The 228502-nt window shown below is 67.1% G+C and carries 199 protein-coding genes, 1 tRNA gene and 1 pseudogene (2 of these 201 only partly in view); 117 read left to right on the forward strand and 84 right to left on the reverse strand.

The window, feature by feature from the left end; genetic code table 11:
- Both aceB and AC4EEO_RS02075 read right to left on the reverse strand, forming a co-directional pair.
- Positions 1–180, reverse strand: partial view of a malate synthase A gene (gene aceB, locus AC4EEO_RS02070; protein WP_285319803.1) — the 5' portion only. 1419 nt of this gene lie to the left of the window's left edge; 180 of the gene's 1599 nt are visible here — the first part of the coding sequence; its start codon is at positions 178–180; its stop codon lies beyond the left edge, outside the window.
- 34 nt (positions 181–214) lie between these two features.
- Positions 215–1666 carry an NAD-dependent malic enzyme gene (locus AC4EEO_RS02075; RefSeq protein ID WP_491339760.1) on the reverse strand — a complete coding sequence of 484 codons (1452 nt, stop codon included), beginning with the start codon at positions 1664–1666 and terminating at the stop codon, positions 215–217.
- A gap of 221 nt (positions 1667–1887) precedes the next feature.
- Here AC4EEO_RS02075 and AC4EEO_RS02080 point away from each other — a divergent pair, with 221 nt between their 5' ends.
- Positions 1888–2643: an IclR family transcriptional regulator gene (locus tag AC4EEO_RS02080; RefSeq protein ID WP_018761057.1), complete on the forward strand. Its 756-nt coding sequence runs from the start codon at positions 1888–1890 to the stop codon at positions 2641–2643.
- Positions 2644–2719: 76 nt separating this feature from the next.
- On the opposite strand, the gene AC4EEO_RS02085 is transcribed toward AC4EEO_RS02080, so the two are convergent.
- Together AC4EEO_RS02085 and pucL are read right to left on the reverse strand one after the other, a co-directional pair.
- On the reverse strand, positions 2720–4225 hold the full coding sequence (locus tag AC4EEO_RS02085) for a nucleobase:cation symporter-2 family protein (RefSeq protein ID WP_491339761.1): 1506 nt from the start codon (positions 4223–4225) through the stop codon (positions 2720–2722).
- 152 nt (positions 4226–4377) lie between these two features.
- Positions 4378–5286: a factor-independent urate hydroxylase gene (gene pucL / locus AC4EEO_RS02090; RefSeq protein ID WP_285319806.1), complete on the reverse strand. Its 909-nt coding sequence runs from the start codon at positions 5284–5286 to the stop codon at positions 4378–4380.
- Between the two features lie 348 nt (positions 5287–5634).
- On the opposite strand from pucL, the gene AC4EEO_RS02095 reads away from it, so the two are divergent.
- The gene (locus AC4EEO_RS02095) at positions 5635–5820 is read left to right on the forward strand and encodes a hypothetical protein (RefSeq protein WP_109044984.1); all 186 of its coding nucleotides are present in this window, start codon (positions 5635–5637) and stop codon (positions 5818–5820) included.
- Between the two features lie 440 nt (positions 5821–6260).
- Positions 6261–7061 carry a glycoside hydrolase family 16 protein gene (locus AC4EEO_RS02100; RefSeq protein WP_491339762.1) on the forward strand — a complete coding sequence of 267 codons (801 nt, stop codon included), beginning with the start codon at positions 6261–6263 and terminating at the stop codon, positions 7059–7061.
- 9 nt (positions 7062–7070) lie between these two features.
- On the opposite strand, the gene ligD is transcribed toward AC4EEO_RS02100, so the two are convergent.
- Both ligD and AC4EEO_RS02110 read right to left on the reverse strand, forming a co-directional pair.
- The gene (ligD, locus tag AC4EEO_RS02105) at positions 7071–8315 is read right to left on the reverse strand and encodes a non-homologous end-joining DNA ligase (RefSeq protein WP_491339763.1); all 1245 of its coding nucleotides are present in this window, start codon (positions 8313–8315) and stop codon (positions 7071–7073) included.
- Positions 8316–8354: 39 nt separating this feature from the next.
- Positions 8355–9731: an 8-oxoguanine deaminase gene (locus AC4EEO_RS02110; RefSeq protein WP_491339764.1), complete on the reverse strand. Its 1377-nt coding sequence runs from the start codon at positions 9729–9731 to the stop codon at positions 8355–8357.
- A 386-nt stretch (positions 9732–10117) separates the two neighbouring features.
- Here AC4EEO_RS02110 and AC4EEO_RS02115 point away from each other — a divergent pair, with 386 nt between their 5' ends.
- The 9 genes from AC4EEO_RS02115 to AC4EEO_RS02155 all read left to right on the forward strand — a co-directional run bounded on the left by AC4EEO_RS02115 (position 10118) and on the right by AC4EEO_RS02155 (position 22002).
- The gene (locus AC4EEO_RS02115; protein WP_018761064.1) at positions 10118–10612 is read left to right on the forward strand and encodes a nucleoside deaminase; all 495 of its coding nucleotides are present in this window, start codon (positions 10118–10120) and stop codon (positions 10610–10612) included.
- Positions 10613–10626: 14 nt separating this feature from the next.
- Positions 10627–12156 (forward strand): NCS2 family permease, encoded by a 1530-nt coding sequence (locus AC4EEO_RS02120; protein ID WP_109044979.1) that lies wholly within the window; start codon positions 10627–10629, stop codon positions 12154–12156.
- 100 nt (positions 12157–12256) lie between these two features.
- Positions 12257–13480 carry an XdhC family protein gene (locus AC4EEO_RS02125; RefSeq protein WP_491339765.1) on the forward strand — a complete coding sequence of 408 codons (1224 nt, stop codon included), beginning with the start codon at positions 12257–12259 and terminating at the stop codon, positions 13478–13480.
- Positions 13471–14400, forward strand: a complete 930-nt coding sequence (locus AC4EEO_RS02130) for an FAD binding domain-containing protein (protein WP_018761067.1) — start codon at positions 13471–13473, stop codon at positions 14398–14400. Before AC4EEO_RS02125 ends, AC4EEO_RS02130 begins: the two co-directional genes overlap by 10 nt.
- 2 nt (positions 14401–14402) lie before the next feature.
- Positions 14403–17228, forward strand: a complete 2826-nt coding sequence (locus tag AC4EEO_RS02135) for a molybdopterin-dependent oxidoreductase (protein WP_491339766.1) — start codon at positions 14403–14405, stop codon at positions 17226–17228.
- Between the two features lie 20 nt (positions 17229–17248).
- Entirely contained in the window at positions 17249–18613 is a 1365-nt protein-coding gene (locus AC4EEO_RS02140) for an LssY C-terminal domain-containing protein (RefSeq protein ID WP_491339767.1), read from the forward strand.
- Between the two features lie 51 nt (positions 18614–18664).
- Positions 18665–19645 carry an aldo/keto reductase gene (locus AC4EEO_RS02145; RefSeq protein ID WP_491339768.1) on the forward strand — a complete coding sequence of 327 codons (981 nt, stop codon included), beginning with the start codon at positions 18665–18667 and terminating at the stop codon, positions 19643–19645.
- 21 nt (positions 19646–19666) lie between these two features.
- Complete coding sequence (locus tag AC4EEO_RS02150; RefSeq protein WP_491330598.1) at positions 19667–20314, forward strand: uracil-DNA glycosylase; 648 nt, start codon at positions 19667–19669, stop codon at positions 20312–20314.
- A gap of 146 nt (positions 20315–20460) precedes the next feature.
- A complete protein-coding gene (locus AC4EEO_RS02155; protein ID WP_491339769.1) occupies positions 20461–22002 on the forward strand; it encodes an HNH endonuclease signature motif containing protein in 1542 nt (513 codons plus the stop codon).
- A gap of 12 nt (positions 22003–22014) precedes the next feature.
- On the opposite strand, the gene AC4EEO_RS02160 is transcribed toward AC4EEO_RS02155, so the two are convergent.
- Both AC4EEO_RS02160 and aceE read right to left on the reverse strand, forming a co-directional pair.
- Entirely contained in the window at positions 22015–22752 is a 738-nt protein-coding gene (locus AC4EEO_RS02160; protein ID WP_491330596.1) for a nucleotidyltransferase family protein, read from the reverse strand.
- Positions 22753–22828: 76 nt separating this feature from the next.
- Positions 22829–25585, reverse strand: a complete 2757-nt coding sequence (gene aceE / locus AC4EEO_RS02165; RefSeq protein ID WP_491339770.1) for a pyruvate dehydrogenase (acetyl-transferring), homodimeric type — start codon at positions 25583–25585, stop codon at positions 22829–22831.
- A gap of 310 nt (positions 25586–25895) precedes the next feature.
- Here aceE and AC4EEO_RS02170 point away from each other — a divergent pair, with 310 nt between their 5' ends.
- The 5 genes from AC4EEO_RS02170 (at position 25896) to AC4EEO_RS02190 (ending at position 31567) form a co-directional block, all read left to right on the forward strand.
- The gene (locus AC4EEO_RS02170) at positions 25896–27464 is read left to right on the forward strand and encodes an NCS1 family nucleobase:cation symporter-1 (RefSeq protein WP_491339771.1); all 1569 of its coding nucleotides are present in this window, start codon (positions 25896–25898) and stop codon (positions 27462–27464) included.
- Between the two features lie 68 nt (positions 27465–27532).
- Positions 27533–28276: an aspartate/glutamate racemase family protein gene (locus tag AC4EEO_RS02175; RefSeq protein ID WP_491339772.1), complete on the forward strand. Its 744-nt coding sequence runs from the start codon at positions 27533–27535 to the stop codon at positions 28274–28276.
- Positions 28277–28290: 14 nt separating this feature from the next.
- The gene (locus AC4EEO_RS02180) at positions 28291–29052 is read left to right on the forward strand and encodes an SDR family oxidoreductase (RefSeq protein WP_018761873.1); all 762 of its coding nucleotides are present in this window, start codon (positions 28291–28293) and stop codon (positions 29050–29052) included.
- A 296-nt stretch (positions 29053–29348) separates the two neighbouring features.
- Positions 29349–30470, forward strand: coding sequence for an IS110 family RNA-guided transposase (locus tag AC4EEO_RS02185; protein ID WP_491329093.1), 1122 nt, complete (start codon positions 29349–29351; stop codon positions 30468–30470).
- Positions 30471–30847: 377 nt separating this feature from the next.
- A complete protein-coding gene (locus AC4EEO_RS02190; protein WP_109045142.1) occupies positions 30848–31567 on the forward strand; it encodes a Pr6Pr family membrane protein in 720 nt (239 codons plus the stop codon).
- Here AC4EEO_RS02190 and AC4EEO_RS02195 read toward each other — a convergent pair.
- The 3 genes from AC4EEO_RS02195 to AC4EEO_RS02205 are packed head-to-tail and all read right to left on the reverse strand — an operon-like array spanning position 31544 to position 34633.
- On the reverse strand, positions 31544–31921 hold the full coding sequence (locus AC4EEO_RS02195; protein ID WP_018761871.1) for a sterol carrier family protein: 378 nt from the start codon (positions 31919–31921) through the stop codon (positions 31544–31546). The genes AC4EEO_RS02190 and AC4EEO_RS02195 overlap by 24 nt on opposite strands.
- Before the next feature lie 39 nt (positions 31922–31960).
- Positions 31961–32977, reverse strand: a complete 1017-nt coding sequence (locus tag AC4EEO_RS02200) for an asparaginase (RefSeq protein ID WP_133830636.1) — start codon at positions 32975–32977, stop codon at positions 31961–31963.
- Positions 32978–33037: 60 nt separating this feature from the next.
- A complete protein-coding gene (locus AC4EEO_RS02205; RefSeq protein ID WP_133830682.1) occupies positions 33038–34633 on the reverse strand; it encodes a molybdopterin-dependent oxidoreductase in 1596 nt (531 codons plus the stop codon).
- 99 nt (positions 34634–34732) lie between these two features.
- Between AC4EEO_RS02205 and purD the strand changes: the two genes are divergently transcribed.
- Complete coding sequence (purD, locus tag AC4EEO_RS02210) at positions 34733–36049, forward strand: phosphoribosylamine--glycine ligase (protein WP_133830681.1); 1317 nt, start codon at positions 34733–34735, stop codon at positions 36047–36049.
- A 1-nt stretch (position 36050) separates the two neighbouring features.
- Positions 36051–36989 (forward strand): phosphoribosylaminoimidazolesuccinocarboxamide synthase, encoded by a 939-nt coding sequence (locus tag AC4EEO_RS02215; protein ID WP_491330592.1) that lies wholly within the window; start codon positions 36051–36053, stop codon positions 36987–36989.
- A gap of 50 nt (positions 36990–37039) precedes the next feature.
- Here AC4EEO_RS02215 and AC4EEO_RS02220 read toward each other — a convergent pair whose 3' ends face one another.
- A complete protein-coding gene (locus tag AC4EEO_RS02220) occupies positions 37040–38305 on the reverse strand; it encodes a helix-turn-helix domain-containing protein (RefSeq protein WP_491339773.1) in 1266 nt (421 codons plus the stop codon).
- 131 nt (positions 38306–38436) lie between these two features.
- On the opposite strand from AC4EEO_RS02220, the gene AC4EEO_RS02225 reads away from it, so the two are divergent.
- Positions 38437–38655, forward strand: a complete 219-nt coding sequence (locus AC4EEO_RS02225; RefSeq protein WP_018761865.1) for a hypothetical protein — start codon at positions 38437–38439, stop codon at positions 38653–38655.
- Positions 38656–38816: 161 nt separating this feature from the next.
- Here the strand turns inward: AC4EEO_RS02225 and AC4EEO_RS02230 are convergent.
- The 5 genes from AC4EEO_RS02230 to AC4EEO_RS02250 all read right to left on the reverse strand — a co-directional run bounded on the left by AC4EEO_RS02230 (position 38817) and on the right by AC4EEO_RS02250 (position 46002).
- A tRNA-Pro gene (locus tag AC4EEO_RS02230) sits at positions 38817–38893 on the reverse strand.
- Positions 38894–38977: 84 nt separating this feature from the next.
- On the reverse strand, positions 38978–40804 hold the full coding sequence (locus AC4EEO_RS02235; protein WP_491339774.1) for an ABC transporter ATP-binding protein: 1827 nt from the start codon (positions 40802–40804) through the stop codon (positions 38978–38980).
- The gene (locus AC4EEO_RS02240; RefSeq protein ID WP_285246955.1) at positions 40801–42609 is read right to left on the reverse strand and encodes an ABC transporter ATP-binding protein; all 1809 of its coding nucleotides are present in this window, start codon (positions 42607–42609) and stop codon (positions 40801–40803) included. Before AC4EEO_RS02240 ends, AC4EEO_RS02235 begins: the two co-directional genes overlap by 4 nt.
- A 132-nt stretch (positions 42610–42741) precedes the next feature.
- On the reverse strand, positions 42742–43686 hold the full coding sequence (locus tag AC4EEO_RS02245; protein ID WP_109045147.1) for a metallophosphoesterase: 945 nt from the start codon (positions 43684–43686) through the stop codon (positions 42742–42744).
- Between the two features lie 6 nt (positions 43687–43692).
- Positions 43693–46002 (reverse strand): transglycosylase domain-containing protein, encoded by a 2310-nt coding sequence (locus tag AC4EEO_RS02250; protein WP_491339775.1) that lies wholly within the window; start codon positions 46000–46002, stop codon positions 43693–43695.
- Between the two features lie 37 nt (positions 46003–46039).
- On the opposite strand from AC4EEO_RS02250, the gene sp36 reads away from it, so the two are divergent.
- Genes sp36 through AC4EEO_RS02265 form a run of 3 tightly spaced genes read left to right on the forward strand, consistent with a single transcriptional unit; the run spans position 46040 to position 47657 of the window.
- On the forward strand, positions 46040–46195 hold the full coding sequence (gene sp36 / locus AC4EEO_RS02255; protein WP_009359196.1) for a Sp36 family protein: 156 nt from the start codon (positions 46040–46042) through the stop codon (positions 46193–46195).
- A 1-nt stretch (position 46196) separates the two neighbouring features.
- Complete coding sequence (locus tag AC4EEO_RS02260; RefSeq protein WP_491339776.1) at positions 46197–46730, forward strand: RidA family protein; 534 nt, start codon at positions 46197–46199, stop codon at positions 46728–46730.
- A gap of 15 nt (positions 46731–46745) precedes the next feature.
- Entirely contained in the window at positions 46746–47657 is a 912-nt protein-coding gene (locus AC4EEO_RS02265) for an NUDIX hydrolase (protein ID WP_491339777.1), read from the forward strand.
- Between the two features lie 96 nt (positions 47658–47753).
- Here the strand turns inward: AC4EEO_RS02265 and AC4EEO_RS02270 are convergent, their stop codons facing one another.
- Positions 47754–48431 (reverse strand): Crp/Fnr family transcriptional regulator, encoded by a 678-nt coding sequence (locus AC4EEO_RS02270; protein ID WP_013602309.1) that lies wholly within the window; start codon positions 48429–48431, stop codon positions 47754–47756.
- Between the two features lie 196 nt (positions 48432–48627).
- On the opposite strand from AC4EEO_RS02270, the gene AC4EEO_RS02275 reads away from it, so the two are divergent.
- Complete coding sequence (locus tag AC4EEO_RS02275; RefSeq protein ID WP_491339778.1) at positions 48628–49812, forward strand: MarP family serine protease; 1185 nt, start codon at positions 48628–48630, stop codon at positions 49810–49812.
- A 40-nt stretch (positions 49813–49852) separates the two neighbouring features.
- Here the strand turns inward: AC4EEO_RS02275 and aroQ are convergent, their stop codons facing one another.
- The 5 genes from aroQ to AC4EEO_RS02300 form a co-directional block, all read right to left on the reverse strand.
- Positions 49853–50317: a type II 3-dehydroquinate dehydratase gene (gene aroQ, locus AC4EEO_RS02280; RefSeq protein WP_018761856.1), complete on the reverse strand. Its 465-nt coding sequence runs from the start codon at positions 50315–50317 to the stop codon at positions 49853–49855.
- Positions 50318–50399: 82 nt separating this feature from the next.
- Positions 50400–52589, reverse strand: a complete 2190-nt coding sequence (locus tag AC4EEO_RS02285) for an alpha-galactosidase (protein WP_491339779.1) — start codon at positions 52587–52589, stop codon at positions 50400–50402.
- Positions 52590–52740: 151 nt separating this feature from the next.
- Complete coding sequence (locus tag AC4EEO_RS02290) at positions 52741–54081, reverse strand: ABC transporter substrate-binding protein (protein ID WP_133830627.1); 1341 nt, start codon at positions 54079–54081, stop codon at positions 52741–52743.
- Between the two features lie 84 nt (positions 54082–54165).
- Positions 54166–55089, reverse strand: coding sequence for a carbohydrate ABC transporter permease (locus AC4EEO_RS02295; protein ID WP_491339780.1), 924 nt, complete (start codon positions 55087–55089; stop codon positions 54166–54168).
- A 10-nt stretch (positions 55090–55099) separates the two neighbouring features.
- Positions 55100–56032 (reverse strand): carbohydrate ABC transporter permease, encoded by a 933-nt coding sequence (locus AC4EEO_RS02300; RefSeq protein ID WP_491340384.1) that lies wholly within the window; start codon positions 56030–56032, stop codon positions 55100–55102.
- Positions 56033–56214: 182 nt separating this feature from the next.
- Between AC4EEO_RS02300 and AC4EEO_RS02305 the strand changes: the two genes are divergently transcribed.
- Positions 56215–57417 (forward strand): Gfo/Idh/MocA family protein, encoded by a 1203-nt coding sequence (locus tag AC4EEO_RS02305; protein ID WP_491340385.1) that lies wholly within the window; start codon positions 56215–56217, stop codon positions 57415–57417.
- A gap of 5 nt (positions 57418–57422) precedes the next feature.
- Positions 57423–58451, forward strand: coding sequence for a LacI family DNA-binding transcriptional regulator (locus AC4EEO_RS02310; RefSeq protein WP_491339781.1), 1029 nt, complete (start codon positions 57423–57425; stop codon positions 58449–58451).
- Positions 58452–58454: 3 nt separating this feature from the next.
- On the opposite strand, the gene AC4EEO_RS02315 is transcribed toward AC4EEO_RS02310, so the two are convergent.
- From AC4EEO_RS02315 to acs, 5 genes are all read right to left on the reverse strand, one after another.
- Positions 58455–59246 (reverse strand): DeoR/GlpR family DNA-binding transcription regulator, encoded by a 792-nt coding sequence (locus AC4EEO_RS02315; RefSeq protein ID WP_018761849.1) that lies wholly within the window; start codon positions 59244–59246, stop codon positions 58455–58457.
- Positions 59247–59301: 55 nt separating this feature from the next.
- Complete coding sequence (locus AC4EEO_RS02320) at positions 59302–60216, reverse strand: carbohydrate ABC transporter permease (protein WP_109045156.1); 915 nt, start codon at positions 60214–60216, stop codon at positions 59302–59304.
- Complete coding sequence (locus tag AC4EEO_RS02325; protein ID WP_133830624.1) at positions 60213–61187, reverse strand: carbohydrate ABC transporter permease; 975 nt, start codon at positions 61185–61187, stop codon at positions 60213–60215. Before AC4EEO_RS02325 ends, AC4EEO_RS02320 begins: the two co-directional genes overlap by 4 nt.
- 89 nt (positions 61188–61276) lie before the next feature.
- Positions 61277–62587 carry an ABC transporter substrate-binding protein gene (locus AC4EEO_RS02330; protein ID WP_133830623.1) on the reverse strand — a complete coding sequence of 437 codons (1311 nt, stop codon included), beginning with the start codon at positions 62585–62587 and terminating at the stop codon, positions 61277–61279.
- A gap of 205 nt (positions 62588–62792) precedes the next feature.
- On the reverse strand, positions 62793–64814 hold the full coding sequence (acs, locus tag AC4EEO_RS02335; RefSeq protein WP_491339782.1) for an acetate--CoA ligase: 2022 nt from the start codon (positions 64812–64814) through the stop codon (positions 62793–62795).
- A gap of 394 nt (positions 64815–65208) precedes the next feature.
- On the opposite strand from acs, the gene AC4EEO_RS02340 reads away from it, so the two are divergent.
- The 3 genes from AC4EEO_RS02340 to AC4EEO_RS02350 all read left to right on the forward strand — a co-directional run bounded on the left by AC4EEO_RS02340 (position 65209) and on the right by AC4EEO_RS02350 (position 68137).
- Entirely contained in the window at positions 65209–66585 is a 1377-nt protein-coding gene (locus AC4EEO_RS02340; RefSeq protein WP_133830622.1) for a hypothetical protein, read from the forward strand.
- Between the two features lie 83 nt (positions 66586–66668).
- Entirely contained in the window at positions 66669–67463 is a 795-nt protein-coding gene (gene nth, locus AC4EEO_RS02345; protein WP_491330860.1) for an endonuclease III, read from the forward strand.
- On the forward strand, positions 67460–68137 hold the full coding sequence (locus tag AC4EEO_RS02350; RefSeq protein ID WP_109045161.1) for an NUDIX hydrolase: 678 nt from the start codon (positions 67460–67462) through the stop codon (positions 68135–68137). The genes nth and AC4EEO_RS02350 overlap by 4 nt, the downstream gene beginning before the upstream one ends.
- 3 nt (positions 68138–68140) lie before the next feature.
- Here the strand turns inward: AC4EEO_RS02350 and AC4EEO_RS02355 are convergent, their stop codons facing one another.
- Positions 68141–68362: a YegP family protein gene (locus AC4EEO_RS02355; protein ID WP_165838005.1), complete on the reverse strand. Its 222-nt coding sequence runs from the start codon at positions 68360–68362 to the stop codon at positions 68141–68143.
- A 120-nt stretch (positions 68363–68482) separates the two neighbouring features.
- The gene (locus AC4EEO_RS02360; protein ID WP_491339783.1) at positions 68483–70216 is read right to left on the reverse strand and encodes a bifunctional 3'-5' exonuclease/DNA polymerase; all 1734 of its coding nucleotides are present in this window, start codon (positions 70214–70216) and stop codon (positions 68483–68485) included.
- Between the two features lie 101 nt (positions 70217–70317).
- Here AC4EEO_RS02360 and ssd point away from each other — a divergent pair, with 101 nt between their 5' ends.
- From ssd to AC4EEO_RS02395, 7 genes are all read left to right on the forward strand, one after another.
- Complete coding sequence (gene ssd, locus AC4EEO_RS02365) at positions 70318–71517, forward strand: septum site-determining protein Ssd (RefSeq protein ID WP_491339784.1); 1200 nt, start codon at positions 70318–70320, stop codon at positions 71515–71517.
- On the forward strand, positions 71514–72818 hold the full coding sequence (locus AC4EEO_RS02370; RefSeq protein WP_491339785.1) for a TadA family conjugal transfer-associated ATPase: 1305 nt from the start codon (positions 71514–71516) through the stop codon (positions 72816–72818). Before ssd ends, AC4EEO_RS02370 begins: the two co-directional genes overlap by 4 nt.
- Positions 72815–73612 (forward strand): type II secretion system F family protein, encoded by a 798-nt coding sequence (locus AC4EEO_RS02375; protein WP_018761838.1) that lies wholly within the window; start codon positions 72815–72817, stop codon positions 73610–73612. The genes AC4EEO_RS02370 and AC4EEO_RS02375 overlap by 4 nt, the downstream gene beginning before the upstream one ends.
- The gene (locus AC4EEO_RS02380) at positions 73609–74217 is read left to right on the forward strand and encodes a type II secretion system F family protein (RefSeq protein ID WP_018761837.1); all 609 of its coding nucleotides are present in this window, start codon (positions 73609–73611) and stop codon (positions 74215–74217) included. Before AC4EEO_RS02375 ends, AC4EEO_RS02380 begins: the two co-directional genes overlap by 4 nt.
- A gap of 161 nt (positions 74218–74378) precedes the next feature.
- A complete protein-coding gene (locus AC4EEO_RS02385) occupies positions 74379–74759 on the forward strand; it encodes a DUF4244 domain-containing protein (RefSeq protein ID WP_491339786.1) in 381 nt (126 codons plus the stop codon).
- Between the two features lie 62 nt (positions 74760–74821).
- On the forward strand, positions 74822–75220 hold the full coding sequence (locus AC4EEO_RS02390; protein ID WP_491339787.1) for a TadE family type IV pilus minor pilin: 399 nt from the start codon (positions 74822–74824) through the stop codon (positions 75218–75220).
- Positions 75221–75294: 74 nt separating this feature from the next.
- Positions 75295–75678, forward strand: coding sequence for an Rv3654c family TadE-like protein (locus AC4EEO_RS02395; protein WP_109045376.1), 384 nt, complete (start codon positions 75295–75297; stop codon positions 75676–75678).
- A gap of 122 nt (positions 75679–75800) precedes the next feature.
- Here AC4EEO_RS02395 and AC4EEO_RS02400 read toward each other — a convergent pair whose 3' ends face one another.
- Together AC4EEO_RS02400 and AC4EEO_RS02405 are read right to left on the reverse strand one after the other, a co-directional pair.
- Entirely contained in the window at positions 75801–78176 is a 2376-nt protein-coding gene (locus AC4EEO_RS02400; protein ID WP_491339788.1) for a DEAD/DEAH box helicase, read from the reverse strand.
- A gap of 73 nt (positions 78177–78249) precedes the next feature.
- Entirely contained in the window at positions 78250–78942 is a 693-nt protein-coding gene (locus AC4EEO_RS02405) for a GNAT family N-acetyltransferase (protein WP_109045168.1), read from the reverse strand.
- A 126-nt stretch (positions 78943–79068) separates the two neighbouring features.
- Between AC4EEO_RS02405 and trhO the strand changes: the two genes are divergently transcribed.
- Entirely contained in the window at positions 79069–79965 is an 897-nt protein-coding gene (trhO, locus tag AC4EEO_RS02410) for an oxygen-dependent tRNA uridine(34) hydroxylase TrhO (protein ID WP_026264601.1), read from the forward strand.
- A gap of 9 nt (positions 79966–79974) precedes the next feature.
- On the opposite strand, the gene AC4EEO_RS02415 is transcribed toward trhO, so the two are convergent.
- Entirely contained in the window at positions 79975–80538 is a 564-nt protein-coding gene (locus tag AC4EEO_RS02415) for a DUF6023 family protein (RefSeq protein ID WP_026264600.1), read from the reverse strand.
- Positions 80539–80589: 51 nt separating this feature from the next.
- Positions 80590–81060: a DUF6023 family protein gene (locus tag AC4EEO_RS02420; protein ID WP_018761829.1), complete on the reverse strand. Its 471-nt coding sequence runs from the start codon at positions 81058–81060 to the stop codon at positions 80590–80592.
- Positions 81061–81103: 43 nt separating this feature from the next.
- Between AC4EEO_RS02420 and AC4EEO_RS02425 the strand changes: the two genes are divergently transcribed.
- From AC4EEO_RS02425 to proC, 5 genes are all read left to right on the forward strand, one after another.
- Positions 81104–82741, forward strand: coding sequence for a DUF7059 domain-containing protein (locus tag AC4EEO_RS02425; protein WP_491339789.1), 1638 nt, complete (start codon positions 81104–81106; stop codon positions 82739–82741).
- A gap of 123 nt (positions 82742–82864) precedes the next feature.
- A complete protein-coding gene (topA, locus tag AC4EEO_RS02430; RefSeq protein ID WP_018761827.1) occupies positions 82865–85591 on the forward strand; it encodes a type I DNA topoisomerase in 2727 nt (908 codons plus the stop codon).
- A 52-nt stretch (positions 85592–85643) separates the two neighbouring features.
- Positions 85644–86063 (forward strand): SseB family protein, encoded by a 420-nt coding sequence (locus tag AC4EEO_RS02435; RefSeq protein ID WP_018761826.1) that lies wholly within the window; start codon positions 85644–85646, stop codon positions 86061–86063.
- A 7-nt stretch (positions 86064–86070) separates the two neighbouring features.
- Positions 86071–87060, forward strand: coding sequence for a Ppx/GppA phosphatase family protein (locus AC4EEO_RS02440; RefSeq protein WP_109045173.1), 990 nt, complete (start codon positions 86071–86073; stop codon positions 87058–87060).
- Positions 87061–87305: 245 nt separating this feature from the next.
- A complete protein-coding gene (gene proC, locus AC4EEO_RS02445) occupies positions 87306–88139 on the forward strand; it encodes a pyrroline-5-carboxylate reductase (protein ID WP_491339790.1) in 834 nt (277 codons plus the stop codon).
- A gap of 54 nt (positions 88140–88193) precedes the next feature.
- On the opposite strand, the gene AC4EEO_RS02450 is transcribed toward proC, so the two are convergent.
- Together AC4EEO_RS02450 and AC4EEO_RS02455 are read right to left on the reverse strand one after the other, a co-directional pair.
- Positions 88194–88832: a potassium channel family protein gene (locus AC4EEO_RS02450; protein ID WP_018761823.1), complete on the reverse strand. Its 639-nt coding sequence runs from the start codon at positions 88830–88832 to the stop codon at positions 88194–88196.
- A 40-nt stretch (positions 88833–88872) separates the two neighbouring features.
- The gene (locus AC4EEO_RS02455; protein WP_491339791.1) at positions 88873–90306 is read right to left on the reverse strand and encodes a TrkH family potassium uptake protein; all 1434 of its coding nucleotides are present in this window, start codon (positions 90304–90306) and stop codon (positions 88873–88875) included.
- Positions 90307–90411: 105 nt separating this feature from the next.
- Between AC4EEO_RS02455 and AC4EEO_RS02460 the strand changes: the two genes are divergently transcribed.
- Both AC4EEO_RS02460 and AC4EEO_RS02465 read left to right on the forward strand, forming a co-directional pair.
- A complete protein-coding gene (locus AC4EEO_RS02460) occupies positions 90412–91623 on the forward strand; it encodes an acetoin utilization protein AcuC (protein WP_491339792.1) in 1212 nt (403 codons plus the stop codon).
- An 80-nt stretch (positions 91624–91703) separates the two neighbouring features.
- A complete protein-coding gene (locus AC4EEO_RS02465) occupies positions 91704–92327 on the forward strand; it encodes an ArsR/SmtB family transcription factor (protein WP_109045177.1) in 624 nt (207 codons plus the stop codon).
- A 66-nt stretch (positions 92328–92393) separates the two neighbouring features.
- Here AC4EEO_RS02465 and AC4EEO_RS02470 read toward each other — a convergent pair whose 3' ends face one another.
- On the reverse strand, positions 92394–93734 hold the full coding sequence (locus AC4EEO_RS02470; RefSeq protein WP_018761819.1) for an alpha-hydroxy acid oxidase: 1341 nt from the start codon (positions 93732–93734) through the stop codon (positions 92394–92396).
- A gap of 68 nt (positions 93735–93802) precedes the next feature.
- Between AC4EEO_RS02470 and AC4EEO_RS02475 the strand changes: the two genes are divergently transcribed.
- Positions 93803–94507: a FadR/GntR family transcriptional regulator gene (locus AC4EEO_RS02475; RefSeq protein WP_018761818.1), complete on the forward strand. Its 705-nt coding sequence runs from the start codon at positions 93803–93805 to the stop codon at positions 94505–94507.
- Here the strand turns inward: AC4EEO_RS02475 and AC4EEO_RS02480 are convergent.
- Positions 94504–95538, reverse strand: coding sequence for a LacI family DNA-binding transcriptional regulator (locus tag AC4EEO_RS02480; RefSeq protein WP_109045178.1), 1035 nt, complete (start codon positions 95536–95538; stop codon positions 94504–94506). The genes AC4EEO_RS02475 and AC4EEO_RS02480 overlap by 4 nt on opposite strands.
- Positions 95539–95892: 354 nt before the next feature.
- On the opposite strand from AC4EEO_RS02480, the gene AC4EEO_RS02485 reads away from it, so the two are divergent.
- The 5 genes from AC4EEO_RS02485 to AC4EEO_RS02505 are packed head-to-tail and all read left to right on the forward strand — an operon-like array spanning position 95893 to position 101786.
- Complete coding sequence (locus AC4EEO_RS02485; protein WP_018761816.1) at positions 95893–97320, forward strand: Gfo/Idh/MocA family protein; 1428 nt, start codon at positions 95893–95895, stop codon at positions 97318–97320.
- Between the two features lie 9 nt (positions 97321–97329).
- Positions 97330–98295, forward strand: coding sequence for an NAD-dependent epimerase/dehydratase family protein (locus AC4EEO_RS02490; RefSeq protein WP_018761815.1), 966 nt, complete (start codon positions 97330–97332; stop codon positions 98293–98295).
- Positions 98292–99197, forward strand: a complete 906-nt coding sequence (locus AC4EEO_RS02495) for a 5-dehydro-4-deoxyglucarate dehydratase (protein WP_018761814.1) — start codon at positions 98292–98294, stop codon at positions 99195–99197. The genes AC4EEO_RS02490 and AC4EEO_RS02495 overlap by 4 nt, the downstream gene beginning before the upstream one ends.
- Complete coding sequence (locus AC4EEO_RS02500) at positions 99197–100300, forward strand: mandelate racemase/muconate lactonizing enzyme family protein (RefSeq protein WP_491339793.1); 1104 nt, start codon at positions 99197–99199, stop codon at positions 100298–100300. The genes AC4EEO_RS02495 and AC4EEO_RS02500 overlap by 1 nt, the downstream gene beginning before the upstream one ends.
- A gap of 34 nt (positions 100301–100334) precedes the next feature.
- On the forward strand, positions 100335–101786 hold the full coding sequence (locus tag AC4EEO_RS02505; RefSeq protein ID WP_491339794.1) for an aldehyde dehydrogenase (NADP(+)): 1452 nt from the start codon (positions 100335–100337) through the stop codon (positions 101784–101786).
- 118 nt (positions 101787–101904) lie between these two features.
- On the opposite strand, the gene AC4EEO_RS02510 is transcribed toward AC4EEO_RS02505, so the two are convergent.
- From AC4EEO_RS02510 to AC4EEO_RS02520, 3 genes are all read right to left on the reverse strand, one after another.
- A complete protein-coding gene (locus AC4EEO_RS02510; RefSeq protein WP_491330570.1) occupies positions 101905–103020 on the reverse strand; it encodes a M24 family metallopeptidase in 1116 nt (371 codons plus the stop codon).
- Positions 103017–105062 carry a DUF6807 family protein gene (locus tag AC4EEO_RS02515; protein ID WP_491340386.1) on the reverse strand — a complete coding sequence of 682 codons (2046 nt, stop codon included), beginning with the start codon at positions 105060–105062 and terminating at the stop codon, positions 103017–103019. The genes AC4EEO_RS02510 and AC4EEO_RS02515 overlap by 4 nt, the downstream gene beginning before the upstream one ends.
- 1209 nt (positions 105063–106271) lie before the next feature.
- A complete protein-coding gene (locus AC4EEO_RS02520) occupies positions 106272–107540 on the reverse strand; it encodes an ABC transporter substrate-binding protein (RefSeq protein ID WP_018761808.1) in 1269 nt (422 codons plus the stop codon).
- A gap of 371 nt (positions 107541–107911) precedes the next feature.
- Between AC4EEO_RS02520 and AC4EEO_RS02525 the strand changes: the two genes are divergently transcribed.
- The 3 genes from AC4EEO_RS02525 (at position 107912) to AC4EEO_RS02535 (ending at position 111401) form a co-directional block, all read left to right on the forward strand.
- Complete coding sequence (locus AC4EEO_RS02525) at positions 107912–108856, forward strand: carbohydrate ABC transporter permease (protein ID WP_018761806.1); 945 nt, start codon at positions 107912–107914, stop codon at positions 108854–108856.
- On the forward strand, positions 108846–109790 hold the full coding sequence (locus AC4EEO_RS02530; RefSeq protein WP_491339795.1) for a carbohydrate ABC transporter permease: 945 nt from the start codon (positions 108846–108848) through the stop codon (positions 109788–109790). Before AC4EEO_RS02525 ends, AC4EEO_RS02530 begins: the two co-directional genes overlap by 11 nt.
- Positions 109791–110042: 252 nt before the next feature.
- Positions 110043–111401 (forward strand): ABC transporter substrate-binding protein, encoded by a 1359-nt coding sequence (locus AC4EEO_RS02535; protein WP_026264596.1) that lies wholly within the window; start codon positions 110043–110045, stop codon positions 111399–111401.
- Between the two features lie 202 nt (positions 111402–111603).
- Here the strand turns inward: AC4EEO_RS02535 and AC4EEO_RS02540 are convergent, their stop codons facing one another.
- Positions 111604–113631 carry a beta-galactosidase gene (locus AC4EEO_RS02540; protein ID WP_491339796.1) on the reverse strand — a complete coding sequence of 676 codons (2028 nt, stop codon included), beginning with the start codon at positions 113629–113631 and terminating at the stop codon, positions 111604–111606.
- 199 nt (positions 113632–113830) lie between these two features.
- Between AC4EEO_RS02540 and AC4EEO_RS02545 the strand changes: the two genes are divergently transcribed.
- The 5 genes from AC4EEO_RS02545 (at position 113831) to AC4EEO_RS02565 (ending at position 118986) form a co-directional block, all read left to right on the forward strand.
- On the forward strand, positions 113831–115120 hold the full coding sequence (locus AC4EEO_RS02545; protein ID WP_285319545.1) for an ABC transporter substrate-binding protein: 1290 nt from the start codon (positions 113831–113833) through the stop codon (positions 115118–115120).
- A 46-nt stretch (positions 115121–115166) separates the two neighbouring features.
- The gene (locus AC4EEO_RS02550) at positions 115167–116120 is read left to right on the forward strand and encodes a carbohydrate ABC transporter permease (protein WP_026264595.1); all 954 of its coding nucleotides are present in this window, start codon (positions 115167–115169) and stop codon (positions 116118–116120) included.
- Positions 116117–117034 carry a carbohydrate ABC transporter permease gene (locus AC4EEO_RS02555; protein WP_109045184.1) on the forward strand — a complete coding sequence of 306 codons (918 nt, stop codon included), beginning with the start codon at positions 116117–116119 and terminating at the stop codon, positions 117032–117034. Before AC4EEO_RS02550 ends, AC4EEO_RS02555 begins: the two co-directional genes overlap by 4 nt.
- 18 nt (positions 117035–117052) lie before the next feature.
- Complete coding sequence (locus tag AC4EEO_RS02560; protein ID WP_491339797.1) at positions 117053–117685, forward strand: Poxvirus protein I5; 633 nt, start codon at positions 117053–117055, stop codon at positions 117683–117685.
- Positions 117686–117810: 125 nt separating this feature from the next.
- Positions 117811–118986 (forward strand): MFS transporter, encoded by a 1176-nt coding sequence (locus tag AC4EEO_RS02565; RefSeq protein ID WP_491340387.1) that lies wholly within the window; start codon positions 117811–117813, stop codon positions 118984–118986.
- Here AC4EEO_RS02565 and AC4EEO_RS02570 read toward each other — a convergent pair.
- Both AC4EEO_RS02570 and AC4EEO_RS02575 read right to left on the reverse strand, forming a co-directional pair.
- Positions 118973–122221 carry a family 78 glycoside hydrolase catalytic domain gene (locus AC4EEO_RS02570; RefSeq protein ID WP_491339798.1) on the reverse strand — a complete coding sequence of 1083 codons (3249 nt, stop codon included), beginning with the start codon at positions 122219–122221 and terminating at the stop codon, positions 118973–118975. The two genes, AC4EEO_RS02565 and AC4EEO_RS02570, sit on opposite strands and share 14 nt — an antisense overlap.
- On the reverse strand, positions 122221–123426 hold the full coding sequence (locus AC4EEO_RS02575) for a Gfo/Idh/MocA family protein (RefSeq protein WP_018761795.1): 1206 nt from the start codon (positions 123424–123426) through the stop codon (positions 122221–122223). The genes AC4EEO_RS02570 and AC4EEO_RS02575 overlap by 1 nt, the downstream gene beginning before the upstream one ends.
- A 240-nt stretch (positions 123427–123666) precedes the next feature.
- Here AC4EEO_RS02575 and AC4EEO_RS02580 point away from each other — a divergent pair, with 240 nt between their 5' ends.
- The 7 genes from AC4EEO_RS02580 to AC4EEO_RS02610 all read left to right on the forward strand — a co-directional run bounded on the left by AC4EEO_RS02580 (position 123667) and on the right by AC4EEO_RS02610 (position 129669).
- On the forward strand, positions 123667–124341 hold the full coding sequence (locus AC4EEO_RS02580; RefSeq protein ID WP_109045188.1) for a YesL family protein: 675 nt from the start codon (positions 123667–123669) through the stop codon (positions 124339–124341).
- Between the two features lie 106 nt (positions 124342–124447).
- Positions 124448–125977: an extracellular solute-binding protein gene (locus AC4EEO_RS02585; protein ID WP_491330563.1), complete on the forward strand. Its 1530-nt coding sequence runs from the start codon at positions 124448–124450 to the stop codon at positions 125975–125977.
- On the forward strand, positions 125978–126949 hold the full coding sequence (locus tag AC4EEO_RS02590; protein WP_018761792.1) for an ABC transporter permease: 972 nt from the start codon (positions 125978–125980) through the stop codon (positions 126947–126949).
- A 2-nt stretch (positions 126950–126951) separates the two neighbouring features.
- Positions 126952–127824, forward strand: a complete 873-nt coding sequence (locus AC4EEO_RS02595) for a carbohydrate ABC transporter permease (RefSeq protein ID WP_018761791.1) — start codon at positions 126952–126954, stop codon at positions 127822–127824.
- A 23-nt stretch (positions 127825–127847) separates the two neighbouring features.
- Complete coding sequence (locus AC4EEO_RS02600; protein WP_018761790.1) at positions 127848–128558, forward strand: rhamnogalacturonan acetylesterase; 711 nt, start codon at positions 127848–127850, stop codon at positions 128556–128558.
- Between the two features lie 15 nt (positions 128559–128573).
- The gene (locus tag AC4EEO_RS02605; RefSeq protein ID WP_243835309.1) at positions 128574–129230 is read left to right on the forward strand and encodes a DUF1961 family protein; all 657 of its coding nucleotides are present in this window, start codon (positions 128574–128576) and stop codon (positions 129228–129230) included.
- 61 nt (positions 129231–129291) lie between these two features.
- Positions 129292–129669 carry a DUF7793 family protein gene (locus AC4EEO_RS02610; RefSeq protein WP_109045191.1) on the forward strand — a complete coding sequence of 126 codons (378 nt, stop codon included), beginning with the start codon at positions 129292–129294 and terminating at the stop codon, positions 129667–129669.
- Positions 129670–129681: 12 nt separating this feature from the next.
- Here the strand turns inward: AC4EEO_RS02610 and AC4EEO_RS02615 are convergent, their stop codons facing one another.
- On the reverse strand, positions 129682–130704 hold the full coding sequence (locus AC4EEO_RS02615) for a LacI family DNA-binding transcriptional regulator (RefSeq protein WP_491339799.1): 1023 nt from the start codon (positions 130702–130704) through the stop codon (positions 129682–129684).
- A gap of 152 nt (positions 130705–130856) precedes the next feature.
- Between AC4EEO_RS02615 and AC4EEO_RS02620 the strand changes: the two genes are divergently transcribed.
- From AC4EEO_RS02620 to AC4EEO_RS02670, 11 genes are all read left to right on the forward strand, one after another.
- Positions 130857–131201: an L-rhamnose mutarotase gene (locus AC4EEO_RS02620; protein WP_491339800.1), complete on the forward strand. Its 345-nt coding sequence runs from the start codon at positions 130857–130859 to the stop codon at positions 131199–131201.
- 91 nt (positions 131202–131292) lie between these two features.
- Positions 131293–132459 carry an L-rhamnose isomerase gene (gene rhaI, locus AC4EEO_RS02625; protein ID WP_018761785.1) on the forward strand — a complete coding sequence of 389 codons (1167 nt, stop codon included), beginning with the start codon at positions 131293–131295 and terminating at the stop codon, positions 132457–132459.
- 5 nt (positions 132460–132464) lie between these two features.
- Positions 132465–134513 (forward strand): bifunctional aldolase/short-chain dehydrogenase, encoded by a 2049-nt coding sequence (locus AC4EEO_RS02630; RefSeq protein WP_109045194.1) that lies wholly within the window; start codon positions 132465–132467, stop codon positions 134511–134513.
- Positions 134510–135997: a rhamnulokinase gene (locus tag AC4EEO_RS02635; protein WP_109045195.1), complete on the forward strand. Its 1488-nt coding sequence runs from the start codon at positions 134510–134512 to the stop codon at positions 135995–135997. The genes AC4EEO_RS02630 and AC4EEO_RS02635 overlap by 4 nt, the downstream gene beginning before the upstream one ends.
- A gap of 4 nt (positions 135998–136001) precedes the next feature.
- Positions 136002–136805 carry a (Fe-S)-binding protein gene (locus tag AC4EEO_RS02640; RefSeq protein ID WP_109045196.1) on the forward strand — a complete coding sequence of 268 codons (804 nt, stop codon included), beginning with the start codon at positions 136002–136004 and terminating at the stop codon, positions 136803–136805.
- Positions 136805–138277 (forward strand): LutB/LldF family L-lactate oxidation iron-sulfur protein, encoded by a 1473-nt coding sequence (locus AC4EEO_RS02645; RefSeq protein ID WP_109045197.1) that lies wholly within the window; start codon positions 136805–136807, stop codon positions 138275–138277. Before AC4EEO_RS02640 ends, AC4EEO_RS02645 begins: the two co-directional genes overlap by 1 nt.
- A complete protein-coding gene (locus AC4EEO_RS02650; RefSeq protein ID WP_018761780.1) occupies positions 138274–138903 on the forward strand; it encodes a LutC/YkgG family protein in 630 nt (209 codons plus the stop codon). Before AC4EEO_RS02645 ends, AC4EEO_RS02650 begins: the two co-directional genes overlap by 4 nt.
- A 54-nt stretch (positions 138904–138957) precedes the next feature.
- Positions 138958–139977: an acetylxylan esterase gene (locus AC4EEO_RS02655; RefSeq protein WP_109045198.1), complete on the forward strand. Its 1020-nt coding sequence runs from the start codon at positions 138958–138960 to the stop codon at positions 139975–139977.
- Between the two features lie 242 nt (positions 139978–140219).
- The gene (locus AC4EEO_RS02660; RefSeq protein WP_491339801.1) at positions 140220–141341 is read left to right on the forward strand and encodes a 3-deoxy-7-phosphoheptulonate synthase; all 1122 of its coding nucleotides are present in this window, start codon (positions 140220–140222) and stop codon (positions 141339–141341) included.
- Positions 141342–141484: 143 nt separating this feature from the next.
- Entirely contained in the window at positions 141485–141697 is a 213-nt protein-coding gene (locus AC4EEO_RS02665) for a helix-turn-helix domain-containing protein (protein WP_018761777.1), read from the forward strand.
- 151 nt (positions 141698–141848) lie between these two features.
- Entirely contained in the window at positions 141849–141947 is a 99-nt protein-coding gene (locus AC4EEO_RS02670) for a 30S ribosomal protein bS22 (protein WP_003792170.1), read from the forward strand.
- Between the two features lie 141 nt (positions 141948–142088).
- Here AC4EEO_RS02670 and AC4EEO_RS02675 read toward each other — a convergent pair whose 3' ends face one another.
- Positions 142089–142907, reverse strand: a complete 819-nt coding sequence (locus AC4EEO_RS02675) for an HAD family hydrolase (RefSeq protein WP_018761776.1) — start codon at positions 142905–142907, stop codon at positions 142089–142091.
- A 78-nt stretch (positions 142908–142985) separates the two neighbouring features.
- Here AC4EEO_RS02675 and AC4EEO_RS02680 point away from each other — a divergent pair, with 78 nt between their 5' ends.
- Both AC4EEO_RS02680 and AC4EEO_RS02685 read left to right on the forward strand, forming a co-directional pair.
- Positions 142986–143240, forward strand: a complete 255-nt coding sequence (locus AC4EEO_RS02680) for a glutaredoxin family protein (protein ID WP_109045200.1) — start codon at positions 142986–142988, stop codon at positions 143238–143240.
- A gap of 10 nt (positions 143241–143250) precedes the next feature.
- Positions 143251–143955, forward strand: coding sequence for a redox-sensing transcriptional repressor Rex (locus AC4EEO_RS02685; RefSeq protein WP_133830583.1), 705 nt, complete (start codon positions 143251–143253; stop codon positions 143953–143955).
- A gap of 75 nt (positions 143956–144030) precedes the next feature.
- On the opposite strand, the gene AC4EEO_RS02690 is transcribed toward AC4EEO_RS02685, so the two are convergent.
- Complete coding sequence (locus AC4EEO_RS02690; RefSeq protein WP_491339802.1) at positions 144031–144927, reverse strand: hypothetical protein; 897 nt, start codon at positions 144925–144927, stop codon at positions 144031–144033.
- Between the two features lie 202 nt (positions 144928–145129).
- Positions 145130–145678 carry a YceI family protein gene (locus tag AC4EEO_RS02695; RefSeq protein ID WP_109045203.1) on the reverse strand — a complete coding sequence of 183 codons (549 nt, stop codon included), beginning with the start codon at positions 145676–145678 and terminating at the stop codon, positions 145130–145132.
- A 202-nt stretch (positions 145679–145880) separates the two neighbouring features.
- Between AC4EEO_RS02695 and AC4EEO_RS02700 the strand changes: the two genes are divergently transcribed.
- From AC4EEO_RS02700 to AC4EEO_RS02745, 10 genes are all read left to right on the forward strand, one after another.
- Positions 145881–146561, forward strand: a complete 681-nt coding sequence (locus AC4EEO_RS02700; protein WP_026264588.1) for a histidine phosphatase family protein — start codon at positions 145881–145883, stop codon at positions 146559–146561.
- A gap of 35 nt (positions 146562–146596) precedes the next feature.
- The gene (locus tag AC4EEO_RS02705) at positions 146597–147175 is read left to right on the forward strand and encodes a TlpA family protein disulfide reductase (protein ID WP_109045380.1); all 579 of its coding nucleotides are present in this window, start codon (positions 146597–146599) and stop codon (positions 147173–147175) included.
- Between the two features lie 15 nt (positions 147176–147190).
- Positions 147191–147946 carry a cytochrome c biogenesis CcdA family protein gene (locus AC4EEO_RS02710; RefSeq protein WP_109045204.1) on the forward strand — a complete coding sequence of 252 codons (756 nt, stop codon included), beginning with the start codon at positions 147191–147193 and terminating at the stop codon, positions 147944–147946.
- Positions 147946–149718 (forward strand): cytochrome c biogenesis protein ResB, encoded by a 1773-nt coding sequence (gene resB / locus AC4EEO_RS02715; protein ID WP_491339803.1) that lies wholly within the window; start codon positions 147946–147948, stop codon positions 149716–149718. Before AC4EEO_RS02710 ends, resB begins: the two co-directional genes overlap by 1 nt.
- Entirely contained in the window at positions 149718–150806 is a 1089-nt protein-coding gene (gene ccsB / locus AC4EEO_RS02720) for a c-type cytochrome biogenesis protein CcsB (RefSeq protein ID WP_491339804.1), read from the forward strand. The genes resB and ccsB overlap by 1 nt, the downstream gene beginning before the upstream one ends.
- A 126-nt stretch (positions 150807–150932) precedes the next feature.
- Entirely contained in the window at positions 150933–152885 is a 1953-nt protein-coding gene (locus AC4EEO_RS02725) for an Hsp70 family protein (RefSeq protein ID WP_491339805.1), read from the forward strand.
- Between the two features lie 155 nt (positions 152886–153040).
- Positions 153041–155128 carry a LuxR C-terminal-related transcriptional regulator gene (locus tag AC4EEO_RS02730; protein WP_491339806.1) on the forward strand — a complete coding sequence of 696 codons (2088 nt, stop codon included), beginning with the start codon at positions 153041–153043 and terminating at the stop codon, positions 155126–155128.
- A gap of 167 nt (positions 155129–155295) precedes the next feature.
- Positions 155296–156228: an IniB N-terminal domain-containing protein gene (locus AC4EEO_RS02735; RefSeq protein ID WP_491339807.1), complete on the forward strand. Its 933-nt coding sequence runs from the start codon at positions 155296–155298 to the stop codon at positions 156226–156228.
- 122 nt (positions 156229–156350) lie between these two features.
- On the forward strand, positions 156351–158201 hold the full coding sequence (locus tag AC4EEO_RS02740) for a dynamin family protein (RefSeq protein ID WP_491340388.1): 1851 nt from the start codon (positions 156351–156353) through the stop codon (positions 158199–158201).
- A complete protein-coding gene (locus AC4EEO_RS02745) occupies positions 158198–159691 on the forward strand; it encodes a dynamin family protein (RefSeq protein ID WP_491339808.1) in 1494 nt (497 codons plus the stop codon). The genes AC4EEO_RS02740 and AC4EEO_RS02745 overlap by 4 nt, the downstream gene beginning before the upstream one ends.
- Here AC4EEO_RS02745 and AC4EEO_RS02750 read toward each other — a convergent pair.
- Both AC4EEO_RS02750 and AC4EEO_RS02755 read right to left on the reverse strand, forming a co-directional pair.
- Positions 159683–160192 carry a hypothetical protein gene (locus tag AC4EEO_RS02750; protein ID WP_109045212.1) on the reverse strand — a complete coding sequence of 170 codons (510 nt, stop codon included), beginning with the start codon at positions 160190–160192 and terminating at the stop codon, positions 159683–159685. The two genes, AC4EEO_RS02745 and AC4EEO_RS02750, sit on opposite strands and share 9 nt — an antisense overlap.
- A 65-nt stretch (positions 160193–160257) precedes the next feature.
- Positions 160258–160647 (reverse strand): PLD nuclease N-terminal domain-containing protein, encoded by a 390-nt coding sequence (locus tag AC4EEO_RS02755; protein ID WP_018761759.1) that lies wholly within the window; start codon positions 160645–160647, stop codon positions 160258–160260.
- A gap of 61 nt (positions 160648–160708) precedes the next feature.
- On the opposite strand from AC4EEO_RS02755, the gene AC4EEO_RS02760 reads away from it, so the two are divergent.
- On the forward strand, positions 160709–161017 hold the full coding sequence (locus AC4EEO_RS02760; RefSeq protein WP_018761758.1) for a DUF4229 domain-containing protein: 309 nt from the start codon (positions 160709–160711) through the stop codon (positions 161015–161017).
- Here the strand turns inward: AC4EEO_RS02760 and AC4EEO_RS02765 are convergent.
- The 4 genes from AC4EEO_RS02765 to AC4EEO_RS02780 all read right to left on the reverse strand — a co-directional run bounded on the left by AC4EEO_RS02765 (position 161014) and on the right by AC4EEO_RS02780 (position 164608).
- Positions 161014–161895, reverse strand: a complete 882-nt coding sequence (locus AC4EEO_RS02765) for a 1,4-dihydroxy-2-naphthoate polyprenyltransferase (protein WP_018761757.1) — start codon at positions 161893–161895, stop codon at positions 161014–161016. The genes AC4EEO_RS02760 and AC4EEO_RS02765 overlap by 4 nt on opposite strands.
- Positions 161896–161970: 75 nt before the next feature.
- Complete coding sequence (locus AC4EEO_RS02770; protein WP_109045213.1) at positions 161971–163164, reverse strand: AMP-binding protein; 1194 nt, start codon at positions 163162–163164, stop codon at positions 161971–161973.
- Between the two features lie 12 nt (positions 163165–163176).
- Entirely contained in the window at positions 163177–164145 is a 969-nt protein-coding gene (locus AC4EEO_RS02775) for a 1,4-dihydroxy-2-naphthoyl-CoA synthase (RefSeq protein ID WP_491339809.1), read from the reverse strand.
- Between the two features lie 22 nt (positions 164146–164167).
- Positions 164168–164608 carry a VOC family protein gene (locus tag AC4EEO_RS02780; protein WP_491339810.1) on the reverse strand — a complete coding sequence of 147 codons (441 nt, stop codon included), beginning with the start codon at positions 164606–164608 and terminating at the stop codon, positions 164168–164170.
- A gap of 162 nt (positions 164609–164770) precedes the next feature.
- On the opposite strand from AC4EEO_RS02780, the gene AC4EEO_RS02785 reads away from it, so the two are divergent.
- Genes AC4EEO_RS02785 through AC4EEO_RS02800 form a run of 4 tightly spaced genes read left to right on the forward strand, consistent with a single transcriptional unit; the run spans position 164771 to position 169694 of the window.
- Positions 164771–166048 carry an ABC transporter substrate-binding protein gene (locus AC4EEO_RS02785; protein ID WP_491339811.1) on the forward strand — a complete coding sequence of 426 codons (1278 nt, stop codon included), beginning with the start codon at positions 164771–164773 and terminating at the stop codon, positions 166046–166048.
- Between the two features lie 4 nt (positions 166049–166052).
- Positions 166053–166994, forward strand: coding sequence for a carbohydrate ABC transporter permease (locus AC4EEO_RS02790; protein WP_018761752.1), 942 nt, complete (start codon positions 166053–166055; stop codon positions 166992–166994).
- Positions 166995–166997: 3 nt separating this feature from the next.
- Positions 166998–167930, forward strand: coding sequence for a carbohydrate ABC transporter permease (locus AC4EEO_RS02795; protein ID WP_018761751.1), 933 nt, complete (start codon positions 166998–167000; stop codon positions 167928–167930).
- A 39-nt stretch (positions 167931–167969) separates the two neighbouring features.
- Positions 167970–169694, forward strand: a complete 1725-nt coding sequence (locus AC4EEO_RS02800; protein WP_491339812.1) for a hypothetical protein — start codon at positions 167970–167972, stop codon at positions 169692–169694.
- An 8-nt stretch (positions 169695–169702) separates the two neighbouring features.
- Here AC4EEO_RS02800 and AC4EEO_RS02805 read toward each other — a convergent pair whose 3' ends face one another.
- On the reverse strand, positions 169703–170464 hold the full coding sequence (locus AC4EEO_RS02805) for a CPBP family intramembrane glutamic endopeptidase (protein ID WP_491339813.1): 762 nt from the start codon (positions 170462–170464) through the stop codon (positions 169703–169705).
- A gap of 204 nt (positions 170465–170668) precedes the next feature.
- Between AC4EEO_RS02805 and AC4EEO_RS02810 the strand changes: the two genes are divergently transcribed.
- Entirely contained in the window at positions 170669–172129 is a 1461-nt protein-coding gene (locus AC4EEO_RS02810) for an amino acid permease (RefSeq protein ID WP_018761748.1), read from the forward strand.
- Between the two features lie 100 nt (positions 172130–172229).
- Here AC4EEO_RS02810 and AC4EEO_RS02815 read toward each other — a convergent pair whose 3' ends face one another.
- Complete coding sequence (locus AC4EEO_RS02815; protein WP_018761747.1) at positions 172230–172964, reverse strand: dienelactone hydrolase family protein; 735 nt, start codon at positions 172962–172964, stop codon at positions 172230–172232.
- Between the two features lie 97 nt (positions 172965–173061).
- Between AC4EEO_RS02815 and AC4EEO_RS02820 the strand changes: the two genes are divergently transcribed.
- Complete coding sequence (locus AC4EEO_RS02820) at positions 173062–174132, forward strand: DNA polymerase IV (protein ID WP_491339814.1); 1071 nt, start codon at positions 173062–173064, stop codon at positions 174130–174132.
- Between the two features lie 105 nt (positions 174133–174237).
- Here the strand turns inward: AC4EEO_RS02820 and AC4EEO_RS02825 are convergent, their stop codons facing one another.
- Complete coding sequence (locus tag AC4EEO_RS02825; protein ID WP_491330544.1) at positions 174238–174414, reverse strand: CsbD family protein; 177 nt, start codon at positions 174412–174414, stop codon at positions 174238–174240.
- Positions 174415–174516: 102 nt separating this feature from the next.
- On the opposite strand from AC4EEO_RS02825, the gene AC4EEO_RS02830 reads away from it, so the two are divergent.
- From AC4EEO_RS02830 to AC4EEO_RS02845, 4 genes are all read left to right on the forward strand, one after another.
- Positions 174517–175191 carry a pentapeptide repeat-containing protein gene (locus AC4EEO_RS02830; RefSeq protein WP_026264582.1) on the forward strand — a complete coding sequence of 225 codons (675 nt, stop codon included), beginning with the start codon at positions 174517–174519 and terminating at the stop codon, positions 175189–175191.
- A gap of 117 nt (positions 175192–175308) precedes the next feature.
- Entirely contained in the window at positions 175309–176535 is a 1227-nt protein-coding gene (locus AC4EEO_RS02835; protein ID WP_491339815.1) for a thiolase family protein, read from the forward strand.
- Complete coding sequence (locus AC4EEO_RS02840) at positions 176535–177338, forward strand: enoyl-CoA hydratase/isomerase family protein (protein ID WP_491339816.1); 804 nt, start codon at positions 176535–176537, stop codon at positions 177336–177338. The genes AC4EEO_RS02835 and AC4EEO_RS02840 overlap by 1 nt, the downstream gene beginning before the upstream one ends.
- A gap of 3 nt (positions 177339–177341) precedes the next feature.
- The gene (locus tag AC4EEO_RS02845; protein ID WP_109045220.1) at positions 177342–178214 is read left to right on the forward strand and encodes a 3-hydroxyacyl-CoA dehydrogenase family protein; all 873 of its coding nucleotides are present in this window, start codon (positions 177342–177344) and stop codon (positions 178212–178214) included.
- 12 nt (positions 178215–178226) lie between these two features.
- On the opposite strand, the gene AC4EEO_RS02850 is transcribed toward AC4EEO_RS02845, so the two are convergent.
- On the reverse strand, positions 178227–178460 hold the full coding sequence (locus tag AC4EEO_RS02850; protein ID WP_491339817.1) for a DUF6480 family protein: 234 nt from the start codon (positions 178458–178460) through the stop codon (positions 178227–178229).
- Positions 178461–178536: 76 nt separating this feature from the next.
- Between AC4EEO_RS02850 and AC4EEO_RS02855 the strand changes: the two genes are divergently transcribed.
- From AC4EEO_RS02855 to AC4EEO_RS02865, 3 genes are all read left to right on the forward strand, one after another.
- A complete protein-coding gene (locus AC4EEO_RS02855) occupies positions 178537–179157 on the forward strand; it encodes a GNAT family N-acetyltransferase (RefSeq protein ID WP_491339818.1) in 621 nt (206 codons plus the stop codon).
- 82 nt (positions 179158–179239) lie between these two features.
- Positions 179240–179950 (forward strand): tyrosine-protein phosphatase, encoded by a 711-nt coding sequence (locus tag AC4EEO_RS02860; protein ID WP_109045222.1) that lies wholly within the window; start codon positions 179240–179242, stop codon positions 179948–179950.
- A 95-nt stretch (positions 179951–180045) separates the two neighbouring features.
- On the forward strand, positions 180046–182202 hold the full coding sequence (locus AC4EEO_RS02865) for a S1 family peptidase (RefSeq protein WP_491339819.1): 2157 nt from the start codon (positions 180046–180048) through the stop codon (positions 182200–182202).
- Between the two features lie 40 nt (positions 182203–182242).
- On the opposite strand, the gene AC4EEO_RS02870 is transcribed toward AC4EEO_RS02865, so the two are convergent.
- Entirely contained in the window at positions 182243–182683 is a 441-nt protein-coding gene (locus AC4EEO_RS02870; RefSeq protein ID WP_491339820.1) for a PaaI family thioesterase, read from the reverse strand.
- A 140-nt stretch (positions 182684–182823) separates the two neighbouring features.
- Between AC4EEO_RS02870 and paaZ the strand changes: the two genes are divergently transcribed.
- The 3 genes from paaZ (at position 182824) to AC4EEO_RS02885 (ending at position 186971) form a co-directional block, all read left to right on the forward strand.
- Positions 182824–184935, forward strand: a complete 2112-nt coding sequence (gene paaZ / locus AC4EEO_RS02875) for a phenylacetic acid degradation bifunctional protein PaaZ (protein WP_491339821.1) — start codon at positions 182824–182826, stop codon at positions 184933–184935.
- A gap of 259 nt (positions 184936–185194) precedes the next feature.
- Positions 185195–186393, forward strand: a protein-coding gene (locus AC4EEO_RS02880) for an IS3 family transposase (RefSeq protein ID WP_491338802.1) whose coding sequence is annotated in 2 segments (ribosomal slippage) — positions 185195–185462 and positions 185462–186393 — 1200 coding nt in all. Because the reading frame shifts where the segments join, the coding sequence is not laid out codon by codon here.
- A gap of 182 nt (positions 186394–186575) precedes the next feature.
- Positions 186576–186971, forward strand: coding sequence for a VOC family protein (locus tag AC4EEO_RS02885; protein ID WP_018761734.1), 396 nt, complete (start codon positions 186576–186578; stop codon positions 186969–186971).
- 85 nt (positions 186972–187056) lie between these two features.
- Here the strand turns inward: AC4EEO_RS02885 and AC4EEO_RS02890 are convergent, their stop codons facing one another.
- From AC4EEO_RS02890 to AC4EEO_RS02910, 5 genes are all read right to left on the reverse strand, one after another.
- Positions 187057–187362, reverse strand: coding sequence for a hypothetical protein (locus AC4EEO_RS02890; protein WP_018761733.1), 306 nt, complete (start codon positions 187360–187362; stop codon positions 187057–187059).
- Positions 187363–187376: 14 nt separating this feature from the next.
- Complete coding sequence (locus AC4EEO_RS02895; protein ID WP_018761732.1) at positions 187377–188501, reverse strand: S1C family serine protease; 1125 nt, start codon at positions 188499–188501, stop codon at positions 187377–187379.
- A 103-nt stretch (positions 188502–188604) separates the two neighbouring features.
- Entirely contained in the window at positions 188605–189258 is a 654-nt protein-coding gene (locus tag AC4EEO_RS02900; protein WP_018761731.1) for a TetR/AcrR family transcriptional regulator, read from the reverse strand.
- Positions 189259–189319: 61 nt separating this feature from the next.
- Complete coding sequence (paaK, locus tag AC4EEO_RS02905) at positions 189320–190672, reverse strand: phenylacetate--CoA ligase PaaK (RefSeq protein WP_018761730.1); 1353 nt, start codon at positions 190670–190672, stop codon at positions 189320–189322.
- A 7-nt stretch (positions 190673–190679) separates the two neighbouring features.
- Positions 190680–191147, reverse strand: a complete 468-nt coding sequence (locus AC4EEO_RS02910) for a hotdog fold thioesterase (RefSeq protein WP_018761729.1) — start codon at positions 191145–191147, stop codon at positions 190680–190682.
- 156 nt (positions 191148–191303) lie between these two features.
- On the opposite strand from AC4EEO_RS02910, the gene pta reads away from it, so the two are divergent.
- The gene (pta, locus tag AC4EEO_RS02915; protein WP_491330537.1) at positions 191304–193424 is read left to right on the forward strand and encodes a phosphate acetyltransferase; all 2121 of its coding nucleotides are present in this window, start codon (positions 191304–191306) and stop codon (positions 193422–193424) included.
- 75 nt (positions 193425–193499) lie between these two features.
- On the opposite strand, the gene AC4EEO_RS02920 is transcribed toward pta, so the two are convergent.
- The gene (locus AC4EEO_RS02920) at positions 193500–194831 is read right to left on the reverse strand and encodes an MFS transporter (RefSeq protein ID WP_018761727.1); all 1332 of its coding nucleotides are present in this window, start codon (positions 194829–194831) and stop codon (positions 193500–193502) included.
- 240 nt (positions 194832–195071) lie between these two features.
- Between AC4EEO_RS02920 and AC4EEO_RS02925 the strand changes: the two genes are divergently transcribed.
- The 4 genes from AC4EEO_RS02925 (at position 195072) to AC4EEO_RS02940 (ending at position 200044) form a co-directional block, all read left to right on the forward strand.
- Positions 195072–195797 (forward strand): GntR family transcriptional regulator, encoded by a 726-nt coding sequence (locus AC4EEO_RS02925; protein WP_491339822.1) that lies wholly within the window; start codon positions 195072–195074, stop codon positions 195795–195797.
- A 166-nt stretch (positions 195798–195963) separates the two neighbouring features.
- A complete protein-coding gene (locus AC4EEO_RS02930) occupies positions 195964–197310 on the forward strand; it encodes an enolase C-terminal domain-like protein (RefSeq protein ID WP_491339823.1) in 1347 nt (448 codons plus the stop codon).
- A complete protein-coding gene (locus tag AC4EEO_RS02935) occupies positions 197307–198851 on the forward strand; it encodes an aldehyde dehydrogenase (NADP(+)) (RefSeq protein ID WP_491339824.1) in 1545 nt (514 codons plus the stop codon). Before AC4EEO_RS02930 ends, AC4EEO_RS02935 begins: the two co-directional genes overlap by 4 nt.
- Entirely contained in the window at positions 198848–200044 is a 1197-nt protein-coding gene (locus AC4EEO_RS02940; RefSeq protein WP_491339825.1) for a fumarylacetoacetate hydrolase family protein, read from the forward strand. Before AC4EEO_RS02935 ends, AC4EEO_RS02940 begins: the two co-directional genes overlap by 4 nt.
- Positions 200045–200113: 69 nt before the next feature.
- On the opposite strand, the gene AC4EEO_RS02945 is transcribed toward AC4EEO_RS02940, so the two are convergent.
- Positions 200114–200401, reverse strand: coding sequence for a hypothetical protein (locus AC4EEO_RS02945; protein ID WP_018761722.1), 288 nt, complete (start codon positions 200399–200401; stop codon positions 200114–200116).
- Positions 200402–200503: 102 nt separating this feature from the next.
- On the opposite strand from AC4EEO_RS02945, the gene AC4EEO_RS02950 reads away from it, so the two are divergent.
- The 3 genes from AC4EEO_RS02950 to AC4EEO_RS02960 are packed head-to-tail and all read left to right on the forward strand — an operon-like array spanning position 200504 to position 202655.
- The gene (locus AC4EEO_RS02950) at positions 200504–200860 is read left to right on the forward strand and encodes a VOC family protein (protein ID WP_133830556.1); all 357 of its coding nucleotides are present in this window, start codon (positions 200504–200506) and stop codon (positions 200858–200860) included.
- A 56-nt stretch (positions 200861–200916) separates the two neighbouring features.
- Entirely contained in the window at positions 200917–202077 is a 1161-nt protein-coding gene (locus AC4EEO_RS02955; RefSeq protein WP_491339826.1) for an acetate kinase, read from the forward strand.
- Positions 202078–202082: 5 nt separating this feature from the next.
- Positions 202083–202655, forward strand: coding sequence for a GNAT family N-acetyltransferase (locus AC4EEO_RS02960; RefSeq protein ID WP_491339827.1), 573 nt, complete (start codon positions 202083–202085; stop codon positions 202653–202655).
- Here the strand turns inward: AC4EEO_RS02960 and AC4EEO_RS02965 are convergent.
- The 3 genes from AC4EEO_RS02965 to AC4EEO_RS02975 form a co-directional block, all read right to left on the reverse strand.
- Positions 202639–203835: an NAD(P)/FAD-dependent oxidoreductase gene (locus AC4EEO_RS02965; RefSeq protein ID WP_491339828.1), complete on the reverse strand. Its 1197-nt coding sequence runs from the start codon at positions 203833–203835 to the stop codon at positions 202639–202641. The two genes, AC4EEO_RS02960 and AC4EEO_RS02965, sit on opposite strands and share 17 nt — an antisense overlap.
- Positions 203836–203839: 4 nt before the next feature.
- A complete protein-coding gene (locus AC4EEO_RS02970; RefSeq protein WP_491339829.1) occupies positions 203840–204046 on the reverse strand; it encodes a hypervirulence associated TUDOR domain-containing protein in 207 nt (68 codons plus the stop codon).
- Positions 204047–204153: 107 nt separating this feature from the next.
- Positions 204154–206373 carry a S9 family peptidase gene (locus AC4EEO_RS02975; protein ID WP_491339830.1) on the reverse strand — a complete coding sequence of 740 codons (2220 nt, stop codon included), beginning with the start codon at positions 206371–206373 and terminating at the stop codon, positions 204154–204156.
- A gap of 149 nt (positions 206374–206522) precedes the next feature.
- Here AC4EEO_RS02975 and AC4EEO_RS02980 point away from each other — a divergent pair, with 149 nt between their 5' ends.
- Both AC4EEO_RS02980 and AC4EEO_RS02985 read left to right on the forward strand, forming a co-directional pair.
- The gene (locus AC4EEO_RS02980; protein ID WP_491339831.1) at positions 206523–207089 is read left to right on the forward strand and encodes a hypothetical protein; all 567 of its coding nucleotides are present in this window, start codon (positions 206523–206525) and stop codon (positions 207087–207089) included.
- Positions 207090–207102: 13 nt separating this feature from the next.
- Positions 207103–208710: an FAD-dependent monooxygenase gene (locus tag AC4EEO_RS02985; RefSeq protein ID WP_491339832.1), complete on the forward strand. Its 1608-nt coding sequence runs from the start codon at positions 207103–207105 to the stop codon at positions 208708–208710.
- Between the two features lie 536 nt (positions 208711–209246).
- Here the strand turns inward: AC4EEO_RS02985 and AC4EEO_RS02990 are convergent.
- The 8 genes and pseudogenes from AC4EEO_RS02990 to AC4EEO_RS03025 form a co-directional block, all read right to left on the reverse strand.
- Positions 209247–210146 carry an NAD(P)H-hydrate dehydratase gene (locus tag AC4EEO_RS02990; RefSeq protein WP_491339833.1) on the reverse strand — a complete coding sequence of 300 codons (900 nt, stop codon included), beginning with the start codon at positions 210144–210146 and terminating at the stop codon, positions 209247–209249.
- The gene (locus tag AC4EEO_RS02995; protein ID WP_240617744.1) at positions 210130–210951 is read right to left on the reverse strand and encodes a histidine phosphatase family protein; all 822 of its coding nucleotides are present in this window, start codon (positions 210949–210951) and stop codon (positions 210130–210132) included. The genes AC4EEO_RS02990 and AC4EEO_RS02995 overlap by 17 nt, the downstream gene beginning before the upstream one ends.
- Before the next feature lie 150 nt (positions 210952–211101).
- Positions 211102–212795 (reverse strand): annotated as a pseudogene (locus AC4EEO_RS03000) (alkaline phosphatase D family protein).
- 112 nt (positions 212796–212907) lie between these two features.
- Positions 212908–214026, reverse strand: a complete 1119-nt coding sequence (locus AC4EEO_RS03005; protein ID WP_133830548.1) for an LCP family protein — start codon at positions 214024–214026, stop codon at positions 212908–212910.
- Between the two features lie 126 nt (positions 214027–214152).
- Complete coding sequence (locus AC4EEO_RS03010) at positions 214153–214803, reverse strand: arsenate reductase/protein-tyrosine-phosphatase family protein (protein ID WP_018761709.1); 651 nt, start codon at positions 214801–214803, stop codon at positions 214153–214155.
- Positions 214804–214947: 144 nt separating this feature from the next.
- A complete protein-coding gene (locus tag AC4EEO_RS03015; protein WP_491339834.1) occupies positions 214948–215571 on the reverse strand; it encodes a DUF305 domain-containing protein in 624 nt (207 codons plus the stop codon).
- Between the two features lie 54 nt (positions 215572–215625).
- Entirely contained in the window at positions 215626–216090 is a 465-nt protein-coding gene (locus AC4EEO_RS03020; protein ID WP_491339835.1) for a hypothetical protein, read from the reverse strand.
- Positions 216087–218204: a copper-translocating P-type ATPase gene (locus AC4EEO_RS03025; RefSeq protein ID WP_491339836.1), complete on the reverse strand. Its 2118-nt coding sequence runs from the start codon at positions 218202–218204 to the stop codon at positions 216087–216089. Before AC4EEO_RS03025 ends, AC4EEO_RS03020 begins: the two co-directional genes overlap by 4 nt.
- Before the next feature lie 222 nt (positions 218205–218426).
- Here AC4EEO_RS03025 and AC4EEO_RS03030 point away from each other — a divergent pair, with 222 nt between their 5' ends.
- Together AC4EEO_RS03030 and nhaA are read left to right on the forward strand one after the other, a co-directional pair.
- Positions 218427–219146, forward strand: a complete 720-nt coding sequence (locus AC4EEO_RS03030; RefSeq protein WP_018761705.1) for a PAS and ANTAR domain-containing protein — start codon at positions 218427–218429, stop codon at positions 219144–219146.
- 85 nt (positions 219147–219231) lie between these two features.
- The gene (gene nhaA, locus AC4EEO_RS03035) at positions 219232–220599 is read left to right on the forward strand and encodes a Na+/H+ antiporter NhaA (RefSeq protein ID WP_285319479.1); all 1368 of its coding nucleotides are present in this window, start codon (positions 219232–219234) and stop codon (positions 220597–220599) included.
- Between the two features lie 37 nt (positions 220600–220636).
- Here nhaA and AC4EEO_RS03040 read toward each other — a convergent pair whose 3' ends face one another.
- The 7 genes from AC4EEO_RS03040 to AC4EEO_RS03070 all read right to left on the reverse strand — a co-directional run.
- Entirely contained in the window at positions 220637–220882 is a 246-nt protein-coding gene (locus AC4EEO_RS03040) for a hypothetical protein (RefSeq protein ID WP_018761703.1), read from the reverse strand.
- 199 nt (positions 220883–221081) lie between these two features.
- The gene (locus AC4EEO_RS03045) at positions 221082–222239 is read right to left on the reverse strand and encodes an ABC transporter ATP-binding protein (protein ID WP_018761702.1); all 1158 of its coding nucleotides are present in this window, start codon (positions 222237–222239) and stop codon (positions 221082–221084) included.
- On the reverse strand, positions 222236–223825 hold the full coding sequence (locus AC4EEO_RS03050; RefSeq protein ID WP_491339837.1) for an ABC transporter permease: 1590 nt from the start codon (positions 223823–223825) through the stop codon (positions 222236–222238). Before AC4EEO_RS03050 ends, AC4EEO_RS03045 begins: the two co-directional genes overlap by 4 nt.
- A 4-nt stretch (positions 223826–223829) precedes the next feature.
- Positions 223830–224879, reverse strand: coding sequence for an iron ABC transporter substrate-binding protein (locus tag AC4EEO_RS03055; RefSeq protein ID WP_018761700.1), 1050 nt, complete (start codon positions 224877–224879; stop codon positions 223830–223832).
- Positions 224880–225083: 204 nt separating this feature from the next.
- Positions 225084–225806, reverse strand: coding sequence for a VIT1/CCC1 transporter family protein (locus tag AC4EEO_RS03060; RefSeq protein WP_018761699.1), 723 nt, complete (start codon positions 225804–225806; stop codon positions 225084–225086).
- A 76-nt stretch (positions 225807–225882) separates the two neighbouring features.
- Entirely contained in the window at positions 225883–227586 is a 1704-nt protein-coding gene (locus tag AC4EEO_RS03065; protein ID WP_491339838.1) for an alkaline phosphatase family protein, read from the reverse strand.
- On the reverse strand, positions 227587–228502 hold the 3' portion of the coding sequence (locus AC4EEO_RS03070) for an alkaline phosphatase family protein (protein ID WP_240617745.1). 263 nt of this gene lie beyond the right edge of the window; only the last 916 of its 1179 coding nucleotides appear in the window; the start codon falls outside the window, past its right edge; the stop codon is at positions 227587–227589.

The raw sequence follows: 228502 nt of genomic DNA on the forward strand, positions 1-228502 counted from the left end.
CAGGAAGTCCAGCTTGCCGGTCTCTGCCACCCGCTGCCGCTTGGCGGCACGGGCCGCCAGGAGCTCGTTGCGGGTGCCGGCGAACCGGTTGTGGAGCTCCTCCACGAAGGCCAGTGCCTTGGGGGTGAGGATCTCCTCAGCGCGGTTGATCGGCCGGGGATCTGTGACGGTGATGGCCATTTCTGGTCCTTTCCTTGTGCGGGAAGTCGGGGGGTCAGGCGGAGGCCAGTGCTGCCACCGGCTCCTTGGCGGAATCGGCGGGAACGGCAGCCGTTGCCACATGTGAGGCGTGGGCCGCGGCCGCGACGGCCGCCGCGACGTTGGCGGTCACGTGCGGGTCGAAGATGCTCGGGATGATGTAGCTGGCATTGAGCTCATTATCATTCACCCGGTTGGCGATTGCCTCCGCGGCGGCCACCAGCATTTCCGGGGTGATGTCGCTCGCTCCGACGTCCAGGAGCCCACGGAAGAGGCCCGGGAAGGCGAGGACGTTGTTGATTTGGTTGGGGAAGTCGCTGCGGCCGGTGGCCACGACGGCGGCGTGCCGGGAGGCGATGGCAGGGTCCACTTCGGGGGTGGGGTTGGCCATGGCGAAAACGATGGAGTCCTTTGCCATGGAGGCCACGTGCTCTTCGTCGAGGATGTTGGGGGCGGACACGCCGATGAAGACGTCCGCGCCTGCCAGGGCCTGGTGCAGGCTGCCGGAGAAACCCTCCTGGTTGGTGTTCTCAGCGATCCAGGTGCGGTGCGGATCGTTGTAGGTCTCGCCTTGGTGGATGGCGCCCGAGCGTCCTGCCGCCACGATGTGGCGGGCACCCTGGGCCTTGAGCAGCTGGATAATCGCTGAGCCTGCGGCGCCGACGCCGGAAACCACGATTTTCACGTCCTTGATCTTCTTGTCCACCACGCGCAGCGCGTTGACCAGTGCCGCGAGGGTCACGATGGCGGTGCCGTGCTGGTCGTCGTGGAACACCGGGATGTCCAGTTCCTCGCGCAGGCGGGCTTCGATTTCGAAGCAGCGCGGCGCGGCGATGTCCTCCAGGTTCACGCCGCCGAAGACGGGGGCCAGGAGCTTGACGGTGCGGATGATTTCCTCGGTGTCCTGGGTATCGAGGCAGACCGGCCACGCGTCCACGTTGGCGAACTGCTTGAAGAGGGCGGCCTTGCCTTCCATGACCGGGAGGGCGGCGGCGGGGCCGATGTTGCCCAGGCCCAGCACTGCGGAGCCATCGGTGACGACGGCGACGCTGTTGCGCTTGACGGTCAGGTTGCGGGCGGCGGCGGGGTCTTCGGCGATGGCCAGGCAGACGCGGGCCACGCCGGGGGTGTAGGCGCGCGACAGGTCGTCGCGGTTGCGCAGCGGGACCTTGGGGACCACTTCAAGCTTGCCGCCGAGGTGCATCAGGAAAGTGCGGTCCGAGACGTGCTGGACGGTGACCCCGTCGAGGGCGTTGAGGGCGTCCTTGACCCGCGCGGCGTGGGCGTCGTCGGTGGTGTTGCAGGTGACGTCGACGACGAGGGTTTCGTGGTGGGACTCGGTGACGTCCAGTGCGGTGATTGCGGCGCCGGCTGCTCCGACGGCTGCCGCGAGTTCGCTGGTGGCGCTGAAGCTCGACGGTGCTTCCACGCGCAGGGTGATCGAATTTCCGGGGCTGGGGTTCGCCATTGAATGTCCTCCTGTTAGGCCTTGTCCGGCTTCTGCTCTGATCCGAATATTTTCGTATTATGGATATTATTATCTACTTTATGGAAACACAACCCCTTCGTGATGTGACTGCCGAGGGACATCGCCGCGCGTCCTGCCGTGCTGTATGTTGGGTGGTCTAAGCAACTCTTTTCACGATGCGGATAAGAGTTGTCGGATTCCGAGCCATAGGAGACAACGGAATGGCAGAAAAAGCCTCCGGCGGAGTGCAGTCGGTGGAGCGCGTCTTCGAGCTGCTGGAGCTCATCACGGATGCCGGCGGCGACGTCACGCTCAGTGAGCTGTCCTCGTCGACCGATTTGCCGCTTCCCACCATCCACCGCCTGCTCCGCACGCTGGTATCGCTCGGCTACATCCGCCAGCTGCCCAACCGGCGCTATGCCCTGGGTCCCCGGCTGATCCGGTTGGGTGAAGGCGCCAACAAGCAGCTCGGCGCCCTGGCCCGCCCGCAGCTCAAAACCCTGGTGGACCGCCTGGGGGAGACCTCCAACATGGCCGTGCTTGATTCGGACATGGTGATCTACGTGGCCCAGGTCCCTTCGCTGCACTCCATGCGCATGTTCACGGAGGTGGGCCGGCGCGCCCACACCCACGCCACCGGCGTCGGCAAGGCCATCCTGGCCCAGCTTGACGACGACACTGTCCGCGGCATCGTGGCCCGCGCCGGAATGCCCACCCCCACCGCCAAGAGCATTGGCGACGTCGAAGAACTCCTGGCCGACCTCAAGCTCATCCGCGAACGGGGCTACTCCATCGACGAGGAGGAGCAGGAGCTCGGTGTCCGCTGCTTTGCGATGGCGGTGCCCAACGCCCCCACGCCCACCGCGATCTCGGTGTCCGGCCCGGTGTCCCGGGTGGACGAAAACTTCGCCGACAAGGCCGTTCCCGTCCTCCGCGAGGCCGCCGAGGCCATCTCCCGCGAGCTCAACCGCACCTGATACTGCGGAACTGCTGGCGACGACGGCCCGCACCTTCGCTGGAAGGTGCGGGCCGTCGTCGTTCGCTGTGTCTTTGCTAATGCTCAGATGCCTTTTCGGCTGAGTCGATCCGGACTTCCTTCCCGTCGCAGTCGATGAGCTTGCCGTTCTCGAACCTGTCGCCGTCAGCCAGGGAACGGAGGGCCTCCGCCTTGACCAGCCGCTCGGTGCCAGCGACGAAGACGGACTGGTTGTCCGAATTTCCAGCCCGGAAGTGGTTGAAGAGAAGGTTCAGCAGGATGGCCATGACGGCCGCGGAGCTGATGCCGGAGTGGAAGATGGTGCCCAACCAGGACGGGAACTGGTCGTAGAACGTGGGTGCGGCGATGGGGATCATCCCGAAGCCGATGGATGCGGCCACCACGATCAGGTTCATGTTGTTCTTGTAGTCCACTTTGGACAGGGTCCGGATGCCGCTGGCTGCAACCGTGCCGAAGAGCACCACGCCGGCACCGCCCAGGACGGGCGTCGGCACCGCGGCCACCACCCGGCCAAGGACGGGAAGCAGCCCGAGGACCACCAGGATTACGCCGCCGGCGCTGACCACGAACCTGCTCTTGACGCCGGTGATGGCCACCAGGCCCACGTTTTGGGCGAAGGCGCTCTGGGTGAAGGAGTTGAAGAGGGGCGAGACGGCGCTGGACAGCATATCCGCGCGCAGGCCGTTGCCGATCCTCTTGGAGTCCACCTTGGTGCCCACGATCTCGCCCACCGCGATGATGTCCGCGGACGTCTCCGTGAGGGTCACCAGGATGACGATCAGCATGGAGACGATGGCTGCGATCTCGAATGTGGGGGGTCCGAAGGCGAAGGGGGTGGGAAAGGCGACAATCTCGCCCTGGCCCACCTTGGAGAAGTCGGCCATGCCGAAAACCAGGGCGATGAGGGTGCCCAGGACCATGGCAAGGAGGATGGAGAGCCGGGAGATGGCCGCACTGCCCACCTTGCTCAGGAGCAGGACGATGCCCATGGTGCCGGCGGCGAGGCCGATGTTGGCCACGCTGCCGTAGTTCGGAGCCTTGTTGTTGCCGCCCATGGCCCAGTTGGCAGCCACCGGCATCAGCGTCAGGCCGATGGTGGTGATCACGGTTCCGGTCACCACCGGCGGGAAGAATCGGATGATCTTCGAGAACAGCGGGGTGATCAGCAGGCCGATCAGGGAGGCTGCGATGACGGATCCGAACACCGCCTGGATCCCGCCGCCGCCGTGCACGATGGCCACCATGGTGGAGACACCGGCGAAAGACACGCCCTGCACCAGCGGCAGCTGCGAGCCGAAGAACGGAATGCCGACGGTTTGCAGGATGGTGGCGAGGCCGCCGACGAACAGGCAGGCGGCGATGAGCAGGCCGATGTCCTGGGAGTTCATTCCCGCGGCGGCACCGATGATCAGGGGAGGGGCAATGATGCCGCCATACATGGTCAGGACGTGCTGGAAGCCGTAGGCAAACATGCTTCCAACGGGGAGCCGCTGGTCCTCGGGGCGGCCAGGCCGTGCGCCTTTTCCAGCGGCTGCGGCGGCAAGTTTCTTCTTGGTCTTCATGGCAGACTTTCTTGGTTCATGGCAGACGTCATCGTCTGGCTAACTGGTGTCTGGCTAACAGGTGTTGTGAAGATGTGGGAGTGGTGCCGGGTGTGGCGTCGACAGGCTCAACCACCGATGGCTGAGCCTGTCGAAACCATGGGCGTGGCCCTTTAGCAGAAGCCGGCGATGCCCGACCACGCCGCCGGTGCGGCAGCTGCGTCATCACGCTGGACGGTGGCCTCGATCAGGCCGTACGGCCGGTCGGCGGCGAAGAAAACCTCGTTGGGGTTGTCCAGGCCGAACGGGGAGAGATCCACCAGAAAGTGGTGCTTGTTGGGCATGGAGAACTTGATCTCGTCGATTTCGCTGTGCGCCTCCAGCACCTTTGCGCCCATGTCGAACAGGGTCTGCTGCAGTGCGTGGGAGTACTTCTCAGTGAAGCCTTCGAGCAGGAGGCCCTTGACGTCGTCGTAGCTCTTGTTGAAGTCCAGGCTGCTGAAGTCGGTGCCGGCCTTGAAGCGCCAGCGGGCTGAAACGTCCGTGGCGAGGATGCGGTCGGTGGTCTCCGGAAGCGTCGTGTAGCGGTCGCGGGGGTAGCCCACGAAGCCGGACTCCGTGGACTTGAGGACGGTCAGGTCCTTCAGTCCGGAGATCAGGTGGGTGGCGGCGCCGTCGCGGACCAGGACCGCGGTTCGCACTTCCCGGCCGTTGCGGACGAATGAGTGGTCGTGTTCGCTGCCGTGCGCCTGGATGCGGCTCCAGGCGTAGGATTCCGCTTCCCAGCGGCCGCCGGTGACCCAGTCGAAGCTGGAGGTGAAGTGCTCGCCGAGGCGCAGCAGGAACGCCTCGGGCGAACCGATGCCGTCCCGGGCGAAGGCGTAGATGGTGTTCTTCTGGGTGTCCGTGGCCACCACGTGGGCGTTGTCGCCTTCAAGGTGGGCCGCGGCGAAATCGCCCCGCAGCTGCGAGGTGACGTTCAGGTCTTCGATCTCGTGGCGGTTGGTGTCCCTGGTGATCTTGACGACGCGGACTTCGGCCTTGCCGTACTGGTTTTCGCCGAGAATGATCTTGCTGCTCATGGTCTTTTCCCAATCTCCGGTAAGTGGAACCAAGGTTCCATCACTGAAATTAAGCGCGCGTTTCAAGCGCGTTTCCGGTGGAGCCGACCCAACAAAAAAGAGCCGGCATCCATTGATGCCAGCTCATTACGACCCTGCCTGCTGCTCCCAGGTTACGTGACGTGCGCCACGAGTTGCCTACCAGCGTACCCCTGCCGGCCGGTGGTGTACATCACAACCCCAAAATTCAGTTTGTGACCGGATCGCCCGGGAAGGGCCAGGCGGCCGACTGTTGACGCCCCGCAGTGTTGCTTCTAAACTTTCACAAAGTAGAATTTGCTTTCCGCAATATGAAATTAGGAGGTTTCGATGTACCAGCAGGACACCCCTTCCGTGCCGGCCGCCCCGGCCGCGGGAACCGGCGCACAGGAGTTCTACCTCCCCATCGGCGGCGGGATTGACCCGGACTTGTTCGTTCCGGAAGAACGGCACCACGAACGCGGGCTGTTCTCGCGCTGGGTCCACGCGTTGCCGGTATTCGGCCGGCGGATGTGAGTACCGCCCCTGCCTACCTGCGGAACCACTCCGGCCAAACACAAGTAGTCGCTACTGGCGACCCCGGCAGCGAACTCCCATAGCCTGAGGCGGTAAGTCGTTGCCCGGAGTTGGGCTTGCGTGCCTGCCCGGGCCGGATTTCCGTTGAGCGCCGGGGAGGCGAGGATGCAGGAACGTGTGAAGCAGCCCGATTCCCGACGTGGGACGTGCGGGGCATGTCCATGAAGACCCGCCTCCTGCAATGCGTATGCTGCCTCCTGGTGGTTGGCGGCCTTTCGGCCAGTGCGGTCCTCGCCCCGGCGGAGTCCGGACTGCCCGCGGATCCCGCGGAGGCGGCTTCCGGGTCGTCCGGAGTCATTATCCCTGCACCCTCTGGAAGTCCAGGGCCTACCGGCCCTGCCGCACCGGCAGCGCCGCCGGAGGCCCCGGAAGTACCCGGATTGGATGCCTCAACCGGGGCTGCAGCGCCGGCCGACGCCGCCCCCTCGGAGGCCGTTCCTCCCGCTGCGCCACCCGCCGATGACACAGCCCAGGGCGACCCGCTGGAAGGCAAACCCGTCGTTTCCAGCCAGGGACTGGGCCCCGCCGGGGTTCCCGGCGCCTGGCACTTGGTGTTCGATGAGGAATTCAACACCCTGAACCCCGGTGTCTGGACCCCTTACTGGTTCAACGACTGTGATCCCAAGTCCAAGATGAACGGTGTCAAAACCTGCTCCAGCAACATTACGGTTGCCAACGGCGAGGCCGTCCTCCAGCTCTCCGACTCCGATTCCGGGGCGCTGCTGTCCACCAATCCCAAGGATGGGGTCTCCGGCCACGTGGGCTTCCAATACACCACGGGATACGTCGAAGCCCGCATCTATTTTCCGGGTACCTGCTCGGGCGGCATCTACAACTGGCCAGCCTGGTGGACCACCGGACAGTCCTATCCGAAAACCGGTGAGATTGACATAGCGGAGCCCTTGGCGGGCAACATGAGCACCGTCTATCACTCTGCGAGTGGCGGCGAATTGGGAAGTGCCATCGTGGGGTGCTGGGCCGGTGGGTACCATACCTACGGCGTGCATCGGATGGCGGGTGTCAACGACATCTATTTCGACGGCCGCAAGGTCTATTCATATTCGTCCCAGGACGGCAACGCGCCGCACTACTTGCTCCTGAACGTGGGACTCAACCCCAACCAGAGGACGTTCGGACCGGCAGGAGCCATCAAAGTCGACTGGGTGCGGGTCTGGCAGTAGCGGCAAGGCTCAGGAACCGGGGCGTCCCGGCCACTGCTTGCCTGCCCAGGGGTCGTAGTCCGCGATGAGGTCCTCCTGCGGCGGGCGTTTGTCCTCGGGGACATGCTGGAGGTTGACGCGGACCCGGTACCAGAGCGAGCTGGACCCGCGCATCCCGTCGACAAGGACGTCGGCCGGCTGGAGCGTGCCAACGGCTGCGGGATGCCGGGCCTTCCACTCGTCAAGGGCTGCCAGCGCCTCGGGCTTTGTCTTGGTCCGGGCAACTTCGATAAGCGGCATCAGCGACTGCCGGCGGCCGGTTCCATTGCCGCTGCGGGGCGCTTTCTCTGCCGGGCCGAGTTTTTCGGCCAAGGCAAGGAGCCCGCCGAGTGTGCCCACCGCGTCATCAATGCCGGCATGCGGGTCGCCGATGTCCGCAAAGCGCTGCGGCACCGTCTGCACTGTGAACTGCTCCGGCCGTGCGGTGCGGACTTCCTCCCACGTGAGCGGCGCAGACACCCGGGCGTCAGGCAGGGGCCTGACCGAGTAGGCGGAGGCCACGGTGCGGTCCTTGGCGTTCTGGTTGAAGTCCACAAACACGCTTTCACCGCGCTCCTCCTTCCACCACCGTGCCGTGGCGAGGCCGGGCGCGCGGTTTTCCACCTCCCGTGCAAGGGTTTCGGCGGCGAGCCGGACATCGCGGTACGACCACTGCGGGGTGATGCGCACCAGGATATGCAGCCCCCGCGACCCGCTCGTCTTCGGCCAGCCCACCAGCCCCGCGTCGGCCAGGACCTCCCGGGCCACGTAGGCGACGTCCACGATCTGCGACCAGTCCACGCCAGGCATCGGATCGAGGTCCACCCGGAGTTCGTCCGGGTGCTCCAGGTCTTCGGCCCTGACGGGATGCGGATTCAGGTCCAGGCAGCCAAGGTTGATGACCCAGGCCAGGCCCGCCGCATCCCGGATGACAGCTTCTTCCGCCGACGTTCCGGACGCGTAATGCAGTGTGGTGGTGTCGACGAAGGGTGGATGGTTCTCCGGCACGCGCTTTTGGAAGAAGGGCTCGGCGTTGATGCCCTTGGGAAACCGCTTGAGCACCATCGGCCTTCCACCCGCGCCGCGCAGCGCCCCGTCCGCCACGGCCAGGTAGTACCGCACCAGGTCCAGCTTGGTCAGCCCGGGTTCCGGGAACACCACCTTGTCCGGGCTCGAGATCCGGACCTCAACACCTTCGATATCCAGGACTTCGGCCGGCGTCTTTGACGGAGTCATGCCGCCACGGTAGCAGTGGCCCGGTTCCGTGTCAGCCGTTCACCGGACCCCGTTTACCAGGCGCTTGGCCGCCGCCGAGTGCTCAGCGATGAGCCCGGCGATGTCCAGGCCGGGGATTTGTCCATCCACGACGCGCCACTGGCCGCCCACCATCACCCGGTCGGCGCGGTCGGCGGCGCACAGCAACAAGGCGGCGACGGGGTCATGGCTGCCTGAGAAGCGCAGGTCTTCGAGCGTGAACAGGGCAAGGTCGGCCTGCATCCCTGGCGCCAGCTGGCCCAGCCCGGGCCGTCCCAGCACTGCGGCCGAACCACGGGTGGCCCAGCCGAGTGCCCGCTCCACGGGGACATCAGCGCCATAGCGGAGGCGCTGGAGGTACAGCGCCTGCCGCGCCTCCAGGATCATGTTGGAAGCATCGTTCGACGCCGAGCCGTCCACTCCCAGCCCCACCGGAACGCCCGCATCCTCAAGTTCCAGGACCCGGGCCGTGCCCGAGGCGAGCCGCATGTTGGAGGTGGCGCAGTGGGCGACGGCGGTCCCCGCCGAACCGAGGCGGCCGATTTCTTCGTCGCTGAAGTGGATGCCGTGCCCCAACCAGGTGCGGTCCGTCAGCCAGCCCACGCTCTCCAGGTAGTCCACGGTCCGCAGCCCAAACATCTCGCGACAGAAGTCTTCCTCGTCAAGGGTTTCGGCCAGGTGGGTGTGCAGCCGGACGTCCAGCCGTTCGGCGAGCGCGGCACTCTCGGCCATGATCTCCTTCGTGACGGAGAACGGCGAGCACGGCGCCAGGGCGATCTGGATGACGGCGTCCTCCCCGCGCTCGTGGTACGCGCCGATCAGCCGCTCGCTGTCCGCCAGCACTACCTCCGGTGCCTGGACCGTTGACTGCGGCGGCAGGCCGCCGTCGTCCGTTCCCAGCGTCATGGAGCCGCGGGTGAGTGTTGCCCGCATGCCCAGCCGGCGCACGGCCGCCACCTCGATGTCGATGGCGTTTTCCAGGCCGGCGGGGAAGAGGTAGTGGTGGTCGGCGGCGGTGGTGCAGCCGCTGAGCAGCAGCTCTGCGAGGGCGGCGGTGGCGGCGAGCTCCACATCCTTGGTCGTGAGCCGGGCCCAGACCGGATAGAGGTTCTGCAGCCAGGGGAACAGCGGGGCGTTGGCCACCGGACCCCAGGCGCGGGTGAGCGTTTGGTAGAAGTGGTGGTGGGTGTTGATCAGTCCCGGCAGCAGCACGTGGCTGCCGGCGTCGAACGTCTCGGCGCAGGGTTCGGACGGTATCTGTCCGGCCGCCAGGACCTCGGTGATGACGCCGCCGCTGATGACAACCCCGCCCGAGGCGTCAAGGTTGTTGGCGGTGAATGCGGCCTGCGGATTCCGGATCCAGAGCCGGGGTGCGGGTGCGGGAAGGGGCTGGTGCATGGGATGTTCCTGTCCTGAGCGCGGTGGCAATTTTTCCAGCTCAGTGAGGCCCTGTCTGCTGATCCAGGTGGCCGCGGCGGACCGCGGATCCGATGAGATTAGCCAGCCCGGGCGCGGGGCGTCAACACCGGCGGGATGTGACTGGAGGGGGTTAGCGGACCGAAACATGGATTTCACATAGCGAAAATAAATTTCCAGAAAACTATGGCGCGGGCCACAAAGCGGTGCTAATCTCGATTCTGCCAAAGGCGGGCACCCGAACCCGGGAAGCTATCTACCAGGCGCAACTTAACCTTCACAGCACATGCTGAAGCCTGGTAACCGTCGCACCTGGTTCTACTGGTCCTCGCACGGCAACAGGCTTCCCGGCAAAAGGAAGTCGCATCATGAGTACCACCGTCACGGCCGAGCAGTTCCTGGCCAGATCCATTCGGCTGGCAACAGCCAACGTCCTGAACAGCGGCGGCCCCTTCGGCGCCATGATCGTCACCGCGGACGGCAAAACGTTCGACGGCGTCAACCGCGTCACCGCGGACAACGATCCCACGGCCCACGCCGAAGTCACCGCCATCCGCACCGCCTGCCGCGAACTCGGCACCTTCGACCTCAGCGGTGCGGTACTCTACACCAGCTGCGAGCCATGCCCCATGTGCCTGGCCTCCGCCCTCTGGGCCCGTGTTGACCGCGTGGTCTACGCCGCCGACCGGCACGATGCCGCCTCCGTGGGCTTCGACGACGCCGTCTTTTACGAATACTTCGAAAACCAGGACAGGGACTCCCTGATGCCGGTATCCAAGCTGGAACTGGGCGATCCCCAGGCACCTGCACCGCTGGAACCGTTCAATACCTGGAACACGCTCGAATCCAGGATCGACTACTAGGCCGGGCGGCTGAGATGACCATCCTGGACCATTCCCACGAGGAGCATCCGGCTCCAACCACCAGCACCTCGCGGCGGTCGCCGCGTACCCCATCCGTACCCGGCCCGCCGGCGTCGGGATCCTACCTGGACCGCTTCTTCCAGATCACCCGCCGTGGCTCAACCGTTGCCCGGGAATTCCGGGGCGGCCTGGTCACCTTCTTCACCATGGCGTACATCGTCATCCTGAACCCCCTCATCCTCGGCGGGTTCAGCGCCGACAACGCCCCCACCGACGTTGCCGGGGGCTGGTTGTCCGCATCCCAGGTGGGTGCCGTCACCGGCCTCACCGCCGGCGTCATGACCATCCTGTTCGGCCTCATCGCCAACCTGCCGTTCGGGCTCGCCGCCGGACTGGGCATCAACTCCTTCCTGGCCGTCTCGGTGATCCACGAAGTCACCTGGCCCGAGGCCATGGGGCTGGTGGTCATCAACGGCATCCTGATCGTCCTGTTCGGCGTCACCGGCGCCCGGACCGCCATCTTCAGGGCCGTTCCCAAGGAACTCAAGGCCGCCATCACCGTGGGCATCGGCCTGTTCATCGCCTTCATCGGCTTCGTCGACTCCGGCTTCGTCCGTCCCACCACCGGCGGCCCGCCCGTCCAGCTGGGCGACGGCGGCTCCATCACCTCCGTGCCAACGCTGGTGTTCGTCGTCGGCCTCCTGGCCATGGGGATCCTCGTGGCGCGCAAGGTACAGGGCGGGCTGCTCATCGGCATCGTCGGCACCACCGTGCTGGCCGCCGTCGTGGAAGCCATCATGAAACTGGGTCCTGCCGGCACCACCAACCCCGGCGGCTGGCACCTGAACACCCCTGTCCTGTCCGGCCAGCTGGTCTCCGCACCCGACCTGGGCCTGGTGGGCCACTTTGACCTCTTTGGTTCGTTCAGCCGGATCGGCGGACTTGCGGCCACCATGCTGGTGTTCACGCTCGTGTTCACCAACTTCTTCGACGCCATGGGGACCATGACCGGCCTGGCCAAGAGCGCAGGCGTCGCACACAAGGACGGCACGTTCCCGCGGCTGAAATCCGCCTTCATCGTCGAAGGCTTCGGCGCCGTGGCCGGCGGGGCAACCTCAGGTTCCTCCAACACGGTGTACATCGACTCCGCGGCAGGGATCGGCGAAGGCGCCCGGACCGGCCTGGCATCAGTGGTCACCGGGCTGCTGTTCCTCGGCTCAATGTTCCTCACCCCGCTCACCAGCGTGGTCCCGCTGGAAGTCGCCGCCGCCGCCCTGGTGGTGGTGGGTGCCATGATGATGGCGCAGATCCGCGAGATCAAGTTCACCAAGTTCACCGTGGCGCTGCCTGCCTTCCTCACCATCGTGACCATGCCGCTGAGCTATTCGATCGCCAACGGCATTGGCGTCGGCTTCGTGAGCTGGGCGGTCATCGGGGCGGCATCAGGCAAGGCGAAAAAGATCCACCCGCTGATGTGGGTGGTGAGCGCCGGGTTCCTGGTGTACTTCGCCCGCGGGCCGATCAACCTCCTGCTGGGCGGCTGATCGTTGCCCCACCCGCACAGGGGGCCGGGCCAACCCTTGGCCCGGCCCCTGACAGGACAGACAATGGACACCACCGCCGCGCGGAAGAAGGAGTGCCGCCATGCTTGACCTGATCCCTTCGCTCGGCCCCTGGCTGCCCCGACTCGCGGACAAGCGGTTCGCAGTGGCCACCATCGTTGCCGCCTCGGGTTCGGTGCCCCGCCCTGTGGGGACCTCCATGCTCGTCACGGAGTCCGGTGAGGTGCTTGGCAGCCTCTCCGGCGGTTGCGTGGAAGGCGCCGTGGTGGCGCTCGCCCGGGAGGCAATGGACGACGGCGGCCCGCGCCACCAGGTCTTCGGCTTCAGTTCCGCCGATGCCTTCGCCGCCGGGCTCACCTGCGGGGGACAGCTGGAGATCCACATCCATTCGGTTCCTGCAGCCGTTACCGGTGAACCGGAGCAACCGCTCCGGGCCGCCGTCCGGCAACTCGCCGGCCTCCGCCACGACGAACCCGTGGCGCTGGTACGGCTGCTGGGAGCATCGGGCGGTGCCGCCGTCGTACTCCCGGACCCGGCCCGGCACCACGGACCGGCATCCCCCGAACTGGCCCCGCTGCTGCACGGAGAGTCAGCGCTTCGGGTGGAATCCATCCTGTGCAGCGGCGGCGCCGGTCTGGTCCCGCTGGTCCAGGCAGGGGACTGCCTGCCGGACCGCGACGGCCACAGCAGGCATCCCGGGGGGCCCGCCGTCCTGGTGGAGTCCCGGCTCGCCCCGCCACGCATGCTGGTGTTCGGTGCCAACGACTTCGGGGCGGCTCTGGTGCCGGCGGCCAAGCTGCTCGGCTACCACGTGACCCTGGTGGATGCCCGGCCCGCTTTTGCCGGCCAGCCACGGTTCGCCGCCGCAGACCAGGTGGTGACGGACTGGCCGCACCGTTACCTCGCGGCGGAAGCAGCCGCCGGCCGCCTGGACAGCCGCGCCGTGGCGGCCGTCTTGACCCATGACCCCAAGTTCGATCTTCCGCTGCTGGAGGCCGCGCTGGCCCTGGACCTCGCCTACGTGGGCGCCATGGGATCGCGCCGCAGCCACCTCCAGCGGGTCGAGGAACTCCTCAGCGCCGGGGTCCTGCCGGAACGGATTGCCCGGCTGCACTCACCCATCGGACTGGACCTCGGCGCCACTACCCCCGCCGAGGTGGCGGTCTCCGTCACCGCCGAGCTCATCGCCGCGCGCAGCCGCGACGCCACGTGCGCGCCGCTGCGCGACACCGCCGGCACCATCCACCACCGCGCGCCGGCACCGGCGCCCACAGACCTTACCCCGCAGGAGATCGCATGGACATGAACACCATCGAGGCGGTGGTCCGCACCACCGACCCCGCAGATTGGCGAGACGGCGACGCCTGGCTGGCCGGCGGAACGGTCCTCTTCTCCTACGGCAGTTACGCCTTTGGGCCTCAACCCCTCAAGCGGCTGCTGGACCTCGGCTCAGCCGGCTGGACTCCCATAACCGTCAGTGACGACGGCATCGACCTCGCCGCCACCTGCACCATTGCCGAGCTGTACACCCTGCCGGCCGGCGCCGGCGCGGACGGCCGCGTCTGGCCCGGGCTGGACCTGGTCCGAGCCTGCTGCGATTCCTTCGTGGCTTCGTTCAAGGTGTGGAACATGTCCACCGTGGGCGGCAACCTGTGCACGTCCCTGCCCGCCGGGCCCGTCATCTCGCTCTGCGCCGGACTGGACGGCGTTGCCACGGTCCTCGCACCAGGCGGCGGCAGCCGCACCGTTCCCGTGGCGGACTTCGTAACCGGTGACGCCACCAACTGCCTGGCACCGGGCGAGCTGCTTCGCAGCGTCCACCTCCCGGCGTCGGCCCTTTCTTCCCGGGTGGCGTTCCGCCGGCTGTCGCTGAGCAACCTGGGCCGGTCCGGGGTGCTCCTGATCGGACGGCTCGACGCCGCTACCTCCCTGGTCCTGACCGTCACCGCGGCCACCAAGCGGCCCGTTCAGCTCCGGTTCGACGGCCTGCCCGATGCCGACCGGCTGGCAGCTGCCTTGGACGACGCCATTCCCGCGGACCATTACCACGACGACATCCATGGCCTGCCCGCCTGGCGCCGGGACATGACCTACCGATTGGCCGAGGAAATCCGCGCCGAGCTCGCTGCGCCGGCGGGAACGCCCGGGCTGCCCGTGTCCGGTGACTTCTGGCCGCCCCGGAGCGATTCCGCTCCCGTTTCCACAGCACTTCCGAAAGGGGCCTGAGCATGGGCATCGAGATCAACGGCACCGCGTCCGGGGCGGCTCCGCGCCCCGGCCAATGCCTGCGGACGTTCCTGCGGGAGCAGGGCAACACCGGCGTCAAGAAGGGCTGCGACGGCGGCGACTGCGGCGCATGCACGGTACATGTGGACGGCACGCCCGTCCACAGCTGCATCTATCCCGCCGTCAGGGCCGAGGGGCGCTCGGTGACCACCATTGAGGGGCTGGCCGGTACCGCCGGCGGCCCCCTGCATCCGGTGCAGCAGCAGTTCATGGAGCGGCAGGGGTTTCAGTGCGGCTTCTGCACGGCCGGCATGGTGATGACGGCGGCCTCGTTCGACGACGCCCAAAAGGACAACCTGCCCCGGAACCTCAAAGGCAACCTCTGCCGGTGCACGGGCTACCGCGCCATCGCCGACGCCGTCTGCGGGCACCCCGGGCACCCTGATCCCGAGGGGCCGGGCTCCGGCATCGCAGGGGAGGGGCAACCGGATCCTGCGCCGGGCCGGCTGGGTGACGACGTCCCGGCTCCAGCCAGCCGCGCCGTAGTCACGGGCGCTGCCCGCTACACCCTGGACCTGCCCAAAGAGGAGCAGCAAGGGCTGCTGCACCTGAAGATCCTCCGTTCCCCGCACCCGCACGCCCGGGTGCTTTCCATCGCCAAGGACGCAGCGCTGAACGTGCCAGGCGTGGTGGCGGTCTTCACCTCCGAGGACGCCCCGGAGCAGCTGTTCTCCACCGCCCAGCACGAACTCTTCACTGACGACCCGGACGATACCAGGGTGCTCGATGACGTGGTGCGGTTCATCGGGCAGCGGGTGGCCGCCGTCGTGGCTGAATCGGTGGCCGCCGCGGAAGCCGGTGTCCGCGCACTCCAGGTGGAATATGAGGAACTTCCCGCCGTCTTCTCGCCGCAGGAAGCGCTGCTGCCTGGTGCCCCCCTGGTCCACGGAGACAAGGATGCCGTGAAAGCGCGCATCTCCCGCCCGGAGCGGAACGTGGTGGCTGAACTGCACTCGGAACTGGGCGACGTCGCCGGCGGCTTCGCGGGCGCCGACTTCATCCACGAACAGACCTATCAGACCCAGAGGGTCCAGCACGTCGCCCTGGAAACCCATGCGGCCATCGCCACCGTAGACGACGACGGGCGGCTGCAGGTCCGCACCTCCAGCCAGGTCCCGTTCCTGGTCCGCCGCACGCTGTGCCGGGTGTTCGGGCTCGAAGAGGACCGCGTGCACGTGGTGGCCGGACGCGTGGGTGGCGGATTCGGCGGCAAGCAGGAAGTCCTCACCGAGGACCTCGTGGCGCTCGCGGCCCTGAAACTGAAGCGGCCGGTCCAGCTGGAACTGACCCGCACGGAACAGTTCACCGCCACCACAACCCGGCACCCCTTCACCATCAAGCTGAAAGCCGGTGCCGCCAAGGACGGCCGGCTGACAGCCCTGCAACTGGACGTGGTGACCAACACCGGCGCCTATGGCAACCACGGCCCGGGCGTCATGTTCCATGGTTGCGGTGAATCGCTGGCGGTCTACAAGTGCGCCAACAAGAAGGTGGACGCCCAGTCGGTCTACACCAACACCGTCCCGGCCGGCGCGTTCCGCGGCTACGGCCTCAGCCAGATGATTTTTGCGATCGAGTCCGCGATGGATGAGCTGGCCGCCGGGATCGGGATGGATCCGCTCGAGTTCCGCCGCCGGAACATGGTCCGGGAAGGGGACCACATGCTGTCCACCCAGCCCCAGCCGGAGGAGGACGTCCTCTACGGAAGCTACGGTTTGGACCAGTGCCTGGACTTGGTCCGGGACGCCCTGGACCGGGGCAGCGAACGCTACCGGCAGGCTGGGCTTGAGGACCTCGGGCCGGACTGGATGGTGGGCGACGGCGCGGCGCTCTCCATGATCGATACCGTCCCGCCGCGTGGCCACTTTGCCCATGCCCGGCTCCGGCTCCTGCCGGACGGAACGTACCAGGCCGACGTCGGGACCGCCGAGTTCGGAAACGGGACCACCACGGTGCATGCCCAGCTTGCCGCCACGGCGTTGTCCACGGAGGCATCCAGGGTGGCGGTGCGGCAATCGGACACGGACCTGGTGGAGCACGACACGGGCGCGTTCGGTTCGGCCGGAACCGTGGTGGCCGGCAAGGCCACCCTTGAAGCTGCCGAAGAGCTGGCCGTCCGGATCCGGGCGTTCGCGGCCGGCATCCGCCAAACGCAGGCCTCCGCGTGCGTCCTCGACGGCGACGCCGTGGTGGTCGACGGAACCCGCGTGGCACTTGCTGAGCTGGCGCAGGCCGCCGAGGAAGCCGGCGTCGACCTCGCCGCCGAAGGACGCTGGGGCGGCACGCCGCGTTCGGTTGCCTTCAACGTGCACGGGTTCCGGGTGGCGGTGAACCGCGGCACCGGCGAGCTGAAAATCCTGCAGAGCGTCCAGGCGGCCGACGCCGGCGTGGTGGTCAACCCGCGACAGTGCCGTGGACAGATCGAAGGCGGGATCGCCCAGGCCATTGGTGCCACGCTCTACGAGGAAGTGGTGGTGAACGACGACGGCAAGGTCACCACCGACATCCTGCGTCAGTACCACATCCCGACCTTTGCGGACGTGCCGCGCAGCGAGGTGTACTTCGCGGACACCAATGACACGCTGGGCCCGCTCGGCGCCAAATCGATGAGCGAGAGTCCCTTCAACCCCGTGGCCCCGGCGCTCGCCAACGCCATCAGGAACGCCACCGGAGTCCGCTTCGCGCAGCTTCCCATCGCCCGGGACCGGATCTACCTGGGGCTGAAGGAAGCAGGCCTCGTTCCGGCTGAGGCGGGTGCGGTGCGGTAATCCAGGTGTAGCCTGTGGCCATGACGGGCGAGACAGCCATGGACGCGGGCCGGGACGGAGGCATGCCGGGCCCCGCGCCCGCCGCCACGGCCGCGGCGGACACCGTGGTCGACCGGCTGTTCTTTACGTTCAGCGGCCTCAGCTCGATCTGGTTTGCCGTGCTGCTCCTGCAGTCGAGCCTGGAATGGCCGCACATCTGGGTCCTGGTGGTCTTCTGGGCAGCGCTTGCCTACCTGGTGCTTCCCCGCCTGCACCGCATCCTCACCAGGATCTACCTGCCTGACTACTTCATTGGCCGTTCGCGCACCAGCGACGGATTGCTTGGGGACCCGGTCAACGTGGCCCTGCTTGGCCGGGAGGCCCAAATCCATGCAGCCATGCGGCAGGCCCGATGGACCCTCGCCGATCCGGTGACCTTCGCCTCAAGCCGCCGCATCATCACTTCCACGCTGACCAGGCGCAGCTACGACGAGGCGCCGGTGAGTCCACTGTTCCTTTTTGGCCGCCAGCAGGATTTCGCCTACCAGCAGGAGGTGGACGGCAACCCAGGCAAACGCCACCACATCCGCTTTTGGAAGGTACCCCCGGGCTGGCTGCTTCCCGGGGGCATCCCGGTGGACTGGCTCGCCGCCGGGACCTACGACAGGGCCGTGGGACTTTCCCTGTTCACGCTGCAGGTAACGCACAAAATCGCCCCAGGCATCGACGAGGAACGGGACTACCTGGTGGGGTCCATCCAAGCGGCTGCGCCGGAAGCGGCCGTGACGATCATCAAGGACTTCTCCACCGGCTACCACTCCAGGAACGGGGGAGGGGACAACATCATGACCGATGGCGACCTGCCCATTGTGGACCTCACCCGGATACCGGCGGCTGATCCTGGACCGGGCCGGGCGCAGGCTGCGAAGGAGCGGCGGCCACTGCCCACTCTCTTCGGGGCAGTCCTGGTCACATGCAGGGGATTCGCCGCCCTCTTCCTGGCTTTCCTGCTCCTGGCCGCCGCATCCGACGAGGCCCTGGCGCCTCCGCTCCTGGGCGGTTCCGCCGGCGACCTGGACGTGTCCGGGGCACTGCTTCCCGGGGCCATCGTCATGGGGGTCTTCGCCCTCGCTGAGTTCCTCCTTGCATGGTTCATCTCCCGGGGCGGAAACCGCGCCCGGGTAACTGCCATGACACTGGGGAGCCTTTCCATCATCACCCAATTCGCCACCACTGCCTCGGGCGGACCGCCCATCACGCTGGGCACCACGCTGGTCAGCTTGTCGCTGGACATCCTGCTGATCCTCGCACTCTCCAGCGAACGGTCCAGGACCTTCGCCCGGCGGCGGACGGGCGCCCTGGGGCACCCCGGGTCTTTGGGCGGCGTACCGGTGCCGGGCAGCTAAATTCCTTCGGAGGATTCACCCAGCTTTACGCCAAACCCATATAGTCAGGGGATGGAACAGCGGATTTTAGGTAAGACCGGACGGAACGTCTCCATCGTGGGGCTGGGCACCTGGCAGCTCGGCGCGGACTGGGGCACCGTGGACCCGGCACAGGCCCAGGCCATCCTCGCCGCCTCCGTGGAGGCAGGCGTCACCTTCTTTGACACGGCCGATGTCTATGGCGACGGAAAGAGCGAGCAGGCCATCGGGAAGTTCCTCGCGGACAACCCGGGGCACGGCGTCACCGTTGCCACCAAGATGGGCCGCCGGATGGAGCAGCGGCCGGAAAACTATTCACTGGCCAAATTCCGCCAGTGGGTGGACCGCTCACGGAAGAACCTGGGCACCGAAACCCTCGACCTGGTCCAGCTGCACTGCCCGCCAAGTGCCGTCTACAGCAACAACGAGGTGTATGACGCGCTGGACACGCTGGTCGCCGAAGGCGCCATCCGCAACTACGGTGTCAGCGTGGAACGAACGGACGAGGCCCTGGAAGCGATCCGCCACGAAGGAACCGCATCGGTACAGATCATCCTGAACGCCTTCCGGCTCAAGCCGCTGGATGAAGTCCTCCCCGCGGCCAAGGCTGCCGGCGTGGGCATCATCGCCCGGGTGCCGCTCGCTTCCGGGCTGCTGTCCGGAAAGTACTCGAAGGACACCACCTTCGCGGAGAACGACCACCGGAACTACAACCGCCACGGCGAAGCGTTCGACGTGGGAGAGACCTTCTCCGGCGTCGACTTTGAGCTGGGACTGAAGGCCGTGGCGGAGTTCGAGCAACTGGTGCCCGCCGGGGCCACCACGGCACAGGCCGCCATCGCCTGGATTGCGGCGCAGGACGGCGTCAGCTCCGTCATTCCCGGCGCGCGCAACGTGGAGCAGGCCCAGGGCAACGCCGCCGCTGCCGGTGTAAGTGTTGGCAAGGAGTTCGACGACGGGGTCCGCTGGATCTACGACCACTACTTCCGCGAGGCCATCCACCCCCGCTGGTAATACCTGTCCGCAGGTATCGGCGTGCGTTCCGGCAGCGGCATCAAGGAGTTCGTGGCGCGGCTGGCAGCCGCGGAAACCGGACCGGCCTGCACCAACTTCTTCTCCGACGCGGTGCAGGAGAATGCGCTGCGCCGCCGGAACCTGGAGATTTACCTGCAGGAAATGCGGGACCGGCAGCCCGGCGTGCTGTTGCTGGGGGAGGCGCCGGGTTTCAGGGGCATGCGCATTACCGGCGTGCCGTTTACCAACCGGACCATCCTGGAAGGGCCGCCTAACAGCTTTGGGCTCTTTGGCCCGGGCAAGGGGTACGTTGTGCCGCCCGAAGCTGCTGGGGTAGCTGCCGAGCCAACGGCAACGGTGCTGTGGCAGGTCCTGGAAGAAGTAGATTTCCTCCCACTGCTGTGGAGTGCCTTCCCCTGGCACCCGCACCAACCCGGAAAGCCGTGCTCCAACCGCACGCCCAAGCCGTCCGAAACCAAACTCGGCACGCCCTTCTGGCAGGAACTGGCCGGATTGTTTGGGATCAGCTCCATCGTTGCGGTGGGCAACGTGGCCCAGCACAGCCTGCAACGCAGCGGGGTGGCTGCGCCCAAGATCAGACATCCGGCCCACGGCGGCCGCTCGGGCTTCAAACAAGGGCTGGAGGAACTGCTCGCCGCTGGTGGTTGAGGGCACCGGTGGTTGAGCTTGCCGAAACCGGGAGCCGGTGGTTTGGTTTGTCGAAACTTAATCTGCCTTCTTTGGGTGACCGGTTGTCGTGGCCGGCCCCTAAATCTCGGACCTTAAATGTCGTACCCCCTTGTGATGATGGGTTTATGGGGAAAGCGGCGGTGGTGGGGGCGTTGGCGGATATTCGTGCTGCCCTTGCGGTGTTGGTTGCCGAGGTGGACGGAGCGGGAGCCGAGCCGTTTTCGGTTGCTGATCCGTTGGCTGGGTTGGCGGATGGTTGCCTTGATGTTCTGGTCGGTGTCCGTGAGGTGGAGGCCCGGGTCGCTGGTTTGAGGGCGCGGGCTGCGGTGGCGTTTGCGGATGCTGCGGGTGTTGTGGCGGGGCCGGGGGTGCCGGTGGTGGCGCAGGAGATGGCGGTCGCGGCGGAGGTTGGGTGTGTGCTGGCGCTTGGTCCGCGGGCGGCTGCGGCGTTCCTTGCCACCTCGCAGGCTGTGGTCAAGGGGTTGCCGTTGACCTTGTCGGCGTTGCAGGCGGGGGTGATCTCCTGGCAGCACGCCACGGTGATGGCCGATGAAACGGCCGGGCTTGATGCTGCGGGGGCGGCGGGGTTGGAGGCCCATTTCCTGGACCCTGATGCACCGGATCCGGTGCGGGGGTGTGCGGTGGGGGAGTTGCCGGCGCACCGGTTCCGGGCCAAGGCCAGGGTTTGGCGGGAACGCCGCCATGCCGGGAGCATCGAGAAACGTCACGCCAAGGGGGTGGTGGACCGGCGGGTGGAGTTCCGGCCGGACCGGGACGGGATGGCCTGGCTGGGTGCGTATCTGCCCGCGGACCAGGCAGCAGCGGGGTGGAACCGGCTGACCGCTGTTGCCCGGGGCGTGCAGGGACCCGGCGAGGCCAGGACCCTCACCCAGCTCCGGGCCGATGTGTTTGCCGCAGCGATCCTGAGCAACAGGCTCGCTCCCGGCGGCGCCACAGGAGGCGGTACCGGGGGCGGTGCTGAGGGCGTGGGCGGGGAGTTCGATGCCGGGACCGGGGGCGGCGGCGGGAACGGGTTTGCTGCCTTGAACCGGGTCGGGTCTGGGGCTGGTTTGTCATCTTGGGTCCGGGCGCAGGTGTTGGTGACGGTGCCGGTGTTTTCGTTGCTGGGGTTGACGGATGAGGCGGCGGTGCTGGATGGGTATGGGCCGATTCCGGCTTCGATGGCGCGCCGGTTGGTCGCTGAGGGGGCGGGCTCGTTTTACCGGGTGCTCGTGGATCCGCGGGACGGGGCACCGTTGGAGATTGGCCGGAAGAGTTACCGGGTGGGCAAGGCGATGCGGAACTGGCTCCGGCTCCGGGATGGTAAATGCCCGTTCCCGGGGTGCAGCAACTCCTCACTGGACACGGAGGCCGATCACATCCTGGCCTGGGCCAACGGCGGGACCACCGGAATCAGCAACCTGGGACAGCCCTGCCCGAAACACCACCGCCTCCGGCACACCACCGGCTGGAAACCCACCCCGGCCAGCAAAACCGAACCACCGGGCTGGACCTCACCGGCCGGCCGCCAGTACCACAGCGAACACCAGGACTGGGAACCCACAAAGTGGCCCCATGGATGCCTTGGGGGTGCCGCAGACATTGTCCGCCACCGCGGATCTCCTTGGGAGGATGCCTTGGAGGGGTTCCTGAGCGCCCATTCCTGAGTACCTGGGTGTTTACCGGAGAAGGCGGAGCTGGTTCGGGGTGTCGATATCCTCGCCGCTGGACTGGTCACTGCAATCCACTTCATCTACGAGTTCCGGATGGATACGGAGGAAGATGCGCGCGCCGGCGTCACCGGTCACCGTTGCGGCCACCGAGGCCCGCAGCGACCCGTCGATGAGCAGTGGATGCCCGCGGCGCAGTTCCAATGACTGCCCTCCGTTGCCGCCGTGGCCGGCACTGCCATCCGGGCTGTGGGTGTCCGGCGAGCCGCCGAGCGGGCTGCCGGCGTCCGGAAGGCCACCGAGCTGGCCGCCGTCGGACTCAGGACCGCGGTAGGCTGCAGCCGTGATCCGACCCGGACGGTGGGCGGCCAACAGCCGCCGTACGATCTCAGGGGTCAGCCCTGGCTGGTCCACGAGGGCAATGAGCAGGTGGTCTTCAGGATCCGCGGTGTTGTTACCCAGCAAGAACGAGCTGCCCATGCCGGACTGCCATTCCGGATTGACCACCACGCGGCAGCAAGCGAGGGCGGCGGCAGCCTGCACCTCGGATGCTCCTGCGCCAACGACAACTACCACCTCCCGGCAGCCGCCCTTCAGCAGCTTGCCGGCGAGCACCTCCACCAGGGGCCGCCCCCGGTATGGAAGCAGGGCCTTTGGGCCCAGCCCCAGGCGGGTGCCCGCCCCCGCGGCAAGCAACACCCCCGTCACCCCCACGCCCGGCCCTCCGGATTCCTCAATGTTCTCCATAGCTGCACCCTAGCCAACGCCAAAGCAGTCGGGGCAGCTTCCCCCGGAAACTGCCCCGACTGCCGCCGACGTGGACTTAGGCGTCCCCGCCAGCCCCGCCGGTAGTGCCGGCGTTGACGTCCAGGAGCTTGTACCGGTCCATGGCGTATGACGGGGCGCCCTCCTCAACCTCCCCACGTGCCGCGAGCATCTGCAGCGCTTTGACCACGATGGAGTGGGTGTCGTTTTTGAAGTAGCGGCGGGCTGCTGCGCGGGTGTCGGAGAAGCCGAAGCCGTCGGCGCCGAGGGTGGCGAATTCGTTGGGGACGAATTGCCGGATCTGGTCGGGGACGGCTTTCATGTAGTCGGTGACGGCGACGATGGGGCCGGTGGCTCCCTCGAGTTGCTGGGTGACGAACGGGGTGCGGGCGGGTTGGCCGGGGTTGAGGAAGGCTTCTTCTTCGGCGGCGAGGCCGTCGCGGCGCAGTTCGTTCCAGGAGGTGACGGACCAGACGTCGGCGGAGACGTTCCAGTCGTCGGCGAGGATGCGTTGGGCGTCGATGGCCCAGGGCACGGAGACGCCGGAGGCGAGGATCTGGGTGCGGGGGCTGTTTTCGTTCAGTCCTGCGGCCTTCGCTGGGTTGAGCAGGTAGATGCCCTTGATGAGGCCTTCGATGTCGAGGTTTTCGGGTTCGGCGGGTTGGACGATGGGTTCGTTGTACACGGTGAGGTAGTACATGAGGTTTTTGTCCGTGGAGTCCGGCCCGTACATGCGTTCGAGGCCGGAGCGGATGATGTGTCCGATTTCGTAGCCGTAGGCGGGGTCGTAGGTGAGGACGGCGGGGTTGGTGGAGGCCAGCAGGGGGGAGTGGCCGTCGGCGTGTTGGAGGCCTTCGCCGGTGAGGGTGGTCCGTCCTGCGGTGGCGCCGATGATGAAGCCGCGGGTCATTTGGTCCGCGGCGGCCCAGAAGGCGTCGCCGGTGCGCTGGAAGCCGAACATGGAGTAGAACACGTAGACCGGGACCAGCGACACGCCGTGGGTGGCGTAGGCGGTTCCGGCGGCGGTGAAGGCTGCCACGGCGCCGGCTTCGTTGATGCCGGGGTGGATCAGCTGGCCGGCGGGGGATTCCTTGTAGGCCAGGACGAGGTCGCGGTCCACGGAGAGGTAGTTCTGGCCGCCTGGGTTGTAGATCTTCGCGGTCGGGAAGAACGCGTCCATCCCAAACGTCCGGGATTCATCCGGCACGATGGGCACAATCCGGTCCCCGAACTTCTTGTCGCGGAGCAAATCCTTCAGCAGGCGCACGAATGCCATGGTGGTGGCAGCCTGCTGCTTGCCCGAACCGCGCATGGCAACCTCGTAGGACTTCGGCTCAGGCAGTTCAACCGCCTCATGACGGGAACGGCGCTCCGGAACGGACCCTCCCAGCGCCCTGCGCCGCTCCATCAGGTAGGCAATCTCCGGGGCATCGGGGCCAGGGTGGAAGTAGGGAGGGCGGTAGGGGTCGGCATCCAGTTGTTCATCCGAAATGGGAATGCGCAGGTAATCCCTGAAGTCCTTGAGGTCCTCGACCGTCAGTTTCTTCATCTGGTGGGTCGCGTTGCGGCCCTCGAAGTGTGGTCCGAGTCCGTAGCCTTTGACGGTGTGGGCGAGGATGACGGTGGGTTTGCCCTTGAATTCGGTGGCGGCTTTGTAGGCGGCGTAGACCTTGCGGTAGTCGTGTCCGCCGCGTTTGAGGTTCCAGATCTGGTCGTCGGTGAGGTCCGCGACGAGGTCTTTGGTTTGCGGGGTTTTGCCGAAGAAGTGTTCGCGGACGAAGCCGCCGGATTCGGCTTTGTAGGTCTGGTAGTCGCCGTCGACGGTTTCGTTCATGATTTTCACGAGCGAGCCGTCGGTGTCGCGGGTGAGCAGGTCATCCCATTCCCGGCCCCAGACGACCTTGATGACGTTCCAGCCCGCGCCGCGGAAGAACGCTTCGAGTTCCTGCATGATCTTCCCGTTGCCCCGGACCGGGCCGTCGAGGCGCTGGAGGTTGCAGTTGATCACGAAGTTCAGGTTGTCCAGGTTCTCGTTCGCGGCGAGCTGGAGCAGGCCGCGGGACTCGGGCTCGTCCATTTCCCCGTCGCCCAGGAACGCCCAGACCTGCTGGTCCGAGGTGTCTTTCAGGCCCCGGTTGTGCAGGTAGCGGTTGTTCTGGGCCTGGTAGATCGCGTTCATCGGCCCGATGCCCATGGACACGGTGGGGAATTCCCAGAAGTCCGGCATCAGCCGCGGGTGCGGGTAGGAGGACAGGGCGTGGCCGGCGCGGGACTTTTCCTGCCGGAACCCGTCGAGGTCTTCCTCGGAGAGGCGTCCTTCCATGAACGCCCGGGCGTACATGCCGGGGGAGGCGTGGCCCTGGAAGAAGACCTGGTCCCCGCCGCCGGGGTGGTCCTTGCCGCGGAAGAAGTGGTTGAACCCGACCTCGTACAGGGTCGCGGCCCCGGCGTAGGTGGAGATATGCCCGCCGACGCCGATCTCGGGCCGCTGCGCCCGGTGCACCATGACCGCGGCGTTCCACCGCATGTACGCCCGGTACCGGCGCTCGAATTCCTCATTGCCCGGGAACTCCGCTTCCTGGTCCACCGGGATGGTGTTCACGTAATCGGTGGTGGTCACCATCGGCACCCCGACGCTCTGCGCGCCCGCGCGCTGCAGCAGGCTCCGCATGATGTATTGGGCACGCTCAGTGCCCTGTTCCCTGATCAACGCATCCAGGGACTCAACCCACTCGGCAGTCTCTTCCGGATCACGATCAGGCAGCTGGTTAGTCAACCCGCTGAGGATATGGGAGGTATCTTCTCCTGCAGCCACGGCAGCCTCTTTTCATCGTTGAACGCATCTGCGCATGTTTTCGTATTGTGAGAAAACATTATTGCAATATGAGATTACTGAGGCAGGCCCGGCGGGTCAACGCGACGGCCATCACCTCGCCCTGGATGTCGCCTATCGGCGGCAACCGACCATTTGTGACCGTAGTGCGGTGGCTGCGACGCTTGACCGCCCGTGACCTGGGTCATACTCTTATTTCACTATTCAATATCTCACTTCCGCAATGTGGAATAACAGCAACGACCTCCGGTCGGACTCACCACTCGGAATCGGCCCAAGAATTGAGACCCCCATGCGAACCCCACCATCGGCGGGCGTGGACGCGGACAAGGACCTGACAAAGTCGTCAGCCGGTACTGTCCACCCGTCTGGCACTATCGAAGCCCTCTGCGATTCCGCCAGCGCGGCGTCAGGCACGAGCATCAGCCCCACCCTGTACAACACTGACCTTGCCCCGACCAAGCGCGCCGGCCGCAGCTGGACCAGCTACAGCATCTTTACCCTCTGGGCCAACGACGTGCACAGCCTGGGCAACTACGCATTCGCCATCGGACTCTTCGCCCTTGGGCTGGGTGGATGGCAGATCCTCCTTGCCCTGGGCATCGGGGCTGTACTGCTGTTCGGGCTCCTTACCCTGTCAGGATTCATGGGCGTCAAGACCGGTGTGCCTTTTCCGGTCATGAGCCGGATCAGCTTCGGTATCCGCGGGGCACAGATCGCCAGCCTCCTCCGCGGGGCCGTTGCGGTCGCCTGGTTCGGTATCCAGACGTACCTCGCATCGGTGGTCTTCCGCGTGATGCTCACAGCCATGTTCCCCTCACTTGCAGAGCTGGACAAGGACTCGATCCTGGGCCTGTCCACGCTCGGGTGGATGGCATTCGTGACGCTCTGGGTGGTCCAACTGGTGATCGTCAGCTTCGGCATGGAAATGATCCGCAAGTACGAGGCTTTCGCCGGTCCGGTCATCCTGGCCACCATGGCAGCAATGGCCGTCTGGATTTTCGTGGAAGCCGGAGGCAGCATCGCCTGGGCTTCCAACAAGGCCCTGGAAGGTCCGGAAATGTGGCTCACCATCTTCGCCGGCGGCGCGCTGTGGGTCTCCATCTACGGCACTTTCGTCCTCAACTTCTGCGACTTCACCCGGTCAGCTGTTTCGAAGAAAGCAGTGGTGCGGGGCAACTTCTGGGGCATCCCCATCAACATGCTGGTCTTCGGCGCCATCGTGGTGGTCATGGCCGGCGGACAGTTCAAGATCAACGGGACCATCATCAAGAGCCCGTCCGACATCGTTCAGACCATTCCCAACACGCTGTTCCTGGTCCTCGCCTGCCTTGCGCTGCTGATCCTGACCATCGCAGTGAACCTCATGGCCAACTTCGTGGCCCCCGTCTATGCCCTGACCAACCTGTTCCCCAAGAAACTGAACTTCCGCAAGGCGGCAATGGTCTCCGCCAGCATCGGCCTGGTGATCCTGCCCTGGAACCTCTACAACAACCCGCTGGTCATCGTGTACTTCCTCGGCGGACTCGGGGCGTTGCTCGGCCCGCTGTTCGGCGTGGTCATGGCTGACTACTGGCTGATCAGGCGAGGGAAGGTCAACGTGCCGGAGCTCTACACGGCATCGCCGCAGGGCGCGTACTTCTACAAGAAGGGCGTCAACCCCCGCGCGATCATCGCCATGGTACCGGCAGCCGTCCTTGCCCTGCTGATCGCCTTCGTTCCCGGCCTGGCCGCGGCGGCACCCTTTGCCTGGTTCTTCGCCGCAGGCATCGCCGCCGCGCTGTACTTCTTCATTGCCGACCGCAACCAAGTGCTGGTGGACCACGGCGGCGAGGCCATCGCCGTCGCCAGCACCCACTGAATCCAGCACCCACTGACCCCAGCACCCGGCAAGGGCTGCCACCACCCTGCCCACGAAGGAACTTTCCCATGCGCATCCTCGTCGCGAATGTGAACACCACCCACTCAATGACCGACTCCATCGCGGCCTCCGCACGTGCCGTGGCTTCCCCGGGCACCGAAATCGTTGGCCTCACGCCGCGGTTCGGCGCCGACTCCTGCGAAGGAAACTTCGAGAGCTACCTTGCCGCCATCGCCGTCATGGACGCCGTCACCTCCTACCCCGGGCCGTTCGACGCCGTTATCCAGGCCGGCTACGGGGAACACGGCCGGGAGGGGCTGCAGGAACTGCTGGATGTTCCGGTGGTCGACATCACGGAGGCCGCCGCAAGCACAGCGATGTTCCTCGGCCACAAGTACTCGGTGGTCACTACCCTGGACCGCACGGTTCCGCTAATTGAGGACCGGTTGAAGCTGGCCGGCCTGGATGCCAGGTGCGCGTCGGTCCGTGCCAGCGGCATGGCCGTCCGGGAACTTGAAGTGGAACCGGAACGGGCCGTGGAAGCCATTATCAACGAGGCGCTGCTGGCCGTTACCCGGGACAAAGCGGAAGTGATTGTGCTCGGCTGCGGCGGCATGGCAGGCCTGGACGAGCAGATCCGGCAGCGGGCCGGCGTCCCCGTGGTGGACGGTGTGGCCTCGGCAGTGACCATCGCCGAATCGTTGGTGCGCATGCGCCTGTCCACCTCCAAAGTGCGGACCTTCGCTGCACCGCGGCCAAAGACCGTCATAGGCTGGCCGCTGCACCAGCCGGCCGTTCCGGCGCAGCTTTGAGCCAGGAGAACCGAATGAACACCCCACAGCCCGCCGCCCGCGTCGCCGTCGTCACCGGAGCCGGGTCCGGCATCGGCCGGGAGGTGGCGCGGCAGATGCTGGCCGACGGCTACCGCGTGGCACTTGCCGGGCGGCGGGAGGCGCTGCTGTTGGAAACGGCGGACGGCAGCCCGGACGCCCTGGTGATGCCCTGCGACGTCACCCGGCCCGACGACGTCGAGCGGCTTTTCGAGGCCGTCCGCCAGCAGTGGGGGCGCGTGGACGTCCTGTTCAACAACGCCGGGGTGTTCGGCCCGTCGGCCGGCGTTGACGACATCACCCTCGAAGACTGGAACGCCACGGTGGCCGTGAACCTTACCGGGTCCATGCTGTGCGCGGCCGCTGCGGTCCGGACGATGAAGGCCCAGGAGCCCCAAGGCGGCCGCATCATCAACAACGGGTCCATCTCCGCCCACTCGCCCCGTCCGCGGACCGTCGCCTACACGGTCACCAAGCACGCGATGACCGGGCTGACCAAGAGCATTGACCTGGACGGCCGCGGTTACGGCATCACGTGCGGGCAGATCGATATCGGCAACACCGCCACGGACATCATGGACACCATCGGTGTCGGTTCCGGGGCGCTGCAGGCGGACGGCAGCCGCAAGGTGGAACCGATGTTTCCGGTGGCAGACGCGGCGCGTGCCGTGTTGATGATGGCCAACATGCCGGCATCGGCCAGCGTCGGTTCCGTGGTGCTCACCGCGGCGGGAATGCCGTTTATCGGCCGTGGCTAGACGATATGTAGTAGGAGGTGGCCGGCTTGGGAGGACCACCTGTCGAGCCTCTGGACCCTTCTGGAGGTCCATTGTCGCCGGACCGTTTCCGGAGCGTCCTGCTTTGTGCCGATTCCCGTCGCCGATGCGGATCGGTGGACGCTCCGGATCTAGTTCCGGCGCTGATGGCCCTCTGTCAGAAGGGTCCGGAATATGTGGCCCAGGGGGCTGGAACCTCCTTTTCAAAGCAAGTCGTGGGTTGCCTGCCACACTTGGCGAACAGGTAGAGCCACATTTGAAATTTGGAGGTTCCAGCTATGTTCGAGCGTACAAGCGTCGGCTTGGATGTCCATGCCCGCACTGTTGTTTCATGCGCCCTGGACGCGCAGACCGGCGAAGTCATTTTGCACCGCATGACTCCGGATCGTGGTGAGATTCTCGCCTGGATTCTTTCCCTGCCGTCGCCGGTCAGAGTCGTTTACGAGGCAGGACCAACGGGCTTTGGCCTGGCACGGTTCCTGCTGGCCTCCGGGATCGACACAGTCGTCGCGGCACCATCGAAGCTCCAGCGCCCGTCCGGGGACCGGGTAAAAACTGACGCAAAGGACGCGCTGCATTTGGCCCGGCTCCTGAAGCTGGGTGAGGTCACCGGGGTAAGAATTCCATCGGCGGACCAAGAAGCTGCACGGGATCTGGTCCGTTCCCGGGAAGACGTCCGTGGCGATCTGATGCGTTCCCGGCACCGGATTTCCAAACTGCTGTTGCGCCAAGGCATCGTCTATTCCGGCGGGCAAGCCTGGACTGGCACTCATGAACTCTGGCTGGCACGCCAGCACTTCGAGAACCCGGTCCGGCAGCTGACCTACGAGTCCTCCCTGGAAGCGATGCATGAGATCTCAGACCGCCGGGACCGCCTCGATCAAGCGATCACAGAGATGGCGTATGCGAGCGAGTACACCCCGGTGGTCAGATCACTGCAGTGCCTGCGCGGCGTCTCGACGCTGACCGCGTTTGGACTGGCCGTGGAGATCGGCGACTGGGACCGGTTTACTGGTTCCACGATCGGCGCTTACCTCGGCCTGGTCCCGACTGAGCATTCCTCCGGGCAGTCCCGGTCCCAGGGGTCCATCACGAAGACAGGCAACAGCCACGCGCGCCGCCTGCTTGTGGAGGCCGCATGGCACCACCGCAGGCCCTATAACAACCCGTCCCGGCTCATGCGGTCCAGGTGGGAGGAAGCCACCTCCGAAGCACGAACCCGCGGCCATGCCGGCAATCGGCGCCTGCACGAACGCTGGCTCAGCTACCTCGAACGCCGCAAGCGCCCGGTCATCGCCAACGTCGCCATCGCCCGCGAACTCTCCGGCTGGTGCTGGTCCCTGGCCACAAGCACACCTCCGGCAGCCCGCTCCCCAAGATCGATCGCGTCCGTGCACTGATCAGAGACAGAAAGCCCCCGGGGAAACCCAGTTGGAAGTGGTTCCTTGCAGCGCGTGGAGTAAATCCGCGATACACCTATGGGCAACCAACAACGGCCACGCCCGTCATTGCTAGACCAGCGGTAACCTCCAGCCGAACACTTCGTCCTGCGGTAACCAACCCGCGCATATCAGTCTGACCGCGCAGTCGCCAACGACACGCTGGCCACACCCAACACCTCTTCCCAGGGCACAAAAAGGAAGCGGTCCCAGGCAATCCAGCCCGAGGACCGCTTCCTCACGCTCTTGACAAACGAGACCTACATATCAGGTGTACTGCCAGGCACGCCGGGTCGCCGCGCCGGGGCGGGCGGCCGCCCAGAGCCTAGGATCGGCACATGACCGCAAACAGGGGACTTGCACTTTTCCGCTTCTGGTTCGCGCTGCTGGGGTTCGCCGCGGTGCTGTTCCAGCTGCTGCACCTGATGCAGAACGTGCCGGGGGCCAGCGCCGGAAACTACTTCAGCTACTTCACCATCGAGTCGAACATCATCGCCTTCGTGACCCTGGGGATTGCCGGCTGGTTCGCTTGGAAGGGGGCTAGCCCGCGGTGGCTTGAACTTCTCCGGGGTGCGGCCACCGTGTACATGACCATCACCGGGATCACCTACAGCCTGCTGTTGAGCGATATCGACGTCAACACCCCCATCCCGTGGGTCAATGTGGTGCTCCATTACACGGTCCCCACCGTCATGGTGATCGACTGGCTGGTTGACCTCCCGCGGGTGCGGATTCCGGTCCGGACGTCCCTGGTGTGGTTGGCTTTTCCCCTGCTGTACCTGGTCTACAGCCTGGTTCGGGGTCCCATCGTGGGCTGGTATCCCTATCCGTTCCTGGACCCTCGGACCGCCGGCTACGGCACGGTTGCGGTGATGTCGGTCCTTATTGCCGTGGCCGCTTTTGCCTTCGCCGTGGTGGCGGCGTTGTCCACGAAACTGCAGGACTCGGTCCCCCACCCGGCCCGGATTTCCTCGGCGGAGGCAGCGGAGCCCCGCACCACCGCCCGGGGCAGGCACGCGGGCGACGAGCCCGGGCTAGAGGGGCAGCAGGGACGATAGGTCTGCGCGCAGGCCAGAGGCAGCCACTTTGCCGGCAGCCACTGCGTCCGCCCACGCCACCTGGCCGGTGACCATCCCCAGCCAGGTGGCGGCGTCGCACTCAATGACGTTCGGCGGGGTGCCGCGGGTGTGCCGCGGGCCCTCCACGCACTGGGTGACGCCGAATGGCGGCACGCGCACCTCCACGGAGTTTCCCGGCGCCCGGGCGGTCACTTCCTCCAGGGAGTACCGCACTGCCGTCGCCAGGGCGGCGCGCGGCAGGGGAGCGTCCGACGGCGACTGGGCGGCTTCCAGCCACGCCTTCACTGCTGCTTTGCCTTCGTGGATATCAATACGACGGCGGGCTGTGGCCATGCTTTCAATCTTCCTTTGGCGTCGGCAGGGGGTTTGGTGCTAGTCCAGGAGGGCGGATACCGCGGGGCCCAACCGGATTTTTCCCACTGGCCGGCCGCCCCCGAGTACCGGAGCCACCACTTTTTCCAGGGCGCTGGCGACTCCGGGAATCTCCACGGCCCCGGCGGCGGCGAGCAGGGTGAGGGCCACCAGGGAGGTCGCCCGCACGTTTCCGTCGAGGATCTTGACGGCCACCGAGACTCCTTGCGGCGTGGCCATCGCCAGGACGCCCTCGGCGCCGATCTTGGCGATGATTTCCAGCTCATCCATCACCAGGGTGTTCGCTTCACCCCGGCCTTGCACGGCCCAGGGATAGTCCAGCATGGAGGTGGCGATCGTCGCGGCCCTGGCGCTGAAGCTGTTGTCGCCGGGAGCCTTGGCCAGCTGTGAGTACGCCAGCGCCAGTCCTTTCAACGAAACCGCGGCCACGGGGGCACCGCAGCCGTCGATGCCCAGGTGCGCGATCCGCTCGCCGGTGTATTCCTCGATAACGGTGCGTACGCGCTGCTGCAGGGGGTGGTTGGGTTCCAGGTAGCTGTGCGTGTCCCAGCCGTTCTCGGTGCAGGCCCACAGGAAGGCCGCGTGCTTGCCGGAACAGTTGTAGGCCAGCCGCGACTTGCCCTTTTCGGATCGGACCAGCCAGTTCCGGGCCGTTTCGTCCTCCGGCCATGCTTCGGGGCACTGCAGCTGGTCCTCCCGTACGCCCGCTGCCTTCAGCATGCCGGCCACCACATCCATGTGGTCCAGCGAACCGGTGTGGCTGCCGCACGCTATGGCCACCTGGGCGCCCCGCAGAGGTACACCCGACTGCATGGACGCCAGCGCCTGGAAGGGCTTGAGGGTGGACCGGGCATAGATGGGGGTGTTGATGTCGCCGAGCTCGGTGACCACCGAGCCGTCGGCGGCGACCAGCACCGCGGAGCCGATGTGCCGGGACTCCACGAAGCCGCTGCGTTCAATGACGGCCAGTTCGACGGCGGAGTCAACGGTGAAGGTGGCATGCGGATTGTGCGGCATACTGCCAGTCTATGGGCCGGTCCGCGGATGGCAGGCCACCCGCGGGCCGGTCGCAGGTGGCTATTGGACGGTCACCATCACCGACTGCCAGCCTGACGCACCGTCAGGGACGGGGTCTGCGCGCTGGTCCGTCTGCACCTGCCCGGTACCGTCGGTGGCGCGGACCTTGATGTAGTGCGGGCCCGGCGTGGCATCCCATTCGTAAGACCACTGCCGCCACGTAATGGTGGAGGCTTCCGTGGAGAGGGTCGTCTCGGTCCATTCGCCGTTGTCGATCTGGATCTCAACCTTGGTGATTCCCCGGGTCTGGGCCCAGGCCGTACCGCCAACGGCGACCTTTCCGGCGGGAACCTTGGCGAACGACTTGGGAACCTCCACGCGCGCCATGGTCTTGATCGGGCCGCGTTCGGACCAGCCACGCTCGGTCCAGTAGGCCTTGTTGTCCGCGAACCGGGTGACCTCCAGGTCCACCACCCATTTGGTGGCGGAGACGAACCCGTAGAGCCCCGGGACCACCATCCGCACCGGGTAGCCGTGCTCCAGCGGCAGCGGCTCGCCGTTCATGCCGATCGCCAGCATGGCGTCACGCCCGTCCTGCAGGACCTCCAGGGGTGTGGAGGCGCTGAAGCCGTCGATGGACGTGGACAGCACCATGTCCGCCCCGTCCTTGGGCTTGGCCCGGGCCAGGACGTCGCGGATGGGCAGGCCCAGCCATTTGGCATTTCCGGCGAGGTTGCCGCCCACGGGGTTGGAGACGCAGGTGAGGGTGACGTGTGATTCGATCAGGCTGGCATCCAGCAGGTCCTGGAATGTGAGGGTGACTTCCTGCTCCACGAGGCCGTGGACGCGCAATTCCCAGTCGTTGACGTTGATTTCCGGAACGCTCAGCGCAGTGTCGATCCGGTAGAAGTCGGCGTTGTCCGTCAACCATGGCGTGACGCCAGGGACGGGCGACTGCACGCCGGCGGGAACCGCTGCTGCGGCTTTGGCCGGCGCCGGCAGCGTGAGCGCCTCGCGGGCCTTGGCCACGTTGTTGCGCGCCGCGCCCAGCAACCGTCCGCCGGTTGCGGCGATGCCGGCGGCCACCGCGGTGATCCCTGCCGCAGCGAAGAAACGACGACGGCTGGCGCCTTCGTTCCCCGGCCGGGCATCGGCGTCGGCTGCCTGGTCCGCCGGAGATTCGGGCCATGGCTTGCTTTCCTTCAGCCGCCAGAGCGGTGCCACCAGCAGGCGGAGGGCCACCAGGCCGGCCACCGTGCCCAGTACGGACGGGATGGCGTCAACTCCGCTGACGCCTGCACGAGTCACGACACACGCAACGATCACCGCGCCCATGAACAGGACGCCCAGGACGCCCAGGACCCATTTCCGGTAGGCCACGATGCCCAGGACGCAGGCGAGCACCGCGATGGTCAGCCCCATGCCCACGAACAGGGCAGTCTTGTCGTTGGTGCCGAAGGTGGCAATCGCAAAGTCCTTCAGCCGGGGCGGCGTGAAGTCAATGAAGGTGGACCCCAGTGCGAACAGCGGTGTTGCCCTGGCGGTGAAAAATGCGCCGAGGAGCTCCGCAACGGCAAGTACGACGGCGGCTGCCACCACACCTGCCAGGGCAGCCAGGGCGGAGGGGCCGGTCAAGCGGTTCCGAAGCTTTGTCATGGTGGTGGTTCGGAGCGGCGGGTGGTCCGGATTGACCGGCAGGGCCGGCAAGGTCACAGCTTAGGAGCGGGAAGGGTGCACAAAGTACCCTTGGAGACTGTGAAGGTACTCGTCATTGGCCCCGGAGGCCGCGAACACGCCATTGTCCGCTCCCTGCTTGCCGACCCCAACGTGTCCGAAGTCCACGCGGCGCCCGGCAATGCCGGTATCAGCAAGCTGGTACCCACCTACAACATCAACGGCAACGATCCCCAGGCTGTTGCCGAGCTGGCCGCCCGGCTCACGGTCGACCTCGTGGTGGTGGGCCCCGAAGCTCCGCTGGCCGCAGGTGTGTCCGATGCCGTCCGCGCCGCCGGCATTCCCGTATTCGGGCCCAGCAAGGCAGCAGCCCAGCTGGAGGCATCGAAAGCGTTCGCCAAGGAGGTCATGGCGGAGGCAGGCGTTCCCACCGCCATGGCCATGGTGGCCACCAACGCCGAAGAGGCAGCGTCAGCGCTGGACACCTTCGGCGCTCCGTACGTGGTGAAGGACGACGGCCTGGCCGCCGGCAAGGGCGTGGTGGTCACCAGGAACCGGGACGAAGCCCTGGCCCACGCCCAATCGTGCTTCGACGCCGGCGGATCCGTGGTGATCGAGGAGTTCCTGGACGGCCCCGAGGTTTCCCTCTTTGTCCTCTGCGACGGGCAGAACACCGTGGCACTCTCACCCGCCCAGGATTTCAAGCGCATCTTCGACAACGACGAAGGCCCCAACACGGGCGGCATGGGCGCCTACACACCGCTCGAGTGGGCCCCCGAGGGCCTGGTGCAGGAAGTCCTTGACCGGGTGGCGCAGCCCACCGTGAACGAGATGGCGCGCCGCGGCACTCCCTTCGTGGGCGTGCTCTTTGTCGGGCTCGCGCTCACGTCCCGCGGAACCCGCGTCATCGAATTCAACGTCCGTTTCGGCGACCCCGAGACGCAAGCGGTCCTCGCCCGGCTCAAGACCCCCCTGGGGGCGTTGCTCATGGCAGCCGCCAAGGGCGAACTGGACAAAGCGGAAGAGCTGCGCTGGTCCAAGGACGCCGCCGTCGCTGTCGTCGTGGCCTCGGAAAACTACCCTGACACGCCCCGCACCGGTGACCGCATCCGCGGGCTCAAGAAAGTGGACGCCCTCGACGGCGTGCACGTCATCCACGCCGGCACCGCCCTGGACGACGAGGGCAAGGTGGTCTCCGCCGGCGGCCGCGTCCTGGCCGTCGTCGCCCTGGGCAGTGACCTGGTGGAGGCCCGGGAAAGGGCCTACGACGGCGTTGAGCTGGTCCAGCTTGAAGGCTCCCAGTACCGCAGCGACATTGCCCGCAAGGCAGCCCGCGGGGAAATCAAGGTGCCGTACGGTGCCACCGGATCGCTGCCCGTAGTGAAAGCGAAGGCCTGACATGAGTGGAACTCCCGAGAACCGTGGCTACGCCGCGGACACCCTGGAACTGGAGGGGTGGACGCACGTCTACTCCGGCAAGGTCCGCGACCTTTACGAACCCGCCGACGAGTCGATCGTGCAACGCCTGGGCCAGGATTGCGTCCTGGTGGTGGCCAGCGACCGCATCAGCGCCTTTGACCATGTGCTCTCCAGCGAGATCCCGGACAAAGGCCGCATCCTTACCCAGCTGAGCCTCTGGTGGTTCGACCAGCTGGGCGTCGAGCACCATGTGCTCGGGTCCACGGTGGAAGACGGCGTGCCCGCGGAGGTGGAAGGCCGGGCCATGATCTGCAAGAAGCTGGACATGTTCCCGGTGGAGTGCATTGCCCGCGGCTACCTCACGGGTTCAGGACTGCTGGAGTACAAGGCCTCCGGGACAGTGTGCGATATCCCGCTCCCGGAGGGGCTGGTGGACGGCTCCCGGCTGGAGCACGCCATCTTCACCCCATCCGCCAAGGCACTGATCGGTGAGCACGACGAGAACATCACCTACGACGCCGTGGTGGCGCTCGTGGGGGATGACATCGCTGCCCGCCTGAGCGAGCTGACCCTGAAGATCTACACCACGGCGGAGAAGATCGCACGTGAACGCGGCATCATCCTCGCGGACACCAAGGTGGAATTCGGCTACGACGCCGTGTCCGGGTCCATCACCCTGGGCGATGAGGTGCTGACCCCCGATTCTTCCCGTTTCTGGGACGCTGCAACCTACAAACCCGGACAGGCCCAGCCTTCCTACGACAAACAGTACGTGCGGGACTGGCTGACTTCTGCCGCCTCCGGCTGGGACCGGTCATCCGACACCCCGCCGCCGGCGCTGCCTGCCGACGTGGTGGAACGCACCCGCAGCCGGTATGTCGAAGCGTACGAGAAGATCACCGGAAAGACATTCGCCTGAGACCCGGCCACGCCAGGTGGACCCGCCACGGCGGGTTCACCTGGCTTGCTTCAGCTGGCTTTCGCGGCCGCGGCCGCGCGCCTCTGGGCCAGCTTGATTTCAAGGATCGCGTCCAAGGCCTGCTGGACCCTGTCCTGGGCGCCTGCCGCGGCAAAGGCCTTCTGGGCTTCCTCCAGGTGCACCAGGGCTTCCTCGGTGTCACCGGCAGCCTTGAGCGACTTGCCCAGGAGGAGCGAGACCTCACCAGCCGTGTGCTTGGCGAGGCTGGCGCGCTCGGCGTGGATTTCGCGGAGTTTCTCGACGGCGGCCACAATGTCCCCGGTGAGGTACAGCCAGCGGGCGCGAATGAACGCTACCTCCAGCTGGTCTGACTTGTTGCCTCCCACGATTGACAGCGCCAGTTCAGCACGTTCGATCGCAGACAGCGTTTCCGGCTCAACGATGCCGGAGGAGAGGCGGACCGCCGCGGACGCCTTGTTGAACCGGGCCCACAGCCCGATGTCATTGGCGGGGGAGAGCAGGCGCGCCGCACGCTCGTGGTGCTTCACGCCCTCGGCGTAGTCGTGCCGCATGAAGGCGACGTTACCCACCACCCAGGCCACCTCGCCGGCGAGCTGGCTCATGGACAGTTCGTCCACGTGCTCGATCATGGCCTGGCAATACCCCCAGGCTTCATCGAGCCGTCCGCTCTCGGCCAGTGCCCCGATGAGGGCGTGGTGGGCATTGATGATGAGGGTTGATCCCTTGGGGAGCTGCTTGCACAGGTCCACGGCCTGGATTCCCTGGTCCACGGCGAGGCTCAGCTGGCCTTGGCCCTGGTAGATGCCGGCCAGCATCTGGTGTGCCCGGACGGCAAGTCCTGCCGATTCCCTGGCCATGGGATGTTCCAGCAGGTGCTCCATGATCTTTTGGGCTTCGCGCCAGTTGCCCTGCTTGATCAGGCACTCGGCCTGCATGTACGTCATGTTCCACCACGCACTGGTGTTCCGCCCCTCCAGGGCGATCTTTGCGGCCGAGGCCGCGTGGCTTGCCGCCAAGGGATAGTCGCGCAGGTCCCACGCCTGCCGGGCGTAGAGGCCGGCGAGTACATACTCGGCGTCGCTGACGGAAATGGGCTGGCTCCATGCCTCCAGGGCTTTCGGTGCCAGCTCCAACCGGCGCGCCAGTTCCTCGATGACTTCCGCCGTCGGTTCGCGGCGGCCCGTTTCAAGCAGCGAGATGTAGCTGGGTGAGTACAGGTCCTTGCCCAGTTCGGCCTGCGTCAGTCCACGCTCAAGGCGCTCCGCGCGGAGCTTTTCTCCGAACCCGTTGCCCACGCGTATCCTCCTCTTTTGGACAAGTGGGGCTGACGGATGCTTGACAGCCCCTGTGGAAAATATTTTACAATGTGTGTCAACAAGGACAGTGCTGGCTTTGTAACGAATCCGACTCGTATTGAGGAACTTATATGTTGAAGAAGATCGCAACCGCGGCCGTCCTGGCCGGGGCCCTGGCTTTTTCCGCGGCAGCTCCGGCTGTCCTGGCCTCAGGCTCCGTCGCCGATAATTCGAGTACGTCTGTAGCAGTAGGCAACTGGCCTGACCCCGCCTCCGCAAAGGTGAAGAAGGATAAGGCCACCAGCACTACCTACACCACGTACGTGGGCAACTGGCCTGATCCCGCATAAACAGCTTCCTCACCCAGGAGGCGAGGATGGCCCCGGAGCAACAGCTCCGGGGCCATTCCTTTTAACCGGGTGGTGGCGTTAAGGCGGCGGGAGTGTCCGGCGGGGCGTCACCAAATAGAGACGCAAAAAGAGGGCCTCCGGTGGAGACCCTCTTTCCGTTATGGTCGGGATGACAGGATTTGAACCTGCGACCTCTTCGTCCCGAACGAAGCGCGCTACCAAGCTGCGCTACATCCCGATCCGCTGCAAAAGCAACTTTACAAGGATAGCCGATGGCGGGGCCCGATGCGAAATCCGGCCGCCGGTGGGCCTGGGCGGCGGCCTAGACCAAGGAATCCTTCCAAGCCCCGTGCAGGTCCGCGAAGCGGCCGCCGCCGCCGATCAGATCCTCCGGGGTGCCGTCCTCCACGATCCGGCCGTCGTGCACCACCAGTACCCTGTCAGCTGTCTCGACGGTGGACAGCCGGTGCGCGATGATCAGTGCCGTCCTGCGCGCCGCCTCCGTCCCGGCGAGCAGGCGGGCCAGCCCGGCCTGCACAAGCCTTTCAGAGGGGATGTCCAGGGAGGAGGTGGCCTCATCCAGGATCAGTACTGCCGGCCGCGCCAGGAAGGCCCTGGCGAAGCTGATCAACTGCCGCTGCCCGGAGGAGACCCTGCCGCCGCGCTTGTTGACGTCGGTGTCGTAGCCCTCGGGGAGTTCCAGGATGAAGTCGTGCGCCCCAACGGCCTTGGCAGCTTCCTCAATCTCGGCACGTGTCGCTTCCGGCCGGCCCAGTGCGATGTTGTCCGCCACCGAACCGCTGAACAGGAAGGCTTCCTGGGTGACCATGACGATGTTCCGGCGGAGGTCGGTGGTGGCAAGGTCGCGGAGGTCCACGCCGTCCAGGGTCAGGTGTCCCGAGCTGACGTCGTAGAACCGGGCGATGAGTTTGGCCAGGGTGGACTTGCCGGCGCCGGTCTGTCCCACCAGGGCGACCGTTTGCCCGGCCGGGATATGCAGGTTCAGGCGGGGCACCACCACCGGTCCGTCGCCGTAGCGGAACTCGACGTCCTTGAAGTCGATGCGCCCGGTGGCGTCGGGAAGCGGGACAGGGTTCTTCGGCGGCCGGACCGTGGGTACTTCCTCGAGGAGCCCGGACACCTTTTCGAGGGCTGCCTGCGCGCTCTGGAACGAGTTGTAGAACATGGCCATCTGGTCCACGGGCTGGAAGAACCGCTTGGTGGAGAGGATGAGGGCCAGGAGGACGCCGACGGCCAGGTCGCCGCCCAGCACCCGGAAGCCGCCGAACAGCAGCACCACTGCCACGCAGACGTTGCCGATCAGCACCAGCCCGGGCTGGAAGATGCCGTTCAGGTTGATGGACCGGACCGTGACCAGGCGGTAGTCCTCGGCGAGGTTGCCGTAGGTTTCGGAGTTTTCCTTTTCCTTGCGGAAGGCCTTGACAGCGCGGATTCCGGTCATGGTTTCGACGAAGTGCACGATCAGCCGGGCGGAAACCACCCGTGATTCCCGGAAGGCGATTTGGGAATGCTTCTGGTACCAGCGGGCCAGGAAGAACATGGGCACCCCGGCGGCCAGCACCAGCAGGCCGCTGCGCCAGTCCAGGGCGAAGATCGTGGCGGCGGTGAACGCCATGAAGAGCATCCCGGAAGCCAGCGAGCTGACGCCGGAATCGAGGAGTTCGCGTAACGCCTCCAGGTCCGACGTCTGGCGGGCAATGATCCGGCCGGACGTGTACCGTTCATGGAATTCCAGGCTGAGCCGCTGGGTGTGCCGGAAGACCCGGACGCGCAGGTCCAGCAGCATTGCCTGGCTGAGCCGTGCCGTGGAGGTGACGTACAGGGCGGTGAGGCCCGCCGTCGCGATGGCCGCCAGCAGGTAGGCGACGCCGGTGAACACCAGCGGGAGGTTGTCACCTGACCGGAGGGCCGGGAGGGCGTGGTCGATGCCGAAAGCGATCAGTGCCGGGCCGGCCACCCGGGCTGCCTGGGAAAGGACCACCATGGCGATGGTCAGCCAGAAGCGCACCCGTACCGGCCGGATCAGGGACCCGAGCAGGGCGATCGACCGGCGCCGGACCGCCTTGCTGTCGCTCTTGCTGAGGTGGGCGTTGTCCTCGTTGGCGGTGCCGAATGTTGCCGTGCTCATCGGGTCACTTCCTCTGCCTGGTCCTCAAGGGCGGACAGTTCGGAGTCAAGGTCGCGCGGTTCACGCTCCAGGCTGGCGATGACGTACCGGTAATGCTGGTTGCCGGCCAGCAGTTCCGTGTGAGTGCCCACGGCGGTGATACGGCCGTCTTCCAGCAGCGCCACCCGGTCGGCCAGCGCCACGGTGGACGGCCGGTGCGCCACGATCAGGGTGGTGGTGTCCTTGAGCACCTCGCGGAGGCGGGCCTCCACGAGTTCTTCGGTGTGGACGTCCAGAGCCGAGAGGGGATCATCCAGGACCAGGACACGGGGACGGGCGGCGATGGCACGTGCCAGGGCAATGCGCTGGCGCTGGCCGCCGGACAGGCTAAGCCCTTCCTCGCCGATCAGCGTGTCCACGCCCTGCGGCAGGGAATAGGAGAAATGCGCCTGCGCCACGTCCAAGGCCTCCTCCAGGATCTCCTCGGAACGCACCGGCGCGCCAAGGAGGACGTTGTCCCGGACGGAACTGGAGAACAGCGTGGTGTCCTCGAAGGCCACCCCGACAATCCTGCGCAGTTCCTCGACGTCAAAGTCGCGGATGTCCACTCCATCGATGCTGATGGCGCCGGCCGTGACGTCGTAGAGACGGGGGACCAGCTGGATGAGCGCGCTCTTGCCGCTGCCGGTGATGCCCACCAAAGCCATGGTTTCGCCGGGCCGCACCTCGAGGTTGATGTCCTTGAGGATCGGCTTGTCCGGGGCGTCCTCGAAGGCGAAGGTTGCGTTGTCGAAGCGCAGTGCGCCCGCGAGTTCGTCCGGGCGGCGCGGCTCGGCGGGGCTGGTGATGGTGTTCTGCGTATCCATCACCTCGTAGTGGCGGTCGACGGCGGTCTTCGCCGTGAGTGCCATGGCCAGCAGCATGCCGGAAAATTCCACCGGCGAGGCGATGACGGCGGCCGTTGCGAAGAACGCCACCAGGGAGCCGATGCTCAGCTGGCCGCCGGCACACAACATAACGCCCACCACCAGGCCGGTTCCGAGCGCGAGTTCGGGGAGCAGGGTGACCACCATGGTGAAGGTGGCCTGGTGGCGGGCCTTCTCGATTTCGGTCTGGCGCAGTTCCTCGGCTTGTTCGTTGAAGTTCTCGAGGGCTTCCCGGCTGCGGCCAAACGCCTTGAGCACGCGGATGCCGTGGACCGATTCCTCCACCGTGGTGGCGAGGTCGCCGGCCTGGTCCTGGCTGCGCCGGGCCACCTTGCTGAACCGGGTGCGGAACCGGAAGCTGTTGATGGTGATGGGTACGGCGGCGGCGAGGAAGATCAGCGCCAGCTGCCAGCTCATGGCGAACATGGCCACGATCCCGATAATCACCGTGAGGGTGGTGACCACCAGCATGATGGCGCCGAAGGCCATCCACCGGCGCAGGAAGTTCAGGTCTGTCATGGCCCTGGACAGCAGCTGGCCGGAACCCCAGCGGTCGTGGAAGGAGACGGTCAGTTCCTGCAGGTGGTCGTAGAGCGAGACCCGCATCCTGGTTTCCACCGTCGTGGCAGGGTTGATGACGAACTGCCGGCGGAGCGCCACCAGGCCGGCTTCGGCGACGCCCAGCACCAGGATGACACCTGCGGAAATCCACACCCCGTCCGCACTGGCCCCCGGCTGCAGCGCCGTGTTGACCAGGACACGCAGCACCTGGGGGATGGTCAGGGCAACGATACTTGCCGCCAGCGCACAGAGAAGCCCCAGCAAAAGCCGGGGGATGATGGGCCGGACGTGCGGATAAAGACGGCTGATTGATCTGAAAAATGGAGTCTGCTTGGCCATGCCCGCTTCTCAAGCTCTAAAACGAATGTAGTTTCCTCTAGCAACTACCCTATGCCATGGCGTGAGACGATTCACAGGGGTTGCCGCCGGGGCGCCAGGCTTGCCCAGTTATTGCAGTCCGTAATGGGAGGGTCAGCCGCGGGAGGTCAGCGTCAGCAGGACTGCCTCAGGCTTGCAGGCGATCCTTACCGGGGCGAAGCGTGAGGTGCCGATGCCACCGGAGACGTTGACCGGCGTCGTACGCCCGTTGCTGGTCCAGTCGTTGAGGCCCTTTGCGCGCCACGTGGGGAGGTCGCAGTTGGCGACGACGGCACCATACCCGGGGATGCAGAGCTGGCCGCCATGCGTATGGCCGGCGAGCAGGAGGTCGGCGCCGCTTTCCGTGAAGTGGTCCAGTACCCGCTGGTACGGGGCATGGATGACCGCCACCTTGAGATGGTCGTTGGCGTCCTGGTTGACCGTGCCGCGCGGCCAGCCGGCGTAGCGCTCGCGGTTCAGGTGCGGGTCATCCACGCCGGAGAAGTCGAAGCGCATGCCGTTCAGGATCAGCGACTGGTGGCGGTTGGTCAGGTCCACCCAGCCACCCATGCCGAACCCGGAACGAAGGCGGGGCCAATCCAGGGGGGTGGGCTTCGGCGCGGCCTTGGAGGGTCCCAACAGGTAGGACGCGGGGTTCTTGAATGTGGGGGCGAAGTAGTCGTTGGAGCCCGGTACGAAGACGCCGGGAAACTGCAGCAAGGGCCGAAGCGCGGCCAGGAGGGGATCCACTGCCTTGACATGGCTGAGGTTGTCGCCCGTATTCACCACCAGGTCGGGCTGCAGGTCCGCCAAGGAGGCGAGCCACTGGGCCTTCTTCTGTTGGCCGGGCACGAAGTGGATGTCGCTCAGGTGCAGGATACGGAACGGGTTGCGTCCGGGCGGGAGGATGGCCAGGGTTTCCTCGCGAAGGACGAACTGGTTCTTCTCCCACAAGCCGTAGCCGAAGGCCGCCATCCCGGCCGCAGTTCCGGCCCCTGCGGCAACGGCAAAGCCGCGCCCGATTGAACGGGCGCGGCTTGCCAGGCTGTCGATGCTCATGCGCGCTTAGCCGTTGCCCTTGCCATTGTTGCCGTTCCCGTTGTTGCTCGGCGCCGGGGCCGGGGCCTGGGTGGCGGGCGCCTGGGTTGCAGGTGCTTGAGTGGCCTGCTGGCCGTTCTGAGCCGGAGCCGAATTGGGCGTGGTCCCGTTGATCATGTTGCTCGGCGGCGCCGGGAACGGGTTGGTCCCGTAGCCCGGAGCGATCTTGGTCATGAAGTTCGAGAACATGGGGCCGGCGATCATGTAACCGTCGATGCCCTGGTAGAACTTTCCGTTGACGGTGATGTTCTGGCCCGAACGGCCCTGGTCACCCAACGGGTCGCCGAACCAGGCGGCAGTGGCCAGGCCGGTGGTGTGTCCAACTACCCAAGTGGAGCCGTTGTTGTTCGAGGTACCGGTCTTGGCGCCGATCGGGAAGCTGGTCTTGGTGGAAAGACGCGGCTGGATCAGCGAGCCCGAACCCCTGTTCATGACTTCCTGCAACGCGTAGTTCACGCCGCGGGCAACCTCGGGCTTGATGGCGTCGCGGCAGCTGCTGGACTGGGCCGGGAGCTGTTTACCGGTGGCGTCCGTGACCGACGTGATGGCAATGGGTTCGCAGTACTTGCCGTCGTTCGCGAACGTCGCGAAGGCGCTGGCCATGGTGAGCGGCGACGTCTGGGTGGAACCCAGCAGGTTGCCCAAGGTCATCATGTCCACCTTCGGGTGCGGATCCGTGCCGTCCGCCGACGGGAGGCCGCTGTGCAGTCCAACGGCATCGACGATCTTTTGGATGCCGCAGAAGTCCAACTGCGCCGCGGACGCGAAGGTCACGGTGTTGATGGAGTTGTAAAGGCCCTCAAGGACGGTCAGCGGCCGGTACCACTGCGGCTCGGCGTTTTGGAGGTCGTCCGCTGCGCCCAGGGACTTCTGCGCCGTGTTGTAGGCACCCGCGACCTTGCCGCAGGTGTTCTTCCAGGGGTAGTTCAGCGGGTAGACGCGCTGGGCTGCGTTGACCACGGTATTCATGGTTTTACCCTCGTTGAGCCACTCCGCGAAGGTGAACGGCTTCATGGTTGAACCTGGCTGGAACCCACCGATGCCGTTGAGGTCGTTCCCGTCCTTGTCCAACTTGTCCACGTTGAAATTCAACTGCGAGTTGAAGCCGCCCGCGCCGGCCAGAAACGAGGTGTTCTGGGCCATGGAGACGATCTTTCCGGTGCCGGGCTGTACCGAGACCATGGACGCGCCCCATTTATCCGGGTTGGCGCCGGCCGCGGCGTCGGCCTGCTCCTGGGCGGTGGCCTGGGCTTTGGGGTCCAGGGTGGTGGTGATGGTCAGGCCGCCGCCGTAGATGAGCCGCTGGCGGTCCTTGACGTCTGCACCGTAGGCCGGGTTGTTCTCCAGCAGGTGCAGGATGTAGTCGCAGAAGTACGGAGCGGTGGCCGCGTAGGCGCATCCTTGCTTGGGCTGGGTGACCTTCGGTTCAACCGGGGTGGCCACCGCTGCCTGGTATTCGTCCGCGGTGATCTTGCCCTGGTCCTTCATCAGGCCCAGCACCAGGTCCCGGCGCTGCTTGGACTTCTCCGGATTGGTGATGGGGTCGAACATGGACGGGCTGTTCACCAGGCCCGCCAGGAGTGCCGCCTGCGGGAGGGTCAGGTCCTTGGCGGTGGTGCTGAAGAAGTACCGGGAGGCGGCCTCGATGCCGTATGCGTCCCGGTTGAAGAACACGATGTTCAGGTAGCCCTCAAGGATCTGGTCCTTGGTGAACTCCTTCTCCAGGGCGATGGAGAGCTTCATTTCCCGGAGCTTGTCGCCAACGCCCTTGTTGACGCCGTTGAGCTTGATCTGGTCTTCTTCGCCGGCAGCGGCGAGGTTTGCATTGAGTACGTTGTTGACGTACTGCTGCGTGATGGTGGACGCACCCTGCTTGTTGCCGCGGGCGGTGGCGACCAGCGCGCGAAGGATGCCGGTGGTGTCCACGCCGCCATGCTCGTAGAAGCGGCTGTCCTCCACGGCAATGATGGCGTTCTTCATGTTCGGCGAAATCTGGTCCAGCGGAACCTTGGTGCGGTTCTCCGTATAGACGCTGGCGATCTCGCTGCCGTCGGCGGCCAGGATGCGGGTGGTCTGGCTGGGCGGGTCAACCTTCAGTTCCGCAGGGAGGGAGTCGAAGAAGTTGATGGAACCGCTTGCCGCGCTGCCCGAGACGGCAGCGGCGGGAACCAGAAGGCCCGCCACCAGGACACCGCAAATCGCGCTCACACCGAGGAAAAGAAGGATCTTACCCAGTGTGGTGGCAGTGTCGAATAAGGGGTTGTTGCGAGTCGCCATGTTTTCCACTTTACCGGCAAGGGCTACGCTTTCTCTCATGACCAAATGGGAGTACGCGACGATTCCGCTCATTATTCACGCCACCAAGCAGATCCTGGACCAGTGGGGGGAGGACGGCTGGGAGCTTGTCCAAGTGGTTCCCGGACCCGACGGCAACGGGCTTGTCGCCTACCTCAAGAGGGAGAAGCAGTAGCATGAGCACCCCCGCAGAAGCCGGTTCCGGCGCCGCAACGGCGCCGGCATCCGCCGTCGAGCAGCGCCTCGCGGAACTTGGCATCACGCTCCCGGAGGTCGCCGCTCCCGTGGCGTCCTACGTCCCCGCCATCGTCTCCGGCAACCACGTGTACACCTCCGGCCAGCTGCCGTTCATTAACGGCAAGCTCGAAGCTGCCGGCAAGGTGTCCGCCGGCACCGAAGGGTTCGCCGACGAGCCCACGGTGTCCCCCGAAGACGCCCAGAAGTATGCCGCCGTATGTGCCGTGAACGCCCTGGCCGCGGTCAAGAGCGTCATCGGCGACCTGGACCGCATCACCCGCATCGTTAAGGTGGTCGGATTCGTCTCCTCCGACCCGTCGTTCACGGGCCAGCCCGCCGTTATCAACGGCGCCTCTGAGCTGCTGGGCCGTGTCCTTGGCGACGCCGGGCAGCACGCACGTTCCGCCGTCGGCGTTGCCGTTCTTCCGCTCGACTCTCCCGTTGAAGTCGAACTGATCGCCGAATTCAGCTAGGACCGGTCACTTCCCTTGCCTCACCTCGCACGACGCCTTTTTGCACTTCCCCAGGACCTTGAAGGGGCGGCTCAAAGCTGGCTCGAACACGGCGAACGGACTCCCCGGGCCGCGCGCTACGCCTCTTCCGTGGTCCTCCTGCGTGATTCCCCCACCGGCCTGGAGACCTGGCTGGGTTACCGGCCCGGCTCCTCGCCGCTGGGCGTCCTCGCCTTCCCCGGCGGTTCCCTGGACCCGGCCGACGACGACGCCATGGGCTGGCTTGGCCCCTCGCCGCAGCATTGGGCCGAGCAGATGGGAACGGCCGACGTCGGGCTGGCGCGGCGCCACGTGGTGGGCGCCATCCGGGAACTCTTCGAGGAGACCGGCATCCTGCTGGCCGGTCCGGACATGTCCAACACCGTGGAGGCCACATCCTCGTCCGAGTGGATGCGTGCCCGCATCGCGGTCGCGGACCAGGAGAAGACGCTGGCCCAGGTCCTGGGCAAGCGTGGCCTCTCGCTGCGTACGGACCTGCTCAAATCGCTGGTCAACTGGCGCAGCCCGGATTTTGCGCACCGCCGGTTCGATACCCGCTACTTTGCCGCCACCGTCCCGTTGGGCCAGGAACCCTCGCTGCTTGAGGGCAAGGGCGTCTGGGGCAGGTGGGTCAACGCGGCCCAGGTGGTGCAGGAAAGGAATACCACCGCACTCGGCGACGACGCCGGCCAGGAGAACACCGTGGGCCGGCCCTTGGGCGAGCTGCTGGTCCCCGGCTCGGAGATCATGATCGAAAAGATGGCGGCCGCCAACGGCTGCATCGCCTACCTGAGCTACAAGCGCAAACCCCACGTGTACCAGCCGGTCCTGGTGGAGGAAGACGGCAAGCTGATGCTTGAGGTCGAGGCCGCCAAGACCGTGGCAGGGGACCACCAGCGCGAACGCTGACGCCAGGCGGTTGAGCCTGTCGAAGCCTGGGACTCGGCCGGTATTGTTTCCGGGCACGAAAAAGGCCGCCCCTCGGGGCGGCCTTTTTCGTGTGTCCTAGCGGGAGCGCTGGCGGAGGCGCTGCATGTCCAGGATGACCACGGCGCGGGCCTCGAGGCGGAGCCAGCCGCGCTGGACGAACTCGGCGAGGGCCTTGTTGACGGTTTCGCGGGACGCGCCCACCAGCTGGGCCAGTTCCTCCTGGGTCAGCTCGTGTGCCACCAGGACGCCATCGGTCGCCGGCCGGCCGAAGCGGTCTGCCAGGTCCAGCAGGGCCTTGGCCACGCGGCCCGGGACGTCCGAGAAGACGAGGTCGGACAGGGAGTCGTTGGTGCGGCGGAGGCGGCGGGCCAGGGCCTGCAGCAGCTGGGCGGAAACCTCGGGGCGGGTCCGGAGCAGCGTGTTCAGGCTCTCGTTCTTGAGCCCGGCCAGCCGGGTTTCCGATACCGCGGTGGCGGTGGCGGTGCGGGGGCTCGGGTCGAAGAGGGCCATCTCGCCGAAGAGTTCGCCCGGGCCGAGGATGGCGAGGAGGGATTCCCGGCCGTCCGGGGACGTGCGGCCGAGTTTCACCTTGCCGGAGACAATGAAGTAGAGCTGGTCACCCTGGTCTCCCTCGCGGAACACGGATGCGCCGCGGGAAAGGTCCACCTCGGTGAGCTCGTCCGTCAGCAGACGGAATGCGTCGTCGTCGAGCGTGGCGAAAAGGGGTGCTCGGCGCAGTACCTCGATGTCCATGAAATCTCCTGAGTAAAAGTATCGGCTGTGGCGCTTGAGCCATTGTTTCAGAATTTTCAAGGTTCTGTGACGAACTTGGCAGCCGAAACGCCCGTGAACAACCGGATCCGGGTCAATGGGAGGGCGTTGAAGCCCACAGAAGTTTGTCAGTGTCCGCCACTAGAATGGGGGTTCAACTGTTTAATAAGGAGCCTTTGTGGTCGGCTTGACTGTCCTGGACCTCGTCCTGATCCTGGCGCTGCTGTCATACCTGGTTTACGGCCTCCGCAATGGTTTCCTGGTCACGGTCGGCGGCCTGGCCGGTTTCGCGGCCGGCGCCATCGCGGCGTTCTTTGCCGTCCCCCTGGTCAGCACCTTCGTTCCGGACTCCGGATGGAGGCTGACCGCCATCATTGCTGCCGCCGTCGTCCTCATGGCCCTGGGCCACGGGCTGGGCACCATGGTGGGCCGGCAAATCCGCGGGGCCATGCGGATCCGGCCGCTGCGTGCCGTGGACCGGCTCGTGGGCGGGGCCCTGAACCTGGTGGTGTCCGCGCTGGTGATGTCCATGCTGGCCTTCAGCGTCAGCTCCCTGGGCGTGCCGGTCGTGTCACAGCAATTGGCTGAATCCAAGGTGATCCGGTTCATCGACGGGCTCACGCCCACCCCGGTCAAGGCCACCATGGCGGAGCTGCGGTCCACGGTGATCGGCAACGGGATCCCCACGTTGTTCGAAGGGCTGGACCAAGGCCAGCCGGTCCAGGTGCCCAACGCCAGCACCAACACTCCGGCCTTGAACAAGGCAGCCCAGTCGGTCCTGAGGATCGCCGGGACGGCGTACGAATGCGGCCAGAACCAGACCGGCACCGGGTTCGTGGTGTCCCAGGGCCGCGTGGTCACCAACGCGCACGTTGTGGCGGGCGTGTCGCAGCCCGTCGTGGAGATGCCCGACGGCGGCGCGATGCCGGGGCGCGTGGTCTACTTCGACACCAAGCGGGACCTGGCAGTCCTGGCGGTGGACAACCTTCCGTCCCAGCCGCTGCCGCTGAGCCGCGACCTGCCCGGCGGCAGCCAGGCCGCCTTCGCCGGGTACCCCCACGGCGGCCCGTTCCAGTCCAAGCCGGCCACGGTGCAGGACATCGCCACCGTGCTGGTGCCGGACATTTACGGAAACAACCCGTCGCCGGAAGACATCTACCGCCTGGCGGGGGACGTGCAGCCGGGGAACTCGGGCGGCCCGCTGCTGACCACCGACGGCCAGGTGGCCGGCGTGATCTTTGCCAAGGCAACCTCGGACGCAGAAGTGGGATTCGCCATCACCATGAGCGACCTGAACCCCGTGGCCCAGCAGGCGCCCACCCTGTCCGCGCCCGTTTCCTCCGGGCAGTGCATCCAGAAGTAGGGCTGCCGGAAGCTTGGGCGTCTAGAACCAGGGCTGCCGGCTACAGGACCTCGGCCAGGTAGTCGATGGCGAGTTTGTAGCCGAATACGCCGGCGCCTACGATCACCGCGGCGCATACCGGGGACAGGTACGAGTGGTGCCGGAACTCCTCCCGCTGGTGCACGTTGGTGATGTGCACCTCGACGGCGGGCAGCTGCACGGCAGCCAGGGCGTCACGGAGCGCCACGGACGTGTGCGTGAAGGCGCCGGCATTGAGGACAATTCCTGCGGCGGCGCCCCGGGCCGCGTGGATGGCATCCAGCAGGACACCCTCATGGTTGGACTGCACGCACTCCACCGCGAAGCCGTGCTTGGCGGCGGCGGAGGCTGCCAACTGCTCCACGTCCGCGAGGGTTGAGGTGCCGTACTTCTCCGGCTCACGGGTGCCCAGCAGGTTCAGGTTGGGGCCGTTGATAACGAGGATGGTGCCGCGGCCGGCTTCGACGGTGGAGGAGGCTTCAGTCATGCCTGCAAATCTATCGGCTGCTGCTGCCCGCCGCGCATTCTTACGTTGGAAGCGGCGGCGGGCAGCGGGCCCATAGCAGCCGCTAGAGGGCCGTGACCTTGAACAGCAACGCGTGCTCCGGGTTCAACATGGGCATGGGCAGCCCCACTTCGGCGAGGAACCGTCCGTTGGCAACCGCGCCGCCTGCAAGCCAGGCCGGGGGCTGGACCTGGGTGAAGGTGTGGGCGTAGTCGGCGTCCACCGGTGCAGGGAAGACGGCCTCCACCCGGTAGCTGCGCTCCCCGTCCAAACCGGGAACGCCCATCCTGCCGGGGGTCTCGGACGCCGAGGTGCGCATGCCCACGACGGCGAACAGCGCCGCCGTCGCGCCTTCAACGGGTGCGGGAGCCACCACGCCGTACAACTGGAACGCGTCATCGGCGAGGTCTGCGTGGACCGGCAGCCCGCTGTGGATCAGGTCCCGGTGTTCCTTGTACAGCCCCACCAGGCGCCGCAACTCTTCCCGCTCCTTGCCCTGGACGCCCCGGACATCCCATTCCATCCCAAAGTGGCCGAACAAGGCAGTAATGGCCCGGAACGAGAGATCGTGGGTCCGGGCGGTGGTGTGCGAGGTGGTGGGCCCGATGTGGCTGCCCACCAGCTCGGGCGGGACCACCAGGCCGGTCCAGCGCTGGATGGCCTGCCGCTCCAGCGCGTCATTGCAGTCCGAGGCCCAGATACGGTCGGTCCGCTCCAGGATGCCCAGGTCCACGCGGGCGCCACCGGACGAGCAACTCTCGATTTCGACGCCGGGATGGGCCTTGCGGAGTTCATCGAACAGCCTGTACGCAGCAAGGGTCTGCTCGTGGACGGAGGGCCGGCCCGCATGGCCGTGTTCCACGAGGTCGCGGTTCTGGTCCCATTTCAGGTAGCTGATGTTGTTGCCGGACAGGAGCGCGGAGATCCGGTCGAACACGTAGTGCCAGGCCTCCGGGTTCACCAGGTCGATGACGTGCTGGTTGCGCCACTCCAGGGGCAGCCGGCCGCCGTCCTTGTGCGCCGCGGCGGAAGGACCCACGATCCAGTCCGGATGTGCACGGGCAACGTCCGAATCCAAGTTGACCATCTCCGGCTCCACCCACAGGCCGAACTCCATGCCACGGGAGGTGACGGCGTCGATCAGCGGGGCCAGGCCGTCCGGCCACACCGTCTCGTCGACGTACCAGTCGCCCAGCCCGGCGTGGTCGTCGCGGCGCCCGCGGAACCAGCCGTCGTCGAGCACGAAGCGCTCCACGCCAAGGTCCGCCGCGGAATCAGCCAGCTCGACCAGCGTGTCCAGGTTGTGGTCGAAATACACTGCCTCCCAGGTGTTCAGCACCACCGGGCGCGGCTTTCCGGCCGGCAGCCCTGTGGAGGCGGCCGGCAGCACATGGTGCGGCCGGGAACGGAACCAGCTATAGAACGCCTCGCTGATGCCGTCCAGGCCGTGGGCGGAGTAGGCGGCGAACAGGGTCGGCGTGGTGTACCCGGCGCCCGGTTCGAGGATGACCTCGGCCGGCCCCAGCAGCTCCGAGCCGCCGATCACGGTCCGGCCATCGCCGATGGTGTCCGCGAACTGTTCGTGGTTGCCGCTCCAGGCCAGATGGGTCGCCCACACCTTGCCGTGCCGGTTGCCGAAGCCCTCGGTGCCTGCGGCGAAGATCAGTGACGAGTCGTGCCCGGTGCGGCCGTGCCGGCCGGTCCGGACCCAGGTGCCCTGCTGGATGCGCTGCCGTTGCGGGTGGCGTTCCCGGCACCAGCGGCCGGTGAGGTCCAGGAGTTCGACGGCGTCGGGGGCCACCGGGAGGACGGTTGCCAGCTCGTCCACCTGGAACGGGGTGGTGCCGTCATTGGTGACGGTGTGGCGCAGTTCCAGCAGGCCGCCGTCGTGCAGCGTGAGGGAGGTGGAGACGCTGATGCCGGCGTCGGCGTCGGCCTGGCCGATCGTGGCGGTGCAGCCCTCGGCGTTGACGGACGTGACGCGGAGGCGGGTGGAAAAGTCGAAGCCGGAGCCGTCGCCGGTGATGCGGTGCCCGCGCAGGGCGGGGCGGCCGCGCCACGAGGAGGACGCCTGGGGGAGCAGGGCGGACGGTACGCGCGCGTCGACCGAAGAGGGCCCGATGGGTCCGGCCAGGAAGCCCAGGTCCGGCAGCTCCGCGCCCAGGTCCGCGCCCCAATGGATGACCTCGGCCTCCCCGCTGTTGAAGCTGATCAGCAGGCTGGTGCCGGCGGAACGGAGGTACAGGGGATCCATAGGAGGTCTCTTTCAGTGTTCAGCGTTGCGTCTTAAGTTACGCACAGGAGGGAAATCCGGAAAGGGGTGGCCGGGCGCCGCCGCTGCGAGGAGGAGGACGGCGGCGCCCGGGCCGGTGGCTGCGACCACATACGCAGCCACGTTGGAGGGGTTACTTGAACAGGGCGTTGACCTGGTCGTTGGCCTGGGTGAGGGAGCTGGCCTTGGCCTTGCCGGATACCACGGCGTCCATGGCCGGCTTCATGATGCCGTCAACCTTGGCGGCGTTGTCCGCGATCGGGTAGAGGAACGTGGTGCCGTCCTTGACCTGCTGGCTGAACGGGGTCACGTCAACGCCCTTGGCCTTGAACGCTTCCACTGCCTTGTCGGCGGAGGTCTTGATGGCGGGGAAGACAACGGCCTTGGCAGCCACCACGTCCTGGCAGGCTGCGGAGCCCAGGTATTCCACCCACTTGATGGCGGCCTCCGGCTTCTTGGTGCCGGCGTAGATGGAGTCCGCCAGGCCGTTGTACATGCTGGCGCGCTTGCCGTCGACACCCTTGGGCGTCGGGGCGATGCCCACCTTGACGTCCTTGTAGCCGGTGTACTGGCCGATCATCCACGAACCGTTGGCATTGATGACGGACTTGCCGGCGGCAAAGGTGTCCGCCATGCTGGCGCCCACCGTGGTTTCAAGTTTCGGCATGTAGCCCTTGTCCACCAGCCCGGCGAACCAGTCGATGCTTTCCTGGAACTTGGGGTCGTCGTAGTTGAAGTGCTTGCCCCACGGGTTCTTGTCCGTGTGCGTCCAGCCGGTGGTTCCGGTCAGGTAGCTCCACTCGGTCTGGCCCTGGCCCGAGCCGGAGCCGTTGAGCCCGAGCCCGTAGACGGCCACGTTGTTCTTGTCGAAGCCGGCTTCGTCGCCGCGCTTGCCGTTCTTGTCCACGGTCAGGTGGGCGATCGTCTTTTCGTACGTGCCGCCGTCCTGGGGGTTCCAGCTCAGGTTGGCCATCTGTTCGGGGGTGACGCCGGCGTCGGCCGCGAGCTTGGTGTTGTAGAACAGGGCGATGGTGTCCCAGTCCTTGGGCAGGCCGTACCGCTTGCCGTCCTGGCCAACCCAGAGGTCCGCGAGCCCGGAGTTGTAGATGCCGGTATCGATGTTGTCCTTCTTGACGGCGTCATCAAGGGCGAGCAGTTGCTTGTTCTTGATGAATTCCGGGTACTTGCCCAGGTGGTCGGTGAAGACGTCCGGGGCGGTGCCCGCCACGAAGCCGTTGGTGAGGGTGCCCCAGTAGTCGTCCCAGCCGCGCTGGGTGACCTTGACGGTGATGTCCGGGTTGGCCTTATGGAAGTCGTCGGCGCACTGCTTGTACGCCGGGAGCTGGTTGGCATCCCACAGCCAGTAGTTGATTTCGCCCTTGCCGGCCTCGGCGGATCCGCCGCCTCCGCAGGCCGACAGTGCCAGGACAGCGGCTGCCGCTGCGGCGAGGGAGGTGAGTGCTTTCTTTTTCATGGGTGTTCCTTTCACAGTGCTTCCGGGCAGGCCGCCATGGCCCGGCGCCGGGGATGGGACGGGTGGGTTACGCGGGAAGGGGACTTACTTGATGCCGGAGAAGCCGATGGAGTTGACGATTTTCTTGCCGAACGCAGCGAACAGGATCAGGACCGGCAGGGCGGAGACAAGGGTGGCGGCCATCAGCCCGGACCAGTCCGGCGCGCCCTGCGGCGACTGTGATTTGAAGACGCCCAGGCCCACCGTGAGGACGCGGACGGATTCGTCCTGGCCCACCAGCAGCGGCCAGAAGTACTCGTTCCACTGGCCGATGAAGGTGAGCAGGGCAAGCGTGGCGATGGGGGCTGCGGCGTTGGGCAGGATGATCTGGAAGAAGATCCGAAGGTGCTTGGCGCCGTCGAGCATGGCCGCTTCCTCCACCTCGCGGGACATATTCAGGAAGAACTGCCGCAAGAAGAAGATGGCGAACGGGGTCATGAAGACGTACGGGAGTACCAGGCCCGCCAGGGTGTTGAGCAGGCCCAGGTTCTTGATGAGCAGGAAGTTGGGCAGTGCAGTGAAGATGGGCGGCACCATCATGGTGGCCAGGAAGAGGCTGAACACCAGGTTCCGTCCCCGCCACCGCAGCCGGGCGAACGCGTAGGCGGCCATGGCGCTGAAGAACACGGCCCCGGTAGTAGTGATGGAGGCGAAGAGCACGGAGTTGCGGAGGTAGCTCCAGAAGTCGATCTGGGCGCCGGATCCGCCTTCGGCGACAGCTTCCTCGGGCGATTGCAGGCCGAAGACCCGTTTGAAGGCGCCCAGGTTGAAGTCGGCCGGGAGCAGGTTGGTGGCGTTGCCGGCAAGGGATCCGTTGGTGGACAGCGCCGTCCGCAGGATCCAGTAGAACGGGAGGATTGAGACGGCGACTGCGAGGGCAACGAGGGCCCAGGCGGCGGCGCGGCGCCAGTTGAACGGACGACGGCGGGCGGCGGGCCGGGCAGGGGCGGAAACTTTTGCGGTGGTCATGAAAGTGTCCTTAGTCCAGGTCTGATTCGTTGCCCTTGAGGAACTTCATCTGGATGAAGGCCACCAGGGCGAGGATGACGAAGAGGATGACTGCCAGGGCGGAGCCGTATCCGAAGTCCGATTCCGTGAAGGCCTTTTGGTAGATGTAGAACTGCAGCACCCGGCTGGCGTTGACCGGGCCGCCCATGGTGGTCACGGCCACGGTGTCGAAGACCTGGAAGGAGCCGATGACGGTGACGATCAGGACCAGGACCAGGACGGGACGCAGCAGCGGCACCGTGATTTTGCGGAACGTCTGCCACGGGGAGGCGCCATCCAGGTTGGCCACCTCGTAGACATGGTGGGGGATGGACTGCAGGCCGGCGAAGAGCAGCAGCGCTGTGTAGCCCATGTGCCGCCATGTGTTGATGAGCGCCTGGGTGGGGACGGCCCATTCCTCGCTGCCGAAAAACGCCACTTTGGGCAGGCCGATGGATTCGATGAAGTAGTTGACGATGCCGATCTGGTAGTCCAGGAGCCAGAACCACAGGAGGGCGGCGATCACGTTGGCCATCAGGTACGGCAGCAGGAGTGCGCCGCGGATCCAGGTTGACTTGGCCACCCGGTGCATCAGCAGGGCCAGTCCCAGGGCCAGTGCGGTCTGCAGGACGATGTTGATCAGGACGTACTGCGAGGTGACCGCCAGGGCGTTCCAGAACAGGGGATCTTTGGCGATTGCCTCGTAGTTGGCGGTGCCGATCCACGTGGGGTCCCCGAGGATGCTGTATTCGGTGAAGCTGAGGTAGATGCCGCGAAGCGTCGGCACCAGGTAAAAGACGAGAAATCCGATCATGGCGGGAGCGATGAAGAACAGCGCGATCTTCAGGTCACTTTGTCCCCGGCGCTTCAGCGGCCGGTGCACTGCGTGCTCTGCCGGGCTGGCGTTCCTGGTAAGGGTGGTCATCATCGACCCTTTCCTGATTGTGATGGAAGTAACAGGCTGCGAGACAATCTACACGAGTAGATATGAGGGTGGCAAGAGGTTAATTTCCGCCTAAATTCATGGAGTTTTGTCCGATTTACGGATATTGACTCGAGTAGAAAGTGATGTAAGACTCAGGTACCTCCCTGATGAAAGGCATGACAATGACGTTCTCGATCGGCATCGTGGGCGCGGGCCAGTTCGGCTCCCAGTTCGCGCACCTGTTCAACCTGCACCCCGGTGTCCACGCCGTCTACGTGGCCGATGAGCGCCCGGAACGTGCGGCCGAGGCCGTCGAACGGTACAACCTGGCGGGGCAGGAAGCGGACTTCGACGCCGTGCTGGCCTCCGACGTCGACGCCGTTGCCATCTTCACCCAGCGCTGGACCCACGGCCCCCTGGTGGAACGGGCGCTCCGCGCCGGCAAGCACGTCTACTCAGCCGTTCCCATGGCAGTCTCGGAAGCGGAAATCGCCCGCATCATCGACGCCGTCCGGGAAACCGGAAACGTCTACATGATGGGTGAAACCAGCTACTACAACCCCGCCACTGTCTATGCCCGCGAGCAGCACGCTGCCGGCAAATTCGGCAGGGTCTTCTACTCCGAGGGCGACTACGTCCACGACATGGACCTGGGGTTCTACGACGCCTACCAGTACAGCGGCGGCGACCGGTGGAAAGAAACCGCCAGCTACCCGCCCATGCTCTACCCCACGCACGCGATCGGCGGCGTACTCGGAGCCCTTCCGGCACATGCTGTCAGCGTCAGCTGCGTCGGGGTCAGGGACCAGCGGAACGACGGCGTCTTCGACAAGGACGTCAGCATGTTCGGCAACGACCTTTCCAACGCCACCGCGCTCTTCGAACTGAACGACGGCGGCGCCATGCGCACCAACGAAATGCGCCGGGTGGGCTACCCCTCCCACATCCGCGAATCCAGGTTCCGGTTCTTCGGCACCGAGGCCAGCTTCGAACAGCTCGCCAAGGTCACCGTGTGGCAGGACAAACAAGACGTCCACGACATCTCCGAACAGATGGAAACCCGGCCCAGCATTCCGCTGGACGATCCGTCGCTGGCCAACGTCGCCCCCGAACTCCGGGACGCCTTCGTGTCGGGACTCGCCCCGGTGCACGACGCAACACGGCTGCCCGCGGAGTTCCACGGCGCACCCAACGGGCATGAGGGCAGCCACCATTTCCTGGTGGACGACTTCGTCACCGCGGTGAACAACCGCTCGCTGCCGCCCGTTAATGCCTGGGTTGCCGCCCGGTTCACGCTTCCCGGGATCGTGGCCCACGAATCGGCACGGCAAAACGGCGCGCGGCTGCCCATCCGTGACTTCGGCGACGCGCCCGCCACCTGGTAGCTAGCATGTACTCCATGACCACTTCGGCTGTGCCGTCCCCGCGCGGGCCGGTGACGCGCAAGGATGTTGCCCGGTTCGCGGGCGTCAGCACCGCCGTCGTCAGCTACGTGGTCAACGGAGGTCCCAAGAAGGTGGCCCCCGCCACCGAAGCCAAAGTCCAGGACGCCATCCGCGTCCTCGGCTACCGGCCCAATGCCGCTGCCAGGGCGCTCAAGCTGGGGTCCAGCGAGACGCTGGGGCTCATTGTCCCGGATATCGCCAACCCCTTCTTCTCGTTGTTCTCCCACGCGGTGGAGGACGCGGCCGCCGCCCTTGGCTATGCCCTGGTCCTGAGCAACTCGGACGGGAACCTGGCCAAGGAGCGGCGGAACGTCCGCAACCTCGCCGCCCGGCAGGTGGACGGGGTGCTGCTCGCCAGCGTCCTCTTCGAACCGGACCTTGAAGTCCTGGAGACCGCGGACATCCCGGCGGTGCTGTTGAACCAGGAGCGCGATGCGCCCGGGTTCAACAGCGTCGGCGTGGATCTGGCAACAGGAGCCAGGATCGCGGTGGAACACCTTATCGGCCATGGGCACACCAATATCGGGCTGGCGATGGGCACCAACGTCTCCGGCTCCACCGACGGCCGCGAACTGGGCTGGCGCGAGGCGCTCCAGGAGGCAGGCCTGCCGGAAGGCCCCATCGCCTACAGCGCCTTCACCAGGCCGGGTGGGTATACCGCCGGGCAGCGGCTGCTGGCATCGGTGAACCGGCCCACCGCCATCTTTGCCACGTCCGACATGCAGGGCATCGGACTCCTCCGCGCCATCCACGAGGCGGGCCTCTCGGTTCCGGGCGACATCGCCATCGCGTCCTTTGACGGATCGGCGGACTCGGAATACTCCTGGCCGCCGCTGACCACCGTGGAGCAGCCGGTGGTGGCCATGGCCGAAGCCGCCGTCGGGGCGCTGCTGGAAGCCGGCCGCGGCGGGAAACCGCGGCACCGGATCTTCCCCACTACGCTGCGCATCCGCCAGTCCTGCGGCTGCCCGTAGGAGCTAGGCCGGCGCAGCGATCCGCAGCCGGCTGACGCTCTCCTGCAGGATCCGGCGGGCGTCCGCGCTGAGGCCGGCATCACTGATGACCTCGTCAGCTTCCTCCAGCGCGGCGATGGTGCTCATGCCCTGCGTACCCCACTTGGTGTGGTCCGCCACCACCACCAGCTTCCGGGACGCCGCCACGAAGGCCCGGTCGGTCTCCGCCTCCAGGAGGTTGGGAGTGGTGAATCCTGCTTCCGGATCCATGCCGTGCACGCCCAGGAACAGCAAGTCCAGATGCAGCTGTTTCAGTGCCGCGGTGGCAATCGGCCCCACCAGGGCGTCCGACGGCGTGCGCTCGCCCCCGATCAGGATCACGGTTGAACCGTAGCGGGCAGCCCCGGAAGCCGCCCCGTGGTGGAACAGGTCCGCAATGCGCACGGAGTTGGTCACCACCGTGATCCGTGGCCCCTTGGCCAGTTCCTGGGCCAGCGCCCAGGTGGTGGTGCCGGCGCTGAGGCCCACCGCCATGCCCTCATGCACCATCCGCGCCGCCTCGGCCGCAATGGCGCGCTTCTCGGCCGGCAGCTGGGTCGACTTCAGTTCAAAGCCGGGCTCATGGGTGGTTGCACCGCCGGGGAGCTTGGCACCGCCGTGGATCCGCTCCACCCGGCCGCCCTCCTCCAGCAGCTCGATGTCCCGCCGGACCGTCATGAGCGAGACACCCAGCTGGTGGGCGAGGTCTGACACACGGACCACCCGCTCCCGCTGGACGGCGTCCACGATGGCCTGGTGACGTGCTGCGGGAAGCATGGAGTTCCTTTCGGGCGGCTAAGGGAGCGGTGTCCCGTTCACGTTCCATCTTTGCCTACCCCTTGCTGGAACCAAGAGTCAGCCCCGCCACAAACTGCCGCTGCAGGAGCAGGTAGATGATCAGGGTGGGGATGACGGTGATGACCGCACCAGCCGCCAGGAGGTTGTAGTTGTTCAGGAACTGGCCCTGGAGGTTGTTGATGGCGGTGGTGATGGGGAGGCGGTTGCCGCTTTGGATGAAGAGCAGGGGCCAGAAGTAGTCGTTGTAGATGAAGATGACTTCCAGCGTGCCCAGGGCGGCGAACGCCGGCCGGCACAGGGGCAGAATGATTTCCCTGTACTGCCGCCAGATGCCCGCCCCGTCCACCAGCGCCGCTTCGGTCAGGTCTGCGGACAGCGCCTTCATGTAGTTGGACAGCACGAACGTGCAGAACCCCATCTGGAAGGCCGTGTCCACGGCGATCACGATGATGTAGGTGTTGAGCATGTTCCCGGAATCGCTGAACGAGTAGGGCACCGTAAGGTGCTTGGCCATCTCGAACAGGGGCGCGGCGAGGACCTGCGGGGGAAGGAGGTTGCCTGCGGTGAACATGATCAGCAGGGTGATGTTGAACTTCCAGCTGACCCGGCTCACGGCGAAGGCCATAAGCGAGGCGAGGAACAGGGTGAGCAGTACGGCCGGGACCGTGATGATCACCGAATTCCAGAAGTAGGTGGAAAACCCGCCCTGCGTCCAGGCCTGGATGAAATTGTCGAAGTTGAACGCGCCGGCCAGGCTGAAGTACCCATACTGGTTGGTGGAGGCCACCGGCCTGAGCGCGGTGAAGACGGACCAGCCAAGCGGGACCAGCCACATGATGGCCATGATGGTCAGGAAGATGTGGGTCCCGTAGTGCCGCTTGGGGCGGCTCCCTGACCGGGTTCCGGCATCTGCGGGAACCGGCCGGGGCCGGGCTGCAACATTGCTCATGCTCTGTTCTCCTTGCCAAAGGTGCGGCTGAGGTAGAAAACGATGGGGACAAGGGAAATCACCAGCAGGACCACGGCCAGCGCGGAGCCCACGCCGATCACCTGGCCTTCGCCCACGAGGTTCTGGATGACCAGCGCGCTGAGCATTTCCAGGCCGTTGGTGCCGCGGTTGATCACGTACACCACGTCGAAGGCGCGGAGGGACTCGATGATGGTGATGACCACGATGACGATGTTGATCGGCCGCATGGCCGGGAAGACCACGCGGAAGAAGGTTTGCGTGGCGGAGGCGCCGTCGATGGCTGCCGCTTCCTTCAGGCTGGGGTCCACGCCCTTGAGGCCGGCCAGGTAGAGCAGCATGACGTAGCCGGCATGGCGCCAGGTTGCGGCGATCATGGCGGCCCAGATGTTGACGGACGAATCGCCGAACCAGTCCACAGCCTGCGGCGTCCCCGCCGTTCCCAGGATGAAGTTCAGCAGGCCGTTGTCACGCTGGTAGAACAGTTGCCAGATGATGCCGATCAGGGCGAGGGACAGCATGACCGGGGCGAAGAAGATGCTCTGGTAGATCTTGCTGCCGCGGATGTTCTGGTCCAGGAGTACGGCCAGCAGCAGGCCCAGCGGGGTGGCGATGAGGGCCAGGAACAGCAACCACAGCATGTTGTGCTGCACCGCGGGCCAGAACGGCGGGTAGTCCTGTGTGATGAACTGGTAGTTGTCGGTGCCGGCCGGGCGGAGGTCGGCCAGGTCCAGGCCGTTCCAGCGGGTGAAGCTCAGCCCGACGGACATCAGCATGGGCAGCCAGACCAGCATCAGTTCAATCAGGGTGGGAATCCCCACCATCAGGGCCAGGACCAGCTTGTCCCGGCTGGACAGGCGGCGTACCCGGCCGCGCCCGGGCCGCCGCTTCGTGGGCGCTCCGATCGGGTCCCTGGACTCCGGCGGAATCAATTCTTGTGCGGTGCTGCTCATGGGATTCTTCCCCTTGCTTGGTCCGGATGCAGGAGGGGGAACGACGACGGCGCACGCCAAGCGCCGCCGTCGCCGTTCCGTGGGCGGAACTACTGCGCTGCGTACAGCGTCTTGGCCTGGGCCTCAAGGTTTTTGACGTCCATGGTGCCGTCCTTGATGAACGTCTGCAGGGCCGGAATCATCACGTTGTTGGCCATGGCCGGCAGCGCATCGCGGTCAAAGAACTGGCTGATGTTCTTCGCACCCGCAATGGTGTCGGCACATTTCTTGTTCAGGGGCGTGAACGATGAGGTGTCCGCGCCCTTGGCGGTGGCGATGTTTGACGAGTCCACCTTGGCGTACGCATTCTGCGCCTCCGGTGTGCCGAGGAACGCAAGGAAGTCGCGGGCTGCCTTGTTGTCCCCGCCCTTCTTGGACAACAGCAGTCCGTCGATGGGGGCTTCGACAGAGTCCCTGCCTTCCATGGCGATCTCGGGGAAAGCGAAGAAATCGATGTCGGCCAGGACCGTGGGGTCGGTGAACTGCTGGGTGACGAAGGAACCAAGCAGGTACATCCCGGTTTTCTTCTCCCCCAGGGCCTTTGCGGCGTCCTGCCAGGTCTGGCCCAGGGCTCCCGGGTCCTGGAACGGCAGGAGTGCCTTCCAGGTGTCAAAGACGTCGCTGACTTTCTTCTGGTCCCAGGACTCCTTGTGGGCGCAGAGGTCCACGTGGAACTGGTACCCGTTGAGCCGCATGTTGATGTAGTCGAACGTGCCCATGGCCGGCCAGCCGTCCTTGTCGGCAAAGCCGATGGGAATCAACCCGTCAGCCTTCATTTTCGTGGCCAGCGCCTTGAGGTCATCGAACGTTGCCGGTACCTGGTAGCCCTTTTCGGTCCAGAGGCTCTTCCGGTAGAAGAACCCCCACGGGTAGTTGTAATTCGGAACGAAGTACATCTTCCCGTCAGGGCCGGTGGACGCCTTTTTCAAGGCGTCCGAATAGTTGGCACCGACGGTCTGCCAGACATCGTCGATAGGTGCCAGCAGTCCCTTGCCCGCGTAGTACTGCATCCGGTAACCGGCGAACCAGGTGAATGCATCGTCGGGGGAGCCCTGCAGGTAGGAGTTGATCTTGTTCTGGAAATCGTTGTGGGGAACCACGTTGGTGGTGACCGTCTTGCCGGTCTTGGCGGTGAAAGCGTCCGTCACGGCCTGGTAGGCGCGCTTGGGCACGTCGTCCGAGGACCCGGAGCCGAAAGTGAGGCCGGAGGATTCCGACCCCGTTGCCGACGGTGCGCTCCCGCCGGTGCAGGCGGCGAGGAACGGGATGCCGGCCAGGCCAACCGCTCCTACGCCGACCGTCTTGAGGATGGTCCGCCTGCTCGGAAATGCGGTGGCGGACGCATCAAACTGTGAAGCCATGTTCTCTCCCTTGAAAAATAGCCGCGTGTGAGGCACCTCACATACGCTGACTATAACCTCGCAAAAGCGAACATGGAAGAACGGTAAATAACATTTTGCGCGTTGATTTTTTTGAATCGTCACAAATGCGGACGGCCCCGCCTTCCCCGTGATGGCGGGGGAAATGGGGCCGTCCGATGGTTCCCGGCTCGATGCTAAGCCAGTGTTACTTTCTGAGCGACTGCGCGATCTGCTGCATGATCGTGGGGTCGGAAAGCGTGGTGGCGTCACCCGGGTCGCGGCCTTCCGCAACGTCCTTGAGGAGGCGCCGCATAATCTTCCCGGATCGGGTCTTGGGCAGCTCGGGGACCACCAGGATGTTCTTTGGTTTGGCGATCGGGCCGATTTCCTTGCCCACATGGTTGCGCAGTTCCTGGACGGTGGCATCGCCGTTGTTCACGGCATCGCCGCGGAGGATGACGAACGCGACGACGGCCTGGCCGGTGGTCTCGTCCGAGGCGCCCACGACGGCGGCCTCCGCCACGGCGGGATGGGACACCAGGGCGGACTCGATCTCCGTGGTGGAGAGCCGGTGCCCGGAGACGTTCATGACGTCGTCCACCCGGCCCAGGAGCCAGATGTCCCCGTCCTCATCCTTCTTGGCCCCGTCCCCGGCGAAGTACATGTTTTCAAACCGGGACCAGTACGTGTCCTTGAACCGCTCGGGGTCCCCCCAGATGCCACGCAGCATGGATGGCCAGGGTTCGCGGATTACCAGGAAGCCGCCGTGGCCGTCGGGAACGGACTGGCCCATCTCGTCCACCACGTCCACGGCAATGCCGGGCAGCGGGACCTGGGCCGAGCCGGGCTTGGTGGCGGTGACACCCGGCAGCGGAGCGATCATCTGGGCGCCGGTCTCTGTCTGCCACCAAGTGTCCACAATCGGCGCCTTGTCCCCGCCGATCACCTTGCGGTACCACATCCAGGCCTCGGGGTTGATCGACTCGCCCACCGAGCCCAGGACGCGGATCGAGGACAGATCGTACTTGCCCGGGATCTCGGCGCCCCACTTCATGAAGGTGCGGATGGCGGTAGGGGCGGTGTAGAGGATGGAGACCTTGTACTTTTCCACGATCTCCCACCATCGGCCCTGGTGCGGGGAGTCCGGGGTGCCCTCGTAGATGACCTGGGTGGCGCCGTTGATGAGCGGGGCGTAGGCAACATACGAGTGGCCGGTGATCCAGCCGACGTCGGCCGTGCACCAGTAGACGTCCGTTTTGGGGTGCAGGTCGAACACGGCCTTGTGCGTGTATGCGCCCTGGGTGAGGTACCCGCCGGTGGTGTGCAGGATCCCCTTGGGCTTCCCTGTGGTCCCTGAGGTGTACAGGATGAACAGCGGGTGCTCGGAATCGTGGCCCACCGCGGTGTGTTCCGCGGACGCGGCGCCCACCGTATCCGCCCACCAGTGGTCCCGTCCCTCGTGCCAGTCCACGTCCTGGCCGTTGCGCTTGACCACCACCACGTTCTGCACGGTGTGGCCGTCGTGGGCCAGGGCATCGTCGACGGCCGGCTTCAGCGGGCTGGGCTTGCCGCGCCGGTAGGTGCCGTCAGCGGTCACCACCAGCTTGGCCTCGGCGTCGTCGATCCGGGAACGGAGCGCCTCGGCCGAGAAACCGCCGAACACCACCGAATGCACCGCGCCGATCCGGGCACATGCCAGCAGCGTGATCACGGCCTCCGGGATCATCGGCAGGTACACCGCCACCCGGTCACCCTTGGCAACGCCCAAGGACTCGAAGGCGTTGGCCGCCTTCTTCACCTCTTCGGTCAGCTCCGCATAGGTGTACGCGCGGGTGTCGCCGGGTTCACCCTCGAAATGGATGGCCACCCGGTCACCGTTGCCGGCCTCCACGTGCCGGTCCAGCGCGTTGTACGCGGCGTTGATTTCGCCGCCAACGAACCATTTCGCGAACGGCGGATCAGACCAGTCCAGCGCCTGCGTGAAGTCCTTGGACCAGGTCAGCAGCTCCCGGGCCTTCTTCGCCCAAAACGCCGGCCGGTCCGCGTTGGCATCGTCGTACTCGGCTGCCGTGGCGACGGCACCGGCTGCAAACTCGGCGCTGGGAGGGAAGGCCCGGGTCTCGTGCAGCAGGTTCGCGAAAGCGTCACCCTGCTGGCCGGACTGGGCTGCGGCCGGGGCGGAATCCGACGGAACCGTGGCCGTGGAGCTGGGGGTGTCCTGGGACATATGAACCTCATCATTCATCGATCGTCGCCGCGGGATGCCGTCACCGCAGGGCCCGCCGTTGGCGCGGCACTGGGCTCCAGCCGGGACGGACATACCGCAAAGAGCTGTTCCGCAACCAAGCCTAATGCTTGCCGCGGACCCAATGTGCCCGCCGTCACAGATGCGCCAGCGAACGGCATTTGTTAAGCGGTGAATGGTGTGCAGGCCACTCCGGCGGCCCTGTGCCAGCTAGTGATCAGCTTGGCTGTTGACTAGGCTGAGATGGAATTGTGACTTCACTTCGGACCGCTCCGGCCAGGCATGGACCGTGCCGGGCCGGAGCCGGACCGCATGTCAAGACGGCACAGTTTTCGGGTCCGCACGGGCCCGGTGCCGCCACGCTAAGGAGAGCAGAATGAACCAGCAGAGCTTCGGCCAGCGAACGGCCCCGCACACCCAAGCGGGACCCGGCGGCTCCGGGTCAGCCGGGGGACCAGGCAACCAAAACCCTGCCGGCAGCACCGCTGCAGCTCAGAAGGCGGCCGCGGGGAAGATTGACCCGAACGCCAACCAGGCAGTGCTCGGTCCGTTCACGGTACGCGACCTTGCAGTTTTCGCCGGCACCCTGATCCTTTTCGTCGCATCCCTGCTGCCACTGTTCGGCGCCCGCTACAACCTGTGGAACCTCAACAACCTGTTCTTCCTGGGGCTGGGCATCATCCTGCCGCTGATCGCCAGCGCGCTGTTCGCTGCACGCCGCCTGGTGCCGGGCACTAAAATCCGGGTGGGGTCGCTGTCTATCGACCAGTTCGCCTCGGTAGTGGCCTCCTTCGCCGTCGCCTTTTTCTTCCTGTCGGTTGCCGGCGCCTATGCCACCAGCCTGCTGGTGGGCCTGATCGGCTCCCTCGTCCTGTTCGCCGCCACGGTCCTCGGCCGCTTCATCCCCTACCTCGCCGGTGATTTCAAAGGCCGGGCCGATGAACCGGCCCATATCGTGGCGCGCGAAGCCGCTGTGCCGGTGCGGAAGCCCCGCGCCCCCAAGCCAGCAAAGCCGGAGTCCGGCTCCGCCCAGTCCAAGACCGGGTTCGGACTCAAGGGTGCAGGCGTTTTTGGCAGCGGAGGCGCCGGGTCATCCGCGATCCAGCCGGGAGGCGCCAGCCACGAACCTGCCGGCAGCGGGCAGCCGCCCGCCACGGCCGCCGTGCCCGCCTCGGCTGCTGCAGCGCCTGCCCCTGCTCCTTCCGGCTCGGCACCTGCTCCTTCCGCGCCGGCATCCTCCACTCCGGTGTCCACCGCACCGGAGGTCTTGGACCGTACCCGCGAGGTGGATGCCGGGCCGCCCACCCAGGCAGCCGACGTCGTCCGTCCTGCTGCGACGCCCGCGGCGGAGGAAACCCAGGCAGCCGACGTCGTCCGTCCCGCAGCGACGCCCGCGGCGGAGGAAACGCGCGCAGCCGCTGCTCCGGCGGCGGGTGCCCCGCAGCCGGCCTGGGAGCCACCGGCCGCCACCGCGGTGCACCAGCAGGTCCGGCCCGAAGAGCCCATCGGCGCAACCGTGGACCCCACTGCCCGCCACGACGAGGCGGACGCACAGCCTGCCCACGAGGCCTTCTGGTTTGCCGTGGCGCAGCACCGCACCGCCTTTGATCCCCGGACCGGGGCGCCTGCCTTCGTCATCGAACCCGGCGGGTGGGTGCTGGCACTGGAAGACCGGGGACACGAGTTCCTGGTCCAGCACACTGACGGCCGGCTGGGCATCCTGCGCGACCTCAGCAACATCGAGCGCGGCTGACGCCCATGGCCGGGCTCCGTGCGGCCATGCCCGGCGGGAACGACCCCGCCGGGCAAACCGCGAACAAAGACCAGGTTCCCGGCATGCCCGTGGTCCCGGCAGAATCCTTGCTGGCACTGAAACGGCGGGCGCGGCGCATCCACAAGGCGCTGGCGGAAAAATACCCCTACGCCCACGCGGAGCTCGATTTCCGCAACCCCTTCGAACTGCTCGTGGCAACCGTGCTGTCCGCCCAGACCACGGACGTCACCGTCAACCAGGTCACCAAAGTGCTGTTCGCGCGCTGGCCTGACGCCCGTTCCCTGGCGGAAGCGGATCCGGTGGAGCTGGAAACCATCCTTAAGCCCACCGGATTCTTCCGGGCCAAAGCCAAGAACGTCCTTGCGCTGTGCACGCGCCTTGTGGACGACTTCGACGGCGAGGTTCCGGGCCGGATGAAGGACCTGGTCACGTTGCCCGGCGTCGGACGCAAGACGGCCAACGTAGTCCTGGGCAACGCCTTCGGCGTCCCGGGCATCTCTGTGGACACCCACTTCGCCCGCCTCACCAAAAGGTTCGGCTGGACGCAGTCCGAGGATCCCGTACAGATCGAACAGGACGTGGCCAGGCTCTTCGAGCGCAAGGACTGGACCATGCTGTCCCACCGGGTCATCTTCCACGGCCGGCGCGTATGCCACGCCCGCAAGCCGGCCTGCGGTGCCTGCCCCGTGGCCAACTGGTGCCCCTCCTATGGCATGGGAGAGACGGACCCGGCGAAGGCGGCCAAGCTCCTGAAATATGAGTTGGCGCCCGGCAGCGAAGCCCTGCTGGAGCAGTACCTGTCAGAGCAGCACCGGGCCGCCGAGATCCGGATGGCGTCCCAGGTGAGGACCCCGTGAGCGCGCGCGAAGACCTCGCCAGGCTGGTCCGGCAGGCCGAATCGGGAACCGCCGGCCCCCCGGACCCGCGCTGGGCGGCGCTGACCGTGGATGTAGAGCGCGCCCGCAGGGCCGCCGTCCTCATGCTTTTCGGCGTGCTCGACGACGTCCCCGCGGCGTCCGGCAAGCCGTTGGCCGCGGCCGACCTGGACGTCCTTCTCCTGGAACGGGCCCATACCCTGGGGTCCCACCCGGGGCAGGTGGCGTTCCCCGGCGGCAGCATCGACCGGGACGAGACACCCGTGGCGGCTGCGCTGAGGGAGGCCGAGGAGGAAACCGGTCTGGACTCGGCCGGCGTGGAGGTCCTGGGCACCCTCCAGGAGTTGGGCCTGGCGCACAGCAACTTCCTGGTGACGCCGGTCCTCGCCTGGTGGCATGCTCCGTCACCGGTCCGGGTGGTGGACTACGGTGAATCAGCCCAAGTGTTCCGCGTCCCGGTCCGGGACCTGCTGGACCCCGACAACCGGGTGATGGCCACCGTCCACCGGGCGGGCCGCACGTTCGACAGCCCGGCCTTCACCGTCAACGGCGTGCTGGTATGGGGGTTCACCGGCATTGTGCTCAGCGGGCTGTTCGACCAGCTCGGCTGGTCCGTCCCGTGGGACCGGAACCGGCTGCACCCGGTGGCGGTTTAGGCGTCAGGCCTGCCGGCGCAAGTCCACGACAATGCCCGTGGCGGCATTCTCCCGCATTGCCTTGATGCCGTCCCGCAGCATCGTCAGGGATGGAAAAGTCGGAGAAACCGCGACGATATTCCCTTCGGCGTCTGTAAGCCGCAGCCGGTAGGACTCGTCCCCAACACGGTGTATTTCAAATCTTCCCGCCATGGACGGGGACCTCCCTGGTATGCGTCGTTGCATCAGTGACCGGATCTGCTTCAGCCATTTTGACTGTAACCGCCGTCACCGCACCCGTCGAGCTACCGCCCGGTAGGTTACTTTGCGTCTCAAAGGCGTGTTTTTTGCCGAACCTCAGGCGCCCTATTTGGCACGGTCGTAGGAATCCACCACGGCAAGGCTCACCGGAAACTCCACCGGTATTGGGCCAAACAACAGTTCCCTGGCGGCGCTGGCCGCTTCCTCGATGGCGGCGATGCACGCCTCCACCCGCCCTGCCGGCGCGTGCACCATCACTTCGTCGTGGAGGAAGAACACCAGCTCGGGCCGGCCGGCCCCGCTCCCCACCGCGCCGTCAGCCCGCAAGGTGCGCAACCGTCGTCGTAATTCCGCCAGCCAGCACGCCGCCCAGTCCGCCGCCGAGCCCTGGACCACGAAGTTCCGCGTGAAACGGCCCCGCGACCGGGCGATCGACTCAGCCCGCCGTTGCTCCTCCGCTGTCGACGAACGCTGGCTTTGGTACCAGCGCTCGGACGGGGGAGGGCTGCTCCGGCCCAGCCTGGTAGTGACCGTTCCACCGGCTTCGCCCGCACGTGCAGCCCGCTCCACGAAGTCGACGGCGCGGGGATAGATGCGCGCCAGCTGCGGCATCAGCCGGCCTGCTTCACCGGACGTGGCACCATACATTGCGCCCAGCAGCGCCATCTTCGCCTTGGCCCGGTCCCCGCCGAATCCCTTGGCGGCAATCCCGGCATAGAGGTCCTGGTCCCGGGCCGCTTCCGCCATGGACGAGTCCTGTGCGAGGGCCGCCAGAACCCGGGGTTCGAGCTGCGAGGCGTCCGCAACGATGAGCTTGTGGCCGGGATCGGCGTGCACGGCACCGCGGACCTGGCGTGGAATCTGCAGGGCGCCGCCGCCGCGGGAAGCCCAGCGGCCCGAGACCACGCCACCCACGACGTATTCCGGCCGGAACCGGCCGCCGTCCACCCAGGCATCCAACCAGGACCAACCGTTGGCCGTGTGCAGCCGCGACAGGCTCTTGTACTCCAGCAGCGGCTCAATGACCGGGTGGCTGGACTCCCTCAGCTCCCATTTCCGAGTGCTCTTCACCTCGATTCCCTTGCGGTGCAGGGCCCGCATCAAGTCCTGCGGCGAATCCGGATTGAGTCCGGGAGCGTTGAGCAGGCCACGCAGTTCCGCCGCCAACGCTTCGAGCCTGGGCGGACGCTGTCCGGCGGCGGGCCGGGACCCCAGGTGGCCTGACAGGATGTGTTCGTGCAGGTCTTCGCGCCAGGGGACGCCAGTATGCTGCATCTCCGCAGCCACCATGGCGCCCGCTGACTCCGCCGCCAGCAGCAGCTGGAGCCGGTTCCGGCGGTTTTCCGCCGTGTCTACCGCAGCCATGGCGGCCTGCTGGGCCGCGTATTCGGCTCGCAGCTCGTCCAGGGACACGCCGGGCGCGGCACCGGCGTTGGGGTCTTCGAACAATGCGCCCTGGTCCGCCGGGGGACGCGGCGGCAGCAGTGCCTTCGGGGGCAGCGTCGGATCCTCCACGGGGACCCGGTCCGTGTTCCGGGCATACTCCGTGTGCGCGCTGAACTGCGAAAAGGCCAGGATGTTGCCGCAGAGGCTGACGTCATAGCAACGCTCCACCTCCACCCCGGATTTGAGCAGTGCGGGATACCAGTCCTGCGTCCGGTGCCAAATCCAGCGTGGCGGCCGGCCGCCGGGGCGCCGGGCTTCCAGGTCGCGGACGACGGCGGCAAGGTCCGTCAGTGCCACGGGCCGGGGTTCCGGATTGGCCGGTTCGGGATGTCCCGCCTGCGTCAGTTGCTGGAGTACCGCGCCGCGGGAATGGGCGGCGAGCAGCAGGTACATGCTCCAATTCTGCCCTGTCCGCGGAGCTGCCCCGACGCACGTTGTCCACATACAGGATTTCCTGCCTACTCCACGGGTCGGGATGTGGACAGAGTGGCTCCATGAGCAGGCACCAGCTGAACGCACCCCGGTCCGTCCCGGGACATTCCGGGGCACCTTCGCGGCGGCCGCCGGACGGGGAAGCAGGCCCGACTGTTGGGTCGGCCGATGGGAGGGACGTACGAGGCGCGGCCTGGCTGCCGGATGGGTCCGGTGAAGTATTGCTGGTCACCGCCTCCGGGGTATTGCGTTCCGAGGTGGAGCGCATCGTGGCGGCCGCGGGCGCGCACTTGCGTGTTGTCCCCGATGCCGTCGAAGCCGGGCGGCACTGGGATACCGCGGCAGCAGTCCTTGTGGGCAGCGATGTGCGGGAACTACCGCCGCGCAGACGCACGCCGGCGGTCATGGTTGGCCTGGACGGTGAAGGGGACAGCCTCTGGCACCTCGCCGCCGCCCTGGGGGCGGAACGCGTTGCCGTACTGCCGGACGCCGCGGCCTGGCTGGCAGACCACCTTAGCCGGTCCCGCTCACCGGGTCCGGGTGGAGTGGTCCTGGGCATCACGGGCGGGTGCGGCGGGGCAGGGGCCACCACGGCTGCCATCTGGATTGCGCAGGCAGCCGCCCGGCTCGGTGTGCGCGTCCTGATGGTTGACGGCGATCCCTGGGGCGGGGGACTTGAACTTGCGCTCGCCGCGGAGGACACCCCTGGCCTCCGCTGGCCGGACCTCGCCGAGGCCAGGGGCAGCATCGACCCCGTGCAGCTGGTGGATTCCCTGCCTGCGGCGGGAGGCTTGTCCTTCCTCTCGTGGCCTGCCACCCGGGAGCAACCCCTGCCGGTCCCCGCCGCTGCCATGGCCGGGGTCCTCGACGCCGCCCGCCGTGGCTACGAACTGGTGGTGGTCGATGTGGGGCGGGGTGCAGGGCCGCTGACCACGGTGGCGTGGGACTGCGACCGGATCATGGTGGTGGTCCCGGCCCAACTCAAGGCTGCGGTGGCAACCGTGCGACTGCTCCAGGAGCTTCCCCCGGTCGAGGCGGCACTGCTGGTCCGCGGGCGTTCGGGCGCCGCGTTGGACAGTTCGCTGATCGCCGACGCCGTCGGGCTGCCGGTGCATGGCAGGATCCCTGAACTGCGCGCCGTACCAGGTGCCACGGAAGCGGGCCGCCTGCTGGATTTGGGGAAGCGGCGCAACATCCGGCGCTTCGCCGCCGCCGCCCTCGATTGGCTGAGCGATGACCTGTACGCGGGGGACGTGGCATGAGGCACCCGCAGGGAACTCCCGGAATCATTGGGCGGGATCCGGGCAGCGGGGCGGCGCAAGGAAACGCCGGCGCCCGGCGGAGTGCCCGGATCCTGGAAACCAACCAGGCAAGCCGCTCCTGGCGGTCGCGGGATGCAGCAGGGACCGGAAGGGCAGTGGACGCCGGCCTGCTGGAGTCGGTCCGCGAGTCGATGATGGCCGAGGCAGGGGCCGTGACGCCCTCACGGGTTGCCGCGGCGGTCCAGGCCACCGGCAAGCTGCTGGGTACCGCCGGTTCGCTGGCAGCAGTAGAGCGGATCAGCGCCGAACTCAACGGCCTGGGCCCGCTTCAGGAGCTCACCCGGGATCCGGCCGTGACGGACATTTTCGTGAACGAGCCGGGTTCTGTCTGGGTGGACCGGGGACATGGCATCGAGCGGGTTTCCGTCCGGTTCGCCGATGAAGCCCAGGTGCGGGCACTGGCCGGCAGGCTTGTGGCTGCAGGTGGCCGGCGCCTGGATGACGGCTCGCCGTGCGTCGATGTAAGGCTTGCCGGCGGCTACCGTGTCCACGCCGTGTTGCCGCCGGTTTCCACGTCCGGGACGCTCCTGAGCATCCGGATCCGCCGGGAGCAGGTGTTCACCATGGCGGAGCTCCGGGCCGCCGGAATGTTCGGCGCGCGGGTGCAGGCAGTGCTGGAGGCCGTGGTGGCCAGGAGGTTAAGCTTCCTGGTCAGCGGGGCCACCGGTTCCGGCAAGACCACGCTGCTGTCCACGTTGTTGGGATTGTGTGCGCCGGACGAACGCCTCGTCCTGATCGAGGATGCGTCCGAGCTCAACCCGGTCCACCCGCACGTGGTGGCCCTTGAATCGCGTCATGGAAACCTTGAAGGCGGGGGAGCCGTGGACCTGGGGGAACTCGTCAGGCAGGCCCTGCGCATGCGCCCGGACCGCCTGGTGGTGGGCGAGTGCCGGGGGCCCGAAGTGCGCGAGCTCCTCACCGCGATGAACACCGGCCACAGCGGTGGCGGCGGAACCATCCATGCCAACACCGCAACGGCGGTGCCGGCCAGGCTCACAGCACTCGGGGCCCTCGCCGGATTGGGACCGGAGGCCGTGCGGCTCCAGGCTGCCAGCGCGCTGGACGTGGTCATCCACCTCGGCCGGACGCCCCGGGGCAGGGAAGTCCTCTGTGTGGGACTCCTCGGCGACGGTCCCGAGGGCCTAGGCGTGGTGCCGGCCGTCGAGGAATCCGGAAAGCCGGGTCCGGCGTGGCCTGCGCTGGCTGCCCGGTTGGGGCTGGATTCCGGGGAAGCCCTGTGACACTCTTCCTGGCGGCGCTTCTTTGCACCGCCGCGCTGCTCCTCAAACCGCCGCTGCGTGCGCCGGCGAGGCTGCGTTCCGTGGCGCGGAATTCCCCGGGTGCGCAACGAACCACCAGGCGCACGATGGTGCCGTGGTCCCGGCGCGCCGGCCGCGACTCTGTCGGTAAACGCGGAATGGGCCTGACCCTGGTGGTGCAGCAATTGGCGGCGCTGCTCAGGGGCGGAAGGACGCCCGCCCGGCTGTGGGATGAACTGTGGACCGTGTACGGCGTCCCCGGCGGCCAAGAGCAGCGGCTCCAGGACGCCGCACGCTCCCTGGGCCCCGTACTGTCGAGGGGGTCAACCACAGTCCTCGCATCAGCGCGTGCAGCCGCGGCTACCGGAGCTCCCGTGTCCGAGGCCATCCGTCGGGTGCTTCCCACGGCATTTCCGGGCCGGGACCGTGAAGCCGGAACATGGTCCGAGCTGGCGGCCTGCCTCGATATCGCTGAAGCCAGTGGATGCCCGCTCGCTGACGTGCTGACCAGGTTCGCGGCCCAGCTGGAGGCCGCGGAGGACGCCGACGCCGCCAGGCAGACGGCCCTCGCCGGGCCTAAGGCCACGGTCCGCCTGCTGACCTGGCTTCCGTTGATGGGACTCGGCCTGGGCGCAGCCTTGGGGGTCGATCCGGTGGCCACGCTGCTGGGCACTCCGCTGGGACTGGCAGCGCTGGCAGGCGGCGTAGTCCTTACCATGGCCGGCCGGGTGTGGTCCGCCCGGCTCGTTTCGGCCGCCGCGGAGTCAGGGCCATGATGCCGGAATGGGGCCACGGGCCGGCCCTGTTCCTGCTCCTCGCCATGGCTGCCTGGTTGTCGTGCTCGGGCCGCAGCCGGTCACGCCAACGCCTGCGGCAGCTTAACCTGGACACCCCGCGGGAGAACCACCGCCAGGCGGCTGCGCGGACCGAAAACCGCTGTGCCCGCGGCCTCAAGGACACGGCCATGATGCTCGAACTCGTGGCGGCAATGCTGGATGCCGGCGCCGGCATCGGACGTTCGCTGGAACTGGTGGCCGCTTCCGCAGCTCCCCACTACCGGGACTCGCTGCGTCCTGTGGTCTCCGCGTTGGCCATCGGCGCCGACTGGGAGACGGCGTGGCGCAGCTCCGCGGTACGGCTCCCGGAGGTCCTGGAGCTTCGGGATGCCCTGGGGTTTGCCGCGCTGACCGGCGCACCCTCGTCCGCGATCCTGTATGCGCAGGCTGCAAGGCTTCGGCGGGAGAGATTCCGTGCCGCAGAAAAACGCGCCGCGTCGCTCGGCGTGAAGCTGGTGGTCCCGCTGGGCCTTTGCTCGCTGCCGGCCTTCATCTGCCTGGGCGTCGTCCCGGTGCTGCTTGCCTTGGTTCCATCCGGTTCCTAGACCTCCGCCCGGATACCCCGGCGCCTCTGTCCTTTCCTCCACAAGCTGGCGGCGGCCCGGCTTTTCCACTTAGCCCACCCCACCCCTTACCGGCCGCAGCGCCGGCGGGAAGAGTCGAGACAGCCGGGAAACACCCCGGCAGACCCGCGAAAGGAAAACACATGTCCATCCACCACCACCGCTGCTCCGCCGGAACCCCTGCGCTCGCCGACTCCGCCACGGCCGGCACCTCACCCGGCGGTCAAGGGTTCGTCACCGGCGGTACCGGGCACGCTTCCGCGCCCATCGCTTCTGCCAGGCATGGCGCAGCGGCCGCAGACGGCAATGTCGTTGAGCTTTACCCGGGATCGGATCCATTCCGGCATGGGAACCGGCGCAGGGCCGGGCTGCTGGGCTCTGAGGCAGGTATGGCCACGGCGGAATATGCCATCGCCACCCTGGCCGCTGTCGGCTTCGCCGGGCTGCTCGTGTTCATCCTTCGCAGTGATGAAGTCCGCGGCTTCCTGCTGAACCTGATCCGGACCGCGCTGGCGTTGCCGTGACCGGCTCCCATGCGCCGGACAAACACAATCTACCGGGCACTGCCGATGTGTCGCCCAGGGGGATGGCCAAAGGCGCGGTCACAGCAGAGTTCGCCGTGGCGCTGCCGGCGGTACTGGCGCTGCTTGCCATGCTGCTGGCCGGAGCCGCCGCAGGTATGACGCAACTGCGGATCGAAGAAGGAGCCCGCGCCGGGGCGCGGGCCCTGGCCCGGGGCGAAGACCCCGGCGCCGTGCAACATACAGTCAGGACCCTTGCCGGCGACTCGGCGGCCGCGTCCATTGCGGCCGACGGCGAATGGTTCAGCATCACCGTCACCGACCATGTGTCCGGACCCCTGGGAGCGTCCATTCCGTGGACCCTCACCGCACGCGCGTCGACGCGGAGTGAGTCGCCGGGAACCGGTGGCGCAGACGGGACCCGCAACGGCAGCGGCCTGACCGATGGAAAGGGAAACCGGTGACGGGGATGGAAACGTGCCTCCCAGCAAAGGTCCGCGCGTGCCGCCCAGCCTCAAGGGAGTGCCCAGCCGACAGGCTGGGTCGCCTTGGCGGTTCGTCCAGCTGGACGGGTGCGCACGATGGCCGGGAGCGCGGCTCCGGAACGGTCATGGCGGCAGGGCTCGCGCTGGTGGTCATGACAGCCATGGCCGTCATGCTCTTGCTCGCCCAGTCGGCCGTGCTGGCCAGCCGGGCGGCTGCAGCCGCGGACTTGGCAGCCCTCGCAGCGGCCGACGCCCTCCGCGGCATCACCACCGGGGAACCCTGCATGGTTGCCTCAGAGGTATCGGGCCGCCATGCCGCCACAGTGATCAGTTGCGTGGAAGGTGCCGGGCAGACGATTGACGTGCGGACCGAGCTTAACGAACGGTCGCTCCTGGGCGCCGCCACGGGACATGCACGGGCCGGGCCACCTCCGTGAGGAGATGCCATGGGGGGCGGCGCACGGGACTGTCCACGCCGCGCCGCACATCCTTCAGCCTGCAGGTCCTTCAGTCCCCACGTTCTTCAGCCCTGCACGTCCTTCCGACCGGCACGTTCCGCTCAGCTCCTGGCGTCCAGCACCTCCCGGCTGGCTTCCGAGGCGTCCTTGAGCAGGACATCCAGCAGGGTTACCGCCGCGGCCTTGTCCAACGGGTTGTTCTTATTGCCGCACTTGGGCGACTGGACACAGGACGGGCAGCCGGTGTCACACTCGCAGGCCTTGATGGCGTCCCGCGTGGCCGCCAGCCACACCACGGCCTTGTCGAACCCCCGTTCGGCGAACCCGGCGCCCCCGGGGTGCCCGTCATACACAAAGATGGTGGGCACCCCGGTATCGGCGTGCAGTGCGGTTGAGACCCCGCCGATATCCCACCGGTCGCTGGAAGCCACCAGGGGAAGAAGCCCTATTGCCGCGTGTTCGGCAGCGTGCAAGGCACCCGGGAACTGTGCCTCGATCAGTCCCGCCGCCGTCAGGGAACGGTTCTCCACCACGAACCACACCGCTTTGGTGAAAAGGTCGCGTGCGCCCAGCTCCAACGGTTCCTCGCCCAGCACCTCATTGGAAATCAGTGCCTTGCGCTGGAAGGAAACCACCTGGGTGGTGACCTTTACGTCGCCGAAGTGGACCGTCACGTCACCCCACTGCATGGTTCGCTGGGTCTCCAGCACCTCGATCTGGGTCACGTCCCGCGCGGTCGTGTAATAGTCCGGGTTGGCGCGCCGCACCATGACGCAGTGGTCGTCTTCGTTGAGGTCCTCCACCACATAGGTGTCGCCCTGGTGGACGTACACCGCCCCGGTGTGCGCCTGGTAGTGGGTCTGCGGCGAGTCCATGGTTCCCAGGAGCGAACCGGTCTCGGCGTCCACGATGCTGACGGGTCCCCCTCCGTCCGCCCGGAGGTTGACCATGGCGGCGGCACTCTGCGAATGGGTCCAGAACCAGCCGGCCGGCCGGCGCCGGAGGTAGCCCTGTGCCACCAGCCGGTCCAGGAGCATCTCTGCGGTATCGCCGAAGAGATCGAGCTCCGCCGGTCCCAGCGGCAGTTCAGCGGCAGCGGCGCACAGATGCGGCCCCAGGACGTAGGGATTGGACGGGTCAAAGACTGTTGCTTCCACTGAAACGTCGAAGATGGCTTCGGGATGGTTCACCAGGTAGGTATCCAGGGGGTCATCGCTTGCCACGAAAGCCGCAATCGCATCCTGGCCGGCGCGGCCCGCCCTGCCGATCTGCTGGAACAGCGAGGCCCGCGTCCCGGGCCACCCGGCCACCAGGACCGCATCAAGGCCGGAAATGTCGATCCCCAGCTCCAGGGCCGACGTACTGGAAACACCCAGCAACTGGCCGGAACGCAACGCCTTCTCCACCGCCCGGCGTTCCTCCGGCAGGTAGCCCGAGCGGTACGCGGCCACCCGTTGCGGCAGGCCCGGATCCACCTCGTCAAGGAGCCGTTTGGTAATGGCGGAGATGGTTTCCGCGCCACGTCGTGACTTGATGAACGCGATGGTGCGGATCTGCGCGGACACCAGGTTGGCCAGCAGGTCAGAGGTCTCCGCCACGGCCGTCCGTCGTTCCTTGGCACCGTTCTCGCCGCGGACGTCCGTCAGCGCCGGTTCCCAGAGTGCCACCGTGGTGGCACCGTGGGGCGAGCAGTCGCGGGACACCGCAGTGACGGGGGCGCCAATGAGGCGCGCGAAGGAGACGTCAGGCTCCGACGCCGTGGCCGATGCCGCAATGAACACCGGCTCCGGGTACGACGATCCTGCCCCGTAGTAGGCGCAGATCCGGCGCAGCCGCCGCATCAGGTTAGCCACATGGGAGCCGAACACGCCACGGTAACTGTGCGCCTCATCGACGATGACATAGCGCAACCGGCGGAAGAACGACGCCCACCACGCGTGGTTGGGGAGGATGCCGAAGTGCAGCATGTCTGGGTTGGCCAGGATGAAGTTCGCGTGGTCCCGGATCCAGCGGCGGGCAGCTGGATCGGTATCCCCGTCGTAGGTCTCCGCCCGGACCGTAGGCAGTTTCAAAGCCCGGATGGCGTTCAACTGGTCCGCCGCCAGTGCCTTGGTGGGGGAGAGGTACAGCGTCACGGCGCCGTCGTCGTGGATCTTCCCAGGGTCGGCCAGCACACGCAACTCCGACCGGTGGATCGCGTCCAGCGCCGGCAACTGGTACGCCAGCGATTTCCCCGACGCGGTTCCGGTGGCCACCACCACGTGTTTCCCCTCATGGGCGGCGTTGGCTGCCTCCACCTGGTGGCGGTACGGCTCCCGGATGCCGAGCGAGCCGTATGCCTCAACGAGGTCCGGGTGCATCCATTCAGGCCAAGGCTCGTGGACCGCCTCCCGCGCAGGGATGGTGCGGACATGACGGAGCTGTTCCGGTTCCGGGCCGCGGCCCAGGAGGGGAATCAGGGAGTCATGGGGGGTCACCCCACCATTCTTCCACCCGGCACCAAGCCGGAGGGCAGCGGTTCGCCAAACGCACAACCGGGCCGTGGCACCCTCAGCTGAGCGAAAGATCCGCTCCGTCGTGGGACGCCGAGAGCATCAGGACGCGGGCCACCGTGGTCCAGCCCAGGTGTGAGTACAGCTTCTGTCCGTCAGTGGACGCCAGCAGGAGTCCTGTGCGCACGTCGTGGCCGAAGGCCTGTGCCGCCAAGGCCCGCATGATGAGGCTGCCCAGGCCCCTGCGCTGGAATGCGGGCTCGGTGATGATCTTGTCGAACACCGCGGTATCGCCCACGACGAATACCCTTCCGCTGGCCGCGATCTCGTCCCCGGAGCGGACCTCTGCGTAGTGCACGCCATCACGCTCGAACGTGGACAGGCTCAGGTCGTCGTCGGAAAGCCATGGATCCTCGGCGTCCTGGGTCTCCATGTCCACGATCATCATCGTCTGCGAATCCGAGGTGACGTTCAACCCGTGCTTGGCCGCCAGGCCGGTGAACCGGGCGGGATCGTGCGTAAGGATGGTCAGCACGCGGGCGGGCGCTTCGGCAGTCGTGGCGGCGAGGGCCGCGAATTCGTCGGGGCTGGGTTCGGACGCAAAAACTTCCCAGTCACCGCTGGTATCAGCCCGGAGCACGGCCGGGAACCGGCCCTGCGTCGAGGTCCGGTAGCCGCGACACCCGGCCCAGCCCGCAACCCACACCTGAAAAAGGCCAGTGATGTCTTCAACCAGGGTTTCCTGACTCATGGCATGAAGACTATTCCAGCAGGATCGCAAGCAACAGGGGGTGGCCCAGTGCTTATGGAATTGTGATGCGCCCCCGCTCCCGGGGCGGCGGTAATCCTGCTCCGGGCCGGCGGTACCCTTAAATACGTGGCTTTGAACCGAATTGTGCTCTTTTACGGCTTTACCCCTATCGCGGATCCTGACGCCGTGCGGCTTTGGCAGCGCGCCCTCTGCGAGAAGCTCGGCTTGACCGGCCGCATCCTTATCTCCAAGGACGGAATCAACGCCACGGTGGGCGGGGAAATCGGCGCGGTCAAACAGTACGTCAAGACCACCCGCGAGTACCCGGGGTTCCGGGGCATCGACGTGAAGTGGTCCGACGGCGGCGCAGAGGACTTTCCCAGGCTCAGCGTCAAGGTGCGGGACGAGATCGTCTCCTTCGGTGCGCCCGGAGAGTTGACCGTCGATGCCAATGGAGTGGTGGGCGGAGGCAAGCACCTCAAGCCCGAGGAACTGCACGAACTGGTGGACGCCAAGAAGCAGGGCGGCGAGGACGTGGTGTTCTTCGACGGCAGGAATGCCTTTGAGGCCCAAATCGGCCGGTTCAAGGACGCCGTGGTCCCCGACGTCGCCACCACGCATGACTTCATCAAGGAACTCGACTCGGGCAAGTACGACGACCTCAAGGACAAGCCCGTGGTCACCTACTGCACCGGCGGCATCCGCTGCGAGGTCCTCTCCAGCCTGATGGTGAACCGCGGCTTCAAGGAGGTCTACCAGCTCGACGGCGGTATTGTCCGCTACGGCGAGGCCTTCAAGGACCAGGGGCTCTGGGAGGGCTCACTCTACGTCTTCGACAAGCGCATGCACCTCGAGTTCAGCGAGGACGCCAAGACGATCGGCCAGTGCGCCCGCTGCTCGGCACCCACCAGCAAATTCGAGAACTGCTCCAACCCCAGCTGCCGGACCCTGACGCTGTACTGCGCCGGGTGCGCCTCCAGCCCGGAGACGCTCCGCTGCCCGGAAGGCTGCGCCGCTGCCTGAGCCCGCACGTCAAAGCCTGCGGAGCCGGAACGCATAGTTCGCCGCGCTGCCCGCTTCCAGCCGCACCGTCAGGACGCTCCGGGTGGAGAGATAGAAGACGTTCTCCCGGTTGATGCCGCAGCGAAGGCCAAGATCCACCAGCGTCACGTCCTCGGTGCTCACCGTGAACGCCACCCGGCGTTGGCTTCGGCAGGCCAAGGCCAGCGAGTATGTGCCGGTCTCCAGGGCCGGTGATGCCACGGTCCGCACTTCGCCGGACCCCAACAACCCGGCATCGGCCTGGACCTCGGGTGCCGTACCCTCCGGCAGGGCACGGGACACCCAATCATCGAGGTCGGCGCCGCTGACCGGGTCCTGTTGCAAAGGATCGCGGGTGAACGCTGGAACCGGGGCGATGGTAGTGCCGCCCTGGACGGCACCGGCCCGGCCGTCGTCGTACGTATATTCGCAGCCCGCCAGGGCACCTGCCGCAAGCACCAGTCCAAGGGCGACGGCGGCCGCGGGCTTCGGTGCCCGCGGCGCCCGTGCTGTCCTTCGGGGAAGGGGCGCGGAGAACCTCCGCACACTGGGCATAGTCCGACTGTATGCCCGCGACGGGCGCCGGGCCAGAGCCGGAAACCGGTGTTATTGCGCCGGGGCCAGCCGGTACGCGTAGAGCAGCGGGGCGTCCACGCTGGAGCTGCTGATTTGGACCCGGCCGCCGGCAGGCAGGTTGATCCTGGTGGTCTCGGCACGGCCGTTGCAGGCCGCACCCGCTTCGGTGACGGCCTTGCCGTCCAGTGACACCGCGAAGAACGCCTTGCCGGTGCCGGCACACACCGCCGTGAGCGTGTAGCTGCCGGCAGGAACGGAAGGTGCTTCCTGCACGAGGTGGTCCCGGTTGAGGATCTTGCCCGAATCCTGAAGCACCACGTCCGCCGGGGACGTGGGCAGCGCCGTGGCCCGCCACTGCGGAACATCCGCGGCCTCCACCGAGCCCGCAGGCGAACACCCTGCGACGGTGAGCCCAAGGGCTGCGGCCACCAGTACCGCCGGCAGCGTACGGCGTACCGCGGCGGTGCGGGCGCGCGGAAGGAAGGTCAGGCGGGAAGGCATGCTTCCACCGTACCCCGCTGCCGGGCCGGACTAAACTTGAGCGGTGCCTAAATCCCCGTACGAGTTCACCGCCGGCAACACTCCCGACGCACCCCGCAGCGACCTTCCCGGGCTGCTGGCGGCGCTCGCCGCAGACCTCCGCAGGATCGACTACACGCTCGACGGCGTCGCCCGGCTGCTGGGGCCCACGGCCTCCGCGGCGCTGAACCGGGACCAGGTCATTCCCGCCATGCTGGCAACCGCGCAGGCAGTGCAGCGCACCGCAGCGGCGGCGCCCCTTGCCGCCGTCGTCCGGCTGTGGCTCCTGGCCGAGCCGCAGGAACGGGAAACGCTCGACGCCGCGCTGCCGGGCATCGGCGTGGAAGGGCTCCTGGAGCTGGGGCTGGTCCAGCCCGTCCCCGGCACGCCCCGCATCACGGCCAAAGCCGACCTGCGCCCGTACGGCTGGGATGCCAACCCCGACGGCAGCGGCGGCGCTGAACTGTGGGTGGCCAGCGACCTCGCGGCCCACCAGCAGGCAGGAGTCCTGCGGCACGACCATGTCCTGGGCATCGGGCAGGCATCCACCACGCTGGTGCAGACCACCGTCCGGCAGCACACCGAACGCGCCCTGGACCTGGGCACGGGATGCGGCATCCAGGCCTTCCACCTGCTGCACCACTGCCAGCACGTGACCGCCACCGACATCTCCGAACGCGCCCTGGCCTATGCCCGCTTCAACATCCTGCTCAACGCCGAGGCACTCTCCGTGGACCCGGACCGGCTCGAGGACCGGGTGAGCCTGCGCCTGGGTTCGCTGCTGGAGCCGGTGGCCGGGGAGGAATTCGGCCTGGTGGTGTCCAACCCGCCGTTCGTGATCACGCCGCGCAGTGCCGGAGAGGACGCGGCCGGCCAATTCACCTACCGCGACGGCGGCCTGCCGGGCGATGAGATCGTCGCGTCCCTGGTGGCGGACCTGCCCGGCGTCCTGGCGCCGGGCGGCGTGGCCCAGCTGCTGGGAAACTGGGAAGTCCCCGCCGGCGCCAACTGGGACGAGCGGCCGAGGTCCTGGGTGCGGGCAGGCACCGACGCCTGGTTCATCCAGCGGGAGCAGGTCAGCCCGGAACAATACGCGGAAACCTGGCTGCAGGACGCCTCCGAATCCCGGGACCGGGCACACTACCGGGACGCCTACGCCGCGTACCTCGCGGATTTCGGGTCCCGGAACGTCGCCGGGATCGGCTTTGGCATGGTGTGGCTGCGGCGCCCCGCTGCGGCCGGGCAGGAAACCATCAGCCGCTTTGAGGAAATCACATACCCCATCGAGCAGCCCATCGGACCCCACCTGGGCGCCGCCGTCGAACGCAGCGACTGGCTGGCAGCGCACGATCTCGCCGGAACGCACCTGCTCGTGGCCGACGACGTCACCGAGGAGCGCCACCAGCGCCCCGGCGCCGAGCACCCCGGCGTGATCCTGCTCCGGCAGGGCGCCGGGCTGCGCCGCACCAACCTGATGAGCACCGAGCTGGCCGGGTTCGTCTCGGCGTGCGACGGCGACCTGGCCGCCGGGCAGATCGCCGCGGCCCTGGAGGCCCTCCTGGGCGGCGAGGCCGGGTCGTTCCAGCGCTCGCTGCTTGCCGACGTTGCCAACCTGGTGCGGGACGGCTTCCTCATTCCGGCCGCGTTTCCGGCCGAACAGTAAGCCCCCTTATGCTCCAGGCCGCGCCCCGTCTTTTCCACATGAATGCGCACGATTCCCCAAAATATGGTGAACTAGGCGAACATGGGCTCATCTGCCCCAGCAACCTTTTTCTGTAGGAGCACCGTGCCAAGCAAGGCCAAAACCGGCAAGAAACTCGTGATTGTGGAGTCTCCGGCCAAGAGCAAGACCATCGCCAAGTACCTCGGCGAGGGCTTCATCGTAGAGGCCTCCATTGGTCACATCCGCGACCTGCCGCAACCGTCCGAACTCCCCGCCGAGCTGAAGAAAACGTCGGTGGGCAAGTTCGCCGTCGACATCGACCACGACTTCAAGCCCTACTACGTGGTGTCTCCGGACAAGAAGAAAAAGGTGACCGAGCTCAAGGCTGCGCTCAAGGACGCCGACGAACTTTACCTCGCAACCGATGGGGACCGCGAAGGCGAAGCCATCGCGTGGCACCTGCTGGAAGTCCTCAAGCCCAAGGTTCCGGTCTACCGGATGACGTTCGGCGAAATCACCAAGGAAGCCATCCAGCGCGCCATGGGCAACCTGCGCGATGTTGACCAGGACCTGGTGGATGCGCAGGAAACCCGCCGCGTGCTGGACCGCCTGTACGGCTACGAGATCTCCCCGGTGCTGTGGCGCAAGGTGGCCCGTGGCCTGTCCGCCGGCCGCGTGCAGTCCGTGGTCACGCGCATGGTGGTGGACCGCGAACGCGAACGCATGGCCTTCAAAGCCGCCTCCTACTGGGACCTGACCGGCCAGTTCGGCGCGGACTCGGGCTCGTTCAAGGCCAAGCTCGCCGCCGTTGACGGCGCCAAGGTGGCCAGCGGCCGCGACTTCAACGACAACGGCGAGCTCACCGCCAAGAACGTGGCCCACCTCAACGAGGAGCTTGCGACGTCCCTCGCCGCCGGGCTCCAGGATGCGGACTTCCGCGTCCGCTCGGTGGACACCAAGCCGTACACCCGCCGCCCGGCCGCGCCGTTCACCACCTCCACCCTCCAGCAGGAGGCCGGCCGCAAGCTGCGCTTCTCCTCAAAGAGCACCATGCAGGTGGCCCAGCGGCTCTACGAAAACGGCTACATCACCTATATGCGTACGGACTCGTCGGCGCTGAGTGACGAAGCCATCACCGCCGCGCGCCGGCAGGCCTCGGAGCTCTACGGGCCGGAGTACATTCCGCAGTCCCCGCGCGTCTACTCCAACAAGGCCGCCAACGCGCAGGAAGCGCACGAGGCCATCCGCCCGGCCGGAGACTCCTTCCGCACGCCGGCCCAGGTTGCCAAGCAGCTCTCCGGGGACGAGTTCCGCCTGTACGAGCTCATCTGGAAGCGCACCGTGGCGTCCCAGATGGGCGATGCCAAGGGCTCGACGGCGACCATCCGCCTGGGTGCCATTGCCGCCGACGGGCGGGACGCCGAGTTCTCCGCCTCCGGCACCGTCATCACCTTCCCCGGCTTCCTGGCCGCCTACGAGGAAGGCAAGGACGAGACCCGCGGCGATGACGAGTCCGACGAAGCACGCCGGCTCCCGAACGTGGCCAAGGACGACTCCCTCACCGCCGCGGACATCCAGGCGGTAGGCCACGAAACCTCGCCGCCGCCGCGCTACACGGAAGCGTCCCTGACCGCCGAACTGGAAAAGAAGGGCATCGGCCGCCCGTCGACGTACGCGTCCACGATCTCCACCATCCAGGACCGCGGCTACGTCCGGAAGCAGGGCTCCGCGCTGGTGCCCAGCTGGATCGCGTTCTCGGTGATCCGGTTGCTGGAGCAGCACTTCAGCGACTACGTGGACTACGAATTCACTGCCGACATGGAAGGCGACCTGGACAAGATCGCCAACGGCCAGGAGGCGGGAGCTTCGTGGCTCCGGCACTTCTACTTCGGCGAAGACTCCGACCCCGGCCTGTTGAGCATCGTCAACAACCTGGGCGAGATCGATGCCCGTGAGATCAACTCCATCCCGATCACCGACGACATCACCTTGCGGGTGGGCAAGTTCGGCCCATACCTGGAAAGTTCGGCAGCCGTCGTTGATCCCAAGACGGGCGAGATCGTGGAGTCGGCCCGGGCCAACGTGCCCGAGGACCTGGCCCCGGACGAACTGACCGCAGCCAAAGCCATTGAGCTGATGGAGACTGCGGCGCCGGAGGAGCGCGTGCTCGGTGCAGACCCGCACACGGGACACACTGTCGTGGCCAAGAACGGCCGCTACGGCGCCTACGTCACCGAGATCATCCCGGAAATGACCGACGAAGACCTGGCCAAGCAGCCGGTGGAGTACTACAAGAACGGCAAGCCCAAGCCGCCCAAGAAACCGGTCAAGGCCAAGCCGCGCACGGGTTCGTTGTTCAAGTCCATGACCGTGGAGTCCGTGACGCTGGACGAAGCCCTGCAGCTCATGAGCCTGCCCCGCGCGCTGGGCGAGGACGCCGAAGGCAACCTCATTACCGTGCAGAACGGCCGGTTCGGTCCGTACCTGAAAAAGGGCACGGATTCGCGCTCGATCGGATCCGAAGAGGAAATCTTCACCATTACCCTGGAGCAGGCGCTGGAGATCTATTCACAGCCCAAGCAGCGCGGCGCCCGTGCCGCCGTGCCGCCGCTGGCCGAGTTCGGTCCGGACCCGGTGTCGGAGAAGAACATCGTGGTGAAGGAAGGCCGGTTCGGTCCGTACATCACCGACGGCATCACCAACATCACGGTTCCGCGTGCCACCTCCCTGGAGGAACTCACCCGGGAACAGGCCGTGGAACTGTTGGCCGAGAAGCGCGCCAAGGGCCCGGTCAAGCGGACTGCCACCCGCAAGGCACCCGCAAAGAAGAAGGCAACGGCCAAGAAGTAGTGCCTGGCCGGCGCGTTTGCGCCGGCCACCGGATCGTGATCGGGTAGACGGTATGACTGAACAGCCTGCGCACACGGATCTCCAGCCGCTTAACGACCTTGAGGAGAAGCTCGCCACCGGTGGGCAGGAAGACGCCAATCCTGTTGACGTCATCCTGTCCTTCCTGAACAGCGAGGTCTACATCATCAGCTCGGACACGGTGGAAGGCGTGGACTCCCAGGTTGAGCCGCTGGTCCTTGCCAACGCCGACGGCCGCCCCGTCCTCGCCGTGTTCTCGCACCCCACCCGGGTGGACCAGCAGTACCTGGAAGCCGCACCCAACGTGCTGGGCACGCAGGGTGCAGCCATCATCGCCAACCTTGGCGACGAACTGGGCATGGTGATCAACCCCGGCGCCGCCTACGGCTTCGAGATCGATCCTGAAGGCGTGGCGAACATCCGGCGCGACTTCAAGCGCGCCGACGAGCAATAATGTCCCCATGCGTCTAGGCGTCCTCGACATCGGGTCCAACACCGTCCACCTGCTCCTGGTGGACGCCCACCCCGGTGCGCAGCCTGTCCCGTTTGCGTCCCACAAGCGGCCGTTGTCCCTGGTCCAGTATCTTGAACCGGACGGCAGCATCAGCGACGAAGGACAGCATGAGCTGACCGAGTTCGTCCTGGAGGCCTGGGAATTCGCGGCCCGGCACAAGGCCGAAGACCTGCTGGCATTCTGTACCTCGGCCATCCGCGAGGCCACCAACGGCCCCGCCGTCCTGGCCCGGGTCAAGCACGAGACCACGGTGACCCTCCAGGAACTCACCGGGAGCGAAGAAGCGTCCATGACGTTCTTCGCGGTGCGGCGCTGGCACGGGTGGGGCGCCGGCCCCATCCTGAACCTGGACATCGGTGGCGGCTCCTTTGAAATGGCCTTCGGCCAGGACGAGCTTCCTGAGGTGGCCACCTCCGTGCCGCTCGGCGCCAGCAGGCTCACCCGCGACTGGTTCCCCGAGGACCCGCCGTCGGCCAAAAGCGTCAAGGAACTGCGGCGCTACATCAGGGCCACCCTCAAACCTGCTGTCCGGGAATTCGACGGCCTCGGCCGGGCCAACGTGGTGGCAGGCACCTCAAAAACGTTCCGCTCCCTGGCCCGGATCGCCGGGGCCGCGCCCAGCGCCGAAGGCCCCTACGTCAAGCGCGAACTGCACGCCTCGGACCTGGGGATCTGGACCCAGCGGATCTCGGCCATGAGCTCCGAGGACAGGCTGCATCTCCCCGGTGTATCCGAAGCACGGGCGCACCAGCTCCTTGCCGGTGCACTGGTGGCCGAAGCCGCCCTGGAGATGTTCAAGTTCAAGAAGCTGCGCATCTGCCCCTGGGCTTTGCGCGAAGGGCTCATCCTGCGCCGCCTGGACCAGCTGGTCTTCGCCGGGCCGCTGGAACCGGCGCCCCATGTGGCCGCGTCCCGCCCGGTGGAACCTGCCCTCTAGCAACCAAGCGTTCGGCCGGGCAGCGACACCAGCCGCGCTTAAATGCGGAAGCACCGGGGCCGGCAACAGGAAAATGGGGGAAAACCTGTTGCCGAGCCACCGGTGCCCTGGCAGGCATCCCCATGCCTGCCGCATCACTCGCACCCTCAATGAGGTAATAACTACGTTAGGACCCCAAGTTGTGCGCTGCCTGCGCTGAACATGGGAGTTGCCTGTGAATGCATGCGTACTGCAATGATGGAGGCATGAGCAACCGAATTGCATTCATTGGCTGTGGATCCATGAACGAGGCCATTCTTGCCGGCCTGCTGGAGGCCGGGACGGACCCCGGGGATGTGGTGGCCACCGTCCGCCGCGCGGAGCGCGCATCGGAACTCGCCGAACGGTACCCGGGTATTACCGCGATCGCCGGCGAGGAAGAACCAGACAACAACAAACAGGCCACCAAGGGATCCGCCGTCGTCATCCTTGGCGTCAAACCGGTGGGAATTGCTGACCTGGCCCGGGAGATCGGCCCGGCCCTTTCGCCGGATGCCGTGGTGGTCAGCGTTGCCGCGGCAGTATCCATCGCCCAGCTCGAAGCCGCGCTCCCCGCCGGCCAGCCGGTCATCCGGACCATGCCCAACACGCCGGCAAAGCTGGGCCGCGGCGTGGTGTCCGTCTCGCCGGGAACCCACTGCACTCCCGAGCAGCTCCGGAAGGTCAAGGACATCCTGCAGGGCGCCGGGACGGTGGTCGAAGTGCCCGAAGAGCAGGTGGATGCGCTGTCAGCGATCAGCGGCTCGGGCCCGGCGTACGCCTTCTACCTGGCCGAGGCCATGGCGTCGGCGGGGGAGGAGTTGGGCCTGGACCGCGAGCTGTCCCTGCTCCTTGCCCGCGAAACGGTGGCCGGCGCAGGCTTCATGCTCGCCGAACCGGGGGCGGATCCCTCCGCGCTGCGCAAAGCGGTCACCAGCCCCAACGGCACCACGGAACGGGCCATCGCCACGTTCGACGAACAGGGCATCCCGGCCATCATCGCCGCCGGCGCCAAGGCGGCAGCGGACCGGGCGGCGGAAATCACCAAGCAGCTTGGGTAACGGAGGTTGGGCTTGTCGAAATCCGGTTTCAGCAAGCCCAACCACCGGGGGACCTTATGGCCGGGCGGCGAACCGTTCCAGCAGGTCGACGTGCCCGGAGACAATGAGCATGTCCCGCGAGGACACCTTGGTCTCGGGCCGGGCGTAGGTGAAATCCTCGCCCGGGGACTTCACGCCCACAATGGTCACACCGTACTTGGAGCGGACCTTCGACTCGTCCAGCGTGAACCCCACGGTCTCGCGCGGCGGGTACATCTTCACAATGGCGAAGTCGTCGTCGAACTCGATGAAGTCCAGCATCCTGCCCGAGACCAGGTGCGCTGCCCGGACTCCGGCGTCGGCCTCCGGGTAGATCACGTGGTTGGCCCCGATCCGCGTCAGGATCTTGCCGTGCGAGGGGGTGATTGCCTTGACCCAGAGGTGTTCGATTCCCAGGTCCACCAGGTTGACGGTGATCAGCACAGAGGACTCGATGGACGTCCCCACCCCCACCACCGCGGAGCTGAACTCCTGCGCGCCCAGCTGGCGCAGCGCGTCGATGTTGGTGGCGTCAGCCTCCACCACGTGGGTCAGGAGCGGGGCCCATTTCTGCACCAGGTTCCGGTCGCGTTCGATCGCGAGTACTTCCCGGCCCTGTTTGACCAGCTGCTCTGCCGTGGATGATCCGAAGCGGCCCAGCCCGATCACCAGCACCGGGGCGTTGTGGGCGGGGCGCCGCGGGGCGTCTGTGGAACTAGCCAATGATGGGCCTCTCTTCGGGGTAGTGGTACAACTGGCTGCGCTGGCGCAGGGCCAGGGCGGCTGCGAGGGTCACGGTTCCCACGCGGCCCGCGAACATCAGGGCCGCGAGGACGTAGACGCCGGCAGGGGGCACCTCGGCGCTGAGGTTGGTGCTCAGGCCCACCGTGGCGAACGCGGAAATGGTTTCGAACAGCACCCGGTCAAGCGACTGGCCGCTGATGGCCAGGAGCAGGAAAGCGGACACTGACACCAGGGTGGCGCCGGCCACGATCACCGAGATGGCCACCCGCATGCTTCCTTGCGGGATGGTCCTGCCGTAGACCTTGACGTCCGCGTCACCGCGGGCCTCCGCGACGATGGCCAGGAACATCACAGCGATGGTGGTGACCTTGATGCCGCCCGCCGTCGACGCGGAACCGCCGCCGGCGAACATCAGGGCGTCCGTCAGCAGCATGGTGGTGGAATCCATCTGGTTCTGGTCCACCAGGTTGAAGCCGCCGGAACGCGTCATGACGGAGGCGAACAGCGCGTGGGTGATCTTGTCGCCCACATCCATGGTGCCGATGGTCCGGACGTTGTCCCACTCCATCAGCGCCCAGAGGAACGCCCCGGCCACCAGGAGGATCAGCGATACCTGGATGGTGAGCTTGGTGTGCAGGTTCCACTTTTTCCAGTTCAAGCCGTTCTGTTGGAGGACCATCACCACGGGGAAGCCCAGGCTGCCCAGGAAGACGCCCACCATCAGCGGGATAAGGATCCACAGGTCCGTCTCGTAGGGCACGATACCGTCCGAGTGCGGGGTGAAGCCGGCGTTGTTGAACGACGAGATGGCATAGAAGACGCCATGCCACACCGACTGCCAGAAGGGCTCGCCCAGGGTCAGGAACCGGGGAACGAGCGCCAGGGCCAGGACGCCCTCGATGACCACGGAGGTGGTGATGACGATCCGGAGCAGGGTGCCCACCTCACCGAGGCGGCCGGCGTTGTTCATGGATTCGGCGGCAATGATCTTCCCGCGCACCCCCAACCGCTTGCTCACCATCAGCGCCAGCAGCGAGGCCAGCGTCAAGGTACCCAAACCGCCGATGAAGATGCCCACCAGGATCACCAGCTGGCCGAAGAAGGACCAGTGCACCGCCGTCGACACCACCGTTAGTCCCGTCACGCAGACGGCCGAGACGGCGGTGAACAGGGCCTCGTGGATGGGGGTGGCGGTTCCGTTGGCCGAAGCCATGGGCAGGGACAGCAGGAACGTGAACACCATGCAGACCGCGGCGAACGCCGTCAGGGCAAGCCTGGCAGGGGAGGTGTTGGCGATGTCGTCGATGAAGTCGCGAAGCCGCGTGAAGATCCAGAGGCCCTCCCGCTCCTGCGCTGGGGGGTGCCAGCTGGCCGGGGTCCGGGGCCTTGACTGGCTCTGCGTCATGTGTGGCTTTTCCTCGGTCGAAACTGCTTCCCCCAGTAGTAAACCACTAAAGCCCGGCTTCATGGCCCGGCTGGGAGTCCGGCGGGCTCGGGTAGCCTGTGATTGATGACATATCTGCCCGGTCTAAGCCAGCCCGCGCCGCCGACGATGGTGGCGTGGAGCCCTGACATGACTGCCTACAACTTTGGTCCGGGCCACCCCATGGCACCGGAACGGATGGACCTGACGGCCCGCCTGGCGCGCAGCCTGGGGCTCTTCGACCTGGACCATGTGGACGTGCAGGCGCCGGAGACCGCCTCCGACGCGGAACTGGAAGCGGTTCACTCGGTGGATTATGTCGCGGCGGTGCGCAGGGTCAGCGCCGACCCCTCCCGGCCGGACGAGTCCCGGGGGCTGGGGACCGAGGATGACCCGGCTTTCGCGGGAATGCATGAGGCCGCGGCGCGGCTTGCCGGCGGATCCCTGATGGCCGCCCAGGGCGTGCTGGAGGGCTGGGCAGTGCATGCGGTCAACTTCGGCGGCGGCATGCACCACGCCGCCCGGGACCGTGCCAGTGGATTCTGCATCTACAACGACGCCGCCCTTGCCGTCCAGCGGCTCCTCGACGGCGGCGTGGGAAAAGTGGCCTACATCGATGTCGATGCCCACCACGGCGACGGAACGCAGAACATCTTCTGGGACGATCCCCGGGTCCTGACGCTCTCGCTGCACGAAACAGGACTGACCCTCTTTCCCGGAACAGGGTTCGCCAACGAGATCGGCGGCCCCGCAGCGGAGGGAACAGCCGTCAACGTTGCCCTGCCCGCCGGCACCGGGGACGCCGGCTGGCTCCGGGCGTTCTACGCCATCGTGCCGCAACTGGTGGGCGCGTTCGAACCGGAGGTCATCGTGAGCCAGCACGGCTGCGATTCACACCGCAGCGACCCCCTCACCCACCTCAACCTCAGTGTCGACGGGCAGCGCGAGGCCGCGAACGCCGTCGCAAACCTGGCCGAACGGTTCTGCGGGGGCCGGTGGATCGCCACCGGCGGCGGCGGCTACAACGTCCTGGATGTGGTGCCGCGGTCCTGGAGCCACCTGGTGGCGATCGCAGCCGGACGGCCAGTGCCGCTGCGCACCGCCGTCCCGAAAGACTGGCGGCACTATGTGGCGGAGAAATTCGGGACAGTGGCCCCCGCGCTGATGGGGGATGATGTGGAGCTGTGGTGGCGGTCCTGGGAAGTGGGCTTCGACCCCAACGACGCCGTGGACCGTACCGTCATGGCGACCCGCAAGGCGGTGTTCCCCCTGCACGGGCTGGACCCCTGGTTCGACTAGCGGCTTCGGCGGTGCACCGGAGCACTGGGGTACCGAAATAGTTGATGCCTTTCGGCGTATATGTCGCTAGGGTGGGAGGCATGGTGACAGACGACGTATTTGCCGTCATAGCGGAATCCACCCGGCGGGAGATCCTGGTGGCCCTCCGGGCGGGGGACAAAGCAGTGGGGGAGCTGGTGGAGGAACTGGACGCCAGCCAGCCCACCATTTCCAAGCACCTGAAGGTCCTGCGGGAAGCGCAGCTGGTCAGTATGCGCGCGCAGGGCCAGAAGCGGTACTACGCCTTGAACCGGGGTCCGCTGGAGGGCATCGCAAGCTGGCTGGAGACATTCGACGTCGGCACGGCCGCCAAAGCTGCCTCCTCGCCAACCAGCGCCTCACCAAAGAACGGCGATGCAGGGAACACCGCATCAGCGGCGAAGGGCCGGCCAGCAGCGGCCGCCGCGGCGGGCCCGGCGGAGGCACCCGCCGCCGTCGTGCCGGGGCATGTGGCGCCTCGCCAGGAGGATGCCGCGGCGGGCGTCCTGGCGCGCGAGGGAGCAGAACTGAGCCCCGCCGTCGTCATTCCCGGCGGAACAGCCGCCCCGTTGAGCGATGACAGCGTTCCGCAGCAGATCGGACGCAGTGTTGGCCGCGCGGCCACCAAAGCCGCGGACCTGCTGGCAAACCTCCCCAACCTGCCCAAGTTCGGCCGCAAGAAATAGGGTGGACGCCGGCGGCTGGGTGCCTCGAAACCCGGGTTTCGGCACGCCCAGCCACCGGCCCCCGGCTCAGTGCTTGCCCAGCAGCCGCACGTGGTCCGGCGTGAGCCCCGAAACGGAACTGACGCCCAGCAGCGCCATGGTGCGTGCCATGTCCTTTTCCAGGATCTCCAGGGCGCGGTCCACGCCGGCCCGTCCGCCGGCCATCAGGCCGTAGAGGTAGGCGCGCCCAATCAGGGTGAAGTCCGCGCCAAGGGCAAGGGCGGCCACGATGTCGGCGCCGCTCATGATGCCGGTGTCCAGCATGATGGCCGCGTCCGTGTGGTCCTTGGTGAAGGCCTCCTTGACCTCGGGGAGCAGGTGGAACGGGATGGGGGCCCGGTCCAGCTGGCGGCCGCCGTGGTTGGAGAGCACCACGCCGTCTGCGCCATGGTCCACGACGCGGCGGGCGTCCTCCACCGTCTGGATGCCCTTGACCACCAGGTTGCCTTTCCAGGTGTCGCGCAGCCAGTCCAGGTCCTCGAAGGTGAGCGTGGGATCGAACATGGAGTTGATCAGGTCCGCCACGGTGCCGGTGTAGCGCGAGAGCGAGGCGAAGGTCAGCGGCTCGTGGGTGAGGAAGTTGAACCACCAGGCCGGCCGGTAGGAGGCATCCAGGACAGTCTTCAGGGTCAGTGCCGGCGGGATGGTCATGCCGTTGCGGACGTCGCGGAGGCGTGCACCGGCCACGGCTGTGTCCACGGTGACCATGAGGGTGTCGTTGCCGGCCTTGGCGGCGCGCTCGATCAGTTCCAGCGAACGGTCGCGGTCCGTCCACAGGTACAGCTGGAACCAGTTCCGGCCGTTGGGTGCGGCTGCTGCCACGTCCTCAATGGACGCGGTGCCCATGGTGGAGAGCGTGTAGGGGATGCCCGCTGACTCGGCGGCCCGGGACCCGGCGTATTCGCCCTCGGACTGCATCATCCGGGTGAATCCGGTGGGGGCGATGCCGACGGGAAGCCGGGACGGTTTGCCGAGGATGGTGGTGCTGAGGTCGATGGCAGAGACGTTCCGCAGGATCCCGGGCCGGAATTCGATGTCCAGGAAGGCCTGGCGGGCCCGGCGGAGGGTAATTTCCTCCTCGGCTGCTCCGTCCGTGTAGTCGAAGGGAGCTTGCGGAGTACGCCGCTTGGCGATGTCCCGGAGTTCCCAGATGGTGCTGGCCCGCTTGAGCCGGGCATCCTTGCTGAACTCCGGCTTCTTGAACTGCATCAGCGGAGCGAGGTCCGAGTACTTGGGCACGCGGCGCTTCAGGGCGGGGGGCACGTCGGACGACGCCGGCGCCTTGGCGGGTGCGTGCGCTGCCGGGATGTCCGTGGTGTCCGGGGCCGGGGCGGCCTCCGGGTTGCCGGGCTGGATGATGTGGGTCATGGCGTCCTCCTGTGGTCCAACCACACTGTAGGCCATGTGGTCCAACCACATCAACTACCATTGGCCGTATGCGAACCCATCAGCTGGTCCTGGCGTGGATCGAGGACCAACTCTCTGCCGGCCGGCTGGCCGTCGGCGGCAGGCTGCCTGCCGAACGGACCCTGGCCGAGCAGCTCACGGTCTCCCGGACGTCCGTGCGGGAAGCCATCCGGATCCTCGAGGCGATGGGCGTGGTCCGCGCGGGTGTTGGGTCCGGCCCCGATGCCGGGACGGTGGTCATCTCCGATCCCACCGCGGCGCTCGGCTCCGCCCTCCGCCTGCACGTTGCCACCCAGCACCTGCCCGTGGCGGACATTGTGGAGACCCGCGTCCTGCTGGAGTCCTGGGCTGCGGGCAAGGCACGGCCGGATGCCCCCGAACTCGACGAGGCCGCGGCCCTGCTGGCCGGGATGGACCAGGCGGAAGGCCTGTCGGTCGGTGACTTCCTGGCCCTCGATGTCCGCTTCCATTTCGCGCTGGCCAACGCCGCCGGCAATGCGGTGGTCAGCGCCATGATGGGATCCCTCCGCGAGGCTATCCAGGGCTACGCCGCAGAGCTGACGTCTAACCTGCCCGACTGGGACGCCACCGCCTCCCGTTTGCGCGCTGAGCACCACGCCATCCTTGCCGCGGTCCGGAAGGGCGACGGCGGCCGGGCGGCGGAACTGGTGGCGGCACACATCGAGGGGTATTACCGGGAAGCGGGCCTGGGGGCCGGGTCCCGGGAACCCTAGCCGTGGACGGCGCTCCGTGGCGCCTTGGCCGGGCCGCTGCTGGCCCGGACTTCCAGCCGCGGCTGGAACCGGCTGCCGGGCACCTCGTTCCCTTCCTTGCGGATCAATGCCCGGAGCTGGTGCCAGGCCTGCTCGCCCAGTTCGGTGATGGGGACGGCCGCGGTGGTGAGCGCCGGCGTCGTGTACTTGGCGAAGGGGATGTCGTCGAATCCGGTGACGGAGATGTCGCCGGGCACGTCCAGGCCCCGTTCATGCAGTCCGCTCATCAGGCCCATGGCCACGAGGTCGTTGAAGGCGAGGATGCCGGTGGCCCCGCTCGCCAGGACCGCGTCAACTGCTTCATGTCCCGTGTCAAAGTCCGAGCCGCCCTCAAGCATGGTTACCTCCACCTGCGGGTGGGCGGCCTTGAAAGCCTCCAGGCCCTTGAGCCGCATGCCGTTGGATGCGCTCCGCGGAGGCCCTGCCAGGAAGGCCAGCCGGGTGTGCCCCAGCTCCACCAGGTGTCCGGCGATGTCCTGGACGCCCTGCCCGTAGTCCACCACCAGGCTGGGCACGTCCGGCGCGTCCGTGGTGCGGTTGATCAGCACCAGCGGGTGCAGGGACGGCGCGATCTCCGTTAGTTCGGCGTCGGACATGCGGGGGGCGCAGAGGACCAGTCCGTCGCAGCGGCGGCGCGCTTCGCCGGCCAGGATGGACTCCTCGCTGGAAACCTCGAACGAATCCGCGATCAGCACCCGGTAGCCGTCCTGTGCCGCGGCCCGGCTGAGGCCGCGAAGGATCGCCTGGAACGTGGGGTTGGCCAGATCCGGCACCACGATGCCGATGGTGTCCGTCTTTCCCAGTGCGAGGCTGCGGCCCACCGGGTTGGGCTGGTACTTCAGTTCGGCGGCGGCTGCGCGGACCCTGGCGGCGATGTCCGGGTCCACGGTGAAGTTCCCGTTCATGACACGCGAAACCGTGGCGTGTGAGACTCCTGCCTTCACGGCGACATCCGCGATGCCGATCCGGCCGCTTGCCGATTTCCTGGCCATGGGGAACCCTTCTGTCGCGCCACTCCGGACGGATGCTGCCGGCTGCGTTAGGCGCCGGGCCAACAAGCCCCGGGTGGCAGGTGCTTTTGGAAGACAGCATATACGGCAGCCGGAAAGCGATTTCTATCCTTTTCCCGGCAGTTTTCCGCCGGGGAGGGCTCCAGCGCTGCGCGCTTGCTCAGAAAACGCTTTCTGTTAGCGCCCGGAGTGGTTGACGGATGGGCGGGCGGGTTGATACAACTTCTATAGCGAACTGAGAAAACGCTTTCTCAGGCAGGTGCAGCAGAGTGCCACCGCCGAACCGCAGCGGCCGCCCCGGCGGCCGGGCAATGAGCTTTCGAAAGGGACCCCCACATGGTCAACACAGCCGAGACGACGTCGGCCGCAGCTGCTCCCCATACGGCTGCCGGCAGCCCCACCTCCGACGGCCGCAAGGCGCGCCTTGCCCTGGTGGGCACCGGAGGGCGTTCTGAAATGTACATCCGCGCAGTGTTCGGCAAGCACGCCGACACCGCGGAACTGGTCGCGTTCTCGGACGTGAACCCCGGCCGCGTGGAGTTCTACCAGGGCCTCATCCAGGAACTCGGCGCTCCCGGCCCCATTGCCTCGTTCGATCCGGCGGACCTGACGGCCTTTATCCAGGCCAACCACATTGACCGCGTCGTGGTGACCACTCCGGACTACACCCACGCCGACTACATCGTCGAAGCCCTCAGGGCCGGCGCGGACGTAGTGGTGGAAAAGCCGCTCACCATCGATGCCGAGGGCTGCCGCCGCATCACCAAAGCGGTCCAGGAAACCGGCCGCAATGTGGTGGTGACGTTCAACTACCGCTACTCGCCCCGCAACAGCGCCCTGAAGGAGATCATCCAGAGCGGCGTGATCGGCAAGGTCACCTCGATCGACTTCAGCTGGGTCCTGGACACGGTCCACGGCGCTGACTACTTCCGCCGCTGGCACCGCGAGAAGAAGAACTCCGGCGGCCTGCTCATCCACAAGGCGTCCCACCATTTCGACCTCGTCAACTGGTGGATCGACGACGTCCCGGAGCGCGTCTTCGCCTCCGGCGGCCTGAAATTCTATGGCGACAAGAACGCCGCCGAACGCGGGCTGGGCCCCCGCCCCGAGCGCGGAACGCCCGACGCCGGTGCGCCCGCCGGTGACAAGGACCCGTTCGCGCTGGACCTCCGCGAGGACGAACGGCTCAAAGCGCTCTTCCTGGACAACGAACACTACGACGGCTACCGCCGCGACCAGGACGTCTTCACCGGCGGCATCACCATCGAGGACAACCTGGCACTGGTGGTTGAGTACCAGGGCGGGCCGCGCCTGAGCTACTCCCTGAACGCGCACAGCCCGTGGGAAGGGTACCGGGTGGCGGTCAACGGCACGGAAGGCCGGGCTGAGCTTGAAGTGGTGGAACGCGCCGCCGTCCTGCACAGCACAGACAAGAAGACAGTGGTGGACCCGAGCGCAACCCCCGTGGAGGAAGAGGACGCCGTCCGCCGCAACGGCGAACGGCTGGTGGTCCAACGCCACTGGGAGGCCGCGTACGAGGTCCCGATCGTCAATGGCGAAGGCGGCCACGGCGGGGGCGATGAGCTCCTGCTCTCGGACCTCTTCAACGGCCCGGGTGAAGACCCGTTGGGCCGCCCCTCCGGCTACCTCGACGGGCTGCGTTCGGTATCCGTGGGCATCGCCGGCAACCAGTCGCTCGAGACCTCGCTGCCCATCCGCGTGGAGGACCTGGACCTCGGCGTCGATCTCCGCCGCGGCAAGTAGGGACGAACCATGAGCAGGATATTCGTTACCGGCGGCTCCGGCCGCCTGGGACGCAGTGTTGTCGCGGGGCTCGCCCAGGCGGGCCACGAGGTGGTCTCCGTGGACCGGGACGCCGTGCCCGCCGGCCAGCTGCCGCCCGGCGTCGTGCAGGAAACCGCCGACCTCCTGGCGCCGGGCGAGGCGCTGCGCCTCCTCCGGGAGTCAAGGCCCGACGCCGTCATCCACCTTGCAGCGATCGCCGTCCCTTTCAGCGCGCCGGAGGACGTCATCTTCGCCACCAACACCAGGCTCGCCTTCGCCGTGATCAGCGCGGCTACCGAGCTTGGCGTCCCGAAAATCATCACCGCCAGCAGCCCCACCGTGCTCGGTTATGGCTCGCCCGCGGGCTGGCTTCCGTCGTCGTTCCCGCTCGATGAGCGGACGCCGCCGAAGCCTTGGAACGCCTATGCGCTGTCCAAGCTCATCGCCGAACAGACAGTGCAGATGTTCGCCGCTGCCCAGGGTGAGCGGATCCGGTATGCGGCATTCCGCCCATGCTTCGTGATCTCACCGGAGGAATGGGAGGGGGCGCCCACGCAGCAGGGCCACACCCTGGCTGAACGCCTGGCCGATCCCGCCCTCTCCGCACCGGCCCTGTTCAACTACGTGGACGCCCGGGATGTGGCGGACTTCCTTGACCTGCTGCTCCGGAAAATGACGGATATTCCCAACGGCGAAACCTTCTTCGTCGGCGCCGCGGACGCCCTGGCAACCGCGCCGCTGGCCGAGCTCATGCCCCGCTTCCTGCCGGGCAGCGAAGACATCAGTGCAGGCCTGACCGGGACCAGCCCCGCGTTCTCCATCGCCAAGGCACAGGAACTCCTGGGCTGGCAGCCGCGGCGCAGCTGGCGCACCGAACTCACGTCCCGCCACACCCTCAACGACGAGGCTTCCGCGCTGGTCACTGCCGGCGGCGGAAGCAAGGAGACACCATGAAATTCGACGGCGTACTGTTTTTTCCCGTCACCCCGTTCACGGCCGAAGGCGCCGTTGACGTCGCACTGCTCAAGGAACACATCGCCTCCCGGCTGCCCTACGGCCCGGGCGGCGTCTTCCCTGCCTGCGGCACTGGTGAATTCCATGCCCTCAGCATCGACGAGGTCCGCACCGTGGTGGCGGCCGCCGTCGAGGTCGTCGCCGGAAAGGTCCCCGTGGTGGCCGGGGCGGGTGGACCGCTGGGCCACGCCCTCGCTGCCGCCCGGGTGGCCGAGGAAGCCGGCGCCGACGCCCTCCTGGTGCTTCCGCCCTACCTGGTGACCGGACCCACCGACGGCCTGGTGGCCTACATCGAGGCTGTCGCCGATGCCAGCAGCCTGCCGGTCATTGTCTACCACCGCGGCAATGCAAAGTTCACCGCCGCGTCCATGGCGAAGCTGGCCGCCAATCCCAAGGTCATCGGCTTCAAGGACGGCCTGGGCGACGTCGGCCTTGCCCAGGAAATCGTGTCCGCCGTCAAGGCTGCCGGCCGGGAGGAGTTTGCGTTCTTCAACGGCCTGCTCACGGCGGAACTGACGCAGGGCGCCTACCGGGGCCTGGGGATCCCGCTGTATTCGTCGGCAGCATTCGCGATGGCGCCGGAGATCGCCAAGGCGTACTACGACGCCTACGTATCCGGGGATGAAGACCGCCGCAATGCCTTGCTGGAGGGCTTTTACGCGCCGCTGGTCCGCCTGCGCGACCAGACGCCCGGGTTCGGCGTCTCCCTGATCAAGGCCGGCCTGCGCCTGGGCGGCCTTCCGGTGGGCCCCGTGCGGCCGCCGCTGGTGGATCCCACGGAGGAGCAGCTCGTGGAGCTCAAGGCCATCCTGGCCAAGGGCTACGAGCTGGCCGGACACTGATGAGCGCACCGGCGGCCGAAACCGTCCGCACCGTCCCGCGCATCACCGGCCTGTCGATGAGGCTCCTTACCGTTGCGCTGCGCCGCAGCTGGGGTGCGGAGGCACCGGAGAACCACGTGATCGCCACCGAGATCTCCACGGACGACGGCGGCACGGGCTTTGGCTTCTCCTGGACGCCTACCATCGGTCCCCAGGCAGTCAAGGCGTTGCTTGACCACGACATCGCCCCTTTCGTGGCCGGGCTGCCCGCAACCCCCGAGGGTGTGTGGGACGTGCTCTGGAAGCGGCTGCACGAGGCCGGCGGCGGAGGGCTCACCACCATTGCCATGGCCGGTGTGGACCTTGCATTGTGGGACCTGCAGGCCCGCCGTGCCGGCATGTCCGTCACGGGCCTGCTGGGCCAGCGGCAGGAGTCAGCCGAGGTTTACGGTTCCGGCGTGAACCTGCACTACACCCTGGAAGAGTTGGTGGCGCAGGCCGAACGCTGGGTTGCCGCCGGCCACCAGGCAGTGAAGATCAAGGTGGGCAAGCCGGACCTCCGCGAGGACCGCGAACGCGTTGCCGCCGTCCGTTCCGTCCTGGGCCCGGACCGCAGGCTCATGATCGACGCCAACCAGCGGTGGGACCTGCCCACCACCTTCCGGGCCCTCGACGTACTGGCCGAATTCGGGCTGGAATGGCTGGAAGAACCTCTCCGCGCGGATGACCTCTGGGCCTACCGAAGGCTCCGCAAACATTCGCCGGTGCCCATTGCCCTTGGCGAAAACCTGCACACGATCTACCGGTTCCGCGATTTCATCGAGGCGGAGGCGGTGGACATCATCCAGCCCAACATCATCCGGGTAGGCGGCATCACCCCGTTCCGGCGGATCGTGGAGCTGGCACGGACCCACAGCATCAAGGTCATGCCGCACCTGCTGCCGGAACTGTCCGGGCAGCTGGCATTGACCTTGGCGGAGCCCACCATGGTGGAGGATGTCGAGGAGGCATCCTTCGAACAGTTGGGGATCCTGGCCGGGCCATCGCCGGTGAGGTTCGCCAACAGCAGGGTGGCCCTGGCGGACCAGCCCGGACTGGGCTTCCGTTTCCGGGACGCACCTTAACCACCGACGCACATCCACAGAACAGGTACCTGACGTGACAACTGCAACGCTTTCCCTGTCCGAACTCACCGCCGCCGCGACGGTGGCCGCCCGGACCGCTGCTGCGGCCACCGATGCCGAGCGCGCCGCGTGGCTTCACGCGGCGGCGGACGCGTTGGACGCCAACGCGGCCGAACTGGTGGAAATCGCCGATGCCGAGACCAGCCTGGGTGTCCCGCGCCTGACGGGGGAAGTGGCCCGCACCACAGGCCAGCTGCGCTTGTTCGCACGCGTGATCACCGAGGGCTCCTACCTTGAAGCCATCATCGACCACGCGGACCCGTCCTCCACCCCGCCCAAGCCGGACCTGCGCCGCATCCTGCGGCCCATCGGGCCGGTGGCGGTCTTCTCGGCGTCGAACTTCCCGTTCGCCTTCTCCGTGGCAGGCGGGGACACGGCCTCGGCCCTCGCCGTCGGCTGCTCCGTGGTTGTCAAAGCCCACTCAGGGCACCTGCGGCTCTCCGAGCGGACCGCCGGGATTGTGGCTGAGGCGCTTCGCGGCGCGGGTGCCCCGGAAGGCCTGTTCGCCCTGGTCAGCGGCCGCGAGGTGGGAACGGCGCTGGTCCAGGACCCCGCCATCAAGGCCGTGGGCTTCACCGGGTCCATTCCCGGCGGCCGCGCCCTGTTCGACCTCGCCACCTCCCGCCCGGATCCCATCCCGTTCTACGGAGAGCTGGGCAGCCTCAACCCGGTGGTCATCACCGCGGCAGCACTGAAGGCCCGCTCCGCGGAACTCGCCGCTGGCCTGGCAGGCTCCTTCACCCTTGGGGCCGGCCAGTTCTGCACCAAGCCGGGCCTGGTGTTCATCCCAGCCGGAACCTCCTTCGCAGCCGAGGTAGCGGACGCCAGCAAGGACAAGCCCGCGGCCGGGATGCTGACCAGCCGCATCGCCGAAGCCTACCCGGACGGGCTGCGCAGCTTCGCAGCCGTGGAGGGCGTGCAGGTGGTGGGCGGCAGCGTTGACCAGGACGCGGCAGCCAACGGGGCTGCCCCGGTGGTGTTCGCCACCGCCGCGGCCAAGGTCCTGGAGCGACCCGGGCAGCTGCTTGAAGAATGCTTCGGGCCCACCACCATCCTCATCGAGTACAAGGACCAGCAGGAACTGTCTGCTGTCCTGGCGGAGGTTCCCGGCAGCCTGACGGCCACCGTGCACGCAGAGCCGGAGGAGGACATCGCCGCCCTGGTGGAGCAGCTCGCCGGCCTGGCCGGCCGGGTCCTGTTCGATGGCTGGCCCACCGGCGTCGCCGTGAACTGGGCCCAGCAGCACGGCGGCCCGTACCCTGCCACCACCTCGCTGTTCACCTCGGTGGGTGCGACGGCGGTCCGCCGCTTCCAGCGCCCCGTCGCCTACCAGGACGCCCCGGAAAGCGTCCTGCACCCGGCGCTCCGTGACGACAATCCGCTGGGGATCCCGCGCCGTGTGGATGGGGAACTGCGGCTCCCGTAACAACGCCCGCTCACATACTGCAGCTAGACACGAAACGCCCGCTCACTTATGGCCGTAAAAACGGCCATAAGTGAGCGGGCGTTTCGATTAAAGCTGCAGTATGTGAGCGGGCGCCGGACTAGAGCTGCAGGGTCACGGGGCGTTCCAGCCCGTTCACGGTGGCCACCGGCCAGCGCGGGTCAACAGTCAGGATGTGGAGCCCGGATTCCGTGAGCTGGACCGTGTCCTCGATCTTGACGCCCGGCCCTGACGGGTTCCACGTGAACGCCTGGTCCAGCACCACCGTATCCGTGGCTTCCGACGTGACCCGGGGATCGCGCCCCGCGTAACCGGCGGGCCCGCCCTGATGGTGTTGTTCCCACTGGTCCGCGCCGAAGCCATGCCGGACGTAAGCGGCCTGGATCTCGGTGAAGATCCGGTCCAGCCGGGTGCCGGGAACCGTGGCATCGAAAATATCCGCCTCCACTGCCGCGATGCGGGCCTCGGCGTCGCGCTCCCCGGGAGTGCCGGCGTCGAACCTGATCCAGCGGGTGATGTTGGCCACGAGGCCGTCGCGGCGGGCGCAAACCACCGCCATGGCACGCCGGCCAAGAGGCGCGTGCGTGGCCAAGGGGTGCCGGAACGTGCTGCGGGAGCTGCCGTTGCACAGGAGTACCAGCGGCTCTGCACCGGCGGCCACCACCCGGGCAGCCAGCGCCGACACCAGCGCGAATTCCGTGGTGTCCGGGCGGGCGGCGGACAGGACCTCGGTCATGATGCCGGCCACGTCGGCGCTGAGCAGGGCATAGCGGGCGCTTTCCGCCGGAAGCAGCTGCTGGCGCGCGGCGCGCAGTTCGGCGGCCACCTCTGCCTCGGACAGCGGAGGCAGGGCGCCATTGCCCACGGCGGCCGCGGCCTGGTGCAGGTTCGCGTACCAGGGAACGGTATGCAGGTTGACTCCCAGCGGAAGCTCCTCGGCGGCGATCCGGCCGGCTTCGTTGTTGAACGTCACCAGGTGGTCGCCGTCGCGCGCGACGAGCAGGGCGGCGATGGGGTCGCCGGCCAGGCTGATGTGCACCCGGCTGCCGTCCAGGTACCAGGTCAGGGCCGTGTTGGTGGTGAGGAGCAGCGAATCCCGCCCGGCCTCGTCCAGGATGTCCAGCACGCGCCGGCGCTTGATGGCCCGGTCGCCCGGGGATCCGGGAGCCAGGCGGGCCTCCTGCTGGGGAACGGCTGCGGCTGTGGTCTGGGTCATGACGGATCCCCTTGTTCGTTGATCAGTGTTTCGATGTCGGCGGTGGCCAGGAGCCCGTCGGCCACGAAGACGGTGACGTGCCGCCGCACCGGCGCGCCGGGCTCTGCGATGACGGGCGTATCCCAGGCCAGCGACTGGCCGACGCCCGGGTAGCCGTCAACCCGGACAAACCATGGGTCCGTGGAGTCCCCGGCAGCGACGAACACCAAGGTGGCCGGGCCGCCGTCGAACGTTCCGGACCAGGCGAGCCATGGCGCGACGCTGCCGTGGGCCTGTGACTCACCGGAGCCGGCGGGCGTCCAGACGGCAGGGTCCGCGCACTCGGGCAGCCGCCAGAAGAAGCCGCCGTAGCCACCCTCGAACCGGCCGTTGGAGCCCGGACTGCCCAGGCTGACCGGCGTGTTCCCTGCAGGTGACAACGCAAAATCCAGTGACAGCCGCCAGGCGGAGGGTGCGACGGCGGACCACGCCCAGGTGCGTTCCTCGCGGAGCACAGGGGAGCCGTCCGGCCCGTTCCAGCTCAGCGTCTCTTGCAGGACGCCGGGCCGTCCCGCGCCGGCGTCGGCCTGGAAGGATGCGGTGCCGGTGCTTGCGATGCTGCCGTGGTCCGGGCGCCACACGTACTGGCCGGCTTCCCTGGTGTAGGTGCGGCCGCCCCAGAAATTCACCCCGTCCACATCCTGCAGGGCCACGCCGGCGCCCAGATGCCATACGTGGTCAAGGGGCTGGTGGTCAGTCACCACGGTGCCGTTCAGGGTGCGCACCGGGTGGAGGTAGGGGCGCGGGGAGGATACTGCCCTGATATGGCTGCCGTCCTGGTAATCGGCCACCGGGCGGCCCCCAACGGTCAGCGTCCGGACCGGCGGAAGGGGACGGGCCCAGGGCACGCCGAGTTCGGCGAACGTTGCCTGTGCCTTGACGGCGCGCTCCAGCGTTCCGGAGATGTCCTGCACCACCGGATGGGCGTCGTCGCCCTCGCCTTCCCACGTGATGAAGCCGGTGCCGATCGGCGCTGGTGCGGGCGCGGTGCGGATAGCCTCCAGGACGGCGGTGAAGGCTCCGGTGTCTTCCAGCGCGCACAGCAGCGGCGTTCCGTTGGCCCGGGCATCCAGCAGGTTTTCGAGCAGGTCAGTCCGGCCGAAGGACTCCCGGCGCTCGCCGGCCGGGGTGGTGATGACGACGTGGTCCTCCGTGTAGGAAAGGGTGATCTCGCCCAGCGTTCCGTGCACGGTGACGGCCGGGTTGAGCTCTTCGGGGGCGCAGAGCGTCAAGGCACAAAGGAGGGTCTCTCCGCCTGCGGTGCGGATCCGCAGAATGGACGTGTCATCGCTTTCGGTGCTGTTGGCCCGGTACAGGTCCGTTTCCACCGAGCGGACGTCCGCGAGGGTATGCGCGCCCGCCAGATGCAGTCCGGTGGCAACGGCGTGGGCCAGGGCGTTCGTGGCCACCCCGTCCACTACGTCCGTGCCGTCGAGGCTGCGCTTCCCGGCCCAGCGCGAGCGGTTGAAGTACGCCTTGGTCCGCAGCCATTGGCCGGTGGCGCTGAGCCCCAGCACGGTGCCTATTTCACCTGCCTCCACCAGGCCCCGGATGGCGGGCAGGGCTTGGGAGCCCAGGCTCTGGAAGCCCACCTGGACCCGGCGGCCGTGGTCCCTGGCCGCGGCCAGGACTTGCTCGAATTGCGCCAGGGATGCCACCGGCGGCTTTTCGACATAGACGTCCATCCCGGCGGACAACGCCGCGATGGCCAAGGGGGCATGCGTCTGGATGGGGGTGGCAATAATGACGACGTCGACGCCAGGCTTGGCGGCCAGCAGCCCGTCCAGGTCCGGGTACACAGCCACTGAGCCGGCCAGGCTGCCGGGCTGCGGCGGGTGGGGATCGGCGACGGCTACCAGTTCCAGGGCGCCGGCCTGTTCGAGCCGGGCCAGGTTGGCGAGGTGCCGTTCGCCGAAGCCGTGCACACCCACCAGGGCAACCCTGGGAAGGTCTGTGGACGGGGACTGCGGATGGGTGGATTCCGCCGAATGCTGTGTGGTCACGTGGGTCCTTGGGAGCGGTGCTGGTTGGGGGGGGCAGGTGGTCAGCGTTTTCGCCAGGAAGTCGAGGGCCTCGTCCTGCATGGCCGCCGTGAAGACGTGCCCGCCGGGCCAGAAGCTGCCCGCATACCTGTCGGTGCCGCCGTGCAGGGATTCGAGTAACTGGTGGGCCCGGCGCATCCCGGCTTCCGGGAAGAGCTCGTCAGCAAGGGCGTACTGCACCAGGAACCGGGCGGACCCTGCGCGGGCTGTGAGTTCCGGCCAGTCACCCAGCTTCCACAGCCCGGGAGTCTGCAGCAGCCACGAATGTGCGTCGAGGTACGCGGGGAAGAGGGATTCAAACGTGGTCATCATGCAGGTGACCACGGCGGCCCTGATGCGCGGGCTAAGGGCGGCCAGGGTGAGGGAACGGCCGCCGCCGCCGGAGAAACCGATGCACCCCAGGCTGTCCGCATCGACGCCGGGCAGTGCGGCCAGGACGTCGAGGGCGGCAAGGTCGTCGTGGGCCACCATGCCGGCAAGGCTGGTGCCGAGCAGCCCCGCCGCCTTGGCCACGGTGTCCTCATGGACGCCGGCCGCGGCGTTGTATTCGTCGGCCTCGGAAGGCGCGATGCCGTCCGCCCGCCACTGCGCCTGCCGTGCGTCAACGGCCGCGGCGGTCCGCCATGGCGGGGTGGAGAGGTCAAACCGGCGGCTTCCCCAGGCAAACGTGTCATGGGCAAGGACAGCGAAACCCTGGCGGGCCAGGCCGGTGGCCAGCGCACGGCCGTCATAGTGCCCTGCGCGTGCGGCAGCCGCCGACGGGTGGGTTGTCGGGAGCTCCACGAGCCGGTCCGCACCGCCAAACTTGTTGCCGCCGTGGCAGTGCAGGGCCAGGACGCCTGGCAGCGGTCCGGAATGTCCTGCCGGCCGGACCAGCCAGCCCGTGGTGCGCGGCCCGAAGCCCAACTGCCAGCTCAGTTCGGTGGTGGTGGCGTCGTCGTACGTTTCCTCCCAGTGCACCCGTACGTCCGGCGGCGCGGGCACAGCCGGGACGCCCAAGGCGTCAGAGAGTTCCTGCGCCGCCGCGGTGGACGCCCGGTGGCGGGGACGGGCCCGGACGTAGGCAGGCCAATCGTCGTAGCCGCCGATGGCGCTGGGCCGTGTTGCCGTGATCATGTGCCTGCCCCCTTTCATGGTTGGTGTCTGTTCATCCGTCCGCCGCGGCAACCGTCAGGCGAGGTTTTGGTTGACCTCTGAAATCATGCCTTTGGCAGCGTCCCGAGGCGCGATCTTTCCGAAGAGTACATCCGTGTTGTAACGGTTCAAAACTTCCAGGGTTGCGGATGATCCTGCCGGGAAGGGCTTGGGTGCCGGAACCTTCATGGCCGCGATCCGGTCCAGGTAGGTGGCTTCCTTCTGCTGGGTTTCCTTGAGCAGGGGAGTGATGCCCGCCTTCAGTTCGGTGTTGGCGGGCATGCCGCGGTCGCTCTTGATCTTGGTGGCCGCGTCCATGTTGTTGACCAGGTAGTTGATGAACAGGGCCGCTTCCTTGGGCTGGGCGGATTTGGACGAGATGGCGTATTCCATCGACGAACGCAGCCAGGCCCCCGGCGTCCTGCTTTCGCCGGGAAGTTTCACCATGACCAGCGGGGCGCCGGAGTAGGACGTCATCTGGTTGCTCCAGGAAATCTTCATTCCTTGCTTTCCCTGGCCCATCAGTGTCATCTCAGGCTGGGCGGACCCGTCCTCGACGGTCTGGGACGCTGACGGGGCGCCGCCCGTTTCCATCAGCTTCTTGTTGAGCTCAAACCACTTGGCGAGCGTGTCCTCGCTGATGCCCATCTTCTTGCCGTCGTCGGTGTAGAGCTCCTGGCCATTCTGGCGTGCCCAGACGGCGAGGAAGGAGTCGTTGGCCATGGGGGTCGTGCCGAAGGTGCCGGCCGGCGACTTCTTGGTGATTTCGGCGGCGATCCGTGCGTAGTCGTCCCAGGTCCAGGTTTCGTCGTCCGGCAGCGGCACGCCGGCGGCCTCGAAGACCTTGGGGTCCAGGACCATGGACATGGAGTTGACGCCCGCCGTAATGGTGTACTGCTTTCCGTTGATCTTGCCCAGCTCAACGGTCCCGTCGGCGAACTTCGAGGTGTCGATCTGGTCCTTCACCTTGTCGAGGTCCAGGAGGACGCCGCGGCTGGAGTATTCGCTGGGATAGGCGCCGCTCATGGCGATGACGTCCGGGGTGGTTCCGCCGGCGATCTGGGTGGCCATTTTGTCCCAGTAGGAGCTGAATTCGGTGTTCTCGCCCTGGACCTTGATGGTGGGGTTGGCGGCTTCAAATGCTTTGATGACCTCCATGGTGGTCTTCGCCCTGGAGTCGTTGCCCCACCAGGCGAACCGGATGGTGACGGGATCCTCCGCAGTCCCCACTTTCCCGGCCTGCGGGCTGTTGCCGCAGCCGGTAAGGACCATGGCCAGCGCGGCGGCGGCGCCGGTGATTCCCATGACCGATTTCCTGAGACCAAACCTCATTGTTGTCCCCCTTATTCTGGTGGTCGCGTCCCCTTGCCAGATGCAACAGAAAACGTTTTCTCAAAAACTAACAAAGGGCTGTACAGGAGTCAAGAAACCGTTTACTTTGGTACGGAGCCGCTTTCTAGAACGACGCTCCCGGCGGGCGGAACCGCTCCAGCCCTGACGGGCATGCAGCGGGCCCGCGAAGGGAGTCCCGAACCCCCATCGCCTGGCGATGACCGAAACGTGGAGGCCACGATGACCAAAGGAGACCACATGGCCGCAAAGCATATTCCCAGGACGCGCCGTCCGGCCCCGCTGCCGGCCGACGCTTGCCTGCTGTCCGTGATGGAGCAGCAACCGTGAGCGCCATCAGCGAACTGTCTTCGTTGAGCCGGCGGAAGGGCAAAGCCACCGCTGAGGAGAAGAAGGCCAACAGGCGGGACAACAAGGCCGCCTACATTTTCCTGCTCCCGTGGCTGGTGGGTTTGGTGGCCATCACCATCGGCCCCATGTTGATGTCCCTCTACCTTTCGTTTACGGACTACAACCTGCTGCAGCCGCCCGAGTGGACGGGGCTGGACAACTTCACCAGGATGCTCAGCGACGCCCGGCTGCACAACTCGTTGCGGGTTACGTTCACGTACGTGCTGGTGGGTGTTCCACTGCAGCTGGCCGTGGCACTGCTGATCGCGCTCGTCCTGGACAAGGGGCTCCGCGGCCTTCCGTTCTACCGTTCTGTGTTCTACTTGCCGTCGCTGCTGGGCGGTTCGGTCGCCGTCGCCATCCTGTGGAAGCAGATCTTCGGCACCACCGGCCTGGTGAACCAGGTCCTGGCCATGTTCGGCATTCAGGGTCCCGGCTGGATCTCGGATCCCAGCACGGCCCTGGGATCGATCATCCTGCTGCACGTCTGGACCTTTGGCGCTCCGATGATCATCTTCCTCGCGGGCCTGCGCCAGATCCCCAACATGTACTACGAGGCGGCCAGGGTGGATGGTGCCACCACGCTCCAGCAGTTCTGGCGGATCACCATGCCGATGCTCAGCCCGATCATCTTCTTCAACCTGGTCCTGCAGATCATCGGTTCGTTCCAGTCCTTCACCCAGGCGTTCATCGTCTCCGGCGGCAACGGCGGACCTTCGGACTCAACGATGTTCTTCACGTTGTACCTCTACCAAAAGGGCTTCGGCCAGTTCGACATGGGCTACGCCTCAGCCATGGCGTGGGTGCTGCTGCTTATCATCGGCGTCTTCACCGCCATCAACTTCATCGCTTCTAAGTATTGGGTTTTCTATGACGACTAAGCTTGAGACGCTGCCCACCCCGGAGAAGAAGTCCGGGGGCGCCGGCAAGCCTACGAACCGCAAGCCCAGGGTCCGCGAGTCCCGGGGAACGCTGGCCTTCAGCAGGGCCCAGCGCGGTAAATCGCTGATAAAGCACGGGATCCTGATCCTGGCCGGCGGGCTGATGATCTATCCGCTCCTGTGGATGGTGGTCTCCTCGCTGCGGCCGAACGACCTGATCTTCCGTGAACCGGGCCTGTGGCTGAACAGCCTGGAAATGAGCAACTACACCTCCGGATGGTCGGCCCTGACGCACCCCTTCGGCCACTACATGATCAACTCCGCGATCGTGGTGATCGGCTCGATCCTGGGCAACCTGGTCTCATGCTCGATGGCTGCCTACGCGTTCGCGCGGCTGCAGTTCACCGCCAAGAAGCTGTTCTTCGGCATCATGCTGCTGACCATCATGCTCCCGTTCCACGTGGTGATCGTGCCGCAATACATCCTGTTCTCGCAGATCGGCTGGGTGAACACTTTCTGGCCGCTGATCGTTCCCAAGCTGCTTGCCACGGATGCGTTCTTCGTCTTCCTCATGGTGCAGTTCATCCGCGGCATCCCCAAGGAGCTTGACGAGGCCGCGAGGATCGACGGAGCCGGCCATCCGCGCATCTTCCTTCGCGTGATCCTGCCGCTGATGGTGCCGGCCCTGGCCACCACCACGATCTTCACCTTCATTTGGACCTGGAACGACTTCTTCGGCGCCCTGATCTACCTCACGGACCCGGATATGTTCACCGTTCCCGTGGCACTGCGTGCGTTCGTCGACTCGCAGTCCGCCACCAGCTGGGGATCCTTGTTCGCCATGTCCATCGTGTCCCTGCTGCCGGTCTTCCTGGTGTTCCTGTTCGGCCAGCGGTTCCTGATCAAGGGCATCGCCACCACGGGCATCAAGTAACGCCGGGCCGCACCCGGCGCCACGCGCCCCTGCACCACCTGTTTGAACGGCCCGTCGCAAGCGGCGGGCCGTTCGCGCGTCACGGGGCGGATGCACTTCGCCGAACATCTTGTAATACAAGTTTTGGACTTGTAGTATTAGGTGTAGAAAGCGCTTTCACGACCTGGGGCCCTCTTCGAAACCTCGACGGCTACGCCCCCGGCCACCCCCCAACATCACCGCACCTGGATCAAAGAAGATCGGAGTTACACAGTGCCGCTTTTTCCCCGTCCTGCATCCGCTGCCAAGCAGCCGGCAGGGGCACCACCGTCACGCTCATCGCGCCGAACCCGTACGGCGGGTGCTGTCGCAGCCGCAGTCGCCGCCGTCATGGCCCTCAGTGCCTGCGGCGGTGGAGCAGCTCCGCAGAGCGCCGACGGAACCGTTGAGCTTCGCTTCTCCTGGTGGGGCGGCGACAAGCGCGCCCAGCTGACGCAGGAAGCCATCAAGCAGTTCGAAGCCGAAAACCCCAAAATCAAGATCAAACCGGAATTCGGCGACTGGAGCGGTTACTGGGACAAGCTCGCCACCCAGGTGGCCGCCAACGACGCCCCGGACATCATCCAGATGGACGAGAAATACATCACCGAGTACTCCAGCCGCGGCGCCCTCCTGGATCTGTCCAAGTACGACATCGACACCTCCAAGCTGGATGAGGCGGCCCTGAATGCAGGCAAGAGCCAGAAGGGCCTGACGGGCATCGCGGCCGGCATCAACGCCGCCACCATCCTGGCCAATCCCGCAGTCTTCCAGGCCGCCGGAGTTCCGCTGCCGGATGACACCAAATGGACCTGGGACGATTTCGGCCGGATCGCCGCCGAGATCACCGCGAAGTCGCCCAAGGGCACCTACGGCGCGGCAGCGTACGGAACGGATGAGGCCTCCTTGGGCGTCTGGCTCCGGCAGGACGGCAAGTCCCTCTACACATCCGACGGCAAGCTGGGCTTTGAGTCCGGTGACATCGCCGAATGGTGGGCGTTCCTGAAGGAGCTGAGCCAGAAGAAGGCGGTGCCTTCCGCATCGGAGGTGGTCGAGGCTGAGGCTGCGCCCCTTGACCAGAGCGGCCTGGCGACCGGCAAGAACGCCATGGCGTTCTGGTGGTCCAACCAGGCGCCAGCCCTGGAGAAGGCCAGCGGCGGAGACCTCAAGATCCTGCGGTTCCCCACCAAGACGGGATCGGCAGCCGATGCGGAGCTTTGGTACAAAGCCTCGCAGTTCTGGTCCGCTTCCTCGCGCACCAAGCACCCGCAGGAAACGGCCAAGTTCATCAACTTCCTGACCAACAACGTCAAAGCCGGTGAAGCGCTCCTGGCGGATCGTGGTGTGTATCCCAACGCTGATGTCCGGGCAGCCATCCAGCCCAAACTGACCCCGGCAGACGTCAAGGTGGTCACCTTCATCGATCAGATCAAAGGCGAACTCGGCGAAGCCCCGGCGCCGCCGCCAAAGGGTGCGGGAGCGATCCAGGAAATCATCAAGCGCTACACCTCGGAAGTCCTGTTTGACCGCTTGTCCCCGGCCGACGCGGGAAAGAAGGCCACGGACGAGATGAAGTCCGCCATCAGCAGCTGATCTTCACACCGCCAACACGGCTCCGGACAACACGGGTGGACGCCTCCCCGCCCGAGGCGTCCGACGGCGGGTGGCAGCTCCGCCCCGGCGGGAACCGATGGTTCCTTTCCGGGGCGGAGGTGTTTAAGGCGCAGTCCACTTTTAACGGGACTGAGCGTTCCGTGGACGGCGGCACCCAAGCCGGTGCCGCCGTCGGCCGTCCTTAGGGCTTTGCCTGGCCCTCCGCCACCACCGCGACGCCGCCGGCAGGAACGGTGCCCGGGAAGGGGTCGCCGGTCAGCAGGTCCTGGCCAGTGGCTGAGACGGCGGCATCCGCCCTCGTGTGGTTGATGGCGAACAGGAAGCTGCGCCCGTCGGCGGACAGGCGCCGCACCAGTTCCACCCCGGGATCGGCAGCGGCGACGGGCGAAACGCCCGATTCGGCCAGCAGCTTGTCAACCAGGGCTTCGATGCCGTTGGCGTCCGGGAAGGTGGCCAGGTACCAGGCCGCGCCTGGCCCAACAGGCCGCCGGGTCAGGGAGGGAACCCCCTCCAGCGGGTATTCGGTAAAGGTTTGCACCACCTCGGCGCCGGCAAGGTGGACATGCTCGCTCCAGATGGAAGAAGTGGTCCCGTCGCTCAACTTGAGCTGGGCTCCGGCCAGCAGCGGATAAAACTCCTCCACCCGGACGCCCAGGAGATCGCGGAACGCGCCCGGGTAGCCGCCGAGCAGCACGTGGTCCTGAGTGTCCACGATGCCGCTGAAATAGCTGACCAGGACCGTGGCCCCGCGCGAAGCCGCGGCGGCGATGGTGGCGGCGTCCTCATCGGACACCGCGTACAGGGTGCACGCCAGCACCAGGTCGTAGCCGTCAAGTGACGCCGACGGATGCACCAGGTCCACGGAGACTCCGCGCAGGACCAGCGACCGGTGAAACGCCCTCAGCAGGTCCAGGTACTTCACGTCGACGCTCGGTTTGGAGTCGATCTCGCTGGCCCACCAGGCCTCGTAGTCGAAGACAATGGCGGCGCGCGACTGGACCCGCGAACCGCGCACGGGTTCGAGGCGCTGCAGGGCCGCGCCAAGCTCCACCACCTCACGCCACACCCGCGTGTCCCGTCCCCCGTGCGGCACCATGGCGGAGTGGAACTTCTCCGACCCCGCGAAGCTTTGCCGCCACTGGAAGAACATCACGGCGTCCGCCCCGCGGGCCACGTGGGCCAGCGAATTGCGCAGCATCTCGCCGGGCATCTTGGGTTGGTTGCGCGGCTGCCAGTTGACCGCCGACGTCGAATGTTCCATCAGGATCCACGGGTCACCGCCCGCAATGCCGCGCGTGAGGTCCGCGCTGAACGCGAGTTCCAGGTGGCGTTCCGGGTCCGCGGCCACGAGGTAGTGGTCGTTGGCGATGACGTCCAGGTCTTTGGCCCAGCTGAAGTAGTCCATGGATTTGGTGGCACTTGAGGCCATCAGGTTGGTGGTGCAGGGGATGTCCGGGGTCACCTCGCGAAGGACGGCCACCAGCTCCCGGTAGTAGTCCATCAGCGCCCACGAGCTGAACCGCTGGAAGTCCAGTTGCTGGCCCGGGTTCAGGGTGGACGGTGCGACGGCGGGCGGCAGGATTTCCTCGAAGGAGCCGTAGTTCTGGGACCAGAATGCCGTGCCCCAGGAAGCGTTCAAGGCAGCGATGCTCCCGTACCGGCGTTCAAGCCAGGTGCGGAAGGCGGCTGCGTCCTCTTCGCCGTAGAACTCCGAGACGTGGCAGCCCAGTTCGTTGTCCACATGCCACAGTGCCAGCGCGGGGTGGTCCTTGTAGCGTTCGGCGAGTGCGCGGGTGATCCCGGCGGCGTAGCGGCGGTACACGGCCGACGACGGCGTGTAGTGCCGCCGTGAGCCCGGTCCCAGCACGGTCCCGTCAGCCCTGACCGGCAGGATTTCCGGGTGTTGGCGCACCAGCCAGGCCGGAGGTGCGGCGGTGGCGGTGGCCAGGGCCACTTTCACGCCGATCCCGGCGAGGTTGTCCAGTACTTCGTCCAGCCAGCCGAACTCGTAGTGCCCTTCGGCGGGTTCCAGCAGGGCCCAGGAGAAAATGCCGACGCTGAGGAAATTCACGCCCGCTTCCTGCATGAGGTCCAGATCCTCCAGGCGGACACTGGCGGGCCATTGCTCGGGGTTGTAGTCGCCTCCGAAAGCGATGCCCCCAATGTTGCTCCACACTTTGGACGGGCCGGGGCTTTCCTGCTGTGTCATGGGACTCCTTTGTCAACTGCGGGGCGGGGTTCGCAATGAGGAAACGCTTTCTTGGAAAACGCTTGCCTGGCGGCTTGGAAAACGCTTGCCCATTAATCCGAATGCAGCTATTGTATCGTTTCAGACGCCATGTTAGCCAGCTCACTACTTACGTTGTAGACCGAGCCAAGGCAGGCACCCAAAGAGCAAGGAGGCTCCCGTGATCAACAGAAGGCATTTCCTCACAACCGTGGCCATCGGCACCGCATCTGCCGCAGCCCTGGCAGCCTGCGGGAACGGAGGCAGCTCATCCGGCCAGACCGGATCCGCTGAAAAACCCGTGACCATCAACTACACCTGGTGGGGCAACGACGACCGCGCCGAGCGGACCCGCAAAGCCATCGCCCTGTTCGAGTCAAAGAACCCGGACATCAAGGTCAACGGCAACTTCACGGATTTCGCGGGCTACTGGCAGAAGCGTGCCACCGAAGCGGCCGGCGGCGGCCTGCCCGACGTGATGCAGTGGGACCTGTCCTACCTGCGCGATTACGGCCAGCGCAACCAGCTCCTGGACCTGGGCACGGTGAAGATCGATACCTCCGCGTTCGAGAAATCACTCCTGCCGTCCGGCCAGATCAAGGGCAAGACCTACGGCATCCCCACCAGCACCAACGCCTTCGCGGTCTACTACGATCCTGCCAAGCTGGCCTCCCTGGGCATCGCCGAACCCACCGGCAAATGGACCTGGTCCGAATTCCAGTCGTTCCTGAAGGAAGTTGGGGACAAGGGCAACGGCACACTCTTCGGCTCCACGGACTTCACCGGTGTCTGGTGGCAGTTCAACATCTGGCTCCGCCAGAAGAACATCCAGGCCTTCACCAGCGACGGGAAGCTGGGATTCAGCAAGGACGACCTGAAGACCTGGTGGAACCTCAACTCGAAGCTGCGCGGAACCCAGGCCCTCGTGCCGGAAGACAGGGTAACCCAGCTCAAGCCCAAGTCCCCGTTTGGCTCCAACGTCAGTGCCGCCGAGGTCACCTGGGACAACTTCATGGCCGGATACCTGGCTGACAGCGGCGCCAAGCAACTCAAGCTGGTACCGGTGCCCTCGGATGACCCGAACAACCTGGGCCTGTTCCTGAAGCCGTCCATGCTGATGGTGGCCAGCGCCAAGACCAAGTTCAAGGACGCGGCGGCACGCTTCATCGATTTCATGGTCAACGATCCCGAGGTGGGCCAGATCTTCAAGACCTCCCGCGGCGTTCCGGCCTCCAAGACCCAGCGCGACGGCACCACGTTCGATGGCGCCGACAAGCTGGTGGTGGATTACGAGAAGTCCATCGAGCAGTACCTCAAGGACGCACCCGAGCCGCCGATCGTCGGGTTCGGCACGCTGGAAGCATCGTTCGGCCGGATTGCCTCCGACCTCAACTACGGCAAGCTCACCGTTGACGGTGCCGTCGACGCGTGGTTCAAGGAAGCCGAAGACCTCATCAAGCAGAACGCCTGATCCGGCCAGTGCCTGATCGAGTGTTCACGACTGACGGATTGAACTCGTGACTCAAAGCCCAACCCTGAGCAGGCGCCAGGGGCACTCCGGTACCGCGTTGCCGCGCAAGTCGCGGCAGCGCGGGGCGGATGCCCGCGCCGGTTACACCTTCCTGCTGCCCTGGCTGCTGGGTTTCATCGCCCTGACGGTCGGGCCGATGATCTCCTCCCTGTACCTCTCGTTCACCAACTACAACCTGTTCGAGCCGCCCAAGTGGATCGGCTTCGACAACTACGCCACCCTCTTCCAGGACGAGCGCTTCCTGCAGTCCGTGGGCGTGACCCTGTCCTACGTGGTCTTCGGCACCCCGCTCAAGCTCGCCGCGGCCCTGGCGGTGGCGATGCTGCTGAACAGCAAGCGCCGCGGCCAGGGCTTCTACCGGTCGGCGTTCTACGCCCCGTCCCTGATCGGGGCCTCGGTGTCCATCGCGATCGTCTGGAAGGCCATGTTCGGCGATTCCGGGCCGGTGGACCAGGGCCTGTCCTTCTTCGGGATCAACATCGGCGGCTGGGTGGGAAATCCGTCCATGACCATGCCCATGATGATCCTGCTGACCGTTTGGCAGTTCGGCGCCCCGATGGTGATCTTCCTGGCCGGCCTGAAACAGATCCCGGGCGAACTCTACGAGGCGGCATCGATGGACGGTGCCGGTCCGGTGCGGAAGTTCTTCAACATCACCTGGCCCATGCTCTCTCCGGTGATCTTCTTCAACCTCCTGATGGAAACCATCCACGCGTTCCAGATCTTCGCGTCGGCCTACATCATCTCCAACGGTGACGGCGGCCCCGCCGGCTCCACCCTCTTCTACACCCTCTACCTTTACCTGCGCGGCTTCAGCGACTTCCGGATGGGCTACGCCTCGGCCATGGCCTGGCTGCTGGTGATCGTGGTCGGCATCATCACGCTGATCTTCTTCCGCACCTCCAAGTCCTGGGTCCACTACAGCGGTGATGCAAAATGACAACCACGGCAACCCCCGTCCAGCCGGCCCCGGGCGCCACAGCCCCGGCCTACAACCCGAAGTCCGAATCCACCACCGCCAAACGCGCCAAGAGCACCATCTTCCACGCCGCAGCGCTCCTGCTGACCTGCGTGGTGCTCTACCCCGCCCTGTGGATGATCGCCTCCGCGTTCAAACCCAACTCGGAAATCGGCGGCCAGAACACCTCGCTGTGGTCCAGCAACTTCAGCTTTGACAACTTCGCCACCGCGATGGACGGCATCGGCGGGGTCTCCACCCTGCAGTTCTTCACCAACTCGCTGATCCTGGCCATCGGCGCCGTCGTCGGCACCATCCTCTCCGCGAGCGTGTCCGCCTACGCCTTCGCCCGGATCAAATTCCCCGGCCGCAGCGTGTTCTTCGGCATGATGATCGCCACCTTGCTGCTGCCGTTCCACGTGGTGATCATCCCGCAGTACATCATCTTCCAGCAGCTCGGACTGGTGGACACCTACGTCCCCCTGCTCATCGGCAAGTTCCTCGCAGGAGACGCGTTCTTCGTGTTCCTCATGGTGCAGTTCATGCGCAACCTGCCCGCCGAACTCGACGAAGCAGCCCGCATCGACGGCGCAGGGCACGTCCGGATCTTCACCTCCATCATGCTGCCCCTGATGAAACCGGCCCTGATCTCCACCTCGATCTTCTCCTTCATCTGGAGCTGGAACGACTTCCTGGGCCCGCTGCTCTACCTGAACACCCCCGACAAGTACCCGTTGCCCCTGGCCCTGCGCCTCTTTGTGGACCAAACCCAGTCCTCGGACTACGGCGCCATGATCGCCATGTCCGTCCTGGCCCTGCTCCCCGTGCTGATCTTCTTCCTGATCTTCCAGCGGTACATCGTCGAGGGCGTTTCCACCCAGGGCCTCAAGGGCTAACGGTCAACGGAGAGAAAAATGAGCGCCATGGACAGCACCACCCCAGTTTCCGGCCACGAGCCCATCCCGGTGAACCGGTTTGCCCTGTTCTCCGAAACCCTCCTGGCAGGCCTGCTGGTGCTGGTGCTGTCCGTCCCGCTGGTAACCCTCCCGGCCGCCTACGCGGCCGGCATCGCCCACCTGGAACGGCACCTGGCCGGCCGGGATGATTCGGTCCGCGGACTCTGGCGCCTCTTCAGGGCGGCCCTGCCCGGCAGCTGGAAGCTGGGCCTGACGACGGCGGCAGCCGCCGTCGTCATTGTCCTCAACCTCCTGCTCGCCTGGGTGGGGCAACTGCCGGGCCGTGGAGTGGTGCTGCCAGCCACCCTGCTCCTGGCGGCCGGAGCGGCGATCGTGCTGCTCCGCACCGCCTCGGCCTGGACCGACGCAACCGGCCAAGGCGCCACCGCAGGGGACTCCTGGCGCACGGCCCTCCATGCCGGGCAGGCAATGACCCTGCGCGACTGGACCGGTTCGCTGCTGCTCGCGGCCGCGCTGTTCTGCGCCGTGGTGTTCGTCTGGATGCTCGCGGCGCTCTTCGTGGTGGTCCCCGGCGCCCTCATCCTCGCCGCGGCGGCAGTAAAACTGCGGTCCGGCCGGCCCCGACGCTAGCTGTGCCGTTGCGCCGCGCCCGAACCGATCAACGCGCCCGAACCGATCAACGCGGCCGCCCCGGGCCCGGCCAACCCCGGTGGTACCACCCGCTGAGGCAGCACAACTACCGGCTGTTCCTGGGCATGCAGCTGGCCGGCAGCCTGGGGGTGTGGATGCAGCGCCTGGCCCAGGACTGGCTGGTGCTGCAGCTGACCGGAAGCCCCGCAGCGGTGGGCGCCGCCGTCGCCCTGCAGTTCCTGCCCATGCTGGTGGTGGGCCCGCTGGCCGGGCTGGTAGTGGACCTCTTTCCCAAGCGCCGGATCATGATGGTATGCCAGTCCGTCATCGTGCTGCTGGGCATTGGCCTCGCGGCGTGGGCCGCGAGCGGCACCCTGACGGTATGGGTGGTGTACGCCAGCTGCGTCGCCTTGGGCATCATTGCGGCGGTGGACCAGCCCACCAGGCAGGTGTTCGTCAATGAAGTGGTGGGAGACGCCGCGCTGCGGCCGGCCATCGGACTGAACAATGCGCTGTCCCAACTGGGCGGCATGGCCGGCCCGGCGTTGGGCGGGCTGCTCATCGCCCAGGCCGGACCGGCGGCGGCCTTTGCCGCCAACGCGCTGATCGGCATGGGTGTCCTGGGCCTGATCACGGCCATTCGGACCAACGAGCTGCATCCGGGCCCGCGCGCCGGACGCGGCCGGGGCCAGGTGCTTGCCGGCCTCCACTATGTCCGCGAACGGCCACGGCTGCTCCTCCTTATCCTCCTCGCCGGCCTGCTGGGCGCCTTCGGGATGAACGGGCCGGTGGTCCTGGCGGCGTTCGCCGAACGGGTGTGGCACAACGGCGTGGAAGGCTTCGGCCTGTTCAACACCGTCAGCGCCGTCGGCGCCCTGGCCGGGGCGCTCCTGGCCGCCCGGCTTGGCACCATGGGCCGGAAAGGCATTGTGGCTTCGGCCGGCCTTTTCGGCCTGTCCCAGCTGCTGGCGGCGCTCATGCCCACCGTGGGCCTTTTCATCGCCATGCTGGTGGTGGTGGGCATGATGACGCTGCTGTTCCTCACTAGCGCCGCCACCGCCGTCCAGCTCGAGGCCGGGCCCGCCATCCGCGGCCGGGTCATGGCCCTGTACCTGCCCCTCCTGCTCGGCGGACATGCGCTCGGTGGCCTCCTGGCCGGTTGGCTGACCGAGCAGTTCGGAGTCCGGGCGGGCCTGGTGGCCACCGGCTGCCTGGGCATGCTGTCCGCCATGGTCATCGGCCTCCTGCTCTGGCGGCACGGGCGGCGCGCCCGGCCTCCAGTGCAAACTACCGGGGCGTAAACGTCCAGGTGCCGGTGTGCACGCGGAATTCCCTGGCGGCGCCGTCCGCGGTGCCCAACGGGGCGGAAGGTACGACGACGGCATCCGCGGAGGGCCCTTTGACCCCGTAGGTGCCGGCGGGCAGCCTCACGGTGGCAGTGGTGCCCGGTGGAACCGTGCACTCCAGCTCCACCGAACCACCGCGCCTGCGCCAGCTCGCCTGTACGTATCCGTTGTCCACCGGGATACTGCCGCGGGCGTGCTCCAAGCGGCACAGCGGCGGTTCGATCACCACCGCGGTGCCGCCGGGGACGGCGTACCGGATGCCGAGCAGGTGCTCGAGGATCTCCTTTAGCACGGACGCGGACCAGGCGTGCGACTGGCTGTAGTCGGTCCCCTCGGCCAGGTCCCAGGCTTCCCAGGTGAAGGTGGCTCCGCGGTCCAGGAGCCGTGCCCAGCCGGGCTGGTCTTTGGCGGTGAGGAGGTCCAGGACGGCGTCCACGCGGCCCTGGCGCAGCAGGGCACGGACCAGCCGGTGCACCGTCATGGGGCCTTGCCGCATGCCCATTCCGGCGATCCGGTCGGCGTCAGCGTCCGCGTGGCCGGGGTCCGTGATGCCCAGTGAGAGCGGGAAGGACGTGGCGTGCTGGGAGGCGTGGGCACTGGGTGTCCCGTCCCCGTGGAGTCCGTCCACCATGACCCCGCCAACGCGCAGCCGGCCGCGGATGGCGGCGGCCAGCGCACGGGCTGCCGTGGCGTAGCGGACGGCGGCGTCTTCCTGGCCGGCCAGGTTGCAGAGCCGTGCCGTTGACACCAGAGCCGAATAGGCCTGGGTGTTGACGGTGGTCTTGGCCGCGCACTCCATGTCGTAGCCGAACCGGCCGGGTGCGGGCCAGTCCACGATGCCGTGCAGGTAGGGGCCCGAGCCGCCGCCCAGCCTGGTGACCAGTCCCGCCGTCGGGCCTTCCGCCGGAATGCAGCGCATGGCGTAGTCGGCCGTGTCGCACAGGTGGGGGAGCAGTTCGCGGACCAGGCCGGCGTCTCCGGAGCGCAGGTGGTACTCCTCCGCCCACTCCGGCAGCATCAGGGAGAAATCGGGGATGTCGCGCTTGCCGTCGCCGTTGGGATAGACGGCGTTGTACCGGCCCTTGTCCGCCCCGGTGTTCCAGTAGCGGCGGGCTGACCAGGCGAATTCGCGCAGTGCCTGCGCCGTGTAGGCGTGTTCGCCGAAGAACGCCATGGTGGCGTAGGAAATGTTGGCGGCGTCGGCCAGGAACTGGCCTTTTTCCCGGGTGGGAGTGTCCACGAACTGCTCCTGGACACCGTAGAGCGCAGAATCGCGCAGCAGCCCGACGACCTCGTCCAGGACGGGGTCGGAACTGGTGAAGCTGCCCTCGCCGGGGTGGCTGCCGTAGACCGTGGTGGCGCCGACGCGTGACACGTCCGCCGCCTCCACGCCCGGCAGTTCCAGGTAGCGGAAGCCGAGGTGGACGGAGGCCCGGAACTGCTGTGGCCCGGCGGTTTGGGTGTAGGGGAAGGACATGTCCGTGTTCTGGCTGGGGGTCTTTCCGGCATCCACCCTGCCGTCCGGGCGCAGGACGTAGCCGGCCCGGAGCATGACCGTGCGCCCCGGGACGCCGGCCAGGAAGTCCACCTCGGGCCGGGCCGGGATGACGCGCCCGAAGTCCGCCACCAGGGTGCCGTCCTTCGCGGCAAGGAACTGCCGCGGTGCCACGAACTCCCCGCCCAGGAACGTCCGGCGGGCGTGCAACCGGGGAAAGTCCGACGTCGGGTGCCGGCCGGCGCTGATGGCGGCAGGAAGGTCTTCGGTGATGTCCAGGGACGCTGCGGCCTCGCCATCCAGGTGCTCCACGGGGTCGCCCTCGTCATTGCGGTAGCCCGACTGGCGGTACGGGGCCTCGCCGGCACGCCAGCCAGGGCCCGAGACAAGGACGCCGCGCCGTCCGTCGTCGTAATCAACACTCAGCCTGACCAACAGGCCGGGAACACCTGCGGCGCGGCCCTGGCCCGGACCGTACCAGTGGAGGAGGGCCGTCACCGGCACGGGCGTACCGGCCGGATGTGCCGCCAGGACCCCGGTGACGTCGGCGGCATCGAAATACCCCTCGCCGGGGTAGCCGAACGAGGTGGTGCCGAGGCAGGGCGTTCCGGCCACCGAAACCTGCGCGTGGTGGTGTGCCGCCACGAAGAGCCTGGCCCGCCGGACCGTCCCGTCCAGCGCCATGGTGCCCCGGAACAGGGTCCAATCGTCGGGCTGCCGGTGTCCGGTGGTGCGGTCCCATTGTGCCAAGGACGCAAGCGCGTCGTCCTCGGCGGTGTCAAAACGGTGGTCCAGCAGGATGGTTCCGGAACGGCCGGGAACCTCCCCGGTGATTTTGAGCCGCGCGTACTCCGCCTGGCTCCGGGGTCCCTGGTGCAGGGCGGCCCTTTCGCCGCTGTCCGCGGATGCCGGTACGTCAACCACCAGCAGTTCCGTTCCGCCCAGCGACACCCGGATGGTCAGCCCGTCGTCGCTGATATCCAGGTCCTGCCACGATCCGGGGCCAGGTTGCCGGTCTCCTGCCGGTGCGGCGGTTCCCAGGACCTCGGAATCCGGGGCGGGGGAGGGGATTTCCCAGTCCGGAGTGCGGCGGAGTACCAGTTCTCCGGCCGGGCCAAGTTCGAGCAGCACGCCCGTCCCGGGTCCGCTGCTCCGCAGGATCATGCCGGCTTTGCCCATGACGGGCCGGAGCCGGGCCTGGATCCGGACGCTGCGGACGGCGGGGCACGGCAGAGGCAGGAACGGCGAGCCTGCCACCCGCAGGGCGCGGTTGTGGATTTCCAGCGGGGCGCGCCCGCCCGGGGCCCGGCTGATCCAGCCGGCTTGCCAGGACGCGTCCGTCAGGCCGGTGCTGAAGGGGTGCGGGGAAGACCAGGAGCCCGCCCTGCCGGCAGCATCATGGATGCGCACGCGCCAGGCGAAGTCCGAGTCGTCCGCCAGGGCGGGGCCGCCATAGGGCACGCCGCGCTGGGATGCGGAAGGTACCGGACCCGAGCCCCACACCAGCGCGCCCCGGGTGTCCCGGACCTCAACCTCGTAGCCGGTCTGCTGTGCCAGGGCGGGATCGTCGCCGTCGCCCTGGGCCAGCTGCCAGCTGAACGCGGGGGCCGGCGAAGCAGCCAGGCAGGCGGAAAGCCCGTCCGTCAGCAGGTTGGCTGCGTGCAGGTGACCGGCGTCGCGGAACTGGCCGCCCATCAGGAAGCCGGAATATCAAAGGTGGCCGGGGCGGACACGGCCCAGGGGAGTCCCAGCTCGCTGAAGGTGGCGTGCTCCCGGCCCGCACGTTCCAGCGCGGCCTCAATACCTGTTACGACGGCGTGGGCTGAGTCGCCGTCGCCCTCCCACCGGACGTGGGCGGGATCGATGGGGGAGGGCAGCGGCGCCGTCCGGACCGCTTCCAGCACCAGCATGAAGGCTCCGCTGTCCAGCAGGCTGCTGGTGAGCGGAACGCCGGTGGCGCGGTGGGCCAGCAGGTTCTCGGTGAGGTCATCGCGGCCATACGTCTTTTCGCTGCGCCCGGCTGCGGTTTCAATGCTGAGCCGGTCCTCGGTGTAGTGGAACACGGCGGTGCCGGCCGAGCCCTGCAGGGTCACGCAGGGCTCAACGGATTCGGACGCGCAGATGGTCAGCGCGCAGGTGATGGGCAGGCCTGGAGTGGTGCGGATCCGGATCACGGAGGTGTCATCCGATTCGATGTCGTTGGCCCGGTACAGCTCGGTCTCCACGGATGCGATGTCAGCGGTGGTGCGCGCCCCGGCAATCCGGAGGGCGGTTGCCACGGCATGCGCCAACGGATTGGTGGCGACGCCGTCCACCACGTCCACGCCGTTGATGCTGCGTTTCCCGGCCCAGCGCGAGCGTTTGTAGTAGGCCCGGTCCCGGACCCAGCGGCCGGTGGCCGAGATGCCCTCCAAGGTGCCGATGGTGCCGGCCGCGAGCAGTTCCTCGATGGCCCGCAGGGCGTGCGAACCGAGGCTTTGGAACCCGATCTGGACACCGCGCCCGGAATCCTCCGCCGCGGCACACAGCCGGTTGAAATCGGCAAGGGACGCGACGGGGGGTTTTTCCAAGTACAGCTCCGCGTCCGTGGCAAGGGCAGCCAGGGCCAGCGGGGCGTGCGTTTGGATGGGGGTGGCCACGATGACCAGGTCGAGGTCCCCGGCGGCCTGGAGGAGCTCGTCGAGCCCGGGGTGGATGGCGGCCGACGGCGGCACGGCACCTGGGGCGGGCGGCTGCGGATCGGCAACCGCCACCAGCTCGACGGCGCCTGCCGCCTGCAGGCGTTCAAGGTTCCGGAGGTGATGGGTGCCAAAGCCGTGCACGCCCACCAGTGCCACCCGCGCCGCAGTCCCCGGGGCGGTTCCGGCGCCCTTGCCGGCCGCTTCCGTTGCCGTTCCCATGGTTCTCCGTCCTGCCCGTCCGGGCACCAGCCTGTAGCGCCCGCCATCTGTCAGCAAGCGCTTTCCACCGTTCAGTGTGCGGCATGGAGGCATTGCCAGTCCAGCTATGTAACGATTCAAAAATTCACTTGACCGAGATGCCGGTGCGGGTCTAGATTTTCGAGAAACCGATTACCAGCGTGATGCGGGACACTTTCCGCTTCGCCTCTGCAACGATGGAGAACAGAAGGGAGCCCAGCCATGCTGTCCGGGACCTTCAGTGCGCGTGCCTATTCATTCTTTGACACGCTCGCATGGATTGCGGGCCTGAACCTGCTGTGGATCGTGTTCACCCTGATGGGTGGCGGCATCCTTGGTGCCGGGCCGGCCACGGCCGCGGCGCAGATCCTGGTGCGCAAGCGGGCCCGGGGGGAGGCGGCTCCGCTGGTGCGCGGATTTGCTGCCGGATACACCAGGAATTTTGGCCGCGCGAACATCCTTGCACTGCCGGTCATGGCCGTCTCCGTTGCTCTTGCCCTGAACTGGAACTACTTTTCGGCGGGGCGCGGGCTCTTCGCGCAGCTCATGGCGGCAGGCATCTTTGTTGCCGCAATCTTCCTGGCCGGCGCAGCGTGCTACGTGTTTCCCCTGTATGCCCGCTACGAACTGCCGCTGCGGCAGTACTTGCTGACGTCGTCGCGCTTTGCCGTGCGGCATCTTGCGGGAACCGTCATCCTGCTGTTCGTCACCGCCGCCGCGGCGTACGCCAGCGCGGCGCTCCCGGGCCTGATTCCGTTCTTCAGCATCGGAGCCTGGCTCTTCCTGACCGGCTGGCTCTGCGACCGCTTCTTCACCGCGAATGACGAATCGGTAGCCGAAGCGCTGGCAGTGGAACCGGACGGCCGGGCCGCCCTGCAGGGAGCCTCCACCGCCTGACCGCCCTCCTCCCGGGTGCGGCCAGGCCATGCCCGGCTTCTAAATGAAACGTATCAATACTGGCCCTAAGGCCCAATGAACCCCAATGAAGTGGAAAAGGAAAAATATGATCCGCAGGAAACTTTCCCTGGCCGCCGCCGTCGTCACCGCCGCTGCCCTGTCCCTCACGGCCTGCAGCGGAGGTGACGCCCCGGCCGCCGACCCCACCTCGGTGTCCATCATGGCGCCCTTCCTCGAGGCGCAGCCGCCCGGCGCGGACGGCGCAGTGCAAAAGAAGCTGGAGGAGATCACCGGCAAGCAGGTAAAGATCAACTGGGCTCCCAACGCCTCCTACGAGGACAAGACCAACATCACCTTGGCAGGATCGGACATCCCGCAGGTCATGGTGATCCAGGGCAAGAGCCCCGGGTTCGTCAAGAACGCCCAGGCCGGTGCCTTCTGGGACCTCACCGGCAAGCTGGACAAGTACCCCAACCTCAAGACCACCTACCCGGACATCCAGCAGAACGCCAGCGTCAACGGCAAGGTCTACGGCATCTTCCGCGGCCGCGCCCCGATGCGGACCGCGGTCATGTTCCGGCAGGACTGGCTGGACAAGCTGGGCCTGCAGCCGCCCAAGACCGTGGAGGACCTCTACAAGGTGGCCAAGGCGTTCACCGAGCAGGACCCGGACGGCAACGGCAAGAATGACACCTACGGCATCACGATTCCCAAATGGGGCGCGCTGGGAAGCAACAGCCCCTACGACGTCATCGAGGAATGGTTCGGGGCCGGCAACCGCTGGACCGAGCGGGACGGAAAGCTGGTACCCAGCTTCGAGACCGACGAGTTCCTCCAAGCGGACCGCTTCATCAAGAAGATGGTGGATGAGAAGCTCATCAACCCCGACTTCGCCACGTTCGACAGCACCAAATGGAATGAACCATTCTTCAACGGCAAGGGCGGCATCATCGTGGACGTCGATTCCCGGGTCAGCGTCCTCATCAATCTCTTCAAGCAGGCAGATCCCAACAACTTCCAGAACAAAGTGGGCTTCGTGGGCAACCTCGAAGGCCCCGACGGCAAGCTGCACGCCCACCCCACCGACGGCTACTCCGGCTTCCTGGCCGTCCCGAAAGCCAGTGTCCGGACGGAAGCCGAACTGGACAAGGTCCTGGAATTCCTGAACACCCTGAACGGCAAGGATGCCGGCATCCTGCTGAACAACGGCATTGAGGGCGTCAACTTCACGGTGGTGGACGGCAAGGCCGCTCCGGTCAAGCCGGAAACGGACGCCAGCAAGGCCGTCACCACGGACATCAAGAGCTACGCCCAGCTGGGCATGAACGTTGCCGGCAACCAGTTCTACCCGGTCAAGCAGGCCAGCGACTACGAGCAGCAGGTCTTCGACAAGCGCACCGACGTCATGGCGGAGGACCTCAAGAGCGCCGTCTACAACCCGGCAGCGCCTTACGTTTCCGCCACCTATGTGGCCAAGGGGGCCCAGCTGGACAACATCGTGGCCGATGCCCGGATCAAGTACCTGGCGGGCCAGATCGATGAGCAGGGGCTCAAGGACGCCATCAAGCTGTGGAACACCAGCGGCGGCGACAAGGTTAAGGAAGAGATCAACAAGCTCTGGCAGGACAACAAGTAAATGGCAGCCCCCGTTGTCGAGGCTGAGGCACGGGCGGCCAACCGGCCGCCCGTGCGGGAACGGAAGAACGGCAGGTTTTCCGTCCATTTCGCGCACTACAAGTGGTTGTACCTGCTGCTGCTGCCAGGCGTGGTGTACTTCGCGGTGTTCCGGTACGCCCCCATGTATGGCGTATCCATCGCGTTCAAGGATTACGTCCCGTTCCTGGGGGTAAACGGCAGCCCCTGGGTGGGAGTGCAGAACTTCACGGATTTCTTTGCCAACCCGGATTTTCCCCGGCTGTTGGGCAACACCCTGATCCTGGCTTTCCTGAACCTGGGCATCGCGTTCCCGCTGACCATCGTCCTGGCCCTGCTGCTCAATGAGGTACGCCTGTCCGTCCTCAAGCGCACGGTCCAGACCCTGGTGTACATCCCGCACTTCCTGTCCTGGACCATCGTGGCGTCCCTGAGCTTCCTGCTGTTCGCCCTGGACATCGGCCCGCTGTTCCAGTTCCTGAACAACGTCATGGGCACGAACATCGATTTCCTGTCCGATCCCGCGTGGTTCCGGCCCCTGATCGTGCTGCAGGACATCTGGAAGAACACCGGCTGGGGCACCATCATCTTCCTGGCCGCCCTGGCCACGGTGGACCAGGACCAGTACGAGGCCGCCATCATCGACGGCGCCGGCCGGTTCCGCCGGGTCTGGCACATCACGCTTCCCGCGATCCGGTCCACCATCATCGTGATGCTGATCCTGGCCATCGGGCAGATGCTCAACACCGGCTTCGAACAGATCTACCTGATGACCAACGCCCTCAACCGCGAGGTGGCGGACGTCTTTGACACCTACGTCTATTTCGTGGGCATCACCCAGGGCGCCTACAGCTACTCCACGGCAGTGGGCCTGTTCAAATCCCTGGTGGGCATCGTGCTGATCTTCGGCACCAACTGGCTGGCCAAACGATTCAACCAGAGCGGACTGTTCTAGCCATGAAAATCCACAACACCCGCGGCGGCCGGGTTTTCGACGCCGTCAACTATGTGTTCCTTGCCCTGATCGGCATCATCACCCTGCTGCCGTTCGTCTACGTCTTCGCCGGGTCCTTCGCCACCGAAGCGGAGATCACCCGCCGGGCATTCTTCGTCTGGCCCGAGAAATTCACCCTGGGCTCCTACGAGTACATCTTCGCCACCCCGGCGTTCACCCGCGCCCTGGTCACCACCATCCTGGTCACCGCCGTGGGCACCCTGGTCCAGCTGGCCTTCACCGTGACCATGGCCTACCCGCTGGCCAAGAAAAGCCTGCGTGGCAGGAACGTCATCCTGTCGCTGGTGGTCTTCGCCATGGTCTTCTCCGGCGGCATGATCCCCACCTTCCTGCTGGTCAAGGACCTGGGCCTGCTCAACTCTTACTGGGCCCTGATCCTGCCGGCGGCCATCAACCCCTTCAGCCTGATCATCATCAAGAACTTCTTCCAGGAACTCCCTGCGGAGCTTGAGGAATCGGCCAAGATGGACGGCGCCACCGAGATCGGCATCCTCTGGCGGATCCTGCTGCCGCTGTCCAAGCCGGTGCTCGCAACGTTCGCGCTCTTTTACGCCGTGGGGATCTGGAACGACTTCATGTCCCCGTTGCTGTACCTGAGCGACAACTCCAAGTGGACGCTGCAGATGTACCTGCGGCAGGTCACCGCCGCCTCGGACCTCCTGGGCACCGGCAACGTGGACCCCAACTACATCCCGCCGGAACAGGGCATCAAGTTTGCGGTGATCGTGGTGGCCACCCTGCCCATCCTGATCTTCTATCCGTTCCTGCAAAAGCACTTTGCCAAGGGCATGCTCATCGGCTCCGTCAAGGGCTGACCCCGTACTGGAGGAAGCACACCATGAAAATCCTGCTGGCCGGCGACTCCACGGTTGCCGACTGCCCCACCCAAGAGTTCCCGATGAGCGGTTGGGGAGCGCAACTTCCGCCGCATACCTACCGGTGGGGCTCGGTGCACAACTTCGCCAAAGGCGGGGCAAGCACGGAATCCTTCCGCGACGAGGGACTCTGGGCGGACCTGCTGGCCGAGGCCGGGCCCGGCGACGCGGTGCTCATCCAGTTCGGCCACAACGACCAGAAGAAGCAGCACCTCGCCGCGCGAACCGGATACGCGGCCAACCTGCGCACCATGGTGGACGAGGTGCACGGGGCCGGCGCCGCGCCGCTCCTGTGCACCTCGGTGGAGCGGCGGCACTTCCTCGACGCCAGGCACCAGGGCGACGGCCCGGCGTCGGGCGCTGTCCTGGAGGCAAGCCTGGAGGACTACCCCGAGGTGGTCCGCGAACTCGGCCTGGAACTGGGGGTGCCGGTGGTGGACCTGAACGCCTGGACCCGGGACCTGTACCTGCGGCTGGGGCGCGACAGATCGCGGAACCTCTTCTGCCACTTCGCGCCCGGTGAGCACGCCCGCTGGCCGGGTGGCCTGGCGGACAACACCCACTTCTCGCAGCAGGGTGCCATGCTGGTGGCCGGGGAGGTGGCCCGGCAGCTTGGCCGGCTGGGATACGGAGTCCTTGAGCCGGCATTGGGTACGACGTCGGGACAGGGCTAGGTGGACGCCGCGGGCTTGGCAACGGGCGTCCTCTACAGCAACCCGCTGGCAGGCCCGGACGATGTCGCCGGCTGGGTGGCGGAAGGGCCCTTGGGCCTCGGCAGCCATAACGGCGCCCTGGAGCTGTCCGGCACCCTGGATGACGGCGAGTTCGGCGACCATGCGCACTGGACCTTTTGGTGCCCCGAGGAGTTTCCGGACGGCATCCGCATCAGCTGGGACTTCCTGCCGCTCGCCGAACCGGGCCTGGCCATGCTGTTCTTCGCGGCCGCCGGACAGGGCGGGCTGGACCTTTTCAGCCCTTCGCTCGCGCCCCGGACCGGGTACTACCCGCAGTACCACTCGGGGGACATCGATGTACTGCACGTTTCCTACTTCCGGCACAAACACCAGTCCGAGCGCGCCTTCCGCACGTGCAACCTCCGAAAGAGTGCCGGCTTCGAACTGGTGGCCCAAGGCGCGGATCCGCTGCCGCCCACGGAAGACGCCGCCGGCTTCTACCGCCTCAACGTCGTGAAAGAAGGGCCACGGGTGGAGTTCGCCATCAACGGGTTGAGGCTCTTTCAGTGGCACGATCCGTCGGACAAAGTGTTGGGCGGCGGCCGGATCGGATTCCGCCAGATGGCACCGCTGCGCGCCGCCTACCGCAACCTGCTGGTGGAGAAGGTTTAGGTCGCTTCCGCACTGAGGCAAGATAGGAGGCGTACATCTGCCCACTGGAGGGAGGCGGGACATGGAACCCGTATTGGTCGACGGCGGCAAGGGGACGGTGGAGCTGGGCCCGGACGGCATTCTCCATCTCATCTGGGAGCCCAAGGTACGGATCGAAGTCCACGATGCGCAGGCAGCAATGGCCACGGTCAACGACATCGCCGGCGACGGCAGCTACCCCATGCTGGTGGACATGGCCACCACGGAGTCTGTCAGCCGGGAAGCCCGCGGGGTCTTCTCCATCCCGTGCGCGGCCAACCGCATCGCCCTGCTCGGGGCAAGCCCGGTGGACCGGATCATCGCCAACTTTTTCCTGGGCGTCCACATTCCGCCGTGCCCCACGCGCTTCTTCACGTCCCGGTCCGAGTCCATGAAATGGCTGCTGCAGCAGGACAAGTAGCGGACCCGCGGATCAGCCGGCTGCCGGCGCGGCCGTGCTCTGCCGTATCACCAGCTCGGGCGTGAACACTACCGCCCGGTGGACAGGGTTTTGGGATTCCACTTCTTCGGACAACAGCTCGATCGCCGTCCGCCCCAGCAACTCGGTGGGCTGGCGGATGGAGGACAGGGGGACCACGGCGGAAACCGCAAAATCGATGTCGTCATAACCAATCAATGCCACATCCTCCGGGATGCGGAAGGTGTGCGTCATGGTGAGGGACTGCATGACGCCCAGGGCCAGGAGGTCGTTGGCGCAGAAAATTCCGTCCGGCAGCTCCGCGCGGCCCCGCTGCACCAGCATGTCGCCCACGCTTCGGCCGGCAAGGACCGTCTGGCCCTCCGAGTCCAGCACCTCCAAGGTGGCGTCCGGTTCCTCCTTGACGGCTCGGCGGGCGCCTTCGAGGCGGTCCGCCACCTGGCGGATGGAGGTGGGGCCACCCACGAAGGCGAGCCGGCGGCGGCCGGTGTCCAGCAGGTGCCGGGCTGCGAGGTAACCGCCTGCGTCGTCATCCACTGCCACGGAGCTGAACTTGGATTCGTCAGCCAGCCGGTCCACCAGGACGGTGGGGACGCCGCGCTCGCGGAGGAGGTCCAACCGGTCCGTGACATCGCCTACCGGGGAAATCAGCAGGCCCTGAACGCGCTGCTCCTGGAAGAGGTCGATGTAATTCGCTTCGCGGCCGGCGTCGTGTCCGCTGTCCCCGAGCAGCACGGCGCTGCCCTGGAGGGCGGCGGCGTCCTCGGCCGAGCGGACCACGGAGGTGAAGAAGGGGTTGCCCACGTCCAGGACAATGAGGCCGATGGTGCGGCTGTGGCCAACCCGGAGCTGGCGGGCGGCATCATTGCGGACGAAGCCCAGCTCGTCGATGGCCCGCAGGACCCGTTCCCTGGTCCGCTCCGATACCCGGTCCGGGTAGTTCAGGACGTTCGAGACCGTTCCCACGGCCACGCTTGCGTGGGTGGCGACGTCCTTGATACTTGCTGTCCGGTTCATCGAATCTCCGTGCTGGTCTGTCCGCGGCCGGGTGTCCCGCGCGGACGATCAAAAGTTCTCTGCCATTGCTTGACACCTGCTCAGGTTCAACTGTACTTTGAATCGTAACAATGAAACGATTCAAAAAAACGCGAGTTTGAACAGGAGAACCAATGAGGGTCTGTTTCCGTTCCTCGGTCCAGCCGGCGCTCATCGACGAGTACCGCCGCCGGCACGCAGCGGTATGGCCGGAGATGCTGATCGCCCTCAAAGAAGCCGGCTGGCACAACTATTCGCTGTTCCTGGGAGACGACGGGCTCCTGGTGGGGTACGTGGAATGTGACGACTTCGACGCCGTCCGCGCCCGGATGGCCCTGACGGAGGTCAACGCCAGGTGGCAGGCGGAAATGGCAACACTCTTTGAAGACTCCGGCCAGGCGCCCGATGAGGGGTTCCGCGTGCTGGAGGAAGTCTTCAACCTTGACAGCCAGTTGGCGGCCAGCGCATCCGCAGGCTGACCGCCTGCGCGCACAACTTTCGCACCAACAGCAACAGGGCTCCAGCAGCGGGGCACCACAACCACACGAACCACACACCGGAAAGAACATCATGAACGACGTAGCAACGGCGCTGGGCAGGCTCGAGGAGCTTGCCATCGAGGTCCCCTCGTGGGCCTATGGAAATTCAGGCACGCGGTTCAAGGTGTTCGGTACGCCCGGCACGCCGCGCACGGTCCAGGAAAAGCTGGCCGATGCCGCCAAAGTCCACGAACTGACCGGGCTGGCCCCCACCGTGGCCCTGCACATCCCGTGGGACAAGGTGGACGATTACGCAGCCCTGAAGGATTACGCCGCCGGCCTGGGGGTGGGGCTGGGCACCATCAACTCCAATACCTTCCAGGATGACGAGTACAAGTTCGGTTCCCTGACCTCCTCCAACGAGTCGGTGCGCCGCCGCGCCATCGAGCATCACCTGGACTGCATCCAGATCATGCACGCTACGGGCTCACGCGACCTGAAGATCTGGTTGGCGGACGGCACCAACTACCCGGGCCAGGACGATATCCGCGGCCGGCAGGACCGGCTGGCCGAATCCCTGCAGGAAATCTACGCGGCCCTGGGGGATGAGCAGCGGCTGGTGCTGGAGTACAAGTTCTTCGAACCGGCTTTCTACCACACCGATGTCCCGGACTGGGGCACGTCCTACGCGCAGACCCTGGCACTTGGGGAGAAGGCGTTCGTCTGCCTGGACACCGGCCACCATGCCCCCGGCACCAACATCGAGTTCATCGTGATGCAGCTGCTTCGCCTGGGCAAGCTGGGGTCCTTCGACTTCAACTCGCGCTTCTACGCCGACGACGACCTGATCGTGGGCGCCGCCGATCCGTTCCAGCTCTTCCGCATCATGCACGAGGTGATCCGTGGCGGCGGTTTCGGGAAAGAGGCCGGCGTCGCCCTCATGCTGGACCAGTGCCACAACCTGGAGGAGAAGATCCCGGGACAGATCCGCTCGGTCCTGAACGTCCAGGAGATGACGGCCCGCGCCCTGCTGGTGGACACCACCGCCCTGGGCGAGGCACAGCGCGCCGGGGACGTGCTGGCCGCGAACGGCATCTTCAACGATGCGTTCTACACCGACGTCCGGCCCATCCTGGCTGAATGGCGTGAATCCCGCGGCCTGCCCGCGGACCCGATCGCTGCCTACAAGGCCAGCGGCTACCAGAAACAGATCAACGAGGACCGCGCAGGCGGCCAGCAAGCCGGATGGGGCGCATAAAGGGCATGAACATGCAGAACGCAGCCAAGACTGTTGAAGACCTGATTTCCCGTTCCAACCGCCTCGGCGCGGACAAGCGGAACACCAACTTTGCCGGCGGGAACACCTCCGCCAAAGGCATCGAGAAGGACCCGGTCACGGGCGAGGACGTCCAGCTGTTGTGGGTAAAGGGGTCCGGTGGGGACCTGGGCACGCTGAAGCCACAGAACCTGGCCGTGCTCCGGCTGGACCGGTTGACCGCCCTGAAGAACGTGTACCCGGGCGTTGAGCGTGAAGACGAGATGGTGGCGGCTTTCGATTATTGCCTGCACGGCAAGGGCGGGGCCGCACCGTCGATCGACACGGCGATGCATGGTTTGGTGGACGCCGCCCATGTGGACCACCTGCACCCGGACTCCGGCATCGCCATTGCCACCGCCGTTGACGGGGAAGCACTGACCACCAAGATCTTCGGCAACAAAGTGGTCTGGGTTCCCTGGCGCCGCCCCGGTTTCCAGCTGGGCCTGGACATCGCAGCGATCAAGGACGCCAACCCGCAGGCCATCGGCACCATCCTGGGCGGCCACGGCATCACCGCCTGGGGCGCCACCAGCGAAGAAGCGGAAGCCAATTCCCTGTGGATCATCGACCAGGCCGAAAAGTACATCGCAGAGAACGGCACGGCCGAGCCCTTCGGCGCCAAGCTCCCGGGTTACGGCGCTCTGCCGGAAACCGAACGCCGTGCCAAAGCCGCAGCGTTGGCACCGGTGATCCGCGGCCTGGCCTCCACGGACAAGCCGCAGCTGGGGCACTTCAGCGACGACGCCGTCGTCCTGGACTTCCTCGAAGCCGCCGAGCACCCGCGCCTGGGCGCCCTGGGTACCTCCTGCCCGGACCACTTCCTCCGCACCAAGGTCAAGCCGCTGATCCTGGATCTTCCGGCCGACGCCTCCATCGAGGATTCGATTGCCCGGCTGCAGGAGCTCCACGCCGACTACCGCGAGGACTACCAGGCGTACTACGACCGCCACGCCGATGCCGATTCGCCGGCGCTGCGCGGCGCCGACCCGGCCATCGTGCTGGTGCCCGGCGTGGGGATGTTCTCCTTCGGCGCCAACAAGCAGACCGCCCGGGTTGCCGGCGAGTTCTACATCAATGCCATCAACGTCATGCGCGGCGCCGAGGCCATCTCCACCTACGCACCCATCGAGGAATCCGAGAAATTCCGGATCGAATACTGGGCGCTGGAGGAAGCCAAGCTGGCCCGGATGCCAAAGCCCAAGTCGCACGCCACCCGCATTGCGCTGGTGACCGGCGCGGCATCCGGGATCGGCAAGGCCATCGCCACCCGCCTCGCCGCGGAAGGCGCGTGCGTGGTCATCGCCGACCTGAACCTCGAGAATGCGCAGAATGTGGCCGAAGAACTCGGCGGCCCGGACGTTGCCATCGGCGTCCAGGCGGACGTCACGGATGAGGCCCAGGTCGCCGCGGCGATCGACGCCGCCGTCCTGGCCTTCGGCGGCGTGGACCTGGTGGTCAACAACGCCGGACTGTCCATCTCCAAGCCGCTGCTGGAAACCACCGAAAAGGACTGGGACCTGCAGCACAACGTCATGGCCAAGGGCTCCTTCCTGGTGGCCAAGGCCGCCGCGAAGGTCATGATCGCGCAGGGCTTGGGCGGGGACATCATCTACATCTCCTCCAAGAACTCCGTGTTCGCCGGCCCCAACAACATCGCCTACTCCGCCACCAAGGCAGACCAGGCCCACCAGGTCCGGCTCCTCGCGGCCGAACTGGGTGAGCACGGCATCCGCGTCAACGGCATCAACCCCGACGGCGTGGTCCGCGGCTCCGGCATCTTCGCCGGCGGCTGGGGCGCAAAACGCGCGGCGGTCTACGGCGTCGACGAGGAGAAGCTGGGCGAATACTACGCCCAGCGCACACTGCTCAAGCGCGAAGTCCTGCCCGAGCACGTAGCCAACGCGGCCGCCGTCCTCACCAGCAACGAACTGTCCCACACCACCGGCCTGCACATCCCCGTGGACGCCGGAGTGGCCGCAGCCTTCCTGCGATGAGCACGCACGTTCCAGGCGTTGACGGTGCTGGTTCCGGCGCCGGCGTCTTCGCCGCCGTGGACATCGGTGCCTCGTCCGGCCGGGTCATGCTGGGTCGCGTGACTCCCGGCGCCGGGGTGTCGCTGGAGACCGTCCACCGCTTCCCCAACGGAGTGGTGGAGATCGATGGCGGCCTCCGCTGGGACTTCGACGCGTTGTTCGCCGAAGTCCTTGCCGGCCTTAGGGCTGCGGCCACCGTGGCCTCGGCACAGGGGGAAACCATTGCCAGCATCGGTATTGACACCTGGGCCGTGGACTACGGCCTGGTGACCAAGGCCGGCCGGCTGGTGGCGCAGCCATTCAGTTACCGCGACGACCGCAGCCGGGCCGCAGTGGCGCCGGTCCACGCCAAGCTGGACCCCGCGCGCCTCTATGCCACCACGGGGTTGCAGTTCCTGCAGTTCAACACCATCTACCAGTTGGCCGCGGAACAGGACCTCGACGGGCTGCAGGCCCTGCTGATCCCGGACCTGATCGCCTTCCTGCTCACGGGCATCCGCCGGACGGAAGCCACGAATGCCTCCACCACCGGGCTGTTCGACGCCGTGGCAGGGGAGTGGGCCACCGAGTTCTTCGCTCCACTGGGCTTACGGAAGGACCTGTTCCCGCCGCTGATCCAGCCCGGTGAAACTGTCGGCACGCTGCTGCCGGAGATTGCCGCCGCGGTGGGGCTTACCCAGGACACGAAGGTGGTGGCCGTCGGCTCGCATGACACCGCATCCGCCGTCGCCGCGGTCCCTGCGGAGAAGGATGCCTTCGCCTACATTTCCTCCGGCACGTGGTCGCTGGTGGGACTGGAACTGAAGCATCCGGTCCTGACCGAGGCCGGCCGGGAAGCCAACTTCACCAATGAACGCGGGGTGGACGGCACCATCCGGTACCTGCGCAACATGGGCGGGCTCTGGCTGCTCAGCGAATGCCAGCGGACCTGGGCCTTGGAGGGCTTCCGGCCGGAACTGACCGCCCTGCTCACGGCGGCCGCGGCCCTTCCTGCCGGTGGTCCGGAAGTGAACGCCGATGATCCCTACTTCATCGCTCCCGACAACATGCCCGAGCGCATCCGGGCGGCGGTCCGGCGCACCGGTGAGGTCCTGCCCGACGATCCTGCGGCGATCACCCGCTGCATCATGGACAGCCTCGCCAGTGGTTACGCCCGGACCATCACCGCTGCCGAACGCCTTGCCGGCCGTGCCGTGGAAGTGGTCCATGTGGTGGGCGGCGGTTCGCAGAACACCCTGCTCTGCCAGCTCACCGCCAACGCCACCGGACGTCCCGTCATCGCCGGACCCGTGGAAGCCACTGCCCTGGGCAACGTGCTCGTACAGGCCCGCGCGGCCGGGGCAGCCGCGGGCGGGCTGCCGCAGCTGCGCGAAATCATCGCGACGGGAACGAGCCTTCGCCGCTACGAACCCGCGCCCCTGCCCGTGAACGCCGCCAGGAATTGAACCCATGAAGATCGCACTTTTCGCCACCTGCATCGTGGACGCCATGTATCCACGCGCCGCCCAAGCAACGGTGGCGGTCCTTGAACGCCTGGGCCACGAAGTGGTCTTTCCCTCGGGGCAGGCCTGCTGCGGGCAGATGCACGTCAACAGCGGCTACCTCAAGGAAGCCCTTCCCGTGGTGGCCAACCACGTGCGGGCCTTCGAATCCGAAGATTACGACGTCGCCGTGGCGCCGTCCGGTTCCTGCGTCGCCTCGGTGAAGCACCAGCACCCCATGGTGGCCCGGCACGCGGGGGACGCCGCCCTGGAAGAGCGGGCTGACGCCGTCGGAAAGAAGACCTACGAACTCTCGGAACTCCTGGTGGACGTCCTGGGCGTCACCAACCCGGCGGCGCAGCTGGGCTCTTACTTTCCGCACACCGTGACGTACCACCCGTCCTGCCACGGCATGCGGCTGCTCACGCTGGGTGGCCGGCAGGCCGGGCTGCTGCGGGGTGTCAAGGGCCTGGAACTGGTGGACCTGCCGGAAGCGGACCAGTGCTGCGGCTTCGGCGGCACGTTCTCCGTGAAGAATGCCGACGTCTCATCCGCGATGCTGGCGGACAAAACAGCGAACATCCGCAGCACCGGTGCGTCCGTGTGCGCCGGCGGCGACTACTCGTGCCTGATGCACATCGGCGGTGGCCTGTCGCGGCAGGCAGACACCATAGGTACCCTCCACCTGGCGGAAATCCTTGCCAGCACCGAAACGGAACCGGTCGCGGTCCCCGGGCCCGCCGGGCGAACCGTCAAGGTGGTGGCCAAATAATGTCCCGCACCCCGATCGGGATGCCCGGCCTGCGCCCCGGCATCGGCAACCTGTTCGCCGAAGAGAAGTTTCCGTCCGCTGCCCGCCGCGAGCTCGGCAACAGCCAGCTGCGGAAGAACCTGAAGCACGCCACGTCCACCATCCGCGCCAAGCGCCTGGCCGTGACCGGTGAGCTGCCGGACTGGGAGGAACTGCGGGAGGCGGGCAGTGCCTTGAAGACCTCCGTCATGGCCCGGCTGCCGGAACTCCTGGAGGCTTTCGAAGCCAACGTCACCGCCCGCGGCGGAACGGTCCACTGGGCCCGCGACGCCGACGAGGCCAACGCGATCATCCACGGGCTGGTCACCGCCCAAGGCGTGGATGAGGTGGTCAAGGTCAAGTCCATGGCCACCCAGGAAATCGGCATGAACGAGTACCTGGAAGAGCGCGGCATCTCGGCGTTCGAGACCGACCTTGCCGAGCTCATCGTCCAGCTGGGCCACGACAAGCCCAGCCACATCCTGGTCCCGGCGATCCACAAGAACCGCACTGAGGTCCGCGACATCTTCCTCCAGGAAATGCCCGGCGTCGATCCCGGCCTCACGGACGAACCCCGCCGGCTGGCCATGGCCGCCCGCGCCCACCTGCGGGCCAAGTTCCTCACCGCGAAGGTGGCAGTCTCCGGCGCCAACTTCGGCATCGCCGACTCCGGCACGCTGGGTGTGGTGGAGTCCGAGGGCAACGGCCGGATGTGCCTGACCCTCCCCGAAACCCTGATCACGGTCATGGGCATCGAGAAGCTGCTTCCCACGTTCTCCGACCTGGAAGTCTTCCTCCAGCTGCTGCCGCGCTCCTCCACCGGCGAGCGGATGAACCCGTACACCTCGCTGTGGACCGGCGTGACCGAGGGTGATGGTCCGTCGAATTTCCACGTGATCCTGCTGGACAACGGCCGCACCAATGCCCTGGCCGACGAGATGGGACGCTCCGCGCTCCACTGCATCCGCTGCAGCGCCTGCATCAACGTCTGCCCGGTCTACGAGCGGGCAGGCGGCCACGCCTACGGCTCCACGTACCCTGGCCCCATCGGCGCCATCCTGTCGCCGCTGATGACCGGCATCGAGGCGGAAGAGAACGGCTCGTTGCCGTATGCGTCCTCGCTCTGCGGCGCCTGCTACGACGCCTGTCCGGTGAAGATCAACATCCCGGACATCCTGGTCCACCTGCGCGGCAAGGACGTGGACGCCCACCGCGGCGGCCTGCCGTCCCAGCTGGACGTGGGACTCAAGGCCGCCTCTTGGGCGCTCTCCGACGGACGCCGCCTGGCCGCCGTCGAAAAGCTCCTGCCCCTGGGCCGGGCCGCCGCCGGACGGGACAAGAAGATCAAGAAACTGCCCGGCCTCGCCGCCGGCTGGACCCAAAGCCGGGACATCCCGGCGCCCCCGGCGCAGTCCTTCCGTGACTGGTGGGCCAAGGAGCACAAGAGACCATGAGCACCCGGGAACAGATCCTTGCGGCCGTCCGCACCGCACTCAAGGACGCCCCCGCCGTCCCGGACATCCCCCGGAAGTACCGGCTGGACGGGGAGGCCGACGCGCAGCAGCGCATCGACGTCCTGGTGGACCGGTTGGAGGACTACAAGGCCGGAGTCACCGTGGTGGACGAAGACGCAGTCCCCGCCACCATCCGGGACCTCCTCGCCGGGGCCGGCTCCTACGTGGTTCCCGCTGGCCTGGACCCGGCCTGGCTGGCCTGGGAGACAGATACCAGCAGGATCAGGTACGACGGCGGCGCGCACGGAGCGAGGTCCGTCACCGAGCTCGACGCAACAGACGCCGTGGTGACCGCCAGTGCGGTGACCGTGGCGGAATCCGGGACCATCATCCTGGACGGCAGCCCGGACCAGGGCCGCCGCGCCATCTCGCTCATCCCGGACCACCACGTCTGCGTGGTGCGCAGCCGGGACGTCACCGCGATCCTGCCCGAAGCGCTCCGCCGCCTGGACGGAACAAAGCCCCTCACCATGATCAGCGGACCGAGCGCAACCTCGGACATCGAGCTTGAACGCGTCGAAGGTGTGCACGGGCCCCGGCGGCTGGATGTCGTCATCATCCGGTGAAGCTGAAGTAGGCTGCAACCAGGCCGCCAACCACCCCTGACAGAACGGACAACGATGCCCCTCTTCGACCTGCCCCTGGCCCAGCTGCGCAGCTACACTTCCGACGTCACGCCGCCGGAGGACCTGGGCGCGTTTTGGGACGCCACCCTCGAAGAAGCCAGGGCCTTCCCCTTGAACGCCGCGTTCGAACCGGTGGAGAACCACCTGACGGTCATCGACACTTTCGACGTCACCTTTTCCGGCTACGGCGGGGCGCCGGTCAAGGGCTGGCTGCACCTGCCCGCCGCCCGGGAAGACGGCACCAGGCTGCCCGTGGTGGTGCACTACGTGGGCTATTCGGGCGGCCGGGGCCTGGTCAACCAGGACACCCGCTGGGCCCAGGCCGGCTACGCGCATTTCATCATGGACACCCGCGGCCAGGGGTACGGCGGCACCCTGGGGGACACTCCGGACCCGCACCCCTCCGCCGGGGACGTAGCGCACGCGGGCCTGATGACCCGGGGCCTGGCGAAGCGCGAGGACTACTACTACCGGCGCGTCTACGTGGACGCCTTCCGCGCCGTGGAGGCAGCCCAGGCCCACCCCGCCGTCGATCCAGCCAAAGTGGTCCTCGCCGGAGTCAGCCAGGGCGGCGGCATCGTGGTGGCCACGGCGGGCCTCACTGCGGGACGGCTCGACGGCGTCATCGCCGCCCTTCCCGACGTCCCCTTCCTGCAGGACTTCCCCCGCGCCATCGACATCACCCCGCGCGGGCCCTACCCGGAGATCGCCCAGTTCCTGGCGCGCCACCGCGACCGGTACCAGCACGCACTCGGGGTCCTGAACTACTTCGACGGCGTCAACCTGGCCCGGTACGCCACGGCACCGGCGCTCTACTCAGTGGCCCAGATGGACGACATCTGCCCGCCGTCCACGGTCTTCGCCAGCTTCAACGCCTACGGCTCCGGGACGTCCGGGGCATCCTCCACCGGGGCGGCCAAGGAGATCGAGGTGTACCGGTTCAACAACCATGAAGGCGGCCAGGAACACCACTGGATCCGGCAGCTGCAGTACCTGCGCAAGCTCCTGGGGTAGGCCGGCGCGGGAATGTGACGGACGATGATTTTGCGGCGGCGGACGGCCGGGCTTATGGTCTTTTCCATGACTAACCGTTGGTATGCGTATTTTTCGTTGGCTCTGGAGGGGCCCGCGTCTAACTGACACGCATCCAGCATTCCTTCAGAGCCAACAGGGCAGAGATCATTCTCTGCCCTTCGCCGTTTCTCCGGCGGGTTCTGAAATCCGGGCCCGCTTCCCATCTGGAACAGGACCCGAACATGAGCACCGCAACAGCAGCAGCCGCCAACGCCGGCACCACATCCACCTCGAACCTGCGCGTCAGCGAATTCACCGCGCTGCCCACCCCTTCCGGGCTCCTCGCCGAACTGCCCCTTGACGCCCGGGCGGCTGACGTCGTCGAACGCGGACGCGACCAGGTCCGGGCCATCATGGACGGCGTGGACGACCGCCTGCTGGTCATCGTGGGCCCATGCTCCATCCACGACCCCAAAGCCGGCCTGGAGTACGCCCGCCGGCTGGTCAGCCAGGCTGAAAAGCACAAGGAAGACCTGCTGGTGGTCATGCGGACCTACTTCGAAAAGCCCCGCACCACCGTCGGCTGGAAGGGCCTGATCAACGACCCCCGGCTGGACGGCAGCCACGACATGGTCACCGGGCTGCGCACCGCCAGGCAGTTCCTGCAGCAGGTGACCGCGCTGGGACTGCCCACCGCCACCGAATTCCTGGAGCCGATCAGCCCGCAATACATGGCGGACCTGATTTCCTGGGGTGCCATCGGCGCCCGCACCACCGAGAGCCAGATCCACCGGCAGCTGGCCTCCGGCCTGTCCATGCCCATCGGCTTCAAGAACGGGACCGACGGCGGCCTGCAGGTGGCGATCGACGCGTGCGGCGCCGCGGCGGCGGCGCAGGCGTTCCTGGGGATCGACGGCGACGGCCGGGCGGCACTGGTGGCCACAGCCGGGAACCCGGATACCCACGTCATCCTCCGCGGCGGACGCAAGGGCCCCAACTACTCAGCCGCCGACGTCGAACGGGCGTCCGGGGAGCTGGCCGGAAAGGGCCTGAACCCGCGCCTGGTGGTTGACGCCAGCCACGCCAACAGCGGCAAGAGCCATCACCGCCAGGCCGAGGTGGCGCTGGAGATCGGTGCCCAGCTTGAAGACGGGGGCGCCGCGGCGCATGCGATCGCCGGGGTGATGCTGGAAAGCTTCCTGGTGGGCGGCGCCCAGAACCTGGACGTTGCCGAGCATGCGGCCGGCCGCTCCGAACTCGTGTACGGCCAGAGCGTCACCGATGCCTGCATGGACTGGGACGTTTCCGCCTCCGTGCTGGAGCAGTTGGCTGCCTCGGCGCGGAAGCGCCGGCAGGCGAAATAGTGGCTTTACCTACTTTCACATCTGCCACATGAACATCTAGAGTATCTATTTAGGTGATTGGTGGATGGCTCAGCATCGGAACACCGCATTGGCACGTACCTGGGGTCACTGTTGTCCATCCGTCAGCAAAGGAAAATAGGGAAATGTCGGCAGAACAGAACTTCTCCAACGCGAAGTTCCTGACCGTGGCTGAAGTGGCCGAGGTCATGCGCGTCTCTAAAATGACTGTTTACCGGCTGGTCCACTCCGGCGAAATGCCGGCAGTGCGGTTCGGCCGCTCCTACCGGGTACCTGAGAATGCCGTGGAGCAGTACCTCAAGGGTGCCGTGGTGGACGGTCACTCCGAGACAGCCTAAGGCAGCTTGTCCCAAGCCGCCTCCGATAGGCGGTACCCTGTTAAGGAACGTTTTACGTCATTGTAAGAATCTGTCAGTTGTCCAGTTCGTAGCTCTGTCCACGAACCATTTCCATCAGACAGGTACTGCATCTAGTTTGTAAGGAACTTTCGTGGGTTCAGTTATTAAGAAGCGTCGCAAGCGTATGGCCAAGAAGAAGCACCGCAAGCTGCTTCGCAAGACTCGTCACCAGCGCCGCAACAAGAAGTAGCAATACTTCGAACAGCGTGGAGAACGCCCGTCGCCTGCAAAGGCGGCGGGCGTTTTTTCGTGCGCTGGAGGCTACGGTGCGCGAACCTGCAGGCGGGGGGCACGCAGACTCGCGGGATATCCAGACGCGCGTGAAAGCTGGCTACAGGCGCGGGCCGCGCATCCGGGCGAAACCCTTCCACAGCCCGTAGATGGCGCCGCCAAAGGTTGCCACCTTAAGCCCGAAGGTGGCGGCGCGGCGGCCGGCACGGAAATCGTAGACCGGCCAGTTACGGTCGCGGGCGTGCCGGCGGAGCTTGGCATCGGGGTTGATGGCCACGGGGTGGCCTACCAGGGAAAGCAGCGGGACGTCGTTATAGGAGTCGCTGTACGCCCAGCAGCGCTTCAGGTCCAGGTCCTCCTCGTCGGCGATGGCCTGGACAGCCACGGCCTTGGCCGAGCCATGCAGGATATCGCCCACCAAACGGCCGGTGTACATTCCGTCGGAGACTTCCCCGACCGTGCCGAGGGCGCCGGTCAGGCCCAGGCGGGTGGAAATGACCGTGGCAACTTCGATGGGCGTGGCCGTGACCAGCCACACCCGGCGGCCCACGCGCAGGTGCTGCTCGGCCAGGGCCTTGGCACCCGGCCAGATCCGGGAGGCGATCATTTCGTCATAGACCTCTTCGCCCAACGCCCGGATATCGTCAACGCTGATGCCCACAGCCAGGGTCAGGGCCGAGTCCCGGACGGCGTGGACATCATCCATGTTTTCACCGCGGGCCACAAACTTGAACTGTTTCCAGGCCATACCAGCCGCCTGCCTCAGGGTGAACGCCCCGCGCTGGTGCATTTTCCGGGCCACATGGAAGAGGCTGGCGCCGCGCATCAAGGTGTTGTCCACGTCGAAAAACGCCGCTTCACCGGGCTGCGGCGCAGTGACGGGCCGCGTGACTACGGCGACGTATTTCTCCTCGGGCATGGACTCGAGTCTAGTCAATAGGCCGGCCCGCCGCCGTCGGCGTCGCCCGCATGCCGCGAACGGCGATACCGTTAAGCCATGGCTACCCCCCGCGTCGTCCTGGTCACCAAAGCTGACTGCCACCTTTGCGAAGAGGCGCGCGACGCCGTCGGCCGGGTTACCGCCTCGTTGGGACTGACCTGGGCCGAAGAGTCGGTGGACCACCAGCCCGAGCTGCGCGAACGCTATGCCGAGGAAATCCCGGTGGTCCTGGTGGACGGGGTCCAGCGCGACTTTTGGAAAATTGACGAAGCCCGCCTGGAACGCGTGCTGCAGCGCGCCATGGCCCGGTAGGGGGAGGCCAATGACGTCCTTGGAACCAACGTCCCAGCCCGTCCCGGACCTTCCGGGCGCCACCGGTACGCCGGCCAAGCAGATCCCGCCCGCGGCGGTGGCCCGGCTGACCCTGTACCTCCGCGCCTTGAACACCTTGCTGGCAGAGGGCGTCGAGCGGGTCTCGTCCGAGTCATTGGCGGAGGCCTCCGGCGTCAGTTCCTCGACGCTGCGCAAGGACCTGTCCCATGTGGGGTCCTACGGCACCAGGGGAGTGGGCTATGAGGTGCAGTACCTCAGCCGCCATATCGCAGCGGCCCTTGGCCTCACGCACGACTGGAAAGTCGCGATCGTCGGCGCCGGAAACCTGGGCAAGGCCCTGGCCCGGTACGGCGGCTTCGAATCCCGTGGGTTCGACGTCGTGGCGATCTTCGACGCCGATCAGATGGTGGTGGGCAACGAGGTGGGCTGGCTGCGGGTCAGCGACGTGGCAGACCTTGAAACCGTCCTGCACCGCACCGGAGCCAACATGGTGGTGCTGGCGCTCCCGGCGGCTGTGGCCCAAGGCATCTGCGACCGCGTGGTGGCCGCAGGCGTGCACAGCGTCCTGAGCTTCGCGCCCGTGATGCTGCAGGTCCCGGAAGGCGTGAACCTCCGCAAGGTGGACATGGCCACCGAGCTGCAGATCCTGGCATACCACGCCCAGCGGGCACAGGCGCCGGGCCAGACCGCGTAAGGACCACCGGATAAAAGAAAACGGCCCGGGACGCTGCGAGGCGTCCCGGGCCGTTTTCCGTGGTGTGGCAGGCTGCTACCGGCCGTAGGGGTTTCCGAAGCCGCCGGCATACGGGTTGCCGAACTGCTGCTTCCGGAAGTACGGGGCGGCCGCGGGAAGGTAGAGCAGCACAATGGCCGCGATGCCCAGGACCGTGCCGACGGTGGCGAACGACGGAACCCCGAAGAGGCCCAGCACCGACAGGGCCGCCAGCACCGTCCCCAGGATGCGAGCCCAGTTCTTGCCCTTGCGGACGAAGAATGCCACCAGCAGGTACAGTCCGGCCCCGATGATGGCGAAGACCACCAGGGTTCCGGCGATGACGCCCTTGATGTCGTCGTACGTGATGCCCGCGTCGCTGGCCTTGACCTGCTGGTCAAAGGCCTGCCGGAATGCCGGATCATCAAGCTGGGTCAACCCGGTGAGCAGGGAGATGACGAAGATCACGGCGGCTGCGATCAGCATCCAAAAGGAAATGTTGACCAGTTGCGGGATGCCGGTGCTTGCCGCCGGCTGCGGCTGCTCCGACGGGTACTGGCCGTAGGGGGACTGGCCGTAGGGCTGCTGTCCATAGGGCTGCTGCTGTCCGTAGCCCGGAGCCTGCGGCGGGTTCTGCCCGTACTGGGGGGCGTTCTGCCCGTACTGGGGCGGGTTCTGGCCATACTGCGGAGCGTTTTGCCCGTACTGCGGTGCTGCCGGCGGCTGCGAACCAGGTGCGTTCTGTCCGTATTGCGGTGCGTTCTGCCCGTACTGCGGTGCTGCCGGCGGCTGCGAACCAGGTGCGTTCTGTCCGTATTGCGGTGCGTTCTGCCCGTACTGCGGGGCGTTTTGTCCGTAGCGGGGCTGTTCGCCGGCCGGCTGGCCGTTGCCTGGCTGGTCGTTTCCGGATGGCGGATCGTGCGGCACGGGAGGCGGGACGGGAGGAGTACTCATGGGCGTTCCTTTTGCAGGTCGGGATCCGGGCGGGCTGCCGGGAATCGGTCCTGTGCCGCCCCCAGCATGGCTTAGGTCCACCGTACCCCCGGCAGCCCTGGTTGTGCGTGATTCCGCAGGGCTGTTCACGGTGCGACGGGCCTTAAACGCGGCACCCCGGCACCAGGCGAAATGCCTGCTGCCGGGGTGGGCCGGAGCGGAATCAGGCTGCGGGAGCGATGAAGGCGAGCTCCAGGTTGATGGCAACCTTGTCGCTGACCAGCACGCCGCCGGTCTCCAGGACGGCGTTCCAGGTCAGGCCGAAATCCTTGCGGCTGATGGTCGTCTCCGCGGAGACGCCTGCGCGGGTGTTGCCGAACGGGTCAACGGCCACGCCGTTGAACTCGGTCTCCAGGGTTACCGGGCGGGTGACGCCCTTGATGGTGAGGTCACCGCTGAGCTCGTAGCTGTTGCCCTTTGCCACCAGGCCGTTGGAGACGAAGGAGATCTCCGGGAACTTCTCCACGTCGAAGAAGTCCTCGCCCTTGACGTGGCCGTCGCGGTTGGCGTCGCCGGAGTCGAAGCTGGCGGTCTTGATGGTGGCGTTGATCTTTGAGTCGGCCACATCCTCGACGAGGTCAAGCGTCGCGGCGGCTTCGGTGAACTGGCCGCGGACCTTGCTGATGCCGGCGTGACGGACGGTGAAGCCGATCTCGCTGTGGGAGTTGTCCAGGGTCCAGGTGCCGGTGGTGACGTCTGCGGGAAGTGCCATGATGATGCTCCTTGTTCGTAATGCCTGTTGGGGTCATGCAGTTGAACCTTCATCGGTTGAAGCCTCAACTAACTTGCTGTATCCAGTATAAACATGCATTTGCATCTTTTGTTCCCATGTTTGGAACATTTCTTCAGAAACTTAAGTTCTACTGTTTGTAGAAGATTTCGGATCGCACGCCATCTTTGAGAAACTGGTAAACATGCCCCAAGCCACTGTCCATCTGCTCCGCCACGGCGAGGTCCACAATCCCGACGGCGTTCTGTACGGACGGCTCCCCGAATTCCACCTCTCCGAACTGGGGCAGGAGATGGCCAGGACCCTCGCCGAGCACTTCCGGCAGCGTGCCGAGCAGGGCGCACGGATCACCTACCTGGCCGCGTCGCCGCTGGACCGTGCGCAGGAAACTGCCCGGCCGACGTCGGAAGCCCTGCACCTGGAAATCCACACGGAGCCGCGGATTATCGAGGCGGAAAACTACTTCGAGGGCATGAAGGTCACCAAGGCAGAACTCCGCCGGCCCAAGCACTGGCCCCGGCTGGTCAATCCACTGCGCCCGTCGTGGGGCGAGCCCTACACGCAGCAGGCGGCCCGCGTTGCCGCCGCAGCGCAGGACGCCCGGCTCCGGGCAATTGAACTGGCCGCCGGCGATTTCGGTGCCGCAGGACCCGAGGCCATCCTCGTGAGCCACCAACTGCCCATCTGGGCCGCACGGCTCAGCGCCGAAGGCCGGCCCCTGTGGCACGATCCCCGCAAGCGCGAGTGCACGCTGACCTCCGTCACGTCCCTGGTGTTCGACGACGCCGGCTCCCTGGTGCGGGTCGACTACAGCGAACCCGCCGCGTCCCTTCTTCCCGGTGCCGCCAGCACCCCTGGAGCCTAGCTGTGACCAATGATTTCCTCCCTACGCGCCGGAGCATGCTCGCCGCGGGCGGCCTGGCCCTCGGCGCACTGACCCTGGGCTTGTCCGGCTGCGCCCAGGAAGACGCCCTGGCCAAGCAGGCAAAGGCCGGCGACAACAAGAACTACGTGGCAGGCGACGGTTCCGTCACCGAATTCGCCGCCGGCGACCGCAAGGAAGCCGTCCAGATCCAAGGGGCACTCTTCAGTGGCGCCAAGGTCACCCCTGCCGACTTCCAGGGCAAGGTCAGCATCCTGAACTTCTGGTTCGCCGCCTGCGCCCCGTGCCGGGTGGAGGCGCCCATCCTCGAAGAACTCCATCAGGAGTTCAAGGACCAGGGCGTGCAGTTCTTCGGCGTCAACCTCCGGGATGAGAAGCCCACGGCGGAGGCGTTCGAGAAGACCTTCAACCTGACCTACCCGAGCTTCGATGACAAGGACGGCGGCGTCCTGCTGTCCGTGTCCGGCCTGGTTCCGCCCGGGGCAGTTCCCACCACCCTGGTCCTGGACAAGCAGGGGCGCGTGGCGTCCCGGGTCCTCGGCGAGATCGAAAAGGGCACCTTGAAGGCCCTCATCACCGCCGCCGTGGCGGAGTAGGGCGGCCCGGGAACCGTGAACAGTCCCTTCGCCGAAGCAATCCTCAGCGGCTCGCTCCTCCTGGCCATCCCGGTGGCGCTGCTTGCCGGGCTGGTGTCCTTCCTCTCGCCCTGCGTGCTGCCCCTCGTTCCGGGCTACCTCGGCTACGTCACGGGATTGAGCGGCGTTGACCTGCAGAAGCAAAAGCGCGGCAGGATGCTGGCCGGCATCGGCTTGTTCGTCCTGGGCTTTTCGGTGATCTTTGTCCTGCTGGGCGGCGCCTTCGGGCAGCTGGGCACCCTGATCAGCGGCAGCCGCAATGCCTGGATCACCCAGCTCCTGGGGATCCTGGTGATCGTCATGGGCATCGTGTTCATGGGCGGCTTCAGCTGGCTCCAGCGGGACGCGAAAATCCACGCCAAACCCCCTGCCGGGCTCTGGGGAGCACCGTTGCTGGGCCTGACCTTCGGGTTGGGCTGGGCGCCGTGCATCGGACCTACCTACTCCGCCGTGCAGCTGCTGAGCCTCTCCGGCGGATCGTCCGCCGCCAAGGGCGCATTCCTGGCGTTCGTCTACAGCCTGGGACTGGGCATCCCGTTCCTGCTGATCGCGCTGGCGGTGCGCCGCGGGATGGGCGTCATGGCGTTCTTCCGCAAACACCGCCTTGCCATCCAGCGGACCGGCGGCGGCATCCTGGTGGTGCTGGGCCTGCTGATGGCCACCGGCGTCTGGGGAGCCTGGGTGACCGGGCTGCAGTACTGGTTCCAAACCGACGTTAAGTTGCCGATCTGATGAGCGAGCGTGTGAACGTAAAGAAGAAGCAAGCCACCCCTGTCGCGGAAGCCAAGGCAGAAGCCACCCTCCCGGTGCTGGGCCCGGTTGGCATGCTGCGGTGGGCTTGGACCCAGCTGACCAGCATGCGGACAGCACTGTTCCTGCTGCTGCTCCTCGCCGTCGCCGCCGTCCCTGGCTCCCTGTTCCCGCAGCGGCCTGCCAACCCCTCCGTGGTGACCCAGTACATCAAGGACCACCCGGACTACGGCAAGCTGCTGGACTCCCTGCAGCTCTACGACGTCTACTCCTCGGCCTGGTTCTCCGCGATCTACCTGCTGCTCTTCATCTCGCTGATCGGTTGCGTGGTGCCGCGAGCCATTGCCCACTACAAGGCCATGCGTTCCCAGCCGCCGCGTACCCCGCAGCGTTTGTCCCGGCTCCCCGAATACGGCACCCTGGTGGTTCCCGCCGACGCCGGAATCCCGGCGTCGGACGCCATCCACAGCGCCGCCGGGCTGCTCCGCAAGCGCGGCTACCGCGTGGAGGTCAGGGATGCAGACGGCGCCCTGCCGTCCCTGGGTGCCGAGCGTGGCTTCCTGAAGGAAGTGGGCAACCTGGTCTTCCACACCTCGCTGATCGGCGTGCTGGTGTCCGTCGCCGCCGGCGGCCTGTTCGGGTACAGCGGCCAGCGCATCCTGGTGGAAGGCGACACGTTCGTGAACACCCTGGTGGGCTACGACCAGTTCAACCCGGGCACCAACTTCCAGTCCAGCCAGCTCCAGCCCTACTCGCTGCAGCTGGACAAGTTCAACATCACCTTTGACCGGGAATCGAAGGGCAAGTTCGGCCAGCCCATCGACTTCTCGGCCGCCGTCACCACCAAGGAAAACCCGGACGCCCCCGCCAAACAGGAAATCCTGAAGGTCAACGATCCCGTGAGCCTGGGCGGCACCAGCATCTACCTCACCGGCAACGGCTACGCACCCGTGGTCACGGTCCGCGACGGAGCCGGGAACATCGCCATGCAGGGCCCGGTGGTGGCCAAGCTGCAGGGGGACAACTACTACTCCTCCGTGGTGATCAAGGTCCCCGACGCGAAGCCGGACCAGCTGGGCTTCGTGGGCTTCTTCCTCCCCACCGCGTTCGTCACGGACAAGAACGTTTCGTTCAGCGCCGACCCCGAGCTGTTCAACCCGCAGCTGACCCTGAACTCCTACTACGGCGACCTGGGCCTGAACAGCGGTGCGCCGCAGAACGTCTTCGAACTCGACGTCAGGAACCTGACGCCGCTCAACGCGAGGAACCTGGCCGCAGGCGGCATCACCCTGGCGCCGGGCTCCACCTACACCCTGCCGGATGGCAAGGGCACCATCAGTTTTGACGGGGTGAAGCGCTACATCGGTGTGGACATCCACCACAACCCGGGCCAGGTCTACGCCCTGGTCTTCGCGCTCCTCGCGGTGGCGGGCCTGATCGTCTCGCTCTACGTCAACCGCCGGCGGGTCTGGGTGCGCACCGGCACCGCGTCGGACGGCCGGACCATGGTGGAGTACGGGCTCCTGGCCCGCGGTGAGGACCACCGCCTCGCCGGCGAGGCGGCCGCCCTCCGGAAACTCTTCGCCACGGAATGGCAACTGCCCGAGGACAACGCCGCCGACGAAACGGCATCCGACCACGCTGATGCCGAAGGCACCGCCGGGTCCCAGCAAACTCCCAGCCGGGCAGGCGATAATGTCGCAGGCTCCGTCAGCACCCCAGCAGGCCCCACCGGGCCCGAAAAGGACCAGTAATGCCATTTGGAATCAACGAAACCATGGGCCAGTACAGCGAACTCTTCATGCTGCTGGCGGCGGGTACCTACACGGTGGCTTTCATCGCCTTCGCCTGGGACCTGGCCAAAAGCAGCAAGGCGCTGCGCGCGGTGGACCTCAAGGCGGCGCAGGCGGGTGCCCCGGCAAAGGTTCCCGTAGCAGCCGGCGTTGGCGCCGGCTCCGCCGAGGCCCGCCTGGACGGGCCCGCCGGCCGGGCCGAGCGGCCGTCGTCGTCAACTGCCAAGGCCAACGCGGCAGGTTCCGGCGGCGTCGCCACGGCCGACGGCGACATGAAGTATGCTGCGGAGCGCCGGGTCCCGGCGCGGGTCGCCGTGGCCCTGACCACCCTCGCCGTCCTCATCCACGGCGCCGGCGTGGTGACCAGGGCCCTTGGTGCCGGCCGGGTGCCGTGGGGCAACATGTACGAATTCCTGACCACCGGCGCGTTCCTGGTGGCGGCTGTGTTCCTCCTCTCCCTGATCCGCCGCGACCTCCGCTTCCTGGGCACCTTCATAGTGGGCCTGGTCATCATCATGATGGTTGCTGCATCCGTGGCCTTCTGGACCCCCGTCGGCCACCTCGTGCCCGCGCTGCAGAGCTACTGGCTGGTCATCCACGTTTCCATTGCGGTGCTGTCGTCCGCCTTGTTCACACTGACGTTCGCCATGTCCGCCCTGCAGCTGGTCCAGTCCCACCGGCAGAAGGCCGTTGCCGCAGGCGGCGCCGACAAGCTCGGCTTCATGCGCCTGGTGCCCTCGGCGCTCAGCCTCGAAAACCTGTCCTACCGCATCAACGCCATTGCCTTCATCGGCTGGACCTTCACGCTCATGTTCGGTGCGATTTGGGCAGAGAAGGCCTGGGGACGGTTCTGGGGCTGGGACACCAAAGAGGTATGGACGTTCGTGATCTGGGTTGTCTACGCCGGCTACCTGCACGCCCGGGCCACCCGCGGCTGGACCGGAACCCGCGCCGCCTGGCTGTCGATCGTGGGCTACTGCTGCGTGATCTTCAACTTCACCATCGTGAACACGTTGTTCAACGGGCTCCATTCCTACTCCGGGCTCTGAGCCGCCGGCATCGAATAACCATTCGATGTAGCAACAGGGCTGTTCCCGGGTCCTTCGGAAATGCTACTTTGGTCAGGTTCCCTGTGATGAAGTTTGCAGGCGGATCACCAGTTTTCCGAGGTACCCATGGGCTATGCTCTCGCCGTCGACGTCGGAACCAGTTACACAGCGGCCGCCGTTGTCCGTTTCGACGAAGGTGCTTCGCCCCTTCCGGAGTGCCTGCCGTTAGGCCTCCGGGGAACGTCCGTGCCCTCCGTTGTGTACTACCCGGAGGAGGGCCCGGTCCTGGTGGGGGAAGCCGCGGAGCGTCGCGGCCTTGACTCACCCGGCCGCGTCATCCGCGAGTTCAAGCGGCGCGTCGGTGACGACGTCCCGTTCGCCCTGGGCACCCTGGCGATACGGCCTGAAGATGTGTTCGCCACCGTGGCCCGGTGGGTGGCCAGCCGTGCGGCCGAACGCGAAGGCGCGCTCCCGGCGGCCATCTTCCTGACCCACCCGGCAGCCTGGGGAATCCACCGGCTGTCCGCCATCCGCGACGCGCTGGCCGCCCACGGCCTGGACAACGTCACGCTCCTTCCCGAACCCGAGGCTGCGGCCCTGCACTACGCCTCCCAAGTGCGGGTGGAGGACGGAAGCACCATCGCGGTGTACGACCTCGGCGGCGGGACCTTCGACACCGCCGTGCTGAGGAAGTCCGGCGGCGGCCGCTTCGAGCTCCTGGGCCGGCCCGATGGCATCGAGGACCTGGGCGGGGCGGACTTTGACGCCGCCGTGTTCCGCTACGTCGCGCAGCATACCGGCACTGTCCTGGCGGACCTCGACCCCGCCGATCCCGCCGTGATGGGCGCCCTGAGCCGGCTCCGGCGTGAATGCGTCGAGGCCAAGGAGGCCCTCTCTGCGGACAGCGAAGCCACCATTCCGGTGCTCCTCCCCGGCGTCCAGCAACAGGTGCGGCTGGTGCGGGCCGAGTTCGAGGCGCTGATCGAGGACCCCGTGCGGGACACGGTGGACGCGCTGGAACAATCACTGGCCAGGCTCCACCTTGAAGCCGCGGACCTCTCCGCGGTCCTCCTGATCGGTGGCTCGTCACGGATTCCCCTGGTGGCGCAGCTGGTGTCCGAACAACTGGGACGGCCCATTGCGGTGGACGCCGATCCGAAATCTTCCATCTGCCTCGGGGCCGCCGTGGCGGCCGTCCTGGCACACGCAGCGGCCGCCCCGGCCTTGGCCGCCGCGTCCGGGCCTGCTGCCGCGGCAGCCGGGGGCCCGGCCGCCGTCGTCCCTGTTCCCGCAGCACCGGGCGTGTCCGCTGCCCCGGTCAGGCCCAGCTGGTCACGCCAGCATGCGACGACGGCGGGGGCCTTGGTGGGGACGGGCCGGCTTCCCGGAGTGCGGGGCGGCCGAAGGGGTGCGCACGCCCCGAAACCGACGGTCCGCGTCACGGCGGTCGCCGCCGCGGCCGCCATCCTGACGGTCCTCACGGCCACGACCGCCCAAAGCCCGGCCGGGTTGGGGAACCTGACTGCGATGTTCGTCCCGCAGGCAGGGGCCGACACCGGAGCTTCCGGTCCGGGAACGGCCACCGGTCCGGCAGGGACGGAAGCCCCGGGCACCGGGGGAGCCGCTGTCGCGGTGAACCCGCAGCCGCTGGCCGGGATCGAGGCCGTTGCGAAAAAGCCGCTCGCGCCGCAGGCGGGCCTGGACGTTTCCGCCTCTCCCACCAGCAAACAACAGGAGCTCGGCGGAGCCGCGACTACGGGCGCCGGCGCCGCCGATGGTGCCACGGCCGGGGGTGCCCCGGCAGGGACGGGGACCGCCGGCACAGGAGTGGTGCCTGAATCCGTGACCGTGGCTCCCGCGCCGCCACCGGATACCGCCCCGCCCGGCAGCACGGGCCCCGGGACGGGAACTGCCATCTCCGTCGGACACCGCGACACCGACGGAGACCGCGCCGCCGAGTACCACCACCGAACCCACGCCTGTTTCCGGTTCCACGAGCCCCACCGACCCGGCCACCTCGGCAGCACCCACGCCCACACCGCTCTCGACGGCGGTGCCCACCACGACCGGGGTTCCTGACCCGGCCACGGATCCCATCGTGTCCCCGACATCGGTAGACCTGACGCCCGTGCCGGCCACCGCCCCATCCCCGACGCCCGAGGAAACAAACCCTACGCCCGCGCCCACTGATGCGGCCGTGGCGACGGCCCCGACGACGTCCCCGGCGGCCTGATATGGACGGGAACCTGCAGCGTGTGGAACGGCCCGGATCCCTGCACGCTGCGCTGCAGCAGCACCCGGGGCACCCGCCCCATGCCGCGGAATTAGTGGCCACGCAGTTGAGGGGGGCCAACGGTGCAGTACGCGAACTGCTGCTGGCGCTTTCCGTGGGTTTCGCATTGCCCGGTCCGCTGCCGGCAGAGCTTCAGCACAAAGTTGGCAGGGGAGCGGACAACCTTGACGCCCTGGTGGACCGCGCCGAGTCAGCGGGGCTGCTGATGCCGGACGGCTCGGTGGTGGGCCCGGCCCGGCACGCCCTGTTGGCCGTTACCCCGACCGCCAAGATCCATGCCCTCCAGCGGGAACTCGTAACCGTCTTCGCGTCCGCAGGGCAACCGCTCGGAACCATTGCCCGGGAACTGGCACGGGGAGGCCTCGCAGATCCGCGCGTAGCCATGGAACTGGAGCAGGCCGCAGACGCGGCGCTGCAGCATGACCCCAGGCTCGCCTCGCAGCTCTACGAGGAGGCCCTCCTGGCCGGAGCCGATCCCCTGGCAACTGCAGCCCGGCGCGCGCAGGCCGCAGCCGGTGACGGGGAACTCGACGCCGCGGCGCGGATCATCGACACCCTCCTGGTCAGCCCAGACCCCCCGGACGTCCGCCGCGGCGTCGATGTGGCCGCCTCCGTGTGGGCCCAGCGGGGAATGCTGGCCCGCGCCGGCGACGTCTACAACTGGCTGGGCCCCGAGCGCGTGGGGGCATCCGCGCCGCTGGCCGCCGTCGCCATCCTGGGGACCGGAGACCTCAAGGGCGCGGAAGCCTTCTTTCCGCCGGGAGCCCCGCAGGCCTCCCCGACACTCCTCGCGTCCGCACTGCTCCAGACCGGCGAGGGAATCCTCGCCTCCCTGGGGGAGAAACCGCAACAGGGAATCGCCGTACTGATCCATGCCTCGGACCTGCTGAACTCGGCCGGCACGGCGCTTCCGTTGCCGGAAACACCCGGTGCACTGGCCGCACTGCTGGCCCTGCACAGCGGGGAGCCGCACCTGGCCGAGACAGTATGCCGGGCAGCCGTGGCGGCGGGCCAAGGAGGAAGCGCCGCCCAGCCCAGGCTCCTGCTCATCCAGGCCTGGGCGGCCATGATGCAGGACAAACCCGACGAGGCGCGGCTGGCAGCCACGGAGGCCGCCAAGATCAACCACTGGCCGCTGGTCCCGCGTGACGAATTCCTCAGTGCGGCGCTCGACGTGGGGCTGGCCCGCAGGAATGGCGAGGTTCCGGAGCTCCTCCGGGCCTGGGAACGCGCCCGCGAGGCCATGCTGCATACATCCGTGGACCTCTACAGCCTGCTGCCCTGGGGCGAACTCCTCATTGCCGCGTCCCGGCTGCGGGAGACGCGCCGCGTGGCGCATTACGTGGACGAGGCGTGGAAGCTGCTCGGCTGCCTGGGGGAACCTCCCTTGTGGACCGTTCCGCTGCATTGGGCCGCGGTACAGGCTGCGCTGCTGAACGAGAGCCCGGCCGACCTCGCCCCACACGCGACGGCGCTGGCCAGGGCCTCGACCCACAGCCACCTCGCCGCCATCCTGGCCGCCGCGGGCAAAGCCTGGGTTTCGGTGCTGGCCGGGAGGTTCCGGCCCGCCGAAGTGGAGGGTGCGGCCAGGCTGCTGGGCGGGGTGGGGATGCCATGGGAGGGGGCACGCCTCGCCGGGCACGCTGCCGCGCGGGCTGAGGACCGCAGGGACATGATGCGCCTGCTTGCCTGCGCCCGGGACCTCCACCCGCAGGGCGGCCCGGCCGGGACGCCGGAGGTATCGGCAGGAACCAACGCCGAGACCGGCGGAAAGGGCCAGCCTGACGCCTCGGGACTGAGCGAGCGGGAGAAGGAAGTGGCCAGGCTGGTGCTGGAAGGCAAAACGTACCGGGAGATCGGGGAGTCCATCTACATTTCGCCCCGGACGGCGGAGCACCACATCGCCCGCATCAGGCGCCGGCTTGGGGCCGAGAACCGCTCCGACCTGCTGGCCCGCCTGCGCCTTGCCCTCGGCACCGACAATTCCGCGCCGGCCAAACCCCAGCACCTGCATCCGCGGCAGGAATGAAACCCCTAATGCCCCTAGCGGCGGGGGTGCCCGAACCCCGCATCCACGCCCGCCGTTAGGGGGAATGAGCCCGATGCCCCGTGCACGGCTGCGAACCTAGGTTTGAACCAGGCCGGGTCCTGCACCCGTCGATTCCGAAACTCGAAGAAGATGTGAGGAGCAGGCAGATGCCAACACTCGCGAACGACCTCGTGCAGTTTCTCATGAAACTCTTCGGCGACCGGGAAGCAGTCCAGGCGTTCCTGGACAACCCGGAACGGGCTTTGGCGGACCACGGATTGGGCAACGTATGTTCGGCCGATGTCGACGCCGCCATGCCTGTTGTCCTCGACTACGCCCCCATCACGGTCAACGCTTCCTCGTTCGAGCGGAGCTACAGCAGCGGCGGTAACGGCCCGTGGACCGGTCCCGCGGGCCCGGCGGCAGGGCCCGGCGGCCATGGCGCGGGCTACGGCGGTACTGCCCACGACCCTGACGACCACGCCTACGCAGTCCAGCAGCTCCACCACGTGGTGGACCACTTCTCGCACACCGCCGGCGCCACCATCATCGATGAGCGGGCCACCATCGCAGGCCAATCCGCGCCACAGAACGTCTGGGCCCACGGGGACGCGGAACAGTGGTTCGACAACGAGCTTGCGGTGGCACCGGGTGACCACGCGGCTGCGGCCTCAGTCCATGCCCCAGCCGTGTTCGGCGACGCCGCCATTGGGGCTCCAGGAATTGGGGACGCAGGTCCCGGGAACGCCGATGCGGCGAACGGCCCCTGGGACGATCACGGCGGGCTGTCCGGCTCCCTGGCCGCCGGTCCCGGCCTCGACCCGGATGATTCATCCGCCGAGGAACCCGGGCATTCCGGCCACGCCCTGGAGGCCGGCCTGTTCTCCCCAGCCGGCGGTCCGTACAGCGATCCCGCCGGACATGGGGCCATGGCGCTGGATGCACACCCGGACGACCCCTTCCAGGACAACGCGGCCACCAGCCTGGTCGGGGACAGCCAGCTCGATTTCGCCGAGGATAACCCGGCCCACCCTGATGCGGACCTGGAGGCCCACCACATCATCGACGTTCCGGTGGTTGACGACTCAGCCGGGCTGTAACACGCTGGTGCCGGAAAGGTAAACCGGCGGGCAGGAGAGGTCCACCTCCCGCCCGGGACATTGGGTACTGGAACGAAGGGCGCGCCGTGGCAGAAGCAGGACCCGCAAGGCCCGTTGACCCCATGACGGCGGGCCAGCTGATGAAGCTGGTTGAGCAGGGCTTGCAGCTGGTGGGGAGCGGGGACCGCCCGGACCTGCGGAAGAGGCTGGAGCAGGCTGTGGGCCGGTTGCAGGATCCAAGCATCAGGGTGATTGTGGTGGGGGAGTTCAAACAGGGCAAGAGCAAGCTCATCAATGCCCTGGTGAACGCCCCCGTGTGTCCGGTGGACGATGACATTGCCACGTCTGTTCCCACAGCTGTCCGGTACGGGGATCCGGCGTCTGCCGCCATCCTGGTTCCCGCGGCCGGCACTCCCGACGGCGGGGAAGAAGGCCTCGAGCGCCGTCCAGTGGACCTGGCGGAGCTGCCTGCGCTCGTCTCCGAGCAAGGCAACCCGGGCAACAGCAGGAAGCTGACCGCCGCGGAGGTTTACCTGCCCAGGCGGGTCCTGACCGGCGGCCTCACCATCATCGACTCCCCGGGGGTGGGCGGCATGGGGTCGACCCATACGCTGACGACGCTTACCGCACTGCCTACGGCCGACGCCGTGCTGCTGGTCTCGGATGCGTCCCAGGAATACACCGAACCCGAACTCCGCTTCCTGCGAAAGGCCATGCGGATCACTCCCAGCGTGGCAGCGGTGCTCTCCAAGACAGACCTCTACCCGGACTGGCGTCGCGTGGAGGAGTTGGACAGGGCCCACCTTGACCACGTGGCACCGGACATTCCGCTGTTCCCCGTGTCCGCAGACCTACGGCTGGAGGCCTCGCGGCTCCAGGACAATGAGCTCAACGCCGAATCCGGCTATCCCCGCCTGGTAGCACACCTGCGCAATGAGGTCGTTGCGAAGGCCCAGCGCCTCCAGCGGCGCTCCGTCAGCCAGGACCTGCTCTCGGTCACGGCGAACCTCCGGTTGTCCCTCCAATCCGAGCTGGAAGCCCTGGAGAATCCGGACGGGACCCCGCACATGCTCGAGGCGCTGGAACAGGCCAAAGCCGAAGCCGACGAACTGCGGAAACGCTCCGCGCGCTGGCAGCTGACCCTCAGTGACGGCATCAACGACCTCATTGCCGACATGGAGTACGACCTTAGGGACCGCCTGCGCCGGATCCAACGCGAAGCCGAGGCCGCGATCGACCAAGGCGATCCCGGGCCGGTCTGGACCGAGTTCTCCCAGTGGCTCGAAGAATGCGTTGCCGCAGCAGTTTCCGACACGTTCGTCTGGACCAGCGAACGGTCCCAATGGCTCGCGGCCCAGGTGGCAGAGCACTTTGCCGCGGACGAGGTGTCCTTGCCCGTCCTGCACGTCTCCGACGCGGGGGACGCCCTCGACCCGGTGGACCAGATGCCCGGGTTGGATCCCGGCCGGGTGAACCCGGTCCAGAAGGTCCTGATCGGCATGCGCGGGTCCTACGGTGGCGTGCTGATGTTCGGCCTCCTCACCGGGATATTCGGGATGGCCCTGATCAATCCGCTCTCCGTAGGAGCCGGCCTGCTGCTGGGACGCAAGGCCTACCGGGAAGACAAGGAAGCGCGGCTGAAACGCCGCCAGGGCGAAGCCAAAACCCTGGTCAGGCGCCAACTCGACGACGTGACGTTCCAGGTGGGAAAGCAACTCAAGGACAGGCTTCGCCTGGTCCAGCGGACCACGCGGGACCACTTCACTGAAATCGCCGACGAATACCACCGCTCCCTGTCTGACTCCGTGGCGGCAGCCCAAAAGGCCGCCAACTCCTATGCCCAGGAGAAGGAAGGCTGCATCCGGGACATCAGGACCGAGCTCAAGAAGGTGGAGGCATTGCATCGGGCCGCCGAAGCCATAGCCGCCGAGGTAAGCGCCTCCGGCGTCCGCACCGCCGCGGGGGTGGGATGACAGCGGCCACCATGGCCGGGGCGGCGAAGCTCATCCGGGACACCCTGGAGGCCTACCGCGACGACCGGGAAGCCGCCGGGATGCTGCAGGGCTATGCCCGGCGGCTCGCCGAGCCGCTCAGGATCGCCGTGGCGGGCATGGTCAAGGCAGGGAAGTCCACCCTCCTGAACGCCATCATCGGTGAAGAAATCGCTCCCACGGACACCGGCGAATGCACCAAAATCGTCACGTGGTACCGGCACGGACCCACGCCGCGCATTACGCTGCACCCCGTCAATGGGGAGCGGCGGAACCTGCCGCTGAAACGCGTGGACGGTCGCCTGGTCTTCGTCCTGGACGGGATGCAAGCGGAGGAAGTGGAAAGGCTCGAGGTCGAATGGCCGGCACCGGCACTGCAGTGCATGACCCTGATCGACACCCCGGGGATCGCATCCCTGTCCCGGGACGTGTCGGCACGGAGCCTGGCGTTCCTCACCCCGGAGGATTCGGCGTCGGAAGCTGACGCCGTCATCTACCTGATGCGCCACCTGCACGCGTCAGACCTCCGGTTCCTCGAATCCTTCCATGACACCCGGGCCGGGCGCTCCGGCACGGTCAATGCCATTGCGGTGCTGTCCCGTGCAGATGAAGTCGGGGCCGGCCGGATTGACTCCCTGATTTCCGCCGGCAGCATCGCGGAGAGGTACAGCCAAGACCCCAACCTGCGGAAACTGGCGCTGGCGGTGGTCCCCGTGGCCGGACTCCTGGCCCAAAGTGCCCGCACCCTCCGCCAGGCGGACTTCGAGGCCCTGCGCATGCTGGCAGGCCTTGACCGGACCGTCCGTGAAAGGATGCTGCTTTCCGCCGACAGGTTCCGCCGGTCCACCGAGCCCGCGGGACTGACGGAGGGGGCACGGACGGGCCTCCTGGAGCGTTACGGGCTCTTTGGCATCCGGCTGGCTTCGGTCCTTATCCGGAACGGGTTTACCGAAGCCACACCCCTCGCCCACGAGCTTGCCCGGCGCAGCGGACTGGATCCGCTGCTGGATGTGCTGGACCGCCAGTTCCAGGCGCGGTCCGAGGCGCTGAAGGCCAGGACCGCGCTGGCGGCAGTGGAGAACCTCCTGGCCAGCCGCCCCCGCGAGGGGACGGAGCGCCTGGCGGCCGCCCTGGAACGGCTCCAGGTAAACGCCCACGAGTTCCGGGAGCTCCAGTTGCTCGCGGTGTTGCGGACCACGGGCGTGGACCTGCCTTCGGAACTGAGTGCGGAAGCTGAACGGCTGGTCGGCGGCAACGGCGCGGCCTCCTGGGTGCGGCTGGGCCTGGACGCCGGGTCCAGCCCCGAGGTGCTGGCGGCCGAGGCCCGTCGGTACCTGGCACGCTGGCGCGGGGTGGCCGAGAGCCCCCTGACCGGAAGGCCGGCCGCGGAGGCATGCCGGGTGGTGATCCGCAGCTGCGAGGGCGTGGTGGCCGGGAGCTCCGGCCGGCAACGCCAGCCGCGGTCAGCCTAGGGAGCGTCCTCGCCGCAGCCAGGCGCCGGCCGTCGGCAGGAACAGCAGCACCAGTCCGCCGAACGCCAGGGCCATTCCGGCCACCCACAGCATCACCACATAGCTGCCGGCCGCGCCGGTGGGGACCAGGAAAACGGACGCCAGCAGCAGCACGGGCAAGTGGCTGGCCAGCAGCGTAAGAAGGACCCAACGTGCCCAGGCCCTGCGGGCCAGCACAGCAGCCAAGGCCACCGCCTCCAGGAGCGTGGCCAGCAGCAGGGCGCCCATGCTTCCCCAAAAGACGATCTCCGCCGCGGTGCCTGCGGACGCCATGCCGTTGCGGGCCGCTGTGTCCGCCACCACGGCGCGGAGGCGGTGCAGGTTCGAATCGCGGGCCACGAACGAGCCGGCCAGCACGGTAAGCCCGGCGAGGAAGCTGAGGACCCAGAGGGTGCGTGCAGTCCTGACCGTGCCGGGCAGGGAAGGGGTGGCCGGGATGGGCGGCGGTGCGGACCAGGACATCCCCGGCCGAGGTGGAGGATGGGACAGACGCTGCTCGTCTCCTCCGGGCGGGGACGTCATGGCCCCTATTTCAGTCCGTCGGTATCGTGTTCGTCGGTGTCGTGCCTGGGTTTCCGGTCGTCGTCCTTGGCCTTGGCATCCAGTTCATCCTTGAGCTTCTTGAGCCGCTCAGCCTCGGCCTGGTTACGGCGCCGGGCCTCCAAGTTGCGGAGGAAGTCGGGATCGTCGTCAGGAGCGGTGGGGTGGGGGTAGCTCGGCCGGGGCTGCGCTGTGCCGCGCGGCCTGCCGATCAGCAACCACAGGATGGCGCCCAGGACGGGCAGGATGATCTGGACGATAATCCACGCCGGTTTGGAAATGCCCCGGGTCAGGCGGCCCTCGGTACGGATCACGTCCACCAGGCCATACACAAAGATGACGAGGACTGCGACGGCCAAAGCCACACGGAAGAGCATGCCATCAAGTCTATCGTCAGGACGCGCAGGGGCCGCGGGCGGAGGCGGCTAAACTTGAATAGTGGCCTTTTTGAAATATTCCCTGATCCGGCTCGCGATCTTCGTGCCCCTGTTCGTCCTGTTCGCGTTCCTGCAGGTCGGGGTGTTGATGTCCGTGGTCTGCGCCGCGGTCATTGCCTTCGCCATCAGCTACCTGTTCTTCCAGAAGCAGCGGGACGCTGCCACCGCAGCCCTGCAGCACCGCTTTTCCGGAAAGGCCAAGCCGCTTCGCTCGGCCGGGGAAATCCAGGACGCGAACGCCGAGGACGCCCTCCTCGATGCCAACCCCGACATCACCATCAACAATGCCAAGGGCAAAAAGAACGCCTAGAACCCGTGGCTGAGGATCAGCCCCAGTGAGAACAAAATGCTGTAGCCGAGGTTGATCAGCCCGGTCTGCTTAAGGACCGGGATCAGGCTCTTGCGCTTGCGCCCGTTGATCATCAGCCAGGCCGGCATCAGGCATGCCGGAATGAGCAGCAGCACAATCAGGATCCATGGCCGGCCAGGGGCCAGGATCACCACCAGCAGGATGGCGACGGCCAGCATCAGGACGTAGCTTTCGCGCGCATGCTTGTCTCCGAGCCGCACGGCGAGGGTCTTCTTGCCGGCCTGCATGTCCGTGGGGATGTCCCTGACGTTGTTGGCCATCAGCAGTGCGGTGGCGATCAGCCCGGTCCCGATCGCGCCGATGACTGCCGGCAGGCTGATGTGCCCGGCCTGGGTGTAGGTGGTACCCAAGGTGGCCACCAGGCCAAAGAACACGAAGACGAACAGGTCGCCGAGGCCCATGTAGCCGTAGGGGTTCTTGCCGCCCGTGTAGCCCCAGGCGGCCATGACGCAGCCCAGCCCCACCAGGATCAGCCACCACGCCTGGGTCAGGACCACCAGGGCCAGGCCGAACACCATGGCCAGGGCAAACGTGCCGAACGCGGCCCACTTCACATGCTCAGGCTTGGCGGCGCCCGAGCCCACCAGCCGCAACGGCCCGACGCGGTCGTCGTCGGTACCGCGGATGCCGTCCGAGTAGTCGTTGGCGAAGTTCACGCCAACTTGCAGCAGGAGTGCCACCAGGGCCGCGAGGATGGCGTTGGGCAGCAGGAACGAGTCCATTTCGTAGGCGGCGGCGGTGCCGATCAGCACCGGCGCGATCGCTGCCGGAAGTGTCCGGAGTCGGGCGCCTTGGATCCATTGGGCGGCTGTGGCCACGGTTAGTACCTCGTGTTGTTTCGATATGACGGCAGGATGGAGCGGGCGCACCCGCCGCGGTGGTGCAGGTCCACTCTACTTTCCCTCGTGCAGGGCACTGAGTTCCGCGGTCATGGCGAGCCGGTCGGGTTTGCCGTTTGGCAGCATCCGCAGCTCCGGTGCGGTGAGGACGGTCTTGGGTGCCAGGACCCCCAGTTGCTGTTGCCACTGTTGTTGGAGCACGACGGCGGAGTCCCCGGCTTCGTGCCCGGAAGCGCCGTCCCCGGCAAGGGCCACGTAGGCGGCCACGGCCTGGCCCCATTCCGCGGAGGGAACGCCGGCAACGAACGCCGAGGAGACGGCGTCGGACTGTTCCAACTGCTCCTGCACGTGCGCGGCGGAAACCTTGATGCCGCCGGTGATGATGACGTCGTCGGCCCGGCCCAGCACAGTGAGGCGGCCGTCGTCGTCGATGGAGCCGAGGTCGCTGGTGCGGTACCAGCGCACGCCGTCCTCCTCGAAGAACGTCCCGGTTTCTTCATCCGGTGCCTCGATGTAGCCGGCCGCCACCGTGTCCCCGCCCAGGAGGATCCGGCCGTCCGCGGCCACCCGGACAGAGACGCCTTCCAAGGGGTAGCCGTCGTAGATGCAGCCGCCGGAGGTTTCGGCGGAACCGTAGGTGGTGATCACCCGTACGCCGGCGTCCCGGGCAGCTGCCAGCAGGGACTGCGGCGCCGGGGCGCCGCCCAGCAGGATGGCGTTGAACCGGCGGAGCACCGCGAGGGTTTCCGGCGACGGGTCATCCAGGAGCCGCTGGAGCTGGGTGGGAACCAGGGAGGTGAAGCGGATTTTGTCTGTCAGTTCCAGCGCTGCGGCGGTGAAGGCCTCCGGCGTGAAGCCGCCGGACATGTCCATGACCCAGGGACGGGTCCCGGCGAACAGGGACCGCACCAGCACCTGGATTCCGGCAACGAACTGCACGGGGAGGGCCAGCAACCATTGCCCCTCTCCCTTGAGCCGCAGCGCCGTGGCCATGGACGAGGCCGCCAGGGACTCCACCGTCAGCAGCGTCGCCTTGGGGGTACCGGTGGATCCGGAAGTGCGGACCACGGCCACGGCGTCGTCGCAGCCGGGGGTTTCCACGTGCCCCACTACCAGTGTCCCGTCTGCCCCGACGGAGAGTTCGACGGCGGGGCCCTCGCCGTGGAGGGCGGCCGCGAGGGCTTTCAGGGCCGGTTCGATGTTGAGGGGGCCGCCGGTGCCGGCGGCCGGTGATTCGTCGCTGTTCATTGCCGTCCCTTCTTAGAAATAGTGCGGGAAGCGTGACCAGTCGGGGTCGCGTTTTTGCAGGAAGGCTTCCTTTCCTTCCACGGCCTCGTCGGTCATGTAGGCCAGCCGGGTCGCCTCGCCGGCAAACACCTGCTGGCCCGCCAGGCCGTCGTCGGCCAGGTTGAAGGCAAACTTCAGCATGCGGATGGCCTGGGGCGACTGCCGGGCGATGTCCGCCGCGTATTCCAGCGCCACTTCCTCCAGCCGCGCGTGGTCTACAGCCTCGTTTACGGCGCCCATCCGAACCATGTCCTCAGCGGAATATTCGCGGGCGAGGAAGAAGATTTCGCGGGCGGCCTTTTGGCCCACCTGCCGCGCCAGCAGAGCCGAACCGTAGCCGGCGTCGAAACTGCCCACCGTGGCGTCGATCTGTTTGAACTTGCCGTGCTGCCGGGACGCGATGGTGAGGTCTGAGACGACGTGCAGCGAGTGCCCGCCGCCGGCCGCCCAGCCGTTGACGACGGCGATGACCACCTTGGGCATGGTCCGCATGAGCCGCTGGACTTCGAGGATGTGGAGCCGTCCGGCACGGGCGGGGTCGATGGTCTCCTGGGTCTCGCCGTCGGCTGTGTTTTGTACTACGTACCGATAGCCGTCCCGGCCCCGGATCCGCTGGTCGCCGCCCGAGCAGAAGGAGTGGCCGCCGTCCTTGGGGGAGGGGCCGTTGCCGGTGAGCAGCACGGTGGCAACGTCCGGGGTCATGCGGGCGTGGTCCATGGCGCGGTACAGCTCATCCACGGTGCCTGGGCGGAACGCGTTGCGGACCTCCGGCCGGTTGAATGCGATGCGGACCGTGGGCAGGTCACGCACCCAGCTGCCGTCGGAATCCCGCTCCACCTGCCGGTGGTAGGTCATGTCCTGGAAGTCCTCGAAGCCGGAAACCACCCGCCAGCGCGTGGGATCGAAGATGTCGGACACCGGGGCGGGGATCTGGTTGCTCACCGTCCAAGTCTAGTAATCGGCGTCAGCTGATGCAGAACTCGTTGCCCTCGGGGTCCGCCATGGTGTGCCAGGAATGCGGCCCTTGCCCGGCCGTCCACATGAAAGTGGCGCCTCGCGCCTCGAGTTCGCCCCGCACCTCGTCCTTGTCCCGGCCGTCCAGCCGCACGTCCCAGTGGACGCGGTTTTTCACGGTTTTCTGCTCGGGGGCGGTCTGGAAGAGCATGCGACGCGCGGGGGCTTTGGCTTCTATTTCCTCGGGGGGCCGGATGGCGGCGCCGTCCTTCCACACGAGGTTTCCGCGGTGCGTTATGGTCTGGTCCCCGGTGGCGTAGCCCTGCTCGATCATGGAACGGATGAAGCCGGCATCCTGTGGTTCCACCGCCCACTGCAAGGTTTCGGCCCACCAGTCGGCGAGCTCATGCGGGTTTGACGAGTCGATCACGATTTGGATATTCAGTCCCATCCGTCCACGGTAAGGGCGGCGGCGGAGTTGGGGAAGGGGCTGACGCGGGTGGGCGGCCTATCCTGACGCCGTCAAAAGTATTCTTGACAATATGTCATGACATAGGTCACAGTTTCTAGCGGAAAGGGTTTTCCCCGCTATCGCGAGAGACAGGACAGAGCATTGTCAGAGACGACAAGAATCTCCAGCATTACCCGCCGCCAGTTTGGGCTGACGGCCTTCGGACTGTCGGCCCTGGCTGCCGGCCTCACCGCCTGCAGTGGAGGAGGGGGAGGGAGCTCCACGGATGGCGGCGCCAAGACGCTGCAGCTTATCCTGTCCGGCGACACCAACCAGGGCGGTGCGTTCGCCGCCGCCGCCAAGAAGTACAAGGAAGCCACCGGGATCACCATCGAGGTTGTCGACGTCCCCACCGCGGACATCACCACCAAGCTGAAGAACGCGGCCACTGCGAACGACCTTCCGGCGCTGGCCCGCGTCACCGGCCTCGACCCGCTGTGGGCCAACCAGCTCCAGGACCTCACGGACATCGCCAAATCCCACAACATCGATCCCAACTTCCTGCAGCAATCGCCGGACGGCATTATCCCCGCCATCCCCTCCGACCTCACCGCCGTGGGGCTCTTCATCAACAAGAGCTTGTTCACCAAGGCCGGCGTCGCCTTCCCGACATCGATCGACACCACCTGGACCTGGGATGAGTTCATCGCAGCCGTGAACCAGGTCCGCGAGAAGGCAGGCGCCAAGTACGGCGTGGTGATGGACCGCTCCGGCCACCGGCTGCGCGCCATGATGTACGAATTCGGCAGCACCGCCTTCGCCAAGGAAAACGGCAAGTACACCGGCGACAGCAAAGCCGTGGAGACCCTGGAGTACTTCAAGAAGATCAACGACGACCAGACCATGCCCAAGTCCGTCTGGCTCAGCGGCGAGGACGGCAACGCCATGTTCAAGAGCGGCCAGGTGGCCGCCTACTACTCCGGCAGCTGGCAGGTGGCGGACTTCAACAAGAACATCAAGGACTTCGAATGGCTGTCCGTTCCGCTGCCCAAGAAGGACGTCAACGCCACCAACCTCGGCGGCGGATTCATGGTCGCCTTCAAGGACACCGGCGCAGATGAGGAAGCCAGGAAGTTCATTGACTGGTTCTACAACGACGCCAACTACACCGAGTTCGCCAAGACCGGCGGCTACCTGCCGGTCAAGGACCTGAAGGTGGACTACCCGTTCCAGCAGGCATCGTTCGAGCTTTACCAAAAGCAAATCGCCGGCAACCAGGCGAAGGGGGACAACGCCATCAAGCGCGTGGTCATCGAGGCTTACGCCGAGACCCCGTTCTCCGGCGATCCGCTCCGGGAGGAGACCGTCAAGATGCTCTCCGGCGGCCAGGACGCCAAGACCACGGTGGACAACATCGTGAAGCTCTACAACGGGGCCTGATCCCGTGGCACAACCAACCATCACTCCGACGGCGGCCCCGGCACCGCAGCCGGGGCCGGTCCGCAGCAAGTCGGCGCTGAAGCGCCGCAACCGCTACGTCATCGCCCCGCTGGTCCTCATCGGCGTCAACGTGGTGCTCTTCCTGGTGTTCTTTGTTTGGCCGGGAGCGCTGGGCATGCTGTACTCCTTCACGGACTACCGCGGAATCGGCAAGCTGCACTTCATCGGCCTGGCCAACTTCCAGAAGCTCTTCGCTGACGGCTCGTTCTACGCCGCCCTGGGCCGGACCTTCGTGTACACGGTCCTGTCGGTCCCGCTGGTCTACGTCTGCTCCCTGGGCGTGGCCGCGTTGCTCGTCAGCAAAGCCGTCCGCGGACGCACAGCGGCAAAGACCGTGATCTTCCTGCCCTGGCTCATTTCGCCCATCGTGGTGGGCGTCATCTGGAAGTGGCTGTTCGGCCAGGACTTCGGCTTCATTAACTTCCTGATTTCCGGCTTGGGCGGGAATCCGCTGCCATGGTCCAGCGACGGCAACCTGGCCCTCGCCGTGGTGATCTTCGCCTCGGCGTGGGGCGGCACTGCCTTCAACATGCTGCTGTTCATCGCCGCGCTGAAGAACATTCCGGAATCCCTGTTGGAGGCCGCGGAACTCGATGGGGCCAACGCCTGGCAACGTTTCCGGCACGTCACCCTGCCGGGCATCGCGCCGACGTCGTTCATGGTGATCCTGCTCTCCACCATCCATGCCATGAAGGAATTCGCCATGATCCAGGCGCTGACCGGCGGCGGCCCCGGAACGCAGAACACCCTGATCGTGCAATACATCTACAAAACCGGTTTCGAGCAGTCAAAGGTGGGCTACGCCAGCGCCGCCTCCATGGTGCTGATGGTGGTCCTGCTGGCCATCGCCCTCATCCAGCTCCGGTTCAACAGGAAGAAGGGCTGACCCGTGGCAACAGCTGCCAACCTGCCTCCCGCGGTAGCGGAGGAACACGCCCAACCAACCCGGAACGACCCAGCACCACGCCGCAGGGACGGCCGCACCCAGCCGGGCAACCGGGAGATCCGGGCCAAGGCCTCCATCCCGCTGACCCTGCTGATGTGGGTGATCGCCGCCATCTACGCGCTACCCCTGCTCTGGTTCCTGCTCAGCTCTTTCAAGCCCGGCAGCGAACTCTTCAGCTACCCGCTGTCCATGATTCCCCGGGAATGGACCTTCCAAGGCTTCGTGGACGCATGGGAACGGGTGGACTTTGCGCAGTACTTCCTGAACACGGCCACGGTCTCCATCACCACCACGGTTCTGACGGTCTTCTTCAGCGCCTGCACCGGATATGCGCTGGCCAAGTACAACAACAAGGGCACCCGGCTGTTCTTCGTATGCATCCTGGCCACCACCATGCTGCCCACCGAGGTAATCCTGAACCCCACGTTCTCGGTCATCCGGGACCTGGGCCTCTACAACTCGCTGGCCGGCATCATCGTCCCGTCGGTACTCACGGCCACCGGGGTGTTCATGTTCCGGCAGTTCTTCCTCACGGTTCCGGATGACCTGCTGCACTCCGCCAGGATCGACGGCGCGGGCGAGCTGGCCATCTTCTTCCGGATCATGCTCCCGTTGTCCAAGCCCATCCTGTTCACGCTGGCCATCTTTTCGTTCCAGTGGCGGTGGAACGACTACATCTGGCCCCTGATCGTGCTCAACGACCCCAAGTGGTACACCCTGCAGGTGGCGCTGCGGAGCATCGTTGGGGCGGAAAACATCGACTGGCCGGTGCTCCTGGGGGCCTCGGTGATCTCGCTCCTGCCGCTGGTCCTGGTGTTCTTCGTCTTCCAGAAATACGTGCTCAACGCGGACGTCAGCGCCGGGCTGAAGGATTAGGACGGTCCCGCCACTGCGGGCCGGTGAAAGGCAGCAACAGTGCAGACAGCAACAACGGACACAGCCTTCCTGGCGCGGGTGGCGGCAGAAGCGGACCGGGAGGTCGCGGCGTTCCTGGCAGCCCACGACGACGACGTGCGGGCCTTGGCGCACCGGCCGGCCATGGCCAGGCTGCTGGCCCTGGCCGCCGTGTTCACCGAGCCCGGCTCCGGCTACTTCGCGCAGGAAACCCTTGCCACGGCGATGCGGCGGTGCCTGGACCGGTTGGAGACCCTCCAAGGGCCCACCGGCCTGTTCGACGGCACCAACCTGTCCTCGCCGCCGGACTCCGCGTTCACCCTGAACGACGCCTGCCTGGCGGTGCGGCTGGTCCGCGCAACGGAAACCCCGGACCACCTACTGGCGGAGGTGGACGAGCGGCTCGAGGCCATCATCGCCACGTCCGTTGACGCCATGGTGGCAGGCGGCGTCCACACCCCAAACCACCGCTGGGAGCTCTCCGCCGCCCTGGCGCAGATCAACACGCTGCACCCGCGGCAGGACATCGGCGCCCGGATCGAACAATGGCTGGCCGAGGGCATCGACCAGCTCCCCGACGGCATGTACTCCGAGCGCAGCCCCCTGTACGCCACTGCCGTGACCAATCCCTCGCTGCTGACCATCGCGGACGCCACGGGCCGGACGGACCTCCTGGACCACGTCCGGCGGAACCTCGCCGCCTTCCTGCCCTGGCTCAACGCTGACGGCACCGTGGAATCCGTCTTCTCCCGCCGGCAGGACCAGTGGATGCAATTCGGCGCCGCCCCGTTCCTTCACCTTTACAGCCGGCTGGCGGCCCAGGACGGCCGGGCCGATTTCGCCGCGGCAGCCACCTGGCTGGCCCGGCTGCCCCTGCACGAGCCCGCGAAACTGCTTGCCCTCACCCGGCTGGACCCCTGGCTGTCAGCGGCCCTGCCGGCCGATCCGCCGTCGCACGCCGCCGCGCTGCCGGCACCCCTCGCTCCGGCCGCGGCGGCGCTCGAGAGTTGCGGCGCCTACCGGTTCCGCGGAGCAGGGTCAGTGGCCACCGTGTTCGGCGGCTGCGACCCCCTGGTTCCGGGCGTCGGCTCCGGGCTTGCCACCAACCCCACCTTCCTCCGCTTCGGGCACGGCGCGGCCATGCTGTCCGATCTGCGGCTGTCCAGGAGCTTCTTCGACCTGGGCCCTTTCCGCAGCCAGGACACGGTGCGGCAGGGCGGCGTGCTGGTGCTCGCCGAGCAGCTGGAAGCCAACTTCTACCAGCCCCTGCCGCCGGCCAAGCAGCGCCCGGATGGCATATACGCCCTGGAGCATGAAGGCCGGTTCAGCGCCGGCATGGAGTTCAGTTCGCGCGCCGCCGACGTCCACCGGCTTGCCACGGAGATCAGGATCAAGGCAGCAGGCGGGGAGGTAGGCCTGGACATTGGGTTCGAAGGAACGCACACGGCTTTCGCGCTCGAGCTGACCTTCCAGCCCGGCGGGGTGCTCGACGGCGTGGAGCCGGCAGGTGCGCACGGAACCTTCCAGCTGGTGGGCGGTACCGGCACGTACCGGGTGGGCGCGGACGTGATTGAGTTTGGACCCGGGCTGCCCGCAGATCCGGATACTCCTGCCACCTACAACCCGGGTGAAAGCTACCGCTACCTGGGCGGCACGAACGCGGCCGGCGGCACCAAGGTCTACATCACGGGGCGGACCAGCGGCACGCACCGCTTCACAGTGCGCGGGTACACGCTGGCGGACTGAGCGCCGGCTTACGCCTGGACGTGCTGCATCTGCTCGAACAGTTCCGGCGGGATGGAGTAGACCAGGACCACGGCCAGCAAATTCTTGGCGGCGTGGACGAAATAGGAAAACATGACGTTCTTCCCGGTCCATACGTAGACGAACACCAGCGTGGCCCCCATGGCCAGGTAGGGAAGCAGTGCCGTGAGGGTGATGGCCTCCTGCCCCACGATGTGCATCGCCGCGAACAGCACTGCCGAGAGGACGCAGCAGATCCAGAGGTTCACCCGCCTGCCCAGCTTGCCGATCAGCAGGTGGCGGAAGATGTATTCCTCCACGAACGGTCCCACCACCACCAGCAGCGGCACCATGAGCCAGGGCGGCACCTGCTGTATCAGGGCCTGCAGGCCTGCCTGGTTGGCGGACGTTTCCACCTGCCCGTTCAGCGCCACCAGGACCGCGGTCAGGACCAGCATCGCGATGACCGCGGCCGGAACCATTAACAGGGTGAACCAGGGCCGGGTCGCCAGGACTTTGAGGTCGCGCGCCACTACTTTCCGGGCGGCCAACAGCGCCACGATTCCCACCGAGGAATAGAACAGCAGGTTCACCGCATACGAGGCGGCGGCCGGGGACGGCGCAATCTGCCGCAGGAAAGGGGCCACCAGGTCGCCGGCCGCAGCGAAGAATCCCGCGATGGCCACGTAGAGGCAGAGCGCCGCCAGGTCCAGTCGGGAAAAACGGTACAGCTGTGGCTGTGGAGCGGGTGGTATGCGATGGGCTGTGGCCATGCTTCAGCCTATCGCCGGGGGTGCCGTGTAGCGCGCGTCACGTACCCGGCGCCCGGTCTTGTAGGATGGACAGGCCGCGTGAAGCTTCGGCTACTCGATGATTTACGCTCACAATCGCTGGTTTCTTGGCATTAAGGCCGAATTTTGTGAGCCGTATCATACGGATTCCGGATGCGGCCAACCCCCAACCCACAAGGAACAGTTGTGCCTCAAAGTACCCCCACAGACCTCAAGAACACCGCCGCGGCAACCGCCGCCGTCGACTCCTCCCTCAGCGCCGAGGGCTACAGCAAGACCCTGGGCCGACGCCACGTCACCATGATCGCCATGGGCGGCGCCATCGGCGTGGGCCTCTTCATGGGAGCCGGCGGCCGGCTCGCCTCCACCGGCCCGGCCCTGATCTTCTCCTACGCCATCGCCGGCGTCATCGCCTACCTGCTCATGCGGGCCCTGGGCGAACTCATCATGTACCGGCAGACCTCAGGCTCCCTGGTGAGCTACGCCGGCGAGATGTTCGGCAAAAAGGGCGCGTACATGTCCGGCTGGATGTACTTCATCAACTGGGGCATGACCGGCATCGCCGAGCTCATCGCGATCGGCCTGTACTTCCAGTTCTTCTTCCCCAATGTCCCCGTGGAAGCCTCGGCCATCGCCGCGCTGGCGCTCCTCGTGGCCGTGAACCTCCTGAGCGTCAAGGCGTTCGGCGAGTTCGAATTCTGGGCATCCTGCCTCAAGGTGGGCGCCATCCTGACCTTCCTGGTGGTGGGCACGTTCATGGTGGTCACCAACGCCCAAGTGGGTGACGGGCACGCCTCCGTCAACAACCTCTTCGCGGCCGAGGGCGGCATGTTCCCCAAGGGTGCGCTGGTGATGGTCCTGGTCCTGAATGCCGTCATCTTTGCCTACAACGGCATCGAGCTGGTCGGCGTCACTGCCGGCGAGATGCAAAAGCCGGAACGCGAGGTGCCCAAGGCGATCCGCGCCGTCGTACTGCGCATCGTGGTGTTCTACGTGGGCTCCGTCCTGCTGCTGGCGATGCTGCTGCCCTCGGACCAGTACAAGGCCGGCACCTCCCCGTTCGTTACCGTCTTCGGCCAGATGGGCCTGGGCTGGGTGGGTGACGTGATGAACATGATCGTGATCACCGCCGCACTCTCCTCCTGCAACTCCGGGCTCTACTCGATCGGCCGCGTCTTCCGCACCATGGCCAACAACGGCCACGCCCCGCAGTGGCTCACCCGCATGTCCAAGCGGCACGTCCCGTATGCCGCCATCCTTGCGATCGCCGCGTTCTACCTTGTGGGCATCCTGCTGAACATCTGGCTGGGCGGCTCGCACGCGTTCGACCTCGCCTTGAACACCGCCTCGATCGGCGTGATCTTCTGCTGGGGCTCCATCTTCGCGAGCCAAATCGTGTTGCGCCGCCGCAAGGGCATCACGTCCACCCTGCCGATGCCGGGTTCGCCGTGGACCAGTTGGGCCGGCCTGCTGGGCCTGCTGGCCATCACCGTGCTCATTGGCTTCGACACCATGACCAGCAAGGACGGCGAGGTGTTCTACCTGGGCCTCTGGACGCTGGCCACCATCCCGTTCTTCGCGGTGGTCTTGTGGCTTGGCTGGCAGAAGGTCAAGGGCAACCAGCCCAAGAGCGAGCTCTACAGCTGACGCCGGATCTTCCTGAGCAACGTTCGACGGCGGGCCGTCCCTTGGGTGGGGCGGTCCGCCGTCGGCGTTTCCTCCTTGATGTCCGGGCGGGTCCGGTGCGTCAGGCAGCGGAGTCCTTCAGGTGGCGGGCAAAGTAGTCCTCGATCCGCTGCCAGGCCTCCGGGGCGGAGTCCGGGTCCGGCCCGATGCCCATCACGCGCATGAGCGGACGAAGGACCACGGGTCCTTCGTCGGTGTCGTTCAGGAAGGCGTGGCCGGCGCCGGGGAACTCCTTGACGCTGTGTTCGATTCCCAGCCTGTCCAGGGCTGATTCGAGCCGGGCAGCGGCCCCCTTCAGGGGCCTGTCCGCGCCGCCGTAGTTGGCCACGATGGGGCAGGCGCCGCGGAGGGCGTCGTCCAGGTTGCCGGGCAGGCGACCGTAATTGACCGCGGCTGCGTCGAAACCGTCCTTGGCCACCAGCAGCGCGAAGCCGCCGCCCATGCAAAAACCGATCACGCCGGTTTTTCCGGTTGATTGCGGGGAGGCGGCAAGCCACTTCCGCGCCGTGGCGATGTCCGTGAATGCCCTGCCGGTGCCGGCAGTCATGCTGCGCATGGTGCTGACCAGGCAGCGGCGCGCCCCGCCCTCGCTGAACAGATCCACTGCCAAGGTCAGGTAGCCGGCCCGGGCCATCCTGTCGGCGTGCCTGCGGGTCTGGTCGGTCAGGCCAAAGGCCTCGTGGATCATTACGACGCCGGGGAAAGGGCCTTGGCCCTCCGGCGTGGCCAGATAGCCGCCCAAGGAAGGCGAGCCGCCGGCGGTGGCGCTTTCGGCGCTGAGGTCAACGTAGGTCATGGCTAAGGCTAACCGGGCAGTATGCATTTACTGTGCGGATCCAACCGCGGACCCCGGGACGCTGGTGCGCGGCGCTTGGCCCGGGCAGACTGGGGCTGTGAACGAACCATGGGTGCTGCACGTGGACCTGGACCAGTTCATCGCTGCCGTCGAAGTGCTCCGCAGGCCGGAGCTCGCGGGCAAGCCCGTGATCGTGGGAGGCCGCGGCGATCCCACCGAACGTGCCGTGGTGTCCACAGCGTCCTACGAAGCCAGGGCCTACGGCGTGGGCTCCGGCATGCCGCTGCGCATCGCCGCGCGGAAGGTGCCGGACGCGGTCATCCTGCCCGTGGATCATGAGGCATACCTTGACGCGTCCGAGAAAGTGATGGCGGTCCTGCGCTCGCAGCCCGGCGCCACGGTCCAGGTGCTGGGATGGGACGAAGCCTTCGTGGGGATCGAGGGCGGCGTCCCCGAAGATATCGCCAGGCAGCTGCAGCTCGCCGTCCTGGCGGAAACCAGGCTGCACTGCAGCATCGGCATCGGGGACACCCTGGTCCGGGCCAAGGTGGCCACGGGGTTCGGCAAGCCCGCAGGCATCTTCCGGCTGACGGAAGGGAACTGGCTCCACGTGATGGGGGACAGGCCCACAATCGATCTGTGGGGCGTGGGAAAAGCGGTGTCGCGGCGGCTTGCCACCCTTGGCATCAAAACTGTTGCCGAGCTCGCGGCGGCCAACCCTGCGGACCTGGTGCCCGAGTTCGGTCCCAAGATGGGCCCGTGGTACGCCCAGCTGGGACGGGGCGAAGGGTCGCGGGTGGTTGATGACACACCGTGGGTGGCCCGGGGACACAGCCGGGAAACCACCTTCCAGCGCGACCTGACGGAGGCAGCGGACATTGACGGCGCCCTCAGGGAATTGGCAGCGCACGTCATGGACGATGTCGCCGCGGAAGAGCGGCCGGTGGTCGGCCTCACCCTGAAGGTGCGCTACGCGCCGTTCACCACCACAACGTACGGCCGGAAGATCCCCGCAACGTCCGTCCCTGCGGAAGTGCTCGCACACGCCCTGGAGCTTGCCGCGAAGATCGAGCCCGGCCGCCCCGTCAGGTTGCTCGGCCTGCGGGCGGAAATGACCATGCCGGAAGACTCCCGCCAGGGCCACACTCCCACCCGCAGCGGCTGGTGATTTTGCCCGATGCGTGTGGACAGCGGAACGGCGGCGGATCTGTCCGATCCGCCGCCGTCGGGCTGATGCAGCACGCCGTTCGCTGCGGCTGCAGCAGAGTGGCTGTCAGTCGCGCCTGAACTCGTCCTTGACGCTTTCGCCCACCTTCTTGGCATCCGCCTTGACCTGGTCCGCCTGGCCTTCAGCCTTGAGGCGGTCATTGTGGGTGACGTTGCCGGCAGCTTCCTTTGCTTTGCCGCCAAGTTCTTCGGCTTCGTTGCTGATCTTGTCTCCGAGGCCCATGGTGCCGGCCTCCTTCCGTTTCCGTCGATCGTTTACATTTTCACCATAAACGAAGCTTGCTTACTAATTCAAGGGATGGGGCGGGCGGGCTAGGCTCGGGGGATGGAGAAAAAGCGCGGACGTGGGCCGGCCGGGGTGCAGGCACCCCGGGTTTCACCGGTGGAGCTCACTGACCTCGAAGACCAGGCGGACGCCGCCTTCCGGCGCGGCGAGCGGCACGAAGGGGTCCGGTTTAGCCGCGCGGACGCAGAGGGATTCGACCTGGGCGGGTCTGTCTTTTCCGAGTGCCGGTTCGATGCCGTGTCCTTCAACGACGCGCAGCTCCGGGGAGCATCCTTCCGTGACTGCATCCTGGCCGAGCTGTACGCCCCCGTTTTCCGCGGTGCCCGCAGCACCTGGCAGGACGTGGAGCTCCGCAACCCCCGGCTGGGTTCAGCGGAACTGTACGAAACCGGCTGGCAGTCCGTACGGATCGACGGCGGCAAGGTGGACTTCCTGAACCTGCGTGGTGCCAAGCTCACGGATGTGCTGATCAGCGGGTGCATCATCAATGAACTGGACCTTGGCGCCGCCGGGGCCGTCCGGGTAAGGCTCGAGGACTGCACCATTGGATCCCTGGACTTGGCCGGCGCCAAGCTGAAGGATTTCGACATCCGCGGGACCGGATTCCGCAAGATCAGCGGGCTGGGCAGCCTCTCCGGCCTGGTTGTTGACGAGTACCAGCTGGGCCTCCTGGCGCCGCTGATCGCCGCGCACCTGGGCGTCACAGTCCTTTAGCCGGGTGCGGAGCGGAACCTTGCCGTGTACCATTTACAGAACGAACGGTCGGTAAGTGGTGCATCCGCTGTGCCGGCCGCCGATGACAGTGCTGTTTATCGCGTGAAGGGTGTATCCATGGCTGCAACCGCAGGTCCGCAGGCTTTCCTTGTTGGCGGGGTCCGAACGCCGGTGGGCCGGTACGGGGGTGCCTTGTCCGCCGTGCGGCCGGACGACCTCGCCGCCCTGGTGGTCCGCGAAGCCGTGGAACGCGCCGGCCTGGACCCGGAAAGCATCGACGAGGTGATCCTGGGCAACGCCAACGGCGCAGGGGAGGAGAACCGGAACGTTGCCCGCATGGCCACCCTGCTGGCAGGCCTTCCGCTCCACATCCCGGGCATTACGGTCAACCGGCTGTGCGCCTCCGGACTGAGCGCCATCATCCAGGCGAGCCACATGATCAAGGCCGGAGCCGCGGACATCGTCATCGCCGGCGGCGTGGAATCCATGAGCCGGGCACCCTGGGTGCAGGAAAAGCCCACCGCCGCCTTTGCCAAGCCAGGCCAGATCTTCGACACCTCCATCGGCTGGCGCTTTACCAACCCGCAGTTCCAGCAGGGCGGCCTCTCCCGCGACGGGAAGATGACCTACTCGATGCCGGAAACGGCGGAAGAAGTGGCCCGAGCGGATGGCATCTCCCGCGAGGATGCGGACGCATTTGCCGTCCGCTCGCACCAGCGTGCCCTCGAGGCCGTCGCCGCCGGGCGCTTCAAGGACGAGATCGTCCCCGTCACGGTGAAGACGCGCAAGTCCGAAACGGTGGTGGACACGGACGAAGGGCCCCGCCCCGGCACGAGCCTCGACGTTCTCGCTGCCCTCCGGCCGGTAGCACCGGGCGGCTCCGTGGTCACCGCCGGAAACTCGTCCTCGCTCAACGACGGCGCCTCGGCCATCATTGTGGCCTCGGAGGCAGCCATCGAACGGCTGGGCCTGACCCCGCGGGCACGCATCATCGACGGCGCTTCCGCCGGCTGCGAACCCGAGATCATGGGCATCGGTCCTGTCCCCGCCACGCAGAAAGTGCTCAAGCGCAGCGGCCTAAGCGTTGGTGACCTGTCCGCCGTCGAACTCAATGAAGCTTTTGCCACCCAGTCACTGGCCTCCATCCGGCGCCTGGGCCTGGATCCGGACATCGTGAACCGCGACGGCGGCGCCATCGCGCTGGGTCACCCGCTCGGCTCGAGCGGGTCCCGGATCGCCATCACCCTGCTGGGGCGGATGGAACGCGAGGACGCCAAAATCGGCCTCGCCACCATGTGCGTCGGCGTCGGCCAAGGCACCGCCATGCTGCTGGAGAAAATCTGATGGCCGCCGCAGTGGACCTTGCCGCCGAAGTGTTCTCCGCCCTCAAAGTGGAGGAACGGGACGACCGTGTGGTGGTGCTGCTCAACCGGCCCGAGGTAAAGAACGCCATCGACCAGCAGATGGTGGACGAACTCCACACCGTGTGCGCAGCGCTGGAACAGAATCCCAGGATCCTGATCATTGCAGGGGTGGACGGGGTGTTCGCCTCCGGGGCAGACATCGCCCAGCTGCGCGAACGGCGGCGGGATGACGCCCTGCAGGGGATCAACTCCACCATCTTCGTCCGGATTGCGAAGCTGCCCATGCCGGTCATCGCCGCGCTGGACGGCTACTGCCTGGGTGGCGGCGCGGAACTGGCCTACGCGGCGGACTTCCGGATCGGCACCCCCACCGTGCGCATCGGCAATCCCGAAACGGGCCTGGGCATCCTGGCCGCGGCAGGCGCCAGCTGGCGGCTCAGGGAACTCGTGGGTGAACCGCTGGCAAAGCAGATCCTCCTGGCCGGCCTGGTCCTCGGCGCCGACGAGGCACGGGCGGCCAACCTCATCACCGAGATCCACGACCCCGCGGACCTGCTGGCCGCGGCCCACAGCCTTGCCGACAGGATCGGGCGCCAGGACCCCCTGGCCGTCCGCATCACCAAATCCGTGTTCCACGCCCCCGCGGAAGCCCACCCGCTGATCGACCAGCTGGCCCAGGGCATCCTCTTCGAATCCCAGGCCAAGTTCGACCGCATGCAGGCGTTCCTCGACCGCAGCGCCCGGAAGAAGGCCAACCCCGCCAACCCCGCAGACGGAAAGTAGACCATGAGCGAATCGCAACTGACTTCAGCCCTCCCGGCCCGGGTGGGTGTCCTGGGCGGTGGCCGGATGGGCGCCGGGATCGCCCATGCATTCCTGGTCAAGGGCGCCGACGTGCTGGTGGTGGAACGCGACGAGCAGGCTGCGGAGGCGGCACGGGAACGGGTGGAATCCGCGGCGGCAAAGAGCATCGAGCGCGGGGCAACGGACGCAAACCTGGACGAAATGGTCTCCCGCCTGGCCGTCGGCGTGGACTATGACGCCTTCAAGGACCGCCAACTGGTGGTGGAAGCCGTCCCGGAAGACTGGGACCTGAAAGTTACGGCGTTGCGGGGCATCGAGGAGCGGCTGGCGGAAGACGCCTGCCTGGCATCCAATACGTCCTCGCTGTCCGTGAACGGGCTCGCGAAGGAGCTGAGGCGGCCGGGCAATTTCCTGGGGCTGCATTTCTTCAACCCGGTGCCCGCTTCCACGCTCATCGAGGTGGTGCTGGGCGAGCACACCTCGCCCGGACTCGCTGTGGAGGCGAAGAGGTGGGTGGAGGCACTCGGCAAGACCGCCGTCGTCGTCAATGACGCGCCGGGGTTCGCGTCCTCCCGGCTGGGCGTTGCCATCGCGTTGGAGGCCATGCGCATGGTCGAGGAAGGCGTAGCCTCGGCCGAGGACATCGACAACGCCATGGTGCTTGGCTACAAACACCCCACCGGGCCGCTCCGGACCACGGACATCGTGGGCCTGGACGTCCGCCTGGGAATCGCCGAATACCTGCAGTCCACCCTGGGTGACCGGTTCGCACCCCCGCAGATCCTGCGCGACAAGGTGGCCCGCGGGGAACTGGGCCGCAAGACCGGCAAAGGCTTCTTCGACTGGCCCAGCTAGCGGCCGCCCGCGTTAGTGGAAGAAGCCCACGATGTAGCCGATGAAATACAGCAGGCAGAGCAGGACGACCACCCCGATGATGGCAATCCAGAGGAACTGCGTGCCCTTGCCCGGCCCGCGCTCCTCCGTGCCATGGGGCCCGACCGTGGATGCTTCGCCCGGCGGGGTTTCGCCGGGCGGAACGCCGCCGCCGGGCTCCAGACCGGTGATCTTGTCGTCTTCCGGATCCGGATTGGTACCTGACACAATGACTCCCTCGCTCGCCGTCCACGTGCTTGCCCAAGCGTAACCGGCACCGAACCGGTGGGCCTAGGCTGGTGCAGTGACTTTCCTTGAACCCCTTACCCTGACCGGCCGGCACGTAATCCTGGAGCCGCTCGCGGAGGAGCATCACGACGGCCTGGTGGAGGCCGCCAGGGATGGTGAGCTCTGGAAGCTCTGGTACACCTCGGTGCCGGCCCCTGATGGGATGGCCGCCGAAATCAGGCGGCGGCTGGCACTGCAGGACCAAGGGTCAATGCTGCCGTTCACCACCCGCCTGATCGATGCGGAAACCGGCGGCCCGGGCCGCATCATCGGCATGACCACCTACATGAACATCGACGCCGCCACGCCCCGCGTGGAGATCGGCTCCACGTGGAACGCGGCCTCCGTGCAGGGGACCGGAACGAACCCGGACTCCAAGCTCCTGCTGCTCGGGCACGCCTTCGAGGCCGTGGGCTGCCCGGCGGTGGAGTTCCGCACCCACTGGCTGAACCACCAGTCGCGGGAGGCCATCGCCCGGCTCGGTGCCAAGCAGGACGGCATACTGCGCAGCCACTCCCGGACCAGCGACGGGAACCTGCGCGACACCGTGGTGTTCTCCATCCTGGACCACGAATGGCCCGCCGTCCGCGCAGGGCTCGAGTACCGGCTGGACCGCCGCGGCCCGGCTGCCCGCTGATGACGCCAGAAGTCTTCCCGTGCGGCATGCGGCTCCCAGCACCCTGTGATTAGCTGGGCGGATGAGCAAACGGGGCAGGCCCATGAACTGGGATGGAGCTGTCAACGCCTGGCACATTTCGGGCGGCATCTACCGCATGGGGCGGCGTGAGTGGCTGACGGCGTCCGGGTGGCGGCAGATGTTCGACGACGGCGTCCGCACCGTCGTCGATCTCCGCAACGCAGCGGAAGGCCGGCGCCGGGACACCGACCCGGTGGTCCCGGACACGTCCATGCCGGACATCGACGTGGTCCAGGCGCCCACGGAAGAGGCCGGTGATCCGCGCTTCACCGCCATCACCGGGCCGTATTTGAACGACCCCGGGCATTACGCCGTGAACGCCCGCCTCTTCCCGGAAAAGCTGGTGGGCGTCTTCCGGGCCATCGCCCACGCCGCACCCAAGGGGGATGTCCTGCTGCACTGCGCCGCCGGCCGGGACCGCAGTGGAATGGTGGCCGCCATGGTCCAGGACCTCGCAGGCGATTCCGACGAAGCGATCGCAGAGGGCTACCGGCGGGCGGCACGCGGCATCAACGAGAGGTACCGCACGCACGGGCCGCCGCACAGCCGCGAACGCTACCTGGCCGCAGGTGAACTCGAGCCCTTGCTGGAACAACGGGGGCTCACCGTGGCCAGGTTTGTCCGAGACCTGGATACCCGCCACTACCTTCTGGCCAACGGTCTCACCGCAGTAGAACTCGAGGCTGTCCTGGCCTGTTGCCAGGACAGCGTAGATACAATGGGACCAGTGTGACGCATGTGACCTGAGATACTGTTGTTTCCTCGGTCACGTTGACCGGCAGAGAGACGGACATGAGCTCAACAGCAGCACCGGTGAAAAAAGCTTCAATGGCGCATGACCTGCGGTTTAGTGCTGTCAGGCTGCGGCAGGTGCTCGCCTTGGGCGCCGCTGCCGGCGTGCTGGCATCCTCCGCGTACGCAGCCGTTCCCGCTTTTGCTGCCGGTGAATCGTCCCTCACTCCGGCCTCGCCGAGTCAGGGTACAGTGTCCCCCAGCCCGGCTTCGGGAACGACAGCCCCGGCGTCCCCGGCGCCGGCACCAACCGCACTTTCGCAGGCCGCCCTCGACGACGCCGTGCAGCGGGACCTCAAGCTCACCCCCCAGCAGTTCGAGGCTGCCGGACAACTCGGTGCCCAGGCAGCGCAGGCGGCCGTCCAGCTGCGCCAGGTCCCGGGCTACGTGGGAATCCGGATCGAGCATGGATCAATTACGGTCAGCGGTTCAGGACGTGGGCTTAAGACCGCCGTTGCCGCCCTCGCGGGCACTATTTCCGGTTTGTCCCTCGAGGCGCCCGCGGTTGGCGCCAGGTCCGAACTGGCGGTCAGCACGGAGCAGCTCTTCCGGGCCTATCTCCGCGACGTTGGGCCGCAGGACCTGCAGGCGGTGATGTACGCCGGCGGAAAGTTCGTGATCAGGACGGGCGGGATCAATGCGCCGGAGGCGTTGTCGCCAGAACCAGCGACGTCGTCCTCGCCGTCGGCAGCCCCGTCGCCCTCGCCGTCGGAGTCGGCCTTGCCGGGGGCCGGAAAGGTCACTCCGGCCCAGTTCGTGTCCCGCTATGCCAACGTCGAGCTCGACGGCGGTACGCCGCTCAAATCCGAGGCGGACGTCGCAGGCGGCATCGGGTACCAGAGCGATATCGGCTATGTGTGTTCCACCGGTTTCTCCGCCTTCGACCCCACAGGCCTGCCCACTGTCCTGACCGCGGGGCACTGCGCTTCGGATGGTGCCGCCAAGACAGCCACCTTGGAGTTCCAAGGCGTGCCGGCGGGCCTGCTGGGGAAGTTCGGCTTCAGCCAGTTCGGAGGCCCGGGGAACACCCGCGTGCTCGACCCCACCACTCCCATCGGTCCGGACCAGGCGGCGGTAACCAACCCTGGCAATGTGGGGACGGACATCTCGGTGATCCAGTCGCTGCGGCAGGACATCGATCCCCTTCCCGCGGCCAGCACGTGGGGGAGCCCGTCACAGCCCGGGCCCGACGTCAAGATCATCGGATCCGAAGACCCCGTTGTGGGAATGCCCATTTGCCGCTCGGGACGAACCTCCGCCTGGTCCTGCGGAACGGTTGACGCCGTCGGCATCTTCATCGTGCCGGGCCCGGGCTACGCCTCGGACAAGAAAGACATCCGCGCGTTCAACGGGTTCCTTTCCTACGGGGTGCAGTCCAGCGGGGGAGACTCCGGGGGACCCTACGTCAGCGGCAACTACGCCGTGGGCACCCACTCGGCAGGGGACACCCCGGACCAAAACGGCAACGTGATCCAAAACTTCGCCGTCGGCGCCACCTTGCGGAACAGTTTGGCCGTACTTCCCGGCTACCAGCTGGAACTGTTCCTCAACAAGCCTTCCGTTACCGCGCCCGCGGCCGGCGGCACCTATGATTCCGGCCAAACCATCGCTGGCACCGTTGCCGCGGCCCCGGCGTCAGCCATCGCCGCCGGGTCCAAGGTCCGGATCACCCTCCAGGGCCAAGGCCCGTTCGAGGTCCCCGTGGACGCCGCCGGCAACTGGAGCTTCACCGCACCCCAAGGCAAGGATCCGCTCCACTTCACGGCCGAGACCGTCAACGGGTACAGCCGGTCGGGCACCACCACCTTCGAGTTCGCGGCCACCCCGCCGGCTCCCACGAGCCCTGCCCCGCCGTCGAGCCCTGCCCCGCCGGCTCCCACGAGTCCTCCCGCCAGCATCGCTACCGCATCCCCGTCACCCACCCAGGCCAGCCCGGCCCCGTCGCCCACCCAGACCAGCCCGGCCGCCGTCGTCACGCCGCCGGCCAGTACCCCTGCACCCAGTACCCCGGCACCAAGTACTCCGCCTGCCGGCCTGGCGATCACAGGCGGCAACGGTTCCGCGGGTGCGGGCGACCTGGCGTACACCGGCGCTACGGCGCTGGTGCCCGCAGCCGTCGCCGCCGCGGCCGCGGTCGCCGTCGGGATCGTGCTTATGGTGCTGGTCAGGCGCCGGAAGCGGGGATCGGACTAGGTTCCGACAGGCTCAACTCCCGGGGACGGCTCAAGCACCGTTACTTGTGGCGCCGCATCAGCAGGTTTGTAATGCGCAGGGTGCAGAGCCGCTGGCCCGCCTCGTTGGTGATCAGCACCTCGTGCGTGGTCAGTGTGCCGCCCAGGTGGATAGGCGTGGCCGTGATGGTGACCTGGCCCTCCCGTGCGGACCGGTGGTGGGTGGCGGATACGTCCACCCCCACAGCGGTCTTGCCCATGGTGCTCGCGTGGATCACGGCGGCCCAGGAGCCCACGGCCTCGCCGACGGCCAGGGAAGCGCCGCCGTGCAGCAGGCCGAAGGACTGCCGGTTTCCCTCCACCGGCATGGTGGCCACCACCCGCTCCACGGACTCCTCCAGGATCTTCACGCCCATCTTTTCGTCCAGCTCGCCCAGCGTGATTTTCCAGAGTTCATGCTGCGACGGCTGGGTGTCGCCGGAATCCTCGTGTGGGGCGCTCATTCGTTCTCCTTTGGTGGCCATGTCAGTCCCGGCCTTCTAGTGTGCGGCACGGCACTTCATGTATGGTGAATATATTACCGAACGGACGGTCAGTAATGACTGCTGTTTGCCTGCCCCAGCGTTGGAAGGACCCGTCAACGATGACCACCACAGCCACAGCTCCCCAGGCCACGGTCGACACCGTGGAGACAGTGCCCAGCTTCGTCAAGGATGCCTGGTGGACGCCCGACGCCGGCTCGTCGGCTTCCGCGGTGCCCGTCCGGGATGCGAGCACCGGGGAGATCCTGGCCAAGGTCAGCACGGAGGGCCTGGACCTGGCCGCCGTCGTCGAATACGGCCGCACCACCGGCCAGGCGGAACTGGGCAAGCTGACCTTCCACCAGCGCGCCCTCAAGCTCAAGGAACTGGCGCAGTACCTGAACGCCCGCCGCGAGCACTTCTACAACTTCTCGTTCCAGACCGGTGCCACCAAGATCGACTCCATGGTGGACATCGACGGCGGCATCGGCGTGCTGTTCACCTTCGGTTCCAAAGGCCGGCGCGAACTGCCCAACTCCCAGGTAGTGGTGGACGGGCCCATGGAGGTGCTGTCCAAGGACGGCTCCTTCGCCGGCGAGCACATCTACACCCGCATTCCCGGTGTTGCCGTCCAGATCAACGCCTTCAACTTCCCGGTCTGGGGGATGCTGGAAAAGTTCGCCCCTGCCTTCCTGGCCGGCGTCCCCACCATCGTCAAACCTGCCACCCCCACCGGTTACGTTGCTGCGGCCGTGGTCAAGGCCATCGTTGAATCCAACATCCTGCCGGCAGGGTCGCTGCAGCTTATTTCAGGTTCCGTCCGCGGGCTGCTGGACGTCCTGGACTACCGCGACCTCGTCGCCTTCACCGGCTCGGCGTCCACCGCAAAGTCGCTCAAGGCGCACCCGAACGTGGTGGAGGGCGGAGTGCGGTTCACGTCCGAGACGGACTCCCTGAACGCTGCCATCCTTGGCCCTGACGCGGTGGAGGGCACTCCGGAATTCGATGCGTTCGTCAAGTCCGTAGTCACCGAAATGACCGTCAAGGCCGGGCAGAAGTGCACCGCCGTCCGCCGCGCCATCGTGCCGCAGGAACTGGTTTCCGCCGTCACCGCCGCGATCGGCAAGCGCATCTCGGAACGCATCGTCCTGGGCGACCCCCGCGGCGCGGGCGTCACCATGGGCGCACTGGCGTCCGTGGAACAGTTAAGGGACGTCCGGGCGGCCGTCCAGTCCATGCTCGCCGCCGGCGGTGAGCTTGCGTACGGAACCCTCGATTCGCCGTCGGTCACCTCGGCCGACGGAACCACCGGCGTGGTGGACGGCGGGGCGTTCATGGCCCCGGTCGTCCTGAACTGGGACAACCCCGAAGCGGACGCAATCCACTCGCTCGAAGCATTCGGACCGGTATCGTCCGTGATCGGCTACCGCGACCTGGCCGACGCCGTCCGCCTCGCCGCCCGCGGCGGCGGCTCCCTGGTGGCCTCGGTCTGCACCAACGACCCCGAGGTGGCCCGGGAACTGGTCACCGGAATCGCTGCGCACCACGGCCGCGTCCTGATGCTGAACCGGGAGGACGCCCGCTCGTCCACCGGCCACGGATCACCGGTGCCGCACCTCGTCCACGGTGGCCCGGGGCGCGCCGGCGGCGGCGAGGAACTCGGTGGCATCCGGTCCGTGCTGCACCACATGCAGCGCACCGCCATCCAGGGCTCACCCAACATGCTCACCGCCGTCACCGGCGTCTGGCATACCGGTGCGGACCGCAACTTCACCGTGGAAACCGAAGGCGCGCACCCGTTCCGGAAATCCCTCGCCACGCTACGGATCGGCGATGCCGTCCGCTCTGACCTGCGGCAGGTCACGCTGGCGGACATTACCGCTTTTGCGGAGTCCACGGGCGACACGTTCTACGCGCACACCAACCAGCAAGCGGCGGAAGCCAACCCGTTCTTCCCGGGCATCGTGGCACACGGCTACCTGCTGCTGAGCTGGGCCGCAGGACTGTTCGTGGAACCCGCCCCGGGCCCCGTGCTGGCCAACTACGGCCTGGAGAACCTGCGCTTCATCACCCCCGTTGCCGCCGGTGATTCAATCCGGGTGACGCTGACAGCCAAGAAGATCACCCCGCGCGAAACGGACGAATATGGCGAGGTGGCCTGGGACGCCGTCCTGACCAACCAGAATGACGACATCGTGGCCACCTACGACGTCCTCACCCTCGTCGAAAAGTAGCCCGGAACGCCCGCTCACTTCCTGCAGCTTCCACCGGGACGCCCGCTCACTTCCTGCGGCTTCCACCGGGACGCCCGCTCACTTCTGGCGGCTTCCACCTGGACGCCCGCTCACTTCCTGCGGCTTCCACCGGGACGCCCGCTCACTTCTGGCAGCTTCAACCGGGACGCCCGCTCACTTCTTTCGGGAAATGGGGTTAGCCTCTGTTGGTGGACACCTGAAGTAGCGGGATCCTGGGATTCTGCGGGAAGGTGTTCTTGTGAGCACGACACGACGTAAATTCACTCCTGAGTATCGGCGGGAGGCCGCGCGTCTGGTGATTGATACGGGCAGGCCGGTCGCGCCGGTGGCCCGCGAACTGGGTCTGGGTGAGCAGTTGCTTGGCCGGTGGGTGGCTCAGGAGAGGGCGCGTTTGGCGGCTCCGGAGGAGTTCGCGGCGGCCGAGACGGAGAAGTCGGAGCTGGAGCGTTTGCGCCGGGAAAATGCGCAGTTGCGGATGGATAACGAGTTCTTGGGAAAAGCCGCAGCCTTCTTCGCCTCCAAGCAGCAGAATCGGAATGCTTCGAACTGATGGAGGCCGAGAAGGCCAACTATCCCGTCCAGCGGATGGCTAGGCTCTTACGGGTGTCCCGGTCCGGGTTCTATGCCTGGCGCCAACGAGTCCATTCAGAAGCCACGGTTCGCGCCGCGGAGCGGGCGGATCTGGATGTGAAGGTCCGAAAGGCGCATGTGAAGTCATGCGGGACGTATGGGGCGCCCCGGATCCGCGCGGAGTTGGCCCGGAATGGGACCGCTGTTGACCGGAAGACCGTTGCGGCGTCCATGCGCCGGCAAGGCTTGGAAGGTATCTCGCCGCGCCGTTTCCGTCCGGTGACTCCGGTCGGGGAGGTCCGGGTGCACTCCATCCCGGATCTGGTGGCCAGAAAGTGGGATACCGGGACCTTGGACGCGGTCTGGATCTCGGACATCACTTACCTTCGCACCGGCGAGGGCTGGGTGTATTTGTGTGCTGTCAGGGACGCCTGCTCCCGGCGGGTGATCGGCTGGGCGATGGACTCGGTCCAGACGGCCAGCCTGGTGGAACGCGCGCTGTGCATGGCTTACGTCCTGCGCGGCGGCGGCCCGGCCGGTGTCGTGTTCCATGCCGACCGCGGCACCCAGTACACCTCCGCCCAACTAAACGACGTCTGCGACAAGCTGGGCATTCTCCAATCCGTTGGCAGGACCGGCGTGTGCTGGGATAACGCGATGCAGGAATCGTTCTGGTCCACGCTCAAGACCGAGTTCTACGACCGCCGCCGCTGGGCAACCAGGCACGACGCGATCATGGCCACGGGTCGCTGGATCGAGGAGTTCTACAACCGCGTCCGATTGCACTCAGCTCTGGGCTTCAACACTCCTGTGGAGCACGAGCTACTGCTCTCCACAGCACAACCTCAGCCGGCACAAGCCGCCTGATCAACTGTCCACGATTTGCGGGCAACCCCAGAAAGTGAGCGGGCGTTTGGGGTTTGGGCGTCGAAAGTGAGCGGGCGTTTGGGGTTTGGGGGTCGAAGGTGAGCGGGCGTATTGGGGAGGGGCTTTTCCGGCAGCTGGGGCGTAAGATTCTGCCCGTAGGAGGTGGCCACATGAACCTTAGAATGAGCACAGCCACAACCATCCTGCCAGTCGACGACGCAGCCCGCGCCCGCAGCTTCTACACCGAAAAGCTCGGACTCCCGCACCGCGGAATGACAGACGATGGAAGCGAATTACTCGGCACCGACGGCGGCCCCATGCTGCAGCTGATGCCCGTCTCCGATGGCAAACACTCCGAGCACACAGCGCTGAGCTTCGAGGTAGCCGACATTGAGGGGACCGTCCGTGACATGGAGGCCAGGGGCGTGATGTTCCAAGACTATGACCTTCCCACCCTGAGGACGGAAAACCACATCTGCACCACGGAATCCGAAAAATGCGCTTGGTTCATGGACACTGAGCACAACATCCTCTGCGTCCACCAGAACCTCGTGGCGAATCCGGAATACCAGGTCTAGGCGCCAAGGGACAAAACCGCAGCAGGGGTGCCCCGGTTTCATCGGGGCGCCCCTGCTGCGGTTTATGGAACGTTTGACCTTGGTGTCAGCTTTCGGCGCCGCCGTGCAGGCCGTCGTCGCTGCTGTCATCCTCGCGCCCGGTACCGTGGCCTTCTTCGCTGCGGTCCGAGAGGTCCATGTTGCCCCTGGCCTCGTCCATGGTGGGGCCTCCCGGCGGGACGCTGTAGGTGTCCGGACGGATGCCGTGGGACTGTTCCTCGATCAGGGCCTGTTCCTCACTGAAGCGGATTGCGTTGGCCTCGTCACCTGAATCACCGGCGATGTCTTCGCGGAGCTTCGAGGGATCCGGAACGATGTACCCTGCCTCGGGTTCTTCCTTTGGGTGGCTCATCTGCTTTTCCTTTCCTATCGGGTGGTATTGGTGGCGGGCCTGTCGGTGAGGTCCACCTTGATGTCCAGGCTTTGGTCGCCGCGCTTGACCTTGAAGCCTACGGTGTCGCCGGGGTTGCGCTTGCGCAGTTCCGCCAGGAGCTTCTCAGGCGTGGTGAGTTCCACGCCCTCCATGGACTGCAGGACGTCGCCGGGCCGGATTCCTGCCCGTCCCGCGGGTCCGTCCGTGTCGGCTGCGAGCACCACCACCCCGGATCCGCCCTGGATGCCCAGCTGGTCCGCAATTTGTGCCGTAAGCTCGCCCGGAGTCAGGCCGAGGTAGGCATGCTTCGCAGTGCCGCTGGCCAGCAGTTCCTCCGCCACGTCCACGGCGGTAGCGGCGGGAATGGCAAAGCCCAGCGAAACGGCGCCCGCGGACGGCGGAATGTAGGCCTCACTGATGCCGATCACCTCGCCGCGCATGTTGATCACGGCGCCGCCGGAGTTGCCCGGACTGATCGGTGCGTCCGTCTGGATCAGGTCCACCAGGGAGAGGCTGTTGGATGCGGAGCCTGGGATGGAGCGGTGAAGCCCGGAAATGATGCCGGCGGTGGCCGTGTTCTCAAACCCGAGGGGTGAGCCAAGGACCAGGGCGCCCTCGCCCACTTTGGGCAGGTTGGTCTGGTAGGTCGGTTTCGGCAGGCCGGTGCGTTTGGCCTGCACCAGTGCCAGGTCGGTGACGGCGTCGCTTGCCTTTACGGTCCCTTCGACGCGTTGCCCGTCGGCGAAGCCCACTTCCACTGTGGTGGCACCACGGATGACGTGCTCGTTGGTGAGGATCAGCCCGTCCGCTGAGTACACCACGCCGCTGCCAAGACCGCTCTGCGTGAAAATGGTGACGACGGACGGTGACAGGTTCTCGACGAGTTGGGGCAGGTTGCCCGCCGCGGTGCCGGCGTCGCCGCCCGGTGCCTGCGTCCCGGAAGCCGGGGCGGAACTGCCCGCGGACGACGACGGTGCCGGGCTTGGGGAGGAACTGCTGGGGACCGGAGGACTTGGCGTTCCGGTGCAGCCGCCCAATGCAAGGCCGGCCGTGAGCACTCCGGCGGCAGCTGCTGCCTGGAGGCGGCGGGAACGCTGCCGATCACTGGCCTGGCTCATCAGGACCTCCCTGCGGGTGGTGGCTTCCTACCACCGTAGCGGGGGAGCCGGGAAAATACCAAGCACGCTTATTATCAGCGGTGATGCGTGCTGGACCAGGCTCCTATCCTTTGCTGTGCAGGCCGTCGAACGCAACGGTGATGACGTCGTCGGCGAGCTTCTCCGGCGACAGCGAACCGCCCGGCTTGTACCACTCCACGATGGAGTTGATCATGCCGAACAGCAGGCGCGAGACGGTCCGGGGATCAATGTCTGCGCGCAGCGATCCTTCGTCGCGGGCAGCCGAAATCAGGCCGGCCACCTTGTGGTCGAAGGTCCGGCGCCGTTCCAGGGCGTCCCGTTCGATCTCGGTGTTTCCGCGCAGGCGCAGCAGCAGGGTGACGAACGGCAGGCGCTCCACGAGCACGGCCACCGTTTGCCGCAGCACGAACTCGAGCCGGGCATCGGCCGCCCCGGAAGTGGCCTCCGGCTGCTCCAGGATGGCTTCAAGCCCGCCCAGGGCGTGGTCCAGCGCGAGCTTGAGCAGGTCGCCCTTGGACGGCACGTGGTGGTAGATGGCGGACTTGGAAATGCCCAGGTTCTCGGCCAGGATGCCCATCGAGGTTGCGTCATAGCCGTGCCGGTTGAAGACGTCGACGGCGATGCGCAGCACAGACTGCTGGTCATAGCCGGGGCGGCCCCGCTTGGTGCCGTTGGCGGCTGTTCCGTGGGCGGCTGGGGTATCGGCGGTGCTGGCAGTTCTGCTGGCGCTGGGCATAGTGGCTAGTTTCTCACGAACGGTCGGTAGGTCCGGGGACGGCGCAGCGCCACCGGAACCATTAAGCCTTCGGGCGGAGGTCGTAGATGCGGCGCAGCTTTCCGTTGGACCGCTCCAGCGAGCCCGGTTCCACTACGTCCACGGTGCACGAGGACCCCACGTGGATCTTGATCTGCTCCTTCAAGGTGCGGGCCGCCGTCGTGCTCTGTTCAACGGTGACGGTGTCCCGGCGTTCGATCCGGACGGTCAGCTGGTCCATCCGCTGGCCCTCGGGCCGGGTGAGCTCGAGCTGGAAGTGCGGGCTGAGTTCGGGGATGCGGAGGGCGATTTCCTCGATTTGGGAGGGGAAGAGGTTCACGCCGCGCAGGATGATCATGTCGTCGCTTCGACCGGTGATGCGGCCCATCCGGCGGTGTGCGGGGCGGGCAGTTCCCGGGAGCAGGCGGGTGAGGTCCTTGGTGCGGTACCGGATGATCGGCAGCGCTTCCTTGGTGAGCGAGGTGAAGACCAGCTCGCCGTGTTCGCCGTCGCGCAGGACGTTCTCCTTGCCGGCCACCGGGTTGAAGGCATCGATGATCTCGGGACGGAAGTGGTCCTCCCAGATGTGGCTGCCGTCCTGGGTTTCCACCGCTTCGCCGGCGACGCCCGGACCCATGACCTCGGACAGGCCGTAGATGTCGCAGGCCTTGATGTCCATCATCACTTCGAGCTCGTGCCGCATCTCCTGTGTCCACGGCTCGGCGCCCAGGACTGCAAACTTCAGCGAGGTGGAGGCGGGGTCGATGCCCATGTGCGCCATCGCGTCGGCGATGGTCAGCAGGTAGGTGGGGGTGGCCAGGATGGCGTCCGGCTTGAAGTCCTGGATCAGCTGGATCTGGCGTTCGGTCTGGCCGCCGGACATGGGGATGACGGTGCAGCCCAGGGCTTCGGCGCCCGCGTGGGCGCCCAGGCCGCCGGTGAACAGGCCGTAGCCGTAGGCGTTGTGGACTTTCATGCCGGGGCGGATGCCGGAGGCACGGAAGCTGCGGGCCACCAGCTTGGCCCAATCAGCCAGGTCCTGCTTGGTGTAGCCGACGACGGTGGGCCGGCCGGTGGTGCCCGAGCTGGCGTGAATCCGGGCTACTTCGCTTTGCGGCACGGCGAACATACCGAAGGGGTACTCGGCGCGGAGGTCGTCCTTGGTGGTGAAGGGAAAGTTGCCCAGGTCCTCAAGTTCGCGCAGGTCGCTGGGGTGGATGCCGGCGTCGTCGAACTTGCGCTTGTACAGCGGGACCCGGTCGTAGGCGTAGGCCACCGTGTGCTGCAGGCGGCTGAGCTGGAGGGCTTCGAGTTCGTCGCGGGAGATGGTCTCTTCGCGGTCCAGGCCTGGGTCGATGCCGGCAGCGGCGGGGGTTTCGGGGGCATGCAGGGTCATGGTTTTCCTACTTCTTGGGGATGGTGCGGCTGCGTCCACGGAACTCGGCGATGAGCTCGCCCGGGGAGCTGGGGTGGGTTTCGGAGGCCGCGGCGGCGTCGGCGGCGAAGATCTGGATGTCGTACAGGCCGCTGCGCCCCGCGCTGGAGCGGCGGTCCGCGACGGCGGTGAGCACCTGGCCGCGGAATGCCGGCTTGAGGAAGTTGATGTCGACGCCGGACGCGACCGTGATGGTGTTTTCCTCGCCCGGTGCAGGCTGGATGGGGTTGCACGCGAGGGCGAAGGCGGTGTCGCCGAAGGCGAAGATCATTCCGCCGTGGGCCATGCCGAAGCCGTTGAGCATTTCCTGCCGGAGGGTCATCCGGATGGTGGCGTGGCCGTCGCTGAGGGCGAGGACCTCGATGCCCATCCATTCGGAGGCGTAGTCGTTTTCCAGGATGGGGTGGGTGGCCCCGGAAAGTGTTGCTTCAGCCATGCGTCATTGCCTCCAGCTTTATTTACCGAATGTTCATTAGGTAATCCCATGAGGGGGGCCGGTGTCAAGGGTGGGCCGCGCGCACGTGTGCCCCCGGGCCGCGTGTAGTGCAAGGATGGGAGGACCGGCACGAGCAAGCACAGCAAAGGGCGGACCATGGCCAAAGGCATCTACGTCAGCGCAACCACCCCTGGGTCGGGCAAGTCCCTGGTGGCCTTGGGCCTGGCGGACACCCTGCACCGGCACGCGGACAGGATCGGCTTCTTCAAGCCCGTGGTCCACGGCCCCTCCGCCGCGGACGACCCCATGGTGGCGTTGATGAAGGCCCGGTTTGCCCTGGACGATGACCTGTGCCGCGGCGGCCTGACCTATGCGGAGGTCCGCGAACTCCTCGCGGCAGGCAACCGCGCGGAGATCGACGCCCTGTGCGTGGAGATCTACGCCGACATTGCCCGGCACTGCGATGTGGTGATCGTGGAGGGGACGGACCTGGTGGGCCAGGACTCCGCCGTCGAATTCGACCTGAATGCCCGGCTGGCCAACAACCTCGCCACGCCCGTGGTGGCCGTGGTGGGCGCGAAGGGGCGGACGGTTGCCGAAACTGCCGCCGCCGTGGAAGTTGCCCGCAAGGAACTTGCCGCCGAACGCTGCTCGCTGCTGGCCATCATGGTCAACAGGGCGGACGCCGCTGACCTGGATGCCATTGCCGCGGCCTTGAAGCCGGGCGCGTCCGGCCGGCCCGTGTATATCCTGCCCGAACTCGAAGAGATCGCCCGGCCCACAACGGGCGAGGTGGCGACGGCCCTGCGTGTCCGGCAGATCGCGGGAACGCCGGATATGGAGCGCGACGTCAAGGACATCAAGGTTGCCGCCATGAACGTGGGCAACTTCCTGAACGTCCTGGACGAGGGGGCCCTGGTGATCGTGCCAGGTGACCGGGCGGACGTAATGGTGGCCTGCCTGGCATCCTCCTTCTCGCCGGAGTTCCCCGTGGCGTCCGCGCTGATCCTCACCGGCGGCCTGGCGCCGGATGCCAACATCTATCCGCTCCTGGCGCAAGCGCCGTTTCCAGTGTTCGCGGCGGACGAGGACACTTACCAGACGGCGCGCCGGGTCTCCGAGGTCCGCAGCGAGATCTGGTCCGGGCACCGCCGCAAGGTAGCGTCGGCGCTTGGCCTCTGGTCCCGCCGGGTGGACGAAGCCGAACTGGTGGAGCGGCTGCACCTTCCGCGGGCCGAACGCATGACCCCGTTGCGGTTCCTGCACGACCTGATCGAACGCGCCCGGGCCCAGCGCCGCCATGTGGTCCTGCCCGAGGGCACCGATGTCCGGATCCTCCGCGCAGCCGAGATCCTGCACCGGCGGGACGTCTGCGACCTCACCCTCCTGGGGCCCGAATCGGACGTCCGCGAGCTGGCCGCAGCCAACGGCATCGACCTGTCAGGAATCACCGTCATCGATCCCGCCACCTCGGAGCTGCGGCAGAAGTTTGCGGAGAAGTATGCCGAGCTGAGGGCCCACAAGGGCGTGGACCTGGCCAAGGCCCTGGAGATCATGCAGGACGTCAGCTACTTCGGCACCATGATGGTCCAGCTGGGAGTGGTGGACGGCATGGTGTCCGGCGCCGCGCACACCACCGCGCACACCATCCGGCCTGCGCTGGAGTTCGTGAAGACCCGCGAGGGCGTGAAGATCGTGTCCTCGGTGTTCCTGATGCTGATGCCGGACCGGGTGCTGGTGTACGGGGACTGCGCCGTGAACCCGGATCCGAACGTCGAACAGCTTGCGGACATTGCCCTGGCCTCGGCCGAGACCGCCGCCCAGTTCGGGGTGGAGCCGCGGGTGGCCATGCTCTCGTACTCGACCGGCGGCTCGGGGTCCGGCGAGGCGGTGGACGAGGTGCGGCAGGCCACCGAACTGGTGCGTGCCCGCCGGCCCGACCTCGCCGTGGAGGGGCCCATCCAGTACGACGCCGCCGTCGACGCCTCCATTGCCGCGTCCAAGATGCCCGGTTCCTCCGTGGCCGGCCAGGCGACGGTGTTCATCTTCCCGGACCTGAACACCGGCAACAACACGTACAAGGCGGTGCAGCAAAGCTCCGGCGCCGTCGCCGTGGGGCCGGTCCTGCAGGGGCTGCGGAAACCGGTGAACGACCTCTCCCGAGGCTGCACGGTGGAGGACATCGTGAACACGGTGGCCATTACTGCCATCCAGGCGCAGGCCCGCGATGCCGGGCCGGAGCGGGCGCAGGTCCCTGCAGAGGCACCGGCGTCCTAGGGCGCCACGCACAAAGGACGACGACGGCACTTTCGCAGGTGCCGTCGTCGTCCATTTGCTTGGGGCGGGGAATTCCTAGGCGGCTGCCTTGACCTGCAGCGGCTGGATCTTGCCGATGACGAACAGGTAGTTGGCGGCCCCGATGAGGGAAATTGCGCCGATCACGGCCAGCGGCGCCACGAAGGATCCGGTCTGGTCCACCAAGACGCCGATCAGGATGGGCGTGAAGATGCCGGCCAGGTTGGAGGCGAAATTCTGCAGCCCGCCGATGGAACCGACGTGGCGTGAACTCGGTGCGACATCAGCCGGCAGCGACCAGATGCCGGTGGCGGCCACCGTGAGGCTGGAGTAGGCGATGGACAGCAGGGCCAGGGCCATCCAGGCCTCCGGGACCAATGCGGCAAACATGATGACGGAGCCGCCGGCCAGGCCACCGGCGATGGCCGTCTTGCGGACCTTGCTGACGGGAGATCCTGCCCGCACGGCACGGTCAGCCAGGTAGCCGCCCAGCCAGCCGAACAGGACGGCGCAGATGCCGGGGATGGCGCCGAAGAAGCCGAGCTTGAGGAGGTCGAAGCCGCGTTCTTTAACCAGGTAGCTGGGGAAGAACGTGATGAAGAAATAGATGGCACTGTTCAGGCAGAAGAAGCCGAACATCATGCTGAGGATGGTGCGGTACTTGAAGAGCGAACGCCAGGGGAGCTTGGCCGCGTTTTCGTCGTCGCTTGCCGCTCCGCGGGCACCGCCCTCCTGGATGTAGCTGACTTCGGCGGCATTGGCGCCGGCGTGCTCCTCCGGGCTGCGGTAGTACTTCCACCACACGGCGGCCCAGATGATTCCAAGGACGCCGATGATGATGAACACCGCGTGCCAGGACGTGAAGGCGACGATCAGGGTGACGATCGGCAGCGCGATCACGGCTCCCACCCGCGAACCGGAGTCCCAGATGCTGGTGGCAAAGGCGCGTTCGCGGACCGGGAACCAGGTGGCCACCACCTTGGCTGCAGTGCTGGGCGCCGGGCTCTCACCCACGCCGAGGAGGAAACGGGCGGCGAAGAGTGACCAGAAGCTGGACGCTGCGGCGGTGACCATGGTGAAGACGGACCACCACACGGCGGCCAGCGAGAACGAGCGGCGCGGGCCCACCTTGTCCACGTACCAGCCGGCGGCGAGCTGGAAGAAGTCATAAGCCCAGAAGAACGCTGCAAAGATCAGGCCCTGCTGGGTGGCACTGAGTTCAAAATCCTTGCCCATGAACGGGAGGGCGACGCTGAGGCTGGAGCGGTCAAGGTAGTTGATGCTCAAGCCAATGAAGGCAAGCCAGATGATCACCCAACGTTTGCGGGTCATGAGGCGGGGTTGCCGGGATGAAGTGGTGATGGAGGTTTTACTTCCGAGCGTAGTCATGCGGTCTCCTTCGACATATACATGGCTTCGGGTGCGGTGCGCACGGCGGGAGGGGGAGGCGCGGAAGGCATCTGCGCCAAAATCATATAGGAATCGGGTTAATCATATAGAAAGTGTGACCCGGATCAAGTCCCCGCCGAAAAAATGCTTCGATGAAGGCTGCGGCGCCCCGTGGCTTATGATTCCCCCAAGCGGCTTCCCGCCGTTCAGTACCAGCAATCCAGTGCAAGAGGTAACCGCGTGCCCCCACGTCAATCGTCCGAAACTTCCCGCGGCAAGGCAGCCGTGCCCGATGTGTATTCGGCGATGCGTGCCTCCATCCTGGAAGGGGAGATTGCTCCCGGCACCCGGATCAACATCGATGCCGTAGCCCGCGGCCTGGGCGTGTCCCAGACGCCCGTCCGTGAGGTGCTGCAGCGGCTTGAAGGCGACAACCTGGTGGTCTACAACCCCGGCCGCGGCTACAGCACCACCCCGTTGCTTGACCTGCCGGAGCTGCGCTCGCTGTTTGAATTCCGGCTCCTTGTGGAACCGTGGGCGGCCCGGGCCGCGGCCGTGGACCGCCTTGCCAATCCGGCCGGCTCGCTGGAAAGGGAGCTGGGCAGTTTCCGTGCCATCATGAAGCGGACCGGCGACCTGCGGCAGGACCTGGTGGCCCATGACACCCGCTTCCATGACACCATCCTTGCCGCCTCCGGGAACCCCGTGGTCCGGCATGCCTTTGCGCAGACCCACTGCCACCTGCACACCTTCCGGCTGTACCCGGCGGACGTGGACGGCGCCATTACCGTGGCTGAGCATACGGCCGTGCGGGAAGCCATCGAGGCCTGCGATCCGGAGCGGGCTGAGGCGGCCATGACTACCCACATCCGCAACTCTTTTGACCGCTTCGCCCAGGCATTCGAGGGTGAGCTGCCGCCGCTGGAGGACGGCGGCCCGCCGCGCAGGCACATCATCACATCCTAGGAATCCGGCGAAAAGTCCCTGTCCGCAAGGGCCGGGCTTTTGGGTTCCCGGGCCGGGCCTGCCGCTGATGGGGGTTGACCTGAATCGCACTTCCTATATGATTTTAGAAATTCGTATAGGAATCGAATCTTTCCCTCCGCCAGTTCCGCTCCGAAAGTTGAGATCCATGCCTTCCATCACGTCCATCAACACCCAGGACGTCCGCTTTCCGACGTCCCTAGAGCTTGACGGTTCAGACGCGGTCAACGTAGACCCCGATTACTCCGCCGCCTACGTGGTCATCCGCACCGACGCGGGCGACGAGGGCCACGGCTTCATCTTCAGCTGCGGCCGCGGCAATGACATCCTGACGTCCGCTATTGACGCCTATGCCCGCCTGCTGGTGGGCCGCGACATCGATGAGCTCATCGGCGACCTCGGCTCGGCCTCCAGGCTCCTGGTCCATGACTCCCAGCTGCGCTGGCTCGGACCCGAGAAGGGCGTCACCCAGATGGCCTGCGGCGCCCTGGTCAGCGCTCTGTGGGACATCCGTGCCCGCCGGGAAAACAAGCCGCTCTGGCTCCTCCTCGCCGAAATGACACCCGAAGAACTGGTCAGCGTGGTGGACTTCACCCACATCCGCGACGCCCTCAGCCCCGAAGAAGCCCTCGAGATCCTCCGCGCCGGCCAGGAAGGCAGGGACCAGCGCATCGCCGAACTCAAGGCCGGCGGCTTCCCCGCCTACACCACCTCCCCGGGCTGGCTGGGATACAGCGACGAGAAGCTGGTCCGGCTGAGCAAGGAGGCCGCAGCCGACGGCTTCTCCATGATCAAGCTCAAAGTGGGCGGGGACATCGACGACGACCGCCGGCGGATGGCCCTGGCCCGCGACGCCGTGGGCGCGTTGCCCATCGCCATTGACGCCAACCAGCGGTGGGAGGTGTCCGAGGCGGTTGAATGGGTCAACCAGCTCGCGGAATTCAACCCGTACTGGATCGAGGAACCCACCAGCACGGACGACATCCTGGGCCACGCAGAAATCCGCAGGGGAGTGGCGCCGGTCCGGGTGGCCACCGGTGAAGCCGTGGCAAGCCGCATCGTGTTCAAGCAGCTGCTCCAGGCCGGTGCCATCGACGTGCTTCAGCTCGACTCCACCCGGGTGGCCGGCGTCAACGAGAACATCGCCATCCTGCTGCTGGCCGCCAAATTCGGGGTGCCCGTCTGCCCGCACGCCGGCGGCGTGGGCTTGTGCGAACTGGTCCAGCACTTCTCCTTCTTCGACTTTGCAGTGGTGGGCCGGAGCCAGGAAAACCGCATGATCGAATTCGTGGACCACCTGCACGAGCACTTCGCCGAACCCGTCCGGATCATCAACGGGCGCTACGCCGCGCCCGAACTCCCGGGTACGGGCGCCGAGATGTTCAGCTCCTCCCGCTCCCGCTGGGAATTCCCCAACGGTGCCGGGTGGCAGGAAGTGGGCAACCGCGCCGCCGTGACCGGCGCAGCCCCGGCCCCTGCCGGAGCCGGCCGGTGACCGCCGGAGCAAGTGCCGCCGTCGGCCTCGCCCCGGACCGTAGCGCCGGGCCCACCACGCCTGGTGCCCTGGACGCGGCAGTGGAAGCCGCGGCAGCTGCCTTTGACCAGGGCCGCCGCGTGGATCCGGCTACCCGTGCCGGCTGGCTCGAAGCGATTGCCGCCGGCCTGGAGCAGGACGCCGGCGGACTGGTGGAAACGGCCGCCTGGGAAACCCACCTTGGTACCGCCCGGCTGGAGGGGGAACTGAAGCGGACCGTCTTCCAGCTGCGGCTGTTCGCGGCGGAAATCCGCCAGGGCGAGCACTTTGACGCCACCATCGACCACGAGGACCCGGCCTGGGGCATGGGTCCGCGGCCGGACCTCCGGCGGTACAACGTGCCCCTCGGCGTCGTGGGCGTCTTCGGCGCGTCCAACTTCCCTTTCGCGTTCAGCGTGATGGGAGGGGACAGTGCCTCGGCCTTGGCCGCCGGTTGCTCCGTGGTGCACAAGGCACACGACGCACACCGCGGACTCGCCGCCCGCACCGCCCGCGTAGTGGCCGAAGCCCTGGATACCGCCGGGGCGCCGTCGGGCCTGTTCTCCCTGGTGACCGGCCGGCAGGCGGGCGAAGGGCTGGTGGACCACCCCCTGGTCAAGGCCATCGGCTTTACCGGATCCACCGCGGGCGGCCGTGCCCTGCTCGACAGGATTGCTGCCCGTCCCGAGCCCATCCCGTTCTTCGGCGAACTGGGTGGCATCAACGCCGTCTTCGTGGCACCCAACGCATGGGCGGCCCGGCGCGCGGAGATCCTCACGGGGTACGCCGGTTCCTTCACCCTGGGCATGGGACAGTTCTGCACCAAGCCGGGGCTGCTGTTCGTCCCCGCGGGGGATGCAGCGGGGATCCGCGCCCAGCTGGTGGAGGCCCTGGCCGGTTTCGCTCCGTCCCGGCTCCTGAGCGACCGCCTGCACGCCGGTTACGCGGATGCCGTGGCCACGCTCCGGGACAGTGCCGGCGTGGATGTCTTGGTGCCAGGCGACTTTGCGGAGGAACCGGCCCCCACGGTTTTGCACACCACTGCGGAGGAAGTCCGGAAGGATCCGCACCTGCTCCGGCAGGAGATGTTCGGCCCCGCCAGCCTGGTGGTGGAGTACCGGGACCAGGTCGAACTGCCCGGGCTGGCGGACCTGCTGGAAGGGCAGCTGACCACCACCCTCCAGGCCCAGGAGGACGACGACGTGTCCGAACTCGCTGCCCGGCTTGCAGACATCAGCGGGCGCGTCCTGTGGAACGGGTGGCCCACGGGCGTCACGGTCAGTTACGCCCAGCACCACGGCGGCCCGTACCCGGCCACCACCTCAAACACCACGTCCGTGGGCACGGCCGCCATCCGCCGCTTCCTCCGCCCGGTGGCTTACCAGTCGTTCCCTGCGTCCCGGCTGCCCGAACCCCTGCAGGACAGCAACCCCTGGCGGGTCCCGCAAAGGGTCGACGGCGTGTGGCAGCATCCGGCCGGACGCACCTGCGTCGGCGGAGCCGGGAAGGAGGGGCAGCAGTGAGCCCGCTGTCCGGGGCAGCACGTTCCGTCCTTCCCGAGGACGCCGACGCGGCGCTGCTCATCGGCCGGGTCTGGGATGGGGAAACGGCGGGTCCGCGCGTGGTGGCCGTCAGCGGGAACACCGTCTTCGACCTGAACCGCCTGGCCCCCACCGTTGCCGCGCTGATGGAACTGCCGGACCCCGCCGCTGCCGTCCGCTCTGCCCTGCTGGATCCCACCATCGCCGAACCGCGGTGGGCGGTGGCCGACGTCGTCAACGCCTCCCTGCAGGGTGACCACACCCGCACCCGGCTGCTGGCGCCCATCGACCTCCAGGTCATCAAGGCCTGCGGCGTGACGTTCGTGGACAGCATGATCGAGCGCGTCATCGAGGAGCGCTGCGCGGGCGACGCCGGGCGGGCTGCGGAGGTGCGGGAGTTGGTGGGCCGTGCGCTGGGCGGAAGCCTGGCAGACCTCCGGCCCGGCTCGGCGGAAGCCGCTGAAGCCAAGCGGGTCCTGGTCGCCGAAGGGCTGTGGTCGCAGTACCTGGAGGTGGGGATCGGTCCGGACCCCGAGGTCTTCACCAAGGCGCCCGTCCTGTCATCGGTCGGCCTCGGCGATGGAATCGGCATCCCGGCCTTCTCGTCCTGGAACAACCCGGAACCGGAGCTGGTGCTCATTGCCACCGCCGGCGGGCGGGTGGTGGGTGCCACGCTGGGCAACGACGTCAATCTGCGGGACGTGGAAGGCAGGAGCGCCCTGCTGCTGGGCAAGGCCAAGGACAACAACGCATCCAGCGCGCTGGGGCCGTTCATCAGGTTGTTCGACGGGACCTTCACGCTGGAGACGCTGCGCGATGAGGAGATCCTGCTGCGCGTGGACGGCCCGGACGGGTACCTGCTGGAGGGCCGGAACAGCGTTGCCCGCATCAGCAGGCCCTTCGAGGAACTCGTGGCCGCCACCCATGGCAAGCACCACCAGTATCCGGACGGCTTCGCGCTGTTCACGGGGACCCTTTTTGCGCCCACCCAGGACCGGGACGAGCCGGGACAGGGCTTCACCCACAAGCACGGCGATGTGGTCACCATCCGCAGCCGCCACCTGGGCGCCCTGGTCAACACAGTGGGTCCATGCGAGGAACTGCCGGAATGGACCTTCGGCCTCCGCCGGCTCTTCGAGTACCTGGCGGGGCAGGGACAGGGCGCCCGCGCCTAGTCTTTTACGGATAAAGGACGACGACGGCACTTTCGCAAGTGCCGTCGTCGTCCTTTGGAATGGGGGAGCCTAGCTGTTGTCCGGCTTGGCTATGCTCTCCGGATCTTCCTCCTTGGCAGGCTCGTCGGAGAGGCCCTGCGGGGTCAGGTCAAGGTCCTCCGGGTGCTCCGGTGCCTGCGGGGCCTCGCCGGTTTCGGCGGCCTTGAGGTTGCCCGTATCGTCCAGGGCGGGGTTGGCCCCCTCCACCACGGTGGGGTCTTTCTTCCCGGAGCCGGAGCCCGCATTGAGCGGGGCGGTGCTGCTGGATCCCGTGTTGGTGGGGTCGTTTTCGTCGATCGAAGTGGGCTCGCTCGTCATGGAAATGTCCTCTCGCCGTGGTCCAGCCTTGTCCGCCGACCATAGGCACACCCGGGGTGCATGCGCAAGGAAAGAGTGCACTCATCGGTTACCATCACTGGCATGCCCGGTACAGCCATCACCACCGCCTTCATCCCCGTCCGCGACCCTCAGGTGGCGGCCCACTGGTACAGCCGCATGCTGGGACTAACCGTCGCGGACGCGAACCGATTCTCGGCGCTCCTTGCCGGCAGCGGAACCGCATCCGTAACGCTGATGGGCCCGGGCAGCGGCATCCAGGTTTCCCCGGGGCTGTCGTGGGCGACGTGCAACTTCACAGTCGATGACCTGGACGCCAAGCGCGCGGAGCTGGCGGAGCAGGGCGTCCCGGTGGGGTCCATTACGGGCTCGCCGGATGTCTGCCTCTTCTTCACGGCCAAAGACCCGGACGGGAACACGCTGCTGCTGACTGACCGTTAGCGGCGCCACCTATAGTGGGGTTTGAACTGCTGACGCCAGGCTGAGGAGGGCCCCGCATGCTCGTGCTCGTCATCAACTCCGGCTCGTCGTCGCTGAAGTACCAGGTCCGCGACGTCGCCGCCGGGACTGTCCTCACCGAGGGGCTGATCGAGAAGATCGGGATGGGCAACGGTGGCGGAGGCGACGGCGAGATCGAGGGCCCGCGGGACCACGCGGAAGCCCTGGAGCAGGTGGATGCCGCCATCCACCAGGAACTGGGTGGCCTGGAACTGGGCGCGGTGGGCCACCGGGTGGTGCACGGCGGCGAGCGGTTTGCCGAACCCGTGCTGATCGACAACGAGATCACCCGTGCCATCGAACGCCTCAACCCGCTGGCGCCGCTGCACAACCCCGCCAACGTCCTGGGCATCCGCGCCATCACCAGGAAATGGCCGGACATGCCGCAGGTGGCCGTGTTCGACACCGCCTTCCACCGGACCCTGCCCGAACACGCATGGCGCTACGCCGTGCCCGACGAGCTCTACACCAACCACGGGATCCGCAGGTACGGCTTCCACGGCACCTCGCACGAGTACGTTGCCCGCCGGTCGGCCGCGCTGCTGGACCTTCCCCCGGAGGAGTTCGACGGCGTCATCGCCCACCTGGGCAACGGCGCGTCGGTCACCGCCATCCGGGGCGGACAGTCCGTGGATACCTCCATGGGTTTCACCCCGCTCGAAGGCCTGGTGATGGGCACCCGCTCGGGCGACCTTGACCCCTCCATCCTGGTGTTCCTGGGCCGCGCCGGGTGGACTCCGGAGGACATCGACTCGATGCTGAACCGGGAATCGGGGCTGAAGGGCCTGGCCGGGAACAATGACATGCGCGCCGTGGTGGAGGCCGCCGAATCCGGGGATGCCAAAGCCGCCATGGCGCTGGCGGTGGCGTCCTACCGGCTGGCCAAGTACATCGGTGGGTACCATGTGGCGGTCGGCGGTGCCAAGGCGCTGGTATTCACCGCCGGGATTGGCGAGAATTCCTCCCAGTTCCGGGCGCTCGTTGCGGACCGGCTGGGCGCCCTGGGCATAGAGCTCGACGCCGGCCTGAACGCCAAACGGTCAAGGGAGCCGCGCGTGATATCCGCACCGTCCTCCGCGATCCCCGTCCTGGTGGTTCCCACGGATGAGGAACGCGCGATCGCCGAGGCGACGGCCGCCGTCGTCGGTTCAAACAGGTAACCGGCATGCCGGAGATCCTGCTGCCAATCCGCACCGACCGGCTGGTCCTGCGGCGCTTCGAAGGCCGCGACCTGGACGCCTTCCACGCCTACCATTCACTCGCCGAGACGGCCCGGTTCCTGCCGGGACCGGCCAAAAGCTACACCAAATCCATGGAGTACGTGGGCAAGTACGCCAACTTCGTGTACGAGAAGGAGGGCGACTGGCTGTCGCTGGCCATCGAGGCCAAAGATGAGCCGGGCCTCCTGGGCGAAGTGGTACTGAAGTGGCTCCCGGGCCGCGGGCAGGCGGAAATCGGCTGGTCCACGGCACCGCAGGCGCGCGGCAAGGGGTACGCCACCGAGGCCGCGGCGGCGGTCCTGGACCTCGGCTTCGGGGACCTCGGCCTGCGCCGGATCGAGGCCCGGCTGGATGAGCTCAACACCGCCTCCGCGGCGCTCTGCCAGCGGCTGGGGATGCGGCTGGAGGCGCGGCATGTGGACAAGTGGTTCTACAAAGGCCAGTGGGCCACCGAACTGGTCTACGCCGTCCTGGCCGACGAATGGAGCGGGGAAAGGAAACCTACGCCCGGCCCTTGAGGATCAGGTTCCAATAGATCTTCGGGAAGAGGTCCCGGTCCACCACCCAGGACAGCCTGCTCTCATTCCAGGTGGGAACGTGCGGGATGCTGGGCTTGACCCGGTACTGGTCGTCGAATTCGGCGAACACCACGGTGTCCCGCGATACCGTGAACGGGCACACCGAGTACCCGTCATACTGTGTTCGCAGCGGCTTTCCCTTGCGGGCGGCCACCAGGTTCTTCGCCAGGACTGTGGCCTGCTTTCGCAAGGCGCCGCCGGACTTTGAGTTGGCGGTCCCCGCAGCGTCGCCCAAGGACCACACATTGTCATGCCGCGGGTGCCGCAGCGTCTGGCGGTCCACCTCCACAAAGCCGCCGGAGCCACCGGCGGCCGGCAGGTCCGTGGCCTTGAGCCAGTCCGGGGCGGACTGGGGCGGGACGGCATTGAGGACGTCGTACGTAAGCTCCTCGGTGATGTTTGCGGCGTGGTCGCGGATGGTTGCCCTGCGCTCGCCGGGGTTGACCGCAACCAGTTCGCTGTTGGTCCGCAGCTCGATCCCGTACTCGGCGATCTTCCGGTCCAGCTCCCGGTCCACCTCCGGTACCCCGAAGACGGTGGAGTACGGCTGGACCATCACCACCCGGATTTTGTCCAGGACGCCTTGCTCCCGCCAGTAGTCGCAGGCAAGGTACATGGGCTTCTGGCTGGCTCCGGCGCACTTGACGGGCCCGGCGGGCATGGTGAACACGGCGGTGCCGGAGGCCAGGCCGCTGAGCAGGGTCCAGGCCTTGGGGGCAAGGTCGAACTCGTAATGGGAGGCGCCGTGTGGCGAGTGCACGGCGTCGGCAAGGCCCGGAACGGCGTCCCAGTCATACTGCAGGCCCGGGCACACCACCAGTTGCCCGTAGCCAACGGAGGCTCCGGACGCCAGGGTGACCGTGTTCGCGTTGGCGTCCACGTCCACCGCGGCATCCCGGATCCAGGTGACGCCCGCCGGTGTCACCGACTCCTGGGTCCGGACGGCTTCCCGGGCCTGCGCCCGGCCGCCTGCGATGTGCGAGAACAGCGGCTGGTAGAGGTGGTGGTCCTTGGGTTCGACCACCGCCACATCCTGGACGCCGTAGCGCTGTAACCTGGCCGCCAGCGAGATGCCGGCGTTGCCGCCACCGATAATGACAACCTCGTGGCGGGCAGCCACGGGCCTACTTCTTTTCGGTCAGGGCGGATGCCTTGTGCGCCGCGCGGGCGCCGGTGTTGGCCGATTCCACCACATACTGCGGCTCATCCTCGCTGGCGCGGTGCGTGTTGCCGTCGAGTTCGAAATCGCTGGTTTTCTTTTCCACGATCTTGCCGTGGGTCTTGCCTTGTGAAGTGTTCCACTCCACGTGCGTTCCCTTGCTTAATGACATGCCTGCCCCTTTTGGTAGCCCGGACCTTTGCCCGGATCGGAAAACAAGTGCCCCACAATGGTAAGCATGATGAGCATTTCCGGGAACAGGGCGGTGGCAGGCAGGCGCTACTGCTTCAGCCCGGCGCCTGGAAGCAGCCCGGTGGCGCCCAGGGCGTCGGCGATGAAGGCGTAGTCCCACGCACGCTCACGCCACTGCACATAGCGTCCGGAGGCCCCGCCGTGGCCGCCGTCCATCTCGATCTTCATGACGATGGGCTCGGACCCGGTGGTCTTGTTCCGCAGCTCCTGCACCCATTTGGCGGGCTCGACATACAGGACCCTGGTGTCGTTGAAGGACGTCACGGCCGCGATCTTGGGGTAAGCCACCGCCCGCACATTCTCGTACGGCGAATAGGACTTCATGTACGCGTAGGCCTCGGGGTCCGTGATGGGGTTGCCCCATTCCTCCCACTCCAGGGCGGACAACGGCAGGTCCGGGTCCAGGATGCTGGTGAGCGGATCCACGAACGGCACCTGCGCCACGATCGCCGCGTACTTCTCCGGCGCCATGTTGGCCACGGCGCCCATCAGCAGGCCGCCCGCGGAACCGCCCAGGGCCGCGATCCGCGCCGGGTCCACCCAGCCGGAGTTCGCCAGCCAGTCCGTGGCGTCGATGAAATCGGTGAAGGTGTTCTTCTTGGTGAGCTTCTTGCCGTCCTCATACCAGTGCCGGCCCAATTCGCCGCCGCCACGGATGTGGGCGATCACGAACACCACGCCACGGTCCAGCAGGGACAGCCGGGCGATGCCGAATCCGGGGTCCATGCTCATCTCGTAGGAGCCGTACCCGTAGACCAGGCCCGCTGCCGTCGCATCCTGCTTGACGCCCTTGTGCCGCAGGACGGAGAGCGGGATGCGCGTGCCGTCGCCGGCGGTGGCCCATTCGCGGGTGGCGATGTAGTCGCTTCCGTCGTAGCCGCCCAGTACCGGGCTTTCCTTGCGCAGCAGCAGGTCGCCGGCGGGCAGTTCGGGGGTGGGGAGGACGAAGTCGTAGATCCGCGACGGCGTGAAGTAGGACGTGTAGCCGAGCCGGATCACCGGGGCGTCGTAGTCCGAGCCGCCTACCCCGGCGGTGTACAGCTCCTCATCGAAGGCAGGCTCCACCGGGGCCTGCTGCGCGGGCGTGCCCAGCCCGGCCAGCCCCATCACCTGGACCCGCTCGATGGTGTCCTTGCGGACGGAGACGATGAGGTGGGTGGAGGTGACGCCCGCGCCGTTGACGCGGACGTCGTCGGAATGCTCGACGACGGTCTGCCAGGTCTGTTCGGCCAGCGGCTTGTGCAGCTCAGCCGGGTCCGTCAGGGAGGCCATCGAGTTGATGGCGCCGCGGTTGTGGGTGAGCAGGATCTTTTCTTCGCCGTCCAGCAGGAAGGGTTCTGCCTCGTAAAGGATGCGTTCGTCCCGCGAAATGACGGTGCTGACCGTTGCGGCGGGGTCGTCGAAACGGAGCAGCCGGGTTTCGCTGTACTCCGAGCAGCCAATGCCGAGCACCAGGTAGCGCCGGTCCGCGGAGAGCTCGAAGCCCAGCCACATGGCGGGATCGTCCTCCTGGTACACCACGGTGTCGTCGGCCACGGGCGTGCCCAGGACATGGGACTTGACCTGGTAGGGGCGCCAGGACTCGTCCACCACGGTGTAGAAGAGGCGGGTGCCGTCCGGGGAGAAGGAGACGCCATAGAAGATGTTCTCGATGACATCCGGCAGCAGCGTGCCGGTGCGAAGGTCCTTGATCCGGAGGGTGAAGCGCTCATCGCCGGAGTTGTCCACCGCGTAGGCGTAAAGGTGGCCATCGATGGTCACGGCGGTGCCGCCCACCGAGAAGAACGGCTTGCCCTCAGCTTCGACGTTGCCGTCCAGCAGGACTTCTTCGCCCGGGATACCCATGCCGGCCTCGACGGCCGGCGGAGTCCAGTCGGCCACCTTGTCCCCGGTGTCCTGCGCCTTCACTCGGCAGTGGATGCCGTATTCCTTGCCCTCTGCCGAGCGGCTGAAATACCACCAGCCGTCCTTCCGGTGCGGGACGGAAAGGTCGGTTTCCTGGGTGCGGCCCTTGATCTCCTGGAATATGGCCTCGCGGAGCGGCTCCTGGCCGGCGGTGACCGCTTCCTGGTACTCGTTTTCGGCCCGCAGGTGCGCCACCACCTCCGGGGATTCCTTGTCCCGGAGCCACTCGTAGTTGTCCACGAAGGTCTCCCCGTGGTGGGTGCGTTCGGTGGGAATCTTCTTGGCAACCGGGGGTGCCGGGACGGAGGTGCCGGTGGAATCCTGCAGCGGGGTGGAGGTCATGGATTCAATATATAGACCCGTCCCTGCAAGTCCGCAGGCCGTTCGCTGACGGGGGAGCGGCGGACCGGACCGCACGGGACGAAAGACTCTGGGACGCCTGCGGCGGTTCGGGTCAGGCTGGAGGGAACACCGCAAGGAAAGGGGGCGCCATGTCCTTCGAATCCGGCCCGGCTCCCCGGGCCAAAGCCTGGTTGGCCGTGGCTAAATGCGTGGGGACGTCCGCCCTGATGCTTGCCCGCCGGCAAGTGCACCTGCCTACGGAGAACGTGGGCCGGATGTTGCGGTTCGCGGACGGGAGCGCCGCGCGGGTCTACCGGGAGACCGCCGTCGGCCGCCCTCCCGCCGCGGAGCCCTGCGTACTCGTAGTCACCTTCACCCTGCGCCTGGTGCGCGGCCGGGCGCACAGGTTGTTCGAGGCCGAAAGCCTCCTGAACACCCCGCTGTTCGTGGGGTTCCCGGGGTTCGTGTCCAAGCTGTGGTGCGCCCACGATACCTTCGGCGCCTACCGCGGGTTGTACGAGTGGGACGGTGCCGAGCAGGCGCGCCGTTACGCCGCCGCCCTCTGGCGGGTCCTTGAACTGGTCAGCGTCCCAGGATCCATCAGCTTCAAAATCCTCCCTGGCCTGCACCGGGACGAGGCCTTGGCCGACCCCGCCCGGATGCGCCTTGCCGCCCACCCCGAACATGCCTGGTGGCGGCTCCTCCCCGCAGCGTGAGGGCCCGGCAGCCATGGGACGCGGGCAAGGACCGACGCCGGACACCGACGTCCTCGTTGTCGGCGCTGGTCCCGCCGGGCTCACCACCGCGCTCCAGGCACAGGCGCATGGCGCCTCCGTCAGGGTGGTGGACCGCCGCCCGCACCTGGCACGCCCGTCCCGGGCCTTGATGCTCCATGCCCGCGCCCTGGAAGGGCTGCGGCCGCTGGCAGTCACCGGAGAACTGCTCCGCCGCGCCGATACCACCCCGGAAGCGCGGCTCCACCTGGGCCGGCGTATCGTCGAAGCCCGGCTGGGCCACGCGGACCTCCCGGACACGGCCTTCCCGCACCTGACCCTGGTCCGGCAGGCCGACGTCGAGGCCGTGCTGTGGCAGGCACTCCAGGAGCGGGGCGTTCACGTGGACTGGGGCGTGGAGTTCCGCGGGCTCGGCCGCGGCGGCGTACAACCAGAAGGAGGCATGGTCCGGGCGCAGCTTTACCGCGACGGGGGCGGCCGGGAAGAGCATGATTCCCGGTTCCTGGCCGGTTGCGACGGGCAGGCCGGCACCGTCCGCAGCATCACGGACGCCCGCTGGGAGGGCGGTCCCTACCGGGTGGAGGCTGTCCTGGCCGACCTGGAACTTGACGGGCCCCTGGACCCGGGGGTCCTGCACGTCGCCGTCGGCAGCGCCGGGCTGACCTTCCTTTTCGCCCTTGGGGAAGGAGCCACCTGGCGCATGCTGGCAACCCGGCCCGCGGACCCGCAACCCGCCGCATTGTTCGGCCAGTTGGGCCCGGCCGTCCCGCCAGGGGAAGTGGAACGGCTCGTCAGGGTCTCGGGGCTGGGCGCCGCGGTCCGGGACGTCCGGTGGTCGGCGCAGGTCGCGCTTCAACACCGTCTTGCCAGTTCGTTCGGCGTCGATCCCGTCTTCCTGGCAGGGGACGCCGCGCACGCACATTCTCCGGCCGGCGGTCAAGGCATGAACAACGGCATCCTCGACGCCCTCAATCTTGGCTGGAAGCTCGGCTTCGCCTCGACGGCCGGCGGGCCCCTCCCTGAGTTGCTCAGCTCCTACCACCAGGAGCGCCGGCTTGCTGCCCGGCAGGTCCTTGCCCTGACGCACGTCATCTTTTTTGGGGAGGCCTCGCCGCACCCTGCCGCCCGGCTGGCCCGGAGCATTCTTCCTGCGTTTGCGCCGGTCCTGCCGTTCCTGCTGCGCCGGCAGTGGCTCACGTCCAAGGGCATCAGGCTCCTGGCCCAGCCTTTCGTGCGGTACCGGAGCAGCACTGTCTCCATTGACGGGACACCCCGGTCGGTCCGGTGGCCACGGCCCGGCGACCGGCTGCCGGACGCGCCGGCCTCGGTGGCGGGACGGGAAGTGCGCCTGCATGACCTGACGGCCCTCCCGGGGGTCCATCTCTTGCTGGAGCGGGATGCCGGCCCGGACGCCTTGGATGCCCTGGCGTTGCCGGCGCGTGCGGGACACAGCCCCCTGGTCCATGTCCACCGGCTCAGCAGCCATCCGGGCCGGGGCGTGGTGGCCGTGCGCCCGGACGGATATGTCGGTTTCAGCTGCGGCGAGGCGGACCCGGCGCAAGTGGGGGACTGGCTGCGGCTGGTGGGTGCCTTGCCGTCCTGACGGGTGGTTGCCGGGGCATGTCCGGCGTATCCTGATCAGTCCAAGGCACATCTGCCCAGCCTGAGAGGGGAAGTTCCATGACCATCCCGCCAGTGCACGAACCTGAGCCGTTTCCGCCCGAACCCGGACCGGAGCCGAGCTCCCCGGATCCCACCCAGCCCCGCCCGCCCGGGCCGCCGTCGCCACATCCGTTCCCCGCACCACCGTCGCCGGGACCGTTGCCCGTTCCCGATCCCGGGCCGGCGCCGCTCCGGCCGGACCCCACCAGGGATTGACCGCACGGGCACTTGAAGGCCCGCGCTCCGAGTGCTAAAAAATCAGTATTAGACAACAAAGGCTCGGGAGGCGGGCAAACCTGTTGACTGCCTTATGGGGCGGATCGCCACACTGTGCACGCCACAGCGCCAGACAGCGCATCGGCAGCTGAGGCCTGTACTTCCCGACACGGTGGCCCCCGGCTTCGGCCGGGGGCCATCCGCGCGTCCGGCCTCCCTGTGTTCCGGTCACGTACCGGCCGGGTGCCCCGGCATCAGGAATCAGGTGCTGAGTTCCAGCATCAACGCAGGCATTTCCTCGGCTAGTTCGCGGGCCAGGAACCCCATGGGGCCCCGCCTGCTGGCCAGCCGGTCCGCGGCGGCCGCATGCAGGTGCGTCCCCCAGCACGCTGCCTGGACGCCGGTGGTTCCCCTCGCCCGGAGGCCGGCGATGGTCCCCGCCAACACATCCCCGCTGCCGGAGGTGCCAAGGCCGCCGTATCCCGTGGTGATCTTCCAGGGGCCCGGGCCGTCGTCGAAGCCTGGAGGCTGCGTGATCAGGCCCTGGCAACTGACAACGGCGCCGAACCGGGCGGAGACCTCGGCCAGGTCTTTTTCAAGGTCCGCCACGTCGCGCCCCAGCAGGATTCCCGCTTCGGTGGGGTTCGGGGTCAGGACCAGCCGGCCGCGCCAAGGGTCCAGCCGGTCTTCCAGCGGCACCAGGGCGCCCAGGGCGTAGGCATCGAGGACGACGGCGGGCCGTTCCGTACCGGGCGACTCGCGGTCAAGCATCGCCACCAGCAGTTCCGCCGCAAGGTCCGGGTCATCCAAGCCCGGTCCGACCAAGACCGCGTCCGCGCCGTCCAAATACGCGGCAACAGGGTCCAGTTCCGCCTTGAGGGAACCTTCCGCAGTTTCGGGCAGCCCGATGCAACCACACTCAGGCAACGCGACCCCCAGCTGCACCGCAACGGACCCGGCCACTGCCAGCGTGAGTTTACCTGCCCCGGCCCGCAGCGCGGCGGTGCCGGCCAGCAGCGCCGCGCCAGGGGTGGTCCGGGCCCCGCCGATCACCAGCACCGACCCACGGGAGTATTTGTCTGCGCCGGGTGCCGGCAGGGGCCACTCGCGCAGGAGCGACGGGGTGACCAGGGTGGCGCCGGCGTCACCGGGGCCGGACACTGGTGTCTCCCGCATGCTCGGTGACAGCGACGCCCTGCTCGGCCAGGTGGCTGGCCACGTTGAAGCTTTCCAGGGTCCACGGTCCCTCACCGGAGGGGCGCACAAACCTGGTTACCGAGGCATTGAGGATGGCTTCGGTGGCCGCGAGGTCCAGCAACTCCCTCTCCGTGAGTCCTTCCAGCACGTACCGGAACAGCATGATCACGGCGTCATGGCACACCAGCATGACCCGGTGGCCGGCACCCAGGCCATTCAGCTCTGCAAGGACGGACCGCAGCCGGAGCGCCACGTCCGCCCAGGATTCCCCGCCCGGCGGCCGGTAGTACAGTTTGCCCAGCCAGTCCCGCCGTTCGGCTTCCACCGGGTAGCGGTTCTCCACGCCCAGCCGGGTGAGCCGGTCCAGGATGCCCAGTTCGCGGTCCCGCAGCCGTTCATCAATCCGAACCTGCAGCGGCCAGCCTGCCGTTTCCACGGCGATCCGGGCTGTCTGACGAGCGCGCGCATAGGGGGAGGAGACCACGGCGTCGGGACGGAACCCTTCCGCGATCCGGGACAGGGCAACACCCAACGCCTTTGCCTGGTCCTTCCCGGTGCCGGAAAGGTCCACATCGGCATCGCGGGCCGGCACGTCGATGACCTCAACTCCCGCGTCCCGGGCCTCCGTGGCGGCCACGTTGCCTTCGCTTTCGCCGTGCCGGACCAGGAGCAGCTCCACCGCTCCGGCTGCCCTGACCGCTGCTGTCAAGCCGTCGTCGCCGGACGGGCCGCCGCCCGAAATGTCTTTCTTCGAAGAATCGCCGTTCAAGGAACCACCCCGTCCGTTTGCCGTGCCGAAGCCCCCACTATGTGCGGCGTACCCAAGGAACGTCGGAAAATAACGGCCGACGGCGGTCCCGGCGCCAGGGGCGCGCGCAGCCGCCGTCGGCCCGGCACCAGGGTGATGGGGCCGGAACACCTACCTTTGGGGCGTGAGGGTCTTGGAGAACACGGTGGCGCCGTTGGCGTTCCGGAGGCTCACGGTGAAGCTGTTGTCCTCCCCGAGCTGCACGTGCCCGAAGAACTGGTTTTCGCCGTCCCGCGGGGACTCCCCGGCGAAGCGGCCGGACTTGGAAACACCACCTCCGGCCCGAACGTGCCGTCCATGGCGTTGGGACCGAACGAGCCCGCCGCGATGGGCCCGGCCACGAACTCCCAGAAGGGGTCGAAGTCGGTGAAGGCCGCCCGCTCGGGGGAGTAGTGGTGGGCGGCGCAGTAGTGCACGTCGGCGGTCAGCCACACAGTGTTCTTCACACTGTTGCGCTTGAAGGCGCTGAGCACCCCGGCCAGTTCAAGCTCGCGGCCCAAGGGTGCGCCAGGGTCGCGGTTGGAGACGCTTTCCTCATTCACGGGTCCGTCCGGGACCACGACGCCCAGGGGCAGGTCGTTGGCGATCACCTTCCACGTTGCCTTGGATTTGGACACCTCGCTGATGAGCCAGTCCACCTGCTCCCGGCCCAGGATGGAGGTGGCATAGGGCTCCTTGCCATCCGTGTTGGGGGACTTGAAGGTGCGCATGTCCAGGCAGAAGATGTCCAGCTGCGGCCCGCGGGAGATCTTCCGGTAGATGCGGGCCGGCTGGTACGTGCCGGCGTCGTCGAACGTGCCGGGCCGCCACAGGGCGGAGCTGTCCGCGATGGGCATGTTTTCCTGCCAGGCCTGGCGGCCGCGCGCGGCAAGGGTGTTGACGTCCCGCACCGTGTAGCGGGAGTCATCCAGGACCTGGCCGGGGTACCAGTTGTTGTGGGTCTCGTGGTCGTCCCACTGGGCGATGACCGGGACGTCGGCGAACAACGCGCGCATATTGGCGTCCATGGAATTGTAGCGGTGCCTGCCGCGGAACTCGGTCAGCGTCTCGGCCACCTTGGAGACCTCCTCGGTCACCAGGTTCTTCCAGACCTGGCCGTCCTTTTCGGCGACGGTCTCCGCAATGGGACCGTCGGCATAGATGGTGTCGCCGGAGTGGATGAAGAAGTCCGGCCGGGTCTGGTGCATGGCCCGGTAGCCGCGCATGCCGCCGATCTCCTCGTTGATGCCCCACCCCTGGCCGGCTGTGTCGCCGGTCCACACGAAGCTCTGCGCAAACGACGCCGGGACGTCGCCGCTGTTGCCCACCCCGCCGGTGCGGCCCTTGCCGTTGACCGTCCCGGTGTCGGGGGCCGTGCGGAAACTGCCGAGGACCGTCTCGCTGGCCGCGCCGCCGTCGTCCTCGAAGCTGATTTCCAAGGCGAACCGGGTGTTGGACGGCAGGTTGCCGGCATGGATCTTGGCCGTGAAATCTGAGGCCTGGGTGGCGCGGGGGCCACGGAGGACCCGCTCAAAGGCACCGCGTCCGCGAAGGACCTGGCCGCCGTCGTCCACCGCCCGCAGGACCGCAGTCATCCGGCCGGCACCCGAGGCGCGGGACCACAGGACGGCAGAATCGGAGGTGACGTCCCCGGTGGCGATGCCGCTGGGGAGGGTGAGGCGGTTGCGGACCAACGCGACGCCGGCGGGAGACTGGCCGGTTTCGGCTGCCTGGGCGGCGGCGGGGACGGAGGCGAGTGCGGCAGCCAGGACCGAGCCTTTGACGACGGTGCGGCGGGAAACGGTGGTGCGGGAGTTCTCAGTCATACCCTGAGGTTCCCGCGGGCGGACGCACGGACATGGTCCTGCGGGTAAACCCGGGGTGAGGCGGTCCTGAACAGGCGGTGGCCAGGTTGGGGGGCCGCCTTGGGGCGGAGGGCTACGGGACCGCGAAGTCGGCGATCCTGCCCTCCCGCAGTGCGGCACCGACGGCGGCGATGCCGCCATAATCGGGGAATACCACCGACTGCCCGGCAGCCATGCCGGTCCCGGCCGTGGGCAGGGTCATGGTGCCGATGGCGTTCACGTCCAGGTTCCGCAGGCTGTAGGCGAGGATGGCGGCCTGGACGGGGTCGAAGCCCTTGTCCACCGTGAGGCAGCAGCCCGCGAAGTCCACCAGCGACCGGACCGCGTTCACGTCGTTCAGGGCGCCGCCGCCGGTAAGCCGGGCCAGGATGGCGCGCAGCATGGTCCGCTGGTTCTGTACCCGTTGGAAGTCTCCGTCGGTGAAGGCGTAGCGTTCGCGGCTGAACTCCAGGGCAGCCTGCCCGTCAAGATGGTTGATGCCCTGGCTGAACACATGCTGGGTTTCGATAGTGGACTGGAAGGCAAAAGGGACGTTGACGTCGATGCCGCCCAGCCCGTCCGTAAGTGCCCGGAAGCCGTTGAAATCGAGCATCAGGGTGTGGTCGATGGTGACGCCCAGCAACTGCTGCACGGTCTGCGTGGTCAGGTCGATGCCGCCGTACTCCAAGGCCGCATTGATCTTGGAGCCGCCCACGCCCGGGACGTCCACCCACAGATCCCGCATGATCGAAATGACATAGAGCGTGTGGCGGTCCGCGGGCACATGGACCAGCATCAACGAATCCGAGCGCTGGTCCGAGGGCTCGCCGGTCTCCGCGGTGTGGGCTGCCTCGTTCCGGGCGATCCCCCGGCTGTCGCTGCCGATGACCAGCACATTCATCTCGCCCGCCGGGAGGTCCGGAATCGGCTGCGGCGGAGGAGGCGGAGCGGGCGCCGGTGGAGGTGTTTCGGACGGCGTGGGTGTGGGCGTGGGCGTTTCGCTCGGTGACTGGGTTTGCGTGGCCGCGGGGGCGGCGTCCCTGCCCGCGCGGTTGAGGCTGAACACCGCGATCCCCGCGGCCGCCACCAGCACCAGTGCCAGCAGGGCGGCGATCCAGCGGCGGCGGCCCAGGGCCGCAAGCCAGGCGGGCCGGTGGGGCACGGACGGGCGGGTGGGGGGACCGGCGGGTCCGGTTGGATCAGGCGTGCTCATGCGGTGCCTCCACCTCATCGTGTTGCGGGTGGGATCAGTGTCCGCCAGTGATACCCCTGTTGGCTACAGGCTTGTCCAAACTGTCACCTGCGGCGTGTCGCCGGGCCGCCGGGCACCCACGGTTCGTTACGGCGCGCCGGCTGCGTCCCCGCGGACCGGGGAATTGAGGCGGGCGTGGCGCAGGATGGACACGATGGCGGGGGCCAGCTGGTCCTCCATCTGCCGGTACACCTCCGGCGGCCGGCGGTACGGGTCCACGATGTCGTTCTCGGCGGGATCTGCGGGGAGCGAGAGGTGCCGCACCCCGGCGGCACGCGCCGGCAATCCCCGCCAACGGGTTGTGTGGGCAGCCAGCCAGCCGTCGTCGTCGGCCGCGTTGTCCGTGGACGCGGACGTGTCCCTCTGGTCCAGGATGTCGAGCATACGGGCGAACTCGCGGATGGTGAAGGTGCGCTTGAGGAGGGAGGCATCGAGCTGCAGGACCTCGCCGCGGTGTCCGGAGGTCATGGTGAGTACCAGGTCCACGCCGCGCAGGATGGCGGGGGTGAGCTGCCGTGCGGCAAACCCTTCCGGATCCCCGCCGTAGGTCCGCACGATCTCCGCGGAAATGGGCTGCATGGGTTCGCCCACCATGGCCCGGGTGCCGGCGCTCGCCACCTGGAACCCTCCCGGCACGGCTTGGTCCAGCCCCGCCTGCAGCAGCCGTTCGGCCACGGGAGAGCGGCAGATGTTCCCGGTGCAGACGGTCAGGATCTTGACTGGCGCGGAATTGTCCAAGGAGATGTTCTCTTTCCCAGCTGGTGGCAGGACCGGTGGGCCCGTGCCTTTCAACTTAACACGCAACGGCGCGGCGGCGGCCCCCTGGCCGGGTGCCGCTGCCGCGCCGTTGCGTGTTTTGATGCCGGGCGCCCGCCGGGCAGCTTACAGAACGGTCAGCAGCTGCTTCATTTGTGTGATCTCGGCCTGCTGGGCGTCCACGATGTCGTGGCCCAGCTTCACGGCGTCCGGGAATTTGCCGGCGCTGATCTCCTGCCGGGCCATGTCGATGGCGCCCTCATGGTGGCCGATCATCTGTTCCAGGAACAGTTTCGCGGCGTCGGTCCCGGTGGCGGACTCCAGCTTCTCGATGCCGGCATCGTCCACCATGCCGGTCATGCCGTGTCCCGAGTGGTCGCTCATCATGGTGGGCACGTTCCAGGCTTTAAGCCAGCCGGTCATCTGCTCGATCTCCGGTGTCTGGGCGGCCTTGATCTTCGTGGCGAGCGCTGTCACCTCTGCGGGCATCCCGGGCTTCGCCAGGATGATGCCGCTCATCTCCACTGCCTGGGCGTGGTGCGGGATCATCATCTGGGCAAACATGATGTCCGCCTGGTTATGGTCGGCGCTGGCGCCGGGCATGGTGCCGGCGCTTGGCATGGTACTCGACATGGGGTTGGAGCTGCCGTGGTCCATGGGCATACTGCCGGAGCCTGTGGCGCAGCCGGCGAGGCTGAGGGACGCGGCGAGGGCAACGGTGATGGACAGGGTCTTGAATGTGGTGTTCATGGTGTCTTTCAGGGAGGTAGTGGAACCGGGCCGGGGTGATGGGCACAGTCCGGTTTACGTCCGGCTGATGGACAGGTCGCAGGGCGAGGGGCTGGGCGGCAGGTACCCATAGGAGGAGCTGGGGTGGCCGGCCGGCGGCAGCAGCGAGACGACGGCAAAGGATGCCTGGGGTGGGGCAACGGTGACCGGACTCCCCGGTGCGGTTGGGATGCACGGTGCCCCCGATTCCTGCGCTCCCGGGCAGGAGGTGCCGCACGTGGACGGCGCCAGAGCCGGCGCGTCCATGGAAGCCGCTGCGACCGCGTGGCCGGTATGGCCCGGCTGGTCCCCAACCGTGGAATGCACGACGGCGGTGTGCCCTGCGGGCGCCGTATGGGAGGCTGCGCTGTGCGAAGCGACGCCCTGCGCAACGAGCCCGTGTGAGGCGTGGCCCGCGGTCAGTACGTGCATGCCGAGCAGGCCCGCGATAACGGCCAGGGTGCCGGCCAGCAGCAGGGCCTGGTGCAGTGCCCGGTTCACTGCACCTCCGACGGGTTCAGCTTCAGGCGCCGGAGGAGCTGGGCGTTCAAGGCCACCACAACGGTGGAGGCAGACATCAGCACCGCCCCTGCCGCCGGTGAGAGCACTACGCCGGCAAAGGCCAGGACGCCTGCGGCCAGCGGCACGGACAGGATGTTGTAGCCCGCCGCCCACACCAGGTTCTGCCACATCTTCCGGTAGCTCGCCCGGGAGAGGTCCACCATGGACAGCACCGCCCGCGGATCGTTTCCTGCCAGCACCACGCCTGCGGATTCCATGGCCACGTCGGTCCCGGCGCCAATGGCGATGCCCACCTCGGCGCGGGCAAGGGCCGGGGAGTCGTTGACGCCGTCGCCCACCATGGCCACCTTCAAGCCACGGGCCTGCAGTTCGGCAACTTTCTTGTCCTTGTCCGCGGGAAGGACCTCGGCGAATACCTCGTCAATGCCCAGGTCCGCGGCCACGGCCTGCGCCACCTGGCGCGCGTCCCCGGTGACCATGGCCACCTTGATACCGCGGCGCTGGAGGGCTGACACGGCCTGCCGCGATTCGGCCCGCACGGCGTCTTCCATGCTCACGGCGCCCAGGATGGTGCCGTCGCCGTCCACCACGTGCAGGACTGCGGCGCCGCGTTCCATCCATGCCCGCGTCCGGACGGCCAGGGCCTCGGGCTCGACGACGCCGAGCTCGCGCAGGAGCGCGGGTCCGCCCACGTGCACAGTGCGGCCGTCCACGACGGCCCGGACGCCCCGGCCCGCTAGGGCGGTGAAGCCCGTGGCTGCCGGGAGTGCCAGGTTCCGGGCTCCGGCGGCCCGGACGATGGCACGCGCCACGGGGTGCTCGCTGTCGGATTCAACGGCGGCGGCCAGGGCGAGCACGGCATCGGCCTCGGCACCTTCGGCGGCGGCGATGTCCTTCAGTTCAGGTTCGCCGGTGGTCAGGGTGCCGGTCTTGTCGAACAGGACGACGTCGACGGTGCGCATGCGCTCCAGTGCCATCCGGTTCTTGATGAGCACCCCTGCCCGGGCGGCCTGTTCGGTGGAAATGGCGATGACCAGCGGGATGGCCAGCCCCAACGCGTGCGGGCAGGCGATCACCAGGACAGTGACGGTACGGGTAACGGCGTCGGGGACGCTTCCCAGCAGCGTCCCGCCGATGAAGGTCAGCACGCCGGCTCCGGCGGCGAAGTAGAACAGGAACGCCGCCGCGCGGTCCGCGAGGGCTTGCGCGCGCGAGGATGAGGCCTGGGCCTCTTCCACCAGCCGCTGGATTCCGGCCAGGGCGGTCTGGTCGCCCACTGCCGTGACCCGGACCCGGACGCTGCTGTCCGTTGCCACGGTTCCGGCCACCACCGGATCGCCGGTGCCGCGTGGGACGGTTTTGGATTCGCCGGTGATCATGGACTCGTCGAACTCCGCCTGGCCGTCCACCACGGTCCCGTCCGCCGGCATGCGGGCGCCGGGGCGGACCAGGACGAGATCGCCGGGGGCCAGATCGGCAACGGGGACAATTTCCGTGCCGCCCTCCGTGATGCGCTCGGCTTCGTCCGGGAGCAGCGCCGCGAGGGCGTCAAGGGCGCCCTGGGCGGATCCGAGGGCGCGCATTTCGATCCGGTGGCCCAGCAGCATGATGGCCACCAGGAGCGCCAGCTCCCACCAGAAATCCAGGTCGAAGCCGCCGATCCCCAGGCTGGTGACCCAGGAGGCCGCAAAAGCCACGGTGATGGCCATGGCGATCAGCAGCATCATCCCGGGCGTGCGGTCCTTGAGTTCCTGGAGGCCGCCCTTGAGGAACGGCTGGCCGCCATACAGGAAGATCACGGTGCCCAGGACCGGCGGAATCCAGGCGGCGCCGGGAAACTCGGGCGGCATGTAGCCCAGCAGGTGACCCATCATGGGGCTGAAGTAGACCACCGGCACGGACAGGGCGAGCGTCAGCCAGAACCGGTTCTTGAACATGGCGGTGCTGTGGCCGGCGTGCTGCCCGTGGGTGTGCACGGCGTGGTCATCGTCATGCTCGTGGCCGCCGTGGTGAGGGTGCCCGGTGGGGGCCGCCGGAGCGTGCGTGAGGGGGCCGGCCGCCGCCGGGTGGTGGGAGTGGTTCCCGTGGCTCATGTCAGTTCCATTCCATAGACGATCATGGGGCGCTGGGGTTGACCGGCTGTAAGGCCGGTGCAGGCACCGGCCGGGACAAACCACGTCACTGACAACAGCTTGAATATACCCCCTAGGGGTATGTGCGTTCAAGTCTTTAGCCCATTTCCTGCGGGAGTTCCATAGGACCTCCCGCACTACTTTCCGCTGCTCCATTCGCCCATACTGGGAGGAGCGAGTACGGTGCCGGCCCGCTGGGGGCTGGCCAATACCTGGGAAGTGGGCCTCGTGACCGAGCTGAGCGACTTGTACACCTACTCCAGCGCCCTCGGCGACGACCAGTGCGACGCCGGGGTGTTCCGCGTGGACCTGGCCGGGCCGGCGTTCCATTGGTCCAATGGCATGTACCAGCTGCACGGCTACCAGCGCGGGGAGGTGGTGCCCACCCTCGAACTCGTCTTTGCGCACAAGCATCCCGATGACCGCGGACAATGCGAGGAAATCACCGCCAGGGTGGCGGAGACCGGCGGCTTCTTCTGCATGTACCACCGCATTATTGACGCCAAAGGCCACACGCGCCGGGTCATGACCTCCGGTGAGGCGATCCTCGGCGACGACGGATCAGTGGTGGCGCTCGAAGGCGTGATGGTGGACCTCACCCGGACCCTGCAGCGCGAGACCGAACAGACTGCGCGGGATGCCGTTGCCGGCGCCACCTCCACCCGCACGGTGATCGACCAGGCTCGCGGCATCCTCATGGGCCTGCTGAAGCTCGGCTCGGACGAGGCCTTCCAGTTGCTCGTGGCCACCAGCAGCCACCGGAACGTCAAGCTCGTGGTGGTGGCCGCCGAACTGGTGCAGCTGGCCAATTCCGTTGACGGGCGGACCTACCTGGACCGCGCCGTTCGGGCCATCCAACTGCACGGGCGGAGCCGGGACACCGGGGGACGCCGCGCAGGCTGACCCTCCCGCCCGGTAGAATGGACCCAGGTGCGCCGGGAAGTCTGGTCGGCATGGCTTTGTCGAACCCGGAAATAAGGATGCCTCCATGACCTCCACCCCGCCTGCACCAACACCGCCCCCGCCCAGCCGGAACACGTTTTTCGGCTCCACCGTCTTCTCCCGCGGCAGCTACGCCGAGGCCCTCCGGATCGGTGAAATCCTCCGCAAGGAAACGGTCGGCGGAGCCCTCCTCGTCATCGCGGCGGTCATCGCCCTCGTCTGGGCCAATTCCCCGGCATCGGAGAGCTACTTTGCCCTCCGCGACTTCACGGTGGGCTACGCGCCGTGGCACCTGGAGCTGAGCCTGGGTGCCTGGGCGGCTGACGGCCTGTTGGCCATTTTCTTCTTCCTGGTGGGCCTGGAACTCAAACGGGAATTCGTGGCCGGCGACCTGCGGCAGATCAGCAAATCGATCGTCCCCGTGGCCGCCGCCGTGGGCGGTGTGGCCGTCCCGGCGGTGATTTACGCCGTCGTCAACCTCGCCAGCCCGGAAACCCTGCGCGGCTGGGCCATCCCCACGGCAACCGACATCGCCTTTGCGGTGGCCGTCCTGGCCATCATCGGCTCCCACCTGCCCAGCGCGCTGCGGATCTTCCTGCTGACGCTGGCCGTGGTGGATGACCTGATTGCCATCACCATCATTGCGTTCTTCTACTCCAGCGACATCCAGCCCACCCCGCTGCTCCTGGCGCTCGTTCCGCTGGCGGCCTATGCGTTCCTCGCGCAAAAGTACCGCCGGTTCTTCGGCCGCCATGCCGCCGCGGCCTGGTTGATCCTGCTGCCGCTGGGGGTACTGACGTGGGCGCTGGTGCATGCTTCGGGTATCCATGCCACTGTGGCCGGTGTGCTGTTGGGCTTCGCGGTGCCGGTGATCAGGTCACAGGCCTCCGGCGGTCCGGAAGCGGGCCCGGGGCTCGCCGAGATCTTCGAACACCGGTTCCGGCCCATTTCCGCGGGCGTGGCGGTCCCGATCTTTGCGTTCTTCTCCGCAGGCGTGCTGGTCGGCGGATGGGAAGGCCTGGCTTCGGCGTTGTCGGACCCGGTGGCGCTGGGCATCATCCTGGGCCTGGTCCTGGGCAAGCCGGTGGGAATCCTTGCCACCACCTGGGTGCTGACCAAAGCCACCAGGGCCAGCCTGGACAGCTCATTCACGTGGATCGACGTGTTCGGCGTGGCGCTGCTGGCAGGCATCGGTTTCACCGTGTCCCTGCTCGTGGCGGAGCTCAGCTTCGGCAACGGCAGCCTGCATGATGACCATGCCAAGGTGGGCATCCTGGCCGCATCATTGATCGCCGCGCTGCTGGCGACGGTGGTGCTGCGAACCCGGAACCGCCAGTACCGGCTCGCCGAAGAGCTCGAGAAAGTGGATTCGGACCACGACGGCATCCCGGACGTCTACCAGGAACGGACTTAAGCCGCTGGTCCTGCCGGCTGCCCGGCCGGAACCCCGCTCACGCCGTCGCGAGCGGCTTCGCTTGGGCGGCCGGTGGAACGGCCGTGACCTCCACGTGCCGGATCTCCAGGGCCTCCGGGTCCAGCAGCTTCCGCGCACCGGTCCTGGAATCCAGGATCCAGAAGAGTTCAAGGGCCGGGACGACGTCGGTCACCCGGCCGCTGTGGAAAAGCTTGCCCCGGTGCCAGGCTTCGATCTGGTCCCCGATGCGGAGCTGGGCGGTACGTATTCCTTGTGCCTCCATGAGGGCTGCCTCCTGCTGTTGTATCCCCGTACGCACAGCTTGCCGTGAAGAGGTTGCCGGAGTGTTTCGGCCCGGTGTTTTTTCTGTGTCAGCAGTGGCGGGCGCACCGGTCAGAAGCTTGTTCGTCCATCTGTGCCCCCTAGCTTCAGATGCGCGGACAAGCTTCGGATACGCCGCCGAGCGCGGCCGGGGCCGGAGCTCAGTCCTCCATCGGGAACGCGACTGCTTCGCCGACCACCCGGAGGCACAGTTCCATCCCGGGACGGGCAATCGAGGCGTTCCAATGCCGGATGGTGATCACTTCGCCGCCGCCGGGGTACCGGTGGTCCGCGTGCTCCGCCACCTCTTGCGGCACGTTGAGCTTGAGCCGCACCGTGGTTTCGGGGCCGAAGTAGTCAGTGTCCACCACCACGCCGCGGATGGGGCCGTCCTCGGCGATGCGGATCTGCTCGGGCCGCAGCATCAACTGGACCTTGCCCTGCGCCGGCGGCCGGCGCACCGGAATGCCGCCCAGCGAGCAGGTGGCCAGCGACCCTTCGAGCCAGGCATCCAGGATGACGGCATCGCCCAGGAACTCGGCGGTGGCCCGGTCGGCGGGACGGGTGTAGACGACGAAGGGGTTGCCGATCTGGGCCAGCTTGCCGCCGCGCATGACCGCCACCTGGTCGGCGAAGGACAACGCTTCGGCCTGGTCGTGGGTGACCAGGATGGTGGTAACCCCGGCCTCTGCCAGGACCTTGGCCACGGCGCGGCGGGTGGCCACGCGGAGGCCCGCATCCAGGGCTGAGAAGGGCTCATCCAGGAGCATCAGTTCCGGTTCCCGTGCCAGGGCGCGGGCCAGGGCCACGCGCTGCTGCTGGCCGCCGGAGAGCTGGTGCGGGCGGCGCTTGGCCATGGCCGGATCCAGGGACACCATGTCCAGGAGTTCCGCCACCCGGGCCGCGACAGCCCGCCGGCCGCCCTCCAGCTTGGCCGGATCCAGGCCAAAGGCAACGTTCTGGCCCACGGTCAGGTGCGGGAAGAGCGCGCCGTCCTGGGCTACGTAGCCGATCTGGCGTTTGTGCGCCGGGAGCCACGCGCCGTCGCCGGCCACGGTGGTGCCATTGAGCGAGATGGTGCCGGTGTCCGGGTGCTCAAAACCGGCGATGAGGCGCAGCAGCGTGGTCTTGCCGGAGCCGGACGGACCCACGATGGCGGTGGTCCCGCCCTTGGCCACGGACAGGTTGACGCCCCTCAGGACCGCCTGGGATCCGAAGTTCTTGGTGACGTCCGTGATCTGGAGGTGGCTGTTGGTGGTTGCCGCCACGGAGGGGGAGACCCGTGGTTCGGGCAGCCGACGGGTGGATGGTGCTGTCACTGTCCGGCTACTTTCTTGGACTGTTGGAAGAGGAGGTAGGTCATGGGGGCGGAAAGCAGGATCATCAGCAGGGCATAGGGCGCGGCTCCGGCGTAGTCGATTTCGCTGCTCTTGCTCCAGAACTCGGTGGCCAGGGTCTTGGTGCCGTTGGGGGACAGCAGCAAGGTGGCGGTGAGCTCGTTGGCGATGGCCAGGAAAACCAGGGCCGCGCCGCCGGCAGCGGCCGGGGCGGTCAGCCGCAGTGTGACGCGGATGAAGGCCAGCAGCGGCGGCTTGCCCAGCGCCTGCGCGGCCTCGTCAAGCTCCTTGGGAGCCTGCGCCAGCCCGGCCCGGAGGTTCACCAGGGCCCGGGGCAGGAACAGCAGGACGTACGCCGCCACCAGGACGCCGGCTGTTTGGTAGATGCCCGGCATCACGCGGATGCTGACGGTGACGAACGCCAGGGCCACCACGATGCCGGGCATCGAGCTGGTGACGTAGTTGGACAGTTCCAGTGACTTGCTGAACCAGCCGGGCCTGCGGACCGCGAGGTACGCCATGGGGAACGCGACCACGATGGTGGCGGCAGCGCCGGCCAGGCCGTATCCGAACGTGGCCAGCAGGGCGGGGAGGAATTCGGCGGCGGTCCAGACGTCCGCGCCGCCGGCCACGATCCATTTCAGTACGTAGTACAGCGGGAGGCCGAACGCCAGTGCCGTCAGCGCCAGCAGGAAGGCCTGGGACGGGATCTGGTAGGCGTGCAGCGGGAGGCGGAGTGCCCGTGCCTGCGCCCCTGAGCCGATCCTCGCGTACCGGGCGGTGCCGCGGCTGCGGACTTCGGCCATCAGCAGCAGCAGGCAGAAGAACACCAGCACGCTGGCCAGCATGTTGCCCGCGGCCCCGTTGAAGGTGGAACGGTATTGGGTCATGATCGCGGTGGTGAAGGTATCGAACCGGATCATGGCGAAGGCGCCGTATTCGGCGAGCAGGTGCAGCCCTACCAGGAGGCCGCCGCCCGTCAGGGCGATCCGCAGCTGGGGAAGCACCACCCGGAAGAAGGCCCGCCAGGCGCCCAGTCCCAGTGCGGCGGCGGACTGCTCGATGGCAGGGTCCAGCCGGCTCAGCGTGGCGGCCGCCGGGATGTACACCAGCGGGAAGTAGGACAGGGTGGAGATCAGGATTCCTGAGCCCAGGCCGCCGAGCGAGGGGATGGCCGAAACCCAGGCGTAGCTGTTCACGAATGCCGGGATGGCCAGGGGAGCGGCCAGCAGGACAGCCCAGATCCGCCGGCCGCGGAGGTTGGTCCGTTCCACCAGCCATGCCCCCGCCACGCCAAGCAGCAGGCACAGCGGGACGGTGGCGGCCATCAGGAGCAGGGTGTTGGCCAGCAGTTCGCCCACCCGGGGGCGCAGGATGAGGGCGACGGCGGTGTCCCACCCGGTTGCCACCGTCATGTAGACCACGTATCCCAGCGGGACGAGGGAGAAGAGGGCGATCAGCACCGCCAGGATGGACACCGCGGAAACGCCGAAAGGCGGGCGGGGGCTGTTGCCCCGGCCCGCCGTCGTCGTGCCCCGCCTGGCGGGAGCCGATAGATCGGTGGTCACGGAATTAGAGGAGTCCGGCCTGGGTCATCAGATCGCTGACCTTCTGGGAGTTGAGCTTAGCGGCGTCAACCTTGGGCGCCTGCAGGTCCTTGATGGGCACCAGTTTGTCGTTGGCGGGCACGTCGGAGCCAATGGCGTATTCGAACGACGTTCCGTTCTTCAGGACTTCCTGTCCCTTCTTGCCGGTGATGAACTTCAGGAACGCCTGCGCAGCTGCGGCATTCTTGGAGGACTTGAGCACGCCGCCGCCGGAGACGGAAAGGAACGCGCCCGGGTCCTCGTTCTTGAAGTAGTACGGCGTGACGTTGCTGGAGTTCTCGCCGGTCTTGGCCTGGTCGCCATAGTAGTAGTAGTGGTAGATCAGCGCGGCGTCCACTTCGCCGGCGTTGACCGCCTTCATGGCCGTGCTGTTCCCCTTGTAGGCCTTGGAGTTGTCCTTCATGGCCTTGAGCCAGTCTTCGGTGGCGCCTTCACCCTTGAGTTCCAGCAGCGCGGAGACGATGGCCTGGAAGTCGGCGCCGGTGGGCGAAGCGGCCCAGCGGCCCTTCCACTCCGGCTTGGCCAGGTCCAGCATGGACTTGGGCAGCTGGTCCTCGGTGAGCTTGGTCTTGTTGTACACCAGGACGGTGGAGCGGGCGGCGATGCCCGTCCACTTGCCGGTGGACGGCGCGAACTCGGCGGGAACCTGGGCCAGGGTGTCCTTGTTGACGTCGGCGAACAGGCCGGCGTTCTCCACCTGCGTCATGGCGGGGGAGTTTTCGGTGAGGAACACGTCCGCGGGGGACGCCTGGCCTTCCTGGATGATCTGGTTGGACATTTCGGTGTCGTCGCCCTGGCGGAGGGTCACCTTGATGCCGGTTTCCGCCGTGAAGGCGTCCACCCATTCCTTGGTCAGGCTCTCGTGCTGGGCGTTGTAGACAGTGATCTCGCCGGAGGGGGCGCCGTTGGAAGCGGAGCTGTCACCGGCGGGCGTGCCACCGCCGCAGGCGGTCAGGCCGAGAGCTGCGGTGGCGGCGAGTGCGATGCCTGCCAGCGCGCTGTTGCGGATCTTCATTGAGGCTGCTTTCGTGGGGAAAAGTCTGCGTGAACCTAAGTCTTTACGGGCACCGGGAGGCGGTGCCTATGTTCAAAAACTGTAGGGTAGGCAAACCTAAGCTCCAAGCCGGAAAGCGCTTTAAGTGACGAGGTTCACATCAATTACGCAAACATGGCGTGACGTAATTAGCCTCGAAGGTCCCGCCGGTACCCCGGCGGCCCGCTAGGCGATGCCCGTGGTGCCCAGGAGGCTGCCCACCGCAAACGTGAAGGCCATGGCGAGTGCGCCGCCCACCACCAGCCGCAGGGTTGCCTTGCGCTTGGAGCTTCCGCCGATCCTGGCGCTGACGGTGCCGGTCAGGGCGAGCGCCAGGATCACGGCGACGAACGTGACCGGGATGCGCGCCTGCTCCGGCGGGAAAATGATGGCCAGCATCGGCAGTACGGCGCCCACCGTGAAGGCGATCGCGGAGGCGAACGCGGCATGCCAGGGGCTTACCACCTCCTCCTCGTCGATGTTCAGTTCGGCGGACAGGTGCGCCTTCAACGCGTCCTTCGCCGTGAGCTCCTCGGCGACGGTCCGGGCCGTGGCTTCGCTGAGCCCCTTGGCCTGGTAGATCTCCGCGAGCTCGGCCAGCTCGCCGTCGGGATCGTCCCGGAGCTCCTGGCGTTCCTTTTCGATCAATGCCCGCTGGCTGTCGCTCTGGCTGCTGACGGACACGTATTCGCCCAGGGCCATGGACACGGCGCCGCCCACCACGGCGGCCGTTCCCGCCACCAGGATCGGGGCGAGGTCGTTGGTCACGCCCGCGACGCCCACTACGGTTGCCGCGACGGAGACGATGCCGTCGTTGGCGCCCAGGACACCGGCCCGCAGCCAGTTCAGGCGGGCGGCCACGCTGCTGTCGTGGGGTTCGTTGTGGCTGAGCTTCACGGTTTCAGACATGCTGGCAGTTAACCACCGCCCGGTTCCGTTTACCACAAAGGTTTGCATCCCCTAACCGGCCCGGAAACGCCGGGCGTCAGTAGGTGGTGGCATTCGGCAGGATCAGGGGCGGCAGCGGGGCCTGGGTGAAGTCGAAGGACCTGGCGAGGTCGCCCAGCTGCGGGTTGTTTTCACGGACGTCGGGCCGTGCGTCGGGCCGTCCGTCCGTGGCAGGATCGATCCGTTCGCCGCCCAGGAAGTCGTCCTCAATGAATTTGAAGTAGGCGTCGTGGCTCAGCACCTGGTGGTCGATGTAGCCCTTCCGGGCGTACGGGCTGATCACCAGGCCGGGCACGCGCAGGCCGTAGCCGTTGTTGTCCACCACCGGCGGGTTTTCGTGGTCGTAGAACCCGCCCCAGTCGTCCCAGGTGAGGAAGATGGCGGTGCTGTCCCAGTCCGGACCGCTCATCACCGCGTTAATCAGGCCGGCCACGTAGGCCTGCCCGGTGCTGATCTTGGCGGGGGCGTGTTCGCTGACCTTGTCGGTGGGTGCCACCCAGGTGACCGCCGGCAGGGTGCCCTGCCGGGCGGCGTCGTAGAACCCGCTGAGGGGTTTGATGTTGCCTTGCTCGCCGTCTTCCTTGACGGTGTCGAAGTACAGCAGCGGGTTCCACAGGCCGGGGGTCTTGGCGTCCTGCTTGACGGGGTCGCAGGTGGCGGCGTCGTTCCGGCAGTCCGGTTCGGTGCCGTTGAAGACGTAGTAGGCCCAGGACACCTGGTGCTTGTGGAGCAGGAAGGTCAGGTCCGTCCAGGCGTAGTCGGGCAGTTCCAGTTTCTTGGCGGCGTCGGTGAGCTTCTTCTTCAGGTCATCGGACACCGGGGCGGCGTCCACGGCTGCCTGGCAGACGGCGTAGGAATCGGTGGGCTGGCAGCTGGTTCCGATCAGCTGGTCGATCTGGGCAGCGAGGCCCGGATCGATCCCCGCCGCTTCCAGGGCCTCACGGCAGGGGTCCAGGTCCATGCCGGCCTGGCATTTGCCGATCAGGGTGTCCTTGATGATTTGCGGCTCGGGTTCGGGGTCCGGGTCCTGCAGGGCGTTCACGCACGACGACGGGTCCCCGGCTTTGGTGCATTTCGCCGACCATTCCGAGACCAGGTAGAGGTGGGCGGGCAGGCTCCAGGACGCCGCCGAGGCGAACAGGTGGTCCTCGAGGGTGAAATTCTGCGCGTAGGCCCAGTAGTTGGGCAGGTCCCGCCCGTCGTGGTAGCCCATCACGTCGGTGGGCATGGTGGTGCTGTACGTGCACTTGGTGCTGGCGGCGCTGCAGCCGGAGAGCCCCTTCTCCGCCTGGGCTACGAACCCGTCCATGGCGCCGCCGTTGATGTCCCCGGTGGCGTCGGCGTGGCTGTGCGGACCGCCGGCGTTGCTGTCCGCGGAGTTGTAGAAGGGGGCGATGCAGCCGCCATTTGCCGGATCCGGGAGGCACACGGCGGGCTTTCCGTCCTTCATGGGGATGCCGTCTGCGCCGGGGTAGGTCCCGAAGTAGCTGTCGAAGGACCTGTTTTCCTGGGTGATGATCACCACGTGCTTGATCTTGGAGATCCCGGCGTCCGCAGAGGCGCCCTGGCCGGCGGCAGCGCCCGCGCCCGCATCCTGGGCCGGGGCGGAGGAGGGCGTGGTGGGTGCCAGCGGGCCGGCGCGCAACGCGTTGGGAAGGACGACGGCGAGAACCACCAGGACCGCCAGCGCAACGAGGCCTGCCAGGACTGTCCGGCGTCGGCCGTTCCATGGAAGCTTCACCTAGGACTCCTTCCGGAATACGTCGTCGCCAAAGGTGGCGACCCCGGGATCGCCGGCCAGCCCCAGCCGGGGGAGGAAGAAGAAGTCCTCGATGCTGGCCAGCAGGCTGTAGTGGTTGTAGGCCCGGTCCGAGGACGTGCCCGCGTTGCTGAACGGCGAGAGCACCAGCGCGCCCACCTTGCCCCCCGCGGCGCCGCCGGCCGGGCTTGCCGTGTCTGATTCAGGCGGACCGGACGAGTCGCCCTCGGCCTCGTCGAAGGTGATCACCAGCATCCCGTCCTGCTTGTAGGCCGGTGAGGACAGGATGGCCGGCACCTGCTCCTTCAACCATCCGTCCACCGCTTCCAGGCCGCCGGTGGTGCCGTCGGCACACGTGGCGTCATGGCCGTCGTGGCACAGGTTGGGTGTGATGTAGGACAGGGTGGGCGTGGTGTCCACGGACTTCAGGTCGCCCGCGAGCGCTGCGAAGTTGACCACGTTCCTGGCACAGTCCGGTGAGGAGGTGATGGAGCGGAAGTACATAAAGGGGTTGTGGTGCGTGGAGTACTGGCTCTCCGGGCTGGCCTTGATGTGGTTGTCAGGCTCGCCCAGCGGCGGGTGTTCGCATGGCTCCTGCATGTCCTCCATGTAGCCCTTCCACGTCTTGCCCTGGGCGGCCAGTTGCCCGGCCAGGGTTTGGGTGTCCTGGGGGTAGACGCAGCCGTCGCCTTGAAGGGTGCCTTCCGAGTCGGTGCCGGTGGCGTTGAACTCGGTGTAGGTGTGGCAGTCGGCCATGGTGCTGTCGTTGGGCCGCTGGCCTGATATCTGGGCCAGGTAGTTGGGCAGTGAATTGTGGGCGATGCCGTAGTAGTTCTTGAGCAGGACGCCCTTCTTGCGGAGCGTTCCGGAGAGGTAGGGCGCGGGGGAATGGTCACCC

It is taken from the genome of Pseudarthrobacter sp. MOO13 (assembly GCF_058267655.1).

Excerpts from the sequence above, each read along its gene's own strand:
- AC4EEO_RS02075 (WP_491339760.1), bottom strand. The coding sequence starts at position 1,666 with ATGGCGAACCCCAGCCCCGGAAATTCGATCACCCTGCGCGTGGAAGCA.
- AC4EEO_RS02080 (WP_018761057.1), top strand. The coding sequence starts at position 1,888 with ATGGCAGAAAAAGCCTCCGGCGGAGTGCAGTCGGTGGAGCGCGTCTTC.
- AC4EEO_RS02085 (WP_491339761.1), bottom strand. The coding sequence starts at position 4,225 with ATGAAGACCAAGAAGAAACTTGCCGCCGCAGCCGCTGGAAAAGGCGCA.
- pucL (WP_285319806.1), bottom strand. The coding sequence starts at position 5,286 with ATGAGCAGCAAGATCATTCTCGGCGAAAACCAGTACGGCAAGGCCGAA.
- AC4EEO_RS02095 (WP_109044984.1), top strand. The coding sequence starts at position 5,635 with ATGTACCAGCAGGACACCCCTTCCGTGCCGGCCGCCCCGGCCGCGGGA.
- ligD (WP_491339763.1), bottom strand. The coding sequence starts at position 8,315 with ATGACTCCGTCAAAGACGCCGGCCGAAGTCCTGGATATCGAAGGTGTT.
- AC4EEO_RS02110 (WP_491339764.1), bottom strand. The coding sequence starts at position 9,731 with ATGCACCAGCCCCTTCCCGCACCCGCACCCCGGCTCTGGATCCGGAAT.
- AC4EEO_RS02115 (WP_018761064.1), top strand. The coding sequence starts at position 10,118 with ATGAGTACCACCGTCACGGCCGAGCAGTTCCTGGCCAGATCCATTCGG.
- AC4EEO_RS02120 (WP_109044979.1), top strand. The coding sequence starts at position 10,627 with ATGACCATCCTGGACCATTCCCACGAGGAGCATCCGGCTCCAACCACC.
- AC4EEO_RS02125 (WP_491339765.1), top strand. The coding sequence starts at position 12,257 with ATGCTTGACCTGATCCCTTCGCTCGGCCCCTGGCTGCCCCGACTCGCG.
- AC4EEO_RS02130 (WP_018761067.1), top strand. The coding sequence starts at position 13,471 with ATGGACATGAACACCATCGAGGCGGTGGTCCGCACCACCGACCCCGCA.
- AC4EEO_RS02135 (WP_491339766.1), top strand. The coding sequence starts at position 14,403 with ATGGGCATCGAGATCAACGGCACCGCGTCCGGGGCGGCTCCGCGCCCC.
- AC4EEO_RS02140 (WP_491339767.1), top strand. The coding sequence starts at position 17,249 with ATGACGGGCGAGACAGCCATGGACGCGGGCCGGGACGGAGGCATGCCG.
- AC4EEO_RS02145 (WP_491339768.1), top strand. The coding sequence starts at position 18,665 with ATGGAACAGCGGATTTTAGGTAAGACCGGACGGAACGTCTCCATCGTG.
- AC4EEO_RS02155 (WP_491339769.1), top strand. The coding sequence starts at position 20,461 with ATGGGGAAAGCGGCGGTGGTGGGGGCGTTGGCGGATATTCGTGCTGCC.
- AC4EEO_RS02160 (WP_491330596.1), bottom strand. The coding sequence starts at position 22,752 with ATGGAGAACATTGAGGAATCCGGAGGGCCGGGCGTGGGGGTGACGGGG.
- AC4EEO_RS02170 (WP_491339771.1), top strand. The coding sequence starts at position 25,896 with ATGCGAACCCCACCATCGGCGGGCGTGGACGCGGACAAGGACCTGACA.
- AC4EEO_RS02175 (WP_491339772.1), top strand. The coding sequence starts at position 27,533 with ATGCGCATCCTCGTCGCGAATGTGAACACCACCCACTCAATGACCGAC.
- AC4EEO_RS02180 (WP_018761873.1), top strand. The coding sequence starts at position 28,291 with ATGAACACCCCACAGCCCGCCGCCCGCGTCGCCGTCGTCACCGGAGCC.
- AC4EEO_RS02185 (WP_491329093.1), top strand. The coding sequence starts at position 29,349 with ATGTTCGAGCGTACAAGCGTCGGCTTGGATGTCCATGCCCGCACTGTT.
- AC4EEO_RS02190 (WP_109045142.1), top strand. The coding sequence starts at position 30,848 with ATGACCGCAAACAGGGGACTTGCACTTTTCCGCTTCTGGTTCGCGCTG.
- AC4EEO_RS02195 (WP_018761871.1), bottom strand. The coding sequence starts at position 31,921 with ATGGCCACAGCCCGCCGTCGTATTGATATCCACGAAGGCAAAGCAGCA.
- AC4EEO_RS02200 (WP_133830636.1), bottom strand. The coding sequence starts at position 32,977 with ATGCCGCACAATCCGCATGCCACCTTCACCGTTGACTCCGCCGTCGAA.
- AC4EEO_RS02205 (WP_133830682.1), bottom strand. The coding sequence starts at position 34,633 with ATGACAAAGCTTCGGAACCGCTTGACCGGCCCCTCCGCCCTGGCTGCC.
- AC4EEO_RS02215 (WP_491330592.1), top strand. The coding sequence starts at position 36,051 with ATGAGTGGAACTCCCGAGAACCGTGGCTACGCCGCGGACACCCTGGAA.
- AC4EEO_RS02225 (WP_018761865.1), top strand. The coding sequence starts at position 38,437 with ATGTTGAAGAAGATCGCAACCGCGGCCGTCCTGGCCGGGGCCCTGGCT.
- AC4EEO_RS02235 (WP_491339774.1), bottom strand. The coding sequence starts at position 40,804 with ATGAGCACGGCAACATTCGGCACCGCCAACGAGGACAACGCCCACCTC.
- AC4EEO_RS02240 (WP_285246955.1), bottom strand. The coding sequence starts at position 42,609 with ATGGCCAAGCAGACTCCATTTTTCAGATCAATCAGCCGTCTTTATCCG.
- AC4EEO_RS02245 (WP_109045147.1), bottom strand. The coding sequence starts at position 43,686 with ATGAGCATCGACAGCCTGGCAAGCCGCGCCCGTTCAATCGGGCGCGGC.
- AC4EEO_RS02250 (WP_491339775.1), bottom strand. The coding sequence starts at position 46,002 with ATGGCGACTCGCAACAACCCCTTATTCGACACTGCCACCACACTGGGT.
- sp36 (WP_009359196.1), top strand. The coding sequence starts at position 46,040 with ATGACCAAATGGGAGTACGCGACGATTCCGCTCATTATTCACGCCACC.
- AC4EEO_RS02260 (WP_491339776.1), top strand. The coding sequence starts at position 46,197 with ATGAGCACCCCCGCAGAAGCCGGTTCCGGCGCCGCAACGGCGCCGGCA.
- AC4EEO_RS02270 (WP_013602309.1), bottom strand. The coding sequence starts at position 48,431 with ATGGACATCGAGGTACTGCGCCGAGCACCCCTTTTCGCCACGCTCGAC.
- aroQ (WP_018761856.1), bottom strand. The coding sequence starts at position 50,317 with ATGACTGAAGCCTCCTCCACCGTCGAAGCCGGCCGCGGCACCATCCTC.
- AC4EEO_RS02285 (WP_491339779.1), bottom strand. The coding sequence starts at position 52,589 with ATGGATCCCCTGTACCTCCGTTCCGCCGGCACCAGCCTGCTGATCAGC.
- AC4EEO_RS02290 (WP_133830627.1), bottom strand. The coding sequence starts at position 54,081 with ATGAAAAAGAAAGCACTCACCTCCCTCGCCGCAGCGGCAGCCGCTGTC.
- AC4EEO_RS02295 (WP_491339780.1), bottom strand. The coding sequence starts at position 55,089 with ATGACCACCGCAAAAGTTTCCGCCCCTGCCCGGCCCGCCGCCCGCCGT.
- AC4EEO_RS02300 (WP_491340384.1), bottom strand. The coding sequence starts at position 56,032 with ATGACCACCCTTACCAGGAACGCCAGCCCGGCAGAGCACGCAGTGCAC.
- AC4EEO_RS02305 (WP_491340385.1), top strand. The coding sequence starts at position 56,215 with ATGACGTTCTCGATCGGCATCGTGGGCGCGGGCCAGTTCGGCTCCCAG.
- AC4EEO_RS02310 (WP_491339781.1), top strand. The coding sequence starts at position 57,423 with ATGTACTCCATGACCACTTCGGCTGTGCCGTCCCCGCGCGGGCCGGTG.
- AC4EEO_RS02315 (WP_018761849.1), bottom strand. The coding sequence starts at position 59,246 with ATGCTTCCCGCAGCACGTCACCAGGCCATCGTGGACGCCGTCCAGCGG.
- AC4EEO_RS02320 (WP_109045156.1), bottom strand. The coding sequence starts at position 60,216 with ATGAGCAATGTTGCAGCCCGGCCCCGGCCGGTTCCCGCAGATGCCGGA.
- AC4EEO_RS02325 (WP_133830624.1), bottom strand. The coding sequence starts at position 61,187 with ATGAGCAGCACCGCACAAGAATTGATTCCGCCGGAGTCCAGGGACCCG.
- AC4EEO_RS02330 (WP_133830623.1), bottom strand. The coding sequence starts at position 62,587 with ATGGCTTCACAGTTTGATGCGTCCGCCACCGCATTTCCGAGCAGGCGG.
- acs (WP_491339782.1), bottom strand. The coding sequence starts at position 64,814 with ATGTCCCAGGACACCCCCAGCTCCACGGCCACGGTTCCGTCGGATTCC.
- AC4EEO_RS02340 (WP_133830622.1), top strand. The coding sequence starts at position 65,209 with ATGAACCAGCAGAGCTTCGGCCAGCGAACGGCCCCGCACACCCAAGCG.
- nth (WP_491330860.1), top strand. The coding sequence starts at position 66,669 with ATGCCCGTGGTCCCGGCAGAATCCTTGCTGGCACTGAAACGGCGGGCG.
- AC4EEO_RS02355 (WP_165838005.1), bottom strand. The coding sequence starts at position 68,362 with ATGCAACGACGCATACCAGGGAGGTCCCCGTCCATGGCGGGAAGATTT.
- AC4EEO_RS02360 (WP_491339783.1), bottom strand. The coding sequence starts at position 70,216 with ATGTACCTGCTGCTCGCCGCCCATTCCCGCGGCGCGGTACTCCAGCAA.
- ssd (WP_491339784.1), top strand. The coding sequence starts at position 70,318 with ATGAGCAGGCACCAGCTGAACGCACCCCGGTCCGTCCCGGGACATTCC.
- AC4EEO_RS02370 (WP_491339785.1), top strand. The coding sequence starts at position 71,514 with ATGAGGCACCCGCAGGGAACTCCCGGAATCATTGGGCGGGATCCGGGC.
- AC4EEO_RS02380 (WP_018761837.1), top strand. The coding sequence starts at position 73,609 with ATGATGCCGGAATGGGGCCACGGGCCGGCCCTGTTCCTGCTCCTCGCC.
- AC4EEO_RS02385 (WP_491339786.1), top strand. The coding sequence starts at position 74,379 with ATGTCCATCCACCACCACCGCTGCTCCGCCGGAACCCCTGCGCTCGCC.
- AC4EEO_RS02390 (WP_491339787.1), top strand. The coding sequence starts at position 74,822 with ATGGCCAAAGGCGCGGTCACAGCAGAGTTCGCCGTGGCGCTGCCGGCG.
- AC4EEO_RS02405 (WP_109045168.1), bottom strand. The coding sequence starts at position 78,942 with ATGAGTCAGGAAACCCTGGTTGAAGACATCACTGGCCTTTTTCAGGTG.
- AC4EEO_RS02415 (WP_026264600.1), bottom strand. The coding sequence starts at position 80,538 with ATGCCCAGTGTGCGGAGGTTCTCCGCGCCCCTTCCCCGAAGGACAGCA.
- AC4EEO_RS02420 (WP_018761829.1), bottom strand. The coding sequence starts at position 81,060 with ATGCCTTCCCGCCTGACCTTCCTTCCGCGCGCCCGCACCGCCGCGGTA.
- AC4EEO_RS02435 (WP_018761826.1), top strand. The coding sequence starts at position 85,644 with ATGACTGAACAGCCTGCGCACACGGATCTCCAGCCGCTTAACGACCTT.
- AC4EEO_RS02440 (WP_109045173.1), top strand. The coding sequence starts at position 86,071 with ATGCGTCTAGGCGTCCTCGACATCGGGTCCAACACCGTCCACCTGCTC.
- proC (WP_491339790.1), top strand. The coding sequence starts at position 87,306 with ATGAGCAACCGAATTGCATTCATTGGCTGTGGATCCATGAACGAGGCC.
- AC4EEO_RS02455 (WP_491339791.1), bottom strand. The coding sequence starts at position 90,306 with ATGACGCAGAGCCAGTCAAGGCCCCGGACCCCGGCCAGCTGGCACCCC.
- AC4EEO_RS02460 (WP_491339792.1), top strand. The coding sequence starts at position 90,412 with ATGACATATCTGCCCGGTCTAAGCCAGCCCGCGCCGCCGACGATGGTG.
- AC4EEO_RS02465 (WP_109045177.1), top strand. The coding sequence starts at position 91,704 with ATGGTGACAGACGACGTATTTGCCGTCATAGCGGAATCCACCCGGCGG.
- AC4EEO_RS02470 (WP_018761819.1), bottom strand. The coding sequence starts at position 93,734 with ATGACCCACATCATCCAGCCCGGCAACCCGGAGGCCGCCCCGGCCCCG.
- AC4EEO_RS02475 (WP_018761818.1), top strand. The coding sequence starts at position 93,803 with ATGCGAACCCATCAGCTGGTCCTGGCGTGGATCGAGGACCAACTCTCT.
- AC4EEO_RS02480 (WP_109045178.1), bottom strand. The coding sequence starts at position 95,538 with ATGGCCAGGAAATCGGCAAGCGGCCGGATCGGCATCGCGGATGTCGCC.
- AC4EEO_RS02485 (WP_018761816.1), top strand. The coding sequence starts at position 95,893 with ATGGTCAACACAGCCGAGACGACGTCGGCCGCAGCTGCTCCCCATACG.
- AC4EEO_RS02490 (WP_018761815.1), top strand. The coding sequence starts at position 97,330 with ATGAGCAGGATATTCGTTACCGGCGGCTCCGGCCGCCTGGGACGCAGT.
- AC4EEO_RS02495 (WP_018761814.1), top strand. The coding sequence starts at position 98,292 with ATGAAATTCGACGGCGTACTGTTTTTTCCCGTCACCCCGTTCACGGCC.
- AC4EEO_RS02500 (WP_491339793.1), top strand. The coding sequence starts at position 99,197 with ATGAGCGCACCGGCGGCCGAAACCGTCCGCACCGTCCCGCGCATCACC.
- AC4EEO_RS02510 (WP_491330570.1), bottom strand. The coding sequence starts at position 103,020 with ATGACCCAGACCACAGCCGCAGCCGTTCCCCAGCAGGAGGCCCGCCTG.
- AC4EEO_RS02520 (WP_018761808.1), bottom strand. The coding sequence starts at position 107,540 with ATGGGAATCACCGGCGCCGCCGCCGCGCTGGCCATGGTCCTTACCGGC.
- AC4EEO_RS02530 (WP_491339795.1), top strand. The coding sequence starts at position 108,846 with ATGACGACTAAGCTTGAGACGCTGCCCACCCCGGAGAAGAAGTCCGGG.
- AC4EEO_RS02540 (WP_491339796.1), bottom strand. The coding sequence starts at position 113,631 with ATGACACAGCAGGAAAGCCCCGGCCCGTCCAAAGTGTGGAGCAACATT.
- AC4EEO_RS02555 (WP_109045184.1), top strand. The coding sequence starts at position 116,117 with ATGACAACCACGGCAACCCCCGTCCAGCCGGCCCCGGGCGCCACAGCC.
- AC4EEO_RS02560 (WP_491339797.1), top strand. The coding sequence starts at position 117,053 with ATGAGCGCCATGGACAGCACCACCCCAGTTTCCGGCCACGAGCCCATC.
- AC4EEO_RS02565 (WP_491340387.1), top strand. The coding sequence starts at position 117,811 with ATGCAGCTGGCCGGCAGCCTGGGGGTGTGGATGCAGCGCCTGGCCCAG.
- AC4EEO_RS02570 (WP_491339798.1), bottom strand. The coding sequence starts at position 122,221 with ATGGGCGGCCAGTTCCGCGACGCCGGTCACCTGCACGCAGCCAACCTG.
- AC4EEO_RS02575 (WP_018761795.1), bottom strand. The coding sequence starts at position 123,426 with ATGGGAACGGCAACGGAAGCGGCCGGCAAGGGCGCCGGAACCGCCCCG.
- AC4EEO_RS02580 (WP_109045188.1), top strand. The coding sequence starts at position 123,667 with ATGCTGTCCGGGACCTTCAGTGCGCGTGCCTATTCATTCTTTGACACG.
- AC4EEO_RS02585 (WP_491330563.1), top strand. The coding sequence starts at position 124,448 with ATGATCCGCAGGAAACTTTCCCTGGCCGCCGCCGTCGTCACCGCCGCT.
- AC4EEO_RS02590 (WP_018761792.1), top strand. The coding sequence starts at position 125,978 with ATGGCAGCCCCCGTTGTCGAGGCTGAGGCACGGGCGGCCAACCGGCCG.
- AC4EEO_RS02595 (WP_018761791.1), top strand. The coding sequence starts at position 126,952 with ATGAAAATCCACAACACCCGCGGCGGCCGGGTTTTCGACGCCGTCAAC.
- AC4EEO_RS02600 (WP_018761790.1), top strand. The coding sequence starts at position 127,848 with ATGAAAATCCTGCTGGCCGGCGACTCCACGGTTGCCGACTGCCCCACC.
- AC4EEO_RS02610 (WP_109045191.1), top strand. The coding sequence starts at position 129,292 with ATGGAACCCGTATTGGTCGACGGCGGCAAGGGGACGGTGGAGCTGGGC.
- AC4EEO_RS02615 (WP_491339799.1), bottom strand. The coding sequence starts at position 130,704 with ATGAACCGGACAGCAAGTATCAAGGACGTCGCCACCCACGCAAGCGTG.
- AC4EEO_RS02620 (WP_491339800.1), top strand. The coding sequence starts at position 130,857 with ATGAGGGTCTGTTTCCGTTCCTCGGTCCAGCCGGCGCTCATCGACGAG.
- rhaI (WP_018761785.1), top strand. The coding sequence starts at position 131,293 with ATGAACGACGTAGCAACGGCGCTGGGCAGGCTCGAGGAGCTTGCCATC.
- AC4EEO_RS02630 (WP_109045194.1), top strand. The coding sequence starts at position 132,465 with ATGAACATGCAGAACGCAGCCAAGACTGTTGAAGACCTGATTTCCCGT.
- AC4EEO_RS02635 (WP_109045195.1), top strand. The coding sequence starts at position 134,510 with ATGAGCACGCACGTTCCAGGCGTTGACGGTGCTGGTTCCGGCGCCGGC.
- AC4EEO_RS02640 (WP_109045196.1), top strand. The coding sequence starts at position 136,002 with ATGAAGATCGCACTTTTCGCCACCTGCATCGTGGACGCCATGTATCCA.
- AC4EEO_RS02645 (WP_109045197.1), top strand. The coding sequence starts at position 136,805 with ATGTCCCGCACCCCGATCGGGATGCCCGGCCTGCGCCCCGGCATCGGC.
- AC4EEO_RS02650 (WP_018761780.1), top strand. The coding sequence starts at position 138,274 with ATGAGCACCCGGGAACAGATCCTTGCGGCCGTCCGCACCGCACTCAAG.
- AC4EEO_RS02655 (WP_109045198.1), top strand. The coding sequence starts at position 138,958 with ATGCCCCTCTTCGACCTGCCCCTGGCCCAGCTGCGCAGCTACACTTCC.
- AC4EEO_RS02660 (WP_491339801.1), top strand. The coding sequence starts at position 140,220 with ATGAGCACCGCAACAGCAGCAGCCGCCAACGCCGGCACCACATCCACC.
- AC4EEO_RS02665 (WP_018761777.1), top strand. The coding sequence starts at position 141,485 with ATGTCGGCAGAACAGAACTTCTCCAACGCGAAGTTCCTGACCGTGGCT.
- AC4EEO_RS02675 (WP_018761776.1), bottom strand. The coding sequence starts at position 142,907 with ATGCCCGAGGAGAAATACGTCGCCGTAGTCACGCGGCCCGTCACTGCG.
- AC4EEO_RS02680 (WP_109045200.1), top strand. The coding sequence starts at position 142,986 with ATGGCTACCCCCCGCGTCGTCCTGGTCACCAAAGCTGACTGCCACCTT.
- AC4EEO_RS02685 (WP_133830583.1), top strand. The coding sequence starts at position 143,251 with ATGACGTCCTTGGAACCAACGTCCCAGCCCGTCCCGGACCTTCCGGGC.
- AC4EEO_RS02690 (WP_491339802.1), bottom strand. The coding sequence starts at position 144,927 with ATGAGTACTCCTCCCGTCCCGCCTCCCGTGCCGCACGATCCGCCATCC.
- AC4EEO_RS02695 (WP_109045203.1), bottom strand. The coding sequence starts at position 145,678 with ATGGCACTTCCCGCAGACGTCACCACCGGCACCTGGACCCTGGACAAC.
- AC4EEO_RS02700 (WP_026264588.1), top strand. The coding sequence starts at position 145,881 with ATGCCCCAAGCCACTGTCCATCTGCTCCGCCACGGCGAGGTCCACAAT.
- AC4EEO_RS02705 (WP_109045380.1), top strand. The coding sequence starts at position 146,597 with ATGCTCGCCGCGGGCGGCCTGGCCCTCGGCGCACTGACCCTGGGCTTG.
- resB (WP_491339803.1), top strand. The coding sequence starts at position 147,946 with ATGAGCGAGCGTGTGAACGTAAAGAAGAAGCAAGCCACCCCTGTCGCG.
- ccsB (WP_491339804.1), top strand. The coding sequence starts at position 149,718 with ATGCCATTTGGAATCAACGAAACCATGGGCCAGTACAGCGAACTCTTC.
- AC4EEO_RS02725 (WP_491339805.1), top strand. The coding sequence starts at position 150,933 with ATGGGCTATGCTCTCGCCGTCGACGTCGGAACCAGTTACACAGCGGCC.
- AC4EEO_RS02730 (WP_491339806.1), top strand. The coding sequence starts at position 153,041 with ATGGACGGGAACCTGCAGCGTGTGGAACGGCCCGGATCCCTGCACGCT.
- AC4EEO_RS02735 (WP_491339807.1), top strand. The coding sequence starts at position 155,296 with ATGCCAACACTCGCGAACGACCTCGTGCAGTTTCTCATGAAACTCTTC.
- AC4EEO_RS02740 (WP_491340388.1), top strand. The coding sequence starts at position 156,351 with ATGACGGCGGGCCAGCTGATGAAGCTGGTTGAGCAGGGCTTGCAGCTG.
- AC4EEO_RS02745 (WP_491339808.1), top strand. The coding sequence starts at position 158,198 with ATGACAGCGGCCACCATGGCCGGGGCGGCGAAGCTCATCCGGGACACC.
- AC4EEO_RS02750 (WP_109045212.1), bottom strand. The coding sequence starts at position 160,192 with ATGTCCTGGTCCGCACCGCCGCCCATCCCGGCCACCCCTTCCCTGCCC.
- AC4EEO_RS02755 (WP_018761759.1), bottom strand. The coding sequence starts at position 160,647 with ATGCTCTTCCGTGTGGCTTTGGCCGTCGCAGTCCTCGTCATCTTTGTG.
- AC4EEO_RS02770 (WP_109045213.1), bottom strand. The coding sequence starts at position 163,164 with ATGAACAGCGACGAATCACCGGCCGCCGGCACCGGCGGCCCCCTCAAC.
- AC4EEO_RS02780 (WP_491339810.1), bottom strand. The coding sequence starts at position 164,608 with ATGGGACTGAATATCCAAATCGTGATCGACTCGTCAAACCCGCATGAG.
- AC4EEO_RS02805 (WP_491339813.1), bottom strand. The coding sequence starts at position 170,464 with ATGGCCACAGCCCATCGCATACCACCCGCTCCACAGCCACAGCTGTAC.
- AC4EEO_RS02815 (WP_018761747.1), bottom strand. The coding sequence starts at position 172,964 with ATGACCTACGTTGACCTCAGCGCCGAAAGCGCCACCGCCGGCGGCTCG.
- AC4EEO_RS02825 (WP_491330544.1), bottom strand. The coding sequence starts at position 174,414 with ATGGGCCTCGGAGACAAGATCAGCAACGAAGCCGAAGAACTTGGCGGC.
- AC4EEO_RS02830 (WP_026264582.1), top strand. The coding sequence starts at position 174,517 with ATGGAGAAAAAGCGCGGACGTGGGCCGGCCGGGGTGCAGGCACCCCGG.
- AC4EEO_RS02835 (WP_491339815.1), top strand. The coding sequence starts at position 175,309 with ATGGCTGCAACCGCAGGTCCGCAGGCTTTCCTTGTTGGCGGGGTCCGA.
- AC4EEO_RS02840 (WP_491339816.1), top strand. The coding sequence starts at position 176,535 with ATGGCCGCCGCAGTGGACCTTGCCGCCGAAGTGTTCTCCGCCCTCAAA.
- AC4EEO_RS02845 (WP_109045220.1), top strand. The coding sequence starts at position 177,342 with ATGAGCGAATCGCAACTGACTTCAGCCCTCCCGGCCCGGGTGGGTGTC.
- AC4EEO_RS02860 (WP_109045222.1), top strand. The coding sequence starts at position 179,240 with ATGAACTGGGATGGAGCTGTCAACGCCTGGCACATTTCGGGCGGCATC.
- AC4EEO_RS02865 (WP_491339819.1), top strand. The coding sequence starts at position 180,046 with ATGGCGCATGACCTGCGGTTTAGTGCTGTCAGGCTGCGGCAGGTGCTC.
- AC4EEO_RS02870 (WP_491339820.1), bottom strand. The coding sequence starts at position 182,683 with ATGAGCGCCCCACACGAGGATTCCGGCGACACCCAGCCGTCGCAGCAT.
- paaZ (WP_491339821.1), top strand. The coding sequence starts at position 182,824 with ATGACCACCACAGCCACAGCTCCCCAGGCCACGGTCGACACCGTGGAG.
- AC4EEO_RS02885 (WP_018761734.1), top strand. The coding sequence starts at position 186,576 with ATGAGCACAGCCACAACCATCCTGCCAGTCGACGACGCAGCCCGCGCC.
- AC4EEO_RS02890 (WP_018761733.1), bottom strand. The coding sequence starts at position 187,362 with ATGAGCCACCCAAAGGAAGAACCCGAGGCAGGGTACATCGTTCCGGAT.
- AC4EEO_RS02895 (WP_018761732.1), bottom strand. The coding sequence starts at position 188,501 with ATGAGCCAGGCCAGTGATCGGCAGCGTTCCCGCCGCCTCCAGGCAGCA.
- AC4EEO_RS02900 (WP_018761731.1), bottom strand. The coding sequence starts at position 189,258 with ATGCCCAGCGCCAGCAGAACTGCCAGCACCGCCGATACCCCAGCCGCC.
- paaK (WP_018761730.1), bottom strand. The coding sequence starts at position 190,672 with ATGACCCTGCATGCCCCCGAAACCCCCGCCGCTGCCGGCATCGACCCA.
- AC4EEO_RS02910 (WP_018761729.1), bottom strand. The coding sequence starts at position 191,147 with ATGGCTGAAGCAACACTTTCCGGGGCCACCCACCCCATCCTGGAAAAC.
- pta (WP_491330537.1), top strand. The coding sequence starts at position 191,304 with ATGGCCAAAGGCATCTACGTCAGCGCAACCACCCCTGGGTCGGGCAAG.
- AC4EEO_RS02920 (WP_018761727.1), bottom strand. The coding sequence starts at position 194,831 with ATGACTACGCTCGGAAGTAAAACCTCCATCACCACTTCATCCCGGCAA.
- AC4EEO_RS02930 (WP_491339823.1), top strand. The coding sequence starts at position 195,964 with ATGCCTTCCATCACGTCCATCAACACCCAGGACGTCCGCTTTCCGACG.
- AC4EEO_RS02945 (WP_018761722.1), bottom strand. The coding sequence starts at position 200,401 with ATGACGAGCGAGCCCACTTCGATCGACGAAAACGACCCCACCAACACG.
- AC4EEO_RS02950 (WP_133830556.1), top strand. The coding sequence starts at position 200,504 with ATGCCCGGTACAGCCATCACCACCGCCTTCATCCCCGTCCGCGACCCT.
- AC4EEO_RS02955 (WP_491339826.1), top strand. The coding sequence starts at position 200,917 with ATGCTCGTGCTCGTCATCAACTCCGGCTCGTCGTCGCTGAAGTACCAG.
- AC4EEO_RS02960 (WP_491339827.1), top strand. The coding sequence starts at position 202,083 with ATGCCGGAGATCCTGCTGCCAATCCGCACCGACCGGCTGGTCCTGCGG.
- AC4EEO_RS02970 (WP_491339829.1), bottom strand. The coding sequence starts at position 204,046 with ATGTCATTAAGCAAGGGAACGCACGTGGAGTGGAACACTTCACAAGGC.
- AC4EEO_RS02975 (WP_491339830.1), bottom strand. The coding sequence starts at position 206,373 with ATGACCTCCACCCCGCTGCAGGATTCCACCGGCACCTCCGTCCCGGCA.
- AC4EEO_RS02980 (WP_491339831.1), top strand. The coding sequence starts at position 206,523 with ATGTCCTTCGAATCCGGCCCGGCTCCCCGGGCCAAAGCCTGGTTGGCC.
- AC4EEO_RS02985 (WP_491339832.1), top strand. The coding sequence starts at position 207,103 with ATGGGACGCGGGCAAGGACCGACGCCGGACACCGACGTCCTCGTTGTC.
- AC4EEO_RS03005 (WP_133830548.1), bottom strand. The coding sequence starts at position 214,026 with ATGAGCACGCCTGATCCAACCGGACCCGCCGGTCCCCCCACCCGCCCG.
- AC4EEO_RS03015 (WP_491339834.1), bottom strand. The coding sequence starts at position 215,571 with ATGAACACCACATTCAAGACCCTGTCCATCACCGTTGCCCTCGCCGCG.
- AC4EEO_RS03025 (WP_491339836.1), bottom strand. The coding sequence starts at position 218,204 with ATGAGCCACGGGAACCACTCCCACCACCCGGCGGCGGCCGGCCCCCTC.
- nhaA (WP_285319479.1), top strand. The coding sequence starts at position 219,232 with ATGACCTCCACCCCGCCTGCACCAACACCGCCCCCGCCCAGCCGGAAC.
- AC4EEO_RS03040 (WP_018761703.1), bottom strand. The coding sequence starts at position 220,882 with ATGGAGGCACAAGGAATACGTACCGCCCAGCTCCGCATCGGGGACCAG.
- AC4EEO_RS03055 (WP_018761700.1), bottom strand. The coding sequence starts at position 224,879 with ATGAAGATCCGCAACAGCGCGCTGGCAGGCATCGCACTCGCCGCCACC.
- AC4EEO_RS03060 (WP_018761699.1), bottom strand. The coding sequence starts at position 225,806 with ATGTCTGAAACCGTGAAGCTCAGCCACAACGAACCCCACGACAGCAGC.